This is a genomic window from Peribacillus suis (genome assembly GCF_059384845.1).
In genome coordinates, this window is sequence record NZ_CM182019.1 from 1,325,293 (window position 1) to 1,555,978 (window position 230,686).

The window sequence follows — 230,686 nt, forward strand, 5'->3', positions numbered from 1 at the left end:
CGATTGGCGCAACTTTTGGTGCGAAAGTGGTTGGAGCACAAGTAATCATGCATGGAAAGACATCGGTTATTGAGCATGATGGGACGGGGGTTTTTGTTAATCAGGAACATCGATTCCCAGTGATGCGTTACCATTCCCTGGTAGTTGAGAGGGAAAGCGTGCCTCCTGAGTTACTAGTTACGGCGAATGCGTTGGACGATGGAGAGATCATGGCATTGAAACACCGGGATTATCCGCTGTATGGTCTCCAATTTCACCCTGAATCAATTGGAACAAAGATTGGCAAAGAACTGTTACATGAATTTTATAAGATTGCGGATGCATATCAATTAGAGAAGGAACAATCCATTTTATAATTTTAAAACGAGTGGGGGAGTCAGTTGTGAAGGAGTATTTAGTGAAGTTAGCAGAGCGTCAAACATTGACGGAAGATGAGATGAGTAGAGCAGCCCAAGCGTTATTTTCTACAGATATTACAGAAAGCGAGATGGCGGCTTTTCTTATAGCATTAAAAGCAAAAGGAGAAACGGCGGGAGAAATCGCCAGTCTGGTCAGGGTCATGCGGAAAAAAGCAAGAAGTGTACATTCGACTAGTTTAAACGTGATGGATAATTGCGGGACAGGTGGAGATGGCTCACAAAGCTTCAACATCAGTACCACTTCTGCATTTGTTCTGGCCGGTGCCGGAGTAAAGGTTGCCAAACATGGAAATCGTAGCATTTCGAGTAAGACGGGAAGTGCGGATGTTTTGGAAGAGCTAGGGGTCAATTTATACCTTGAACCTGGAATGGTGAAAGAACTGCTGGAGGAAAACGGCATCACTTTCTTGTTTGCGCCGTCACTCCATCCAAACAGCGCCCGGATTATGAAAGTGAGAAAAGAATTGAAGATCCCAACTGTCTTTAATTATTTAGGTCCATTAACAAATCCAGTGCAACTCGAAACGCAACTATTGGGAATTAACCGTCGGGATATGCTTGAGCTATTTGCCGAGGTGCTCCACAAATTAGGCAGAAAACGTGCGGTTGTCATCCATGGAGCAGGTTCTATGGATGAAGCAAGTCTACAGGGAGAAAATTCTCTCGTCCTTTTGGAAGAAGGGGACATCATCCCCTTTACCCTGAATCCGGAAGAAGTGGATTTGCCCATCTACGGAAATGAGGAAATTCGTGGAGGAGACGCTAAGGAAAATGCTGATATTATGCTACGTGTCTTAAAAGGAGAGAAAGGGGCTTACCGGGATACCGTTTTGTTGAACGCAGGGCTGGGATTATTCGCCCATGGAACGGCGCCCACAATTAAAAAGGGCATTTCTCTGGCCAAAGATAGTCTGGACAGCGGTTCAGCTCTTGCGAAATTAGAAAATTTAATTGCCTATGGCAACCGTAATAAGGTGGTAATGTAAATGGAAAATATTTTAACGAAAATCATCGAAAGGAAAAAAGTGGAGGTTGCCCATTATAAAGAAGGAAGCGGCTTTCCACAGTCGGAGGCGGTCCGTTCAACAAGGCCATCGCTAGTGGAATCTTTGAAAACAGCCGCCTCCATTTCGGTTATAGCAGAAATAAAACGTGCTTCTCCGTCAAAGGGTACGATAAACATGGATGTTGACCCCATCAATCAAGCCCTATCTTATGAAAAAGGGGGAGCTGCTGCCATATCCGTTTTGACGGACGAGTCTTTCTTTAAAGGAACGATCGATGATTTACGAAACGTGAGCCAACTTGTCAAAATCCCTAGACTCTGTAAGGACTTCATCATTGATGAAATCCAGATTGACCGGGCCTACCATGCAGGTGCGACCATTATTCTTTTAATTGTGGCAGCTCTTTCGAAAGAGCGCCTACATGAGTTGTATCAATATGCAAAAAGTAAAGGGCTCGAAGTATTAACTGAAGTCCATGATGAATCAGAGCTAAAACAGGCGGTGGACCTCGGAGCAGAATTGATTGGGATCAACAATAGAAATTTAAAAACATTCGAAGTGGACCTGGCTGTAACGGAACGGCTTGCGAAACTGCTTGATCCGAACATTCATATGATTATCAGTGAAAGTGGAATCAAAACGAAAGCAGATGTCCTGCGTGTGAAAAAAGCGGGTGCCAGGGGGATTTTAGTGGGTGAAACCTTGATGACTTCCACCAACCTTTCGGATACGATGAATGAACTTCAAGTGAACTTTTAAGAGGTAAGGAGAAAAATATGTTCGTCAAAATTTGTGGATTGAAAACATTGGAGGATGTCCAATCGGCTGTAGGGGCAGGTGCTGATTTCATCGGGTTCATTTTTGCAGAAAGCAGCCGGAAAGTCCAACCTGAGGTGGTGCGTGAAATTGGACGAAACCTTCCTGGACATGTGAAAAAAGTAGGGGTGTTTTCTAATCAGGCCGAACGGGATGTGATTAGGACGGCTGGCATCGCTGGATTGGATTATATTCAGCTGCACGGAAACGAGTCTACTAGTTTTGCCGAAAGGATGCCGCTACCTGTCATTAAGGCATTCGCCATACATTCAGAAGAGGACCTTGAAAACCTTAACGATTATCCCGCTGAGTATCTTCTGGTCGATTTGCCGAAAGGTTCCTCGGGAAAAGGAATGACATTAGATTGGGAAATGCTCCAAAAAGCCAAGCTTCCACTGGACAAGGTTATTCTTGCAGGTGGCTTAAATCCGGATAATGTGGATAAAGCGATTTTGGCCGTATCCCCATTCGGGGTTGATGTCGCTAGTGGTGTGGAGATTGATGGGGTGAAGGACGCAACAAAAATAAAGGCATTTATAAGGAAGGCAAAAAATATACAGGAGAAGAGGAATGAATAGATGAGTACGTATATACAACCTGACCAAACTGGACACTTCGGGGCATATGGTGGCCGTTTTGTCCCTGAAACCTTGATGGCTGCAATCACTGAACTTGAAGAGGTCTATGAACAATCAAAAAATGATCCGGATTTCCAAAAGCAGCTATCCTATTACCTGACTCAATACGTTGGTCGGGAAACACCTCTTTATTTTGCTGAGAACCTGACGAAACTTGCAGGTGGTGCCGATATCTACCTGAAACGTGAGGATTTGAACCATACAGGTGCCCACAAAATAAATAATACGATAGGCCAGGCTTTATTGACTCAAAAAATGGGCAAAAAAAAGGTCATAGCCGAAACAGGTGCAGGACAGCATGGCGTAGCGACGGCGACAGTCTGTGCTTTATTGAAGCTCGAATGCATCATCTTCATGGGTGCAGAAGATATCAGAAGGCAGAAATTGAACGTATTCAGAATGGAATTGTTAGGGGCAAAGGTTGTTTCCGTTACACAAGGGAGCTCCACTTTGAAGGATGCAGTAAATGAAGCATTACGATACTGGGTTGCAAATGTAGAAGACACTCACTACATTATGGGCTCTGTCCTCGGTCCACATCCGTTTCCCGTCATTGTTCGCGATTATCAAAGCGTCATTGGCAATGAAACAAAGCGCCAGTATTCAGACTTGGTAAATGGGCTTCCTGATGCAGTGGTCGCTTGTATTGGGGGTGGCAGTAATGCAATGGGCATGTTTTACCCTTTCATAGAGGATGAAACGGTGAAGTTATATGGAGTAGAAGCTGCAGGTCATGGTCTCCATACACCATTACATGCTTCAAGTTTGACTAAGGGAAGGCCCGGCGTGCTTCACGGGGCATTCATGTATGTCTTGCAAAACGAAGACGGCCAAATCCAGGAGGCCCATTCGGTCTCAGCGGGGTTGGATTATCCCGGAGTAGGACCGGAACACAGTTACCTAAAGGATACGAATCGGGTCACATATACTTCCGTTACTGATCAGGAAGCCTTGGATGCCCTTGTATTGCTTTCAAGGGAAGAAGGGATTATTCCAGCTTTAGAAAGCTCTCATGCCCTTTCTTATGGGTTAAAACTGGCTAAAGAAATGGAAAAAGGGACAGGGTTGGTCATTTGTCTCTCTGGTCGTGGTGACAAAGATGTTGAACAAGTCCAATCCATTTTAGGGGGCAGCGATCATGAATAAGTTAACGAAAGTGATGCAAGATTGTGTGAACAAGGGAGAAAAGGCGTTCATCCCCTATATCATGGCAGGCGATGGAGGTTTGGATCGATTAAAAGGCCAGCTGATGTTCCTAGAAAAAAACGGGGCAACCGCTGTTGAATTGGGCATACCCTTTTCCGATCCAGTTGCTGATGGGCCGGTTATTCAACAGGCAGGGATTCGTTCTTTGGAGAAGGGCACGACTTTGAAGGATATTTTGAAAAAGGTAACGGAAATCAAAAACGATGTGAATATCCCGATTATACTAATGGGGTACAGCAATTCCATCATGGCATATGGTCTAAAGGAGTTTATAGAGGATTGCCTTCATGCTGGAATAGCAGGATGTATCATTCCTGATTTGCCGATTGAGGAAGAAACGGTGTTTTCATCCATTAAAACAGCGGGTATCACACTGATTCGACTTGTGACCCTCACGTCTTCAAGGGATCGAATCACGGAGATTACAGCAGGAGCTGAAGGCTTTATCTACGCAGTTACGGTAAAGGGTATCACGGGTACCCGTGATACCTTCGGGGGCGATGTCGGTGAATATCTTAAACAGGTAAAAGAACTGAGCCCTGTCCCGGTTCTTGCCGGGTTTGGCATCTCAACGCCCGAGCATGTAAGGAATGCGATTCAATCCTGTGATGGGGTCATCGTCGGAAGCAAGGTCATAGAATGCTTTGAAACGGGAAAAGAGGAACACATCACCGAGCTCATCAGCGCAAGTAAAATATTGGTTCAAAAATAAAAGCACGGAGGTACCTATAAAGGCACCTCCGTGCTTCCATCGTTTTGTCTATATTTTGTAGATATACGTCATATTACGACATAAGCGTTTATTTTAATTGATATAGGGGTAAAAGATGTTCAAACGCATCTTGAATGATTTGGATGAATTCATCTTCTTTTAATTGAATGGCCTCTTCGCGGGGGATTTGTATTCCGCAAAGGATCTCGGCCTTCTTGACCGTTTGCAAACGGGAAAACATGGAGTGTAAATCTTCACTAGAAAGCCCTTCATGTGGAATGACTTCAGGCTTTGTGTGGTCCATTGACCAAACGTAGTCAGAAGGGATATTTTCTTTTAACCGGTTAATGTTTTTCTCAAGATGCTGTCCTATTTCTACCTTATTGGGGGCCTCATAAATGACGGCGTACCATATGAACAAATGTGTCTCCCATAAACCTATCTGAAAATGGGGCATCATTTTATAGCCCCGGCTATTAGCGGCAAAAGCAACCCATGTATCGTTAGGAGGGTTCACTTTCCGTCTGGCATGCCTTGCTACATGAGGAAACATTTCTTCACCAGTCATGATAGATAGCTGATGTGAAAAATGTTCGCCCAATGCATGAAGCTTAGGTTGTATCTTTTCTTTTAAAGCTTCCATTCGCGGTTCTAATCCATCAATTTTAAATACGTTAAAATCATCAGAAGTGAAACTTAATAATTTCATCATTTATCTCTCCTACCGTAAATATCTGCACATATTGTAGCATAAGTATAAGGTAATTTCGAAAATAGCGTTTTGTAACTTGATTTCAAATAAATTGATGGGTAAGAACACAAATTAGTTGCTATTTGTTGGTGGAAGACATATGATAAAATAAAATTAAATTCTGAAAATTAAGTTTATTGATGAAGGGAGAATGTTAATTATGAAACAAGTCATGAACCAAGCATTAAAAGCTAAAGAAGTAGAAAGACATAGAGCTGCAGTGTTAAGAATGGAAATGGACTATGAATTAGCAACCCTTTTTGAAGCGATCAGTGAAGAAAACGATCAGATGAGGTCACTATGCAAGCAAAGATTAGAGCGTATCCGTTTGGAGTTGCTAAAGCTTAAGGCTTTGTAAATGAACAGTTGTAAAGATCAATAAGGAGCATATGAATTAAATGGATAATGAAATCTATAATAGTTGAACGGACACTTATTTTTTTTAGAAAATAATGTGTCCGTTTTTCATTATATACCTGAAGTGTTCCCAGTAGCGGATTTGAATATTTCTATTGATGAATAAAGGAAAGAAGTCTTGAAGTGGTGGACTGTTCATTTAAGTGGATTGAATTTGAAATTTTTAAAAAGCTTAAAATGTGAAGATGTAAAAAACTTGAAGTCATGGTATATTTGCATTACTCTTTAGAATATCTATTTAATGTAGTTTTGAAGACAAAGGACGGGATATTATGATGGCATCGGTTAAAGAAATGGATACATATGCGAAGGTATGGATGAGGGAAGCGGGGGTCAAGCTTAGGGCGTCCTTTGAAACCAAGCTGAATATCGAGGAAAAAACGAATCCCAATGATTTGGTAACGAATATGGATAAGGCAATAGAAAAATTCTTTGTTGAACATATAAATGAAACATTTCCTGACCATCGTATTTTTGGAGAAGAGGGTATGGGGAATCAGATAAAGGATTTAAAGGGGACGGTGTGGATTATTGATCCCATCGATGGTACATTGAACTTTATCCACCAACAGCGGAATTTTGCCATTTCTCTCGGTGTATACCAGGATGGCATCGGGAAAATCGGCATGGTCTATGATGTTGTGCATGATGAATTATACCATGCTGTTAAAGGGCAGGGAGCTTTTATGAATGAACAAAGGCTTGCCCCGTTAGAAGAAGGTTCTGTCAGTACATCCATTCTATCGATGAATGCGAGTTGGGTAACGGAAAACCGCCGAATCGATCCAAACCTCCTTGCCCCGCTTGTCCGTGATGTCAGGGGAACACGATCATACGGATCAGCTGCACTGGAACTTGCTTTCGTAGCTGCTGGACGCCTGGATGCTTATATAACGATGCGCCTTATGCCATGGGACTTTGCTGGAGGGGCGTTACTTATTGAAGAGGTTGGTGGGGAAGTGACCAACATTAAAGGGGAGGAATTGAACTTCCTATCAGGAGATTCTCTTTTTGTTTCTAAACCTGGTCTACATAAGGAAGTATTCGAACGATACTTGTCGGATAATTCAAGAAAGTAGTGAACGATATGCAGGAAAAACCTTTAATGGAAAATAAATTTTCGGAGTATAAAGTTATAAATAAAAAAACTCGCTATCAGCAGCGAGTTTTTTTATTTATAACTTTCCTGCTTCACGCAGTTTTTTCTTTTGAGAGAAGCCATACCCCATTATTCCGCATAGCACAACGATTGCAGCTACTATTCCGAGTATGCTCTTTATCGCGATAAAGATGCCAATGGAGCCAATACTTGCTGTAGCCAGTATCGCTAAAATTAAGAAATTCCATTTAATATTCATTAAAATCACCCCTAATAATTCTATTGTACATAATTTCGTTATTTGTTTCTACCATGTTTGTGATATAATATGTAAGTTAATACTAGTGATACGTTAAACACCAAATTTTTTTAGGAGTGAATTTTTTGAAATTAAGAGAAAATATTCGTAATATAGCCATCATTGCCCACGTCGATCATGGTAAAACAACTTTAGTGGATCAGTTGCTTAAGCAATCTGGTACTTTCCGTGAAAACGAACACGTTGAAGAACGTGCGATGGATTCTAATGCTATTGAAAAAGAACGCGGAATTACGATTCTTGCGAAAAATACAGCAGTTCAATATCAAGACACAAGAATTAATATCTTGGATACACCTGGTCATGCTGACTTTGGTGGTGAAGTAGAACGGATCATGAAAATGGTCGATGGCGTTTTACTTGTTGTCGATGCTTATGAAGGTTGTATGCCTCAAACACGTTTCGTGTTGAAAAAAGCTTTGGAACAAAAAATCACGCCTATCGTTGTCGTGAATAAAATTGATAAAGACTCTGCTCGTCCAGATGAAGTTGTCGACGAAGTTATCGACTTGTTCATCGAACTTGGCGCTGAAGAAGAACAATTAGACTTCCCAGTAGTCTTCACTTCAGGTATTGCTGGAACAGCAAGCTTGGATTCTGATCCTACTAAACAAGAAAAAGACATGACTCCATTATTCGAAACAATTATCGAAACGATTCCTGCTCCAGTCGATAACTCAGAAGAACCACTGCAATTCCAAGTGGCTTTACTTGATTACAACGACTATGTAGGACGTATCGGTGTTGGTCGTGTATTCCGCGGAAAAATGCACGTAGGACAACAAGTTTCATTGATGAAGCTTGATGGATCAGTTAAGCAATTCCGTGTAACGAAAATCTTTGGTTATATCGGCTTGAAAAAAGTTGAAATCCAGGAAGCTGTTGCTGGTGACCTAATCGCCGTTTCTGGTATGGAAGATATCAACGTCGGTGAAACGGTTTGCCCAGTAGAGCATCCTGATGCGCTTCCAATCCTACGTATCGATGAGCCAACATTACAAATGACTTTCCTTGTAAACAACAGCCCATTCGCAGGACGTGAAGGTAAATTCGTAACGGCTCGTAAAATCGAAGAGCGTTTGAAAAGCCAATTGCAAACAGATGTAAGCTTAAGAGTAGAAAATACTGATTCTCCGGACGTATGGATTGTTTCTGGTCGTGGAGAGCTTCACCTTTCTATCCTGATTGAAAACATGAGACGTGAAGGCTATGAGCTTCAAGTTTCGAAACCGGAAGTTATCGTTCGTCTTATTGATGGCGTACGTTGCGAGCCAGTTGAACGTGTTCAAATCGATGTTCCAGAAGAGCATACTGGTGCTATCATGGAATCCATGGGTGCACGTAAAGGCGAGTTGTTAGACATGGTCAATAGCGGAAGCGGTCAAGTTCGTTTACTATTCACGATTCCAGCCCGTGGACTTATCGGTTATTCTACTGAGTTCTTAACAATCACTCGTGGTTACGGTATCATGAACCATTCATTTGACAGCTACCAACCAATGGCACAAGGCCAAGTTGGCGGAAGACGTCAAGGTGTATTAGTATCTATGGAATCAGGAAAAACAACACAATACGGTACTATGCAAGTAGAAGACCGTGGTGTCATTTTTGTTGAACCAGGTACTGACATTTATGAAGGTATGATTGTCGGCGAACATAATCGTGATGCAGATTTAACGGTTAATATCGTTAAAGCAAAACAAATGACAAACATGCGTTCAGCGAATAAGGATCAAACTTCTTCAATGAAGAAACCAAGAATCATGTCTCTTGAAGAAGCACTTGAGTATTTGAACGATGATGAGTATTGTGAGGTAACTCCTGAATCAATCCGTCTTCGTAAGAAAATTCTTGATAAAAACGAACGTGAAAGAGCAGCTAAAAGAAAAAAAGTGGCTGTTGAAGAAAAATAATTAGCTAGAGGAGGAGTAAAGATTGGATATCCAAGAGCGATTATCATTTTTTGCAGCGTTGTACAGAGTGGATGAGAACCCTGAAGCGGGAATGTGGTATTTGTATTTAACAATCTTTGGATTATGCATCCTTGTCTATCAGCTAGGTTTCGCCAAAAAGCTACCTTTGCTCAAAAATGTGATTATCTATGCGGTAATGGCACTTGGATGTACCCTTCTTTCTTTCTTCGCTGTGTTTCTCCCAATGGGGGAAGCGTTAGTCATAGCATCTCTTGTCCTTGGAATTTATAAGATTCGTCTTCATAATTCGAAAAAAGAAGAACAGGCTTGAGTGAGCTATGAAATCATTACAAGATGCTTTATACAATTGGCTGACGATAAGAGTTGTTTGTGATGAAAGGCCCGATGATACAGCCGCACGAGAAACAGAAATGTTTTTTATGCAGATGCTTCAGAACGACCACCAGGTGAGGATTGATTCCGTTACAAAAACAGAACCTTTTTATTTTGTTGAATATAAAGTAGGAGACGAAATGAAAAAGCAACGTTTCCCGATTGAATTAATTGATATCATGTTGGATCAGATACAACTTGAGCCAGATAAGTATAAAAATATCGAGTAATACAAAAATGACCGTGCGGTTTTCCGCACGGTCATTTTTGTATGGACAATGGAAGGAACAGAGAATAAATAAAATGTGCAAGTGCCCACAATAAGAATGTGAACAAGTCAAAAGAAGGAATAACCGTGGTTTTAGAAAGGAAAGCCAATGGAAAATAAAGCAGGATGGCAGGAATGATGAATAAATTAGCAAAGGCAAATCGCTTCACAATCTTTCTTTTTTGAATAATATAGGCATAGCCATAAGTAAGGAAGATTGATATAAATAAATGAAAAGAAAATAGCCATGCTTCATTCCAAGGGATTTCCCCAAAAATAGGAATGAAATCCACGTTCAATAAAAGCTGATACACTTTTATTCCTGAGGACACTTCAATCCATTTCGTTATAAAGCCAAGTAATAATCCATTGAACAGACCAATCAGGAGTATCCGATTGAACGATTTACCATTCATCTTCTTTTTTTATCGTGCGGTAGAGATGAAAATTGCCTGTGGCAATCCGTTCATTCGTACGTTCTTCAATGCGTTGTTTACATATATCGCACATGTAGGTATGTATAGGACGGTTACGTAGCTTCTTAGCTTCTGGACTATCATCTGGTATGTCTTCGATTTGATCGCATATTACGCATTTTACCTTCATAATTATTGAACCTCACTTCGATTTCAGTATGTGTTTAAGTATACCAATAATTTCATGCCAAAACGAGGATAAAGTACAAGTCTCCCGTGTGGGATTTGCAATTGTACATAAGAAAAAACCCGAAGAAGATTCCACGGGGTGAAAAGGTTAATCTTTATGATGATTGGACTGTTCGTTTTGTTCTTTTTCTAATTGTTTTCTGTCATCTTGATTATGGGGCGAGTTCCCTTGATCATCCGTAACCTTTGCAGGGGTAGGTGTCAAGGTGTCACCAGGTACCTCAGGTATGACTCTGCTTGTGATATCTGCCAACTCATTTAATATCCCCCTTACTGGTTCGCCATTTTTAATGTCTGCTGCAACTTCTTTGATTCGTGCATTTAAATCTGGATCGGCTACGACAATCGCATAGGCACCATGAGGATCATTCTTTAATGTCTCTCCAACCGAGTATTTAACGGTTCCGACTTGTGAGCGTTCGATGTCCGCGTCGATATCAATCCCCACCAGGGCGTATTTCCCAATTACAACTGCGGTGGCATCATTCACTTCAGGTACTGATTGAGCCAGATTCGTTAGCCTTTTGGATGTTTCTTGTCCGGTCCTGCGATCGCTTTCCTGAATGGTCGAGTTATGAACTTGGGTTAAGCCGTTTTTAGCTTGGTCTTTTGAATCGTCACTTGCATGATCCGTCGAACAACCTGACATCAGTAAGAGTGCAGCCAATGAAAAAATTTGTTTGCGCAAGAGTTCCGTCTCCTTTTTACTCGTAGAATTCATTGATCATATTGTGTATTTGGCATCTTTATATCAAGGAAGATTTCTTTATAGTCTGTAATTGTTCTTCTATCTTTATACAAAGGGACATATATTTTATCAACAGTCTCGTCCGCTACATAACTGCTAAGAGCAGTCATTGTTAGGTATATCCGATAAAGAGCAGGCAGGAGGCGTCATATTGGACAAAATCTATGTTTTAGATACGAATGTCCTGTTGCAGGATCCGTATTCTATTTATTCATTCGGGGTTAATGAAATCGTCATTCCAGCAGTTGTATTAGAAGAATTGGATTCTAAGAAAAGGTATATGGATGAAATCGGAAGGAATGCAAGGCAGGTTTCGAAATTAATTGATCATTTTCGGGAAAAAGGGAAACTACACCAGAGTATCCCGCTTCATAATGGAGGAAGTTTACGAATAGAACTTAATCATCGTTCTTTTCATGAACTACAGGAAATTTTTGTCGAGAAAACAAATGATAATCGAATATTGGCGGTTGCTAAAAATTTGTCATTGGAAGAAGAGACGAAGGAAGAGGGAAAGACGGTCATCCTCGTTAGCAAAGATACACTAGTGCGTGTAAAGGCAGATGCTATCGGACTTGAGGCAGAAGACTTTTTAAATGACCGTGTCGTTGAATTGGACCATGTCTATGGTGGATATAAAGAGATATTTGTTTCAATTGACAACCTAAATAAATTTTATGAAAAAAGTTATTTAGAACTTGAAGAGTTGTCAGAAGATCAATACTATCCCAATCAATTTCTCCTCATGAAGGATACACTAGGAAGCTCAGCCTCGGCGATTGGGATCATCAATGAAAACTGTAAGACTGTTAAGAAGTTGATGTATGAAGGGGAACATATATGGGGAATTAAGCCTAGGAATGTTCAACAAACGATGGCTTTGGATTTGTTGCTTCGTTCAGATGTACAGCTTGTGACACTAATTGGTAAGGCGGGCACTGGGAAAACGTTACTTGCTTTGGCAACAGGCTTGTTGCAAACAGAGGATTTAGCCCATTATAAGAAGCTTCTTGTCGCAAGGCCAATTGTACCGGTCGGTAAAGATATTGGTTATCTGCCTGGAGAAAAGGAAGAAAAATTGAAGCCGTGGATGCAGCCTATATTCGATAATCTGCAATACTTGTTCAATACCAAGAAACCAGGAGAATTGGATGCCATTCTAGCAGGGATGAGTTCGATTGAAGTAGAAGCCCTGACGTATATTAGGGGAAGGAGCATACCGGATCAATTCATCATCATTGATGAAGCACAGAATCTGACGAAACATGAGGTAAAGACTATCTTAACAAGGGTAGGGGAACGAAGCAAAATCGTGTTGATGGGAGATCCAGAACAAATTGATCATCCATATTTAGATGAATATAATAATGGCTTGACGTATGTAGTCGAAAAATTCAAGACGGAGCGGATTGCTGGGCATGTCAAGCTGATAAAAGGGGAAAGATCTACATTGGCACAGCTTGCTGCAACGCTTTTATAAATAAAAAAATGGCACGGGGAAAATCCCCTGCCATTTTCTGGAGTATCGCTATCGGCGAGCTTATTTGACTGTAAAAGACGTGACATACTTGATTGGATTGTCGATATTACTTCCATCACCAAAATAAATTTCCATGGGACCACCTTCAGACACTTTAAGTGGTTGTCCATCCTTTGAAAACCCGATGAAAAATTTCATGGCATCTTCTAGCGGAAACGCCAATTCTTTGCCTTCTGAAGTAACGATAACTTCGGTTGCATCATCAGCGGGTTCGGCATTTTTTAAAAAAGGTTCAAACAGAATGCCAAAAGAACCTTCAAGTAATCGTTGTTTCTCGAATTTCCGTTCTGTTTTTATTGTAGGGGGTAGAACCGCTCCCTCTTGAATTTCTTTTTGCCAATGTCTAGAAGCTTTCTTAGTATAATCTTCTAGTTCATTGATCTGTACTCTTTCTTCACTGAAATATGTATCAATCTCAATTTTACGGTCATCGAAGATCCATACTCCAGGGTCTATTGTAAGAGGATATTTCACATTTCCGTTAATAAACACGATGGATTCCAAATATCTCATTCCTTCCTTTGCTCACATACATGTACAATTATAATCAATTACAGGAGAATTGTCACATTATCGAGCATGCATCGGCACAATTCTTCCAGGTTTCGTTATTCATTTAGTTTGTCAATATCCTTGCTTTTTAAGACAACTAAAGGTAGAATTTAAAGATAAGATATAATCGCTCTGAGCGGGGGGATTTAACATGGCATCTGAAATGCTTGTCAATCATCGAGAAAAAGCTTTTGCTTTATTAAAGGCAGATGCTGACAAGATTCTAAAATTGATAAAAGTTCAAATGGAGAATCTCACTATGCCTCAATGTCCTTTATATGAAGAGGTACTGGATACTCAAATGTTTGGTCTATCACGGGAAATTGATTTTGCTGTACGCTTAGACCTAATAGAGGAATTGGAAGGCAAATCTCTTTTAGAGACACTCGAAAGAGAATTGTCAGTATTACATGAAGCATCATTAAAAAAATAATATATAGCACATACTAACTCAAACAAATCTCGATGATTGTTTGAGTTTTTTATTTGTATACATAATCAATTAAATAGGTTATACTTATTTTAAAAGTGTTATACTAATAGGGCGGAACATTCTTTGTTTAGTCCTTTTTATGTTTTTATATTAGTAATGATGTATCAAATTCATTCACAACATTTAATATTCTACAAAACTTGAATACGGTTGCTGATCCAATGGCACTAAGACAAAAAGTGGATTGAAAAATACTTTTAAATATAAACGAAAGAAATTTTTTATTTTTTTATTGTATTCAGTTTATTTTAGTATTATGGTTATATTAATTACTTATTAAAGTGAAAAGTACGAAAAGTTGGTATATCATAATAATAGTAATTATTTAAAAATTTCGCTTTATTCTTTTTCATTATTCACTTAATGAAATGGACGTTTAAGTTATCTCTATTAATGGAGAATGGAAAGTTGTGATATCTCTCACACTTTTTTTCTATATATTTATAAAAATACATATTGATTAGGGTGGTAGCAATGGTTAAACGTATAGAAAAGGTACTTGCGGCAAATCGCGGGGAAATTGCGATTCGAATTTTTCGGGCATGTACGGAATTAGACATTTGTACAGTTGCAATCTATTCCAAGGAAGATTACGGATCCTATCACCGCTATAAGGCTGATGAAGCATATCTGGTTGGTGAAGGTAAAAAGCCAATCGATGCATATTTGGATATTGAAGGGATTATTTCAATTGCCAAAATGAGTGGAGTTGACGCTATTCATCCTGGTTATGGCTTCCTTTCAGAAAATATAGATTTTGCTAAACGTTGCGAAGAAGAGGGAATTATCTTCATCGGACCTGAATCAAGGCATTTAGATATGTTTGGGGACAAGGTAAAAGCTAGAACACAAGCTGAACTGGCTGGTATTCCGGTCATTCCAGGCAGTGATGGACCAGTAACAAGCGTGGAAGAAGTAAAAGAATTCGGTAAGAAGTATGGCTTCCCCATTATTATAAAAGCCTCACTTGGTGGAGGCGGACGCGGCATGCGTATTGTCGAAAAACTTGAAGAAACCGAAGAAGCATACAATCGCTGTAAATCTGAAGCGAAAGCAGCCTTTGGGAATGATGAAGTATACGTAGAGAGATACATTAAAAATCCAAAGCATATCGAAGTTCAAATCTTGGCAGATTCTCACGGTAATACCGTTCATTTATATGAACGTGACTGCTCGGTGCAAAGACGTCATCAAAAAGTCGTTGAAGTTGCTCCTTCAGTTTCGCTTCCGGAGAGCCTTAGAGAAGAGATTTGCGAGGCTGCAGTCAAATTGGCCAAAAATATTGACTATGTCAATGCTGGGACAGTGGAGTTCCTTGTGGCAAATGGTGAATTTTATTTCATTGAAGTCAATCCAAGGGTTCAGGTAGAGCATACAATTACCGAAATGATTACAGGAATCGATATTGTTCAATCGCAAATCATGATTGCCGAAGGCCATGAACTACATGGTAAAAAGATCGCCATTCCAGAACAAGCGGGCATTAAAACAAATGGGTATGCAATCCAATCAAGGGTGACAACCGAAGATCCGTTGAATAATTTTATGCCTGACACTGGAAAAATGATGGTTTACCGTTCGGGTGGAGGATTTGGCGTACGTTTGGATGCAGGTAATGGATTCCAAGGTGCAGTGATTACCCCATATTATGATTCCTTGCTAGTCAAGCTTTCAACACATGCACTATCATTTGAGCAGGCTGCTTCCAAAATGGTGCGTAACCTGAAGGAATTTAGGATTCGTGGAATTAAAACAAACATCCCATTCCTTGAGAATGTTGTCAAACATAAGAATTTCATTACGGGCGAGTACGATACTTCATTTATCGATTCAACGCCTGAATTGTTTAACTTCCCAGTCAGAAAAGACCGTGGAACAAAAATGCTTTCATATATCGGCAATGTAACGGTGAATGGTTTTCCAGGTGTGGAAACGAAGAAAAAACCGGTCTTTGACCCAGCACCGATTCCGGATGTCAAGAATCTGCCGCTTACTCCAGGTACGAAGAATATTCTAGACGAACGAGGAGCAGAAGGCCTGGTTAACTGGATTAAGGAACAGAAAGAAGTATTAATTACGGATACGACTTTCCGTGATGCACATCAATCATTATTGGCTACAAGAATTAGATCAAAGGATATACTGGACATTGCAGAGCCTACGGCAAAATTACTTCCAAACCTATTTTCCATGGAAATGTGGGGCGGGGCAACGTTTGATGTAGCCTATCGCTTCTTGAAAGAAGATCCATGGGAGCGTTTGTTAAGTTTCAGGAAAAAAGCGCCTAATGTCCTGTTACAAATGCTTTTAAGAGCTTCCAATGCAGTGGGTTATAAAAACTATCCCGACAATGTCATACAGGAATTCGTTGAGAAATCAGCGGCGGCGGGTATTGATGTCTTCCGGATCTTCGACAGCTTAAACTGGGTAAAAGGGATGGAAGTGGCTATTGATGCTGTCCGCCAATCTGGTAAAATTGCCGAAGCGGCCATTTGTTACACAGGTGATTTGAATGATTCATCGCGCAGCAAATATAATATAGAATACTATAAAAACATGGCGAAGGAATTGGAGCATGCAGGTGCTCATATTCTAGCTATCAAAGATATGGCAGGTCTTTTGAAACCGGATGCGGCTTACCGTCTTGTATCGGAATTGAAGGAAACGACTTCTCTACCTATTCATTTGCATTCGCATGATACGAGCGGAAATGGTATCTTTACGTACTCAAAAGCCATTGAAGCAGGAGTGGATATTGTGGATACGGCGATTGGCTCGCTTGCAGGCTTAACTTCGCAGCCAAGTATTCAAACCCTTCATTATGCACTGGAGGGATCGGGTAGACAGCCTAAACTTGAAGTGGATTCACTTGAACGTCTAGGAGAGTATTGGGGAGAGGTACGGAAGTTCTATAAAGACTTCGAAAGTGGCATGAATGCACCCCACACGGAAGTTTATAAGCATGAAATGCCAGGTGGACAGTATAGTAATCTACAACAGCAGGCTAAAGCAGTAGGTCTTGGAGATCGTTGGCATGAAGTGAAGGAAATGTATCGACGCGTCAATGTCATGTTCGGAGATATCGTTAAAGTGACACCATCTTCAAAAGTTGTAGGCGACATGGCCTTATTCATGGTACAAAATAGCCTTTCGGAAGAGGATGTCCTTACAAAGGGTCAAGCCATTGATTTTCCTGATTCCGTTATTGAATTATTCGAGGGGTACTTGGGACAACCAACGGGAGGTTTTCCAAAGGAACTTCAGGAAGTTATCCTGAAAGGGAAAAAACCGATTACAGTTAGACCAGGTGAACTACTGGAAGCTGTAGATTTTGATGCATTAAGAGAAGAGTTGTTCCGAGAAGTGGGACGTCCTGTCACAGACTTCGATGTGCTTGCATATGCCCTATATCCTAAAGTATTCTTGGATTATAATAAAACGAAAGAGTTATTCGGCGATGTATCCAACCTAGACACAGCCACTTTCTTATATGGCATGAGATTAGGAGAAGAAATCGAAGTCGAAATAGAAAAGGGGAAAACCCTTATCGTTAAATTAGTGTCAATTGGACAGCCATTGCCTGATGGCACACGGGTTGTGTATTTTGAATTGAATGGTCAATCTCGTGAAGTCATCATCAAGGATGAGAATATTAAATCGTCCGTGCAAACCAAAATCAAGGCTGACACCAAAAATAAAGAACATATTGGGGCTACGATGCCTGGTACGGTCATCCGCGTTGTCGTCGAAAAAGGCGATCAAGTCAAGCAGGGTGATCACCTGATCATTACAGAAGCCATGAAAATGGAAACAACTGTACAAGCACCTTTCTCTGGTACAATTAAAGACATTTATGTTAAAGACGGAGAAGCCATCAGTACAGGTGATCTATTGATTGAAATAACTAAGTAACTCTAAGAGAGTCAGAGACTAGCTTTGAAAGAGGGCGCACGGATGGGATAACATCTGGAGTGCCCTCTTTCAGGCTATCCTTTTAACAGGTATACAAAAAGCCATCATTTTGAATGATGGCTTTTTGTATACCTGTTATTGTTTGAAAAGTCAGACGTCATCTGGCAGGAATGGTCGGTGATACAATTCCCTCATCTCGTTCATTAATAGAAGAAACTTGATTCTCCTTTTCAATAAGTAATGCGTTTTTCTTGCTTCTTGTAGTGAGAAGAAGCAAATAGCTCATCACCCCGAAAAAACAGGCTATAAATAAAGCATGTGCCAATGCAATGTATAGATTTTGTTTAGAAAAGATAATGAAAGCTCCGGCGGTTACTTGTAAAAAGACTAAAATGAATGCTGCATTCCAACCACCATATATGACCCGTTGATGTTTATAGTGTTTATGTGCCAAAAAGGTAGCGTAGGAAACCCATAAGAAAATCATCCCTGCTATCGCCCTATGACCCATTTGTATCCATTCATAGGTGTTAGTAGGTAGGAAGGTTCCATTCCCACATAGAGGCCAATCTTTACATATAAGACTAGATTCAGTATGTCTTACGAGAGCACCGGTATATACGACCAGTAAACAAAAAATCAAAATGCCGGTAATGTGAAATCCCATTCTTTTGTCAACAATCAGTTTATCAGCCTCAAACTTCTTGTCCACTTCGAAAATCAATAGGGTTAATAAAAATACGGAAGCAAAGGATATAAGGGAAATACCAAAGTGGAGAGCCAAAACAAAATCAGATTGAGACCAAAGAACTGCAGCAGCTCCTATTAATCCTTGAAGAACTAGGAAGCCGAATGAAAGAATCGATAGAAAGCGGGCTTCGCGAATATGACCTATTTTTCGCCAAGACATAACTGATAAAAGCAGGACCATGAATCCGCCTACACCTGAGACAACCCGATGGGAGAGTTCAATAACCAATGCGAACGTAATTTTTTCGGGGATTAATTGACCATTACATAATGGCCATGATCTACCACAGCCCATGCCGGAATCGGTCTTTGTGACTAAGGCTCCCCCTATTAAGATAAAGAGCATTACAATCGTAGTTAAAACAGCAAACCATTTAAGTGACGATTTCACCAGTAGTCCCACCTTTTTCTTGGAGTCATATTAGTTAGTTTTATTAAATCCATACCATATTATCATATCATAATGTAATTGATAAATATTTGTAGAACCTCCTCGATATTACACAAAATAGTATGATTTTACAAGTTCGAAAAAAAGTGCATCCCTAAATGCTACCATCAATATGGATTGAAACTCAGAAGGGAATTTGATAAAAATTGAAGAAGTGGGGATGGTAAAAAAGAGTGAAATGGGGGAATATGTAGGATATTTCCATAATGATCGCCACATGGCGATTTAAGTGAAATTCATGATGTTTACAGTATTTTCATCGAAAAATAACTCGACACAATTTGGTCAAAAATTATTCGAAAAAATTTCACAAAAGCTTCCAAAAATGTGTTTTAATATATTGAAGAAATGATTTTACTAATTTTTACTGTTATGGATGAACACTATATAGTATAGTTGCTTTGAATGGTTTCTTAAATTTTCAATGATATAGGCAAAAAGTAAATTATTTACTTTTTGTTTGCGCTTCCTTGGTTACAAATATAGAAAAGTATGAAATAATGATTTATAGTTATGTACTAAGTGTGCTACCTTTTACTTTTGCATGTTTTTGAGTGATTCAAAGGAGGAAAACAAATGTCAGAAACAAGGGGTATGTCAGAAGCTGTCTTGAAGGACAGTAAAGACACCCTTCAATCGGATATACCAAAAACTACAGCCTGGAAAGACTTTCTGGCACTTATTAAAGTGGGGATTGTCAATTCAAATATAATCACGGCTTTTACTGGGGTGTGGTTAGCGATTCACTTTGCAGGACTTAGCTTTTTTAGTAATCTTGATGTGGTGTTCTATACTCTTGCAGGCTCGGCTCTTATCATGGCTGGATCTTGCAGTTTTAATAATTACTATGATCGGGATATCGATCATTTGATGGAACGAACCAAAAACCGTCCTACTGTAACTGGAAAAGCACAACCTTCCAGGGTGTTGTTCCTAAGTTTTGGACTGATTATTACAGGACTTATTTTACTTGCCTTGACTAATATGACGACGCTATTGATTGGGGCGTTTGGCGTATTCGCCTATGTGGTTCTTTATACGATGATTTTCAAAAGAAGATTTGTTTCGAATACCATAATAGGCAGTATCTCGGGAGCGGTCCCACCCCTGATTGGATGGGCAGCGATCGATCCAAACCTTGATGTGATTGCGTGGGTTTTATTCGCTATCATGTTCCTTTGGCAGCCCCCACATTTTTACGCCCTTGCAATGAGGCGGGTTGAGGAATATCGGGCAGCTGGGGTTCCAATGCTTCCTGTTGTAAAAGGCTTTAAAAGGGCAAAAAAATCAATTATAGTATGGATCATTGCTTTAATGTTCATTCCATTCTTTTTAACTCCCTTAGGCACTCCATTAGTTGTCTTGGCCGCACTATTAAGTACCGGCTGGCTTATTTTGGGATTGAAGGGGTATAAAAAGAAAGATGATATTAAGTGGGCAACTTCCATGTTTGTATATTCGCTTAATTATATGACTATATTATTTGTAGCGATGGTTATCGTTACACTTATTTAAACTTAGTATACATCATAGGGTTGTAGCCCGTTTGTTAATGGGCTGCACCTTACTTGATAATAAATTGGACACTGACCGCTATACATATTATTCAGAAAAACATCATGAGATTCCATCCTTAGAGCGGTTTGATTCACTAGAGTAATCCTTAGTTTAGGGATTCTTTCTTTTAAAGAAATTGACATAGAGAGAATATTCGCAATAGCGCCCATTTTGAATTTTGTGAGAAAATTTTGATGAAAGAGGGGTTTCTGAAGCTATGAAAAAAAGGCTGCACAAATGGCGCCTAATTGCTTTGCTGGGTATAGTAGGACTTGTCCTTTCGGGCTGCGGTGAACCATTCCTATCCACGCTGAAGCCAGCTGGCGATGTTGCGCAAACACAGTTTGATTTACTGGTATTGAGCACATTAATCATGGTACTGGTGATTATTGTAGTAATCATTTTATTCGTTGTAGTTTTATTCCGCTTCCGCCGAAAGAAAGGCGACGAGACAATACCGAAACAAATTGAAGGAAGTCACAAACTCGAAATTATTTGGACTGTTATTCCTATCCTTCTTTTGATTGTTCTGGCTGTTCCGACTGTCGTTACCACTTTTGACTTAGCTGACACTAGTGCAATGGATAAGAAAGATAAAGATGGAAAAACGAAGGATGCTTTGGTGGTCAACGTTAGGGCAAACCTTTATTGGTGGGAATTTGAATATCCAGACCTAGGTGTAATTACCAGTCAGGATTTGGTCGTTCCGACTGATCAGAAAGTTTATTTCAATTTGACAGCTTCAGATGTTAAACATTCATTTTGGATTCCGGCTGCCGGAGGGAAAATGGATACGAACACTGATGGAGTCAATTCATTTTTCTTAGAATTCGATAGCGAAAAGGCAGAAAATTCTAACGATTTATTCTATGGGAAATGTGCTGAGCTTTGCGGGCCATCCCATGCATTGATGGATTTTAAGGTCGTTACGAAATCAAAAGCTGACTTCGAAGCTTGGACTAAAGATATGAAGACTGCAAAAGCACCTGTGGCAAAAGGGGATGTTGCTAAGCAAGGGGAAGAGGTCTTCAATAAAAGCTGTATCGGATGTCATGCGGTTACCCCAAATGACAGTAGACCTGAAGCAGCCCGTCAAGCTCCAAACCTGGCTACATTCGGCGAACGTGAACGAGTGGCGGGAGTATTGGATCACACGGAAGAAAACGTGAAAAAATGGATCAAAAATCCTGAAAAGTATAAACCGGGTAACACAATGACCGGTACTTACGGCGAGCTTTCTGATTCAGAAATTAATGCACTGACAGCTTACCTTTTAGAGCTCAAGGTGGAAGAAAAATAGAACATTGATTAAGGAGGTTAAATCGTGAGTACGCACGCTAATAAAAAAGGTTTTGGCGCTACGATTTGGGATTACCTAACTACGGTAGACCATAAGAAAATCGCCATTTTATATCTAATTGCAGGCGGATTATTCTTTGTGATCGGCGGTTTGGAAGCAATGTTCATCCGTATCCAGCTGGCAATCCCGAATAATGATTTTGTAAGTGCCGGGTTTTATAACGAAATATTGACCATGCACGGCACGACGATGATTTTCCTGGCGGCCATGCCGTTGGTATTTGCGGTAATGAACGCGGTTGTGCCGCTACAAATTGGGGCACGTGATGTTGCGTTCCCATTTTTAAACTCATTAGGTTTCTGGTTGTTTTTCTTCGGGGGTATCTTTTTAAATCTTTCATGGTTTTTAGGTGGAGCCCCTGATGCAGGCTGGACATCTTATGCATCTTTATCCCTTCACTCTGAAGGGCATGGTATTGATTTTTATGTACTGGGACTACAGATTTCCGGTTTGGGAACCTTAATTGCAGGGATTAACTTCCTTGTGACCATAATCAATATGCGTACGCCAGGAATGACCTATATGCGTATGCCACTATTTACATGGTCAACATTTGTTGTTTCTGCATTAATATTATTTGCCTTCCCACCACTTACTGTCGGGCTAGTATTAATGATGTTTGACAGGATGTTCGGAGCCAACTTCTTCGATGTGGCAGCCGGGGGTAATACGATTATTTGGGAGCATTTATTCTGGATATTCGGTCACCCGGAAGTGTATATCTTGATCTTGCCTGCTTTTGGTATATTCTCTGAAATCTTTGCAACTTTTTCGAGAAAAAGATTATTCGGTTATTCATCCATGGTGTTTGCAACCGTCTTAATTGGTTTCTTAGGTTTCATGGTATGGGCACATCATATGTTCACCACTGGTTTAGGACCTATTGCAAATGCAATCTTTGCCGTTGCCACTATGGCAATTGCGGTACCTACCGGTATTAAGATTTTCAACTGGATCTTCACGATGTGGGGCGGAAGTGTGAAATTCACGGTTCCAATGCTTTATGCCGTCGCCTTTATCCCTTCCTTCACAATGGGTGGCGTGACAGGTATCATGAATGCAGCTGCACCAGCTGATTACCAGTTTCATGATAGCTATTTCGTCGTTGCCCATTTCCACTATGTAATCGTCGGTGGGGTTGTATTGGGTTTATTGGCGGGGATTACGTTCTATTGGCCGAAAATGTTTGGAACGATGTTAAATGAAGGCTTAGGGAAAATCACTTTTTGGACTTTCTTGATTGGTTTCCATTTAACATTCTTTATTCAACATTTCCTTGGTCTAATGGGGATGCCACGTCGTGTATTCACATTCTTGGATAACCAAGGACTTAATACAGGAAATATGATTAGTACAGTAGGGGCTTTCCTAATGGCATTTGCTGTCATCGTTTTAGTCATAAATGTTATCATTACGTCTGTTAAAAACGTCAAGGTCGGCAATGATCCTTGGGGAGATGGCCGTACTCTTGAATGGGCCATCCCATCACCGCCGCCATTCTACAATTTCAAGCAACTTCCGCTTGTCCGCGGGTTAGATCCATATTGGGTCGAGAAAATGGAAGGTAAAAAGGAAATGACGCCAGCAGAGCCACTTGGTGATATTCATATGCCTAATAATTCTATCCTTCCTGTAGTAATTTCATTCGGTTTATTTGTAGCCGCATTTGGTGCTTTATATAATATGGATGATAAAAATTGGACCTTGCCTGTAATCATAATCGGGCTTTTGATTACATTTGGTTCCATGTTCATACGTTCTGTCAAAGACGACCATGGATATCATATTCATAAAGAAGACCTTATGGACGATGATGATAAGGAGGTTAAGGCATAATGCAAGCAGATGAAAAATTCACGGATGCTACTTGGCCTGCTTCTCCTGAGAAAGCGACTTTAGAAGGTAAAAATAAATATTTAGGATTCTGGTTGTTTCTTGGTGGAGAGACGGTATTATTCGCTTCACTTTTTGCTACGTATCTTGCATTAAAGGATAAAGTTCCTAATGAAAATGCAGCACTGGCAAAAGATCTATTCGAATTACCTCTTACGTTTGTTGCGACCATGCTTTTGCTGACTAGTTCATTAACAAGCGTGTACGCAATGTATCACATGAAAAATAATCATTTTAAACAAATGCAAGCTTGGATCGTTATCACTGTGGCATTAGGTTTTGGTTTCCTCGGTCTTGAGATTTATGAATTTAACCACTATGTTCATGAATTTAAGCATACTTTTACTAGTAGTGCATTCGGTTCGGCGTTCTATACGTTAGTCGGATTTCATGGAGGACACGTTGCCTTCGGTTTAATGTGGTTCATATCCCTGATGCTCCGAAATGCGAAAAGGGGATTGAATTTATATAATGCCCCTAAATTTTATGTGGCAAGTCTTTACTGGCATTTCATTGACGTTGTTTGGGTATTTATCTTTACAGTCGTATATTTAATGGGAATGGTGGGATAACTGATGGCGAATGAACAGTCAAATTCAGCAAACCCGAATGTCGATTTAAAATATCGTCGTAAGAAAAATGCTGAAGAGATGAAGCATCAAGTAATTACTTTTAGTCTTATGATTTTCTTAACTTTAGTGGCATTTGCCGCTGTAGGAATAGAAGGTTTTTCACATTGGTTCATTAAGCCAGTCATTTTATTGCTGGCAGTTATACAAGTCATTTTCCAGCTTTATTATTTTATGCATATGAAGCATAAAGGTCATGGCACTATTACATTGTTTCTCTTTTCCGGCCTTGCAGTCGGGTTGATTACAGTGCTAGCTTTTATCACGATTGTCTGGATATGATAGATAGGGACCGGCTATTTTTAAAATAGCCGGTTTTCTTATAATTATCGCCCAGTAAAATCCAGGTTTATCTATATTTGTTACTGCGGTTTATTTTAGGTATAATAGAAGGATAGTAATGGAAAAAAAGTTTACGAACGAGGTGATTTTATGTCTATTGATATTTTTGGCTTTCGTGCTTTATGGAGTCCATTTTACTTTGCCGTCCTCGTACTTATTACCATTGGCTATTTTTTGATGGTGACAAAGTACAGGAATAGATTTGAGGATAGTTCACCGGTTCCCTTGAAACAGGTAGTCTATTTCTTAATGGCCATGATTCTTCTTTATGTGGTCAAGGGGTCGCCTATCGATTTGCTCAGTCATATCATGTTCAGTGCACATATGTTTCAAATGGCACTGCTTTACTTGGTGATACCTCCCTTATTTATCATTGCGATACCCACATGGGTGTGGAGATCTTTAATAGATATGAGGGGAATGAAGTCGCTGTTTCGCTTCTTCACGAAGCCTCTCTTTGCACTTATGCTATTTAATGTTCTTTTTTCGCTGTATCATATCCCATTGGTATTCGATTTCATCAAAACTGGCATGTTGGTCCATGCAGGCTATACGGTGATTTTATTTGTGACAGCTGTTTTGATGTGGTTTCCTTTGGTTAATCAGCTTCCTGAATATGAAAGCCTTTCGGGGGTTAAAAAAGTAGCATATATTTTTGGTAGTGGCATTTTAATGACCCCTGCGTGTGCATTGATCATTTTTGCCGATTATCCAATGTATGATACGTTCACTAATGCTGAATCTTGGGCTAGTGCCATGGAACTGTGCGTGCCTGCATCGGCATTGTCAGGCCTGACCCTCAGTGGTCCAGAAATGTTTAATGGGCTGCCTTTGCTTGAAGACCAACAGCTAGGTGGAGTATTGATGAAGGTCATTCAAGAAATCGTTTTAGGATATGTTTTAGGTGTCATTTTCTTTGCTTGGTTCAAGAAGGAGAATGGCGGTGAAAGCGAAATTGACCCTATTCCTACAGATTTCCAGACTGTAGAATGATCATTTCGTGAAAGACTTGTCTACTGAGTGGACAAGTCTTTCATTTGCCTTGTTAGGGGTTTCCGGTATTCTTACTTCAAAATATAGGCTAAACATGAAACCCAAGGAAAGGCTAGTTATTTGACTTGGTTTTTTGATAAAAGTGAGCATTGTGTTAAGTTTGCTTGCTTTTATTGAATTTTATGAATACCTCTTATAGAATAATAGATGATTAATAAATATAGAGAGGACTACATCTTATGTCTTTACCGATTCTTCCAACAATTAGCACAGCTTTCATTGTATTAAGTTCAATCACGGTTGCAATAGGCTGGTACCAAATTAAACAGCGCAGAACAGAGACACATAAAAAGACCATGATAGTGGCCGCGATTTTTGCGATAATTTTCTTCACTATCTACCTTTCTCGTACGATTTTCGTTGGTAATACATCTTTCGGAGGACCGGATGATATTAAAATTTATTACACGATCTTTTTGATTTTCCATATCACACTTGCGACTACTGGGGCAGTACTTGGAATCATTATGCTGACAACAGGTTTAAAAGGTAAGTATGCGATTCATAGAAAAATCGGTCCTACGACTAGCATTATTTGGTTTTTCACTGGAATCACTGGTTTGGCCGTTTATCTTTTACTATATGTCATTTATCACGGTGGAGAGACAACATCACTGATTAAAGCGATTCTTGGATCATAAAACTAAAAAAGGCCTGATGTGTAAAAACATCAGGCCTTTTTGATACAAGAAAAGAGGGGTGTTCAGAGATTCCTCTCTTCTGTTTGTTCAGTTTCCAGTCACTTTTACAGTCCATTAAATTGTGTAAGTTCCTCTTTAACCTGAGCCAGGATTTTTTCACACTGTTTCACTAATGAAGGGGGGAAGAACTCTCCTTCTCCATATTCAATGCCATGTGGATAATAGTGTTTTCCTAAAAGTGGAACCATTAGTTTCATTGTGGCCCTATGAGCCCCCACATCACCTTCGACGGCATATCCTAGTATACGCAGATAAAAAGTGCCTTCTCTCAATTCGAATTTACGGTCATAACTTACTCTCTCATAGTCCCATTGTTCGGCACGTATTAAACCGTATTCCGGCATTAGGTCATCTAATCGGTTTAAGTCGGCTGTGATGTTCTCAATTCCAAAGCTTTCAAATTTCACGAGTAGTACCTCCTATTTTTGCATTTGGGAATTAAAATGACATACAAGGAAAATATTATGTAGTGAAAGTAACGAAAATTCCCCAAGCATATTTATAATATACCATTTTATCCTATATTTTATAATAGTATGAAATGATGGAAGTTGCAATGAACTCGACATTGTATTTTTATGATTCACAAAAGTTCCATTTTTGCAAAATTAAAAAATGATGTAATCTATCGTTAAATAGAAAATTATGATGGAACAATGTTATAATCAGGAAAGAAAGCTAGTATTAGATACATAAGCATAGAGAGAGGGTGTGTCCTCTGCGCAGGTTCGGAAAGGTGTTGCTGTTAAGTATTGTTTTTTTCATAATCGGCATTTATACGAATATCGGTCTGGAGGAAAAGCTGAATCCTCTCATAGATGGAAACAAAGATGTTAATCCTAACGATACGATAAATGAAAAGAATCCGCATATGGAGAAAGATGAAGTAATGGCTAAAGAAGGATTAGCGATTACAATTGGGAAGAATATAAAAGAGGTCAAAAAGGAATTCGGTGAACCGGATCGAATTGATATGTCCGCATATGGATATGATTGGTGGATATATAATAAAGATTATAATGACTATTTTCAATTGGCCATGGAAAATGGGAAAGTCGTTTCTGCATACGGAATCGGGGACAATGTGAATATTTCCCCTTTTAAAATCGGCCAATCCATTGATGCTATCTATTCTAGCTTATATATAGAACCAACGGTTGATATAGAGGCTGGCGATAGCGTCTACCGTTTCGAATTGTCTGAAGAGGATATGAATATGAGACCATTGATAGAACTTGGGGATATTCATGTTCAGTTGTATTTAGATAAGTTTTCTGGAACCGTTTCGAGTGTCCGGTTTTTGGATGATTCCACTCTTTTAAAACAGCAGCCATATGAGCTGACCTATCATGGTTCGCTAGTGCCTGTTAAGGATCTTTCCGAAGAGGAATGGACTAATGTGAGAGTAGGGAATGAACGGCAAATATTTGATATTGCGAATATCATGCGTAGTAGGTTTGATTTGAAGCCATTAAATTGGAATGATTCAATTGCAAAGATTGCTTACCTTAATAGCCAAGAGATGAAAGGCACTCAGGAAGAAACACAAGTCTCTGAAACCAAAGGGGATTTAGCTGACCGATTAAAAGCGGGGAATATCCAGTATAGTGCGGCAGGCGAAAATATTGCAGCAAATTATGTGGACGCAGCGGCTGTTATGGAAGGCTGGCTGAATAGCGAGGGTCATCGGGAAACGATGTTGAGTGAAGAGTTTACCGATTTAGGTGTAGGGGTTTATAAAAAGTATTACACACAGAACTTTATTGCGAAGAAATAAAACGGATCCTTCTGGGATCCGTTTTATTGTCCTTTCATATTCACGATGAAAAAACTACCAGTGGAAACGGCACAAAGTAATCCGTCATCTCGATAAACCTTTCCTTCAAGAATGATGGTTTTATTGCCTGTATGCATAATGTTACACGTACAAGTCAACTGTTCACCGATAGCAGGTTTTACATATCGTACCTGAATGTCCGTTGTCAAAGTAGCATAACCCTTTGGGACTGTCGAGCCGGCAAGAGTGCCCATTGCTGAGTCAATTAGTGTGGCGATGATTCCTCCGTGAGTGATGTTCAATTCATTATGGGATAAAGGGGTGATAGGCATCACCATCGAAAGAGATGTGCCGTCGTGGCTAACCTGTTTGTTAAGCTTAAGGAGATTGGAGATATAGGAGTATTTTTCATTTTTTCTTTTCTCCTTCAGGCTGGCGATGATTCCTGATAATACGCGTAGATCTGCTTCATCGGCCGTGATTGCCAAGTTCTTGAAATCCTCGACAAGTGCTTCTATACTCATAAAAAAACATCCTTTTTTTTCAATATTATACTATATGTAGCCGGATGAATGAATAAGATCCATGCACTTTTTCATACATAGAGGCATATCGTAAAATAGGCGATGTCTTAGTGTGAGGTGAAGAGTAATGGCAAAAAAAAAACGCCCCTCCATTGATGGATTTAGGGAGTTTGTCAAGGTGCATCCATATTTAGTGAATGAAGTGAGAAATAAGCAAGCAACATGGCAGGAGCTTTTTGAAGAATGGTACCTACTCGGTGAAGATCATCCACGCTGGCAGGCTGAGGACAGTGTGCAAGCTTCTGTAGGAAAGACTGAACCGGTGGTAACCGCCACAGAAAAGGGAGAGCAGAGCTCTGAGTTACTGGGTACGGTCATGAGTGCCGTTAAAAACATGGATATCGGACAAATACAACAATATATTTCAAGTGCCAACCAAGCAATTGGAGCCATTCAAGGTGTGCTATCGGCTTTCCAGGGAAATAAATCGGGCGGGGACTCCACTCCTCCGCCAAAAGCACCTGAGCAGAGAAGTAATCCATTTTTATTTAACAAGGATTAAGTAGCGGGAGGGAGGAAGGATTCCATGCGTCAAAATGTGTATGACTTCATCCAGACTAATGAGGATATGAAAAAGTATTTAAGGATTCAGCCTGCTTGGTATAAAAGGTTAATGCGTAATCCCCATGAGTTGGATAAATTTGAAACAGAAGCAAAGTACTTTTTTGAAAAATCAATTCCCCATCGAATCTCTAAATTCTCCGATAGTGTTCAGGTTGCTTCGATGATGCTCCATATGTTCCAAGCGATGAATGTACCAAGCGAATGAAGAAAAAAAGAGTAAATTACTCCTTTTGGCAAATAATATTGACAAAAGGGGGACGATGTCATGAAGAGAATGATTATAGTTCTAACAGTGCTGATGGCAGCAACAGGTTGTGGAAAGAAAATCCCTGAACCCAAAAATGTCTCGGCTGCTAGTGTTTCTGACCTTAAGGCTGCCACCACTGTACAAAGCGCCCAAACGATGGATGAGGATTTTCAAGTGAAGACTTTTGTCAAAGGAAACTCTGTATATGTGGAATGTTACCTGAACGACTATAGTTTTTCAGGAGATACTTCAAAACAGTTGGCCACTGTTTCTGTCCTTTTAGATGATAAAAAGAGAATCAATAAGCATACGGCAGCCTTTATCCTAAAAGATATTCCACATGGCGCGCATAAGATCAGGCTGGAGATATTGAATGACTCGGGTCAAAAAACGGGTCTGAATAAAGAGATCGAAGTACATATCACGTCCACTATGTAATCATAGCAATGGCATATGAAAAGAATAAATGGTAAAATGATGGTGGAGGTGAGCTTATTTATGCTTGCTACTATGGAAATTGTTGATATTTTACAACATGCAGACGGATTAGCAGAAACGATCCTTCATTCTGATATAGGGGAAAATTATCTTCTTAGTTTATATAAATTACAAAGCGATAAAGAGGCGCAAACAAAAATCTCCAAGTTTACTTCTCTAAAGGATCTTTTTGAAGATGTACAAAGGTTCGGTAAGTATCATCCGGACTATAAGCGCATCAATATGGAGACCCGAGAGGCAAAACGGGATATGGATATGCACCCTACCATTGCTGAGTTCAAGATGGCAGAAACGGAATTGCAGAGTATCCTAGATGAAATTAGTGGCTTAATCGGCCATGCTGTTTCGGAACAAGTGAAAACACCTGCAGGAAATCCATTTTTCGTATCTTCAGGCGGCTGCTCGTCAGGAAGTTGCGGAACAGGTGGAAGCTGTGGTTGTTCTGCATAAGATGATGAAAGCCTGGACATTTCACCAGGCTTTTTTTTTCGGCAAATGTTCATTTCAATCACGAGCAAGATACAGTCTGGACAATCATTACTTCTTAGTCACTCAATGGTTTTCATCCCCCTTTTACTCATGACCCCGAAATGATTCATAATAGTAAGAGAATTTTGTTTATAATCATTTTTCTTGGTTGAAAGAAAGGATTCTGCTATGCTAAAATTAGTTAAAGCCTTTATAAAAGGGAGTTATTGATATGCTTGGAGCAAGACAAGGAATTATCGTCTATTTACATACATTAAAACAAGCCAAAATGCTTAGGAAGTTTGGAAATATCCATTACGTTTCAAAGAAGCTGAAATATGTCGTCCTTTATACGAACATGGATGAAGTTGAACCATTGGTTGAAAAGCTGAATAATTACTCCTTTGTCAAAAAGGTTGATCTTTCTTATAAACCTTTCCTTAAAATGGAATTTGAAAATTCTAAACCGGATAAGGCTAAGGAATACGATTATAAAATGGGTATCTAAAAAGTGCTGACTCGAGGAGTCAGCACTTTTTTTCAGTGCGCCTGGCATGGGTGCAATCTATGTTATACACAAAACCCTCGACAATGCTTATTGGCATAATCAAGGGTTAGAAAGTTTAAATGAACGATATATAAAACTACGTCAGACTTAAACTGAACCGCCGTATACCGAACGGTACGTACGGTGGTGTGAGAGGCCGGAGGCTAGGTGCCTCCCCCTACTCGATTCTCTTCAGCCCAATGGCGGTAGGTATCTATTCATACGCAAAATACCTATCAAGTGCTGATAGTACAATTCTATTTCCGCGAAAAGTTTTGAAGACTTCACATCTATTTCTATAATTGGTCTGTCTAGTTCTTTAGCCAGATCTTCAAATAGTTGATATCGTTTATTGGCAGTAAAATGAGGGTTTGGGATTCCCTCACGGCAAATATATAGAGGTTGGAATTTTCCCGGATCTGTTGGTTGCATGACGATAACCAATGAAGTTACCTTTTTATCATCAAGCGTAGTATGCATGGCCAGCATCCTAGCTACACGGTGTTGCTGATTGCGCCCTACCTCGATCAGTTCATATATATCTGAATAACCTTGTCCAAGTTCTATAAAACGTTGAATCAATTAAACCTCTCCTCACTAACTTATCTTTCATTACTTTATCATTTTATCCCGTAAAAGAGAAGAGCCAACTTAAAGCTGAATCGGTTCTAAAAAGCCCATGATAACGGCAGTTTCATAAAAAAAACCCTGCACTTTCATGCAGGGTCCTTCTATGTCTAATTAAGGACCAGAAGGCAAAGGGAGAGGAGAAACCGGAGGAAGACTTATGGGGAAACGTAAGCCTTCTCCGCGGTTGGCAACAACACTTAATAAGTCATGTTGTTATTTTCATTATGACCAAAATCAGCTTATCTATTCAAACTATTAGAGATTTTAATGAGAAGGATATGCCCTTTTTATTTAAAGGGGGAATGTATTTAAATTGTTCTCGCTTAAACGGGTGTATTTGGCTTTTGTTATTGGCTAGTAATTTCTAATATGTTAGGATAGGAAAGTAACAGAAATTTGTCATAAAATGTGGTGAGAATGATGAGGGTCGTTTCCGGAAGTTGCAAAGGAAGACCACTTAAGGCTGTACCGGGTACAGGAACCCGGCCGACTACGGATAAAGTCAAGGAATCCATTTTTAACATGATTGGTCCTTATTTTGAGGGCGGGATTGTTTTAGACTTGTTTGCCGGCAGTGGTGGATTGGGAATCGAGTCCTTGAGCAGGGGGATGGATCGAGCTATCTTTGTAGACCGCGATTTTAAAGCTAACCAAACTGTCAAGGCGAACTTGGAACTATGTAAATTCACGGACTGTGCTGAGGTTTATAAAAATGATTCAGAACGTGCATTAAAGGCGTTGGTGAAAAGAGAAATGATCTTTGATTTGATTTTTCTTGATCCACCTTATAAAAAGCAAAAGCTCGTGGATTTATTGGAAGAGATACATAAAAACCGCTTGCTCAGCGATATGGGGTATATTGTTTGTGAGCATGGCGATGATGTTTCGTTGCCAGAACAAATTGGCGACTTTACAATCAAGAGAAAAGAAGTATATGGGAGTATTGCGGTAACGATTTATCAGTGGGGGAACGTACACGAATAGGGGGAACGATGAATGTCGAAAATAGCGATTTGTCCGGGAAGTTTTGATCCGATTACTTTTGGCCATCTTGATATCATTCAAAGGGGAGCTAACGTATTTGATGAGGTCTATGTAGTTGTTGTGAACAATTCAGCAAAACATTCACTGTTTACTGTAGAAGAGAGATTGAAGTTAATCACTGAAGCAACGGCTCATATGCCGAATGTTAAGGTGGATTCCTACCAGGGATTGACGGTCGATTATGCTGAAAGCGTTTCCGCCAATGCAATTATCAGGGGCTTGAGGGCGACTTCAGATTTTGAATATGAGATGCAAGGAACCTCGATGAATAGATTTTTGAACAACAATATTGAGTCATTTTTCATCATGACGAAAAATCAATATTCATTCTTAAGTTCCAGTATCGTAAAAGAGGTAGCGAAATATGGTGGGGATATAACAGAATTAGTACCGCCTGTTGTTCAGAAAGCTTTGACACAAAAGTACGAAGAACAAAAAGCATAGGAAAGAGAGCATGGCCCGCTTCGTGGACTGTGCTCTTTTTTATTTATGAAAGTCGCTGATGAGACGTTTAGCGAATAAGATGATGTAAATCATGAGAAAAGCGAGTGTGAGAAGCGGACCAAAATCCAACATGTATTGGTAAAGAGAATGTGCACGTTCTCCTGTAAATCCATTGACCGGGAAATCATTAATTACATTTCCATTGTAATCAGTGCCTCTATAGAAGGGTTCCCAGAGTATAACGGTAAAAATGGCGGCAAAGAAGCCATGTGCAATTCTGGCCAGGAAAAATGGCATAAAACGAATATCGGTCGTTGCGATGATACTGGCCACTTGGGCTTGAATGCTAAATCCATTGAAAGCAAGGATGAAACTAGTCATGATTGTCTGTTGCAGGAGGGTCGCATTTTCTATCTTGCTGGTTAATTTAGATCCAAGTGTCATTTCAAACATGCCTGAGATGAATGGAAGGCTTAAAGAATCGGGAAATTTCATGAGATGCAATATCCCTCCGATTCCTGTCGCAAGCAGGCTGGTTATATTCATATGAAATAAAAGTCGATTGACAACAGAAAATAGGATGATGAATCCACCTATCATAAGGAGCGTTTGAATGGAGGATAGAACGGCATCACCAAGCAACGTTCCAAACGGCCGGGTTTCTTTTAAGCGTGTGCGGTGCATTTGACTAAAGGCTTGTCTGATGGAAGGCAGTTTAGCTGTGCTTTTGGGCTGGAGTTTCCCCTTTTCCTCTTTTCTCCGATAAAAGCGCATCAAAATCCCTACACACAGATTGCCTAAATAATGGGCAAGTGCCAGGATGATGCCCAAGTGGGGATTGTGGAAAAATCCTACGGCAACTGCAACGAATAGGAACAGAGGGTTGGATGAATTAGTGAAGCAAACGAGTCTTTCTGCTTCAATTTGGCTGACTTGTTTCTCTTGACGGAGCCTTACCGTGAATTTGGCTCCTGCCGGAAAACCTGATGCAAGCCCCATAGCCCATACAAACCCTCCAACACCGGGTACGCGGAATAAGGGTCGCATGAAAGGTTCGAGTATCACACCGATGAACTTGACTACGCCAAAGCTAATTAATAACTCCGAAAAAATCAAGAAAGGAAGGAGGGAGGGAAAAACAATTTTCCACCACATATTTAATCCACCTTTAGAAGCGTCAAAGGATTCCTGGGGGAAGATGACTAAGCCAACTGCCATCATGGTAACCGTGATGGCTAATACTATTGTTTTAGATTTTGATTTAAGCAAGTTCTGAGCCTCCTCCTAAAAGGGTTACGAATAGCGTAGGGTCTACTGGTAAAACATGATAAAATGTAGATAATAGATACAGTGAAAGGCTATATGCTTCAGAAAGTTATCTGAATCTTCTGTTGTTTGGCTTGTTTTACTGTCAATATAAACAATATGCTTCTATAAAACTGTTTAAGACCATAACTTTGTATGAGTACGATTTTGAAAAGAATTGAACTTTTATAGTGAGGGGAGATTTTTATGCCGCATCCAAAGATCGGGTTAGCACTCGGGTCGGGGGGAGCGAGAGGTTTTGCACATATTGGAGTAATTAAGGTGTTGCAAAAAGAAGGCATTCCAATAGATATGATCGCCGGAAGCAGCATGGGAGCGATGGTGGCTACCTTTTATGGCGCGGGTTCAGATATTGAGAGGCTTTATACACTTTCGCGAGCATTTAAACGTAAATATTACTTGGATTTTACGATACCAAAAATGGGATTTATTTCAGGTAAACGAACGAAGGATTTAATCCGGGTTTTCACATACGGCAAGAATCTTGAAGATTTGGATATACCGGTGGCTGTTGTTGCCACGGATATCAGGACGGGGGAAAAGGTCGTATTTCGTGAAGGACCGCTAGCCCCTGCGGTAAGAGCCAGTATCTCGGTCCCGGGAATTTTCGTTCCTGAGAAAATTGGAGATCGACTCCTTGTCGATGGAGGGGTAATTGATAGGGTCCCGGTTTCGGTCGTAAAGGAAATGGGAGCGGATATTATCATTGCTGTGGATGTTGCACATGTGAAACAGGACGTAGAAATAAATTCGATATATGACGTTATCATGCAGAGTCTCGACATCTTGCAAATGGAATTGGTCGAAAGTAGAGTAGTTGCCTCGGATGTCATGATCCGACCAAGAGTGGAAAAATACAGTTCAAAGGCATTTACAAATATACAGGAAATAATTAGTATTGGAGAAGATGCTGCTAGGGATAAGGTAGATCAGATTAAGCAAAGTATCAGTGCTTGGAAGGAGTCTTATGTAGATGAATCGTAAAATGTTTGTACGCACTATCCTGGTGGCCGCTATACTCCTTATAGCCTCGGCGCTATATTCTCTCCCATATTATGTGACGAAACCAGGAATGGCTAAAGAATTGGAGCCGATTATTCAAGTATCGGGTGCGGACGAAGAGCAAGGGAGCTTCATGTTGACTACCGTAAGGATGGGGAAGGCGAATATTTACTCCTATTTATTAGCTAAGTGGAGTAAGTACCAGGAAATTTATCCGGAGACCTCGATTCGTAGTCAAGATGAAACAGACGAAGAATATAATGTCAGGCAGTTGCATTTAATGGACGGGTCTAAAAATAACGCAATTAAGATTGCTTATGATAAAGCGGGCAAAGAGGTAGATTATCAATACTTAGGTGTATATGTTCTGGATGTACTCGAAGAAATGCCGGCAGCGAAGGAATTGAAGGCGGGAGATCAGATTATACAAGTCGATCGTGTGAGATTCAAGTCAGCCCAAGAGTTCATGGACTATATCAATGGTAAGAAAGCTGGAGACGAGATTGATTTGGTGTTTAAAAGGGAAGGTGAAGAGAAAAAGGTCACGATTCCTTTAAAAACATTCAAGGATGATTCCAGTAGGGTAGGAATAGGCATCTCCCTTGATGATTATCGTAAGGTTATCACGAAGCCGACCGTTACGATCGATACGGATCAAATTGGTGGGCCCTCAGCTGGATTGATGTTCTCCCTTGAAATTTACAACCAATTAACAGAGGGGGATATTACAAAAGGCTACGATATAGCGGGGACAGGAACCATAACGGATGATGGGACGGTTGGTCCAATCGGCGGAATCCAGCAGAAGATTGTCGCAGCTGATAATTCCGGAGCCGAAATCTTTTTTGCCCCTAATGAAAATGGCGCGTCAGGGTCGAACTATGAAGAGGCGATGATAGCAGCGAAGGACATTAAAACGAAAATGAAAATCATCCCCGTGGATAGTTTTGATGACGCATTAGAGTATTTATCCAAGATCAAGGAAACGAAAAAATGAAAAAAAGCGCAAGCAGTCTAACTGTTTTGCGCTTTTTTGTGTGATAGGGAGAGGATCTGCCTTTCATGTGTCCAACGAATTGGTTTTTATGATTGGAGCTTTAAACTCCCTCTTCATTAACGCCGTTTGATAAGGTTCGCGTAGCCCCATTGCATATACCTGTGCAGCTCGCATGTCCGTATCGATATGACGATCTTGATAGGATGAAAGCCTGGATATGAGCGGGACCGGCAACTCTTTTTTTACTTTCCGAAGGTAAGCTTGCCCCCTATGATTCATGCCAAGCAACCTGATATAAGAAGGTTCCTCGGCATGAATCATGTCTTCTTTTAACGTATGGGTCAAAATATGGACACACATCCGTTGAATTCGGGTCCAGGTATAGCGTTTTGTTTTCATGGCGGTCATGAAGTCATGAAAGTTCATAGCTTCCTTTGCCATTTCCTTCATCCGATACTCGATTCCTTCCTCTATTTCATAGATGTCGGCCAACTCTGTCAGGGAGGATGCGAGAATCCGATACTTCAATAAAGGCCAATACATATTCCATTCATGTAAAGCATGATAGGTGGCTAGGTAATGTTGAAGCCCATGCAAGGTTGAAGGGGGGATATAAGTCCCCACTGCCTCTAATTCCTGTTTTTGTTCTAGTAGCGCCTTGCGGATCCCTGTTGCGCTCGCGATGGGGCTTGAAGATAGCTGGACATCATGGTAGCCAGCGGCCACCCGTTGTATCGTATAGGGTTCAATCGAGAATCCATTGGATAGGGCCGTACTAACATACTCTTTACCAAGGATATTATTTGGCTTTGTTAAATCCAACATCTCCGTGTTCTTGCTTATCGCTTGGAATGCCTTTGATGCACTTGCAGGGTAACTGTTTCCCTTTTCCATCAAAGATTTAAGAGTTTCGTTATATGTTTCGGCATTTTCAGATAGAATGCCATGGGCCTCGATGAAGGGTTCGATTCGGCCATCTTCACTACCGAAACAGAAGGAGTCACAGCCTAAATATTCGAGAAGGGATATGGAACCTTTCGCGAATAATTCCGCTTTTTGGACAGCAAAGGAATAGGGAAGTTCAATGACAAGGTCAATGCCACCCAGTAGGGCCATTTCCGTTCGTGACCACTTACTGACAAGCGCCGGTTCACCTCGCTGTAAAAACGGTCCGCTCATCACAGCAACTACTATATCCGACTCTGTCTTTTGTCTGCTTTCTCTGGCATGGAGTGCATGGCCATTATGAAATGGATTATATTCGACTACTAAACCGCAAGATTTCATTCAATCACCTCAGAGAAAAACTTTGTATTTTTCCAACTTAGTGCTAAAATAGTATTTCAAGTAAGAGAACTAGAATGTTTCGTCCTGATTTTTTGTTTGAAATGATTTTAAACTTGGCAAATCAGTTAGGATGACTACATTATAGTGTAAAGAAAAAATATTGACAAACTTATAATTGAAAGCTATAATTATTTTTGTTGCCTTGAGGTGATTTCATATGAAATGGACAATTAGTCAACTTCAAAAAATTCGGGACAAAAATTTGCAGTTAGATGAATTGGTGGATGTCTTAGACATTAAGGAAAGAGACAAGCAAATACGCGACGTTTCTCCAATTAGAGTAACAGGAAGAGCTGATATCAACTCGACCGAGATTACTTTTCACTTACATCTTACAGGTGAATTAACATTACCTTGTTCCCGTACACTGGTAGACGTGAAATATCCGATTGATATTGATACAAAGGAAACCTTTCTTTTAAAAGCAGATGGCGATCATTTCTACGGAGAAGACGTTACTGTGGTGGAAGGCGATGTTGTAGATCTTATACCGGTAATTAAAGAAAATTTATTGCTAGAAATTCCGATGCAGGTTTTTTGTGAGGATGTCGATCCTAATGAAGCTGCTCCTCAATCCGGGAAAGACTGGGCTGTTATTTCTGAAGAAGAAACTAAACATAAGGTTGATCCTAGATTTGCAAAGCTTGCCGACTTTTTTGACAACAATAAAGAATCTTAATTGGAACGAAAAATCGCTAATCCGATTTTTCCAGCTTTTTTATATTTTTTAAGGAGGTGGGAATAATGGCTGTACCTTTTAGAAGAACGTCGAAAACTGCAAAAAGAAAACGTCGTACGCACTTCAAGCTTCAAGTACCTGGTATGGTAGAATGCCCGAGCTGTGGTGGAATGACTCTTTCACATCACGTGTGTAAAGAATGTGGAACATATAAAGGAAAAGAAGTTGTCGCAAAATAATTTCTTGACCTACTCGAAAGCATTGCTTTCTTGATTATGCAACACGCTAATCAAAGCGCAGAGATAAATCTCTGCGCTTTTTTTACAAATTAATTTAATTGAATATTTAGAATAAATAGAGACATGGAGAAGGTGTTCACGTGTATAACACATTAATCGTTGAAAAGAATGCAAAAGGATACTTGAAGATTTCATTTAATAGACCTGAGAAAAGAAATGCGGTTAATTTTCAGTTGATGGATGAACTAGGAATAGCTTTATCACAAGCGGCTAGTGATAAGGATGTCAAAGTATTACTCTTGACGGGAGAGGGCTCCCAGGCTTTCTGCTCGGGGGGCGATTTAAGTGAATTTCAAAATCTTTATACAGAGGAAGAGGCTTTTGCCATGCTATCGAGGATGGGGAAAATCCTGTATGAACTGGCGATCTTTCCGAAACCTACAATTGCCCTACTCAACGGAAGCGCTGTCGGAGGCGGGTGTGAAATTGCCACGGCTTGTGATTTTAGATTGGCGAAAAAGGGGATAAAGTTAGGGTTTGTTCAGGGAACGCTAGGGATAACAACAGGCTGGGGGGCAGCGTCACTCTTGTTTGAAAAACTTCCGGAACAAAAAGCGATGAAGTTACTGCTTGATGCTAAAGTACATAGCTCCGAGGATGCAAAGGAATTTGGTTTCATAGACGAGATAATTGATATGGAAGACTGGGAAGGATTTCCCCAACATTTCCTACGCCATGAACTCGGGGTTTTAATGGCTTATAAAAAAATACTGGTTAAGAAATGGGAAGATGGAGGCCTGAAAGAAAGAATGGATGCGGAAATCCGTGAATGTTCCAAACTATGGGCAACGGAAGCCCATCATGACGCAGTCAGCCGTTTTTTAAATAAAAAAAAATAAATCTTTATCGCTTCTATATTCCGTCTATCTTTCCTATCAAGTGCATATCATGAAGTAAAACTTGCTTGGAGGTAGAGAGATGACGATTGCGAGACAAGATGCATGGACACAGGACGAGGATTTATTGTTGGCTGAAGTGGTGCTAAGGCATATTAGGGAAGGCAGTACGCAGCTGAAGGCATTTGAAGAAGTGGGGAAACAGTTAACAAGAACGTCTGCAGCCTGCGGTTTTCGTTGGAATTCTTTTGTCAGAAAGCAATATAAGTCAGGTATTGAGTTGGCTAAAAAGCAGAGAAAAGAACAGGTCATGCGGGATAATGGTTTCGAAGGGGAAGCTGTTGAGAATGAAGAAGTCCCGAACGAACAAGAGGTAGCAGCGGAGTGGAAAAGGGAATTGCCATCATCGCCATCTACTCCTCTCCAAGACGTTATTTCATATTTAACGAAGGTGGATGAAACCTTTAAAATTGATAGGGAAGAAATGGAAAGGAATGCCCGGCATTCTTATAATCTTGAACAGGAAAATGAAAGGCTTCGGGAAGAGAATGAGTTATTACGGGATAATTTAAGAGTAGTGGAAGAAGATTATCGGGCTCTCATGCAAATTATGGAGCGGGCTAGAAAACTCAGTGTCCTAGAAGATGAAAAGTTAAATCCAAAGGTGAGTTTTCAAATGGATAAGAACGGTAACTTGGAAAGGGTAAATAAATGAAAAATGCGGGTGGAAAAAATCCGCCCGCATTTTTCATTTATTCTTGCGTATCTATGATTTCATCTTGTTTTTCAATGGGGGTCCAAATCAAAGGATTTTCTCCGTAGTCACGATCCATTTCATAGGATGCGGGAGAGAAGCCCATCTTTTCCCAGAACGCTTGGGAGTGTACCCTGGAATTCGTTTTGATTGGCATATTAAAGCTTTTGGCGAAGTCGACTAAAGCTTTGCCGTATCCTTTGTTTTGGTAGTTGGGAAGAACTTCGAGCTTCCAGAGGACAAGAAAGTCTTTTGTTTTATCAAAATATCGGTCGAATTTAGCATCTTTTTTGTATAGGCTCATTCTAGCAACCAACATGTCACCATAAAAGATGCCGTAGAAAGGCGATTGACTGTCGTTCTCAATGATATTTCCCTCTAAATCATCGAGCATGGATAATTCTTGCATCCCATATTCCTTGAACTTCTTGAACTCCTCAAGCGTCTTAAAATTCACAAGTAACCGTTCCACCTTGTATTCCATATAAAACTCCCCCTCATTCTGATAAACTACTCCCGTCATGCTTTTAAATCAACAAGTAACCCTAACTACAGTCACCATTTAAAACCTTTTCTCACTAAATCGAGTCTAACAAGCCGTTTGATCATTATCCCTTTCCTTTTCTTTATATCGATCATCAAAGAATAAAGATAGGGTATCATTCGTTCATGTTTAAAAACTTTAAGGAATCCACGACTTTTCATATATAATATACCATTAATTTAGCTCGTGAAGAAGGAGTTATACCCATGGCTGGCGTATTTATACTTCTCTATGTTTTTGTGCAATTAGCTGTTGAAAGACGGAAATGTGATAACGATTTGTTTGTAGCATTTGGTGGTCCACCTTGATATGGAAAAAGCAAGGTAGTGAAAAAAGAAAATGTGTTAAAATAGTCAGTATATGAGAAAAGTTAGGAAGGGTAATATGAAAATCGGCGTAATTGGAGGCGGCTCTGTCGGATTGTTATTCGCCTCTTATTTAAGTGAGAGGCACATTGTAACGATTTATACACGTACAGAGGAACAGGCATCATGTATTAATAGTGAGGGTCTCCGTTGCATCGTGAATGGAGTGACCAGGAAAAGAAATATATCATCCAACGCAATCGAAAGTGGAATAAGGGGAGAAGAGATAATCCTAGTCGCGGTTAAACAGTATCATATACCGCAAGTCCTGCCAGTGATCGAGGGGATGGATGTACCTTTGTTGTTTTTGCAGAACGGCTATGGGCACATTTCTTATTTAAAGGAGTTGAAGTCAGCGACCGTTTGTGTTGGTGTGGTGGAACATGGGGCGTTGAAGCTCGACTCGAATACAGTGGAACATACCGGGTTTGGTATAACCAGAGTTGCGTCTTTCAGGGGGGACTTGAATGTACTTCCTTTTCTGGATGCGAACAACGACTATTTTCCATTCCGTAAGTGTGAGGACTACCATGCCATGCTAATGGATAAGTTAATCGTTAACGCTGTAATCAACCCTCTGACCGCGTTATTGGAAGTGGAAAATGGGCGTTTGATCAGTAATCCGTTTTATTACCGATTATTCCAGGAACTATTTGCTGAAATATCGTCTGTACTGGAATTACCAGATGCAGAGGAATCTTTTAACCACGTAAAATCCGTGTGTTCGAAGACCTCAGAAAATAGATCTTCCATGCTGAAAGATATTGAACTTGGAAGAAAAACGGAAATCGACGCAATCTTAGGTTATATCATTTCGGAGGCAATACGAAAAGAGAAAAAGGCATGTTTAACGTCTTCTCTTTATGCAATGATCAAAGGAAAAGAGTTCCAAGGGGGATGAGGGTATGCCAAACTTTGTTTCAAGTCTTGCCGCGATTTTCATTACACTTCCATTTATAGGTTATGTCATATTTTTTATTAGTGCCAAGCAATTCACAAGGAACCATAAGCGTTCCGTTCAATTTGCCATGGATATGAGTACTTTGTTTTTTGTATTATCGGTCCATTATTTAATAGTGACAATTTGGGACATACATATTTTTTGGGTGATCATGCTCATCATGATAGCCAATGCATTCGTTGTTGTTCTTGTCCATTATCAAGTTAAAGGAGAAATCATTTTTCAAAAAGTATTGAAAGGATTTTGGAGAGTGAACTTCGCATTCTTTTTTTGCGCGTACCTTCTTTTATTTTCTATAGGATTTATTACGAGAATTACTAGAATCTTTACTGCATAATGAATGGCAAAGCATCAATTTTCTGCTCCTGGGCAACATTTTTTGTTTTCTTAAAACAGAATGTTATACTCTAAAAAGAATTGTAGTTGCAGAGAAAGGGAGAACATACATGGAGATGAAAGATCTCGCGTTACCATCATTAAACCGTTTCGCATCGGACTATTTACAGGGCGAGCTTGAAACGGAAGATTATTTTCACTATGACTTGTCCAACCCGGACATCTATCGCAATAGATATCAAGAGCTGATGAACAGGACTTTTTCACGAGAAGCATTATCGAATTACATACAGACATATATGTCTCGTTTTTCAAGCAGTGAGGCTGTTAATAAAAACATTGAAGAATTACGACGTGATGATTCGGTCGTTGTCGTTGGAGGACAGCAGGCGGGCTTGTTGTCTGGTCCCCTTTATACGATACATAAAGTGATTTCAATCATTAAGCTTGCGCTAGAACAAAGGAAGTCACTGGGGAAACCGGTCATTCCTGTGTTTTGGATAGCTGGTGAAGATCATGACCTAGCTGAGGTCAACCATGTGTATGTCATGAAAAATGGTAAACCGGATAAAAAATCTTATCCTTCTTATCAGCCTTTCAAGACCATGATCACAGATATAGAAATCGATGAAAAAAAGATGGAGCAATGGTTCGAAGAAATCATTGAAACATATGGGGAAACCGCATTTACGAATAAACTCCTTATTGATATGAAGGAAACCGTTAAGCAATCGAATACATTCGTCGACTTTTTTGCTCGTTTGATTCACGAATGGTTCCAAGAATATGGCCTCTTGCTTGTTGACGCAGGTGATCCAGCCCTTAGAAAATTAGAAACAGGCTTTTTTGAGTCGTTGATAGGAAAAAGCGAAAAGATTGCGGAAGAGGTTGGAAAGCAACAAACTTTCATGCAAGAACAAGGTTATTCCAAAATGATTGAAATGGGAGAACAGCCAGCCAATCTGTTTTATTACGATACTGCAAAAAAAGATCGCTGCTTACTTAAACGGTCGGAGGGCAGGTTCACTGCCAGAAATGGTGAGCTCTCTTTCTCGGAGCAGGAACTCTTGCAAATGGCGAAAACCCATCCAGAGCAATTAAGTAATAATGTCGTTACGCGTCCACTCATGCAGGAAATGCTCTTTCCCGTTCTAGCCTTCATTTCTGGACCGGGTGAAATTGCCTATTGGGCAGAATTGAAACGAGCATTTGAACTATTTGCTATGAAGATGCCACCCATCATCCCAAGATTGAATATAACAATCGTTGAGCGGGGTATCCAGACGGACTTAGATGAAACGGAAATAACGTTGAAGACAGTGCTGACCGAAGGGACGGCAAAAACCGTACAGCGTTATCTCGATTCTGTGAAAGATGAAACGGTCGATCACTTATTCCAAACGATGAAATCCCAACTTGAAGAGAACCATCAAAAGTTATCGATGCATGCTGTTTCATTGGATAAGGGGCTTGAACCGATTCTAAATAAAAATATAGAATTCATCCAGAAACAATTGGCATTCATGAACGGTAAGATTGGGGAAAGGACGAAAGAACGTCACTCGTTCGTCTTGAAAAAATATGAACGTATCGCCAATTCGCTGTATCCTTTGGAATCTCCCCAAGAGAGAACCTGGAATGTTTTTTATTACTTGAATCAATATGGACCCGATTTTATAAAGGAAATCATGAAACTGGACTATCAGTTTAATAACCAGCATAAACTGATTTACTTGTAAGGTCTCCGCGGTGGAGAAAAGTGGAGGATATAAAGAAGATTAAAGACAGGTGATTCGCCTGTCTTCTTTTTGTTTTCCGAAAACTTTCGACAGGAAAAGAGGAACACTCTCTTAGTTTGTGCCCATTCGAGAAGAAGAGTGGTTTTCGATAAGAATATTGGCTAAATAAACTTCTATGTAAAAGAAGGGGATTTTTACAATAAAGGCGAAAGTAAAAACAAGTGGAGAAAGGTGGGGGAATGTGGTACATTGAGATTAGAATGTGGGGGTAGTGGGTATGTTCATGGGAGAGTACCATCATAACATCGATATAAAAGGCCGTCTGATTGTCCCGGTGAAATTCAGGGACAACCTAGGGGAACAATTTGTGCTTACCCGCGGACTCGATCAATGCCTATTTGGTTATCCTATGAATGAGTGGAAGCTATTGGAAGAGAAGCTGAAAGCCCTGCCCATAACCAAAAAAGACGCTCGTGCCTTTACCCGTTTTTTCTTTTCCGCTGCAACAGAATGCGAAATTGATAAGCAAGGGCGAATTAATATTCCCACGCCGCTTACTTCATATGGCCAATTGGAAAAAGAATGTGTAATTCTTGGTGTTACCAATCGAATTGAGATTTGGAGCAAATCCCTTTGGGAAAACTATTTTTCAGCTTCAGAGGATTCTTTCGCTGAGATAGCAGAAAATATGATTGGCTTTGAAATTTAAGGCTGCCCTCGAATAGAGTGACTCAATTACCGATTGGAAGGATGTCTAACATGTTTCAACATACAACAGTGTTATTAAAAGAGACGGTTGATGGCTTGAACATCAAACCTGATGGAATTTATGTAGATTGTACTTTAGGAGGAGCAGGTCACAGCGAATACTTGCTGTCACAGCTCTCTGACAAAGGCAGATTGTATGCTTTTGATCAGGATGAAACGGCGATTCAGAATGCTAAAGCTAAATTAGAAAGCTATGGGGACCGTGTCGTACTTGTTCCTAATAATTTTAAATATCTTCAAGAAGAGTTGAATGCTCGTGGAGTCAATAAGGTAGATGGGATCCTTTATGATTTAGGTGTGTCCTCTCCACAACTAGATACACCTGAACGTGGATTCAGCTACAATCACGATGCTCCACTGGATATGAGGATGGATCAAAGTGCGGCGACTTCAGCTTATGATGTGGTGAATTCATGGTCTTACCATGACTTGCTCAGGATTTTCTTCCAGTATGGGGAAGAGAAATTCTCCAAGCAAATTGCCCGGAAAATAGAAGCGGCCCGTGAAATAAAACCGATTGAAACGACATTTGAGTTAGTGGAATTAATTAAAGAAGGAATTCCTGCCCCGGCCCGACGTAAAGGTGGACACCCTGCGAAACGAGTATTCCAGGCAATCAGAATCGCTGTAAATGATGAATTGGGCGTATTTGAGGATTCCCTTGAACAAGCGATATCCCTGTTGAATCCCGAGGGAAGAATATCTGTCATCACTTTCCATTCATTGGAAGATCGGATATGTAAGACGGTATTTAAAAAAGCCAGCGCCCTACCAGATCTCCCGCATGGCCTACCGATCATCCCTGATGAATTCAAACCGACTCTGAAATTAATTACAAGAAAACCGATTTTACCTTCGGAAGAAGAGCTGGAAGGTAATAACCGATCACGCTCGGCGAAATTAAGGATTGCCGAAAAACAGTAAACTACAGAAAAAAACAGTAAGGGGGAGCATGAATGAGTGCCATAGCAAAAAAAATACAAGAAAAGCAATATGAAGATCAACAGCAACAATCCCAGCAAACTGTTGTCATCCGTAAAGCGAAAATATCGATTGGTGAAGTGTTATTACTATGCGCCATTGCTATCATGATTACCTTTGCGTGTGTGAAGATAGTTTCCAATCAAGCTGCCATTTATGAAACGAATAAAGAAATCCAGCAGGTTGAAGCGACCATTGAAGAACAAGGTAAATTGAATGATGATTTAATGGTGCAGGTCGACGAACTTAGTAGATATGAGCGCATTTGGGCAATCGCTGCCAAATTAGGCCTTGGATTGGATGATAATAACGTGAAGGTTGTGCAGAACTGATGCAGAAACAAAAAAATATGAAGCTTGGAGCAGCTGGATTATTCTTCGTATTCAGCCTGCTCTTCTTTGTATTAATCTGCCGCTTTTTATATATTGGTGTGACGGGTACAGCCGGGGGAGAGGTACTTGCTTCAAAAATCGATAAGAAATATGAGAAAGAGCAGGTTATTGAAGCGAAACGTGGCAGTATTCTAGATACTAAGGGAGACGTCATCGCTGTGGATACTTCCTCCTATATCTTACGTGCCATCTTGAGCGAAAAAGAAAGCGAGCGGGTGAAAGACCCAGAAATGACCGCGAGTAAGCTTGCTAAATATATAGATATGGATGAACAGGCCATTTATGAACGCCTATCAAAAAAAGGGGCGTATCAAGTGGAGTTTGGGAGTGCTGGAAAAGACTTGACGCAGGACACCAAACAGAAAATCGAAAAATTAGAGTTGCCAGGAATCACGTTTGGAAGAACGAACAAACGCTTCTATCCAAATGGGGTCTTTGCTTCTCATTTGATTGGATATGTAGAAAAGGATGAAGAAACAGAAGAGATGACAGGGAAATTCGGTATCGAAAGGTACCTTAATAAAGAATTGCAGGAAACGGATGGAAAGCTGACCTATGAAAGTGACTTTTGGGGATTGATCTTGCCAGGGGCGGAGGAAAAGGTATCAGCTCCCCATAATGGGAATAATGTTTCGCTCACAATCGATAAGAAAATACAAACATTCCTGGAAGATTCCATGAATAAAGTCCAGGCGAAATATAAACCGGAACAAATCATCGCCATCGTTTCCAACCCTAAAACAGGCGAAATATTGGCGATGGGCCAAAGGCCGACATTCCATCCGACGACGAAGGAAGGGCTTACGGATACTTGGCGCAACCTGGCCATTGAAGAAACCTATGAACCCGGATCCACCTTTAAAACATTTACTCTAGCAGCGGCTGTAGAAGAAGGGGTCTTTAATCCCAATGATAGTTTTACAACAGGTAGATACAAGGCTGCAACAGGTTCCATAGGCGACCATAGCGGGATCGAGCCAGGCAAGACCATGTCCTTTCTTGAAGGGGTTCAACGGTCTTCCAATGTCGCTTTTGCAACCTTAGCCATGGATAAAATAGGTGCGGATACATTCCGCGACTATTTGACGAAGTTTGGCTTTGATAAAAAGACGGGAATAGACCTGCCGAATGAGATTACAGGCAAGATTCAATATAAGTATAAAATGGAAAAAGTCACTACCGCGTTTGGGCAAGGGACAACGGTCACACCAATCCAACAGATACAAGCGGCTTCAGCGGTAGCTAATGACGGAAAGATGATGCAACCCTATGTCATTAAAAGCATTTCCAATCAAGATACCGGAAAAGTGTTGAAAACGACCAAACCGAAAGTGGCGGGGGAACCGATTTCGGCAGAGACGGCAAAACAAGTTCGGGAATATTTAGAAACGGTCGTCTCGGCAAAAAAAGGAACGGGCAAGAAGTACGCGATCGATGGGTATGATGTAGCCGGAAAAACGGGGACTGCGCAGATTCCTGGGCCGACTGGTCGATATCTTGAAGGTAAGGACAACTATTTCTTTTCCTTCTTGGGAATGGCTCCAGCCGATGACCCGCAACTTGTTGTATATGTGGCTGCCAAACAACCGAAATTAGGTGTTTCCTATGTAGGAGCTGATCCTCTTTCTGAAATATTTAATCCGGTCATGCAAAACAGCCTCATGTATTTAAACATAAAGCCATCCGATTTGAAAAAGCAGGAAACTAACAAGATTGAAGACTATACGGATCAACCTATTAATTCGTCCGTTAAAGAACTCGAGGAGTTAGGATATGAAGTGGAAGTAATCGGAACGGGACGGAAAGTTCTCGACCAATCCCCTAAATCGGGTAGTTCCCTTCTTCAAGGGGAAAAAATTATTCTCCGTTCTGAAGGGGCAGTGAAGGTTCCGGACATGGCTGGTTGGTCACTGCGTGATGTTATGAAGGTAGCTAGCATTGCCAAGCTTAATCTGAATACGTCAGGCACAGGATATGTGGGTAAACAGAGTCCTAAAGGTGGCACAAAGGTTAAAGAAGGAGACTCTTTCAAAGTCGAATTAAGGCAGCCGGAAAAGCCACCGAAGGATTCGCCAACAAAAGAGACAACTGTAGAGTAAAATAAGCATGCAAGAAAAAGAGTGGCTCATACGGGTCACTCTTTTTCTTGCATGTTTTTATTCTACCACCAAGTAGACAAGCATATATATTGAGCATGTATGAAATGGAGGTGCCTGTTTTTGCGTGTTTCAAATGTTACCGTCCGAAAACGGCTAGCAATCGCATTGGCAATAGGATTAGTCGTCTTTTTTATCATTGACATTCGCCTAGGGATCGTTCAGTTTTATCTAGGAAATGATTTGACAAGCTTAGCTAAGGATTCGTGGAGTAGGAATATCCCCTTTGAAGCCAAACGTGGTGAAATATTGGATCGAAATGGAGTCGAGTTGGCAACGAACATCTCAGCACCGACAGTATATGTCATCCCACGACAAATAGAGAATCCAAGTGAAACCTCGGAACAGCTAGCTTCCATATTGAATATCACGAAGGAGAAAGCCTTTGAATGGTTAACCAAACCGGCGATGAGCGCCAGGATTCCCGAGGGGAGGAAAATTTCTCATGAAAAGGCAAAGGAAATCAAGGCCCTCGGCATAAAAGGTATATATATCGCGGAAGACTCCAAGCGCCATTATCCATTCGGTGAATACTTATCACATGTACTGGGGTTCACAGGCTCGGATAACCAGGGATTGATGGGAATCGAACTATCGTATGATAAGGAACTTAATGGAGAAAGAGGGTTTGTGAAATTTTATTCGGATGCAAAAGGGAAAAGACTTGAGAATATGGCAGATGATTTCAAGGCTCCAGTAGACGGAGATAATTTGAAACTGACGATTGATAGCCGAATTCAGACCATTGTGGAACGGGAACTGGATAATGCGGAGGCCACTTATGATCCAGATGGACTCATAGCCATTGCAATGGATCCGAAGACGGGCGAAATACTGGCCATGTCAAGCAGGCCCACCTTCGATCCAGCGAAATTCCAAGATGTACCTGCAGAAGTATATAACCGTAACTTGCCGGTATGGAGCATTTATGAGCCAGGTTCAACTTTTAAAATCATCACCCTTGCCGCTGCTCTAGAGGAAGGAAAGGTGAATCTACAAAACGACCATTTTTATGATCCCGGCCATGTGGAGGTTGCAGGTTCTACATTGCATTGCTGGAAAAGCGGAGGTCATGGTGACCAAACTTTTCTGGAAGTCGTAGAAAACTCATGCAACCCGGGTTTCGTTGAGCTAGGTAACCGGCTTGGTAAAGATAAATTGTTCCAATATATAAATGATTTTGGTTTCGGTCAAAAAACGGGCATTGATTTATCTGGGGAAGGTAGGGGGATCATGTTCAATATGGATCGTGTTGGTCCCGTTGAACAGGCAACCACGGCTTTTGGACAAGGTGTTGCCGTCACGCCCATCCAGCAGGTCACGGCTGTATCGGCAGCTGTGAATGGAGGGACACTATATACCCCTTATATTGCAAAAGAATTGGTCGACCCGAAAACGGGGGAAGTGGTCATGCGGAAAACCCCACAGGCGAAAAAAAAGGTGATTTCCGAAGAAACCTCGAAGAAAGTTCGGGAAGCACTTGAATCCGTTGTGGCAAAAGGAAGCGGTAAGGGAGCTTTCGTGGAATCGTATCGGGTCGGGGGGAAAACAGGAACAGCCCAAAAAGCCGAGAACGGGAGATATTTAGACAATAATTATATACTCTCATTTATTGGTGTCGCCCCAGCGGATGATCCCCAAATCGTCGTGTATATCGCTGTGGATAATCCGAAAGGGACCGTTCAATTTGGTGGTGTGGTCGCTGCCCCGATTGTTGGGAACATCATGGAGGATTCACTAAGGGCGATGGGTGTCAAACCGAGGAAAAACCAGATTGAAAAAGAAAAAGTCTGGACCGATCCGGTGATGATCGAGGTACCAAATGTTGTTGGAATGAGCAAAAAAGAGTTACAAACCCAACTTCTGGACCTTAAGATAGACATGGCCGGTAAGGGGGATAAAGTCATAAAACAAGCTCCTGATGCAGGAGTGAAATTAAAAGAAGGTTCAACAATTAGAATTTATCTTGGCGAACAAACAGAATAAGTATAAAATAAGAATAGTGAAAAGCGGCTGAAAAAAATCAGCCGCTTTGTTTACGGAGTCGATTAAACCCCGTATAATAAAAGCTGGTTTCTCGACAAGCCAAAACTAATCACATATAATTAATCCTCAAATTAAGTTGAGAGGGATGGAAAAATGAAGCTTCACGCATTACTAACTTATTTACACTCCTTGGATGCGCATGAAGGAGAAAATCCGGAGATTACCTCCATTGAAAATGATAACCGTAAAGTTAAAGACGGAAGTTTATTCGTTTGCATAAAAGGTTATACAGTGGATGGTCATGATTTTGCCCAATCAGCCGTAGAAAATGGCGCTGCAGCTGTCATTGCTGAACGACAGCTTAACTTAAATGTACCTGTGATTGTTGTCCGTGACTCAAGTAGGGCCATGGCCGTTCTCGCTGATGCATTTTACGGTCACCCAACCCAAAGGATGAACCTGATAGGAATCACCGGTACGAACGGAAAAACGACCACAAGCCATTTGCTTGAAAAGATTTACGAAGATCAAAAGAAAAAAACGGGCTTGATCGGTACGATGTATACAAAAATCGTCGATAAAGTATTTGAAACGAAGAATACGACGCCAGACAGTGTCACGCTTCAGAAGGCTTTTCATGATATGGCTGAAGCTGGTGTCTCAACGGCCATCATGGAGGTCTCTTCGCATGCTCTTGAACTTGGCCGTGTTCATGGATGTGACTATGATATAGCAGTATTCACTAACTTAACGCAAGATCATTTAGATTTCCATAAAACGATGGAGCGATATAAACATGCGAAATCATTGTTATTTTCCCAGCTGGGCAATGCGCAATTGGAAAATCGCCCTAAATATGCAGTCCTAAATGCGGATGATGAAGCAACAGCCGATTTTATTAAGGCGACTGCCGCTACAGTTGTTACATACGGAATTGATAAAGATGCTGACATTAGGGCGAGTGATATACAGATTGGCGCTCAAGGCACGACTTTCACTTTAACAGCTGGCAGGGATATACGTAACGTTAAGTTGCAGTTAATTGGGAAATTCAGCGTTTATAACGTCCTTGCTGCCATTGGCGCGGCTTTATGTGGGGGAATTAACCTAGATGAGACCATAGCATCAATTGAATCAATAAAGGGTGTTACCGGTCGTTTTGAGCTTATTATGGCGAATCAGGATTTCCCCGTCATAGTTGATTATGCGCATACACCAGATAGTCTTGAAAATGTCTTGAAGACCGTAGGGGAGTTTGCAAAAAGTAAAATTTTCGTGATTGTAGGTTGTGGTGGAGATCGTGATAAGACAAAACGGCCCATCATGGCAGCGATTGCCTGCAGATTGGCAACTGACCCGATTTTCACTTCCGACAATCCGCGCAGCGAGGATGCACTGCAAATCCTTCGTGATATGGAAGCGGGAGTTGAAGGAGAAGAATATACGGTGATAGTGGACCGAAGAGAAGCGATTGAGTATGCCGTTTCAAAAGCCGAAGCGGGAGACGTCATTTTAATTGCAGGAAAAGGGCATGAAACTTACCAATTGGTCGGAGATGCCATCCTTCACTTTGATGATCGTGAAGAAGCAGAAAAAGCAATTCAAACAAAATTGGGTGCAAATTAATTCACGCCCGCCAAACAAAGAAATAGCAACAAGGATAATGTATATTTGAATTGTGTTAGGAATGAGGGAGTAGGAATGTTGGAACAAGTAATTTTTTATACAATTTTGATGGCATTTTTAGTAACGGTTCTTCTATCACCAATCTTCATACCGTTTTTAAGAAGGCTGAAATTTGGGCAAAGTATCAGGGAGGAAGGCCCACAATCCCATCTAAAGAAGACAGGAACGCCTACTATGGGCGGATTGGTGATTCTATTATCAGTCACCATCGCTACATTAGTTATGACATTTAAATTTTCAGAGCCATCCACTGAAACGTACTTATTATTATTCGTTACCTTAGGGTTTGGTTTACTAGGGTTCTTGGATGATTTTATCAAAGTCGTCATGAAACGGAACCTAGGCTTGACTTCAAAACAAAAACTTCTAGGCCAAATCGTGATATCCGTCATTTTTTACTTCGTTTTCAAACAGACTGACGGCTTCAACCCTGAATTGACGATTCCAGGTACTGATTTTTCCATTAATTTTGGTTGGGCGTACCTAATTATCGTGATTTTCTGGTTGGTAGGTTTTTCTAATGCCGTCAATTTGACTGATGGATTGGATGGTCTCGTTTCAGGAACGTCCGCGATTGCCTTCGGTGCTTTTGCCATACTTGCTTGGAGCCAGTCACAATACGACGTGGCGATATTCTCAGTGGCAATCGTCGGCGCAGTCTTAGGCTTTCTAGTCTTTAATGCCCACCCAGCAAAGGTGTTTATGGGGGATACAGGATCGCTAGCCTTAGGGGGAGCGATTGCTACGATTGCTCTATTAACCAAACTTGAATTGCTGTTGGTCATTATTGGTGGAGTCTTCGTCATTGAAACTCTATCCGTCATTTTACAAGTAGGATCGTTTAAGCTTAGAGGTAAGCGTATTTTTAAAATGAGCCCGCTTCATCATCATTATGAGCTTTCTGGCTGGTCTGAATGGCGCGTGGTCGTGACGTTTTGGACAGTTGGATTATTGTGTGCGGTACTCGGAATCTATTTAGAGGTGTGGATATAAATTGAAAGAGACAGAAAAATACTCAGAGAAAAAAGTTTTGGTATTAGGTTTGGCAAAAAGCGGAGTCACGGCAGCTTCGCTTCTACATAAATTAGGTGCGTTCGTAACAGTCAATGATATGAAGCCACTATCGGAAAATCCGGAAGCACAAGGGCTTCTTGAACAAGGGATAAAAGTCATTTGTGGCAGCCACCCGATTGAGCTATTGGATGAGGGATTCGAATTCATTGTGAAGAACCCAGGCATTCCTTATAGCAACCCGCTTGTTAAGGGTGCATTGGAGAAAGGCATTCCGGTCATCACAGAGGTAGAACTCGCTTACCAAATCAGTGAAGCACCATTTTTGGGAATCACGGGTACAAATGGGAAAACGACCACTACTACGTTAATATTCGAAATGATGCAAGCTGGTAAGAAGTCACCACTTATTGCTGGAAATATTGGAACGGTAGCATCCGGTGTTGCTGAAAAGGCAACAGCTGCAGATACGATCGTCATTGAATTGTCATCCTTCCAATTGATGGGAATTGAAGAATTCCGGCCAGAAATCTCAATCGTGACGAATTTGTATGATGCCCATTTGGATTATCATAGTTCCAAACAAGAATATGCTGAGGCGAAAGCGGCGATTGCAAGAAATCAAACGGCTTCTGATTTCATGATTTTCAATGCAGATCAAGTGGATGTTAAAAACATGACCAAGAAGACGAAGGCAGAACTTGTACCATTTTCTACAGAAGTTAAGCATGAGAATGGGGCCTATGTAGAAGACGGAGCGGTGTATTTTCGCGGTGAAAAAGTGATTGCCGTTTCGGATATTGCCCTCCCGGGAAAACACAACTTGGAAAATGTGCTGGCTGCTATTTCTGCAGTGAAATTGAAGGGTGTGTCTAATGAGGCCATTCATACCGTTTTGACGACTTTCGGCGGTGTGGAGCACCGTCTGCAATATGTTGCAACGATTGAAAAACGTAAATTCTATAATGATTCCAAAGCGACGAATATCCTTGCAGCATCCAAGGCGCTTACTTCATTCACTGAACCGGTTATTTTGTTGGCTGGCGGATTGGACCGAGGTAATGAATTCGACGAGTTGAAACCGGCTATGAAACACGTCAAAGCGGTCATCACATTTGGTGAAACGGCAGAGAAAATTGAACGGATAGCTAAAGAATTAGGAATAACCCATATAAAACGTGTCGATAATGTAGTAAAGGCCGTACCTGTTGCTTTTGATTTATCGAATGAAGGCGACTGCATCCTCCTCTCTCCTGCTTGTGCAAGCTGGGATCAATATAAAACTTTTGAACAAAGAGGAGACATGTTTATGGAGGCTGTGCATAAACTTAAGTAAGAGCTTTCGCAGAAGGAAGTGAACCTGCTTCTACGTTGACACCTTGAAAAAAAAGCGATAATGAGCCGTTATCGCTTTTTTTGACTTAAGTGCCGCTAAAAAAGTGGCATATCAGGTAGTGTTTTATATTCGTACAGGCTCGAAAAACTTCCTAGAGGTGGATGTCCGTGCCATTAAAAAAATCCAATCCTGATCTTATTCTCATTATCGTCACCTTAAGCCTTTTGACAATTGGTTTAGTTATGGTTTACAGCGCCAGTGCAATTTGGGCAGACTATAAATTCGATGACTCCTTTTATTTTGCTAAAAGACAGTTGCTGTTTGCCTGTGTAGGTGTCGTAGCCATGTTTTTTATCATGAATGTCGATTACTGGACATGGCGCACTTGGGCCAAATTGCTAATTATTATCTGCTTCATCTTACTGTTGGCCGTTTTGGTACCAGGTATCGGGATGGCAAGAAACGGGTCCCGGAGTTGGATTGGCGTGGGAGCTTTCTCCGTACAGCCGTCCGAATTCATGAAGTTAGCGATGATTGCTTTTTTAGCTAAATTCTTATCGGAAAGACAAAAACTGATCACTTCCTTTAAAAAAGGGATGATGCCATCGTTGGGCATTGTATTTTTAGCATTTGGGCTTATCATGTTACAGCCTGATCTCGGTACAGGAACAGTGATGGTTGGAACATGTATCGTGATGATTTTTATTTCAGGTGCGAGAATCAGCCATTTTGTTGGCCTAGCCCTACTCGGAGTAGCTGGTTTTGTCGGCCTTATTTTATCGGCCCCATATAGGATAAAACGGATTACCTCCTTCCTCGATCCTTGGGAGGACCCGCTTGGAAGTGGATTTCAAATGATCCAGTCGTTTTATGCAATCGGCCCCGGTGGGTTGTTCGGCCTCGGATTAGGACAAAGTCGTCAAAAGTTTTTCTATTTACCAGAACCGCAAACCGACTTTATATTCGCGATACTATCTGAAGAATTAGGGTTCATTGGAGGTTCACTTGTGATTTTATTATTCGCTCTCATGCTATGGCGTGGGATACGAATCGCCCTTGGTGCGCCAGACTTATATGGTAGCCTGGTAGCGGTTGGGATCATTGCAATGGTAGCTATTCAAGTCATGATCAATATTGGCGTGGTCACTGGTTTAATGCCGGTTACCGGTATCACCTTGCCCCTATTAAGTTATGGTGGCTCCTCCCTGACACTCATGTTGATTGCCATTGGCGTACTGCTGAATATCAGTCGGTATTCAAGGTTTTAAAGCAAGATGATATACATTTCTTAAAGAGGAAGCCCGTCATAAAATCGGGCTTCTTTTTTGGTGAATGCATGGATTGGAATGGTTGCCGGTGATTTGCCCGGCCCCGTATGAGAAGATTTTGAAAAAAATGAAATGGTGCTTAAATATTACCAAAGAGGAATGTTGGGATATCTACAATAAATATTGGCAATACGGCCTTGTTTAGACTATAGTATAAGAGGGTTCGACCGAAGAGGCGCTTACTCTTGCTCATTTTCAAGTTAAACAAAATAGTGTTTTTGATATTGCATAATTAGAGGCCTCATTACGGTGGGGAAATGAAACTTATAATGTTAAAATCTAGGTGCACAAGGAGGTTAATCATGGATAAAGCGATACAACAATTAACCGACATGCAAATCGGCAAGATACTGGAACATGAGCCACTTGCTAATCATACGACAATGAAAATTGGTGGACCCGCGGATCTATTCATCGAGCCATCCTCCATTGAAAATATTGAAAAAGCGATGAAGGTCATCAAAGATAATAATTTGCCATGGAGAGCAATAGGAAGAGGTTCAAACCTCCTTGTCAGCGATGATGGAATCGAAGGTGTGGTACTGAAGTTAGGTAAAGGTCTGGATCATCTTGAAATCAATGGGACGGAAGTGAAGGCTGGAGCTGGTGTTTCCCTTGTAAGTTTATCAGTGAAGATTAGTAAAAAGGGATATGCCGGGCTGGAGTTTGCCAGTGGAATTCCAGGTTCCGTTGGTGGTGCTGTGTATATGAATGCAGGTGCACACGATTCGGATATGAGTGCCATCCTTAAGCAAGTGCATGTCCTATTTGAAGATGGAACCTTGGCTTGGCTTTCTAAGGAGGAAATGGAGTTTTCGTATCGAACATCTCTCCTTCAAAAGAAAAAACCTGGTATCGTGCTGGAGGCCATCTTCCAATTAGAAGAGGGTAACCGAAGTGAAATCGTCGAGAGAATGCAGAATAACAAAAACTATCGTAAAGATACCCAACCATATAACTTGCCATGTGCTGGAAGCATTTTCAGGAATCCACTGCCAAGACATGCAGGAAGGTTAGTGGAGGATGCTGGCCTTAAGGGGCATTCGATAGGTGGGGCCCAAATTTCCCCTATGCATGGAAACTTCATCGTCAACACTGGTAATGGAAGTGCGGCAGACGTGGAAGCTCTGATTCAACACGCGAAGGATACGGTATATAGCAAGTATGAAATTGAATTGGAAACAGAAGTAGAAATCATCGGGAGAAAACAATAGGATATTCATTCTTTATATCCAAATATTGTGGTATAATGTGTTACTTGAAAAATTCTATTTCTTATTTTTTGGTGAGTGTCACCAATCATCCATTTTAGGAAGAGGTGAAATAGGTGGAAAAGGGGAAAATCGTTTCCATTGAGGACCGCATTCCTAAGCTAAAGCAAATTAGAAAGAGCAAAGCAAATAGACGACTTGTTCTTTTGCTTTCCCTTTTCTTCATTTTGGTTGCTTGTGTATTATATTTTTTATCCCCGCTAAGCTATGTGAAGTCCATAAAGGTAGAGGGAAACCAGTATATTACTTCTAAGCAAATTATTAAATTAAGTAACATCAAGAAAGACCGAAGCATCTGGAAAGTTGACACGGGAGAGACTGCCGCCAACATAAAAAAAAATCCGGATATAAAAAGTGCCAGTGTTGTACCTGTTTTTCCTAATTCCGTTAAAATAACGGTTTCTGAGCATACTAGAATTGCCTATTTATCCATGAATGGTAAATTTGCTCCGATATTGGAAAACGGTGACATCCTAAAAGAGTTAGAGAGTGGTGAAAATCCAGTATTTGCCCCTGTTTTAATTGGTTTCAAAGAGGGTAAAGCATTAAAGTTACTTTTGGAGGAACTGGACAAGCTTCCTGTGGCCATACAAAATGCTATTTCCGAAATTCACCATGACCCGACTAAAACGGATAAATACCATATTGTTATGTACATGAATGATGGATTTGAAGTTAGTGCGACAAGTCGTACTCTATCTGAGAAAATGATACACTATCCATCCATTATCAGCCAATTGGATCCCGAGGTAAAGGGAGTCATCGATCTAGAGGTCGGTTCCTACTTTAAAGCCTTTGATGAGTCTGAACAAAAGGAAGACGAGTCGGAGTGAATCCGTTGCTTTAACGACAATGATTGAACTAAAGTTAGCGTACATTTTCGGAAAAGAATAAGTGTTTGACTAACATAAAAAAAGCAAGTACAGGATGACCGAATGTAATCCGTTTTTAGCTAAAAATGGAAGTGGATAATGTGGGTCTGCACTGATTTTGCTGATAGTGCCAGTAAAAATGAGACTCCAAGAACTATACATATATGGGTCCTTCTCCGCCTTTAATGGGATAGGGGACCATGCCCCAACTGGTTGATTCTCTTGAGTGCTAAAATCCATGGATTTTAGTTGGACCTTATATTCATTTTGTAGTCTTTGTTGCATGCGGAATTTTTAATGTGGGGAGTTGCGGGGTCGTATCAAACTTCCCATGAAGATGTGGTATTGGCCGTTGTATTCTTATTTAATAATAGTTTTATCTGCAAGTTTGACTTTTCTAGGTGTACATCTTGGTGTAGACTTGTATTTAGCTGGAATCTTTGTATTTACGTGTGAAACTTTCAAAATACGGGTGAAATTCAAAGGGCACAGTTGGATAAGAGATTTTTTTCTGAAAAAAATGGAAAAAATCTATATTATTAGAGGGAATTGCGGTATAAATGCCGAATAGATTAAGTCAGTATTAAGTTTAGGTAAGACATTTAGATACCAAGAGACGAACGATAACTATTATAAAGATTGTAAACCTACGAGTTTTCTCTTAATAATACGAGATGACATTTATTATAATATTAGCGAGTTGTAATTAGGTCTGTTATTCTAAAATGAATAGGTCTTTTGATAGGATAATGCTATTCTACTAATATATGTATAAACTGAAGGAGGTGCCATGGAATGAACAGCAACGAAATCTACGTAAGTCTTGACATCGGTACATCCAGTGTAAAAGTAATCATTGGGGAAATGGTCAATGACACATTAAATATCATAGGCGTAGGAAATGTAAAATCAGAAGGGCTAAAGAAAGGCTCCATCGTCGATATAGATGAAACAGTCCAATCCATTCAAAAGGCCGTAGAGCAAGCTGAACGAATGATAGGAATGGAAATCAAAAAAGTGATCGTCGGTATCAGCGGGAACCACGTAACGCTTCAGCCTTGCCATGGGGTAGTAGCCGTATCTAGTGAAAATAAAGAGATTAATGAACACGATGTATTCCGTGTTAGAGAAGCCGCTGAGTTAATTACCATACCATCGGACCGGGAAATTATCGATGTGGTGCCGATTCATTATAAAGTTGATGAGTTGGATGAAATTAGCGATCCAAGGGGCATGATTGGCGTCCGTCTGGAAATGAGAGGCATATTAATAACAGGTCTGCGGACAATTTTACATAATTCCTTGCGGTGTGTGGAACGAGCAGGGTTAGAAATAACGGATATTGCCCTTCAGCCATTGGCAGCAGGTGGGCTGGTTTTATCGAAGGATGAAAAGGAACTTGGAGTAGCGCTTGTCGATATTGGGGGAGGTTCTACCACTCTAGCGATTTTCGAGCAAGGCTATCTACAATATACTTCCGTGATTCCTATAGGCGGTGAGACGCTTACAAAGGATCTCTCCATTGTACTAAGGACTACCATGGAGGAAGCTGAAAAAATTAAAATTAAGCATGGCCATGCCTTTTATGATGATGCGTCAGAAGACGAAGTATTCCAGATACCAATCATCGGCAGCGACCAGCAACAACCATGTAACCAGCTGATGCTCTCAGATATAATTGAGGCGAGGTTGACCGAAATTTTCGAGTTAATACAAGATGATTTGAGAAGACTTGGTTTTCAGGAAGTACCGGGAGGGTTCGTATTGACCGGTGGGGCCGTTAAGATGCCAGGAGTACTGGAACTTGCTCAGTATGTATTCCAAAATCGTGTCAGGACAGCCGAACCAAATTATATTGGTGTCAGAGAACCGCAATATACGACAGCTGTCGGTCTAATTAAACATGCGTGCAAGAAAGAGAGAATGCAAAAGAACACCACAAATAAAACTCCTGTACCAGCTGGTCAGGCACAAGAGAATAATGACCAGCGGAGCCAGAAGTCCTCTCAGAAACATAAAGAGAACACGGCTAAAAAACAAGGTGAAAAAGGTGAATCGAAATTCAAAAAAATCTTGGGTTACTTTTTTGAATAAAAACAAAAAATCGGGAATTTCGTCAAAATAGGAGGATTGTCATGTTGGAGTTTGATTCTAATTTAGAACAATTAGCAACGATAAAGGTTATAGGTGTTGGCGGCGGCGGTAACAATGCGGTAAACAGAATGATCGAACATGGTGTACAAGGTGTCGAATTTATTTCTGTCAATACTGATGCGCAGGCACTTAATTTATCAAAAGCAGAAGTTAAAATGCAAATCGGCGGTAAGCTTACTAGAGGATTGGGTGCTGGTGCGAATCCTGAGGTAGGTAAAAAAGCGGCAGAAGAAAGTAAAGAACAAATCGAAGAAGCGCTAAAAGGCGCTGATATGGTTTTCGTAACGGCTGGAATGGGCGGCGGAACTGGTACGGGTGCTGCCCCAGTTATCGCGGGTATCGCTAAAGATCTTGGTGCACTGACAGTTGGTGTCGTTACACGTCCTTTCACGTTTGAAGGACGCAAACGTGCAACCCAGGCGCAAGGTGGTATTGCCTCCATGAAAGAATCGGTCGATACGCTTATCGTCATTCCGAATGACCGACTTCTTGAAATTGTTGATAAAAGCACACCTATGCTTGAAGCATTCCGTGAAGCGGATAATGTCCTTCGTCAAGGGGTACAGGGGATTTCAGATTTGATCGCTGTTCCTGGTCTTATTAATTTGGATTTTGCCGATGTTAAGACCATCATGTCAAATCGTGGATCGGCCCTGATGGGTATCGGAATCTCCTCTGGAGAAAACCGCGCCGCTGAAGCAGCTAAAAAAGCGATCTCCAGTCCGTTGCTTGAAACGTCCATCGATGGGGCTCAAGGGGTTCTATTGAACATTACTGGTGGAACGAACCTAAGTTTATTCGAGGTCCAAGAGGCAGCCGATATTGTGGCCACCGCTTCTGATCAAGAGGTAAATATGATTTTCGGTTCTGTCATCAATGAAAACTTAAAGGACGAAATTGTTGTTACAGTTATTGCGACGGGCTTTACCGAAGCTGAAACGTCCATGCGAGCTCCGGGTCGTTCAACACTTGGACAGCAACAACAGCAAACGAGACCTCAAACACAAGCGCCTACACCTAGTGTAAATCGTGAAGTGAAGAGAGAAGAAGTGAACGAACAGCCTACAAGGAATAATAATCAAGGACAAGGTGAGGAAGCTTTGGATATTCCAACCTTCCTACGCAATCGTAATAGAAGGCGTTAATTTGAAAGAGAAAAGGTCGTTCCCTATGGGAGCGGCCCTTTTTTTGCTTTTTTCGGAAAGATGTTTCGATTGATTATTACTGGTTAATCGCCATATGGACTTTTAAGGCCCTAAGAGCTGCTCTCCACCTGTTTGAACCGTTGGGCTATGCCCTGATCCATAAAATTCATGAAAGGACGTAAAGGCGGCTGGAATGGATAATGGATTTCCAACTTGAATTTGGAGAAGGTCCTTTATAACAATGGAACTCTGAGAAGAGAAGCTGAAAGAAATTCTATCTTCTACAACCCATAAATCGACAGCTTTAAATGAGGGAGCGTAACTGGTATGAAGCAGTCTTGAAAAAATCAATAGCTGTTTTTCTACAAAAAGGCTAAAAAAGACTGAAAAACTCTTAAGTTTCCTGTACAAAAAGTGACACACTTTCTATTATCAGGTGCGTTATACTTTTTGCTAGTGGAAGGTTAGATTCTAAAAGGAGGGGTGAGTGTTTGACCTTATATTTAGATGTGATTTGGTTATTGAATTGGTTATTTGACTGCCTCCTCTTATATTGGACTGCAATCATTCTCAAACGGCGGGTCGCCCTTTGGCGGGTTTGTGCCGGCGGGCTGATAGGTTCTCTAATCATCGTATTGGCATTTACCCCTTTTTACGCAATGGCTGACCAATTTTATATGAAAATCGCATTTTCTCTTTTTATGGTCCTGGCCACCTTTGGGTTCATCAGATTCAACCTTTTCCTGAAGTCATTAGCCACTTTATACTTTGTCACGTTTTTATCAGGTGGGATCCTCCTTGGCCTTCACTATCTATTCGAATATCAAATCGTTTCCAAAAACCCTGGTCAATATGCCGGAATCAATCGTTTTGGTGACCCCGTCAGCTGGATTTTTGTGATGGTGGGCTTCCCGCTTGCCTGGCAATTTTCCAAGCGTACTCTAGAAGGAATGGAGATGACAAAACTAACGCATGAGCAACTGGTGTCAGTCACGGTGAAAGTATCAGAGTTTGAAGGGACTTTTCAGGGGCTTGTGGACAGTGGGAATCAATTATATGATCCAATAACCCGTTCGCCTGTTATGATCATTTCACTTTCTGGAGATGAAGCTGGAATCCCTGCGGATATGGTTGAATTGTTCAAGAATCCGGACATCCTGGTCCGACAGGAAGAACAGCCTGAATATACATGGACGGGCCGTATGCGCGTAATTCCATATAAAGTGGTGGGGCATGAACATCAATTGCTAACGGCCATCAAGCCGGACTTCATTAAAATATCCCAAGGGGAAAACGAGTATCAAGTCAAGCAGGGCCTTGTGTCGTTTACCTTTCAACAACTTTCTGCGGACAATAGCTATCAATCTATCGTCCATCCAAAAATGTTAACCGGGATTCCGGTGAAAAATGCCTCATAACATTTTGCTCTTTCAATTTGGCTCCACAATTCGTCTATTTTAGAAGGGAGAATTATTTTGAAGAAATTTATTCTTCGGCTCACCTATTTTTGGTACAAACTCTTGTTCAAGCTCGGATTGAAGACGGACGAAATATTTTATATAGGAGGAAGTGAGGCGCTCCCGCCCCCACTTTCAAAAGAAGAAGAGGCAATATTGATCAATAAGTTACCAAAAGGCGATGAAGCTGCCCGCTCTATCTTAATCGAGAGGAATCTAAGGCTTGTCGTCTATATTGCAAGGAAATTTGAGAATACGGGAATCAATATCGAAGATTTAATTAGCATTGGGACCATTGGCTTGATTAAGGCAGTCAATACATTCAATCCCGAGAAAAAAATCAAACTTGCTACATATGCTTCGAGATGCATCGAGAATGAAATATTAATGTATTTAAGGAGAAATAATAAAATCCGTTCGGAAGTTTCTTTTGATGAGCCCTTGAATATCGATTGGGATGGAAATGAACTCCTGCTCTCAGATGTTCTGGGGACTGATGATGACATCATCACTAAGGATCTAGAGGCGAATGTGGATCGGAAGCTACTGACGAAAGCCCTGACGCAGCTCTCTGATCGTGAAAAACAAATAATGGAACTTCGATTTGGACTTGCTGGCGGAGAAGAAAAGACGCAAAAGGATGTTGCGGATATGCTCGGGATTTCCCAATCCTATATTTCAAGGTTGGAGAAAAGAATTATTAAACGGCTAAGAAAAGAATTTAATAAAATGGTGTAAAAAAATATTTCGAGTATAAAGCTTTTGAGACCGTACTTTCTTGTGCTTGGATGAAGAGATGTTTTGATTTTTCAAAAATACCCTATGCATATTTTTCCCTCCCGCGGAAATACTGTTTTTTGTACAGCACTCCTGTGAGGAGGGAAGAATTTTGTCTCGTAACAAGGTTGAAATCTGCGGTGTGGATACATCGAAATTACCGGTTTTGAAAAATGATGAAATGAGAAAACTCTTTAAAGAATTGCAAGGTGGCGAGCTTTCAGCAAGAGAGAAACTGGTAAACGGGAATCTTCGACTCGTTTTGAGCGTCATTCAACGCTTTAACAATCGGGGAGAATATGTAGATGATCTATTTCAGGTAGGCTGTATAGGGTTGATGAAATCGATAGATAATTTTGACTTGGGTCAGAACGTAAAGTTTTCAACGTATGCTGTACCAATGATTATTGGAGAAATCAGAAGGTATCTTCGTGATAATAATCCAATACGTGTTTCCCGGTCTTTAAGGGACATTGCTTATAAAGCATTGCAGGTTAAGGAAAAACTTATCAGCCAGACTCTACGTGAGCCCACAGCTGAAGAAATCGCCAAAGTGTTAGGATTACCGCACGAAGAAATTGTTTTCGCGTTAGATGCAATCCAAGATCCAGTATCCCTTTTCGAACCGATTTATAATGATGGCGGGGACCCGATTTATGTACTCGACCAATTAAGTGATGAAAAAAATAAGGATAGTACCTGGATCGATGAGATAGCCATAAACGAAGGGATGAGACGGTTGAATGACCGTGAAAAAATGATCCTTCGTAAACGATTTTTCCAAGGGAAGACCCAAATGGAGGTAGCCGAGGAAATCGGCATTTCACAAGCGCAAGTCTCCCGCTTGGAAAAAGCGGCAATCAAGCAAATGAATAAAAACATTCAACAGTAAAAGCTGAGCACGAGTAACAGTTGACTGAAGCGGGTAAGGGTGATTCTCTTGCCCGCCAATCAGCAACCTAGCCGTAGCGGCTTTTTTTTAGTTTGCTCAAGCCACTGCATAAAGACCTTTATTTCCCGATTCCTTCATTCTTGAACAAAACCAGTCATATACATAAAAAAAGGTTTTTTATCTGGAGAAACACATTTCAGGAGGAGCTGAATGGCGTGACTAGAATTTCTGAATTTCAAATTAAGGATATCGTCAATATAGCAGATGGAAAGAAATTGGGTAATATGACAGACTTAGAAATCAATACGGGGACGGGAATGATTGAAGCAATCATTGTTTCGAATAGTACCAGGCTAATGGGCTTTTTTGGGAGGGAGCAAGATATCGTGATTCCTTGGCGAAAAATAAAAAAAATTGGGGCGGATGTCATCCTTGTCGAACATCAGACGATATTTCAAACAGAGCTGAAAGATGAACGGTTATAGGGGTACCTTTAGAGGGTATTAGAAGGATATTTATGATACACTAAACTAAAAATAAAGAGGAATGAAAGCATGAAAGAACCTTTTGTTTTAGTCGAAGATCAATATTTGCTTGTTGATAGCTGGAGACAACAAAATCTCCAGCTTGTGGCGGGCTTTACAACGAAAAACGGAGGAGTCAGTTCTGGCTGCTTTACATCATTGAATACCGGCTTTCATGTTGGGGACAAGATAGGGGATGTACAGGCAAACCGCCGAATTCTTGCTGAAAAACTATCTTTTCCGCTTAATCATTGGGTAGGGGCCGAGCAGACTCATGAAACTCATATCCAGCAAGTAACGACTCGGGATTGTGGGAAAGGCGCCACTGATTATCCTTCTGGTTTTAGGGCGACAGACGGTTTTTATACGAGTGATAAAAATGTTCTACTGACCCTTTGTTATGCGGATTGTGTGCCTTTATATTTTTATGCTCCTACACATGGAATGGTTGGGGTGGCACATGCCGGCTGGAAGGGAACCGTTAATGGCATTGCGCACAATATGGTAGAGGCGTGGATACATGAAGGTATAAAACCATCAGAAATATTTGCCGTAGTTGGGCCCTCTATTTGTTCGAGATGTTATGTTGTAGATGATAAAGTCATAGATTTAGTGCGGAATTTGCTGGAAGAAAATGACGAGAAGCCCTATAATTTAATTAGTGAAGGACAATATCAACTAGATCTTAAAGAACTGAACGCCATGATCATGGAGAAATCTGGAATCCCGAGGGAGCAGATTGCTGTGACTTCATATTGTACAAGCTGTGATGAGGATTTATTTTTTTCCCATCGCCGGGATAATGGGAAAAGTGGTAGGTTGATGAGCTTTATTGGTTGGAAGGAGGATCTTGAAAAGCGATGAAAGTTGCAGAAAATCTAAAAAACATCGAAGAAAAAATAAATGAAGCGTGTAAAAATAGTGGCAGGCATCGGGAAGATGTCAAATTAATCGGGGTTACAAAATATGTTTCCATCGAGAGGGCAAAAGAGGCATTGGAAGCCGGTGTCACTGATTTAGGTGAAAATCGCGATCAAGGTTTATTGAATAAATATGAAGTGTTGAAGGATACACCGAACTGGCATTATATCGGTTCCATGCAGACACGTAAGGTTAAGAATGTCATTGATAAAGTTGCTTATATTCATTCTTTGGATCGTATATCGTTGGCAGAAGAAATACAAAAACGTTCAAAAGAGCCGATAAACTGTTTAGTGCAGGTCAATGTTTCTGGTGAAGAGTCTAAACACGGTCTGAATCCAGAGTCGACGCTTGAATTTATTAAAGAACTAGGGGCTTTTGACAAGGTGAAGGTCGTTGGGTTGATGACAATGGCACCTTTTACAGAGGACGAACAGGTACTCCGAGGTTGCTTCCGTACATTAAAAAACCTCCAACTGGAAATTCAAAAAGCGGAATTGACTCATGCTCCATGCTCGGAATTATCCATGGGGATGTCCAATGATTTTATGATTGCCATCGAGGAAGGCTCTACCATGATTCGGATTGGTACTGCACTGGTAGGCGAAGAATTATAAGGAGGTACGTAAAAGATGTCATTCGTATCAAAGTTTAAATCCTATTTCGCGCTGGATGATGAGTATGAATATAAGGACGAAGTGGTGGAGGAAGAGGAGATGGAGCGTAAAGCGGTAAAGCCTGCAAAACAGCAGACCCCACCTGCTTCTACAGGAAATAATCCAAATCAAAATATAGTAAGTTTGCAAAGCGTGCAAAAATCTTCTAAAGTAGTATTATTGGAGCCTCGTGCTTATGCAGAAGCTCAGGATGTCGCAGACCATTTGAAAAACCGTCGTGCAGTCGTTGTAAATCTTCAGCGAATCCCGCATGACCAAGGAAAGCGGATTATCGACTTTTTAAGCGGCACTGTATATGCAATCAGTGGGGATATCCAAAAAATCGGTACAGACATATTCTTGTGTACTCCGGATAACGTTGATGTTTCCGGTAATATTACCGGTTTTGAAGTGGATAAGGAGTACGAAGAAGCGAGGTGGTAATGGTTAATGGCTCTAGTGCTTCAAGGTTTATATTATTTAGTTGAAATTTATTCAATGGCATTAATTGTTTACATATTAATGTCTTGGTTCCCTAATGCCCGGGAAACATCGATTGGCCAATTCCTGGTAAAGATTTGCGAACCATATTTAGAACCGTTCAGAAAATTCATCCCACCACTCGGCATGATTGACATATCACCACTTGTAGCCTTGTTGGTTTTAAATTTTGCGAAGAATTATGGGATTTTTTATCTACAAAGCTTATTCGGATGATTTGTAGTTCATACTAAAGACGTAAAATAATAGAATGGCCAGTAACTACACAGCTAGGTGAATTCTTGGCTGTGTAGTAGTAACGAAGGTGTATGTTACGATTCATTCTTGTGTACAACCATTTATCCATATGTAAGGAGCATGCATTCTACATGAGTATATATCAACATTTCAGGCCGGAGGAAAAGGAATTTATCGACCAGGCAATGAATTGGATTGACCAGGTTAGAGATTCTTATGCTCCTAAACTTTCTGACTTTCTGGATCCGCGTCAGCAGGAAATCCTCACATCCCTATTAGGAAACAAACAGGATGTGCTACTGCAATTTCACGGCGGGAGTGATTTCGTTGAACGGAAACGTGCCCTCATTTATCCTGATTACTACTCTCCTGAATCATCTGATTTCAATATCTCCTTATATGATATCTCCTATCCAAAAAAATTTGTTACACTTGAACACAGGCAAATACTTGGAACCTTGATGTCACTGGGGGTAAAACGTGAAAAATTCGGTGATATTATAGTGACAGAGGAGCAAGTCCAATTTATTGCAACAGGGGAAATGGATTCATACCTTACGGGAAACCTGGATAAGATAGGCAATGCTTCCGTAACCATTAAAAGGATTCCGATTGAGGATATCCTTGTGGTGAAGGACAACTGGGAAGAGCAGGTCAGTACCGTTAGCTCATTAAGGCTTGATAGCGTACTTTCGGCTGTTTTGAATATTTCCCGGCAAAAAGCCCAAACGTTGATATCGTCGGGGAAAACCAAGGTTAATTTCAAGCAAACGGAGAGCGTTTCTGAAGAATGCCGTGAGGGGGATACTCTATCCATCAGGGGTTTCGGTCGATGTAAAATCACTTCAATCGATGGGAAAACGAAAAAGGATAAGTGGAGAATCTCATTAGGTAGGAAAAAATAATTTAGTTGTTAGCAGGATTCACATATTTTTTGTCGAATATAGAGTTTTAATGTAATAGAGTAGAAATTGTTCTGGAGGTGCAACAATGCCCTTAACCCCGATAGATATACATAACAAGGAATTTAGTAAAGTATTTCGAGGGTATGATGAAGATGAGGTTAACGAATTTCTAGACCAAGTCATTAAAGATTATGAATTGATTCTAAGAGAAAAGAAAGAAATGGAAGAAAAATTGAACGAGACGTTCGATCGTTTAGGTCATTTCACGACTATCGAGGGCACGCTTAATAAGTCTATCATTGTCGCGCAGGAAGCTGCAGAAGAATTAAAGCGCAATGCCCAAAAAGAAGCCAAACTGATCATCAAGGAAGCAGAAAAGAATGCTGACCGGATTGTCAATGAGTCGCTTGTGAAAGCAAGAAAAATAGCGATGGATATAGAAGACTTGAAAAAACAATCGAAGGTTTTCCGTACTCGCTTTAAAATGCTTGTCGGAGCACAGCTCGATTTGTTGGATAATGACGACTGGGATCATCTGCTTGAATACGAAGTGGATGCATCTGAAATAGAATTAAATGATGGAGTAGATGAGGAAAATTAAACGTTTCCTTGACTTCAAGCACTTTTTTCGCATATAATTTTTTAACAATACTATTCATGATGACATTAGACGATGACAGGGACAGTAAATTCCTCATATCCTTATATGTAGCGACCCGGGGACGGTGTAAGCCCGGGATAAGAGAAGGAATTGAACATCACCCTTGAGTTCTGAATTGAACCTGCTTATGCAGCAAGTAAACGATGCGTATCATTCACGTTACGAATGCTCGAGAGGAAAGGATTCAGCCGTTTTGTGAATCTTTCTAACCAGGGTGGTACCGCGGGAAGCAAAGCTTTCTCGTCCCTTTTTCAGGGATGAGAAGGCTTTTTATTTTGTCTGCGAATCGGGTCAATCAACTCAAATGAAGTTATGGATAGATGGATGGAGGAATTTTATAATGGAATATAAAGATACTTTATTAATGCCTAAAACTGAATTTCCAATGAGGGGCAACCTTCCGAAGCGCGAGCCTGAAATTCAGGAAAAGTGGAAAGAGATGGACATCTATAAAAAAGTGCAAGAGCACACTGAAGGGCGACCGTTATTCATTTTACATGATGGACCTCCATATGCAAACGGTGATATCCATATGGGTCATGCCTTGAATAAAGTTTTAAAAGATTTCATCGTCCGTTTTAAGTCCATGAGCGGTTACCATGCACCGTATGTTCCAGGCTGGGATACGCACGGTCTCCCAATTGAAACGGCTTTGACTAAAAAAGGCGTGAACCGTAAAGAAATGAGCGTCGCTGAATTCAGAAAGCTATGTGAAGAATATGCATACGTACAGATTAACAATCAACGTGAGCAATTCAAGCGGATTGGTGTTCGCGGGGATTGGGATAATCCTTATATTACGTTAAAGCCTGAATATGAAGCACAACAGATCAAGGTTTTTGGTGAAATGGCGAAAAAAGGCTATATCTATAAAGGGAAGAAACCTGTTTACTGGTCCCCTTCGAGTGAATCGGCTCTTGCTGAAGCGGAGATTGAATACCAAGATAAACGTTCGGCTTCAATCTATGTAGCATTTGAAGTGACTGATGGTAAAGGTGTCATTGATGAAGGTGTAAAAATCATCATTTGGACGACAACACCATGGACGATTCCGGCCAACCTTGGAATTTCCCTACATCCACAATTGAATTATGTGGTTGTTGCAGTGGAAAATGAAAAATACTTAGTGGCAGAAGCCTTATTGGAATCTGTTAAAGAAACGCTTGGATGGGAAAACCCAACTATCGTGAAAACGGTAAAAGGCAGTGAGTTGGATCGTGCTGTAGCGAAGCATCCTCTATATGATCGTGAATCACTAGTGATGTTAGGTGAGCATGTAACGACTGAAGCTGGAACAGGTTGTGTTCATACAGCTCCAGGACACGGGGAAGATGACTTTATCATCGGTCAGAAATATGGCTTGGATGTTCTTTGCCCAGTCGATGAAAAAGGTGTCATGACTGAAGAAGCAGGGGAGTTTGCTGGATTATTCTATGATAAAGCAAATAAAGCGATTTCCGAAAAATTAACTGAAGTGGGAGCCCTGTTGAATCTTACATTCATCACACATTCATTCCCACATGACTGGCGGACGAAGAAGCCGACGATCTTCCGTGCAACTGCACAGTGGTTCGCTTCAATCAAGGACTTCCGTGATGATTTGCTGAAGGCAGTCGAAGAAACGAAATGGGTACCGGCATGGGGTGAAACACGCCTATTCAATATGGTCCGTGACCGAGGAGATTGGTGTATCTCTCGACAACGTGCATGGGGTGTGCCAATTCCAGTATTTTACGCAGAAAATGGCGAACCAATCATCACGGACGAAACAATCAATCATATTTCAGAATTATTCCGTGAGCACGGTTCAAATATCTGGTTTGAAAAAGAAGCAAAAGATCTTCTACCACAAGGCTTTACACATGAAGGAAGTCCAAACGGTATCTTCACTAAAGAAACGGATATCATGGATGTATGGTTCGACTCCGGTTCTTCCCATCAAGCGGTTCTTGAAGAAAGAGAAGAACTTCAACGTCCGGCTGACCTTTATCTTGAAGGGTCCGATCAATATCGCGGTTGGTTCAACTCATCACTTTCAACAGGTGTTGCCGTGACAGGAAAAGCACCATATAAAGGTGTACTTAGCCATGGGTTCGCATTAGACGGCGAAGGACGTAAAATGAGTAAATCTATTGGTAACGTGGTCCTTCCATCTAAAGTTATGAACCAGCTTGGTGCTGATATTTTACGTCTTTGGGTTGCTTCTGTTGATTATCAATCTGACGTTCGGGTTTCAGATCCTATCTTAAAACAAGTTTCCGAAGTGTATCGTAAAATCCGTAATACATTCCGCTTCCTACTAGGAAATCTGGATGGCTTTAATCCGGAAACGGATAAAGTGGCGGTAGAAGATTTGCGTGAAGTGGATCAATATATGCTAGTAAGATTGAATAAGCTGATCACTCAATCAAAACAAGGCTATGAAAATTATGAATTTGCTACCATTTATAATATGGTCAACAATTTCTGTACACAGGATCTAAGTTCGTTCTATCTTGATTATGCTAAAGACATTCTTTATTGTGAAGCGCCAAACGGGAAAGACCGTTTAGCAATCCAAACTGTCCTTTATGAGTCCTTAATCAGCTTAACGAAATTAGTGTCTCCAATCCTGTCTCATACTGCGGATGAAGTATGGACGTTCATTCCGGGTGTAACGGAAGAGAGTGTACAGTTGACATTGATGCCTGAGGAAATCTCTGTGGATAATGCCGAAGCGATTGAGGAAAAATGGACGGCATTCATGCATGTTCGTGATAATGTCCTGAAAGCATTGGAAGAAGCACGTAACCAAAAAGTAATCGGGAAATCACTGAACGCAAAAGTGACCGTTTATGTAAACGAAGAGACAAGGAATCTTCTTGATAGTATCGAGGAGAGCTTTGAACAGTTATTCATCGTATCCGAATTTGATATCGCGGGCGATGTGGCCAGTGCCCCATCCGAAGCTGTCAAACTTGAGGATATGGCCATCCTGGTAACTAAAGCAGAAGGAGAAACTTGTGAACGTTGCTGGAATGTTTCTCAAGATGTAGGTCAAGTGGAAGAACATCCAACACTTTGCCCACGCTGTGCAACAGTCGTGAAAGAGCATTATACGAATTAATCATTTTAGAACGACCGGTTCCCAGTTAATATGGGAGCCGGTTTTTTATTTGAAATGAGAGCGCATTTGAATAAAGACCGGAATAAAGTTCCTTTCTATTCTAATATTCTTCACCAACTGCTAGATGTAATGCTTTTGGTATTAGTCATTATTTCTAGTTTATGCTACAATTCAAAAGTGAAGATTTGATTAGTTTGGGGGAAGAAATGTGTTTTATTACTTAATTGCCCTTTTGGTCATAGCTTTCGATCAGCTGACAAAATGGATGATTGTGAAAAAAATGGAGTACGGAGAAAGCATTGAAATTATTGAAAACCTTCTATATATTACCTCGCATCGTAACCGTGGGGCAGCATGGGGAATTCTACAAGGTCAAATGTGGTTTTTCTACATCATCACCATCGCTGTCATTATTGGAGTCGTCTATTATATTCAGAAAATGGCGAAGAACAGCCGTCTGCTTGGAGTTTCCCTAGGTCTTATGCTAGGTGGGGCAATAGGAAATTTCATTGACCGTGTTGCTCGCCAGGAAGTAGTCGACTTTGTCCATACTTATATTTTCAGCTATAGTTTCCCGGTATTTAATATTGCCGATGCCGCCCTTTCGATTGGTGTCGTGCTGCTCGTGATTCACATGTTCTTGGAAGAAAAAAACGCTAAGGAGAAAGATAATGGATAAAAAGCTATACAGCATCGACGAAACACTAAAAGGTACAAGGATTGACAAGGCTCTATCTACTTTAAATGAGGAATGGTCACGCACTCAAGTTGCACAATGGATCAAAGATGATCATGTGTTAGTGAACGGGGCTGCCATTAAGTCCAATTATAAATGTAGCATAGGTGACGAAATTGAAGTGCTGATTCCGGAACTTGTGGAATTGGATGCAGTCGCAGAAGAAATGGATTTGGATATCTATTACGAAGATGAAGACGTACTGGTTGTCAATAAACCGAGTGGAATGGTTGTCCACCCTGCACCGGGGCATGTAACAGGTACTCTTGTTAATGGGTTGATGGCCCATTGTAAGGATCTTTCTGGAATCAATGGCGTTATGCGTCCAGGTATTGTCCACCGTATTGATAAGGATACATCAGGTTTATTGATGGTTGCGAAAAATGACATGGCACACGAGAAACTTGTTCAGCAACTTGTTGATAAAACAGTAACCCGTAAGTATCAAGCTGTGGTCCATGGAGTGATTCCCCATGATTTCGGAACGGTTGATGCCCCGATAGGCCGGGATAAAAAAGACCGTCAGAGCATGACGGTTACGGATTCAAACTCTAAAAATGCGGTAACTCATTTCCGTGTGGTTGAACGTTTCACCGCGTTTACATTAGTAGAGTGTCAGCTTGAAACAGGACGGACCCATCAAATCCGTGTTCATATGAAATATATCGGATTCCCTCTTGCGGGAGATCCTAAATATGGTCCTAAAAAGACGTTGAAATTGGACGGACAAGCGTTACACGCAGGTCTTCTTGGTTTTGTTCATCCACGGACGAATGAATATATGGAGTTTGAAGCGCCAGCTCCTAAAGAATTTACGGAGCTAATCGAACAACTTCGTAGAAGTAGTATTTGACAAGACCATTTTTATGAGATAGTATTATATTAACTTAATGAGAACCTTTAACACAGTCCAGAGAGACTGAGAAGGAAACGGATAGCAAAAGGGGAACATATACCCTTTTGTAGGAAAATCCTCACACCTTCTTGGTGTGAGGATTTTTTGTTGAAGGAGAGCTCTCACAGTTCAAAAGAAATTGAGGTGGTCCATTTGAATGAGAAAGCAATCGTGCTCGATGAAAAGGCCATCAGCAGAGCCTTGACGAGAATTGCACATGAGATTATTGAAAAGAATAAAGGGATTGAGGATTGTGTCTTAATCGGGATTAGGACCCGGGGGATCTTCCTTGCTGATCGACTTGCCAAGCGCATCGGTGAAATAGAAAATAAAGTAATTCAATTAGGTGAATTAGACATAACGCTTTATCGTGATGATTTATCGAAAAAGACGAACGATGGTGAACCGGTTGTAAAAGGCTCGGACATTCCGGTCCCAATAACTGATAAGAAAATCATCTTAGTGGACGATGTACTATTTACGGGAAGAACGGTAAGAGCTGCTATGGATGCTTTGGTGGATATGGGAAGACCTTCGCAAATCCAACTTGCTGTATTAGTTGATAGAGGCCATAGGGAACTTCCAATCCGTGCCGATTATGTCGGTAAAAATATTCCAACTTCACAATCCGAGAAGATTACGGTCACTTTAACGGAAGTTGACGAGCTCGATCAAGTCACCATACTAGCGAAATGATAAATTAAATATTGCCCTTTTAAAAACGGTCCAGAGAGGCCGGCAAAGGGAGTGAAATGGAAAGGGACCTTAGCCTGACAGGTATAGGGCAGGCCCATCCGTGAAACCCTCTTTGTATATGCTGCAAAGAGGTTTTTTTTTGTGGCTTAGATGCAATGTTCATAGGGGGAAAAGAAATGGAAGACGAAAGAAAAGACATCATCCTCGACGTGGAAGACGTACCAAGGTTTGGTCAATGGGTGACATTAAGCATCCAGCACTTGTTTGCGATGTTTGGTTCAACGGTGCTAGTGCCATTCCTGGTCGGTCTGAGCCCTGCAGTAGCATTGGTTTCCAGTGGGGTAGGGACATTATCATACTTATTAATTACGAGAGGCCAAATCCCTGCTTATCTTGGTTCATCATTTGCTTTCATAGCACCCATAATCGCGGCCAAGTCACTTGGTGGACCGGAAGCGGCCATGATCGGCTGTTTTGTAGCAGGACTCATATATGGAATAGTGGCGTTGGTCATTCATAAAGTCGGTTTACGCTGGTTGATGGTTCTATTGCCACCGGTGGTCGTCGGTCCCGTCATCATAGTAATCGGGCTGAGCCTCGCTGGGACAGCAGTTGACATGGCCATGTATGATCCGCAAGACAAGTACAGCGTTACTTACATCATCATAGCACTCATCACCTTGGCAGCTACGATTATCTGTAACGTGTTTTTTAAAGGCTTCCTTAACCTGATTCCAATATTGATGGGGATCATAGTCGGATATGGCTGTTCGGCAATTGCAGGCATTATCGATTATGGACCGATTGAAACGGCAAAATGGTGGGAAATGCCGGAATTCATGATTCCTGGAATAACCTATACACCCACCTTTTCATGGGAAGTCATCGCCATCATGGTCCCGGTCGCCATCGTCACCTTATCTGAACATATCGGACACCAAATGGTATTAAGTAAAGTGGTAGGTAGAAACTTTTTGGAAAAGCCGGGTTTACATCGATCCATCCTTGGTGACGGCGCAGGCATCATGATCGGTTCCATTATCGGGGGACCGCCACTTACATCGTATGGAGAAAATATCGGAGTCCTGACGATGACAAAGGCATTTAGCGTCTACATCATCGGTGGTGCGGCTTTGACTGCTATGATCTTCGGTTTCAACGGGAAGATTTCAGCGGTGATCGGATCAATACCAACGGCCGTCATGGGGGGGATTTCCATTCTTCTCTTTGGTATCATCGCTTCAAGCGGTTTAAGGATGTTGATTGATAATAAAGTGGATTTTGATAAAAAACGTAATTTGATGATTGCTTCGGTCATCTTAGTAATTGGGATTGGTGGAGCATTCGTACAATTATCCGCAAATGTTTCTTTATCCGGAATGGCGCTATCAGCAATAGTGGGGATTGTACTTAACTTGGTATTGCCGGACAGAGAAAAAGTGACCGAAAACATCTTTGAAAAATAAACATTAAATAAATCACCTTTTAAAAGAAGTCCAGAGAGACTTAGAAGGGTGTTGCAGTAAAGACGGAAGAGGAAAGGAATGGGGAATTTCCCGATTACTCCAAGTCTTTATGACCTTCACCCTGTCCTTAAATGACGGGGCTTTTTTTATGCCCCGCATCACAAAAAAAGATTGTGAAAGGAGCAGGAATGATGAAAAAATTATTGACGATGAATGAGCTATCTTTAACTGAAATCGAAACGATCTTATACGAGGCAGAGGGGTTTGCCAATGGAACGAACTGGATGCCTATGCAGCAGACGATGGTCGCCAATCTGTTCTTTGAGCCAAGCACGCGAACCAAATCAAGTTTTGAAATGGCTGAAAGGAAATTAGGACTTGAGGTCATTCCTTTTGATGCGGGGACATCATCCGTGTTAAAAGGAGAAACCTTATACGACACAGCGAAAACATTTGAATCGATTGGAGTCAAAGCTCTCATCATCCGTCATGAGCAGGACAACTACTTTGATGAGTTGAGAGGCAAATTACATATCCCCATCATCAATGCGGGTGATGGTTGCGGAAATCATCCGACACAGTCTCTGCTCGATTTATTGACGATAAAGCAAGAGTTTACTAGTTTTAAAGGTCTGAAAATTTCGATTATTGGAGATGTGAGGCATAGCCGTGTGGCTAAATCCAATGCAGACGCACTCACTCGCCTAGGTGCAGAAGTTGTATTCTCAGGTCCTCCCGAATGGTTTGACGTAAACAATGGATTGGCGAAATACGAAGATATCGATCAAGCTGTAGCGACAGCGGATGTGGTCATGTTGCTCCGAATCCAACATGAAAGGCATAGTGATAAATATGACGTGGAAAATGGGGAGTATTTGAAAAGGTTTGGCTTGAATAAGATTCGTGAAAAAACGATGAAACCATGTGCCATCATCATGCATCCAGCCCCCATTAACCGCGGAGTTGAGATTGACAGTGATTTGGTCGAATGCAGCCGCTCAAGAATCTTCAAACAAATGCAAAATGGCGTTTTTATCAGGATGGCTGTGTTAAAAAATGTGCTTGAAAAAAATAAGGGAGGAAACACTCATGAAAACTGTCATCAAAAATGGAGTATTGCTAGATAATCAAAATCAATTCAAGAAAGCAGATATAGAAATAGAGGGAAGGTTCATCACGAAAATAGGGGAGAACCTGGCTACGGAAGATAGTAAAGTAGTAGATGCTGATGGGCTGCTTGTTACAGCAGGATTCATAGATCTTCATGTACATTTACGTGAGCCGGGGGGAGAACATAAAGAAACCATTGAAACGGGAACCTTGGCGGCGGCCAGAGGTGGCTTTACGACAGTAGCAGCCATGCCCAATACAAGACCTGTACCTGATACTGTGGAGCACCTTGGGGCGTTGAATAAAAAAATTGAAGAAACGGCACATGTTCGCGTGTTGCCCTATGCTTCGATCACGATTAGAGAAGCTGGCAAGGAGCTGACTGATTTTTCAGCACTGAAGAAGACAGGGGCATTCGCCTTTACGGATGATGGTGTTGGCATTCAAGAGGCAGGAATGATGCTTGAAGCGATGAAGCGGGCAGCTGCCATTAATATGGCTGTGGTCGCCCATTGTGAAGATAATAGCTTAATCAATAAAGGCTCCGTTCATGAGGGGAGATTCTCCAAAGAAAATGGAATCAATGGAATTCCTTCTGTATGCGAAGCTGTACATATTGCCCGTGACATATTGCTTGCGGAAGCGGCAGGCTGCCATTACCACGTCTGCCATATATCAACGAAAGAATCGGTAAGAACCGTAAGAGACGCTAAACGTGCCGGTATCAAAGTCACTGCGGAAGTGACCCCACATCATCTATTACTTTCAGAAGATGATATACCAGGGCTTGATACGAATTATAAAATGAACCCTCCTTTAAGGGGACGCGAAGATCGTGATGCTTTAATCGAAGGCTTGCTTGATGGAACCATCGATTTCATCGCAACAGACCATGCCCCTCATAGCGTCGAGGAAAAAGAGCAAAGCATGCAGCTTGCTCCATTCGGAATTGTAGGTCTAGAAACGGCCTTCCCGCTGCTTTATACGGAATTGGTCAAAAAAGAAATCATCACTCTGAAACAGTTGGTAGACTTCCTGACCATCAAACCAGCTGATTGCTTCTCGCTTCCATTCGGCCAGCTAAAAGAAGGAGCTGTGGCGGATATCACGTTAATCGATTTGAATGCAAAACAGGCGATCAATAAAGAAGAATTCGCTTCAAAGGGAAAAAATACACCTTTCCATGACAAGAAATGTCAGGGGTGGCCGGTCATGACGATTTCAGAAGGAAAGTTAGCTTGGGAAAAAGGACGTGTTCAGGGATGAAAAGACAGCTTATTTTAGAAGATGGTACGGTTTTCATTGGCGAAGCATTCGGTGGAGACGTGGAGAAAATCGGGGAAGTCGTATTTAACACAGGGATGACAGGCTATCAAGAAATTTTATCTGATCCATCTTATTGTGGTCAAATTGTTACTTTGACATATCCGCTAATTGGGAACTATGGAATCAACCGAGACGATTTTGAATCGATCAATCCAGCCATAGCGGGATTCGTCGTGAAGGAAACTGCAGAATTTCCTTCTAACTGGCGCAACCAATTATCACTTGATGACTATTTGAAAATGAAGAATATCCCTGGAATCTCCGGGATTGACACGAGAAAGCTGACAAGGATCATCAGAAAGACAGGTGCTCTTAAAGGGGCGCTCTGTAATATGAATAAGAAGGCCGATGAGGTTATTGCCCAGCTTAAAGCAACGGTACTCCCGACCACTCAAGTGAAACAGGTATCTACTAAAACGGCCTACTCAAGTCCAGGTAGGGGACCGCGAGTGGTTCTAGTCGACTACGGAATGAAGCATGGTATTTTACGAGAGTTGACGAAACGTGGGTGTGACGTCGTGGTCGTTCCTTATAACATCACGGCACAGGAGATCATGAACTATCATCCGGATGGAGTGATGCTGTCCAATGGACCTGGAGACCCAAAAAGCGTTCGGGAAACGTTAGAAATGATTCGGACAATCCAGAAAGAAGTCCCACTATTCGGAATTTGCCTGGGCCATCAGCTGTTCGCGCTTGCAAACGGGGCAGATACAGACAAACTAAAATTCGGTCATCGCGGATCCAACCATCCAGTAAAGGATCTTCGTACGGGAAAAGTGTCCATTACTTCGCAAAATCACGGTTACACAGTCGAAACGGATTCAATCGAACATACCGACCTTACCGTTACACATACTGCCTTGAATGATGATACCATCGAAGGTTTACGCCATAAACATTACCCGGCCTTTACGGTTCAGTACCATCCGGAGGCGTCACCAGGACCGGAAGACGCCAATTATCTTTTCGATGAATTTTTACGGAACATTGAAGTTGCCACTACAAAGGGGGAAGAAACATGCCAAAACGCACAGATATAAAAAGCATCTTAGTTATTGGTTCTGGTCCAATCGTAATCGGCCAGGCCGCTGAGTTCGATTATGCAGGAACTCAAGCATGCATCGCATTAAAAGAAGAGGGCTACCGGGTAATTCTGATCAACTCAAACCCCGCGACGATCATGACCGACAGTGAAATGGCTGATGCGGTTTATATCGAACCGATCACCCTGGAATTTGTTAGTAAAATCATCCGCAAAGAGCGTCCGGATGCCTTGCTTCCGACTTTGGGCGGACAGACGGGATTGAATATGGCCGTAGAATTGGCCAATGCAGGGATATTGGAAGAATGCAACGTCCAGATTCTGGGCACGAAACTTTCTGCCATCCAACAAGCGGAAGATAGGGATTTGTTCCGCACGTTAATGAATGAACTCGATGAGCCGGTTCCGGATAGCGACATTATACATAATTTAGATGAGGCCTATGCGTTCGTGGAACGAGTCGGCTATCCAGTCATCGTTCGCCCCGCGTTCACATTGGGGGGAACAGGAGGCGGTATCTGTGAAGACGAAGAGCAATTGATTGAGATTGTTGAAGGCGGCTTGAAAAGCAGCCCTGTCCATCAATGCCTTCTTGAGAAAAGCATTGCCGGCTTTAAAGAAGTGGAATATGAAGTGATGCGAGACTCCAATGATAATGCGATAGTCGTATGTAATATGGAGAACTTCGATCCAGTCGGTGTACATACAGGTGATTCGATTGTTGCGGCACCAAGTCAAACGCTAAGTGACCGAGAGTACCAAATGCTTAGGAACACTTCATTGAAAATCATTCGTGCCTTGAAAATCGAGGGTGGTTGTAATGTTCAGCTGGCCCTTGACCCAGATAGCTACCAATACTATGTGATTGAAGTCAATCCACGGGTAAGCCGTTCATCGGCACTCGCATCGAAAGCGACAGGATACCCGATAGCCAAACTTGCGGCTAAGATTGCAGTCGGTTTGACGCTAGATGAAATGATGAACCCGGTTACGGGCAAAACGTATGCCAGCTTCGAACCGGCGCTAGATTATGTCGTCACGAAAATCCCTCGGTGGCCGTTCGATAAATTTGAAAGTGCCAACCGTAGACTCGGCACGCAAATGAAGGCAACTGGAGAAGTCATGGCGATTGGCCGAACATTCGAGGAATCGATACTTAAAGCTGTTCGTTCCCTTGAAGCCGGGGTATATCACCTCGAGTTGAGTGAGAATTTCAATGATGAATTAATTGAAAAAAGAATCCGGAAAGCGGGAGATGAACGGTTATTCTATATCGGTGAGGCATTAAGAAGAGGAAAAACGATAGAAACCATTCACGAATGGAGTCAAATCGATTTATTCTTCCTTCATAAACTGAAGAAAATCATCGACTTTGAACAAGAGTTACGTACTCATATTTATGACACGGAAGTCCTGCAGAAGGCTAAAGAGCTTGGCTTTTCCGACAAAACCATTTCGGAAATCTGGGAAGTCGCTGAAATCAATGTATATGAATATCGAAAACAGCATGGAATCATACCAGTCTATAAAATGGTTGATACGTGTGCCGCAGAATTCGAATCAGAAACGCCGTATTTTTACGGAACGTATGAAGAGGAAAACGAATCGGTGGTAACGGATAAAAAAAGCGTCATCGTACTGGGGTCTGGTCCAATCCGAATTGGTCAAGGTGTTGAATTCGACTATGCGACCGTACATTCCGTGTGGGCCATTAAGGAAGCGGGCTATGAAGCAATCATCATCAATAATAATCCTGAAACGGTATCAACAGATTTCAGTATTTCCGATAAGCTTTACTTCGAGCCGTTGACACTTGAAGATGTGATGCATGTCATCGACTTGGAGAAACCAGAAGGGGTCATCGTTCAATTTGGCGGGCAGACCGCCATCAATCTTGCAGAGGGGTTAGTTCATCGGGGTGTAAAAATACTCGGTACCTCTTTAGAAGACCTGGACCGTGCGGAGAATCGAAACAAATTCGAAACCGCTCTCCAAGAAATGGGCATTCCACAGCCTAAAGGGAAAACGGCCACGTCCGTCGAAGAAGCGATCATCATTGCTGAAGATATCGGATACCCGGTTTTAGTAAGGCCTTCCTATGTACTCGGAGGAAGGGCGATGGAAATTGTCTACAAACAAGAAGAGTTGCTTCATTACATGAAAAATGCGGTGAAAATCAATCCGGAACACCCGGTACTGATCGATCGGTATCTAACGGGTAAAGAAGTGGAGGTCGACGGCATTTCGGATGGCAAGACCGTGGTCATCCCTGGAATCATGGAACACATCGAACGGGCAGGGGTTCACTCGGGCGATTCGATTGCCGTCTATCCGCCCCAAAGCCTGACGGATAAGCAAAAAGAAGTGATCATCGATTACACCACCAGATTGGCAAAAGGATTGAAAATCATTGGTTTGCTGAACATCCAATATGTCATCAGTAACGACGAAGTGTATGTCATTGAAGTGAATCCACGTTCAAGTCGTACGGTTCCATTCTTAAGTAAAATTACAAATGTACCCATGGCGAACCTCGCAACAAAGGTGATTCTGGGACAAAGCCTTGAAAGTCACGGGTATCAGTCAGGAATGGTTCCCGAACAAACCGGGGTCTATGTAAAAGTGCCTGTCTTCTCTTTTGCTAAATTAAGAGGAGTGGATATATCACTCGGGCCTGAAATGAAATCGACTGGGGAAGTCATGGGGAAAGATAGCACACTTGAAAAGGCCCTATACAAAGGACTTGTCGCTTCCGGCTTCACCATACAAAGCCATGGGACGGTCTTGTTAACCATATCGGATAAAGATAAGCAGGAAGCACTTCAATTAGCCAGACGCTTCCATAACATCGGCTTCAAGCTAATTGCCACAAGTGGAACGGCGAATATGCTGGAAGAGTCGGGCATCCCAACTGCTGTCGTAGGAAAAATCGGAGAAGAAGGCAGGAATCTGTTGGATGTCATCCGTCATGGCGAAGCCCAGTTCGTCATCAATACATTGACAAAAGGGAAGCAACCGGAGCGGGATGGGTTCAGGATTCGACGTGAATCGGTTGAAAATGGAGTTACCTGCTTGACATCATTGGATACAGCAGAAGCCATTTTAAGAGTGATCGAATCCATGACATTCTCGACGGAAGCCATGGGAAAGACGAAAAAAAGTCGTGAGGTGAGCTATACATGATCAAGAAGGAAACAATGAAGGTGTTGACACATAAAGAGCTGGCTCCATCTATCTTTGAGCTAACCCTACAAGGTGAGTTAGTTTCTGAAATGAAGCAGCCGGGGCAATTTGTCCAAATTAAACCGACGGAAGGTACCGAGCCGCTGCTAAGACGCCCGATTTCGATTTCTTCTTACAATAAAAGCAAAAAGGAATTCACGATGATTTACCGGGCTGAAGGGAAGGGAACAACATTATTGTCCCAGCGGAAGCAGATGGAAGGGGTAGATATTCTCGGCCCACTTGGCAACGGCTTTCCGGTTGATGAAGCGAAAGCTGGAGAGATTGCATTGTTGGTCGGTGGGGGGATAGGCGTCCCTCCCCTGTTCCAGCTCTCAAAAATGCTGGTTGCCAGAGGCGTTCGGGTTATTCATGTGCTTGGTTTCCAAACGATGGCCGCCGTTTTTTATGAAGAAGAGTTTAGTGAATTAGGAGATACATATATTGCAACGGTGGATGGATCATATGGGACAAAAGGATTCGTTACGACGGTAATCGAGAAGCTGGGTGTGGAATTTGAAACGGTCTTTTCCTGCGGGCCAACGCCGATGTTGAAGGCGTTGGAAGCGGGGTATAGCGACAAGAAGCTTTATCTATCGCTAGAGGAAAGGATGGGGTGTGGCATCGGTGCTTGTTTTGCCTGCGTATGTCACACTGCAGACGATCCGGAAGGCTTTAGTTATAAGAAGGTATGCAGTGACGGACCCGTATTTCGTTCAGGAGAGGTGGTACTATGAGCAGATTATCGATAGAACTACCCGGTTTACACTTAAAAAATCCGGTCATGCCAGCTTCAGGCTGTTTTGGATTCGGGCGTGAATACAGCCAGTTCTTTGATTTGGATATATTGGGAGCCATCATGATTAAAGCGACCACACCAGAGCCTCGTTTTGGCAATCCGACACCGCGTGTCGCCGAAACCTCTTCTGGGATGCTGAATGCAATCGGATTGCAAAACCCGGGTCTGGATAAAGTCATCAATGAAGAATTGGCGTGGCTCGATAAATATGATGTGCCGATCATCGCAAACATTGCCGGATCCCATATAGCCGATTATGTGAAAGTTGCCCGGGACATAAGCAAGGCAGAGAATGTCGTGGCACTTGAATTGAATATCTCCTGCCCGAATGTGAAAGAAGGCGGCATCGCTTTTGGGACGATTCCCGAAGTTGCAAAGGAAGTAACTAAGGCAGTAAAGGAAGTTTCCTCGGTCCCTGTTTATGTGAAGCTTTCTCCCAATGTCAGCGATATTGTAGCCATGGCCACAGCGGTTGAAGAGGGAGGGGCCGACGGTCTGACAATGATCAATACGCTAGTCGGCATGCGGTTGGATTTAAAAACGGGTCAGCCGATCCTTTCAAACAAGACTGGTGGATTGTCTGGTCCTGCCATTAAACCAGTCGCACTTAGGATGATTTATGAAGTGAGTCAGCAAGTTTCGATTCCAATCATTGGTATGGGCGGCATCTCTTCTGCGGAGGATGTCATTGAATTTTTCTATGCAGGTGCAAGCGCAGTTGCGGTGGGAACAGCAAACTTTGTGGATCCCTTTGTGTGCCCGACGATTATTGAAGAATTGCCCAAATTGTTGGATGAGTTAGGATTTGAGCATATTTCGCAATGTACCGGAAGGAGTTGGAAGCAGAATGAAGCAATCGTTAATCATCGCGCTTGATTTTCCTAGCCTGATTCAAACGAAGCAATTTTTACAACATTTTCATTCGGAGAAACTAGCAGTTAAAGTCGGGATGGAGTTGTTTTATCAGAACGGACCGGGAATCATTTCATTTGTAAAAGAACAAGGGCATGATATTTTTCTGGATCTGAAGCTTCATGATATCCCTAATACGGTCAAAATGGCAATGAGGGGGCTTGCTACATTGAATGTGGATATGGTGAATGTCCATGCGGCCGGCGGAAGCAGAATGATGGAAGCGGCACTTGAAGGGCTTGATAGTGGAACGGCTACCGGAGAAAAACGCCCATTATGCATAGGGGTGACCCAACTGACAAGTACGTCACAGGAACAAATGAATTTCGAACAAAACATCAACGGAACACTTGAAGATGCAGTACTGCACTATGCAAAGCTCTCAGGCCAGGCCGGCCTTGATGGTGTTGTCTGCTCGACGCATGAAGTAAGAAGGATCCATGAACATATCAGCGACCAATTTATGACGGTCACGCCAGGCATCCGTAATGCAGGTGGACCAACACATGATCAACACAGAATAGCCACTCCTGAGCAGGCAAGGATCATAGGGTCCGATGCAATCGTGGTAGGAAGAGCAATAACATCTGCAAAAGATCCATTACAAACATATTTAGACATGAAGGCATCTTGGGAGGGAATTCGATGTTAAACCAATTAATTGCAGAACGACTTTTAGAAATCAAAGCGGTATTCCTACAGCCAAATGAACCATTCACGTGGGCATCTGGAATCAAGTCACCCATTTATTGCGATAATCGTTTGACCCTTTCCTATCCAGCGGTTCGGAATGAAATCGCCGAGGGATTGAAAAAGTTGATTGAACAGAACTTCCCGGATACTGAGCTAATCGCTGGCACCGCCACGGCTGGAATACCGCATGCCGCTTGGGTGAGTGATAGAATGGATTTGCCGATGTGTTATGTCCGCTCGAAAGCGAAGGAACACGGAAAGGGCAATCAAATTGAGGGGCGTGCTTTGTCAGGTCAAAAAGTGGTTGTCGTTGAAGATTTAATATCTACAGGCGGTAGCGTCATCACGGCAGTAGACGCTCTTAGAAAAGCAGGATGCGAGGTCCTTGGGGTCGTTTCCATCTTTACATACGAATTAGAAAAGGGAAAAGAAAAGTTTACTGCTGAAAACATTACGAACTACTCCTTAAGTGATTATTCCTCATTGATTAAAGTGGCTAATGAAAAAGGCTATATTACTGCAGGGGAACTGGAAAAGCTAAAAAAATGGCGTGAAAATCCCGAAGACTCCGCCTGGATTTCTGCATAAATAGAGCTAATGGGTTGATGTTTGATAGGTACGCTTAAACAGCACCACGTATTCTCTACTGAATATGGGGTGCTGTTTTATACTTTTTTGGTACCGTACCCCCATGACACATATACTATGCCATTACAGTTTTGGCTATGGTGGAAGTAAAAGGGGGTGATCAGGGTTCGTATTAACATAAAAAAGCACACCACTAATACAAGCGGTGTACCAAAGTTTGTTTCATGTGGAAACATTCTAGTTATCACTTTTTTAATAAAATAGCCTTTTTTATACTATTAAATTACCACTTCCAACTGTAAGCAACAGTTTTTACTTCTTTCGCTTTTCCTTTGACGGTAGCTGGAAGTTCTGGATAGTTCAGTTCGAATGCCGTTTTTCCACCTGCATTCAACCCAATATCTAATGAACCATTCAATACGCCTACCAATTTCCCTTCTCCATCATATAAACCAGATGCCAAACGAATGTCATCCGCTTTTTCATCCCCGTCATTTATCACATTCCCTGTGACAGAATAAGGATTATCTGAAAAATCACCGCTCAAAGCGTTCAACTTAACATTTTCCGTTTTTAAATAGGCTGGTTCCTCATCTGTTGTATCGAAATCTATATTAGAATACGCTTTATTGACCAATTTAGGGTCTTTCACAGAATCTAAAATAGTGGATTCACCAATATACGCCGTTTCACCTGGCATGATGACATCAGGTGTAGCCGTTATCATACTGGCCGTACCAAGGACGCTTCCGTCTTCCCCTTCAAAATTAATTTGGATATCACTTAACGAAGCAGGGGCATTTCCGGTATTTTTCACTTCGGCAGAATAGTTCACCCAAACAGAATCAATAGAATCTTTCCAAGCACCGAATGTTTCTTGCATTATTTCTACTTTCGCTTCTTTTTTATCTTTTTGTTCAGCTTTTGTATTGGTAGAAGAACCTTTCTCAGTTGAAACAGTTTGTTCCTCACCTGAACAGGCAGTCAATAGTAAAACCACCAACAAAAGACTCATACTCCATATTTTTTTCATTGAAATAATTCCTCCCTTTTACAATAGGAACTATATTACCATAGTTTTTACGGATTTTGTTGAAAAAATCAAACCTTCAGTGCTTTACAAATGATGGACTAGAGAAGCATAGATCTTTGAATAGGTATTTATTCCATATCGATTTCTAAAATATGTATTTATTTTTTTGTTTTACTATTTAACAAGACTTTCGACCTGGTGACATTCAAGGCATCATTTTTTCATGAGATCAAAAGGGCCCTTCTCTTTACGATTTCTATTAGTATATTCTTCACTTTTACCATCTCTAAGATGATGCTTCAACCAAAATAAAAACTGCACCCCGCTTGTTAGGTCATGTCTAACAAGCGGGGTGCAGTTCACAGGGTATTGTTATTATTAATACTTATCCTTTTACGTGTGTCGCTTCTTTTAAAGAAATGACCGTATCGGCATCAGGGGTAACATAAACGGTTTGCTGTTGTTCATAGATGACAAACCCAGGTTTCGATCCATTTGGTTTCTTTACATGGCGAACTTGGGTGAAATCGACAGGCACCGAACTTGATTGCTTGGCTTTGCTGAAGAATGCAGCTAAAGCGGCAGCTTCCTTTATCGTATTTTCACTTGGTGATTCATTCCGAATCACGACATGTGAGCCGGGAATATCCTTCGTATGAAGCCAGATTTCATCACGACGGGCAAATTTATTCGTCAAGTAATCATTTTGCTTATTATTTTTCCCGACAAATATGAGGTCTCCATCACTACTGTAATAAGTCTCAAGCTGCGGTTTGGCATTGGCAGGTTTTTTCATGCCCTTTTTCTTTTTCTGGCGGATGTAGCCTTCTTCTTGTAGTTCTTCGCGTATTTCCTCGATATCTTTTGGTGAGGCAGACTGCAATTGCTGATGCAAGGCTTCAAAGTAAGCCAATTCCAGTTGGGCTTTTTCGATTTGCTCTTGGACGACAACGACCGCATTTTTGGACTTTTGATACTTTGAAAAGTACTTCTGTGCATTATCAGATGGGTTTTTTAATGGATTAAGCGGGATAACGACAGTCTCTTGATCTTCATTGTAATAATTGATGACCTCGATTTCCTTCATGCCTTTTTTCATTTGATATAAGTTGGCTGTCAGCAATTCACCGAACAGTTGGTATTGTTCCCCGCGTTCCGTTTCCTTTAGCGTACGTTCCAATTTGCCGATTTTTTTTGAGTTTTTTTCTATTTCATTCGTAATGAAGCGTTCTATATCCTGGCCCTTTTGCTTGACGCGGTCCCGTTCGGCTTTCCCGAAGTAATAGCGGTCAAGCATCTCGCTTAAGGATGGAAATGACCTTTCTTTACCCGTCAGGTGATTCAGGGAAAGCATATAGAAAACTTCTTTACTGCCATCTTGTTTGATGGTCGGGACATACTCTCGATCTGCAATCTCTTTTATGAGGCTAGAGAAAGCAGGTGGAAGTGTCGAACTGTTCGCCAAACCAGCACGGTAAACGGCCTCTTTAGCCGCTAGGGGTGAAACTCCTGAGAAATGGGCTACTAGCTGACGGTCAAGCTTTCCAGCATTAAAGTCCAGCGATTTCCTTATATCATCGTCAGTGGAGTCAAATGGATTTTGCTTCTCCTGTTCTGGGGGGAGAATGTATTCCTGGCCAGGTAATATCGCCCGGTGGCTGTTCACAGCGTGTGATACATGTTTGATGCTGTCTAAAATCATATTCCGCTCTTTATCAACTAAGATGATATTGCTGTGACGACCCATAATTTCGATGATTAGCTGTTTCTGGGAAACATCGCCCAGTTCATTTCTACCTTTCACTTCGAGGATGATCATCCGATCTAGCTCATGTTGATAGATGTCCTCGATTGTATATCCTTCCAGATGCTTCCTGAGCAGCATGCAGAACATTGGTGCCTCTTTCGGATTTTCATAGCTTTCTTCTGTCAGCTGTACCCTTGAATAGCTCGGGTGTGCAGATAATAGTAGCTTTTGATTTTTACCTCCAGCCCGAACCACCAGTATGATTTCGTTTTTATAGGGCTGATGCACTTTATTGATGCGCCCGCCTTTTAATAAAGAAGCGATTTCTTCCGTTATCGCTTTCGTGAATAATCCATCGAATGACATTCATTTTACTTCCTTTACATAAGATTTTCTATAAGGCTCTTTCAATAGCCGTTTTAAAATGGTTGCCTATATTACTGGAATAAACATGGGAATGAGTCTATTCCTGACATTCATTAATCCATCGGTAGGTCGGATAATCCGTTTGTGCAATTTCAGATTAATTATAGCATTTTTTTGGACGAGTCTGAATAATCATGGAAGAAGAGCAGTTGTTTTATGTAGTTTAGTATGCAGGCGGATGAGGGTGAGCAACGCTAAGTGCCTGTTTTGAGCATGTATACTGGGGCCTATTTCATTCTATTCAAAGGGATGTGTGATACTCGATGGAGTTCAAGGAAATGAATAAGCAAGAAATGGAGAAGGCGCTTCAAACGGACGTGAAAGCTGGTTTGAATGAGAAAGAAGTAAAGGACAGGCTGAACAAGCAAGGATTCAATGAACTGAAAGAAGGGGAAAAGCAATCTGCCATTTTACTGTTCTTCGCTCAATTTAAAGATTTTATGGTCATTGTCTTGCTTGCGGCAACCTTGGTCTCTGGCATCTTGGGTGAATATATCGATGCGATTGCCATCATTGCCATTGTTTTTTTAAATGGGGTACTTGGGTTTTTTCAAGAACGTAAGGCTGAAAAATCATTGGATGCCTTAAAGGAAATGACAGCCCCACAGGTTCAGGCATTAAGGAACGGGCAATGGCTGAAGATCCCTTCAAGGGAAGTGGTAGTAGGGGATATCTTGAAATTTGCAAGCGGGGACCGAATAGGGGCAGATTTACGGATCGTCGACCATTCCAGCCTTGAAATTGAAGAATCAGCTCTAACTGGCGAGTCCATTCCAGCCGTGAAATGCTCCGATCCATTAATGGGCGAGGCGGAAAGCATCGGGGATCAGGAAAATATGGCGTTCATGGGAACGATGGTCACTAGAGGAAATGGTATTGGAATTGTTGTCGCGACAGGAATGAACACAGCAATGGGGAAGATAGCGGACCTTCTTCAAACAGCAGAAACCAAGGAAACGCCACTACAACGACGATTGGAACAATTGGGAAAAATCTTAATCATTACCGCGTTGATCTTAACTGGAGTCGTCGTATTAACGGGTGTCCTTCAAGGGCATGATCTTTATACCATGTTTTTAGCCGGTGTTTCCTTGGCTGTTGCGGCCATCCCGGAAGGCTTGCCTGCCATTGTGACAGTAGCCTTGTCTCTTGGCGTTCAACGGATGATTAAACAAAAGGCCATTGTCAGGAAGTTGCCTGCGGTTGAAACGCTTGGATGTGCCACAGTGATATGTTCCGACAAAACTGGAACATTGACCCAGAATAAAATGACGGTTACGAAAATTTGGAGTGGCGGGAAGACATGGGATGTAAGTGGGACAGGATATCATCCGACTGGGGAGTTTTCTTCAGGAGGAGTTTCGGTCGCTCCAAAAAATGAAAAGGCTCTCCTCCAAATGGTGACATTTGGGATTCTTTGCAACAAAGCCGAGGTAAATGAGAGAGGTAAAGGATATATTCTTGACGGAGATCCGACAGAAGGCGCGATGGTAGTAGCGGCGATGAAGGCGGGTTTGACGAGGGAGCATTTGTCAAACCAGTTCACGATCGTGAGGGAGTTTCCATTCGATTCTGAAAGGAAGATGATGAGTGTTGTAGTCAAGGATGATAAAGAAAACCATTTTGTCGTAGTAAAAGGGGCACCAGATGTTTTGCTAGCCCAGAGTGATACGATTTTAGTGGACGGTAGAACGGACCCGCTAAATCGGGAAAACAAGGAACGGGTTCAACTGAAAATGAATGAGCTTGCATCAAGTGCACTTCGGATGATTGCAGTGGGTTACAAACCACTTTCAAAGGGAACCATTCTACTCCATGAGACAGAGGCCGAACGGAATTTGACCTTCATGGGGCTGCAGGGCATGATAGACCCACCTCGTCCTGAAGTGAAACAAGCAGTGAAGGAATGCCGGGATGCGGGAATTAAAACGGTCATGATAACGGGCGACCATGTTATAACAGCCAGGGCTATTGCTAAAGAACTTGGTATTTTAAGAGGGAAAGACCGTGTACTCGAAGGTCATCAATTATCGGCGATGGAAGTTGACGAGCTCGAAGAAATCGTTGAAGGAGTGTCTGTGTTCGCCCGTGTTTCCCCGGAACATAAGTTGAAAATCGTGAAGGCTTTACAGAATAAAGGACATGTTGTTGCGATGACGGGGGATGGCGTCAATGACGCTCCGGCAATAAAGTCGGCCGATATCGGTATATCAATGGGCATCACGGGTACAGACGTCGCAAAGGAGGCTTCTTCCTTGATTTTGGTCGATGATAATTTCGCCACGATTAAATCGGCTATTAAAGAAGGAAGGAACATCTATGAAAACATTCGGAAGTTTATCCGGTATTTGTTGGCATCGAATGTTGGTGAAATTCTTGTCATGTTTTTCGCCATGCTTTGTGCCTTACCTTTACCATTGATTCCCATTCAAATCCTATTCGTCAACTTGGTGACGGACGGACTCCCGGCGATGGCTTTGGGTCTCGATGATCCTGAAGAAGATGTGATGAAAAGGAATCCGAGAAATGCTAATGAAGGGGTTTTTGGGAGGGGACTAGGCTGGAAAATCCTCTCACGTGGTTTTTTAATTGGGATCTCGACGTTAATTGCCTTTTATGTGGTATATCGTGCGAATCCTGATAATCTTGCATATGCACAGACCATCGCATTTGCAACCCTTGTACTTGCCCAGTTGATCCATGTTTTTGACTGTCGGAGTGAAAAGTCCATTTTCTCAAGAAATCCGTTTGGCAATCTGTATTTAGTGGGAGCAGTGCTCTCTTCCCTGTTGTTAATGCTTGCTGTCATGTATGTACAGCCGCTACAGGCAATCTTTCACACCGTTCCGATTTCGGGCAGGGATTGGCTATTAGTGGTAGGAATGTCATCAATCCCAACTTTTTTACTGGCGGGAACCTTTTTAGCAAGAAAAGCACAATAAAATATGATATAATCTTTTAGGTGATAGAGTCTTTCTCTATTACCTTTTTATTTTTAGAACCTTTTATTTATACTGATCATGACGTGAAAAAGCTGATATAGATTGAATGAACATACCAAGTTACTACATTATGTTTGATTGGAAGTGGAGACATGGTTACCAGTATGACGGGCTATGGAAGAGGAGAATCACAAAACGAACAGGTCAAGGTCTTTGCAGAAATCAAGACCGTCAACCATCGTTTCTGCGAATATACGATTCGAATGCCGCGCCAGCTGTTGGTTCTGGAAGAAAAAGTGAAAAAAATGGCGAGTGAATACATAAGAAGGGGACGGGTGGAACTCTTCATAACGGTCGAAGGGAAAAGCCTGGTTTCTAAAAATGTTGATATCGATTGGAATCTTGCAGATCAATATGTAAGCCTGATGGATGCAGTGAAGGGGAAATATAACCTTGGCGGTTCCATTTCGCTTCAAGATATACTGCAACTCGAATCGATTTTCTTGATGGAAGAAGTAGCGACCGTTCCTAGTGATTTGGAAAAGTTGCTTATGGAATCAGTAAAGGGTGCCCTAGAAAACCTGAAACAAATGCGTGTTCAGGAAGGACAGGGGCTGGCCAGTGATTTGCAAAGTCAGTTAAAGAAGTTTGCTGAGATTGTAGCGGGGGTTAAAACCTATGCGCCTTCTGTTGTAAAGCAATATAAGGATCGACTGACAATAAAGCTTTCCGAGTTGACTGATGGAATGATTGAAGATAGTCGCATTGTCACAGAGGCGGCCATATTTGCGGATAAATGTGATATAAATGAAGAATTGACTAGGCTCGATAGCCATGTGCAACAGTTTTCGGATACCCTTAAGCAAGGCCAACCGATTGGGAGGAAATTGGATTTTCTCGTTCAAGAGATGAACAGGGAAGTCAATACGATCGGTTCAAAGGCAAATGACTCAGCCATTACAAAAGAAGTGGTTGAAATGAAAAGCCTGCTTGAAAAATTGAAGGAACAGGTTCAAAATATCGAATAATCGGTTTATGATAACCCTGTCAAGGCGACAATAGAATATGAATGGGGGACAAAAATGTCAATTAAGCTCATTAATATTGGTTTTGGTAATATCGTTTCCGCAAATCGGATCGTATCCATTGTAAGTCCTGAATCTGCTCCAATAAAAAGGATTATCCAGGATGCCCGTGATCGCGGATCATTAATAGATGCTACATACGGCAGAAGAACAAGGGCCGTTATTATTACAGACAGCGACCATGTCATCTTATCCGCCGTTCAACCGGAAACGGTTGCAGCAAGGCTTCAAGATCGAGATGATAGCGTAGAAGAGGGGTAACTGAAAGATTATGAGAGAAAAAGGTTTATTAATTGTTTTGTCCGGCCCATCAGGTGTGGGTAAGGGTACCGTAAGAAAGGCAATCTTTTCTCAGCCGGGTACGGCATTCGAGTATTCAATTTCGATGACGACACGACTTCCACGGCAAGGTGAGGTGGATGGGGTAGATTATTTCTTTAAAAAGCGTGAGGATTTCGAAGCGTTGATTGAAGAAGGAAAGCTCCTGGAATATGCGGAGTTCGTCGGCAATTATTATGGAACACCTGTTGATTATGTCCGAGAAACGATTGATTCCGGAAAAGATGTTTTTCTTGAAATCGAAGTACAAGGAGCTAGGCAGGTTCGGGAAAAGTTTCCTGAAGGCCTATTCATTTTCCTTGCCCCGCCAAGCTTGAGTGAACTTGAAAGTCGGATCGTAACCCGTGGTACCGAGACGGAGGAAGCGATCAAAGGGCGCATGAAGGTGGCTAAAGAGGAAATAGAGCTTATGGATCTGTATGATTACGTCGTTGAAAATGACCATGTAGATGCTGCTTGTGCTAGAATTAATGCAATTGTAATTGCCGAACATTGCCGTCGGGAAAGAGTTGCTGTTCTTTATAAAAAAATGTTGGAGGCGGAATAAACTATGTTATATCCATCTATTGATTCATTATTACTGAAAATCGATTCAAAATACTCACTTGTATCTGTGGCAGCCAAGCGTGCTAGAGAAATGCAAATTAAAGATAACTGCATGATTGCTAAACCAGTTTCTCACAAATCAGTCGGTCGTGCCCTTGAAGAAATCTATTCTGGTAAATTATCATATGATAATTCATCTGAAGTAAAATAATTGAACACTTAAGCTTGACCTATCGGGCCTGACACCCTAACAGCAAACAGGATGCATTACTTTTGGAACTTGCTTCCTTCCTGCGGCAAAGGTGTGTCAGGCCTGTTTGTTTTGATTTTGGATAGGAGCAAACAAACAGCAATCCAAAAAGCGGTTATGGACTTTATTGACACTTACCAAGGTTCTTGCGCATATATAATGAAATTTTACCTGTAAACCTTCATAATTAGTTAATAATAGAATGTATAGTTAGGGGAAATTTGCATGCTAATCGATAAAAAGGTTCTACTTTGTGTCACTGGCGGAATTGCTGTATATAAGGCTGCAGCCCTGACCAGTAAACTGACGCAGGCAGGGGCTCACGTTAAGGTGATCATGAGTGCCTCGGCGCGCCAATTCGTGACGCCTCTTACCTTTCAGGCACTTTCAAGACATGATGTTTATACCGATACATTTGATGAAAAAGATTCCTCGGTCATTGCCCATATCGACCTTGCTGATTGGGCGGATATTGTCCTGGTGGCGCCTGCCACAGCGAATGTTATTGGCAAGATAGCCAATGGCATCGCGGATGATATGATCACGACCACGTTGCTTGCAACGGAGGCCCCTGTTTGGGTAGCTCCGGCTATGAATGTCCATATGTACGCTCATCCGGCTGTGCAGAAGAATATGGAGACGCTTCGTACGTTTGGTTATCAATTCATAGAGCCCGGTGAAGGGTATTTGGCTTGCGGCTATGTAGGAAAGGGAAGACTGGAAGAACCGGAAACGATTGTACAACATCTACAAGAATACTTTGGGGAAGTTGGCTTGAAACCACTTAAGGGTAAGAAATTCTTAATCACGGCGGGGCCTACCCGTGAAGCAATCGATCCTGTACGCTTCGTGACGAACCATTCTAGTGGCAAGATGGGCTATGCCATTGCCGAGCAGGCAGCCAATCAGGGAGCCGATGTGACCTTGGTCACCGGGCCCGTGAGTTTGGCTCCGCCTTCGAAGGTGAAGGTCATTCCCGTCGAATCAGCCGCAGATATGTATGAAGCGGTGTTTGAGCAATTTGACTCGAGTGATGTGGTAATTATGACGGCTGCGGTTGCCGACTATAAACCCAAATTCTATCATGAACAGAAAATGAAAAAACAGCCTGGTGAAAATGTGATTGAATTTGAACGGACAAAGGACATTCTTATGGAATTGGGCAAGAATAAGACTCATCAGCTCTTAGTCGGTTTTGCAGCCGAAACGAATAATGTGGAAGAGTATGCAAAAGGGAAATTGGTGAAGAAGAATGCCGATATGATCGTAGCCAATAATGTTACGGTATCGGGTGCAGGCTTCGGCACGGATACAAATATTGTTACGATCTTTAATAAGGATGGGCGTTCCATCGAACTTCCAAAAATGAGTAAAGCGGATATCGCCAAAAGTATTTTGGCAGAAGTATCCTGCATGCAAAAGGATTGATGTCTAATGGATATTGCATCCGTCATAGTGGATGTACCTGCAAAACAAACGGATAGGGAATTCGATTATCGAATTCCTAAGAAATGGATCCAGGTCATTAAACCTGGCATGCGAGTCATTGTTCCGTTTGGTCCCAGAATGGTGCAGGGATTCGTAACGGGGCTAAAAGATAAAAGTGAATTTGCTAAGCTCCGCCATATTAAAGAACTGATGGATTTGGAGCCTGTTTTAAATGATGAATTGCTGCAACTTGGTGACTGGTTGACGAAAGAGGCCATGTGTTTCAAAATTTCGGCGCTGCAAGCGATGCTACCGGCAGCAATGAAAGCAAAATATGAAAAAGTCATCAATATCGTAGACGGTAAAAAGGCCCAGCTGTCCACGATGATACAAGCTCTTTTTGGCAAGCATGATTCGCTATCATGGAAAGATGCGATAGAAGGGGAACATGCTTCCCTTCTTCAAAAAGAGTTGCAAAAAGGCAATTTAGAGTTAGTGTATTTTGTGAAAAACCGTCTAAATAAAAAGACGGTACGGGTTATAAAACCGTTAGTATCTCCAATGGAATTGAAAGAAATGGGTTCGTCGCTATCCGGAAATGCAAGAAAACAGCAGGAGCTCATCCAATATTTCATTGAACACCCAGACCCGATACCGCTTAAGGAGCTTCTTGAATTGGTTAATGCTTCTAGTGGGACGGTGAAGTCCCTTGTGGCAAAAGGGGCATTGGTCGAACTGGAACAAGAAGTATACCGCGACCCTTATGAAAACCGTGTATTTAATAAATCCAATCCCTTCACATTAACAGATGAGCAGGCTGCCGCGCTTGGGCCCATTCAGGAGAAGATTAAACAGGATGAACATGACGTTTTCCTTTTATATGGTGTAACGGGAAGTGGGAAGACAGAAGTGTATTTACAGGCCATCGCTTCGGTTATGGAGAAAGGGAAGGAAGCCATCATGTTGGTTCCGGAAATTTCTTTGACTCCCCAAACGGTGAAACGGTTTAAAGAACGCTTTGGCGAGCAGGTTGCGGTCATGCATAGTGGTTTATCCGTTGGAGAAAAATATGATGAGTGGAGGAAAATTCATCGTAAAGAAGTAAAAGTAGTGGTAGGGGCACGGTCGGCCGTTTTTGCTCCATTTGAGAATCTTGGGATCGTCATCATTGATGAAGAGCATGAGGCGAGTTACAAGCAAGAAGAAAATCCGCGTTATCATGCAAGGGATGTTGCGATTGAACGAGCGAAATCCTATCAATGCCCTGTCATCCTCGGAAGTGCCACCCCTACCCTAGAATCCTTTGCCCGTGCCAAGAAAAATGTCTATCAGTTATTGACCCTCAGTCGGCGGATGAATAAACATGCTATGCCTGCAGTCGATATCGTGGATATGAGGGAAGAACTAAGATCGGGAAACCGCTCAATGTTTTCCGAACTGCTATTCACGAAGTTGCAAGATCGGCTCGAAAAGGGACAGCAGACGGTACTGATGTTAAATAAGCGTGGGCATTCCTCCTTTGTCATGTGCCGTAGTTGTGGATTAGTGATCAACTGTCCAAATTGTGATATTTCCCTCACTTACCATCGCTTTAATGATATAATGAAATGCCATTATTGCGGGTTTGAGGAAGGGATGCCTTCTGTGTGTCCCGAGTGTGAGAGTGACCATATCCGATTCTTTGGAACGGGTACACAGAAGGTGGAGGAAGAACTTGCCAAGATCCTCCCTGATGCAAGAGTAATTCGGATGGATGTCGATACGACGAGTAGGAAGGGATCACATGAGCGGCTGCTGAATGCATTCGGTGAAGGAAAAGCGGATATACTGCTTGGAACCCAAATGATTGCCAAGGGCCTTGATTTCCCGAATATTACGTTGGTTGGCGTGCTTTCAGCCGATACGATGCTGCATTTGCCTGATTTCCGTTCTTCGGAAAAGACATTCCAGCTATTGACGCAAGTCAGCGGAAGGGCAGGGCGACATACACTTCCTGGTGAAGTGGTGATCCAAACCTATACGCCTGAGCATTACAGTATAGAGCTTTCCGCTATGCAGGATTACGATGCATTTTATGAAAGGGAGATGTACATCCGGAGGCAAGCCCATTATCCTCCTTATTATTATGTAATCCTCGTAACGGTTTCTCATGAGGACTTGATGAAAACCGTGAGTGTGACGGATAAGATTACTAATTTCCTGAGTTCGCGACTGCATAAGGATTCTATCGTCCTCGGGCCGGTCGCCTCCCCAATTAGTCGAATCAACAATAGATATCGATACCAATGTCTGATAAAATACAAACGAGAGCCGGAGCTTTATCACCATTTACGAACGCTTTTGGAGCATTATCAAAAGGAAACGGCCCAAAATCACCTGCAGATTTCCATTGATTTAAATCCGCAGATTATGATGTAGTTGTTATGATATCGCGAGCTGTTCAGGCTTGCGTTTTTATATAGTAAGTTTTGTTTTTTATATTAGGAGGGTACTTTTCGCTTTGACTATTTTACCGATTGTCATGTTTCCTGAAAAAATTTTACAACAAAAATGCGCTAAAATAACAAGTTTTGATAAAAAATTGGCAAAGCTGTTAAATAATATGTACGAAACGATGGTTGAAGCGGATGGAGTGGGTCTTGCAGCCCCACAAGTGGGCGTGAAAAAACAAGTCGCCGTCGTAGAGATAGAGGAAGGATCAGGTGTCATTGAATTGATCAATCCGGAAGTGCTGGAAGTCGAGGGAGAACAGACAGGCGTTGAAGGCTGTCTAAGTTTTCCAGACCTATATGGGGAAGTGTCCCGTCCATACCGTGTCAAAGTGCGTGCACAGGACAGGAAGGGGAATTTTTTCGAAATAGAAGCTGAAGGTTTCCTGGCTAGGGCCATCCAGCATGAAATGGATCATTTGCAAGGGGTGCTATTTACAAGTAAAGTGTCCCGATATATTACAGAGGAAGAGTTAGAAAGGTTTGAAGAAAAATGACAAAAATTATTTTTATGGGGACGCCGGACTTTTCAGTACCGGTGCTTAAGCGAATCATTGACGAGGGGTATGAAGTGATTGCTGTCGTCACTCAGCCGGATCGTCCGGTTGGCAGGAAAAGAGTCTTGACTCCACCACCGGTTAAAGTTGAAGCAATCAAACAAGGGATACCCGTTTACCAGCCAGAGAAAATCCGTGAAAAAGAAGAATTGGAAAAGATCATCCGTTTAAAACCGGACTTAGTGGTGACGGCGGCATTCGGACAAATTCTTCCTAATGAGTTATTGGAAGCTCCTAAATTTGGCTGTATTAATGTACATGCCTCTTTACTACCTGAACTACGTGGCGGAGCGCCTATTCACTACTCCATCTTACAAGGTAAAGAAAAGACGGGAATCACCATCATGTATATGGCTGAGAAATTAGATGCCGGAGATATTTTAACTCAGGCAGAAGTGGTCATCGAAGAACTAGATAATGTCGGTACGATGCATGATAAGTTGAGTAAGGTCGGTGCGGATTTACTTGCCGACACATTGCCGAAGTTATTGAATGGTGAGCTATCCCCAATTAAGCAAGACGAGGAAAAGGCAACTTTTGCTCCCAACATTAAACGATCAGAGGAAAAAATCGACTGGTCGAAAACGGGAGAGTCCATCTATAATCATGTCCGCGGCTTGAATCCTTGGCCTGTTGCCTATACACTCGTAAACGGGTCTGTCCTTAAAATCTGGCAGACAAAGAAAGTTAAAGGGAACGCTCAAACAAGCCCCGGAACGATCATTGAGGTGCTTGATGAAGGAATGGTCGTGGCGACTGGAAATGAAACGGCGATTCTCATCACCGAACTACAACCATCAGGTAAGAAAAAAATGCCAGCGAAGAATTACTTGATTGGTGCGGGTTCATTCATTAAAGCAGGTATAAAGTTAGGAGAAACTAATGACACAAACTAAAAAGGGAGTACGCGATATTGCTCTCGACATCTTGGAATCTGTAGAGAAAAATCAATCTTATAGCAACCTGTTACTTAATAATTTGATTAAAAAGCATCAATTGTCTGCAGTGGATAGTGGATTGTTAACAGAAATCAGCTACGGAACGATCCAGCGGAAGATGACATTGGATTACTATCTACAGCCATATATAAAAAATCCTAAAAAAACGCAAAGCTGGGTCATTAACCTTCTTAGGCTTTCCGTATACCAAATGGTTTATTTAGATAAAGTGCCAGATCATGCGATTATTTTCGAAGCTGTCGAGATATCGAAAAAACGCGGGCATAAAGGAACGCAGTCAATGGTCAATGGGGTGCTCCGTAATATCCAAAGAAATGGTGTTGCATCTTTTGATGATATCAAGGACGACCGTGAACGCCTATCAATTGAAGTGAGTCATCCATTATGGTTGATAAACCGTTGGGTTGAGCAATATGGGTATGAGAAAACAAAGGAAATGTGTGAAATTAACTTAATGGCTCCGTTACAGACGGGACGAGTTAACTTGAAACAGATTTCCCGCAGTGAATTAATCAGTATTTTGACTGAAGAGGGATATGATGTGGAAGCCAGTGAATTCGTGCCGGAATCCATTATCAGTTACAAAGGGAACCTGGCACATTCCGAAAGTTATAAATTGGGTCTTCTTTCCATTCAGGACGAAAGTTCGATGCTGGTCGCCCATGCGCTTGGTGCACATGATAACGATGCAGTTTTGGACTGTTGCGCAGCGCCAGGAGGCAAGTCAATGCATATTGCCGAAGGTCTGACGACGGGGCAGGTATATGCTCTTGACCTTCATGAACATAAAGTTAAGCTCATCAAGGAACAGGCAGAGCGACTAAAGTTAAGGAACAACATTAAGACGCAGGTCTTAGATAGCAGACACGTTCAGGAACACTTCAATAAAGAAGGGTTTGACAGAATCCTGATAGATGCTCCTTGCTCCGGATTAGGCGTCATGCGTCGTAAGCCTGATGTGAAGTATACAAAAACAAATAATGATATAATGAAACTTTCAAACATACAGAAACAATTATTGGAAGCAGCTGCTCCGCTCCTGAAACAAGGTGGACAGTTAGTATATAGTACATGCACAGTGGACAAAGAAGAAAATGACAGAGTAGCAGCGACGTTCTTGGAACAACATCCGGAGTTCGAAAGCGATACAACATTGTCTGAAAGAATGCCCGAAAGTGTTCAACCATTTGTTGAAGGTCATACCTTGCAAGTGTTCCCGCAATATTTTAGCAGTGACGGTTTCTTTATTGCGAGTTTTAGAAAGAAGGTGCTGTAATGGCAGAGATTACGAAATCATCAAGAGTGAGAAAAGATACAACACCAGAAAAACCATCGATTTATTCGTTGGAGCTTCATCAAATTAAAGAATGGTTGGTTGAAAACGGTGAGAAAGCTTTCCGTGCGGACCAAGTTTATGACTGGCTTTATAAAAAACGCGTTTCAAGTTTTGAGGATATGTCTAACCTATCTAAGACATTGCGAGATAAATTGGAAGAGCAATTCACTTTCACGACGTTAAAGACATTGATCCAACAAACATCCAATGATGGAACGATGAAGTTCTTATTTGAATTGCATGATGGGTACTCAATTGAAACCGTATTAATGCGCCATGAATATGGGAATTCCATCTGTGTAACGACACAGGTAGGCTGTAGAATCGGTTGCACATTCTGTGCATCGACGCTTGGTGGTTTAAAACGTAATCTTGAATCAGGGGAAATCGTTGCCCAGGTCGTCAAGGTCCAACAAGCACTTGATGAAGTGGAGGAACGCGTTAGCTCGGTCGTTATCATGGGAATCGGCGAACCATTCGATAACTATGATAATATGATGTCTTTCCTTAAAAATATCAATCATGAAAAAGGGTTGAACATCGGTGCTCGCCATATCACCGTTTCGACTAGTGGGATCATTCCTAAAATCTATAAATTTGCCGAAGAAAGCATGCAAATCAATTTTGCTGTATCACTTCACGCGCCGAACACTGAGTTGAGAAGTAAATTGATGCCGATTAATAAGGCTTATAAGCTTCCTGACTTGATTGAAGCCATCAAATACTACACGGAAAAAACAGGGCGCCGTGTCAGCTTTGAATATGGTCTATTCGGTGGAGAAAATGACTCAGTAGAGCACGCTGAAGAACTGGCCGATTTAATAGAAGACATCAAGTGTCATGTCAATTTAATTCCGGTTAACTATGTACCGGAACGCAACTATGTACGTACACCTCGGGATAAGATTTTTGAGTTTGAAAAAACATTGAAAAAACGTGGCATTAATGTAACAATTCGAAGAGAACAAGGCAGTGACATTGACGCAGCCTGTGGCCAGCTTCGGGCTAAGGAGCGTAAAGAAGAGACGAGGTGACCCTATGAGGGCAATATTCAAGACTGACCGTGGGAAAGTCCGCCAACATAATGAAGATAATGGGGGAGTTTTTAGTAATCCGGAAGGCGTACGCCTTGCCATCGTTGCAGATGGCATGGGCGGCCACCGTGCCGGGGATGTAGCGAGTGGGATGACGATTGACCTTTTGAAGGAAAGATGGGAAGAGTCAAGTGGTATTGAAACGGCAAATGATGCTGAAAATTGGTTGAAAACACAGATCCTCCTTGTCAATCAATTGCTTTTTGAACATGCCGAAGCGAACCTGGAATGTAAGGGCATGGGTACAACCATTGTTGCGGCAATATGCACAGATAAATTTGCAACCATCGCAAACATCGGGGACAGCCGGTGTTATTTGTATAACGAAAGCGGATTCAAGCAGGTCACGGAAGACCATTCGCTTGTTAATGAGCTGGTCCGTTCTGGTCAGATCACGAAGGAAGACGCTGAGCATCATCCAAGGAAAAATGTGTTGTTGCGTGCATTGGGCACTGAACTGCAAGTGGAAATGGACATTACGACAGTCATTTTCGAAGAGCAGGATATGCTTTTGCTTTGCTCTGATGGTTTAACGAATAAAGTAAGTGAAGTGGAACTCGAAGAAATGGTTAACAATGGACATTCACTTGAAGAAAAGGCACAGTCGTTAATAGAAATGGCCAATAACTATGGTGGAGAAGATAATATCACCCTTGTGCTTGTTCAATTTATTGATGAAAGCGAAAGCAGGTGAACTCAATGTTGATTGGTAGAAGGATCAACGGCCGTTATAAACTGATCGAGATGGTCGGTGGTGGCGGTATGGCGAATGTTTACCTTGCAAGAGATATGATTTTGGACCGTGATGTTGCCTTGAAGATCCTGAGGATGGATTTTAATAATGACGATGAATTCATTAAACGCTTTAATCGGGAAGCGCAATCAGCAACGAGTCTAGCCCATCCGAATATTGTCAGTATCTATGATGTCGGAGAAGAAAATGATATCTACTATATCGTCATGGAATATGTGGACGGGTTTACTTTAAAGCAATACATACAAAAATACTATCCAATTCCGGTTGAAAAAGCCTTAGATATCATGAAGCAAATTACGGCTGCCATCTCCCATGCCCACCATAACGGAATCATCCATAGGGACATCAAGCCTCAGAATATCCTGATTGATAAAGAAGGAACCGTTAAAATCACTGATTTTGGAATTGCCCTTGCTCTAAGTGCCACGAATATAACCCAGACAAATGCAGTTTTAGGTTCTGTTCATTACTTGTCTCCAGAACAGGCAAGAGGCGGCATGGCCAATAAGAAATCGGATATCTACTCTCTGGGTATCGTGATGTTTGAGATTTTAACTGGCAGGCTCCCTTTTTCAGGTGAATCTGCAGTTTCCATTGCGTTAAAGCATCTCCAGTCGGAAACCCCATCGCCAAAGCGTTGGAATCCTGATATACCGCAAAGTGTGGAAAATATTATTCTAAAAGCAACGGCAAAAGATTCATATTATCGTTATGAAAGCGTCGATTCAATGGAAGATGACATTCGAACTTCGCTTGATCCAGAGCGCTTAAATGAATTGCCTTTTGTCATTCCGGAAGATCATGATGCAACAAAAGCCATCCCCATCATCACGAATGACCAGCTGTCAAGTATAGATGAGACAATCATAAGAGGACCGGAAAAAAATGCGAGCGTAGTTGAACAAGATGAACAAAGTGATGAGCCAGCTACAGCGACTAAGCTTAAAAAGAAACAGAAAAAACAAAAAACGAAATCGAAGCAAAAAAGTAATCGGCGCATAAAATGGCCTGCGATTTTAGTTACCATCTTTTTGGTTTTAGCGGTGGTTGCCATTTTATCCATTACCGTTTTTCCATCCATGCTTGGCACTAAAGAAGTGACCGTCCCTGACTTAAAAGGGGAGGAGCTGGATGATGCCATTTCTACCTTGGTGGAATTAGGACTTGTCACGGGGGACACGATTGAGATTAATGATGAAGAGGTCGAAAAAGGTCTCGTCATCAAGACCAACCCTAAAGAAGGTAAGCTGGTCAAAGAAGGCGCTAAAATAGATATCTATCAAAGCATTGGTAAAGAAACGATTACATTGTCTAGCTATGAAGGAAGAAAGTATGATGATATCGAGAGTATGCTCAATAAAATGGGCTTCAAGGACGTTGCAGTGACAGAGGTATTTGATGAAAGCGAGCCGGGGACGATCATTGATCAAGATCCTTCAGGAGGCTTTGAAGTCATTGCTTCGGAAACGGAGCTCGAACTCATGGTCAGTAAGGGTGCCGATCGATTAACATTAAAGAACCTAACTGGTTTCAATGAGACGGCTTTGAATGATTACTCCAATGAAAGTGGAATAAAAATTGCCGTCGAAAAAAAGGTGTATACGGACTTAGTGGCCGAGGGACTTGTTATTTCACAGGAACCTGCACCATCTACTAAAGTGGACAAGGGAAGTACGGTAAGCGTGGTCCTTTCAAAAGGGAAAGAAGAGATTCCACCAAAGACGGTGACAGAGGAAATCACGATCGAATATGACCCTGTAGAGCCCGGTAAACCACAGCAAGTTCAAATCTTCATTGAAGACATCAATAATAGCATGACAGAGCCCTATGATACTTTTTCGCTCTTGGAAACTGAAGAAAAAGAGATCAAATTCTTGGTGTCCAAAGATAAGAAAGCCGGATATAAAGTCATGCGTGACGGACAGGTGATTAAGGAGAAAACCATCACTTATCCGGAATGAATTTAATCAAATTAGGAGTGTGGCTATGCCCGAAGGAAAAATCATTAAAGCCTTAAGCGGCTTTTATTATGTTTTAGATGGAGAAGAAGTATACCAATGCCGGGGTCGAGGCGTTTTTCGTAAAAATAAGGTAACGCCCCTTGTTGGCGATTACGTTGTATATCAGGCAGATAATAAGACGGACGGAACGGTAACGGAGGTCAAGCCCCGAAAGAATGAATTGGTTCGTCCACCGATAGCGAATGTCGATCAGGCCATTCTTGTTTTTTCAGCAGTCGAACCTGAGTTCAGTCCAGCTCTCCTTGATCGATTCCTGGTCCTCATTGAAGATAATGAGATCGAGCCCATTATTGTCGTGACCAAAATGGACTTGGTAACGGAAGATAAAAAAAAGAAATTGTCTCAGCATATCAAGGACTATCAGAAGTTAGGCTATACAGTGCTGGAAACTTCTTCGATAACCACAGGGGGCGTCAATCAGCTGATTCCTTTAATAGAAGGGAAAACCAGTGTGTTTGCCGGTCAATCCGGAGTGGGGAAATCCTCGTTGTTGAATGCGATCAACCCGAGCTTGGCCCTAAAGACAGACGACATTTCATCTCATTTGGGACGCGGAAAGCATACCACACGTCATGTGGAACTGATTCACATGGGCACTGGCCTCGTTGCGGATACGCCTGGATTCAGTTCACTTGAATTCACGGAAATGGAAGCAGAACGTCTATCGTATTGTTTTCCTGAGATGCATAAGCTTGGTGAGGACTGCAAGTTCAGGGCCTGCCTCCATGACAAGGAACCGAAGTGCGCTGTGAAAGAAGCGGTAGAAACCGGGGTAATCCCACAGTACAGGTACGAACATTATATGCAATTTTTAGAGGAAATAAGAGATAGAAAGCCGAGGTATTAGTATGGTTAAAATTGCACCATCCATATTATCAGCTGATTTCGCAAAGCTGGGAGAAGAAATCTTGGATGTTGAGAGGGGCGGAGCCGACTATATCCATGTAGACGTTATGGATGGCCATTTCGTGCCTAACATCACAATTGGTTCATTGATTGTCGATGCTATCAGACCGGTGACGAAACTCCCTCTAGACGTCCATTTGATGATTGAACGTCCAGATGCCTATATCGAGGCGTTTGCCAAAGCAGGGGCCGACTATATCACTGTCCATGTAGAAGCGTGTACGCACCTACACCGAACGATACAATTGATAAAGTCCTTTGGTGTTAAAGCGGGGGTAGTCCTCAATCCGGCCACTCCAGCATCCGTGATCCAACCGATCATCGAAGATATAGATATGGTTTTATTGATGACCGTCAATCCAGGATTCGGGGGACAAAAGTTCATCGCTTCTGTACTTCCAAAAATTTCCGAAGTGAAGGCGATGGCTGATTTGTACAATCCCAATCTTGAAATTGAAGTAGATGGCGGGGTAAATGAAGAAACGGCCAAAGTTTGTATTGAACGGGGAGCAACGGTACTTGTCGCCGGGTCAGCCATATATAACCAGGAAGATCGCCAGGCAGCGATTCAGAGAATTCGTGGAAATTAAAATGAGAGAAAGCCGACATTATCGTAGCTATACTACGATGATGATCGGCTTTTTTAAAACAATCAGACATGTAAAGAATCTTAAGAATAGGGTGGCGGAATATGAAAATAAGCATTATGGCTGGAGGCCCAAAGGATTTGTGGCCTGATTTAACGACTTATAAAGAGAGTACTGACTTGTGGGTTGGGGTCGATCGAGGTGTTTGGTCCTTACTTGAAAATGACATTGTTCCTCAGTGTGGGTTTGGCGATTTCGATTCCGTATCCGAAGAGGAATGGTCCAATATTCAAAAAAGGATGGGGAATATTCATCTTTACCCTCCTGAGAAGGATGAAACCGATTTGGAAATTGCATTTAAATGGGCGATGGAGCAGGAGCCAAATGAAATACATATTCTAGGTGCAACAGGAGGGCGGCTGGACCATTTTCTCGGCAATATCCAATTATTGCAGAAAGATAGCATCCTGCCTTATCACAAGGATATTGATATGTATATAGTCGATTGTCAGAATAGCTTAACCGTGAAGACGCCAGGATCCTACCCCTTGACCTTGGATGAAGAGAGGAAGTATATTTCCCTGCTTCCAGTAACCGAAGAGATCACCGGCATTACACTCTTGGGGTTTAAGTATCCACTTGTTGATGCAAAGCTTGAATTGGGCTCCACACTCTGTGTCAGCAATGAACTAATTTCTGATTGTGGGAATGTTTCATTTGAGGAAGGCATATTAATGGTGATAAGAAGCAGAGATTAAAATTCATGCTTAGAGCAGATTCGGATATACTTTTCATCCTATATCCGCTTAAAAGCTTATGTTGTAATAGAAAAGTTCCACTTCATCTTAAATTTGTGGGATGTAAAGAGGAGGGGCATTATGAAATTTTATACAATTAAATTGCCAAAAGTTCTGGGCAGTTTGGTAAGGGCCATGCTCGGAGCGTTTAAAAAAGGCTAATAAAACATATTTACGTGACACCTTCTATAAAGGGGGTGTTATTTTTTGGTTTGGCTGGGGACAATAAAAAGAAACGATAGGTTGGACAGGCTTTTAATGGGTGATGATCTTTCTGAAAGAATCAGATTGTCCAATCATCACCCATTATAAAAGCGGCAGCCATTCAAATAAAAAGGCATCCTTAGAGGATGCCGTAACATTATACGCGTTCTACTTTGCCCGATTTAAGAGCTCTTGCAGAAACGTATACACGTTTAGGTTTACCGTCAACTAAAATACGTACTTTTTGAAGGTTAGCGCCGAATGTACGCTTGCTAGCGTTCATTGCGTGAGAGCGGCTGTTACCAGAACGGGTTTTTCTTCCAGTGATTACACATTTACGTGCCATGTCAAATTCCCTCCTAACTACAACAAGCTTAAGTTTACGAAGTTGTCTTAAGTCTTTGTGAAATACTTTAATAATTTATCACACCTACCGTGAGAATGCAATACTTCAGTTAATTACTTTCAAGAAAAAAACCTTGACATACCCCCTTTAAAATTGAATTATATTAAGTACCGTATGACATTTACTTTTAAAACAATAGACATTATAGTAAAATGTCTTTAGTTGAGTTAGTTTTGGGAGGGAAAAAGAAAATGTCTATCGAATTACAAACGAAATATGGACAAATTGATATCTCTAATGATGTAATCGCTACTGTAGCCGGTGGTGCTGCTATTGATTGCTACGGAATAATAGGAATGGCTTCCAAAAAACAATTTAAAGACGGCATTGCCGAAATACTAAGAAAAGAAAACTTTACTAAGGGTGTAATAGTCCGACAAGATGAGGAAGAAGTTCATATCGATATGTATATTATCGTTAGTTATGGAACGAAAATCTCGGAAGTTGCACATAATGTGCAATCAAAGGTAAAATACACTCTGGACAAAACTGTTGGATTAGCTGTAGATTCTGTAAACATTTTTGTACAGGGAGTTCGTGTTACGAACCCTTAAGTATAGGAGGAAAGTTTTGTGTCAATTACAAGTTTAAATGGAAAGCGCTTTGCTGAAATGATCATCCAGGGAGCTAATCATTTAGCAGCCAACGCCCAAATGGTCGATGCATTGAACGTTTTCCCGGTTCCAGATGGAGATACAGGAACAAATATGAATTTATCTATGACTTCCGGCGCTAAGGAAGTACAAAATAATGTACAAGAACATATCGGAAAAGTGGGTACTTCTCTTTCAAGAGGTCTATTGATGGGGGCTCGAGGTAATTCTGGAGTAATCCTTTCACAGCTTTTCCGTGGTTTTGCAAAATCTATCGAAAATAAAGCGGTCATCAATAGTGAAGAATTCGCCCATGCTTTTGAGGCGGGTGTACAAACCGCTTATAAAGCCGTTATGAAGCCTGTTGAAGGCACCATTTTAACAGTCGCGAAGGATGCAGCCAAGCAAGCGGTTTCATCTGCTGCCAAGCATCAGGACCTTATCCAGGTAATGGAGGATATTGTCACTGAGGCAAATGCATCTTTAAAAAGGACACCTGATTTACTTCCTGTATTGAAAGAAGTCGGTGTGGTCGATAGCGGTGGACAAGGGTTGGTTTTCGTTTATGAAGGATTCCTAGCAGAATTGAAGGGTGAAGCTTTACCCGTTCGTTCAGCCAATGGCCCAAGCATGGATGATATGGTGAGTGCTGAACATCACATTAACGTACAAGGACACATTAATACGGAAGATATCGTGTTTGGTTATTGTACGGAATTCATGGTCCGGTTGGAAAAGGATAAGCCAGCTGCCCAATCGTTCAATGAAGAGAAGTTCCGGAATGATTTAAGTGAATTTGGAGATTCATTATTAGTCATCTCTGATGATGAAATAGTTAAAGTACATATTCACTCTGAACAACCTGGTAATTGCCTTAATTATGGTCAGACATACGGTAGTCTTATTAAGTTGAAAGTTGATAATATGCGTGAACAGCATACAGCTATAGTCGGCGAAACTAAAACGCCACTTCAAACAAAACCGAAAGCCAAGGATAAATATGGTGTCGTTTCTGTGGCGATGGGTGCCGGTATCAGCGAGCTTTTCAAAAGCATCGGTGCAAAATCAGTCATTGAAGGCGGACAAACGATGAATCCTAGTACTGAAGACATCGTGAAAGCAGTTGAAGAAGCCCATGCAGAAAAAGTAATCATTCTGCCTAATAATAAAAATATTATTATGGCTGCCAATCAAGCTGCTGATGTCCTTGGGGATAACGTGATGGTCGTTCCTGCCAAAACTGTACCGCAGGGAATGGCAGCATTGCTTGCTTTCAACCCTTCATTGGATATTACAGAGAACCAAAAGGTGATGACCGATGCTCTTTCTCATGTTAAAACAGGTCAAATCACATATGCTGTAAGGAATACAAGCATTGATGGTCTTTCAATCGAGAAGGGCGACTTCATGGGTATTGATGAAGGCACCATCAAAGTGAAAAATAAAGACAAGGCTCAGGCTGCAAAGGATCTTTTATCCAAAATGATTGACGAAGATTCCGAGATCTTGACCATTCTTTATGGTGAAGATGCAACTTCAGAAGAAGTGGATGAGCTTGTCGCGTTTTGTGAAGAAACATTTGAAGATGTTGAAGTTGAAGTCCATAACGGTAAACAGCCGTTATATGCTTTCATTTTCTCAATTGAATAAACTAAACCATCTACTTGGGTAAGATCACCTGATCGTCTTTTGCCCTTTAATAGATGTGATATAGAAGTCTCGATAAAAAGTAATAAACTGCATAGGTCATTAGGCTATGCAGTTTATTTTTGCGGACTAAAGGTTATAAAACAGCATGCATGCAGGAACTGTGACCAATCAGAAGATAACCTCTAGCGTTTTTCTTTAGGTTCTTAAAGTCCAGCGCGTAATGAAGGAGGAATAGAACGTGAAATATAGGAGTGTATTTGATATTATCGGTCCCGTTATGATTGGACCTTCGAGCTCACATACAGCCGGAGCTGCGAGAATAGGCAGGGTGGCAAGGAATCTATTCAACAAAGAACCGAAATGGGCCCGTATTTCTTTTTATGGGTCTTTTGCAAAGACACATAAAGGTCATGGGACGGATGTGGCCATTGTAGGGGGACTACTTGATTTTGATACTTTTGATGAGAGAATCAAAGAATCTCTTGATATAGCCCGTCAAAAGAACATGGACATTGCCTTCCAAGAAGAAGAGGCCGTTCCGGAACACCCGAATACTGTGAAGATAACGGTTGGTGATGATGCGGATGAACTGGAGCTCGTTGGGATATCGATTGGAGGTGGCAAAATCGAAATAATCGAATTGAATGAATTCAAATTAAGGCTTTCGGGTCACAACCCAGCCATACTTGTCGTTCATGATGACCGTTTCGGAGCTATTGCCAATGTCTCTAACGTTTTGGCCAAGCATCAAATTAATATAGGACAGATGGAAGTATCACGAAAAGAAAAGGGAAAGATGGCACTTATGACCATCGAAGTGGATGTGAATATAGAAGAGCAAGTCATCGATGAAATTTCGAAATTGCCTCATATCACCAAGGTCGCAAGGATTGTCGACTGAGTTACTTGAGGCAACCGTTTTCATTAAGGAGGGAAAGAGGACATGTTTCGAAATGTAGCAGAACTAGTAGAATTGGCAGAAGCAAAGCAAGTGAAAATTTCGACGCTCATGATCGAACAGGAAATGGAGGTGTCGGGTAAAACCCGAGACCAAATCATCCACCAGATGGGTGTAAACCTTGACGTCATGGAACAGGCCGTTGAAAAAGGGCTCCAAGGAGTCCGTTCCGTTTCGGGTTTGACAGGTGGGGACGCCGTGCTTCTTCAGAATTATATTAAAACGGGAAACTCATTATCGGGTGAACTTTTGTTGGATGCGGTCAGTAAAGCTGTGGCAACAAATGAAGTGAATGCAGCGATGGGGACGATATGTGCGACGCCAACTGCTGGATCGGCAGGCGTTGTCCCAGGAACTTTGTTCGCTTTGCAGAATAAATTAAAGCCAAATCGGGAACAAAAAATTGAATTCCTCTTCACTGCAGGGGCATTTGGTTTCGTTGTTGCTAATAATGCTTCGATTTCTGGGGCCGCAGGAGGTTGCCAGGCGGAAGTGGGTTCAGCATCAGGGATGGCCGCGGCCGCCATCGTTGAAATGGCTGGTGGAACGCCATCTCAAAGTGCCCACGCCATGGCGATTACATTAAAGAACATGCTTGGTCTGGTTTGTGACCCTGTTGCTGGGCTCGTAGAAGTGCCTTGTGTGAAGCGGAATGCGATGGGGGCAGCTAACGCCATGGTGGCAGCCGATATGGCGTTAGCAGGTATTACAAGCCGAATTCCGTGTGACGAAGTAATCGATGCCATGTACAAAATCGGACAGGCGATGCCATCGGCCTTAAGGGAAACTGCACAAGGAGGATTAGCGGCCACACCGACTGGACGGAAGTTGGAAGCGAAGATCTTTGGCTTGCCGTTAAGTAACAAGTGAGCAACAGCTTACAGGAACCAATTACGGCAGTTAAGGGCATTGGGGGAGAGACAGCTGCTGCGATGCAGGAAATGGAGATCCATACCGTCAATGATCTTCTAGAGCATCTTCCCTATCGCTATGAAGACTACCGGTTAAGGGACTTAGAAACGGTTGAACATGAGGAACGCGTCACTGTAGAAGGGAAAATTCATACAGTGCCGACCTTGGGCTATTTTGGGAAGAAGAAGTCCAGGCTAACGATTAAGTTGTTGACTGGAAGATATTTAATTACGGTTATATTTTTCAATCAGCCTTATTTGAAATCAAAACTTACAATCGGGGAAACCGTGACAGTGACAGGTAAATGGGATCGTCATCGCCAAACCATCACTGGTTCGGAATGCCATGTTGGAGATCATAGCCGGGAAAAGGAATTCGAACCCGTGTATTCCGTCAAGGGGAGCATTACGGTAAAAGGTATGCGTCGCCATATCACGAATGGTTTTTCCCAATATGGAAATATGATTGAGGAAAACCTCCCACCACAGCTGCTGACAACCTATAAGTTGATGCCACGTAAAGATGCGCTTCGCATGATGCACTTTCCTATATCGGCAGTTGATGTTAAGCAAGCCCGCCGTCGTTTTGTATATGAGGAGTTTTTGCTGTTTCAGCTGAAAATGCAGGCACTTCGTAAAATACAGCGCGAACAGTCAAGAGGGACTGGACAAGAATTTGATAGGCAGCAGGTGAAGGGATTCATTGATACCCTCCCGTTTCCATTAACGACTGCCCAGAACAGGGTTGTCGAGGAAATCCTGACTGACATGGAATCGCCTTACCGTATGAACCGGCTTTTACAAGGAGATGTAGGCTCAGGAAAAACGGTAGTGGCCGCGATTTGCCTTTATGCGACCATATCGGCCGGTTTCCAAGGAGCGCTAATGGTCCCGACTGAAATTCTGGCTGAGCAGCATACTCAATCATTGACCGCCATGTTAGAACCAGTCGGAGTAAAGGTGGCTTTATTGACCTCCTCGGTAAAAGGGAAGAAGCGTAGAGAATTATTGGAGAAACTTGAATTAGGGGAACTTGATCTTTTGATTGGAACCCACGCACTGATTCAGGACGAGGTGAACTTCAAGGACCTCGGTTTGGTTATAACGGATGAACAACATCGGTTTGGTGTGGAACAACGACGCGTCCTGCGTGAAAAGGGAGGAAATCCCGATGTCCTTTTCATGACGGCGACACCGATTCCCCGTACACTCGCTATTACAGTGTTCGGCGAGATGGACGTTTCCACAATCGACGAAATGCCGGCTGGACGGAAAGCCATCGAAACGTATTGGGCGAAACACCAAATGCTCGATAGAATCCTCTCCTTTGTAGAAAAGGAACTTCAAAAAGGCAGACAAGCATATGTCATCTGCCCATTGATCGAGGAATCAGAAAAACTTGACTCCTTGCAAAATGTTCTCGATGTCCATGCCATGCTTACGCAATACTTCGTGAATCGTTATAAGGTGGGGCTCATGCATGGGCGTTTGCCTGCGGATGAAAAAGATGAAGTGATGCAGGAATTCAGTTCCAACGAAGCGCAAATCCTTGTTTCCACCACAGTTGTCGAAGTTGGGGTGAATGTACCCAATGCCACGGTGATGGTCATTTATGATGCTGAACGATTTGGTCTTTCCCAGCTGCATCAGTTACGTGGCCGAGTGGGGAGGGGGAACAACCAGTCTTTTTGCATCCTGCTTGCCGATCCGAAAACGGAAGTCGGCAAAGAGCGGATGAAGATCATGACAGAGACGAATGATGGATTTGTCCTTTCAGAGAAGGATTTGGAGCTTCGAGGTCCAGGGGACTTTTTCGGTAAAAAACAAAGCGGACTTCCCGAATTCAAAGTGGCGGACATGGTCCATGATTACCGGACGCTGGAAGTTGCTAGGGAAGATGCTGCGAAATTGATAGCCTCAAATAGTTTTTGGCATGCACCAGAATACGCGTCGCTCCGGGCACATTTGGAAGGTACAGGCGTATTGACAGGAGAAAAGCTTGACTGATCGTCTTGATTGAATGAAAACAGTAAAACAGATTGTGAGAATTTCCACAAAATCTTGCAATCTGTTTTTAAAATATATATACTACTATTAGTACCTAGTCATAATACTATGGATGGTGACCTTCAAATGCGAAGAAACAAGAAGGAACGCCAGCAATTATTAATCGAAACGATTAAACAGAATCCTTTTGTAACGGATGAGGAGCTGGCTGAAAAGTACTCGGTGAGCGTCCAGACAATTAGGCTCGATCGTCTTGAATTATCAATACCGGAGCTTCGTGAACGTATAAAAAACGTAGCCGAGAAGAAATTCAGTGACGAAATAAGGGCATTGCCATTGGATGAGATCATTGGGGAAGTAATAGATTTGAATTTAGATGAAAATGCAATTTCTATTTTAGATATAAAAAAAGAGCATGTTTTTAAGCGCAATGGAATCGCAAGGGGTCATCACCTTTTTGCTCAAGCTAATTCATTGGCGGTGGCGGTCATCAATGATGAACTGGCCTTAACGGCAAAAGCATCCATTCTATTTACTCGTTCCGTCAAGGAAAATGAAAGAGTGGTAGCTAAAGCGAAAGTTAAAAAGGTGGAGTATCAAGCAGATCGTTCCGTAGTGGAAGTCAGAAGCTACGTAGGAAATGAAATGGTATTCAAAGGTGAGTTCGAAATGTATCGCTCTTAACTTGCTTAGAAAAGGATGAACGTTCATGAAAATAACGCTAGATGCAATGGGTGGAGACAATGCTCCAAAGGCACAGGTATTAGGAGCCATGAAAGCAGTCGAGGCCTTTCCCGATGTGGTAATAACCTTAGTAGGGAACGAAGGCGAAATTAACCAGTTCTTAACGAAAAATGAACGGATCAAGATCATACATACGGAAGAAAAGATACTAAGTACCGATGAACCTGTTCGTGCGGTCCGTCGCAAGAAGAATTCATCAATGGTATTAGCAGCCCGCCAAGTGGCCGATGGAGAAGCGGATGCATGCATATCTTCAGGAAATACAGGTGCTTTGATGGCAGCCGGCTTGTTCGTTGTCGGGAGAATCGAAGGAATCGAACGTCCAGCATTGTCCCCAACCTTGCCGACAATAGATGGTAAAGGTTTTGTTTTTCTTGATGTCGGAGCGAATGCAGAAGCGAAACCGGAGCACCTGCTTCAATTTGCGATAATGGGTTCCGTATATGCCCAAAAGGTCCGTGGTATTGAAAAACCGCGTGTGGGCCTATTAAATATTGGGACTGAAGAGAAAAAAGGGAACGAGTTGACGAAGCAGGCTTTCACGCTCCTTCAGCAATCATCGGACATCTCCTTTATAGGAAATGTAGAAGCCAGGGACCTTCTGAATGGTCCGGCAGATGTAGTTGTAACGGATGGCTTTACGGGAAATATGGTGCTGAAAACGCTTGAGGGAACAGCCATGAGTGTCTTTCATATGTTAAAATCCGCGTTGATGAGCAATATGAAGAGTAAGATTGCCGCAGCACTAGTGAAACCGGAACTAAAAGGCATTAAAAATCAAATGGATTACTCGGAATATGGTGGGGCTGGATTATTCGGTTTGAAGGCACCTGTCATCAAGGCACACGGTTCTTCCGACGCAAATGCGATTTATAACGCGATCCGTCAGACCCGGGATATGGTGAGTCATGATGTGATTCCGACCATTGCGAAGACGATAGAAAAAGTCCAATAAATATAGAGATAGGGGAGTTTGGGATGGGTAAGATTGCTTTTGTCTTTCCAGGACAAGGTTCACAGTCAATAGGGATGGGTTTAGACTTATTTGAGGTAAATGAGCAAGCACGGAAAATTTTTCAAACGGCGGATGAAAAACTGGATTTTGCGCTATCCGAGCTTATATTCAATGGCACTCAGCAGGAATTAACGGTAACCTATAATGCTCAACCTGCGCTATTGACTACAAGTTATGCCTTGTTCAATGCCTTGGCGGAAGAGGGCATCCAGCCTGATTACACTGCAGGACATAGTTTAGGGGAATATACGGCATTGGTAGCCTCTGGTGCAATTTCTTTTGAGGATGCTGTCTATACTGTTAGAAAACGTGGTCAATTCATGGAGGCCGCTGTTCCGAATGGCCAAGGCTCGATGGCCGCAATTCTGGGAATGGACCGTACAGCACTCGCTCTTGTAACGGCTGATATTACTGATGCAGGTGAATCCGTTCAGCTGGCTAACATTAACTGTCCGGGGCAAATCGTCATTTCCGGAACGGCAGAAGGCGTCAAGCTTGCGAGCGCAAAAGCGAAGGAAAGCGGAGCAAAACGTGCTCTCCCTCTTGATGTAAGCGGGCCGTTTCATTCTGAATTAATGAAACCTGCGGCTGAACAACTTCAAAAGGTACTTGATGAAGTGAGTTTCCGACAGGCACCCATTCCGGTGATTTCAAACGTAACGGGCGAGCCTATCACAGAACCATCAGAGATTAAAAATAAATTAATTGAACAATTGTATTCACCAGTTCTTTGGGAAGATAGTGTCAAAAAGCTGCTTGAATTAGGCGTGGACACGTTCATTGAAGTGGGACCAGGCAAGGTGCTGGGAGGATTGATTAAAAAAATCGACCGATCCGTCAATATTCACTCAGTATCGAATACAGAAACCCTACATAAAACGGTCGAAGCATTGAAAGGGGAACTAGCATGATTCTTGAAGGTAAGAAGGCACTAGTAACTGGTGCTTCCCGCGGTATCGGCAGGGAAGTGGCATTGGAACTCGCACGGCAGGGAGCGGACGTAGCTGTCAATTATGCTGGAAGCGAAACAAAAGCTAATGAAGTGGTCGATGAAATCAAGGCACTTGGGCGAAAAGCATTTGCCGTTCAATGCGATGTATCAGATAGTGAATCAGTAACAGGCATGATTAAAGAGGTCATTGAACAATTTGGCCGGGTCGACATTTTAGTCAATAATGCTGGAATTACCCGTGATAATTTATTGATGCGGATGAAGGAAGAAGAATGGGATTCGGTCATCGATACGAATTTAAAAGGTGTCTTCCTTTGCACAAAGGCAGTCACAAGACAAATGATGAAGCAACGTAGCGGCAAAATCATCAATATGGCTTCCATCGTCGGTGTGATGGGGAATGCGGGGCAGGCAAACTATGTTGCAGCCAAGGCAGGCGTGATTGGCTTGACAAAGTCCACTGCCAAGGAGCTTGCATCAAGAGGGATCACGGTCAATGCGATCGCTCCAGGTTTCATCTCCACGGATATGACTGGTGAACTGACGGAAGACGTGCAAAAAGCGATGCTGTCACAAATACCTTTAGCCCGCTTCGGTGACCCAAAGGATATTGCATCAGTTGCCACGTTTCTCGCTTCAGAGGCAAGCAGCTATATGACGGGTCAAACCCTTCATATTGATGGCGGTATGGTGATGTAAGTTTAGGTTTGATTTTTTTGAAATATAATTTATAATGTCTTGAGGGGAGGTGAACATATTGGCAGATGTATTAGAAAGAGTAACGAAAATCGTTGTAGATCGCTTGAACGTTGAAGAATCAGAAGTAAAGCTTGAAGCTTCATTCAAAGAAGATCTTGGTGCCGATTCCCTAGATGTAGTCGAACTAGTCATGGAGTTTGAAGACGAATTTGATATGGAAATTTCGGACGATGACGCTGAAAAAATCGCCACAGTGGGTGATGCTGTGAATTACATAAAAAGCACTATGTAATGTTAATGTCTTTTGATTAAAAGCTCCGTTTTTTAACGGGGCTTTCTCTTGTAATGTAAGGGTCTGGAAAATACGAATACGTGCAGTTCCGATTAAGTTCCATGTGTCAAGCATCAACGCTGCTGGCTATTTTTCTTTAAGCGGATTATACTGTATGATGGTACATAGGAAAGCTTGACAGGAATTCCTGCCAGGTTTCTTTTTATATGTAGGAAAAATATGTTTTTGAACCGTAGTGGAGGGTTTTTGTGATGCGTAGGAACGTAAATAATCGTAAACCATTAAGTAAGGATAATAAATTTAAAGAGTTACAGGACAATCTGGGTTTTCATTTTGAAGATGAAAATTTGTTGAAAAAAGCTTTTACACATTCATCTTATGTGAATGAGCATCGCCGCAAGCCTTACGAAGATAATGAAAGGCTAGAATTTCTAGGAGACGCAGTACTTGAACTGACAATCTCGAAATATCTGTATCAGAAATACCCGATGATGAGTGAAGGAGAGCTTACGAAATTAAGGGCAGCCATTGTCTGTGAGCCGTCACTAGTCGACTTTGCCAACAGCCTCTCTTATGGGGAATATGTATTGCTTGGTAAAGGGGAAGAAATGACAGGCGGTAGAGAACGCCCTGCCATGCTTGCAGATGTATTTGAAGCCTATATCGGCGCTTTATATCTTGACCAAGGATTAGAGCCGGTTGTGCAGTTCTTGAAAAATGTCGTGTTTCCGAAGATAGACGAGGGTGCTTTTTCTCATGTGATGGATTATAAGAGCCAGCTCCAAGAGCTTATCCAACGGGATGCAATTGGGGTTCTGCAATACAAAATACTGCAGGAAAAAGGACCGGCCCATAATAGAGAGTTCGTTTCGACGGTTTCTTTGAATGGGGAAGATCTAGGAACTGGTGTGGGAAAATCGAAAAAAGAGGCAGAGCAACATGCCGCCGAACACGCATTGGCCGTTTTAAAGAAAAAAACTCAACAAGATAGTTGAACAGTAGAGGGGGAAAGGTCATGTTCCTCAAACGCTTGGACGTTGTAGGATTCAAATCTTTCGCAGATAAAATTTCGATTGAATTTGTACCTGGTGTCACGGCAGTGGTTGGACCGAACGGTAGTGGTAAAAGCAATGTGACTGATGCAGTCCGTTGGGTTCTTGGAGAGCAATCCGCAAAATCACTGCGTGGAGCAAAAATGGAAGATATCATCTTCTCAGGAAGTGACACAAGAAAGGCCTTGAATTTTGCAGAGGTTTCCTTGACTTTGGATAATGAGACCAACACCCTTCCAATTGACTTTCATGAAGTTAGTGTGACAAGAAGGGTATATCGATCGGGTGAAAGCGAATTCTTCATTAATAATCAAGGATGCCGCCTGAAAGATATCATTGAATTATTTATGGATTCAGGACTTGGACGCGAAGCATTTTCCATTATCAGCCAAGGGAAAGTGGAAGAAATCCTTAGCAGCAAAGCAGAAGAAAGACGAGTTATTTTTGAAGAGGCCGCTGGTGTCTTGAAGTATAAAACAAGAAAAAGAAAAGCGGAATCAAAACTGACGGAAACACAAGATAATCTCAACAGGATTCATGACATCCTTCATGAACTAGAAGGTCAAGTGGAACCCTTGAAAATTCAATCTTCCCTGGCCAAAGAATATTTGGATAAGAAAGAGGAACTTGAAAAAATCGAAGTGGCTTTGACCGTTTTTGAAATTGAAGAACTTAATGAAAAATGGGAAAGTCTTACCCAGGAACTTGGGAAACACAATGAGATGGAGCGACAATTGGCTGGAAGGCTTCATGAACGTGAAGAGCATCTTAAAGAGGTTCGAGGAAGCATTGCCGGACTCGAAACATCGATTAACGAGCTTCAAGAAGTGCTATTGAACGCCAGCGAAGAGCTTGAGAAGCTTGAGGGTCGTAAAGAAGTATTGAAAGAACGGAAAAAGAATGCGGCACAAAATAAATCACAGCTTGAAAAAGCGATTATAGAGGGCAAGGCAGCCGTTGAACGTCTTTCTTTACAAAAGGAAAGAGAAACGGAAGTTCTGCATGCATTGAGTTCTGAAGTAAAACAGCTTCAAGAGCTTTTACATGAAAAACAAAAAAGCTTAGGTCTATTCAATACCGACATTGAAGCCCTGATAGAAGTGAAGAAAAGTGACTATATCGAGTGGCTGAACAAGCAGGCTGCCGCCAAAAATGAAAAGCATTACCTTCTGCAGCAACTCACGCAGCAGGAACATAAAAATTCCAAACTGGATCACGAAAATGAAAAATTCCTTACCGAGAGAACGGAAATCACTGCTAAAAAGTCGGAATACTCCAAGCGTATGGAAAAACTGAGCAAGCAGCTTGAAGACCATGTCACTTCTTTCCGAAATCAACAGAATAAGCTACAAACGGCAAAAGATACGTATCAAAAACAGGAAACGACCCTATATAAGGCCTATCAATTCCTTCAACAGGCAAAATCCCGAAAGGAACTGCTTGAAGAGATGGAAGAGGACTATGCAGGCTTCTTTCAAGGTGTTAAGGAAGTCCTAAAAGCAAAAGGTACTCTAAAAGGCATTGAAGGTGCAGTGGCGGAACTGATCAAGGTCCCAAAGGAATATGAAACCGCCATCGAAACAGCACTAGGTGGGGCGATGCAACATGTGGTTGTGGAGAGAGAAGAACATGCCCGTGAAGCCATTTCCTTCTTGAAGAAAAACAGGTTTGGACGGGCGACTTTCCTGCCCTTATCTGTCATCAAAGGAAGAGAGATTTCATCGAACCAGCTGTCGATGCTGAAGAATCACCCTGCTTTTGTCGGGACAGGTTCCTCGTTGATCCAATATGATGAAAGACATGCTTCCATCGCGGCAAACCTGCTAGGAACCGTCATTATCACAAAGGATTTAAAAGGAGCCAACGAACTGGCAAAAATGGTGCAGCACCGTTTCCGCTTTGTTACGATTGAAGGGGATGTCGTCAACCCTGGTGGTTCGATGACGGGTGGAACGATTAAACAAAAATCGACTTCACTACTATCCCGGAAAACCGAGCTTGAAGAATTACATGAGAAGCTAGCCGGGATGGAATTAAAAACGAACCAGCTTGAAAAACAGGTAAAACAGCTGAAGGTGGATGTCGGTGTTCAAGAGCAAACGCTTGAACAAACGAGAAAAACAGGTGAAATGCTACGATTACAGGAGCAATCCCTGAAAGGTGAACTTCGTGAAGTCGAGCTACAAGAAAGAAATGTGAATGATCGCCTACACCTTTATGATTTGGATAAAAACTCCTATTTAGAAGAGCAACAGCAAAAGAAAGCAAGGCTCGAAGAATTGGAAGAACTGTTGAAATCCTGTAAAGTGGAAATCGATGGGCTTGACCGCCTTATAGCGGAAATGACAGAACAAAAACAATCACAGCAATCATCAAAGGAAAGTCTTGCCGAAGAAACGAGCGAGTTAAGGGTAACATTGGCCTCAAAACGCGGTCAGCTTCAAAATCAAAGAGAAAAAATGGAACGGCTTGAGGCGGACTTGGCAAAAGAGACCAGCACCTTAACTGAAAACAAGGATGACTTGGGGCTTTTAACAAATGAAATGACGGACAGTTCGAGTGGGGAAGAAACGCTTGAAGACATGGCCCAACAAAGATTGCTTGATAAGAATGCGGCCATTGAAAATATTTCCGCCAAAAAACAGGAAAAGACCGAAATGCAAACTCATCTCGAAACGCTCGAAATAGCTTTGAAAGAGGAAAGTCGTCTCTATAAAGGTATCGTTGAAGTGGTCAAGGATGAAGAGGTCAAATTAACCCGACTTGATGTGGCGCTGGAAAACCGCCTGGATCATTTACGCGAGGAATATACATTATCCTATGAAGGGGCTAAAGAAAAGTATCCATTAATGATACCTATCGAAGAAGCTCAGAAAAAGGTAAAGCTCATTAAGCTGGCCATTGAAGAATTGGGGACGGTCAACTTAGGAGCAATAGACGAGTATGCCCGTGTAGCCGAAAGGTACGAGTTCCTTCTCGGTCAAAAAGAAGATCTGCAGCAGGCTAAGGATACCTTATTCCAGGTTATCGACGAGATGGATGAGGAAATGAAACGACGCTTTTCAGAAACATTCTATGCGATTCGTGAACAGTTCGAACAGGTATTTAAATCACTGTTCGGTGGTGGCAGGGCTGAATTAAAACTGACAGATCCCAATGATTTATTGAATACGGGAGTAGATATCATCGCACAGCCTCCAGGGAAAAAACTACAGAACTTGAGTCTCTTGTCCGGTGGAGAACGAGCATTGACTGCAATTGCTCTTTTATTCTCGATTTTAAAGGTCCGGCCCGTTCCTTTCTGTATCCTCGATGAAGTCGAGGCGGCACTTGATGAAGCGAATGTAGTTCGTTTCAGCCAATTTTTAAGGAAATTCAGTCAAGAGACTCAGTTTATAGTAATCACCCACCGTAAAGGGACGATGGAGGAAGCGGATGTCCTCTATGGCATTACGATGCAAGAGTCAGGTGTTTCCAAATTAGTTTCCGTTCGTATGGAGGAATCAGAGAACTTTGTTGAAATATAAATCCATGAATTAGAGGAAGTGGGACAATGAGTTTCTTCAAGAAGCTAAAAGAAAAATTCACGGCACAAGAAGAAAAAGAAACAGCTGTAGAAACAAAAGTAGAAGTAGAAGTTGAAAAAAAAGCAACATCCGAAATATCAATCGGGGAAAAGTTTAAGCAAGGTTTAACGAAGACGAGGAATTCCTTTACCGGAAGGGTTAATGAACTCGTTGCCCGTTACCGGAAAGTGGATGAAGACTTTTTCGAAGAACTTGAGGAGATTCTCATCCAGGCTGATGTAGGCTTTGATACCGTTATGGAATTAATCGACCAATTAAAAATGGAAGTGAAACTGCGCAATATCTCTGATACGAGAGAAGTGCAATCTGTCATTTCTGAAAAACTTGTTGAAATTTACCAAGGTGATGAAGAAGGAATATCCAGCTTGAACATTCAACAAGACGGCCTGACGGTCATTCTCTTTGTCGGTGTGAACGGTGTAGGTAAAACAACGACAATCGGTAAACTTGCCCATAAGTTTAAGGAAGAAGGCAAATCGGTCGTATTGGCGGCTGGTGATACTTTCCGCGCCGGAGCGATTGAGCAACTCGAAGTGTGGGGAGAACGTGTCGGTGTCAGTGTCATTAAACAAGGAGAAGGATCTGACCCTGCTGCTGTTATGTTCGATGCCGTTCAAGCGGCTAAGGCACGCAAAGCCGATATCCTGATTTGTGATACAGCAGGCCGTCTGCAAAATAAAGTGAATTTGATGAAGGAATTGGAAAAGGTGAAGCGTGTAATTGAACGTGAAGTGCCTGGTGCACCACATGAAGTGCTCCTTGCCCTTGATGCAACGACGGGTCAAAATGCACTCATTCAAGCGAAAACGTTCAAGGAAGCGACAGATGTAACGGGTATCGTCTTAACGAAGCTTGATGGTACAGCAAAAGGCGGAATTGTCATTGCAATCCGGAATGAGCTTTCCATTCCCGTGAAATTTGTCGGACTTGGTGAAAAAATGGACGATCTTCAAGAATTCGATGCTGAAAAATATGTGTATGGGCTCTTTGCCGATATCATTGATAAAGAAGAAGTATAAAGGTGAATAGTTTTAGCCGGAAGGGATTTTCCCTTCCGGCTTTTTTGATTTTTTTTACTTTTTATATAAATACTGTATACTTTTTCGTGATCTAATCGTCTATTAGGAGTATAGAAAAAAAGGGGGAGTTCGGTTGTTCAGAAAATTAAAGGGAATCGCTGCTTGTTTATTATTTTTAGGCCTATTTTTACATTCATATACAGTTCAAGCAAAAGCAGCGGACACGGACATAAAAATCTCGATTGAAACAGGGTTTGATGGATACATAACCCGGGCCAAGGCCATGCCGATGACCGTACATATCGAAAATAAGGGGGAGGCTTTCAGCGGTACGCTTATTTTTCAATTTCAGGCCGATTACGATTTCGGAGGGTCGCAAATTCTAAAAGTGGAATTGCCAAAGGAAAGCAAGAAAACCTATTCCGTTTCACTTCCAGGGTATACCGACGAAAATTATAATTATAATGGGACCGCACTGGCGAAGTCGATTTATCTCTATGAGGGAGATTGGAAGAATGGTAAAGAAGTAGACTATTCCGGCCCGAAGGTACTGGCACCTAAGTTCTTTGATGAAAGCGAGGACCTGATTGGAGTATTAAGTGAAAATTACGATCGTTTGACGGAATTGAGAGTCTTGCCATCCCTCCAAGCCAGGATGGTCGAGTTGGAAAAAGAAGATTTGCCTAAACAGTCAATTGGCTATGAAATGTTTGATTATTTAATCATTGATGAATTTGCAATTGCCGCTTTGGATGAGGCACAACAGAAAGCACTAAAGGGTTGGATCCGTTCTGGTGGTGTATTGATTTCCGGGTCATCACCAAGTGCCGCTCAATCATACGGGTCCCTGTATAACCTTTTACCGATGAAGATGGATAAAGGAATCAAGATGGATTCATCCTTTCTTACAGAAAAGAAAAAAGATCGACCATCCTTTGAACAATTGCCGGGCTTTACTGGTGAAGTGGAGAAAGGGACAGAAATCATTGCGAAGAGCGGGTCATCACCGGCCGTTGTCAAAAAGCAATATGGAAACGGGATGATTGTCCAGACGGCCTTTTCGTTAGGAGATGAGCCACTTGCCTCTTGGAAAGGATACGGCACGTGGTTTGAAGCGATTTTAAAGAAGGTGGAGTTGAATGCGTTTTCCACTTCAAGTGAATTCATGGACGAAGCAAGATGGGAAATGAATGACCCCAATAGTTACTTTGATGATACGAATTTATCCGTGATTCAATTGGCATTGTTGCTGTTAGTCTACGTTGTGATCATTGTACCGATTTTATTTGTCATTCTGAGGAAAATGGATAAAAGGGAGCACGCTTGGTGGATCATTCCTTTGATTGCCTGCATTACGACGATTCTAACGTTTGCCGTCGGAGCGAAAGATCGTCTTGCCAAACCTCAACTCAATCAATTGGGAATCTATCAAATTGAGGATGACCAAATCATCGGCATCCAATCGAATGTCCTCCTGTCCAATAAAGGAGGCAATTACAACCTGACTTTCCCGAAAAATGAGTTAGTTGCGATGCCAATGACTCAGGAGGGATTAGGTGGAAGCGTGAAAAGAGCACCAATGCTTGAAGAGAAAGCTACCGATATGGAATTGACCTTTCCAAACGTCGAATATTGGTCTACCAGGTCCTTTATAGGAAAGGTTTATAAAGAAAATGCAGGTCAATTGAAAAATGACTTGACCGTTGAAAACAGGACCTTGACAGGTACGATTCAAAATGAGACACCTTATGACCTTAAGGAATTAATGATCCTGACCGGCAATGAACGAATCAATCTCGGAACGTTGAAAAAGGGGGCAGAGATCAAGGTAAATGAAGCGTTAAAGAGTGATTTCTTATTTAAACCGTATGGAACGACATCGTCTTCTTGGAATAATGGAACTATGGGAAAAAAAATCGATATTGAAAAAATGCGCAGGGATCAGCTTCTTTATCTGACGGAGGCGTATTTCGGAGGGGCCTCGACAAAATCCGAACCTGTCATCGGCGGTATAACCGACGATTCAATCGTAGACGTCAGACTATCGAAAAAACCGAAAGTAAATATAGATAATCTGATTTTCCAAACATTCAGTCCGAAAACAATTTTGGCTGGGGAAGTGACATTGTCAAAAGAAATGTTCGCGGGGTCTGTGAATGCCCTCCGGGGTTCAGTTGGCGAAGAAGAAGGATATGGTACGTATTGGTTTGAAAGGGGAGAATATGAATATATCAGTTCAGTTCCAAAGATCATGAAGGACGAAACATTCAAAGCGTCAGAAATGACGATTAAGTTCAGTAAACAAGATGTTAAGTATGAACTCTATAATTTTTCGACTGAAAAGTATGAATCGATACCTAAGGGAGAACGGGAAATTACTTTCAAAGGGACTAAGGATATATCATCCTATGTATCGAAACAAGGGAACATCCAGATAAAAGTCATGATAGATAATGATGATGACCCGAGTGTAAGGATGCCACAAATCACTGTGAAGGGAGTGGTGGAGAAATGATAGAAATTATACAGTTAACTAAACAATATGGCACGTTCACCGCATTGGATCACTTGGATTTGCAAATAGACAAAGGAACCGTGTTTGGTTTTGTCGGTCAAAATGGGGCAGGGAAATCCACGACTTTTTCCATTTTGGCTACCTTGCTTGCACCAACATCGGGAACGGCTTATATCAATGGCTACAATATATCGAAGGAACCTAAACAAGTCCGTAGCCAGATCGGTTATATGCCTGACTTTTTTGGTGTGTATGATCAATTGAAGGCTGAAGAGTACCTGGATTTTTACGGAGCAAGTTATGGTATACCCGTTTCGGAACGGAGTAAACTGATTCCACAACTGCTCGAGCTCGTAAATTTATCGGATAAAAAGGATTCCTATGTGGATCTTTTATCACGGGGAATGAAGCAACGGCTTTGTCTTGCAAGGAGTCTGATACACGACCCCGAAGTGCTTATTTTGGATGAACCCGCTTCCGGGCTTGACCCGAGGGCTCGTGTTGAAATGCGGGAGATTTTAAAGGAATTGAAACATATGGGTAAAACGATTTTGATATCATCGCATATTTTACCTGAACTTGCGGAAATGTGTGATGTGCTCGGCATCATCGATCAGGGTAAATTGAAAGCACAAGGGTCGGTCGCGGAAATCCAACATAAGCTGCAGGGCGAAAAGAGCCTGATTATTAAGGTTCATGAGGATATTGAGCGATCCATCGCTTTTCTAGAAGATAATCCGGATATTAGCCAGATCAATACGCATGTTGATGAAAAAATGATTCAGTTTCTATTCAAAGGAGATGCAGGGGCCCAACAACAGCTGCTGAAGTCCTGTATGTTGCAAGACTTGCCCATTGTCTCTTTTTCGGAAATAGAGACGGATCTGGAGGATGTGTTCATGGAAATCACGAAAGGGGTTGAACTGTCATGAAGAGCTGGCTGATGAATCCGGTTTTGAATAAAGAGTTTAAGCTACGCTTTCGCTCTTTTAAAAGTTTTTTAGGTGTATTATTCTATGTTCTTGCGATTGGTGCCATCGTTATCGGTATGATTTTTATTCAGTCTCTTAGTAGCATGGGCGGGCGCGTTGACCCGGATGCAAGCCGGAGTATGTTTATATTTCTATCCGTTATCCAACTGGCCTTGGTCTTGTTCATTACACCTGGACTGACGGCAGGCGTCATCTCGAGTGAGAGGGAGCGACAGACGTTAAATATTTTATTGACGACTTCCCAAAGCTCGACAGGCATCATTTTCGGGAAATTAATTTCATCCATTTCCTACTTGCTATTACTGGTTGTGGCCAGTTTACCGCTATATAGCATCGTCTTTTTATTCGGCGGAATTTCGCCGAATCAGCTTTTGATGGTGCTGGGCTTCAATGTCTTCACCGTCATCGTATATGGCAGTATCGGGGTGCTTTTTTCTACACTTGTGCGAAAAACCATTCCGGCGATGGTCACGACTTATGGAATCACATTGTTTTTAGTAGGTGGCACAGCTTTATTGACCCTACTATTCACTACCATGGCCGTGGGGAATCAGGTAAATGTGACCACACCAACGACTAACCCATTGCCTTACTTAGCGGCCATGCTAAATACCCCAATCGTATTAATCGGCTTTGTTGAACCGACTTACTCTGAGGAAATCCAGAAGTTATCGGGGATTGATTTTCCACTTTGGGCGTCTCATTTGATTTGTTACACACTTCTACTAATCGGGTCCGTTCTTCTAAGCGTTAAAAAGCTGCGCGTGGGAATGAAGACAAAACGATGAACAAGGATCTTACCCATGATGAACTCCAGTTTCTCAAGTTGATTAAACCCGTTAAGCGGCAACTTTTCATGCAGCATGTGATGAGGGAGGGGCAACTTTTACTCCTTGCCGTGTCTGCATGGACGACTTTACTATTTTTCATGGCACGTATAGTAGTCATACCCTTCGTTTTCCGTTATTTTTTCATTGGAATCATCTGTTTACTTGCTTTTTTTGTCTATAGAATCATTAAAGGAAAACCCGGTAATAAAACGGCTGCTTTGCTGTTTAACCAGTATGTTCCTGATGACCGTGTCGTGACGGGATTCGCTTTTTTAGGGGAGATTGGTGAGCTTAAGTCACTCCAGCTCAGGGATGCTATTCACCAGATGAAAATCCATCAGGAGGAGGCCCTCAGAAGGAAGAAAGTATGGGTACATCCGAAATGGCTGACGCTAGCTCTTTGTTTAGCAATAGGAGGTTCCCTATTGGCAATTTTGCCAAATCAGAAAATGGATCAAGCCAGGCAGGCGGAAAAAGAAGTGAAGCTTGTCGAGGAGGTCAAAAAAGAGCTTGATGAAAAAGTGAAGGAAATAAAGGATCCTGATGTCAAAAAGACATTGAAAGATGTAAAAGAGAAAGTTGCGCTAGAAAAAGAGGCTGAGAAGGCCTTAGAGGCACTCGCCAAACAGTCAAGCGAGCTGCAATTAAAAGAAAAGAAGCAAAGAGAAAAGCAAGAGTCACTGGAAACCTGGAAGGATCAGTCAAAAAAAACCGGCCTTACGGAGCTGTCCAAGGCACTTGAACAAAAGGACATGCGACTGGTCGAAAAAGAACTGAAAGAACTAAATGAAAGATGGGATGAGCTGTCCAAGGAACAGAAGCAGGCCCTAGAGAGCTACACAGAGCAGGAGCTTCCATTAACGGAAGAACAATTGGATGCACTGATGCAGCAGTTGGAGGAAGCGATGGAATCGGGAGAACTTGCCAAGCAGTTAGCATCAGCCAATCAAGCTGTTCGTCAAGCGGGATCCCAACTTCAGAATAAAATGAGTCAAGATGGTATTCCTTCTTCTCAAACAGCTTTTTCTAACAGCGATGGAACACAAGGGAAGCAACCCGCCAATCAGCCCCTAGGTCAGCCCTCCTCTACGCCTAATGGACAGCCCAACGCCAATTCTGGGAATAATCCCGGAAGCCAAAAAGGACAAGGACAGGGTCAAGGACAAGGACAAGGACAAGGAGCAAGTGGTACCGGCGGAGGAAAAGGAGGCACGAAGGGGGGTGCTGGACAAGGGTCGAGGGAAATGCTGACGATTCCCGAAAAGACCGATGGAAAGCAGAATATGGAAACCGACAATGGGAAACTTGGTGAAGGGAGTGGCGAGCAGGAGGAGGCCGAGGGTCCAGTATTGAGGGGGAACTTGCGGAATTATGAGGAGGTCTATCAGCAGTATGAGGAATCTTATCGCAAAAGTACGGATCGCCTTAGGCTACCCTCTGATTTGAATGATATCGTCAAGAATTATTTTAATAATCTTGATCCGGAAAGGTAGTGGGAAAATGACGGAAAAAGAACAGCAGTTTAATGAAGCAGGGACTATGATTGAGAGAGTTAAGCAGGAAATCTCCCGTTTTATAGTTGGGCAGGAAGACGTGATCGATCAAGTTTTATGGAGCATTTTTGCAGGTGGCCACGTATTGCTTGAAGGCTTGCCGGGACTTGGGAAGACGATGCTCGTTCGGACGATTTCGGAATGCCTGGATTTAGAGTTTTCTAGAATCCAGTTTACACCAGATCTGATGCCTTCCGATATTACGGGAACCATGTTATTGCAACCTGGAGAGGACGGAAGGCAGCAGTTTACCTTCCATGAGGGGCCTCTTTTTTCTCATATCGTCTTAGCTGATGAAATCAATCGGGCGACGCCGAAGACACAGAGTTCGCTTTTAGAGGCAATGGGGGAGAGAACTGTAACAGTCATGGGGGAAACGAAACAGCTTGATCAGCCCTTCTTTGTGCTTGCAACCCAGAATCCAATCGATATGGAGGGGACGTATCCATTGCCCGAAGCCCAGATGGACCGGTTTATCTGTAAGATTCTTGTCCGTTATCCATCAAAGCAGGAATTAAAGCAGATTGCCCTTCGAACGACAGGCAGGGAAACCATTTCTATTGAAAAAGCTGCCTCCATCAAGGATGTTTTGTTACTGCAGCAACTAGTAAAGGAGGTCCTTATTTCAGAAGAGATGCTGGATTACGCGGTTTTGATTATTTCGAGTACTCATCCAAATGTGGAGGAATCGCCGGAACTTGTCCGGCAATACGTTCAATTCGGAAGCGGACCTCGTGGGTTGCAAAGTTTGATCAAAATGGCAAAGGCAAGGGCTTTATTTGCCGGGCGTTATCATGTTTCTGCCGGTGACTTGAAGCAAACGGCCTATCCTGTGCTGAGGCATCGGATTATACTCAACTTTGAAGCGGAAGCAAACGGGGTTCTCATAGATTCCATTATTTCTGAAGTCGTTGAGTCGGCGTATAAATTAGGAAATGGAACACCGGTTTGATGGTAGCTTATGCTTTTTTAGAAAGGCTACAGAAAAAGAGATTGCTCGTGAAAACGAGGAAGCGTGGGATGCATAAAGGTTCGAGACGGTCGAGTGCGTTTGGTTCTTCGCTTGAGTTCTCCGATTTTCGGGCCTATCAACCGGGAGACGATGTCCGGCAAATCGATTGGAATGTATTTGGCCGAACCCAGAAGCATTATATAAAAAGGTTCCTCGATGAACAGGAGTTATCTGTGGCCGTTTACCTGGATATGTCTTCTTCGATGCGAGCTCTCCCGGGAAAATGGGAACAGGCGCGAAAGCTCGCCGCTTCATTGAGCTTTGTTGTCCTTGCAAGCGAAGACCGTCTGAATTTTGTTCCCGTCGGTAATCAAGGAGCCCATCCTATTCGACGTAAAGGAGCGGTTCACCGTAAAAGGGTTTTTCGAGAGATAGCTGGATTGGAAGATACGGAGAGAAGCGGGGAGTTTTATGAGCAACTTGGCAAAGTGATGGTGAGGAATCAGCAACTTGCGATTATCATCTCGGATGGTCTTGAGCCCATCGAAAAGGTGGAGGCGACTTTAAGAAAGCTACGCTCGGCAAGACAAGAAGTCTGGTTCATTCAACTGCTGGGGAAAGAGGAACTTCAACCTATGTATGATGGGGACCTGAAGTTTGTGGATAGTGAAATGGAAACAGCGGTCAATGTTAGCCTTAATCCGACCCTCATCGACAACTATCGAAGGCGTCTAGCACACCATAACGAGCAGCTTGAAGCTATCTGTGAAAGTCTTGGCAGCCGCTATATGCTCATATCTGCTGAAAAGGATATACAAACGATTTTATTTCACGACTTTCCACGCCACGGGCTAATGAATTGAGGTGAAGATATGCATATTTCAAACCCACTCTTTTTTCTATTGACCATTTTTATCGGAGCCGTCATTCTGTTTTATTTTTTCCGGAAGCAATATGAGAAAACGACGATTTCGTCCAATTTATTATGGGAGCAGGTGCTGAATGAATGGCAGGTTTCTCCATGGCTTCATAAATTACAGCATAATCTCTTATTCTGGCTTCAACTTCTCGTACTTCTCCTCCTCATGTTCGCGTTGGTTCGACCCTTTTGGTTTCAAAAGGGCATTCCGGGCGACCACCTAATCCTAATTGTCGACACATCGGCTTCGATGAGTGCAAAAGAAGGGGAGCTCACCCGGTTTGAAAAAGCCAAGCAAGAAGTGGGGGAGATGCTTCAAGCGGTGGATGATCAAGAAGTGACAATCATAGATGCTGGTCAAAAGCCTGTGATACTTGCCAATCACGAAACAAACCGGGCTGAGTTAAAAAAACAAATAAATGAAATGGAGCTAACATACAGTCATGAGCATGTTGATAAGGCATTGAAACTGGCAGACTCGCTAGCGGCTGGAAAAGAATCGGTCATTCATTTATACTCCGATGCGGTTGTGGAGGAGGACCTTAGGGGATTATCGGAAGACATTCCCATTGGTGTACATAATTTCAGCAGCCTGACTGGCAATCTCTCCTTGCTTTCATTTGGCACGGCAAGCTCTGAAGGAGGCATTACTGGGGTGGCGGTCATTGAAAATCAAACGAAGCAGGATGAAACGGTGAAATTTCAAGTAACGAATGGAAAAGATGTTCTATTCACAAAAAGGATAATGGTGAAAGCAAGCAGCGAGAAAATAATTGATATACCGGTTCTGAAAGAAAAACCGTATTATACGGCCTCCATCATTGTGGATGATGACTATTCAGCGGACAATGAAATGACGGCCATCCAAACGGCCGTATATGAGAAAGTCTATGCAGTGGGGGATGTGAATCCATTTTTGATTAATGGGCTCGAAACGATTGGCCTTGATATCATCCAGCTTGAGGATAAAGAAAAAGTCGAAATGGATGGAATCGTGATTGCCGAAGGAGTGGACTTAGAGGAACTTGGATCGTACCCGCTTCTTTTTATCAATGCCACTGAAAAAGGAAAACAAAAACTGACAGGTCAACCAAAGGGAACGGGTGACCCACTCATGGACTACGTAAATATGGACAAAGTGTATATTAAATCGTCATCCCCTCCGATCAGCAATCAATGGCATCATGTTACTACAAGTGAGGGTATACCGCTCATTCAAAAAGGTACGCACCAAGGACAGCCGATCATTGCCCTGAACTTCTCCGTTGCGGACAGCGATTGGCCGTTACAACCTGGATTTCCTATATTTTTATATAATTCCTATCAATGGCTGACCCAACAGTCGAACTTTCTAGGTTACTATCAGCCTGGTGAAGAAAAGTGGTTGAATCTTGGAACGGAAACGGGAAAATTGGCTATATTTACAGAGTCCGGAACGAATCTCTTTACCATTGATTTGCAAAAGGAGGGCTTTCGAGCGCCAAATAAGCCCGGTATATACGAAGCAATGGCGGGAGAACAGGCATTTTACTTTTCGGTTTTATTGGACGAAAGGGAAAAAAGAGTCGATTCAGCTCCGTCGTTCAAGATGAATATGAAATCATCAGAGTTGAAAGAAGGGGGAAGCGATACAAAACAGGATATCTTATGGTACTGGCTGGCTTGTATGGTCCTTCTGCTACTAATGGCCGAATGGGAGGTATATCGACGTGGGCATTGATGTTACTTATCCCCTGGTTTTTTTATTGCTGCTTCCCTGTGCAGCGCTTATTTATATGTATGTGATAAAATCACGTAATCAAACGAAGCATGTAGAGACGGTCGTTGTGGCCATATTGCGGTCATGTATTTTTTTTCTCATTGTATTGGCACTGAGCGTTCCGCAATTGCTACAACCTATCAAGGGATCGATGGTTGTTTTTTTAGTCGATCGTTCTGCAAGTGTCAAAGACTCTGACACAAAGTCGCTGGCTTGGATTGAGAAAAGTGTTGAAACCATGGGTAGAGACGACTCCTTTGCGGTGGCAGCCTTTGGGGGCAGTGCCGTTGCTGAGCAGGCGTTGTCGACAAAACATACACCCATAAGCCAATTTAGCGGTGAAGTGGAAGAAGAGGCAAGTCAATTGGATTCAGGCATTCAATTTGCTTCCTCGCTCATTCCGAGCTATTCAAGTGGGAGAATCGTCCTTTTTTCGGATGGTAATGAAACGTCGGGAAGCAGTGTGGAGGAGGCCAAACTACTTGCAAATAAAAATATTGAGCTCGACATCGTGCCACTAATCGAATCGATTGGCAAAGATGTCGCCCTGAAGAATGTAACGATTCCCCCATCTATCTATCAAGGCGAAAAAACGGAGATTTCATTGGAGGTCTTTAGCAATACAGCGAAAAAAGCGACTGTCCGCATTTCACTGAATGATCAGGAAATCATCAAAAAGGCAGTGAGTGTAAAAGAAGGGACTAATTTATTCTCTGTTTCTCATACAGCCGAGAAAACTGGACTACAAGTATATAAGGCCGAAATCATCGCTGAAAATGATACATTTGCGGAAAATAACCAATTGCAGGCAATCACGAATGTAAAAGGCACACCAAAAGTATTGATTGTCGAAGGTGAGTCAACAGGACGGCTTGAAAATATTTTGAACGGCAGCGGGCTAATTGTCGAATCGACGATACCGGAAAAACTGCCGACCACTTTATCCGGTTTTTTACAATACCAATCGATTGTGTTTAATAATGTTCCTGCCACCTCAGTCTCGGAAATTCAAATGAAAATGATAGAGCGGTCCGTTAAGGATTTCGGTAATGGGTTCGTGATGACCGGCGGAGAAAATAGTTTCGGGCTCGGCGGGTATTTCAAGACACCAATTGAGAGATTACTTCCAGTAGATATGGACATCAAAGGAAAAAAAGAGATGCCATCTCTTGGACTGATGATTGTTCTCGACCGATCAGGCAGTATGGATGGAAACAAGCTATCATTGGCAAAGGAAGCGGCTGCCCGCTCTGTTGAACTTTTGCGTGAAAAGGATACGTTTGGATTCATTGCCTTCGATGACCGACCATGGGAAATCATCGAAGCAGCCCCACTTAAGGATAAGGAAAAAGTCGTGGAGAAGATTCGTACACTGTCTTCAGGTGGCGGTACTGAAATCTTCAGCTCGCTTGAAATGGCCTATGATAAGTTAAGGGATGAAAGGTTGCAGCGGAAGCACATTATTTTGTTGACCGATGGACAGTCAAACGCTTCAAGTAATTATGAAGACTTGATTGAAGAAGGAAAGGAAGAGAACATAACCCTCTCTACCGTTTCAATTGGAAATGATGCCGATAAGAACCTACTTGAGGACTTGGCCGACTTTGGTGCGGGGCGCTATTACGATGTCACGGATGCTTCCGTTATTCCGAGCATTTTATCGAGGGAAACCGTCATGGCGAGCCGCACTTACATTGAGGATACCCCATTTTATCCATCTATCAAGGACAATCCGGAATGGAACGGATTGTTTAAGGATGGCGTACCTAAGATGAATGCCTACATCGCGACAACTGCAAAGCAGCGTGCATTACAGTCGCTGATCAGTGAAAAAGAGGATCCCGTCCTTGCCGAGTGGCAATATGGAATGGGAACGACGGCAGCTTTCACTTCGGACATTAGTGGGAAATGGTCAGGCGATTGGCCTGCTTGGGGAAAGTGGGGGACATTTCTCAATCAATTGATCACAAACACGCTGCCCAAGTTCGAAAGTGAGCCGTATATGCTCACACAGGATAATGGTGGGGAGGAAACGGTCATCAACCTTGAATCGTCCACACAAAATCACTTTCCTGTATCGGCAAATGTAGTGTCTGAAAAAGGTGAGGAAGTAGACGTCAATACGAAACTCATCGCGCCGGGAAAATACGAAGTCATCATGCCTAAGCAATCAGGGATGTATTTTCTCAGCATAAAACAAGATACCAAGGGTGGAAGTACGAATCTATATCAAACAGGTTTCACCGTGCCCTATTCAGAGGAATACCTGCAACAAGGCCTAAACAAAGCGCTTATTAAGGAATTATTGGCTGTTTCGGGTGGTCAGGAGTTGAAGGATGAATCTGAGGCATTCCGGCCATTGCAAAATACGTCAAGGCAAGAACAAAGTATTAGTTCTTGGCTGCTTTTATCGGCATTCTTGCTCTTATTTTGCGAAATTGCGGTCCGAAGGTTTGGTTGGCACAGAGTTTCGCGTATCTTTACGGGAAGTCGTGAAAAATCAGAAACCACTTCATCTAGGCAAAACGAAAGAGTCGCAAAACTGAAAAAGGTAAAACAAAAAGTTGGTAAGGAAGAAGCATTAAAGAAGCAGCCTGTAGAAATCGAGCAAAAAAAGGAGCAGGTAAAATCAGTGCCAGCTCGCCACCACAAGAAGGAACCTGTAAATAAACTATCGGAATCGGAACGTGAAGAGCAGATGAAGCGCCTGATTGAAGCGAGAAAACGAAAAAAATAATGATTTTTATCTTGTGGTAAGGAGTTTAGCTTGACATGAAATAATCGACACTATACAATATAAACTTGTAAAGGGTTTTCACTTAACAGCAGGGAGGCTTGCTAACATGCTTGAAAAGACAACGCGGATTAATTATTTGTATGACTTTTACCAATCGTTGTTAACGGAAAAGCAGCAGAGCTATATGGCCCTCTACTATCTGGATGATTACTCTCTTGGAGAGATTGCCAATGAATACGAAGTCAGTAGGCAGGCAGTCTATGATAATATAAAAAGAACAGAAGCAATGCTCGAAGAATATGAAGCGAAGCTATTGTTATTTCAAAAATTTCAAGAGCGTAACCAATGGATTGCGAATGTGAAGGATCTTTTAGAGAAGGAATCCTTTTCTAAAGAAAAGTTGCTTGACGCAATTACAGCGCTTGAGAAGTTAGATTAGGAGGCGGCAATATGGCATTTGAAGGATTGGCCGACCGACTGCAGAACACGATGCAAAAAATCCGTGGAAAAGGGAAGGTCAACGAAGCAGACGTTAAAGAAATGATGCGTGAAGTTCGTTTGGCCCTGCTTGAAGCGGATGTTAACTTTAAAGTCGTGAAGGAATTTGTGAAGCGTGTAAGTGAGCGTTCGGTAGGTCAGGAAGTGCTAAAAAGCTTAACCCCCGGTCAACAGGTAATTAAAGTAGTTAAGGAAGAATTGACTCAGCTGATGGGCGGCGAACAGAGTAAGATTGCCGTTGCCTCCAAACCACCGACTGTCATTATGATGGTAGGTCTTCAAGGGGCAGGTAAAACGACGACTACCGGAAAGCTGGCAAATCTTCTTAGAAAAAAATACAACCGTAAGCCATTGTTGGTTGCGGCTGATATTTACCGTCCGGCGGCGATTAAGCAGCTTGAAACACTTGGCAAACAATTAAGCATGCCTGTTTTTTCCCTAGGTGATCAGGTCAGTCCTGTAGAAATTGCGAAACAGGCGATTGAAAAGGCGAAGGAAGAACATCATGATTATGTGTTGATTGATACCGCAGGTCGCCTCCATGTTGATGAAAATCTGATGGGCGAACTGAAAGATATCAAGGAATTGACCAAACCGGATGAAATCTTCCTAGTTGTCGATGCGATGACAGGTCAGGATGCTGTCAATGTGGCTCAAAGTTTCAATGAACAGCTCGGTCTAACTGGAGTCGTATTAACGAAGCTAGATGGGGATACTCGTGGTGGTGCGGCACTTTCTATTCGTTCCGTTACGGACACGCCGATTAAATTTGTCGGTATGGGCGAAAAATTGGATGCACTTGAAGCATTCCATCCAGAAAGGATGGCTTCAAGAATCCTTGGTATGGGCGATGTATTGACCCTTATCGAAAAAGCACAAGCCAATGTTGATGAAGAAAAAGCGAAAGAATTAGAGAAAAAGATGCGTACCGCTACTTTTACCTTTGATGATTTCCTTGAACAGCTTGGTCAAGTGCGCAATATGGGACCGCTTGATGATATTTTGAAGATGATTCCTGGTGCGAATAAAATGAAAGGGATGGATAACCTTCAGATCGATGAGAAACAGATTGGTCATGTTGAGGCTATCATCCGTTCAATGACGACGCAAGAGAAAGAACATCCAGAAACCATGAATGCATCCCGCAAGAAACGGATTGCCAAAGGGAGCGGAAGATCGATCCAAGAAGTGAACCGTCTACTGAAGCAATTTGAAGAAATGAAAAAGATGATGAAACAAGTTACAAGCATGCAAAAAGGAAAGAAAAAGGGATTTAAATTCCCGTTCATGTAAGTTTTTTTCATGGGAAATGAGCATAAAAATAGGCTGAAACCGCCTATTTAAACACTTTTTTCACCTGTTAAGAAAAAAACCTTTACAAACATACAAGACATTTGATATTATACTATCTTGTGTGAAACTATTCGGAGGTGCTTATTTAAAATGGCAGTAAAAATTCGCTTAAAACGTATGGGAGCAAAAAAATCTCCTTTCTATCGTATTGTAGTTGCAGATTCTCGTTCACCACGTGACGGACGTTACATCGAAGTAGTGGGAACTTATAACCCGGTGACTCAACCAGCTAAAGTTGACATCAATGAAGAGCTTGCTCTTAAATGGTTACAAGATGGAGCTAAACCATCTGATACAGTTCGCAACTTATTCTCAACTCAAGGCATCATGGAAAAATTCCATGTTGCAAAAAACAGCAAGTAATCGACGCTAGTTGATGAAATCTTTAATTGAAACGATTGTTTCAGCACTTGTGGATCATCCGGAAGAGGTTATTGTAACTTCGAAGGAAGAAGCCGACCGGGTTGTTTATGTCCTCTCCGTTCATAAAGAAGACATGGGCAAGGTCATCGGTAAACAAGGGCGTGTTGCTAAGGCGATTCGAACTGTGGTATATGCAGCAGGATCTTCACAGCAGAAGAAAATCTATTTGGAGATTTCCGAATAAGGAGGGCTAATCCCCTCCTTTTTTTGTACTTCAAGAAAAGTTCAATCCCGGGTCTACTTACAATTTCATGGATTCGGGGTCTAATTTTCATTCTTTTGAGACACATCTTTCACCGTTTTACGTTATACTTAAGAGAATGACCCTCATTTTTTCAAAAGATTACCCTATCATACATATTTTTTGAACGAAATAAGAAATCATAGATAATAGGAGGCGCTGGAATGAAAATTCTCCAAAACGTAATCGTTAACCAAGTATTAACGGAATCCAGCAAGAATCAGCTCCTCGATAAGTACAAATCAAAACGACTACAACTTCAAAAGGAAAGTGAACAGCTTCGTTTTGAACTGAAAAAACTTGAAAAGACCCGTAACCTTCAGCCCGCCAGCCTTCGTTCTCATTTTGAAAAAGAAATTAACCAAAGGCAGGAAAAAATCAAACTGCTTGAATTTCAAATGGAACAGTTGGAAATCCTTCCTATTGGAAGCGAACTGAAGGAACGGGAAGTCCAAAGCATTATTGATGTAGAAATCGGGGAAGATTGGGACGATCTTATGACAACGAAGACAATTGTCATTAAAGATGGAATTGTCTCGGAAATTCGTTAGAGGTGAAAGAATGGAAAACTGGTTTAATGTAGGTAAAATCGTCAATACGCACGGTCTTCTAGGAGAAGTCCGTGTTATTTCATCAACAGATTTCCCGGAGAAGCGGTACAAAGTTGGCAATACGCTGTATTTGTTCAGGGAAACAGAGAAAAAACCATTGCCGCTTACAATCAGGTCACACCGGACTCATAAAAACTTTAATCTATTGACGTTTGAAAACTATTATAACGTCGGTCAGGTAGAAGCTTTCCGCAACGGGATTTTGAGAATAAAGGAATCACAGCTTGGCAAACTGGATGAGGGGGAATTTTTCTTCCACGAGATCATCGGCTGTAAGGTCTTCACGGATGAAGAAGAGGAAATAGGAGAAATCGTAGAGGTATTGACTCCAGGTGCCAATGATGTTTGGGTCATTAAAAGGACGGCAGGTAAGGATGTTCTAATACCGTATATCGATCAGATTGTAAAAGAGGTCGACATCTCGGAGAAAAAGGTTATCATCACGCCGATGGAAGGACTATTGGACTGATGAAAATCGATGTACTTTCTCTTTTTCCAGAAATGTTCGAAGGAGTGCTTGGTTCGTCTATGTTAAAAAAGGCGGCGGAAAAGCAGGCTGTCAGCTATCGAGTGACCAATTTCCGCGATTACGCAGATAATAAACATTCAACTGTTGATGATTACCCATATGGCGGTGGGGCAGGCATGGTGTTGAAGGCACAGCCCATTTTTGATGCTGTAGAAGCGATCAAAGGCCAAGGTGACCTAAAACCTAGGGTAGTACTCCTTTGCCCGCAGGGGGAGCGCTACACGCAGAAAAAAGCAGAGGAACTTGCAAAGGAAGAACATCTCATTTTCGTATGCGGCCATTATGAAGGATATGATGAGCGTATCAGGGAGCATATCGTCACAGATGAGATATCAATAGGCGACTATGTACTTACAGGTGGAGAATTGGGGGCCATGGTCATTATAGATAGTGTTGTCCGCTTGTTGCCGGGTGTTCTTGGAAATGTTGATTCCCCGATTCTTGATTCCTATTCTTCTGGTTTATTAGAGCACCCTCATTACACTAGACCTGCAGATTTCCGGGGCATGAAAGTCCCGGATCCACTCATATCCGGAAATCATAAAAAAATAGATGAGTGGCGGATGAAAGAATCATTACGGAGAACATGGCAGAGACGACCTGATTTGCTTGAAAGCTATGAACTTTCCGATCTTGAGAAAAAATTGCTGTCAGAGATTCAAAAAGAAGAATGATCGCTATTGCATCAATGCATATTGTATGGTAGGATAGACCTTGTGACTTGGGCAAAAGTCCGGTCTTATATCGATGTTCCGCTGCAAAACAATTCAGTATTTGCAAGAGCGTCCAGGAGGAGTTGGAATTCATGCAAAATCTTATTAACGAAATTACAAAAGAACAACTTCGCACAGATCTTCCATCATTCAGACCTGGTGACACAGTACGTGTACACGTTAAGGTTATTGAAGGAACTCGCGAACGTATTCAGTTGTTTGAAGGCGTTGTAATCAAACGTCGTGGCGGCGGAGTTAGTGAAACTTTCACAGTACGTAAGATTTCTTACGGCGTTGGAGTAGAACGTGCTTTCCCTGTTCACACACCAAAAATTGCGAAATTAGAAGTTATCCGTCACGGTAAAGTCCGTCGTGCGAAACTTTATTACCTACGCGAACTTCGTGGTAAAAAAGCACGTATTAAAGAAATTCGTCGTTAATTCTTCGAATCTCTCTATGCGGGTTTACCATGATTCACATAAGGTGCGAAACCAAATCGTATACAAAAAAAGGAGCCTGTTTAACAGGCTCCTTTTTTTATCGATTAAACCATCCGGAAAAGAAGTGAGAGGGTCCTAAACCTGCTCGCTATAGCGTCCGTAACATGTTAAAATGATTAGATGATATGCTTTTCTAAAAGGGTGGTAAGGATGGCGAAAAAGAAAAATGAATTGTGGGAATGGATAAAGGCAGCCCTAATTGCGGTCATTTTAGTAACGCTTATTCGTTATTTCCTTTTGGCCCCAATCTATGTGGACGGCTTTTCCATGATGCCGACTTTGAAGGATACAGACCGTATGCTCGTTAATAAATTCTCTTATTCAGTGGGTGAACCAAAAAGATTCGACATCATCGTCTTTAAAGCGCCGGAAGGCAAGGATTACGTTAAACGGGTCATCGGTCTTCCCGGTGAAAAGGTGGAATATAAAGATGATATACTTTATGTGGATGGAAAAGCATATGGCGAACCATATTTGGATGAATATAAAAAGCAATTGATTGATGGTGGACCATTGACCGAGCCTTTTACATTAAGTGATATCATTGAACAAGAAACGGTGCCTGAAGGACATTTATTTGTTTTGGGAGATAATCGTCGCTTCAGCAAGGACAGCCGCCATATCGGGGTTGTTTCGTACCGGGAAGTGTTAGGCAAAACTAAATTAGTTTACTGGCCAATCAAAGACTTTCGATTGGTGGAATAGTAGAAAGGTGGATTCCATTGACAATACAGTGGTTCCCTGGCCATATGGCCAAAGCGAGACGGGAAGTAACAGAAAAATTAAAACTGGTGGACATCATATTTGAACTTGTGGATGCACGTATCCCGGCATCTTCACGGAATCCGATGATAGATGAGATTATCCAGCATAAACCAAGGCTTATCTTGTTGAATAAAGCCGATATGGCTGATCCGGTAAAAACCAATCAGTGGCTTGATTATTATAAATCACAAGGTAAAACGGCAATTGCTATTAACTCACAGGCGGGAAATGGTCTGCATCAGATTACGACGACTTCTAAAATGCTCTTGAAAGAGAAGTATGATCGGATGGAGTCAAGAGGAATCAAGCCGCGTGCGATTCGTGCGATGATCGTCGGGATTCCGAATGTCGGGAAATCGACGCTGATCAATCGGCTTGCTAGGAAGAACATTGCCAAAACGGGCAACACGCCTGGTGTGACGAAGGCCCAGCAATGGATAAAGTTCGGTAAGGAACTCGAACTTTTAGATACACCGGGGATTCTGTGGCCTAAATTCGAGGATCAGGAAGTCGGTTTAAGACTGGCCTTGACAGGAGCAATCAAGGATACGATTTTAAACTTGCACGAAGTCTCTCTCTATGGTCTTCGCTTCTTGGAAAAAGAATATCCAGATCGGTTGAAATCAAGATATAATCTTGATGTTATCCCACAAGAAACGCTGGAACTTTTCGATGCAGTTGGGAAGTTCAGAGGATGTATAGCCTCTGGAGGGTATATCGATTACGATAAGACCGCAGAACTGGTCGTTCGTGAGATCCGTTCTGAAAAGATGGGCCCGCTCACATTCGAGCTACCGCCTAAAGAGGATCAAGAAAACACGCCCGACTAACCTCTGTCTGGGCCAAGCTGTACAAGAGAATAAACACGGAGCGGGACTTTAGGCATCGAAGGTTGTTTTAACCTAAATGATGTCTCTTTTCCGCTCCGTATTTTTGATGGAACTATAGGAATGTAACATTTCTGCCGATACTTATAATGATGGGTGATAAAAATGAAAACAGCCATGAATATTAACGAAATTTCTTCAAGATTAAAATCCATAAGTAATCCGGAAGATCCTTTTTTGCAAGAATGCCGGGAGGATGCTCGCAAGGGAGTCGCCGATTTAATCGGCAAATGGAACAAATCCTACGAAAAAGCTCAACAAATCAGGGATACCTTCTTAAAAATGTCAGAGTTTGAGCGAGAGCTGCGCCAACAAGGGTTTTCGGTTCTTGCCGGTATAGATGAAGTAGGAAGAGGGCCCTTGGCTGGTCCGGTAGTGACAAGTGCGGTTATTTTACCAGATACTTTCTATTTGCCTGGGCTAAATGATTCGAAAAAAATTTCCGAGTCAAAAAGGGAACAATTTTATGAGGCGATTCATAAAGAGGCTATATCAATTGGGATAGGCATTGTACATAGCGAAGAAATCGACGAAATCAATATCTATCAGGCTACGAAAAAGGCCATGATGGCAGCGGTGAACAATCTTTCGGAATTGCCGGATCATTTATTGATTGATGCAATGGAACTGGATATGCCCATTCCTCAGCTCTCGCTAATAAAAGGAGATGCTAGAAGTATTACCATATCTGCGGCTTCAATCGTCGCTAAAGTGACACGTGACAGAATGATGAAGGAATATGGGGTAAAGTACCCGGAGTATGGATTTGAAAAGCATATGGGCTATGGTACGAGCCAACACCTCGAAGCTCTCGATAAGCATGGGCTTACACCATGGCACAGAAGAAGTTTCGCACCTGTAAAGGAAATTGCGGCAAGGAAATAAGGATTAAAGGAGGATGAGGGGATGCAATCAATAACAAATGGTCAGTCTGTTTCTACACCCGTTGAGATACAAAGAAGCACGAATCTAAAGAGTGGGCAAATTCTTTTCGGAAAAGTGAATAAGATCTTTCCGAACCAAACGGCTGAAGTGCAGATTGGCCAACAAAAAATGATTGCGCACCTGGACGTCCCGCTACAGGTTGGGGAAAGATATTGGCTTCAAGTGCAGCCAAATGAGGGACAGGTGGTTTTGAAAGTACTTGATTCCCCGAATGTGAACCTCTCGAATACAAAAGAAGCAGCGGCACAGCTACTTGTTTACCTTGGTGTTAAGTCGGAACCAGAGTCTGCAAAGCTTGCCGAATTTTTACTGAGAAATCAATTCCCCATCACCAAAGATTTCTTCTCATCAGCATTGCAATGGGTTAAAGCGGCAAGTACAACTGAATCGGGACTTTCTGTTATTAAAACGATGTTTACGCAGCAGCTACCTTTTGTTAAGGATGTATTTTTTGCATTGGCCGAACTAGCAAAAGGTGAACCTTTTCATAAGTTACTAAGTGGTCTGCAACAACAATTACAGGAAAGCGGATCTGACACAAAGACGGTGGTGCAGCTAAAAGCCGTATTGGAGTCCCTACATATTACTAAACAAGATCAATTGCAACAAACTGGTTTGCACAGACTTATTGCAACTTGGCTTGATTCCAAGTCGACACCAGATATGAAATCAGGAGCCTTTTCCTTGCTTCAAAAGACTGGTTTCATTCCAAGTGGGATAACTGAAACGGAATTACTGAGAAGAATAGTTGCTGAATCGGTGCGGGCGCCGGAACCCATGAAGACCCCAACGGCTAATAAACTACAGCAAGGACTGCAAGCACTAGCAAATGGAACGCTTGGACAAGGGAATATGGAATCTAACCTTATTAAACTATGGGGGAGTTCGGATATAGGAGCGACGAAATCTTCAGATGTAAAAGATGTAATACCGTATAAAAGCATTGCAACCGATGAAAGGTCTGGACTTAATCTAAACCTGCTTGAACGTGCTTTTGGGAAAGGCTCCTCGGCAAGGGAACCAGGGACTATCCCTATGATTCAACGGAATGAAATCCAAAGCGAAAATGGAGGGCCGGAGTTAATCTCAGAATTATTAAAGAGCTCTAAGGCTGATACCCAATGGCAGGGGATGCAACAGACGGTCCGGCAAATTCCAATGTTTACAAAAGAAGCCCTTAATCTTACTTCACATTTACTTGAACGTGCTTTTTCCGAGGTGTCTGCCAATCGTAAAATCACCCCGGTCGATCTAGAAGTCGATGAATTATTGAGTCAAATAAATAAGGATGTAGGGCAAGTTGGTGAGTCGAAGGGGAAAGTGGGGGATCTTCTACTTCAGGCTTTCAAACAGGTTCCAGAAACTTCCTCTGCTGCTATCAATCCCGAGAAACTAGTGCTGAGCCATTTAATAGATGAAGGTTTTCAACCAAATGATTTTACAAATGGGACAGCTGTAGCCCAACAACTGAAAGAATGGACCAAAATGCTTGGGCTTCAACTGGAGCATGTTCTTGCTAATCTATCGGGAGGCGAATCGGGAGCGCTATCAGAGGAGTTAGAAACTCTCAAGCCTTTACTCCTAAAATTGTTGAATGAGCAGCATCCACCAGCAATTAAAGACATGGCTGAACAAATAGTGAATCGGCTCACTGCTCAGCAGGTTCTTTCACAGGATAACGGACCCATGCAAAATTTATTGCTCACCCTTCCTCTCAACTTAGGTTCGTCCCAAACGGATTTAACGTTGCAATGGAGTGGAAGGAAAACAAAGGATGGAAAGATCGATCCTGATTACTGTCGTATCCTGTTTTATTTAGAGTTAGAGAACCTTAACGAAACCATCATTGACATGCAAATCCAAAACCGCGTCATCAACGTGACTATCATCAACGAGCAGAATCAAACAATTGAAACTGTGGCGAGTAATTATCTGGACGTGTTGAAGGATAATTTGCGATTGATGGATTACAAGTTATCAGGAGTTTTATTTCAGGACCCAACACGCACAAGAAATACGGGTGTGAGGCAGACTACTGTTCCTTTTTCAGAGACAGGAACTTATAGTGGGGTGGACATTCGGATATGAAACAGGAAAAACGGAAAGAAGCGATTGCCTTAAAGTATGATGCAAAGTCATCGCAGGCACCTGTCGTGTTGGCTAAGGGAAAAGGCAAGACGGCAGAGAATATCCTGGCAAAGGCAGGGGAACTGAATATTCCTGTACAGAAGGACGAAACGTTAACGGAACTTTTGGGTCAGCTTGATATTAATCAAACGATACCGGAAGAATTATATGGAGCTGTTGCCGAAGTATTCGCTTTTGTTTATAAGGTGGACCGGAATGCTAAAAGTTAAAACCCTAATTTTATTCGGCAGGTTAAAAAAATGGTCGGATTGTGAAGGAAACCATAAAAAGTACTGAAAAAAATCATTATATTAAAAACATAGTAAACTAATGATAAAAGGATGAAGCAGAAGCTTCGTGCTTTTATTTTTTTTGTCCAAAAAAATAAATAAGGGTGCAAATCTTATAAAAGTGAAGCAAATAAATTCCTAAAAATGGCTTTAAATAAGGTGTTTAATTAAAAAAGTCTGTAGGTGTAAAATGATCATCCTGAAAATGAGCCTATGAATGAATAATGTATTTTCTTCCATATAATAGAAGGTTAATTAGGTATATTGTAATAATTATTTTTCATAGTCGATAAAGAAAATTATGCATGAAAGAGAATTTTGTTGTAATATGGTAGAGAAAACACGCACCAAATTTCAGTTTTGTTTTTTAGTAGATAAGGAGGATGGGAAATGAATATCCATGAGTATCAGGGGAAAGAGATTTTGAGACAATACGGGGTATCTGTTCCAAATGGCCGAGTTGCCTTTACTGTTGATGAAGCAGTTGAAGCGGCGAAGGAGTTAGGTACAGAGGTTGTTGTCGTCAAAGCTCAAATCCATGCGGGTGGCCGCGGAAAAGCCGGCGGAGTTAAGGTTGCGAAGAATCTTGATGAAGCGCGTACATATGCAGAAGAGATTCTTGGTAAAACGTTGGTGACCCATCAAACAGGGCCTGCAGGTAAAGAAGTGAAGCGTTTACTTATCGAGGAAGGCTGCGATATCACCAAGGAATATTACATTGGTCTGGTCTTGGACCGTGCAACGAACAGTGTAGTATTGATGGCCTCCGAAGAAGGAGGAACGGAAATCGAAGAAGTGGCTGAGAAAACTCCCGAGAAAATCTTCAAGGAAGTAATTGACCCTGTGGTCGGTTTAACGGGTTTCCAGGCACGTAGAATCGCTTTTAATATTAATATTCCAGCTCCATTAATAAATAAAGCATCTAAATTGATGATCAACTTATATACAGCATTCGTAGAAAAAGATTGTTCGATTGCCGAAATCAATCCGTTAGTCGTGACGGGGGATGGCAATGTAATGGCCTTGGATGCTAAATTGAATTTTGATGACAATGCAATATACCGTCAGAAAGATATTTCAGAGTACCGTGATTTGGATGAAGAAGATGCTAAAGAAATTGAAGCATCAAAACATGGTCTTAGTTACATATCGCTTGACGGAAATATTGGCTGTATGGTTAATGGCGCCGGGCTTGCAATGGCAACAATGGACATCATTAAACACTATATGGGCGACCCAGCCAATTTCCTTGACGTCGGGGGCGGCGCTACAGAGGAAAAGGTGAAAGAGGCTTTCAAAATCATCCTGTCCGATGAAAAAGTAAAGGGCATCTTTGTCAATATCTTCGGAGGAATCATGAAATGTGACATCATCGCGACAGGCGTCGTAGCTGCTGCAAAAGAGCTAGGCCTGGATGTTCCACTCGTTGTTCGCTTAGAAGGAACGAATGTCGATTTAGGGAAAAGTATTTTGAAAGATTCTGGACTAAATATCACCGCTGCTGAATCCATGGCAGACGGAGCGCAAAAAATAGTATCACTTGTAGGATAATAGGCAGGGGGGAACATAATGAGCGTTTATATTAATAAAGATACGAAAGTGATCGTTCAGGGAATCACTGGCTCAACAGCATTATTTCATACAAAACAGATGTTAGAATACGGTACGAAAATCGTTGCAGGGGTCACTCCGGGTAAAGGTGGAACAGAAGCGGAAGGGGTACCTGTATATAATACAGTTTCCGAAGCTGTCACTGAAACAGGGGCGAATGCATCGGTTATCTATGTACCGGCTCCATTTGCAGCAGATGCAATTCTAGAAGCGGTTGACGCGGAGATTGATCTCGTCATCTGTATTACCGAGCATATTCCAGTCCTTGATATGGTTAAGGTCAAGCGGTATATGGAAGGCAAAAAAACACGCTTAATTGGACCTAACTGTCCGGGTGTGATTACCCCGGAAGAATGCAAAATCGGGATAATGCCTGGCTATATCCACAAAAAAGGCCATATTGGCGTAGTTTCTCGCTCTGGCACTCTGACTTATGAAGCCGTACATCAATTATCACAAGAGGGCATTGGGCAATCATCAGCTGTCGGCATTGGTGGGGACCCTGTTAATGGGACTGATTTCATTGATGTGCTTAAAGCATTCAATGAAGATCCAGAAACCCATGCGGTAATCATGATAGGGGAAATCGGTGGCACAGCAGAAGAAGAAGCGGCCATTTGGGTTAAGGAAAATATGACGAAACCGGTTGTTGGATTCATTGGAGGACGTACGGCTCCAGCTGGAAAACGTATGGGACATGCTGGTGCAATTATTTCAGGAGGAAAAGGAACAGCCGATGAAAAAATCCGCGTCATGAATGAATGTGGAATTAAAGTTGCTGAAACACCATCGGTCATGGGAGAAACCTTGATATCCGTCTTAAAAGAAAAAGGCATGTACGAACCTTGTAAAACGCATTAATAAGAGATGGGCCGACCTGATATTGGTCGGCCTTTATTTCACTTCTATAGTAAGTACCCTTCGAAAGTATCCATGACATCTTCGTTTGACAAACCATACGACCATCCCCTGCTTTTGAATAATCCTCAAAGGAGTGCTTCCAAATTGAACAGAAATGAAAAGCTAATCCACCTTCATCATTGTCGTGGTGCAGGCTGGAAAACGATAAAAATGATCTTGGCTGCAGACCCATCCCTCACCACCCTCTTTACAAAAACGTATGCTGAATGGAAAGAAATTCTCACCATCCCGAACGACAAACTCCAACTCTTTCTCGCAGACTTGCATTCTTACAATACGATTGAAAAACTGAAACAATATGAAAATAATCAAATCCACTGTATGACGATTTTTGATGAAGACTATCCATATCTATTAAGACAAATTTTCGATCCCCCCTGGGTGCTTTATTTAAAAGGCAATAAACAGCTTTTAGCTAAGAAGAATACCATAGGTGTCGTTGGTACACGGAATCCAACCTCGTACGGGTTAGAGGCCTTAAAAACGATTTTAACGCCACTCGTAAAGAGAAAATTCGTGATTATTAGTGGAGTGGCAGTTGGAATTGACGCGATTGCCCATAAAATCACGTTGAACGAAGGTGGACATACGATAGGGGTTTTAGGAGGGGGATTAATGCACATTTATCCGAAAATCAATATTCCACTCGCAAGGGTGATCATCGATAAGGGATTGCTTCTTTCGGAAACCCCTCCGACTAGGAGATCGGAACCTTGGATGTTCCCTCTCCGCAATAGAATCATCAGTGGTTTATCGCAGGGGATTTTCGTGGTAGAGGCAAAGCAGAGAAGTGGTTCGCTTATCACAGCGCAGGCTGCACTTGACCAGGGAAGGGACGTATTTGCACTTCCTGGTAATATAACCAGTCTTGAATCAATGGGGACTAATCAATTAATTCAAGAGGGAGCTAAATTAGTTTTGACAGCTGAACAGATTGAGGAGGAATATTAAAACAATATAATATAGAAGATATACGGTGAAACCTCCAATTTTTGTCGAAAAAGGTGCTTTTTTAGGTGAATAGAATAAAATATTAGACAAAAAGGTTGAAAAAATTGTAAAACTGTTATAAGTTTTGCAACAGGCACCTCTTGTCAAAATATCTAAATCCTGATGAATCAGCGGGATTGGAAAAGTAAAGAGGTGTTGACAAATGATTTTTGAATGATTAATAATAGTGAAGATTTATATTACCTCTTTGAGGAGGATTTATTGGATGTCAGATTACTTAGTGATTGTGGAATCGCCCGCAAAAGCAAAGACGATAGAGCGATACTTAGGAAAGAAATATAAAGTTAAAGCTTCCATGGGTCATGTACGCGATCTACCTAAAAGTCAAACGGGTGTCGACGTTGAACATGGCTATGAACCTAAATATATAACAATCCGCGGCAAAGGCCCGGTTTTAAAAGAATTGAAAACAGCAGCAAAAAAAGCAAAAAAAATCTATCTCGCAGCTGACCCCGACAGAGAAGGTGAAGCGATTGCCTGGCATTTAGCGCATAGCCTCGACGTCGACATAAACTCGGATTGCCGTGTCGTATTCAATGAGATTACGAAAGAAGCAATCAAAGAATCATTTAAATCTCCGAGACCGATTAATATGCAATTGGTTGATGCACAGCAGGCAAGGAGGATATTGGATCGTTTGGTCGGGTACAATATTTCCCCTCTATTGTGGAAAAAAGTGAAAAAAGGCTTGAGTGCCGGACGGGTTCAATCAGTTGCAGTCCGAATGATCATAGATCGTGAAAAAGAAATCAAAGACTTCGTTCCTGAAGAGTATTGGACAATCAAGGCCGATTTTGTAAAAGGAAAAGAACAGTTTGAGGGTTCCTTTTTCAGCCTTGCGGGAGAACGGACAGAATTGAATACGGAAGAAGACGTGAAGAAGGTTCTGGATTCTTTGAGCGGTGGGGAATTTACAATCGGTACCGTGACGAAAAAGGAAAGAAAACGTAATCCAGCTGCACCATTCACAACTTCTTCCCTACAACAGGAAGCTGCGCGTAAATTGAATTTCAGGGCCAAGAAAACGATGATGCTTGCCCAGCAGCTTTACGAAGGAATTGAGCTAGGAAAAGAAGGAACAGTCGGACTGATTACTTATATGAGAACGGATTCAACCCGGATTTCCGATGTGGCTAAGCTCGAAGCGCATAACTTCATCTCAACTAGTTATGGTGAAGAGTATGTCCAGACGGAACAGCGTAAAGAGAAAAAACAGACAAATGCCCAGGATGCCCATGAAGCAGTGAGACCGACTAGCACACTGCGGGAACCAGGTTTAGTGAAAGAATTTTTATCCAGAGACCAATTCCGTTTATATAAATTGATCTGGGAACGTTTCGTTTCAAGTCAAATGTCTTCTGCTGTTATGGATACAATGAGTATCGACTTACATAACGGAGATGTCATATTCAGAGCAAATGGATCAAAAGTTAAATTTCCAGGTTTTATGAAGGTCTATGTTGAAGGAACGGATGACTCGGTGGAGGAAAAGGAGAATACCCTTCCTGATGTGAAAAAAGGCGATCAATTCTTTTCAAAAGATGTTGAGCCTAAGCAACATTTCACGCAACCACCGCCCCGCTATACAGAGGCACGTCTTGTCAAAACGCTAGAAGAATTAGGTATAGGTCGGCCATCCACTTATGCACCTACTTTGGATACGATACAAAAAAGGGGTTACGTTACGCTTGATAACAAACGATTTATCCCGACGGAACTTGGTGAAATAGTCCTTGAACTAATTCGCGAATTCTTCCCATATATCCTGGATGCAGAATTCACAGCCAAGATGGAACAGGAGTTTGATGGTGTAGAGGCTGGAAGTGTTGAATGGGTTAATGTCATTGATGACTTCTACAAGGATTTTGCTGTTGATTTGGCCAAGGCAGAAGCTGAGATGGAAAAGATTGAAATTAAAGATGAACCTGCTGGCGAGGATTGTGAAGAATGCGGTCATGGAATGGTCTTCAAAATGGGAAGATACGGAAAATTCATGGCGTGCAGCAATTTTCCTGACTGCCGTAACACGAAACCAATCGTCAAGGAAATCGGTGTGAAGTGCCCAAAATGTAAAGAAGGAAACATCATCGAGCGGAAAAGTAAAAAACGCCGCCTGTTTTATGGATGCGATACGTATCCAGGGTGTGATTTCATTTCATGGGATAAGCCATTGCCGCGTAATTGTCCAAAATGTGAAGGTACCCTTGTTGAGAAAAAACTTAAAAAAGGCGTACAAGTACAATGTATGGACTGTGATTTCAAAGAGGTACCTCAAGCTTAAGGAAAGGTGGGCAATCATGCCCACCTTTTTCATGTTCACCAGAAAAGGACTGACTCGGGTAGAGCTGAGTTTCTTCATATTAGGTAAGGTATGATATCATGATAAAGAGAAGGATGTTCCTCGCAGAATATATTGGAAAGGCATGAAACTTTTTAATTTTGCTCAAGTATTGTAAAATTCAGTGGACAAGTGCCTTCATTTAAAGTTATAATTCCTCTTTGTGTCCAGTTATTGTTTCTGTAAGAACACGACTTAAGGCATTTATCCAAATAGACATACTTAAAAAGTGCATCAGCAGGAATGTGCAAGATGGGGTATACATATAAACATATCGTTAAAATGAAGATTTTGTAAAAAACAATTTTGATGATAAATCTTCCTGTTTTATCATATCTATACATGGAGGTTCGAAATATGAAAGAAGCAAAAGTAAGTGTAATTGGTGCTGGGCTTGCAGGAAGTGAAGCTGCTTGGCAATTAGCTAAAAGAGGAATAAAAGTTGATTTGTACGAAATGCGTCCGGTTAAGCAAACGCCTGCACACCATACCGATAAATTCGCTGAACTTGTTTGTTCCAATTCACTTCGGGCAAATACGTTAACAAATGCTGTAGGTGTTTTAAAAGAAGAGATGCGAACATTGGATTCCGTTATTATTTCCGCAGCAGATACTTGTGCTGTTCCTGCTGGTGGTGCATTAGCCGTCGATCGTCACGAATTTGCTGACCTTGTAACGGAGAGGGTGAAAAATCATCCAAATGTGACCGTGTTCCATGAAGAAGTGACAGAGATTCCTGAGGGTCCAACCGTCATAGCTACGGGTCCATTGACTAGCCAATCTTTATCGGATAGCTTGAAGCAAATTATGGATGAAGAATATTTATATTTCTATGATGCTGCAGCTCCAATTCTTGAAAAAGAAAGCATCAATATGGATAAAGTCTATTTAAAGTCCCGCTATGATAAAGGGGAAGCTGCTTACTTGAACTGTCCGATGACCGAAGAAGAATTCGATCGGTTTTATGAAGCGCTGATTTCTGCAGAAACTGTGCCACTTAAGGAATTTGAAAAAGAAATCTTCTTCGAAGGGTGCATGCCAATAGAAGTAATGGCATCTCGTGGGAAAAAGACGATGCTATTCGGACCGTTGAAGCCGGTTGGATTGGAAGATCCAAAAACGGGTAAACGACCATTTGCTGTCGTTCAACTTCGTCAAGATGATGCAGCTGGAACCCTTTATAACATTGTTGGTTTTCAGACACATTTAAAATGGGGACCTCAAAAAGAGGTACTTCAGCTGATTCCAGGATTAGAGAATGCTGAAATTGTCCGTTATGGAGTGATGCACCGCAATACATTCATCAACTCTCCGAATGTGTTAAAGCCGACCTATCAATTCAAAAACCGGGAAGATTTATTCTTTGCCGGCCAGATGACGGGTGTGGAAGGGTATGTGGAGTCTGCCGCATCAGGACTGGTCGCCGGAATTAATGCAGCAAGACTGGTTCAAGGGATGGAACCAATCGTTTTCCCTGCTGAAACGACAATGGGGAGCATGGCAAGGTATATTACGTCCACTAACGGGAAGAGCTTCCAGCCGATGAATGCGAATTTTGGTCTCCTCCCAGATTTAGAAATCAGAATCAAGTCGAAAAAGGAACGAAATGAGGCACATGCAAATCGCGCTTTAGACACAATTCAGAACTTTGTGAAAAGTTTGTAAAATCATTTGCCTGCTGTTTTAAAGTATGATACTATTTATAAGCCTTTGCGAGGTGTTTCTATGATCAATCAAAATAAGGCGTTATCTTCCTTCATTGAATATCTACAAATAGAAAAAAATAGTTCACACTACACGATTGAAAATTACAAGCGGGATATTCACGAATTTTTCTTATTCCTGAACGAACAACGGATTACCGATGTCGCGTCAGTCGAATATATGGATGTCCGGCTATATTTGACGAATTTATATGAGAAACAACTTTCAAAGAGGACTGTAGCAAGAAAAACATCTTGTTTGCGTAGTTTTTATAAATTTCTAATGAGGGAAGGGGAAGTCAAGGATAATCCTTTTTCCCTTGCATCTTTACCCAAAAAGGAACAGAGATTGCCTCGCTTTCTGTATGAGGAAGAAGTCAATCAGTTGTTTTCTTCTTTAAAGAAAGATACCCCAATTGAAATCAGAAACGTTGCATTACTGGAATTACTGTATGCTACTGGCATTCGCGTAAGTGAGTGCTGTGAAATCAAAGTACAGGATATCGATCTCTCGCTTGGAACCGTACTGATCCATGGAAAAGGGAAGAAAGATCGGTATGTCCCGGTTGGCAGTTATGCTCAGGAAGCGATAGATTTATACATACGTACAGCCAGGATGGAAATGACATCGTCTGACGCTAAGGCGCATGCTTATTTATTTGTTAACTTTCGCGGAGAACCCCTTACACCTAGGGGGGTCCGTTATATATTAAATGAATTGATTAAAAAGTCTGCCGCTGATGGAAATCTGCATCCCCATATGTTGAGGCATTCATTTGCCACTCACCTTTTAAATAACGGGGCAGATATACGTACGGTTCAGGAACTGCTTGGACATTCAAAAATTTCATCTACGCAAGTGTATACGCATGTAACAAAGGACCAATTAAAAAAAGTCTACAATGCATCACATCCGCGGGCTTAAAAGTTGAAAGGGGACACTTTATGACAACGATATTTGCAGTGCATCATAAAGGAGAATGTGCCATGTCCGGTGATGGGCAGGTTACTTTAGGGAATTCAGTAGTGATGAAGCATACGGCAAGAAAAGTGAGGAAAATCTTTAACGGGAATGTCCTGGCAGGTTTTGCAGGTTCTGTTGCAGACGCATTCACTCTTTTCGAAATGTTTGAAGCCAAGCTTGAGGAATACAATGGGAATCTTCAACGTGCAGCCGTCGAAATGGCGAAGCAATGGCGGAGTGATAATGTGCTTAGAAAGCTGGAAGCAATGTTAATTGTCATGAATAAACAAGATTTGCTTCTCGTTTCCGGTACTGGAGAAGTAATTGAACCTGACGACGGGATTCTAGCCATAGGATCTGGTGGAAATTATGCTCTAGCTGCAGGCAGGGCTTTAAAGCGTTTTTCTAGTGAAAACCTATCGGCAAGGGAAATAGCCCAATCATCTTTACAAATTGCAGCGGAAATTTGTGTATTTACAAATACGAATATAATCGTGGAAGAGTTGTAAGGAGGAGCGCACAATGTCAAAGAAAACTAATTTAACACCGAGGCAAATCGTAGAGAAACTGGATCAATATATTGTAGGACAGAGTGAAGCAAAACGTGCAGTAGCGGTAGCATTGCGTAATCGATATCGTCGTTCTTTACTCTCAGAACAACTTCGTGATGAAGTCGTTCCGAAAAACATATTAATGATTGGACCGACTGGTGTTGGGAAAACAGAAATTGCTCGGAGAATGGCTAAATTGGTTGGTGCTCCTTTTGTGAAAGTGGAAGCAACGAAATTTACGGAAGTCGGTTATGTCGGCCGTGATGTAGAATCCATGGTGCGTGATTTAGTGGAGACTTCCGTCCGCCTCGTGAAGGAAGAAAAGATGGTTAGTGTCAGAGAACGGGCAGAGGAAAATGCCAATCGCCGTTTAATTGATTTATTAGTGCCATCTAATAAAAAACAGAGCAATTTCAAAAACCCTCTCGAAGCATTTTTCGGAGGAGGAACGAATCAAGCTGAACAGGATTCGAGTGACAACTCAGAAGATTTAAGCCTTCAGCAAAAAAGAAAGCTTGTGGCCAATCAGCTGGCTAAAGGCGAGTTAGAGAATGAAATGATTACAGTTGAGGTGGAAGAACAGGCCGCATCCATGTTTGATATGCTACAAGGTTCGGGAATGGAACAAATGGGGATGAATATGCAGGATGCCTTGGGAAGCTTGATGCCCAAGAAAAATAAAAAGCGTAAATTGAAAGTAAGCGAAGCACGAGTTGTCTTGACCAATGAGGAAGCGGCAAAATTAATCGACATGGATGAAGTAACATCGGATGCTGTATACGGTGCAGAGCAAAATGGGATAATATTCATCGATGAAATTGATAAGATCGCTAGCAAACAGTCGGGAAGTTCTTCAGCGGACGTTTCAAGAGAAGGTGTACAACGGGATATCCTTCCAATTGTTGAAGGGTCTACAGTTGTAACAAAATACGGATCCGTTAAAACCGATCATGTACTCTTCATTGCAGCAGGGGCTTTCCATACGGCTAAACCCTCGGATCTTATTCCTGAGCTGCAGGGCCGTTTTCCAATCCGTGTGGAATTAAACAAATTGACCGTCGAAGACTTTGTGAAAATTTTACACGAGCCGGATAATGCTCTGTTAAAGCAATATGTAGCTTTATTAGAAACAGAAGGTATAGAAATTGAATTTTCTGACGAAGCTGTAAGTAAGATAGCAGAAGTGGCTTTCGAGGTTAATCAAAACACAGATAATATTGGGGCAAGGCGCCTTCATACAATCCTGGAGCGTCTTCTAGAGGACTTATCTTTCGAAGCTCCTGACATTACGATGGAGAAGATTACAATCACTCCTCAATATGTCGAAGATAAGCTGGGCTCGATTGCCCGTAATAAAGACTTAAGCCAGTTTATCCTTTAGAATGAACCAGCGGCAATATTCATTGCCTAAGCAAATTACATCACATTACGGAAATACAACTTCATAGTCAATTGTGAACCATGGTATTTTTAGGAGGAACAAGTCAGATGAACTTATTAGCAAAAACAAGAAAAATTAATGCAATGCTCCAAAAAGCAGCGGGAAAAGCAGTTAATTTCAAAGAAATGGCAGAAAGTTTAAGTGAAGTAATCGAAGCGAATGTATTCGTCGTTAGCCGTCGCGGAAAATTACTTGGAATCGCAGTAAGCCAACAAATCGAAAATGAACGTATGTATAAAATGTTAGAAGATAAGCAATTCCCTGAAGTGTATACAAAGAATCTATTCAACATCCAAGAAACATCTTCTAACCTCGATATTGAAAGCGAATATACAGCTTTCCCAATTGAGAATAAAGAGTTGTTTTCAAATGGCCTAACCACCATCGTTCCTATCATGGGCGGGGGAGATCGTTTAGGAACATTGATTCTTGCTCGATTACAAGATAAGTTCCATGATGACGACTTAATCTTGGCGGAGTATGGAGCCACTGTTGTTGGAATGGAAATCCTTCGTGAGAAATCAGAAGAGATTGAAGAAGAGGCACGTAGTAAAGCAGTCGTTCAAATGGCTATATCTTCACTTTCTTACAGTGAATTAGAAGCTATTGAACATATCTTCGAAGAACTTAAAGGGAACGAAGGATTACTTGTTGCATCTAAAATTGCAGATAGAGTTGGTATTACTCGTTCAGTAATCGTGAATGCACTTAGAAAACTTGAAAGCGCCGGTGTTATTGAGTCACGTTCATTAGGGATGAAAGGGACGTACATCAAAGTATTGAACGATAAATTCCTTAACGAATTAGAAAAACTTAAAAATAACTAAAATTCAGCTCTAGATATAAAGCTGATAGTACCAAAGGAAAGGGTTCGGGAATTTAATTCCGGATCCTTTTTTTATCTTTAAATGTAGATGGAGAAAATTAGCATCTCGATTTCTAGCAATCTAACCAAAAAGGCACGATCTCTTAGTGGGTGAGAGATCGTGCCTTTTTGGGGTTAGGTACGAAATATAATCGTATATATATTAAATTGCACTTATTTAATATATCCTTCATCCGGTAAAACTAAGGTAGTAGTTATAAGAACATGTAGGAGGTTCAAATTATAATGAAGTTTTCCATTATAGGGTAATTGGAATCAAATTCTAATAGGCAGTATGAGGATAAAGAATCGTTTATCCAAAATACAGTATGATTTTCCTTATAAAGGGTAATTATACTGTAATAGCTATCTGAATAGACAGTCCTCTATGGTCAATAAAAGATTGTTTTCATTAATTTTAAGAATACTTTATATCTCAGGCATTTATTAATCGGAATTTCCGGGAAGTTTAATATGTGGAAAAAAGTCGAATGCTTTAATAGTTTTATATTCTTTCAAAAAAATTAGGGAGTCAGTATTTGTAAAAAATCTGATTTTTTACACGTTAATTCACCCTTTGCTGAAGCAGTATGTAGATTACCATTAAACTATTACCAATATATACCTGATGGTTTCTATACTAATTAGTTCTGAAGTATCAGGTATATTGGTTTGTGATTCTGTATGATAAATAAGTATTTAAAGATAAAAAATGGATAAAATCATAAAATAATGTAATATAACGTCACAATTGACTAGAAATTTAAATAAAAAAGCTATAAATTTGAGCAAATTGTGACATTTTTCGACTATAATAGGTCTAAAGTCTATATATTGATTATAGACATCGTTCTTGCGTTTCTTTAAAATTAAGGATATTAAGATAATGGATTTATTTATCACATAAGTTAATATTTGCTTGGATAGAAAGAGGGGAACGACAAAATGGAGTTATTTTCAAATACCTTTCAATCACTGGAAAACGCTCTGAATTTTTCTAGTACGAAACAAAAGGTCATTTCGCAAAATATTGCTAATTCCGATACGCCGAATTATAAGGCGAAAGATGTTTCTAATACAAAGTCCTTTCGAACAGAACTTGATACGGCTATTCAATCATATCGTACCGATGACAGGCACTTTAGCTTTAAATCAAACGGCAAAGCGACTTCTTCCATTGTTACACAGAACAATGTGAATTATAACAGTAACGGGAACAGTGTGGATGTCGATAAAGAAATGACGGACCTGGCTACGAATCAAATTTATTATAATGCTGTAACGGATAGACTTTCGGGTAAATTCCAGTCATTGGAATCAGTGATTAGGGGTGGGAAGTAATGGGGATTTTTCAGAGTATTAATACGACGGGCTCAGCTTTGACTGCCCAAAGGCTTCGGATGGATGTGATTTCTGCCAATATGGCCAATGCCGATACGACTAGAGCCGAATTTGATGCGGAGTCGGGACAATGGAAACCTTATTCAAGAAAATCGGTTGTTCTGCAAAATAAGGAAGCAAGTTTTGCAAGTTTTCTAGATGCAGCAACCGGAAAAACGAACGGTACGGGTACAGGTGTAAAAGTATCAGGAATTGTTAAAGATGAAACACCATTTGAACTGGATTACAATCCAGATCACCCAGATGCAAATGAAGATGGATATGTAGAGATGCCAAACGTGGATCCACTGAGAGAAATGGTCGACTTAATGAGCGTCACTAGATCCTATGAAGCCAATGTCACTGTTTTGAATGCATCAAAGGGAATGATGATGAAGGCATTAGAAATCGGTAAATAATTTTTGATTGGAGCGTGTGCATTATGGAGGGGATTTCTCTTTCAAGCATAAGCAATATAGATAAAGCATGGAAAAGTCAGCAGACTAACACAAGTACACCATACGAAGCGCAACAAGATTTTGCGTCCGTATTAAAAAAAACTATGAATAAAGTTAACGAGGCCCAGGTATCATCGGACAGCCTTACAGCTAAGTTAGCTAACGGAGAAGACGTAGAACTTCATAATGTGATGATTGCTTCACAAAAGGCGAGCATTACGATGCAGGCTACGTTAGAGGTTCGGAATAAAGTGGTCGAAGCCTACCAGGAAATGATGAGAATGAGCATTTAACATTCATTTTAAAGACCTCATATAAAGAGAGAAAAAATGGCTAGGGGGAAAATGCCTCCTCTCATAAATTCATAGACTGACCGGGGGATTTAAATGAATGATGCACTAGTGAACTTTAAAAATAAAATAACTGGTTACTGGAGTACAAGAAGTAGAAAACAAAAGATGATAATGATTGGTTCAACGGTATTAGTCATCATCATCGTCATGGTTGCCTCATTTTTCGCAACCCGAACGACATTGGTTCCGTTATATTCCAATCTGAAACCATCCGAGACGGGTAGCATAAAAGAAAATTTAGACAGTCAAGGAATAAAAAACGAGATTGCGGAAAACGGTACAACCATCAAAGTACCACAAGAAAGTGTTGATACGCTCAAAGTCGAACTAGCGGCTGAGGGAATACCTGAGTCTGGTAGCATCGATTATTCATTCTTTAGCCAGGGAGCTGGATTGGGAATGACTGAAAATGAGTTTAATGTAATTAAATTGGATACGATGCAAACAGAGTTATCCAATTTAATAAAGAAAATTGATGGAGTCGAGGACGCTAGCGTCATGATTACGCTTCCTGATAAAGGAGTCTTTGTCAGCGAACCCGCCGGTGAAGCTTCAGCATCGATTGTATTGAATACGAAATCGGGCTATAAGTTCGAGGAGAGTCAAGTCAATTCCCTATATCATCTTGTTTCGAAAAGTGTTCCCAACCTTCCTACAGATAATATCGTCATCATGAATCAAGATTTTGAGTATTATGACCTTAAAAATGAAAATTCGTCATTCGGTTCTGCTTTTCAATCTCAAAATGAGATAAAAAAAGAAATAGAACGAGATATACAAAGACAAGTGCAAAATATGCTTGGAACTATTATGGGGCGGGATAAAGTGGCCGTTTCCGTTACGACCGACATTGATTTTACTCAAGAAAATCGGGAAGAGAACCTTGTGGAGCCGGTGGATGAGGAAAATATGGCTGGAATAGAAATTTCAGCCCAAAGGATCAACGAATCGTATAGCGGGGACGCAGCTGAAAATGGGGGAATTCCCCAAAGTGAAGACTCCGCGGATTCATTGGGTTCCAGTTATGTAGAAGGTACGACAGGTTCAGGCGATTATGAAAAATCAGATGAAACTATAAATAGTGAAGTGAACCGAATCAAGAAAGAAATCGTTGAAAGTCCATATAAAGTCAAGGATTTAGGCATTCAAGTCATGGTAGAACCACCTACCGCTGATGATCCGAATTCATTATCTCAACAGAGCGTGGATGATATCACACAAATCCTAAGCACGATTATCCGAACGACGATAGATAAAAAAGCGGTAGGGGAAGAACTGACAGATGATGAATTAAATCAGAAGATTGCCATTTCCGTACAACCTTTTAATGGAAAAATGAAGATCTCAGAAGAGGAGAATGCTTCCTCACTACCAATATGGGTTTATATTGTTGGTGGAGTTCTATTGCTAGTCATTATCATTCTATTAGTCTTATTCTTCCGTTCAAGACGTCAACGGGATTTGGAAGAGGAGTATTACGAGGAAGTAGAAGAGGAAGCCCAATTCGAAGTTCCTGATTTAAATAAAGAGACGGAATCGGAGGCCTCTTTAAAAAGGAAACAGCTTGAAAAATTGGCTAAAGAGAAGCCAGATGAATTCGCAAAATTATTAAGAAGCTGGATAGCAGAAGATTAGGAGGCCATGCAAGTGATAGATCGAAAGAAAAAGGGTGGATTGACAGGTAAACAAAAGGCGGCAATCCTCCTTATCTCCTTAGGCCCGGATGTTTCTGCATCCGTATATAAGCATCTTTCAGAAGAAGAAATCGAGAGGCTGACTCTGGAGATTTCAGGAGTTAGAAGTGTCGACTCGCACGATAAGGAAGAGATTTTAGAGGAATTTCATAACATCGCTTTAGCACAGGATTATATTTCGCAAGGTGGGATAGGATACGCGAAGCAGGTTTTGGAAAAGGCGTTAGGTACCGATCAAGCTGCGGCCATCATTAACCGTTTAACTTCATCCCTGCAAGTTCGGCCTTTCGACTTTGCTCGTAAAGCAGACCCAGGGCAAATATTGAACTTTATTCAAAACGAGCACCCTCAGACGATTGCCCTGATTTTATCTTATCTTGATCCAACACAGGCCGGACAAATTTTATCAGAACTGCCTCAAGAAGTGCAGGCAGACATTGCAAGAAGGATTGCTTTGATGGATAGCACTTCGCCAGAGATTATTAATGAAGTGGAACAGATATTAGAAAGAAAACTTTCTGCAACCGTTACCCAGGACTATACACAAACCGGTGGTGTCGAAGCTGTGGTAGATGTCCTGAACGGAGTCGATCGTTCCACGGAACGAACCATTTTGGATGCTCTTGAAATTCAAGACCCTGAACTTGCAGAAGAAATCAAGAAGAGGATGTTTGTCTTTGAAGATATCGTGACCCTTGATGGTAGAGCCATTCAACGCGTGGTTCGGGAATCGGATAATGAAGATCTTAAACTTGCACTTAAAGTGGCAAGTGAGGAAGTGAAAGACATTGTATTCCGCAATATGTCCAAACGGATGGTCGAAACCTTTGAGGAAGAAATGGAATATATGGGACCTGTTCGTCTACGTGATGTAGAAGAAGCACAATCAAGAATCGTTGCTGTCATTCGCCGCCTTGAAGAAACTGGTGAAATTGTAATCGCCCGTGGCGGAGGGGATGATATTATTGTCTAGAATTATTAAATCTCATCAGGCGAAGGAAGATGAAAGTAACAAATTCACGATTAAAATCCGGCAATTTGATGTCCAGGTAACAGAAAATGATGAGGGGCAAGTCACCAATCACTTCCCACCTAATGAATTTCTTAATCAAACCATACAAGAAGCGGATGCCATATTAATAGAAGCAAAGCAGCAAGCCGAAACGATTGTCGAAGAAATTCAACAAGCAAAGGATTATTGGGAGCAAGAGGAAAAAAGAATATACATTGAACAAGCACAAAAAGAAGGATACCAACAGGGCATTGAGTATGGACTTCAAAAGGGCTATAACGAGATGGCCGGGGACATCGCTTTTGCTAAAGAAGTGGTGGAGGCATCAAAAGTTGATTATCAGCAGCATCTTGAATCCTCTGAATCAGTCATTCTAGATATAGCATTGAACGTAGCCAAAAAAATCATCGGACAGCAATTGGAGGCTAAGGAAGAAACATTCTTATCTCTCGTTAAGGGAGCGATTAAAGAAGCAAGGGAATACCGGGAAGTTCAGCTGCACATTCATCCGTCCAGATACCAATCGATTCTTTCTCATAAGGATGAACTGATTTCGATTTTTCCAAAAGAAGCGGAATTATATATTTATCCTGATGATGAATTGGATGAAGGCAGCTGTATCATAGAGTCGGAGAATGGAAGAATTGATGCAAGTGTCGATAGTCAACTACTAGAAATTAAGGCAAAACTATCCGAACTGTTGGAAGGGGAGTAAAGATGAAAGCGAGAGACCTCATACCCTATATTGATGAAGTCGATACATTTAAACACTATGGCCGAGTCAAGCGTGTCGTAGGGTTGATGATTGAATCTCAAGGCCCTGAAAGCTCGGTTGGAGACGTTTGCTATATTTATACCGGTGTTCAAAAAAAGAAAAAACCGATACTGGCTGAAGTCGTCGGTTTCCGCGATGAAATGGTTATTCTCATGCCATTTACAGCTGTGAGTGATATTTCACCAGGGTGCATCGTCGAAGGAAGTGGGCGTAGCCTTGAGATAAAAGTGGGAAGCGGATTGATTGGCCAGGTTGTCGATCCTCTGGGTTTTCCCATCGATCATTCCCTGCTTCCGAAGGGACTAGCTACGGTACCAGTCGATCAAGATCCTCCCAATCCTATGGAAAGACCACCGATTGATGAACCGATTGATGTTGGTGTCAGGGTGATAGATAGTCTACTAACAGTCGGAAAAGGGCAACGTGTCGGGATTTTCGCTGGGAGTGGAGTAGGGAAAAGTACATTGCTAGGCATGGTGGCCAGGAATACGACAGCTGACTTAAATGTTATTGGACTTGTTGGGGAACGTGGTCGGGAGGTTCGGGAGTTCATTGAAAAGGATCTTGGTCCAGAGGGATTGGCTCGTTCCATTGTGGTGGTGGCAACTTCCGATCAGCCAGCATTGATGCGGATTAAAGGAGCAATGACAGCAACTGCAATTGCAGAATACTTTCGGGATAAGGGATTGAATGTAATGTTGATGATGGACTCTGTCACAAGGGTGGCGATGGCCCAAAGGGAAATCGGACTAGCTGTCGGTGAGCCACCTACGACAAAAGGGTATACACCATCGGTATTCGCCATTCTTCCAAGACTTTTAGAAAGAACGGGAACAAATCAACTAGGATCTATCACAGCCTTTTATACAGTTCTTGTTGATGGAGACGATATGAATGAGCCAATTGCCGATGCAGTCAGGGGAATATTGGATGGGCATTTCATCTTAGACCGTAATTTGGCTAACAAGGGCCAGTATCCCGCGCTTAATGTTTTAAAGAGCATCAGCCGAGTCATGAATAACATCGTTGGAGAAAGACACAAAAAGTCGGCAGAAGAACTACGTGCAAACTTATCTACTTATATGGATTCGGAAGATTTAATTAATATAGGAGCTTATAAAAGGGGATCTTCGAAGGAAATAGATAATTCCATAAAGCGCTACCCGGAAATCATTTCATTTTTAAAGCAGGGCACTCATGAAAAGGCGCCTAAAGATATAAGTATAGGAAACCTTGTAGATTTGATGGAAAGAGGTGAGTAGCTATGATTTATCAATATAAGTTCGAAAAGATCCTTACCATAAAAGAAAAAGAAAAAAGAGATGCACTATCTAAATATAATACAGCGCTGAAAAAGTTTGAAGAAGTGGCTGGAAAACTATATAAGTTCTTGAAGAAGAAAGAGGACTTACTGGCATTCCAAGAGGAAAGGTTGAGAAATGGTTTGTCCATTCAAGAAATTCGCCATCACCAGCTGTTTATGGACAATCTTGAAAAGCTCATAAGCCTTAGCCAGGAGGAAGTCATAGAAGCCCGCTATAAAATGAATGTCCTGCAAGAAGTATTAATGGAAAGAAATATTGAAGTGAAGAAGTACGAGAAAATGAAAGAAAACGATTTTCATAAATTCTTGGATATCATCAAGGAAGATGAGAATAGACAAATGGATGAAATATCTATCAGGCAATTCTTAAGTAAAGGGCGTTAGGTGATAGAATGCGTAAAAAAGAAGAACCAACTGGATTGGATGAATTGGAAGAAAGTAAAATAAGTAAATTTCAATGGTTTCTTGTCATCTTTATCCCTTTGATTTTTGCGGTGACTGTTGCATTGATCGTTTTTACTGTAGCCGGTGTGAATGTCATGGAAAAGGCTAAGGAGCTATCAGGAAAAATCCCCTTAACTGAACTATTTGAAAAAGATGATGAAAAAGTAAAACCTGCACAAGAGATTGGTAAGGATTCAAAAAGATTGGCTAGACTAGAGACTGAAATTAAAGACAAGGAAAAAGAGATAAAGAAACTTGAAAGCATCATTGACACCCGTGATCAAGCGGTCGAAAAGGCTGAGGCAGAAAAACAGCAAATACAAACTCAATTGAATCAGCTTAAAGAAAGCCAGGATGGGAGTAAACGGGCATTCAAGGACATCATACGCACATATGAAACGATGGCTCCTAAAAAATCAGCGCCAATCATTACGGAGATGAACGATGAAGATGCCGTGAAAATCTTGGCAAGTATGAAAGCTGATACATTAGCGAAGGTCTTGGAGCAGATGCCTACCGCAGATGCTGTCAGATTAACGAAGAAACTAACAGAGTCTAGTACGTAAGTCGTATGAAAGGAGGTGATTTAAACGTGAATTCGGCCATTAATTCGATGCTACCTTTGGCATCAGTGAATAAAAAAGTACAACCCAACCAGAGCCAAGGATCAAATGCCCAGTTTGGATCCGCCCTTCAATCCGCATTGACTGTAGAGACAGATTCGGACAAGACGTTGGATGCAGAATCTATCACTCTTTCGGAGGAAAAACTCACAACACTAAAGGATTTGGTGGATTTCTTGAAACAATCCAATTTAAGTGATCTTGAAGGGGGAGTAGCAGCTGAGGACTTGTTAATAAACGAGTCGTCAGGTTCGGGAGAGTTACTTTTACAGCTACTGCAAATTCTTAACGGTGATGACAAAACTAGTCTAGAGAGATTTTTTACAAGTATCGAAGAACTTGATTTAGATAGTGACCAGGAAGAGATGGCACTCGACGCTCAAAGTCTTCTCGGTGCTAATGTCATGGACCTATATACAATCCTTAAACAAGTTGCATCGTTAAGTGAAGATGAGTGGAAACAGCTCCCAATAGAGGGAACGGCAAACCTTTTAAAGCTAGTGAAAGTTCAGGAACTTCTATCAGAAACTAAAGATATGACACAGGACGAAGCATCCATCCAGAAGCAAATGAAGAACGTGCTTGATGGAATAACCGGAAAGCTTGAAAAATGGGTGTCCAATGAGCAACAGAAAAAAAGTGGAGATCTTGATTTTTCAGTTCTAGTGGACAAAGGGCAGAATAAATCTCTCGAAACGGTGAGGAATGCATTCTCTCGGATGGTAGGGGCTGATAAAGAAGGAAACAAGCAAGGTCTGGGTTTGCCAATACAGATTGTAAAGTCAGCTCACTTTAAGCTCACTCTAACGAAAAGTGGAAATTCAGGAACGCTTAGCAATGAAAAGGTTTTAAATGAAGCTATTAACCAAGGTGCAAGTGTACAGGGGCAAATCACAAAACTGGAACAGCTGGTTATGACAGCTTCCAAAGATGGACAGACGGTTAGTCAAGATGAATTCGTCAAGCGATTTGAATCCATCCTGAACAAATCAAATTTCTCAGGAACGAATGGCGTCAATAAGCTGTTAATCAGACTGAATCCTGAACACCTGGGTTCACTTAGAATTGAATTGATCCAAAAAGATGGTCTGATGACAGCAAGAATCTTAGCCACTACAGCACAAGCAAAGGATATGCTGGAGAAACAGGTTCAAGGTTTAAAGCAAGCCTTTAGCGGGCAGAACATTCAAATCGAAAAAATCGAAATTGCACAGGCCTTCAACTCTTTCAATGCAGAGAAATTCAGCCAGAAAGATGCAGAGGACCAAAGCAGACAACACCAAGAAAGCAAGCAGGAAAGTAACGAAGAATCAGAAAGTGAATTTACCAGTTCATTTGCTGAAGCCCTGTTAAATCTAGAAGTGTAGGTGAAGAAATGACGACGATTGATACATCACTCATGTTATCAAACTATCAAACCGAAACAAGAAAAACGGGGGATAATCTAGGAAAAGATGATTTCCTGAAGTTGTTGCTTACTCAACTGCAAAATCAAGACCCTTCAAGCCCGATGGACAATTCGGAGTTCATAGCCCAAATGGCGACTTTTTCATCTTTAGAACAGATGATGAATATCGGAACTAAAATGGACGAGTTGCTTGCATCCAATCAGCAAAATAGTTTGATGAACTATAACTCCTTTGTTGGTAAAGAAGTGACATGGCATAAACTTGACGAGGGTGATGAGAACCTTGCAATTGAAGAAGGAACAGGAATCGTGGATTCAATTCAATTTAAAGGAGATAAAGTTTATTTCCTTTTAGAAGATGGAACCAAACTTGAACCGGCGAATATTTCAGCCATGAAGCAGACGGGAACAGGCTCAAATAGCCTGACGACAGCAAGCGAGCTGATTGGTAAAAGTGTCACGTGGAATGATGAGAAAAACGGTGAGCAGTCGGCCATTGTAACATCAGTATCGATGAATAATGGCAAGCTGCAAATCGAAGTGGATGATGAAACAGGCACAAAATTATCAAGAGAGCAATTGATAAAAATAGCTGGCGCTTAAGGAGCGGAACGATGAATAAACTAGGCTTTCAAACTAATTCCGCTCAAGCGATACCACTGATGAAATCACCCTTGAGACAAAGGCAAACGGTCCAGCAAGGATTTCAACAGCACTTCAAGACAGCTGTAACAGATGTTGAAAAACTGACGATCAGTAAACACGCTCAAATGCGGATGAATCAAAGGAAAATAGAAATAAATCCCCAAACTTGGGATCTAATTGCCGATAAAGCAAGTGAGGCCAAAAAGATGGGAGTGACAGAGTCACTCATAATCACCGATAATGCGGCGCTCGTAGTCAGCACGAAAAATAACAAAGTTATCACTGTCATGGACCGAGATGAAGCATCGTCTCAAATTTTCACGAATATCAATGGAACCATATTACTGGATTAACGGGCCGGCCCTAGTATAGGAAGCCTAGACTGTGGAATGACAGAAGCAGTCGCTAATATGAAAGGGGAACGTTTAATATGCTTCGTTCAATGTACTCAGGAATCAGTGGGTTGAAAAACTTACAAACAAAATTGGATGTCATCGGGAATAATGTGGCTAATGTAAATACGTATGGTTTTAAGAAAAGCCGTGTTACTTTCAGTGATACGATGAACCAAACAATATCAGGGGCAAGTGCTGCAACGGAAAATAGAGGGGGGACCAATGCCAAACAAGTAGGTTTAGGATCTACAATCGCGACGATAGACACGATTCATAGTCAATCAAGCTTGCAAACTACTGGACGTGATCTAGACTTGGCTGTATCCGGTGATGGCTATTTCGTCGTTAAACAAGGTGACGCCTTATCGTATACACGTGCCGGAAATTTCTATTTAGATGATAATGGTACCCTCGTAAACTCGAGTGGATCCAAAGTACAAGCCTACAAGGTTGATGCAAATGGAAAATTATCGAATACAATCGGTGATGTAGCAGTTAACGTAAATGCTGTTTTACCGGCAGTAAAGACAACTACAGTAACCGTGAGTGAGAATCTTGCAGCAGACGCTATTAAAGGTTCCGTATTTAGTCAGCAAATCAAAGTGATTGATGATAAGGGTCAAGAACAAACGAAAACGATGTATTTTCAAAAAACATCTGAACCAAATGCTACTACTGGTTCATGGGATGTATTTGTAGACCAGGAACCACCGACTGTTCCTGGTACTACAGGTTCAGGTCAATTAACTACTCTTGCTTTTGATAATAACGGTAATTACACTTCTGGTAATAAAACAGAAGCTACCATAAATTATAATTTTTCAAACCTTACCCAAGTTGCAGGAACAACAACAGCTCTTGTCAATCCAAACGGTAATAAAGAAGGAAAACTGGAAAGCTTTAACTTCGGCGCTTCAGGTGAAATTAATGGAATATACTCAAACGGGAAAATCGTGACATTGGGTCAGTTGGCCATCGCCAAGTTCTCAAACGCTTCTGGTTTAACCAAAACTGGCGGTAGCACATTCCAGGAATCGATTAACTCAGGAACGGCGAACATCGGTGTAGCTGGGGATGGCCGCGGAACACTTGCATCCGGGTCATTGGAAATGTCCAACGTCGATTTATCCGAAGAGTTCACGGAGATGATTGTGGCTCAGCGTGGTTTCCAGTCGAATTCGCGGATCATCACGACGTCTGATGAAATTCTGCAAGAACTGGTTAACTTAAAACGATAGGTTAAGGGAGGGAGGAGCCAGGCGCTGATTTGCTCTGGCTCCTACATATTATTATTAAAGTGACAAGGCTGAATGGCAAAAGATTTCATATTAATGCATTGTACATAGATACGGTCGAATCGCTGCCGGATACGACCATTACTTTTACAAATGGCAAGAAGATTGTAGTACTTGAGAAAGAAGAGGAATTGATTCAGGCTATCATTCAATTCTACCGTTCCGTTAACGTTCTTGGATTTCAAAAAGATGGGGAGGGAAGCGTATGAAAAAAAAGCTATTGACGATTATATTGATTATGCTTGTGGCGATAACCCTGGTTGGCGTCATAGCAGTAGTGGTTGTTACGAAGTTATCTGACCCCACATCAGCAGAGGACAAGCCAAGTATAGATGAAATTGTTAAATCTTCTGTAGAAATTCCGGAGATTACGACGAATCTAGCGGGCAATGATTATATTAAAATATCATTTATGGTCCAGACAGATAGTAAAAAGGCTAAAGAAGAACTCGAAAAAAGGAATTTTCAAGTGAAAAATATCATTATAACCGAGCTTTCCGAAATGAAGGCAACAGAATTGACAGGTAAAAAGGGCAAGGAAAAACTTCAGAATACATTACAGACTAAAATTAATGAATTAATGGAAGAAGGAAAAGTTGAAAAGGTTTATATAACCTCCTCGATCCTTCAATAAGAACATCCTGACTTCATTAAATAAGAAGGGGAAGTTTTGGAGGTGAATGCTAATGTCCGGGGAAATATTATCGCAAAATGAAATTGATGCACTACTATCAGCGATTTCTACAGGAGAAATGGATGCAGATGATTTAAAGAAAGAAGAAATAGAAAAAAGGGTGAAAGTGTACGACTTCAAGAGAGCGCTCCGGTTCTCGAAAGACCAAATCAGGAGTTTGACACGCATCCATGACAATTTCGCAAGGTTATTGACAACCTACTTTTCAGCGCAGCTAAGAACCTATGTTCAAATTTCGGTCGCTTCCGCTGACCAAATCCCTTATGAAGAATTTATACGGTCCATCCCCAAAATGACGATTTTGAATGTATTCGAGGTCCCACCTTTGGATGGTCGCATCATACTGGAGGTCAACCCGAATATTGCGTATTCCATGATGGACCGGGTGTTGGGGGGCAGGGGCGTCAGTGCAAATAAAGTCGACAGTCTAACGGAAATCGAAACGAAAATCATGTCAAATCTCTTTGAGAAGGCTTTTGAGAATTTACAGGAAGCCTGGGAGACGATTGTCGAAATCGAACCGGTGATGACGGAATTCGAAGTGAATCCGCAGTTCTTACAGCTAGTTTCACCCAATGACACAGTGGTGGTCATCTCGTTGAATACCCAGATTGGTGAAACAAGCGGAATGATCAATATATGTATACCGCACGTCGTTTTAGAACCGATTATACCAAAGTTATCTGCTCATTACTGGATGGAAACTTCCCAAAAAGAAAGACTGCCTGAGGAAATCAAGGTCTTGGAAACGCGTATCAGGAATTCAGACCTCCCAATCATTTCCGAACTTGGAACCACTGATATTACCATACAGGATTTTCTGCTTCTTGATGTAGGTGATGTTATCGATTTAAATCAGGCAATCGATCAACCTTTATTAATTAAAGTTGGAGGAATTCCAAAATATAGTGGGCAACCAGGCAAAGTAGGTAAAAAACATGCCATCCAGATTCTTGATATTTTGAAAGGGGGAGACGAAGATGGTAAGTGACGAAATGCTTTCACAAGACGAAATAGATGCCCTTTTAAAAGGTACAGACGATACAGATGAAGAGGTAAGCTCGCTTCCCATTGCTGATTATTTATCAGCAATGGAACTGGATGCACTCGGTGAAATCGGGAATATCTCTTTCGGAAGCTCAGCAACTGCATTATCCACCTTATTGAACCAAAAGGTGGATATCACGACTCCGACTGTTACCATCATTGAAAAAGGTAAAATAGCAGAGGAGTTTCCACAGCCATATGTGGCCATCCAAGTAAGGTATACGGAGGGGTTTTCCGGTATCAATATGCTTGTCATCAAGCAAAGTGATGCAGCCATCATCGCCGATTTGATGTTGGGTGGTGATGGATTAAGTCCTTCGGATATGCTAGGGGAAATCCAATTAAGTGCGGTCCAGGAAGCAATGAATCAAATGATGGGGTCCGCCGCTACGTCAATGTCGACCATTTTCAGCAAAAAGGTTGATATTTCTCCACCTAGCATAGACTTACTCAATTTTTTGAACGGCGAAGGCGAGGACGCCATCCCGAACGAAGATCTATTTGCAAAAATTTCGTTCCGGCTGCGCGTCGGTGATTTAATTGATTCAAGCATCATGCAGTTATTGCCTTTAGAGTTCGCTAAGGGGTTGGTCGATGAACTATTGAATGGTACCGGAGATAGTGAACCTGCCGAAATTCCAAAAACGATGGAACAGGTGGCCAAAAATCAGCCGCAGAGCATTCCGACACAAGCGACTGTTCAATCACAGATGCCCATTACGAACCAATCAGTCCATGATCCATATGGACAAATGCCTTATCAGGCACAACAACAGACTTATCAAATGCCTAATGAACCTCAGCATTTTGGTTCACCAAGTGCATCCAATGGTAAGCCTGTAAATATCCAACCAGCTAGTTTCACAAGTTTTCAGCCTTATCAACTTCAAGAATCGGAAACGAAGAACCTCAGCATGCTGATGGACATTCCACTTCAAGTAACGGTAGAACTTGGCAGGACAAAGCGTTCGGTCAAGGAAATCCTGGAGTTGTCATCCGGTTCTATCATTGAATTGGATAAACTGGCTGGGGAACCTGTTGATATTCTTGTAAACAGCCGGTTAATCGCAAAGGGTGAAGTTGTTGTCATTGATGAAAACTTTGGAGTTCGAGTTACTGATATTATGAGTCAGAGCGACCGATTAAAAAAAATTAGATAAAATTTGGGGGAAGAAACAAAATGGCAAATAGAATATTAATTGTAGACGATGCAGCATTTATGAGAATGATGATCAAGGACATTCTTTCTAAAAATGGCTTTGAGATTGTCGGGGAAGCGGCAGATGGAGCCCAAGCAGTTGAGAAATATAAAGAAACGCACCCGGATCTTGTAACGATGGATATAACGATGCCTGAAATGGATGGAATTACCGCATTAAAGGAAATTAAAAAGGTAAATCCTCAAGCCAAGGTCATCATGTGCTCTGCAATGGGCCAACAAGCAATGGTCATTGATGCCATCCAAGCGGGAGCCAAAGACTTCATTGTAAAACCGTTCCAAGCCGATCGCGTATTGGAAGCCATAAATAAAGCACTAAGCTAACTAAGAGGGTGTCTTCATATTGTTTGCTTTTAAAAAATGGCTTCAAGTTTCACTAGCGCTAGTCATTTTGTTTTGCGGGGCCATTCAGGTCCATGCACAAGATCAGGATGACACAGTAAAGAATTTTTTTGAGCCAGAAAATTCAAAAACGGATAAAACTGATAAATCAAAAGAATCCCTTTCTACCGATTCCCAATCTACCGATGAAGCAACGAATCCTGAAAAAGTGGGGATTACTGGATGGGAGTTCCTCAGGATGATTCTTGCGACCATTTTTGTGGTCGTGCTGCTCTATATAGTTTTAAGATTTGTAGGAAAGAAAAGCAAAACGTATCAAAAAGCCAATTCGGTTGAGAATCTGGGAGGTACGAGTCTCGGGGCAAACCGATCCGTACAGCTTGTAAAAGTCGGAGGAAGGATTCTAGTCGTAGGCGTTGGTGAAAACATCCAACTTTTAAAGGAAATAGATGATCCAAAAGAATATGAACAGCTGATAGAAGATTACAATGGGAAAATGGACCAGATGATCCAGCCAAGAGATTTTGTGGCAAAAATGAAAGGCAAATGGCTGAAAAAGGATGAAACAGAGACTAATAGTTTTTCCTCGGAGTTCAAAAATCAGCTCGAGAAAATGTCTAAAAGCAGGAAGAAGCTGTTAAAAGAACTTGATAGGAAAGGAAGAGACAAAGAATGAATGAGTTCATGGAGTTCTTTAACAACAGTGATCCCACTAGCGTCTCTACTTCCGTCAAGTTAGTTCTTTTGCTAACCGTTTTATCTCTTGCTCCTAGTATATTGATTTTAATGACGTGTTTTACGAGGATCATCATCGTACTCAGTTTTGTCAGGACTTCGCTGGCGACGCAACAGATGCCGCCGAACCAGGTACTGGTCGGCTTGGCTCTTTTCATGACTTTTTTCATCATGGCTCCCACTTTCCAGGAAGTGAATGAGAAGGCATTGACTCCTTTATTTAATGAAGAAATTGATTTGGAAGAGGCGTATGAGCAAGCAGCGATTCCTTTTAAGGAATTTATGAGCGCTCATACGAGACAGAAAGACCTGGCCTTATTTCTTGACTATGCCCAGGTAGAACAGCCAAAAACGATACAGGATATCCCCTTGACTGCTTTTGTTCCAGCATTTGCAATCAGTGAAATTAAAACGGCCTTTCAAATAGGATTCATGATTTTCATTCCTTTTTTAGTGATAGATATGGTCATTGCCAGCGTCCTGATGTCAATGGGAATGATGATGTTACCGCCGGTCATGATTTCCCTCCCATTCAAGATCCTTCTCTTCATTCTTGTTGATGGTTGGTATTTAGTAGTGAAGTCATTATTACAGAGTTTTTAAGCAGGTGAGAAAAGATGAGTGCAGATTATGTGATTGATGTAGCAGAAAAAGGAATTTATATGGTGTTGATTATTGCGGGTCCGTTGATGTTGATAGCTCTTGTGGTCGGGTTATTAGTAAGTATCTTTCAGGCAACCACTCAGATTCAGGAGCAGACATTGGCCTTCGTTCCGAAAATTGTGGCTGTTTTATTGGCGCTTATTTTATTGGCCCCATGGATGCTCAGTCATCTATTATCATATGCCAATGATATATTCGGTAATTTGAATCGATTTGTAGGTTAGGGCATGGAAGAAATATTCCCTTACTTTCCTGCTTTTTTATTAATAGTAGTCAGGGTTACTACCTTTTTCGTGGCCATGCCGATTTTTTCGTATCGATCAATTCCGATACAGCACAGAATCGGGTTGGGGGTTTTCCTGGCTTGGATCATGTACTATACCATCGATGCCCCGGTTCTGGATTTGGATGTGACTTTTTATTTATTGATCATGAAGGAAGCACTTGTAGGACTTTTCATTGGGTTTGCTGCTTATATGATCTTGTCTGCGGTCCAAATTGCCGGTGGGTTAATCGATTTTCAACTGGGCTTTTCGATAGCGAATGTCATCGATCCACAAACAGGAGCACAAAGTCCCTTGATGGGACAATATTTATACACGATAGCCCTATTGTTTCTATTAAGCACCAATGGTCATCATTTACTACTGGATGGAATCTTTTATAGCTATCAATTTATCCCGATTGACCAATTGTTCGTCCCGTTCGGCGACCAAACAATAATTGAGTACTTGGCCAAGGCGTTTAGTAAAGCATTTATGATTGCCTTTCAAATGGCAATCCCAGTAGTGGGGAGCATATTTTTAGTGGATGTCACGCTTGGTATCCTAGCAAGGACCGTTCCTCAACTAAATGTTTTTGTTGTCGGCATCCCTGTGAAAATCATCGTGGGTTTAGCGATTGTCATCATAGTCATGGGAATGATGATGACGGTTGTGTCACAGTTATTTAACTTCATGCTCCTGACGATGCGTCAGTTAATGCAGCTGATCGGGGGCTTATGACAATGGAATGGATACAACTGGATTTACAGTTTTTCGCCGGTGAAAAAACGGAAAAGGCAACCCCCAAAAAACGTCAGGATTCAAAGAAAAAAGGGCAAGTTGCCAAAAGCCAGGATGTCAACACCTCAGTTAATTTAATCACTGTATTCTCAGTGTTGCTGTTGATGGGACCCTATATGTACAATCATTTACTCTCCCTTATGAAGAAATACCTACAGAACTTCACGATGGCCGATTTCAGTGAAGAGGGGATGCAAGTCATTTTGCTCGAAATTCTTGTAGAGATGGGACTTGTTCTGGGTCCTGTTTTTCTGGCAGCAGTGGTAGCAGGGATTTTGGCCAATGTGATGCAAATCGGTTTTATGTTTTCTACGGAATCAATCCAGTTCAAGCTCGAAAAGCTGGACCCCATTAAAGGGTTTAAACGAATTTTTTCCATGAGGGCAATTGTTGAATTATTGAAATCCATTCTTAAAATATCATTTGTTGGTTTTGTTGCTTTTTATGTACTTTGGAACCGTATGGAAGAGATCATGATTTTATCACAGATATCTGTGGCAGATGCAATGGCAACATTGGCGGATATTACGATTAAAGTAGGGTATTATGCTGCCGTGGCTTTATTGTTCATTGCACTATTGGACTATATGTATCAAAAATATGACTTTGAAAAAAACATCCGGATGTCTAAGCAAGATATTAAGGATGAATATAAAAATTCTGAAGGCGACCCGCTCATTAAATCTAAGATCAGGCAAAAGCAACGTCAGATGGCTGCCCAGAGAATGATGCAGGAAGTGCCGAATGCGGACGTTGTCATTACAAACCCCACGCATTTTGCCATTGCTCTAAAATATGATGAAAATGAAGCGGAAGCTCCCTTTGTCGTGGCGAAGGGTGTGGATTTTGTTGCTCAGAAGATTAAATATATCGCGAAAGAAAATGATGTCGTCATGGTGGAAAATCGGCCTTTGGCAAGATCGTTATATGATCAAGCCGAAGTGGGACAAGCGATACCGGAAGAGTTTTTTAAGGCAGTCGCTGAAATACTGGCCTTTGTATATAAAACGAAAGGCAAGCTTTAAAAGGTAGATTGTTACCTGTTAGTTAGGAGAGAAAAACATGCGAGCAAGAGATTTGGTTGTTATATCGAGTGTCATCATGATTGTCGCCATGTTGGTCATACCATTACCAACTTGGTTATTAAGTATCTTACTTCTTTTAAATATATCTCTTGCGCTGTTGGTTCTATTGACTACGATGAATATGAAAGAGCCGCTTGAGTTTTCAATCTTTCCGTCGCTGCTCTTATTATTAACACTATTCAGACTCGGATTGAATGTGTCCACGACTCGTGCCATTTTGACGTATGGAGATGCTGGCGGTGTCGTTGAAACCTTTGGCTCCTTCGTGGTTGGAGGGAATGTTCTTGTAGGCTTAGTGGTATTTATAATCTTGGTCATCATCAATTTCATTGTCATCACGAAAGGGTCCGAAAGGGTATCTGAAGTAGCGGCAAGGTTTACGCTGGATGCGATGCCTGGGAAACAGATGGCCATTGACGCGGATTTGAACGCTGGGATGATATCTGAAGGCGAAGCACGTACAAGGCGAGAAAAAATCAGCAACGAAGCCGATTTCTATGGATCCATGGACGGGGCGAGCAAGTTCGTAAAAGGTGATGCCATAGCAGGTATAATCATTGTCATCATCAACTTGATTTTTGGGATGATCATCGGTGTCATGCAATTGGACATGAGCTTTGGCGAATCAGCCGTCCATTTTTCCATGTTATCGGTGGGCGATGGAATCGTCAGCCAAGTGCCGGCATTACTGATTTCAACGGCTACAGGGATTGTCGTGACTCGTGCAGCCTCTAATGGAAATTTAGGCGCGGATATCGTTGAGCAGTTATTTCAATTTCCTAAAATGCTGTACTTGACTGCAGCAACAATTTTCCTCCTGGGATTATTCACCCCCATATCGGATGTATTCACAATGCCGATTGCCGCTTTGTTGGTTCTGGGTGGATATGTCATTTCCAAAACACCACAACCTGATGAAAATGAAATCCAGGAGATGGAAGAAGTATTGGAAACGGACGAAATGAAAAGTCCTGAAAGCGTCGTGAACCTTTTGAGTGTCGACCCCATTGAATTTGAATTTGGCTATGGACTAATCCCCCTTGCCGATACGAATCAGGGAGGAGACCTTCTCGATCGGGTGGTCATGATCCGCAGACAGCTGGCAATCGAAATGGGTCTGATCATCCCGGTGGTGCGGATTCGGGATAATATCCAGTTGAATCCTAATGAGTATCGCTTGAAGATCAAGGGAAGTGAAATTGCCAACGGAGAATTACTTTTGAACCACTATTTAGCCATGAGTCCTGGCATAGAGGACGATACAATAGAAGGAATCGATACGGTTGAACCGTCATTCGGTCTGCCTGCTAAATGGATTACGGAAGACATGAAAGAGCATGCGGAAATGATGGGCTATACCGTGGTGGATCCTCCGAGTGTGGTTTCCACGCATTTAACGGAAGTCATCAAAGCTAATGCCCATGAACTTTTGGGCAGGCAGGAAACGAAACAATTAATCGATCATCTACGAGAAACATCGCCGATTCTCGTAGAGGAGGTCACCCCGAATCCATTATCGATTGGGGATGTCCAAAAGGTCTTGGCAAAACTATTGAAAGAAAAAGTTTCGATAAGGAACTTACCAATCATTTTTGAAACGCTTGCTGATTATGGAAAGTTATCTACTGATACCGATTTGCTCACTGAATATGTAAGGCAGAATTTAGCAAGGCAAATTACGAACTCCTTTATTTCAGGAGAAAACCGGATAAAAGTCATCACTTTATCGGGAAAAGTGGAGAAGGCGATTGCAGATGCGGTACAACAAACTGAACATGGTAACTTTTTATCGCTCGATCCGACTGTATCCCAGTCGATACTAGAGGCGATTGCCAGTAAATTGGAGGAGCTGACTTTGATGGATCATCAACCGATTGTGCTTTGCTCCCCAGCTGTACGTATGTACGCTCGACAATTGACAGAACGTTATTTTCCCAATGTACCGATTCTTTCATACAATGAACTCGAATCAAATGTAGAAGTACAAAGTGTAGGGGTGGTGAATATTGATTGAGAGTAAAGAAATATATGGCACCTTCCATGTCTGAAGCCATGAAGCAGATACGACAAGAGTTAGGCAGTGAAGCGGTCATTTTAAGTTCGAAAGCGGTATTCACGGGTGGTTTTCTAGGGTTGTTCAAGAAAAGGAATATTGAAGTCATGGCTGCCATCGATCCCGTTTCACAGCCCGCCCAACCCGTAACTAAACAAAAAGAGAAAAAGCTGCCTGTAAAACCGGCACTTGAGAGTACTAAAGCGAAAAACAATGAACAGGCTGCATCAAAACAAATCAACCGGGGAGATGTTGAACTGGTAAAGGAAATTGAGGGGTTAAAAGGGATGATAAGAAATATACAAATCCCATCACACGCCCATTATCCGGAGAAATTACAACAAGTTTATGAGTATCTTATCGAACAGGATGTCGATACAGTTATCCGCTCACAAATCATGGACGAGCTCCTTGATAAATGGTTTGCTACTAAAGCGGATTCTACTGATGAAGAGATTAAAAACTGGCTAGAAGCATCTTTGTGTAAACTAGTGGATCAGGTACCGAATGGAAGGCCCGGCCTGCAGAAGAAATATATTAATATTGTAGGTCCGACAGGTGTTGGCAAGACAACAACTTTAGCCAAGGTAGCAGCAGAGACCATGCTGAAGCATGATAAGAAGGTAGCTTTCATTACAACCGACACGTATAGGATAGCTGCTATCGATCAGTTGAAGACATATGCAAAGATTCTAAACGTTCCAATCGAAGTGGCTTATAACTTGGAAGATTTCAAAAAAGCCACAGAACGCTTTTCTCATTACGATTATGTGTTCATCGATACAGCTGGAAGGAATTTTCGCAATCCGCAGTATGTTAAAGACCTAGGGGAAATCATCCACTTCACAGATGAGATGGAAACGTACTTAGTGCTTTCATTGACTTCGAAGCAAAAGGACATGGAGGATATTTATCGACAGTTCACGACGATTCCGATTAAGCAGGTCATTTTTACGAAAGCGGATGAAACGTCTACTTTTGGTTCGATCTTTAATTTTATTCACACTCATAAATTGGGGGTAGCTTATATAACAAATGGACAAAATGTGCCAGATGATATTGAAAAAGCAACTTCATCCAATTTATTGAAGATGGTTCTTGGAGCTAAAGATTATGAAAGATCAAGCTGAAAACCTAAGAAGGAGACTGGAATTGCAAAAAAACCATTCAATGGCCAAGACACTTGCCATCTTGAGTGGAAAAGGTGGAGTCGGTAAATCCAACTTTTCTTTGAACTTTGCCATTTCCTTGTCGAAACTGGGAAAAAAGGTATTGTTGTTCGATATGGATATTGGAATGGGGAATATAGATATCTTATTTGGGCAGCATTCTCCATATAGCATCGTTGATTTTTTTGAAGATGGTCTAAGCTTGAAAGAGATCATGACCACAGGACCGGAACAAATTTCCGTAATAACAGGTGGAACGGGGCTGACCCACCTTTTTACTTTAGATGAAGATAAATATGCACGTTTTACTGAAGAATTTGGTTCTCTGCTAGAGAGTTATGATTATATATTGTTTGATATGGGGGCCGGTATCACACAGGATTCCGCAAAATTCCTTTTGTGTGTGGATGAGTTAATCATCATCACAACCCCAGAACCGACTTCTGTGATGGATGCTTACTCTACGATGAAATACATTCATTCAGTAAATGATGAGATTCCATTTTTTCTCGTTTGCAATAGAGTGTTCACGAAAAAGGAAGGGAAAGAAACGATGATCAGACTTCAAAATGCCCTGAGAAAATTCCTTGGAGCGGAGATGGTTACACTTGGATATCTCCCCGATGATAGATCCGTTTCCAAAGCGGTTTTCAAGCAAATTCCTTTTATCCTTTCTTATCCTGATGCGGCTGTTTCCAAATCTCTAATCGAGATTGTATCTAGATATGTAAATCATGGCTTTGGTGAAGAATCAATTATACAAAAAAGTAATTTCCTGCAAAATATGAAACGATATTTTCTTGGAAAGTAGGTTTCCTTATATGGAAAAGGTTAAAGTGTTGATAGTGGATGATTCCGCGTTTATGAGGAAGCTGATTTCTGAACTTTTAGCAGAAGATAATAGAATGGAAATCATTGGTACGGCCAGGAACGGTAAAGATGCTTTATTAAAAATAAAATCGCTGAAACCGGATGTCGTCACCTTGGATGTTGAAATGCCGGTTATGGATGGATTAGAAGCGTTAAACCGGATTATGGAAGAATGTCCGACAGCAGTGGTCATGCTATCAAGCACGACGAAGGAGGGGACGGAAAGTACATGTATCGCCATGCAGAGTGGCGCCATTGACTTTATTGCTAAGCCTTCAGGGGCTATTTCACTGGATTTACATAAAATTAAGGAAGAACTATGTGAGAAAGTTATGGCAGCCAGCCTTGCAAATGTTCACAAACTACAAAAAAGTGCGATAAATGTTGAAAGAAACCCATCAGACTGGAAAAAATATAGTAAAATAGAATCAAAAGGAATTAGCGATATTGATAATGATATGAAAAAATGGTTCCATGGGAATAAAAAGATTGTAGTTATTGGTACATCGACAGGAGGACCAAGGGCTTTGCAGACAGTATTGACGGGTCTCCCGGAAAATATCGATGCCCCTATTCTGATCGTCCAGCATATGCCTCCCAGCTTCACGAAATCCTTAGCCAATAGGCTCAATTCATTATCGAGGATACGGGTAAAGGAAGCGGAAGATGGGGAGTTGATTCAAAAAGGAGTAGCTTATATCGCTCCGGGGGGCTTCCATTTCAAAGTGAAAAAAGTTGGGTTGAGCCTTGCGGTAGAATTGGATCAATCCGAGCAGCGAAATGGGCACCGTCCTTCGGTGGATGTACTTTTCGAATCAGTAAGTGAAATAGCGGAATTTGCAAAAATAGCTGTTGTCATGACTGGAATGGGTATGGATGGTTCAAGCGGGCTTACCAAGTTGAAAAGAACTGGTCCCTTAAAGGCAATAGCAGAGTCACAGGAGACGTCAATTGTCTTTGGAATGCCAAAGGCGGCGATTGCTACCAATTTAATAGATAGCATAGAGGATGTAGATAAAATAGCAAAAGCCATAATTGGCTATTGCTAACATACGGGGGTGGAGATTGTATGGATATGAATCAGTATTTAGAGGTATTTATTGAAGAAAGTAAAGAACATCTTCAAACGTGTAGTGAACAGCTGTTGGTACTTGAGAAGAACCCGGAGGATCTTTCGATAGTCAATGAGATTTTTCGTTCCGCACATACTTTAAAAGGTATGTCGGCTACAATGGGCTATGAGGATTTAGCTAATTTGACCCATAAAATGGAAAATGTTCTAGATGCGATCCGGAACAGCAAAATTATCCTAACTCCTGAACTGTTCGACGTAATATTCTTGGCGGTGGATGACCTAGAAGCAATTGTCATGTCGATTGCTGAAGGCGGAGATGGCAAACGTGATGTGACGAACGTGGTGCAAAAATTGCAACAAATCGAAAAAGGTGAATCACTGGTTATCCCTACATTTAATGAAACGGCAGCTGCATCTCCCGTTCTAGAAACAATGGAACAAGCACCGATGGGCGAATATGACGAATTTGAAATGACTGTTTTGCAGCAATCCAAGGACCAAGGATTTAAAAGCTATGAAATTTCAATCAGCTTACGTGACGACTGCCTTTTAAAAGCTGCAAGAGTGTTTATGGTGTTTGAAGTTCTTGAAAAGTCAGGTGAGGTGATAAAATCGAATCCACCCGCTGAACTTTTGGAGGAAGAACAATTTGATCAGAAATTCACGGTTACATTGGTGACCAATGAATCGATGGAAGAGACCAAGAAAAAAATCATGAAGGTTTCAGAAGTGGATGTCGTCGAAATAACAGCCCTAAATCTGGAAGAACTACGTCATGCTGCAAATATTAAAGAGGAAAAAAAAGCGGCCGATAAAAAGCCTCAGGAAGGTACGGACCAGTCACCTTCAATCAATGAGGCTAAAGAAACAAAAAAAGCGGTCAAGCATGCTCCAAGCAAGACCATTCGGGTAAATATCGAGCGGCTAGATATATTAATGAACTTATTTGAAGAACTAGTTATCGATAGAGGAAGGTTAGATCAAATTTCAAGCGATTTGGATAACCAGGAACTGCACGAAACTGTGGAAAGAATGTCTCGCGTAACAAGCGATTTGCAAACGATTGTGTTGAACATGCGCATGGTTCCTGTCGAAACGGTATTCAACCGTTTTCCGAAAATGGTACGCCAATTAGCGAGGGATTTAAATAAAAAGGTAGATTTAGAGATTATCGGCGCTGAAACTGAATTGGACCGAACGGTCATTGATGAAATTGGCGACCCACTCGTTCATTTATTAAGAAACGCGATGGATCATGGAGTGGAGACACCTGAAAAGCGTCTTTCTATGGGGAAAAATGAAGTAGGGAAGATTCTATTAAAGGCCTATCATAGCGGTAACCATGTGTTCATTGAAATTGAAGATGATGGAGCTGGTATTAATAAAGAACGGGTTTTAAGTAAAGCCCTTTCCAATGGAATACTAACGAAGGAAACCGCCGCAACACTATCGGATAAGCAAATTTATGAATTGATTTTCGCTTCAGGTTTCTCCACAGCCGATACCATTTCGGATGTATCTGGCCGTGGCGTAGGTTTGGATGTCGTGAAGAACACAATAGAATCACTGGGCGGATCGGTAACAATCGACTCTAAGGAGAATGAAGGGTCCATTTTTCTCATACAACTTCCTTTGACGTTATCTATCATTTCCGTCATGTTAGTTGAAATTCAACAGGAGAAATATGCAATCCCTCTTTCTTCTATTATAGAGACAGCCATTATAAGAAAAGAAGATATTATGAATGCCCATAATCAACAAGTGATCGACTTTAGAGGAAAAGTGCTGCCACTCCTGTTCCTAAAGGACATTTTTGAAGTGCCCGTACAAAACGAAGAAGAAGAGTTTCTTTCAATCGTTATAGTCAGGAAAGGCGAAAAAATGGCGGGACTTGTAGTGGATTCCTTTATAGGGCAACTTGAAATCGTCTTGAAGTCATTAGGTAATTATTTATCGACTGCATTTGCTATATCTGGAGCTACTATTTTAGGCGATGGCCAAGTAGCCTTGATTGTCGATTGCAATGCATTGATTCACTGACCATTTTAATATATAGATTCGCTACAATCCTTCCTACCATTTGATTACTGGAGACCCTTTGGAAACAAGGGTCAATGGATGAACAGTAGATATGGTTGAGGGGTAAAAAGAGGAGGATAATTGAATGTCGACCACAAGTCCTGTTCAAGATATAAAAGTAATCGTGTTTCAAATCAAAGACAAAGAATATGCGATTCCGGTGGATAAAGTAAGTGGAATAGAAAAACTTTTGCATATAACAAGGGTGCCCAAAGCCGTTCCATTTGTTAAAGGTGTGATTAATTTAAGGGGTGTGATTACCCCCATTATTGATTTAAGAGTCCGTTTCGGTTTTGAAGAGGTTGAATATAACGATTCAACGAGGATCATCATCGTTGTCCTTGATGACATCGAAGTAGGGTTGATTGTCGATTCAGCCAATGATGTGCTTGACATTCCTGTCGAGAGCATTGAGCCTCAGCCGGAAGTTGTCGGTCATTTAGCTTCGGAATATATCAGCGGTGTCGCAAAAATTGAAAAACGTTTGCTTGTATTGGTGAATTTGGAGAAGGCCTTAAGTCTCGAAGCAAATGAAATCGTGAGAAAAGAAGGATAAAGGGATGTCATTTATTGATAAAATCAACCCCATCCACCTTGATATCCTCAAAGAAATTGGGAATATTGGTGCGGGACATGCTGCTACTGCACTCTCTGCCATTCTTAATAAAAAAATAGATATGAATGTTCCTAATGTCCGGGTAGTTTCCTTTGATGAAATGATGGAATTGGCAGGGGGAGCAGAACATGTTGTGGCTAGTGTCTTTTTGCGAATTGAAGGAGATGCCACTGGAAGCATGATTTTTATCCTTTCATTACCTGTAGCTGAATATTTCATTCAACAGATGATAGGGGATGAAACCTTCTCCATTGATAAACCACAGCATTCTGAATTAGCTCTTTCTTGTCTACAGGAATTAGGGAATATCTTGTCGGGATCCTATCTTTCTTCTTTATCGGATTTTACTAAGTTGAATATATATCCATCGGTTCCTTCCTTGAATATCGATATGGTGGGAGCAACTATCAGTTATGGATTACTGGAATTATCACAAGTAAGTGATTCTGCTATTGTGATAGATACCGTCCTAGCGCAGAATGAGAGGTTTGCTGAATCTATCAATGGCCATTTCTTTTTACTGCCCGATCCTGATTCCTTTGATACTATTTTTGCTGCCCTGGGAGTGACAATAAATGGTTGAATTATTGCAATTCCAAGTTGTTAAAGTGGGGATAGCGGATATGAATACTGTAAAACCTCCTTATTCGATTCGCACTTCAGGGCTTGGTTCATGCGTAGGGGTCGTCATTTATGATGAGAAAAGAGAGATTGCCGGTTTGGCGCATGTCATGTTGCCGGATTCTTCACTTGCTAAGTCTGGTCAGATTAATCGGGCCAAGTTTGCCGATACAGCCGTAAAGGAATTGGTGAATCGTCTGGTGAAGGAAGGAGCAAGGCCTGCTTTTTTAAAAGCAAAGCTGGCTGGAGGTGCACAAATGTTTCAATTTGCCTCTGGGGGGGATTTAATGAGAATAGGACCCCGAAATGTTGAAGCTGTCCGGAAAGAATTGGCTGATTTACGAATACAGGTCGTTTCGGAGGACGTCGGCGGGAACAGTGGTAGGACGATAGAATTCAATGTGACAAAGTGCATGCTTAATATCCGGACAGTAAATAAAGGGACTAGAAATATTTAATTGGGAAGATGAAATTTGCGCAGCCGGAAAGTGACGGGAACACTGCAATCAAAATATTGTTGCACCTAGAGCCTTCGAGGACCGTTTTGATTACAAAACGTAAACAATGTTAGGAGGAAATCCCATGTCTCAACTGACTATCGAAGAAGAACAGTTATGCTGGAAAAATTGGGTCGACTGCAGGGACCCGCAAGCAGGGGACGTTTTGGTGAAGAAATATGTTCCACTTGTATCTTACCATGTCCAACGTATTTCAGTCAGCCTTCCTAGGAATGTCAGTCGTGATGACATTAGGAGTTTAGGGATGATGGGCTTATTTGATGCCTTGGAGCGCTTTGATCCAAAGCGTGATCTGAAATTTGACACATATGCTTCATTCCGGATCCGTGGGGCCATATTGGATGGTTTAAGGAAAGAGGATTGGCTACCGCGGAGTGCGAGGGATAAAGCGAAAAAAATCGATTCAGCTATTGAAAAATTGGAACAAAAATATATGCGGAACCTTACACCAAAGGAAATTGCATTTGAATTAAATATTCCGGAAGATGAAGTATATGCTGCACTTAACGAGCATTTCTTTGCCAATGTTTTATCCATGGATGAAAATCCTCAAGAACAGGATGACAAAGAAAAAACGAATTTCCATATTAAAGATGATAAAGCAGACCTGCCTGAAGAGAATGTTCTAAGACAAGAATTGTATGCAGAGCTAGCAAAGGTCATAGAAACACTAAATGAGAAAGAACAGTTGGTATTGCAACTTTTTTATAAAGAAGAACTTACGCTGACGGAAATTGGACAAGTGATGAGTCTTTCCACATCAAGGATATCGCAAATTCACTCAAGGGCGATATTTAAACTTAGACATGCTATGCAGGATAAAAAAAGTTAACCCATATTTTTATTTAGTGTCATGCTTCGAGGCATGCTCTATGAGGAATGCATGGATTTATCAGTTTGGACAGACCATTCCGAACATTTTGAATCCATGGGAAGAACATGTGTACACAGGCAGTTATACAGAAGAATCACTATAGAAATATAGGGGTGGATGGCTGTGAGTTTAAAAGCAATCGAGATGCAAATTGCCCTTCCAAGAACCCAAGATGCCGGAAAGATCCAAGAACAAGAACAACTTTTACAAAAAAATCTAATCCAACAGGATCATGCCACCCATCAAGGAAGAAAAGAAGAGGAACGAAAACAAACGACTGTAATGGGCGAGGAACAAAAGCTCCCAGCTCATTTTTATGAAAAGGAAGGTAGCGCAGATAAGGGTCCGTTTTTTAAACAGCGTAGGAAGAAAGACAATACGAGACAAACAACAGAGAATATAGATCCCCATCCCTATAAAGGAAAGAGTATCGACTATTCCGGTTAAGAGGAGGCACCATGTCAGTATTTTTTATGTTACTCCTTTTTAGTCTAAATATTTTCACGATTTTCGCCGTTATTCTTTTGTATCTTAGACAAAATCGATTAAGTAAGCTAGAAAAGGAACAAAAAGCCACCATAATTGAAATGGAAGAACTACTAACAGGTTATCTAATGGAAATGAAGGAAGATAACGAAGCCTTGATAAAAGCTTTTACACAAACTGACGTCTTACCTAATGAGAAAAAGATAGAAGAGTCAGTAATAGTAAAAACAAGGCCACCTATAGAAAAGGAAGCAGAACTAGAAAAGGAATCATTCCCTGACTATAAAGAACCAAGTTTTAACGGGAAGAAATTGCAGGCTGCTAATGCTTATATGAACCAGACTGGAATAGAAGAAGAATTCAAGCCAGCCAATGAAGTGAAGGACAAGCTCGAACTTTCGGCGGAGGCCTCCATTTTAACCAAACAAGAGGCACGCGTGGAAAAAGATTTTTCAGCCATGCTACAGGATTCTTTAGAAGAATTATCATTAAATGAACAGGTAGACTATTTAGTGGAGCAAGGTCTTTCAATTGAAGATATCGCCAAAAAATTAAATAGGGGTCAAACGGAAATTGAGCTTTTATTAAAGTTCCGTATGGATAGATAAATATTGCTTGATTGTATCACCTGAGTATGATATATTATGAAATGGTGTTAATACACACGCCCGTGATTCTAGCAGATGGTGCTGTTTATACAGTTTCTGTATGAAAATGATCGGAGCGGAGGAAAAACAAAACCATTTAGGAGGAACTAAAATGTCAGTCATTTCTATGAAACAATTGCTTGAAGCTGGTGTGCATTTCGGACACCAAACACGTCGCTGGAACCCTAAGATGAAGAAATATATCTTCACTGAGCGTAACGGCATCTACATCATCGACCTTCAAAAAACAGTTAAAAAGGTTGAAGAAGCTTATAACTTCGTTAAAGAACTAGCTGCTAACGGTGGAACTGTTCTTTTCGTTGGTACTAAAAAACAAGCTCAAGAATCAGTTAAAGAAGAAGCTATCCGCTCTGGTATGTACTATGTAAACCAACGTTGGTTAGGTGGAACTTTAACAAACTTTGAAACAATCCAAAAACGTATTAATCGTCTTAAAGATATCGAAAAAATGGACGCTAACGGAACTTTCGAAGTGCTTCCTAAAAAAGAAGTAATCCAACTTAAAAAAGAATGGGATCGCTTAGAAAAATTCTTAGGCGGTATTAAAGATATGAAGACTCTTCCAGATGCGATCTTCGTTATCGACCCTCGCAAAGAGCGTATTGCTGTTGCGGAAGCACACAAATTAAACATTCCACTTGTTGGTATCGTTGATACAAACTGTGATCCGGACGAAATCGACGTAGTTATTCCTGCGAATGACGATGCAATCCGTGCTGTTAAATTATTAACAGGTAAAATGGCAGATGCTATCTTAGAAGCTAAACAAGGCGAAGAAACAGCAACTGAAACAACTACTGCTTAATAGTTGACAGAACTGCTTAACTAGTGAGAAAAAAAGGTGATAAGAGGATAATGCCTTTTATCCCTTTTTTTTGCACTAAATAAGCATACATAAATCCCGTGCCTTATCACGGCTGATTTTTGAAACTGGAGAGAACCGAGCTTATTTGTCTTAACGTTGACCAATAAATATTTTTTGTAAAAATTTGCTGCGATTTGTTGTATTTGTTGTTGAAAACAAGTATTATCTAGCAAAATGGGTAAAGACTGAATAAACCGCACTTAATTTGAGGAGGATTTATATTATGGCAATCACTGCACAATTAGTTAAAGAATTGCGTGAAAAAACTGGCGCTGGCATGATGGACTGCAAAAAAGCACTTGTACAAACTGAAGGAAATATGGATAAAGCGATTGACTTCCTTCGCGAAAAAGGAATTGCAAAAGCTGCCAATAAAGGCGACCGTATCGCTGCTGAAGGGTTAACTTCTATCGTAGTAGACGGAAACCAAGCAGTAATCCTTGAAGTGAACTCAGAAACTGATTTCGTTGCTAAAAACGAAGGTTTCCAAACTCTTGTTAAAGAATTGGCTTCATTCTTATTGGCTAACAAGCCTGAAACTGTAGAAGCTGCTCTTGAGCAAACAATGGAAAACGGTGTGAAAGTTGCTGATCATATCAATGCAGCAGTAGCTAAAATTGGTGAAAAATTAACTCTTCGCCGTTTCCAAGTCGTTACAAAAACAGACAGCGATGCTTTCGGCGCTTACCTACACATGGGTGGACGTATCAGCGTACTTACAGTTCTTGAAGGTACAACTGATGCTGAAGCAGCTAAAGGTGTTTCTATGCACATCGCAGCTCTTAACCCAAAATATGTTTCTCGTGACCAAGTAGACGCTACTGAGCTAGAGCACGAACGTGAAGTTCTTACTCAACAAGCCCTAAATGAAGGCAAGCCAGAAAAAATCGTTGCTAAAATGGTTGAAGGACGTATCAACAAATTCTACGAAGAAATCTGTGTAAACGAACAAGCTTTCGTTAAAAACCCAGATCAAAAAGTAGGACAATTCGTTGAAGCACTAGGCGGAAAAATCCTTTCATTCGTACGTTACGAAGTAGGGGAAGGTCTTGAAAAACGTCAAGAAAACTTTGCTGAAGAAGTAATGAACCAAGTTAAAAAGGACTAATTGATTGTAAGAAAATGGTTAAATAGGGAACACTATAGTGTTCCCTATTTTTTAAAATGTCCTGAATTTTTGATTAATGCAAGAATGAACATGATGGACGAACAAAAAGATTACATAGTTGGAGGTTCTCATGGCTAAATATAAACGTGTCGTATTGAAACTCAGTGGTGAAGCATTGGCTGGAGACGAGGGTTTCGGAATTAATCCTGCAGTTATAAAGTCGATTGCAGAACAAGTAAAAGAAGTAGCTGAATTGGATGTAGAAGTAGCTGTGGTTGTCGGTGGCGGAAACATATGGCGCGGGAAAATCGGTAGTGAAATGGGCATGGACCGTGCAAATGCCGATTATATGGGCATGCTCGCTACAGTCATGAATTCATTGGCGTTACAAGATAGCCTCGAGCAGCTTGGGATTGAAACGCGCGTCCAAACGTCCATTGAGATGAGACAAGTGGCAGAACCATATATTAGACGACGTGCAATTAGACACCTGGAGAAAAAGAGAGTAGTCATTTTTGCAGCAGGAACAGGAAACCCATATTTCTCAACGGATACGACTGCCGCATTACGTGCAGCTGAAATTGAAGCGGATGTCATCTTGATGGCGAAGAACAATGTGGATGGCGTATACAATGCTGATCCTGTTAAAGACAAAAATGCAGTGAAGTATGATGAGCTTTCATATCTTGATGTGATAAAAGACGGATTACAAGTCATGGATTCTACTGCGTCCTCGCTATGTATGGACAATGATATTCCATTGATTGTCTTCTCTATTATGGAAAAAGGTAATATTAAGCGCGCTGTATTAGGCGAAACGCTTGGAACTATTGTAAGGGGGAAATAAAAGATGCCGAAACAAGTTATTTCGAATGCGAAAACGAAAATGGAAAAAGCCATTAGCGCTTACACACGTGAATTAGCCAGCATCCGTGCCGGAAGAGCAAATGCCTCATTGCTTGATAGAATCTCAATTGATTATTACGGATCCCAAACACCTATCAATCAAATGGCGGGCATTTCTGTACCAGAAGCAAGACTTTTAGTCATCCAGCCTTATGACAAAACGATTTTGGGCGAGATTGAAAAAGCAATTTTGAAATCGGATTTAGGATTAAATCCTTCTAATGATGGTTCTATAATCAGGATTGCCATTCCTGCGTTAACAGAAGAACGTAGGAAAGAACTTGTCAAGGTCGTTAAGAAAGAAGCCGAAGAAGCAAAAATCGCGGTTCGTAACGTTCGCCGTGATGCTAACGATGAGTTGAAAAAGCTTGAGAAAAATGGCGATATCACAGAAGATGATTTGCGCGGTTATGCAGATGACATTCAAAAGATGACGGATGGCAACATCTCAAAAATCGATGATATTACAAAAGATAAAGAAAAAGAAATTCTAGAAGTATAATCCCTTCTAAAAGCATTGAATAAAAGGGCCGAATCCATTGTGGTCATGTCTTTGATCTAACATATAGGTGTGTTAAAAAGAGAAAACTGTTATAATAAGGTTTCTCCGATTATGATTACGCCTGAGTTAGTAAGAGCTTGAAAATGATGGAGGAGGTCCTTTTTGCCTTTTCTTCTTGAAAGGATATGCATTATTTATTTCTTGCCAACTTCTAATGAAGATAATATTTTCATAATAATAATATGAGAACAAGTTTTTTTTTGATATTATAATATAGATTCTGTTCTTATTTAGAATCCAAAAAATATACATAGTGCACGTAAATATTGCCTTTGTAGAGATAAGTACAACCTAATGGGGGACTAACATATGTATTCACTATGGAAGCGTTTCGTTAAAAAAGATGCTTCTTCCGATGTAGCAAGTAGGATCCAGCATATTAAGGAGTCTAATGTTCCTCAACATATTGCCATTATTATGGATGGAAACGGCCGATGGGCTAAAAAACGTGCGCTGCCACGTGTGGCAGGCCACCATGAAGGAATGAAAACCGTTCGAAAAATAACAAAGATTTCTAATGAGTTGGGAATAAAAACGTTGACCGTTTATGCGTTCTCCACAGAAAATTGGAAACGTCCGAAAAGTGAAGTCGATTTTTTGATGAAACTTCCACAGGAATTCCTAGGCACCTTTTTGCCAGAGCTTATAGCTGAAAATGTAAGGGTGGAGATGATGGGAGACTTATCGTTAATCCCGTCACATACTCAGAAAGCAGTTAAACAAGCGATGGAGGATACGAAAAATAATAACGGGATGATTTTGAACTTTGCCCTTAATTATGGAAGCCGTGGAGAAATAGTTGCGGCGGTCAACAGCATCATACATGATGTGAAAAATGGTATAATAAAGGAAAATGTTTCTGAGGAAATAGTATCAAGCTACTTAATGACACAACATTTGCTGGATCCGGATTTGTTGATCCGTACAAGCGGCGAAAAAAGGTTAAGCAACTTCATGCTTTGGCAGTCAGCGTATACCGAGCTATGGTTTACGGATGTGTTATGGCCGGACTTTAGTGAAGGTCATTTACTACAGGCTGTCGAGGAGTATCAAAAACGTTCACGCAGGTTCGGTGGCGTTTAATGTAGAAGGCGAGGAAATAGGAATAATGAAACAGAGAATTATTACGGCAGTCATCGCTGCCGCCATCTTCATTCCAATCGTGATGATAGGGAAGCTTCCCTTTTTATTGGTAATCTACCTTCTAGCATCTATCGGTTTGTATGAATTGATGAAAATGAAAAAGATGCGTGTATTCTCCTTTGAGGCGATTCTTTCACATGTTTTACTTTGGATATTATTACTGCCGAATGAATATAGCACGTTTTTAACTGAAAATAATTATGACAAAGTACAGATTTTCTTAATCGGCGTTTTAGTGCTATTGCTTTATACGGTCCTTTCGAAAAATATGTTCACTTTCGATGATGCAGGATTTTTGGTCATTGCGATTCTTTACTTAGGCATCGGCTTTTACTATTTCTTTGAAACACGTGACAATGAATCTCTAGGTCTAGTCTATATCCTTCTTACTTTATTTACGATATGGGCAACCGATTCAGGAGCATACTTCATTGGAAAAGCAATCGGTAAGAGGAAGTTATGGCCTGAAATCAGTCCTAATAAAACAGTCGAGGGATTTTTTGGAGGCGTAGTTTCCGCGTTAGTCGTAGGTGTGCTTTTTTACGTATTTTCATCCCTTGACTATTCGATATGGCAATTGTTGTTGATATCATTAATCATAGCAATCTTCGGCCAACTGGGAGACCTTGTTCAATCGGCTTATAAACGTCATTATGGCGTAAAGGATTCAGGAAAGATCCTACCTGGTCATGGCGGGATTTTAGACAGGCTGGATAGTTTAATATTTATTTTACCAATCTTACATTTATTGCATGTATTATAATTAAAAAGGTAAGGTTATATGAATTAGGAGATGAACGGATTTGAAGTATATCAGCCTTCTGGGTGCAACAGGTTCGATAGGCAAGCAAACGGCGGATGTGGTCAGGGCCCATCCCAATCAATTTAAGATAGTGGCACTTTCGGCCGGAAAGAATATTGCTTTGGTCAGAACCTATATAAAAGAGTTTGAACCAGAACTAGTTTCCGTACAGACAAAAGAAGATTATGAGGTTTTGAAAAGCGAGTTCTCTAACCGGAAAGATATTGAGTTCATGTATGGCGATGAGGGAATAACGGCAGTGGCTGTGTATAATCAAGCAACAGTCTTAGTGAATGCGGTCATCGGCAGCGTAGGACTTTATCCGACTTTGCAAGCGATTAAAGCCGGTAAGGATATTGCGATTGCCAATAAGGAGACTTTGGTAACAGCGGGCCATTTGGTCATTGATGAAGCGAAAAAAGCCGGGGTAAGGCTGCTTCCGGTCGATAGTGAGCATTCAGCAATTTTTCAAGCACTTCAGGGTGAACAAGAAAAAAATATCGAGCGCTTAGTCATTACTGCCTCTGGTGGAAGTTTCCGTGATCGCACCCGTGAAGAGCTAAAAGGCGTCACGGTAGAAGAGGCTTTAAACCATCCAAACTGGTCTATGGGGGCTAAAATCACCATCGATTCAGCATCCATGATGAACAAGGGATTGGAAGTAATCGAGGCACACTGGTTGTTTGATCTTCCATACGAAAAGATTGACGTGCTTCTCCATAGGGAGAGCATTATCCACTCAATGGTGGAATTTCATGATTCCAGTGTGATGGCACAGTTAGGTACACCTGATATGCGTGTACCCATCCAATTTGCCCTTACATATCCAGATCGACTGCCTCTTGTAGGACGGAAGCGTTTGAATTTGGCTGAAGCGGGAAAACTCCACTTTAGTGAAATGGACTTCACTCGATATCCTTGTTTGCAATTCGCTTACAAAGCAGGTAAAATGGGCGGCACGATGACAACGGTGTTGAATGCTGCAAATGAAGCTGCAGTAGCTGCATTTTTATCTGGAAAAGTTTCTTTCCTAGAAATTGAAACCCTGATAGAAAGAGCGCTTAACAAACATTCTGTCATAGCGAGTCCTGACTTAGAAACGATCCAGGAAGTCGATAAAATGACAAGGAAGTTTATAGAATCCTTAGTGAAAGATAGGTGACCAGAACATGCAGACTCTAGAAACGCTTATAGCGTTCATTATCATTTTTGGCGCTCTTGTTTTTTTCCATGAGCTTGGACACTTAGTATTTGCGAAGCGTGCTGGAATTCTATGCCGCGAATTTGCAATCGGATTTGGACCAAAAGTATTTACATATAAAAAGAAGGAAACGGTCTATACGATACGTCTTCTTCCTCTAGGTGGATACGTTCGAATGGCCGGAGAAGATGCGGAAAATATTGAATTGAAACCTGGTTACCGTGTGGGATTGATGTTTGATGAAGAAGAAACCGTCACGAAAATCATCTTGAACAACAAAGACAAATACCCGGATATTCGGCTTGTCGAAGTGGAAGTGATAGATTTAGATCATAAACTGATACTTACGGGATATGAAGAGGGAGAAGAAGACACGTTAAAAACGTTTTCAATCCATAAGGAAGCCGTAATCGTTGAAAATGGGGTCGAGAACCAAATTGCCCCTTATGATCGCCAGTTTGCATCTAAATCTCTTGGACACCGCTTTTTAACAATCTTAGCGGGCCCAGCAATGAACTTTGTTCTAGCTTTTGTTATTTTTACATTGATTGGTTTATTTCAAGGCGTCGTGGTGGACGAAGCCAAACTGGGTGAATTAACTAAGGACGGTGCAGCCGTTACTTCTGGACTTAAATCAGGGGATGCCATTCAATCGATTGAAGGTACGGAAGTCACAACCTGGGAAGATGTACAGGCGAGTATCCAAAAAAGTCCCGGTAAGGAAATCGAATTCGTTGTATATAGGGACGGTAAAACGTTAGAAGTTCCAGTTACTCCTCAGGAAGTCGAGAGGGAAGGTCAGAAAATTGGAATCATCGGGGTATACCCGCCCGTTGAAAAAGCTCCACTAAAAGCCATTCAATATGGTGCGACGGAGACGTATTTTTGGACGAAACAGATTTTCATCATTCTGGGTGACCTAGTAACGGGTGGCTTTACGATTGACAGTCTATCTGGTCCAGTAGGTATATATAAATCGACTGAGGAAGTCGCAAAACAGGGCTTGTTCACGTTGATGAAATGGGCTGGGTTGCTCAGCATAAATTTAGGAATCATGAATCTTTTACCGTTACCTGCTTTGGACGGCGGACGATTATTATTCTTCGTGGTTGAGTTCTTAAGAGGAAAACCAATTGATCGCCAAAAAGAAGGAATGGTGCATTTCATCGGATTTGCTTTGCTGATGTTGTTAATGATCGTCGTGACATGGAATGACATCCAGAGATTCTTCCTATAAGCTGATATGAATGAAACCAAACAAGCCAGCAGAACTATCTGTTGGCTGTTTGAATCTACTTGTAACTTTTTGAAGAGTTTGGGCAAAATAGTTTGTTTTATCGGGAATTCGTAAGTATAATCGAAAAAGAGCGAATGAAATCAACTTAATTTAAATCAATCAGACAATAATAATGTAATTTTGTATTACATGACCCGTAAATTTCCGTATGGAAGTTTAAAGGAAATATTGAAGAGGTGTAGATATGAAACAAAGTATGACGTTAATCCCTACATTGAGGGAAGTCCCTGCAGATGCAGAAATTAAAAGCCACCAGCTTTTGTTGCGAGCAGGATTCATGAGACAGAATTCAAGTGGTGTTTACAGTTTTATGCCGCTTGGTAATAAAGTGCTTCAAAAGGTTGAAGCGATTGTTCGGGAAGAAATGGACAATGCAGGTGCCGTAGAATTATTGATGCCAGCCCTTCAACAAGCGGAATTTTGGCAGGAATCCGGTCGTTGGTATACATATGGACCCGAATTAATGCGATTAAAAGACCGTAACAACCGTGAATTTGCCCTTGGAGCTACACATGAAGAGGTCGTTACAAGCTTGGTCCGTGACGAAGTGAAGTCATACAAGCGTTTGCCATTGACGGTTTATCAAATCCAAACGAAGTTCCGTGATGAAAAAAGACCTCGTTTTGGTTTATTGCGCGGACGCGAATTCATCATGAAGGATGCTTACTCATTCCATTCAAATCAAGAAAGTCTTGATGCCGTATATGAAAAACTTTATGCGGCCTATTCAAATGTATTTAGCCGTTGTGGCCTTGATTTTCGTGCAGTCATCGCCGATTCAGGAGCGATGGGTGGAAAGGATACACATGAATTCATGGTGCTTTCTGAAATTGGAGAAGACACGATTGCCTATTCAGATACATCCGATTATGCGGCGAATATTGAAATGGCGCCTGTAGCGGTAAAATATGAAAAAGATTCCGAAGAGCAGGGAACACTTGATAAAGTTCATACTCCTGGACAGAAATCAATTGATGATGTAGCTTCATTTTTAAAAACCGATGCTTCAAAATTGATCAAGTCCTTGTTATTTAAAGTGGATGAAAAATATGTACTCGTCTTGGTACGAGGAGATCATGAAGTGAATGATATCAAAGTAAAAAACTTCTACAATGCTGAAGTCGTGGAGTTAGTGGACCCTAACGAAACGAAAGAAGTCTTAGGTTGTGCGGTAGGTTCTCTTGGACCAATCAATATTGCCTCAAGCGTGGAAGTCATCGCTGATTTGGCCATTGAAGCAATGGTTAATGGAGTATGCGGCGCTAATGAGGAAGATTATCATTTTGTGAATGTAAACCCTGACCGTGATTTTAAGGTGGAAAGTTTTATCGATCTTCGTTTTATCCAAGAGGGAGATCCATCACCGGATGGCAACGGAATAATCAAGTTTGCTAAAGGAATTGAAGTCGGTCACGTATTCAAGCTTGGGACTAAATATTCCGAAGCGATGAACGCGACGTTCCTAGATGAAAACGGCCGTTCGCAACCGATGATCATGGGTTGTTACGGTATTGGTGTATCTCGTACACTTGCAGCTGTCGCTGAGCAATTCAATGATGAGAAAGGTTTAGTATGGCCGGTGAATTTGGCTCCGTTCCAGGTCCATTTGATTCCGGTTAATATGAAGGATCAATCTCAAGCTGAACTTGCAGAAAAACTATATGCTGAACTTAAAAAACAAGGCATGGATGTCTTGATGGATGACCGTCATGAACGTGCCGGAGTGAAATTTGCCGATTCTGACTTGATTGGGCTTCCTGTCCGCGTAACGGTCGGTAAAAAAGCTTCCGAAGGCATCGTGGAAGTGAAGATCCGTAAAACAGGTGAAGTGCTTGAACTGGAAACATCGGAACTTGCACAGAAGTTGCATGAATTATTGGGATAAAGCAGTAAAATCATAGCTTGATTTGGCATCATTCATTTGGATGGTGCCTTTCCTTTTCCCTATAATTAGATGTCCGTGAACTGCATCTAGTATGTTATAATAACCACTGTTATTAGAATGAAACTGATGAATAATATCTTTAGATAGTAGATAAAGGGGAGAGAGGAAATGGATCAAAATCCAAACAGCGGTAGAGAGAGATTTCAACTCTTGCTCCAGCAATTGGGCTTGACTGAGGATGCCTTTGTGAATTTTTTCATCGGTGCCGAAATTGATAAACTTTCCATAGAGAGAGAGTCCCAAAAATGGCATTTTGCCTTTAATATACCTGCGTTAATTCCATGCAGTGTTCATACAAGATTTTCAAATCATTTAACTAGTACTTTTGCCCATATTGCCAAGGTTACATTCACCATGAATGTTGCCAATCCGATAGTGACGGAGGAATTGGTCAAAGAATACTGGAAAAATTGCATAAGTGAGCTACAAGGCATATCGCCAGCACTTTTATCACTCTTAAATGAGCAAGAACCCAAAGTGACAGGGTATAAGCTCGTCGTCAATGCACGTAATGGTGCGGAAGCTGGACAGTTAAAACAGAAATACTCCGGTCTCATTTCGAATATTTATCAAACGTATGGTTTCCCTCCATTAACACTTGAAGCAGAAGTGAACGAAAACGTTTCGGAAACTGATTACAAGAAGTTTTTAGCAGAGAAGCAAAAGGAAGATGAGGAAAAGGGACTTGCCGCGTTACTAGAGATGCAGAAGAAAGAATCGGAAAAAGGAGACGAGGGTGTTTACGAAGGCCCAGTTAAAATCGGGTACACCATTAAAGAAGATGCCGATTTCCGTAGCATAGAGCAAATTATTGATGAAGAGCGCAGGATAGCGATTGAAGGTTTCGTGTTTGACGCGGAAGTCCGTGAGCTCCGGAGCGGACGTAGTCTATTGACGTTTAAAGTTACGGATTATACAAGCTCTATTTTAGTTAAAATGTTTTCACGTGACAAAGAGGATGCTGCTATCCTAGCCCGTGTTAAAAAAGGAATGTGGGTACGTGCCCAAGGTAGCATTCAAAATGATACGTTTGTTCGCGATTTAGTTATGATTGCAAACGATATTAATGAGATCTCTAAGCAGGGACGGCAGGATAAGGCTCCTGAGGGTGAAAAACGCGTCGAGCTTCATATGCACACACCGATGAGCCAAATGGATGCAGTGACGCCGACATCCGCCCTTGTTGCCCAAGCCGCGAAGTGGGGTCATAAGGCTGTTGCCATCACCGATCATGCAGGGGCTCAATCTTTCCCAGAGGCCTACGGCGCCGGCCAAAAACATGACATCAAGATTTTGTATGGTGTCGAAGTGAATCTCGTGAACGACGGTGTGCCAATCGCTTATAATGAAGCACATATACCACTTTCCGATGCCACCTATATCGTTTTCGATGTCGAGACGACTGGTTTGTCTGCCGTTTATGATACGATCATTGAATTAGCAGCCGTGAAAATTCATGATGGAGACATCATTGATAAATTTGAATCATTCGCTAACCCACATCGACCGTTATCCAATACGATCATCGACTTGACTCATATCACAGATGATATGCTGGTGGATGCACCGGAAGTTTCAGACGTATTGGAAAAGTTCAAGGAATGGGCGGGAGATGCCATCCTTGTTGCGCATAATGCAAGTTTTGATATGGGCTTTTTGAACATGGGCTACAAAAATATTGGGTATCCAAAAGCAACCAATCCCGTATTGGATACGCTGGAATTAGGGAGATTTTTATATCCTGAGTTCAAAAATCACCGGTTGAACACATTGTGTAAAAAGCTCGATATTGATTTGACTCAACATCATAGGGCCATATACGATGCTGAGGCTACGGGGTACCTGATGCTGAAGATGTTGAAGGAAACGATAGCGAGAGGCATTACCCATCATGATCAATTAAATGACAATATGGGAAACGGAAATGCATATCAGCGTTCTCGACCATCTCATTGTACTTTGATTGCACAAACACAGGAAGGCTTGAAAAATCTCTTTAAATTGATTTCATTATCCCATATTAATTATTTTTACAGAGTTCCGCGGATTCCGCGTTCTCAACTAAAAAAATATCGTGAAGGAATTCTTGTTGGTTCTGGATGTGATAAAGGGGAAGTCTTCGAAGGGATGATGCAAAAGGGTTTTGAGGATGTTGTTGAAATAGCCGAGTTTTACGATTATCTTGAAATCCATCCAAAGGATGTTTATCAACATTTGATAGAGCTTGAATTTGTCCGTGATGAAAAGTCGTTAGAGACGATTATTTCAAACATTGTCAAGCTCGGAGAAAAGCTTAATAAACCTGTTGTGGCGACAGGAAATGTGCATTATTTGGACCCGAATGACAAGATATACCGTAAAATCCTTGTGAATTCACAAGGTGGGGCGAATATGCTGAATCGACATAAGCTACCAGATGTCCATTTCCGTACAACGGATGAAATGTTAAGGGACTTTTCCTTCCTTGGTGCCGAGAAGGCAAAAGAAGTCGTAGTCACAAATACGAATAAAATTGCAGATATGATAGAAAACATCAAGCCAATCAAGGACGATCTATATACACCTAAAATCGAGGGTGCAGAAGAAGAAATGCGTGCAATGAGTTATGGAATGGCTAGAAAGATATATGGAGAGAATCTACCGGAAATCGTTGAGGCCCGTCTTGAAAAGGAACTAAAAAGTATTATCGGCCATGGATTCGCCGTTATCTATTTAATTTCTCATAAACTGGTTAAAAAATCATTGAATGATGGCTATCTCGTTGGTTCCCGGGGTTCGGTCGGATCGTCATTCGTTGCGACGATGACAGAAATTACGGAAGTGAACCCGCTGCCGCCACATTATGTGTGCCCAGTATGTAAGAAATCGGAATTCTTTAATGATGGGTCAGTAGGCTCAGGGTTTGACTTGCCTGATAAAGATTGCCCGGATTGTGGCATTGCCTATACGAAAGACGGTCATGATATTCCATTTGAAACGTTCCTTGGATTTAAAGGGGATAAGGTCCCCGATATTGACTTGAACTTCTCTGGTGAATATCAGCCGAAAGCCCATGATTATACGAAGGTCCTATTTGGAGAAGATTATGTTTATCGTGCCGGTACAATCGGTACGGTGGCTGAAAAGACGGCATACGGATATGTTAAAGGCTATTCAGCCGACAATAATATCCATATGCGTGGTGCAGAAACAGATCGCCTTGTCGCAGGATGTACGGGTGTTAAACGGACAACTGGACAGCATCCAGGGGGAATCATCGTTGTCCCGGATTACATGGATATCTATGATTTCTCACCAATACAGTTCCCTGCGGATGACAGAAACTCAGAGTGGAAAACGACTCACTTTGATTTCCACTCCATTCACGATAATATTTTGAAACTGGATATACTTGGTCATGATGATCCGACGGTGATCAGGATGCTTCAGGATTTAAGTGGTATTGACCCAAAAACGATTCCTACAGATGATCCAGAGGTAATGAAGATATTCAGCAGCACGGAATCGTTAGGTGTGACCGAAGATCAAATCATGTGTAAAACCGGGACACTTGGCATACCTGAATTTGGAACGCGTTTTGTTAGACAAATGCTTGAGGACACTAAACCGACGACATTTTCCGAGCTTGTCCAGATTTCTGGTTTATCCCATGGTACCGATGTATGGCTGAGCAATGCACAAGAACTGATTCATAATAAAATCTGTACACTTAGCGAAGTAATCGGTTGCCGGGATGATATTATGGTTTATCTCATTTATCAGGGACTAGACCCTTCCCTTGCTTTTAAAATCATGGAATCCGTACGTAAAGGGAAAGGCTTGTCTGAGGAATTCGAAGAGGAAATGCGTAAGAATCAAGTGCCGGAATGGTATATAGATTCCTGTAAGAAGATTAAATATATGTTCCCGAAAGCACATGCTGCCGCATATGTGTTGATGGCGGTTCGGATTGCCTATTTCAAAGTGCATTTGCCATTATTGTATTATGCAGCATATTTCACGGTTCGTGCCGATGACTTCGAAATAGATGCCATGACACGTGGGTCACAAGCAATCAAGACCAAGATGGATGAAATAAATGTAAAAGGGTTGGATGCTTCCACGAAAGAGAAAAACACACTGACGGTACTTGAGCTAGCGTTGGAAATGTGTGAGCGTGGATACTCTTTCGCCAAGGTAGACTTGTATAAATCGAGTGCAGACCAATTCATCATTGAGGGTAACACGTTAATTCCACCTTTCAATTCGATTCCAGGTCTTGGTACGAATGCGGCGATCAATATTGTCAATGCGCGCAAAAACGGAGAGTTTCTCTCCAAGGAAGATTTGCAACAACGGGGGAAAGTATCCAAGACAATTCTTGAATACCTTGATAAACAAGGCTGTCTCGAGGCTCTTCCAGAACAAAATCAGCTTTCCTTATTTTAAGTGTGGAACTGCCTATGAAAAGGAAGAAACAGACATGATATTTGCAAAAATATCTTGATTATGGTATATTTTTATTGGAAATACTAAGAGGAACCAATGGCAAGAGTGGGGAAACCCACTCTTTCGTGTTGTATTGACCATTTAATTTTGAATCCGAAACCAAGCGCACACAACGCACGTATGGAGGAAACAAATGAGTAAAAAGGTAACGGAAGTTGTAGAAGAATTAGCTCTACCAATTCTTGAAGAATTGCAGCTTGAATTAGTTGAAGTGGAGTATGTGAAGGAAGGCAAGAACTGGTTCCTTCGAGTGTACATTGATAAAGAGACAGGCGTAGATCTTGAAGATTGCGGGAAAACGAGTGAAAAGCTCAGTGAAAAGCTTGATGAAGTCGATCCAATTCCACAAATTTATTTTCTCGAAGTTTCATCTCCCGGAGCGGAAAGGCCTCTAAAAAAAGAGAAGGATTTCCTTAATGCTATCGGTAAAAATGTTTACATAAAAACATACGAGCCCATTTTAAATGAAAAAGAATTCGAAGGAATCATGACCAATTATGATGGGAATGAAGTGACGCTTGAAATCAAAATCAAGACTAGAAAGAAAATAGTCGTCATTCCATTTGAAAAAGTGGCGAAAGCAAGACTTGCCATTACCTTCTCTTAATCAAGCAATTATTAATTAAATATCCGTAAGGGGGATCACCATGAGCAATGAGTTATTGGATGCTCTCTATATTTTAGAACATGATAAAGGAATTTCGAGAGAAGTTTTGATCGACGCGATTGAGGCTGCACTTATATCGGCATATCGCCGTAACTTTAACCAAGCACAAAATGTACGTATCGACTTGAATTTAGGCAAAGGCACCATGCGAGTATTTGCCAGAAAAGATGTAGTCGAGGAAGTATTCGATTCACGTCTGGAAATTTCCGTTGAAGAAGCAAGAGCAATAGATCCAAACTACCAGTTGGAAGATATTGTGGAAATGGAAGTTACGCCTAAAGATTTCGGCCGTATTGCTGCACAAACAGCCAAGCAGGTCGTAACACAAAGAGTGCGTGAAGCTGAACGTGGTATCATTTACGCAGAATTCATAGACCGTGAAGAGGATATCATGACAGGTATCGTGCAACGCCAGGATTCACGTTTCATCTATGTGAGTTTGGGGAAAATTGAAGCATTGCTTCCTGTCAATGAACAGATGCCAAATGAACAGTATAAACCTCACGATCGCATCAAGGTTTTCATTACAAAAGTTGAAAAGACTTCGAAAGGGCCACAAATTTTTGTATCCCGTTCCCATCCAGGTCTTTTAAAACGTTTGTTTGAGATAGAAGTGCCTGAGATTTTTGATGGAACTGTAGAAATCAAATCAGTTGCCAGAGAAGCAGGCGACCGCTCAAAAATTTCTGTACACTCAGATAATGAGGAAGTCGATCCAGTTGGTTCATGTGTTGGCCAAAAAGGACAGCGTGTCCAGGCTATCGTCAATGAATTAAAAGGTGAGAAGATCGATATCGTTAAATGGTCAGAAAATCCTGTTATCTTTGTTGCGAATGCTTTAAGTCCTTCAAAAGTGCTTGAAGTAATCGTTAAAGAAGAAGACAAAGCGACGACGGTCATTGTTCCTGACTACCAACTTTCACTAGCAATTGGTAAGCGTGGACAAAACGCACGCTTAGCAGCCAAACTGACTGGCTGGAAAATTGATATCAAGAGTGAAACGGAAGCCCGCGAAGCTGGTATTTACCCTGTTGAAGAACAGGAGTTCTTATTAAGCCGGGATAGTTATGTGAATGAAGAGGATGAAGAATTCGAAGAGGATAACGAGTAAGGTAGAGGTGAAAATAGATGAATAGCCGAAAAAAAATCCCGATGCGTAAATGTGTTGCCACTGGCGTTATGAAGCCAAAGAAAGAACTCATTCGTATCGTTCGATCTAAAGAAGGGGAAGTCAGCCTTGATCCGACCGGAAAAAAATCGGGAAGGGGAGCTTATTTGACCCTTGATCGGAATATTATCGAGCTGGCCAAAAAGAAAAATGTGCTGGCAAATCACCTTAGTACTCAAATCGATTCTTCCCTTTATGAACAATTGCTTGAATTAGTGGATAAGGAGCAAGACTAACACCATGACCCAACAACAACAATGGATGTCTCTATTAGGTTTGGCCAATCGAGCACGCAAGCTAATTTCGGGTGAAGAATTAGTGGTTAAAGAGATTAGAAGCGGTAATGCCAAAGTTGTTATTTTAGCCGCGGACGCTTCAAAAAACACTGAGAAAAAAATCTCTGATAAGTGCGCATTTTATCAGGTTCCTTTAAAAAGAGTCGAAGACAGATCTATGCTCGGCCATGCTATTGGCAAAGATGCTAGAGTTGCTGTCGCAGTTCTTGATGAAGGTTTTGCACAAAAACTCCGAATGCTGCTCGATTAAATTTACCGGGGGTGAACGTATGACAAAATTGCGTGTATATGAATATGCAAAACAGAAAAACGTTTCAAGTAAAGACGTAATAAATAAACTTAAAGAAATGAATATAGAGGTAACAAACCATATGACAGCATTAGACGATTCAACTGTAAACAAATTAAACGATTCTCTTAAACCAAAAAGCGAAGAACCAACCCAAGCAGCTGCTGAACCGAAAGCAAATGCAACGGTTGCGAAATACGAAGCTGAAGCAGATGAGAAAAGCACGATCAATAAAGAAAAGCTAAAGAAAAAGCCACCAGTTAAACCGTTGGGCACTAAAAAACCATCAGGACAGTTTAGCAGGGGAAGAAATAACCGTAATAAGAATAACAAACAAAGACAATCGGCGCCGCAGGCACCAGTTACAAAACGTAAGGAAAGAGAACTTCCAGAAAAAATTACGTTTTATGAGTCTTTGACTGTCATGGAACTTGGTAAGAAACTTCACCGTGAACCTTCTGAAATCATTAAGAAGCTTTTCATGCTTGGAGTCATGGCTACAATCAACCAAACGTTGGATAAAGATGCTATCGAATTAATCTGTACTGAGTACGGAGTATTGGCTGAAGAAGAGATTCGTGTTGACTTGACAGATCTTGAGTCATTAGTGACTGAAGATGCTTCTGAAGATTTAATCGAACGTCCAGCAGTCGTAACTATCATGGGTCACGTCGATCATGGTAAAACGACATTGCTTGATTCTATTCGCCATACGAAAGTAACAGAAGGCGAAGCGGGCGGAATCACTCAACATATCGGTGCTTACCAAGTCAAAGTCAATGACAAGAAAATCACATTCCTTGATACACCAGGACATGCTGCGTTTACAACAATGCGTGCTCGTGGAGCTTTAATCACGGATATTACGATTCTTGTTGTAGCAGCGGATGACGGTGTAATGCCGCAAACAATTGAAGCGATTAACCATGCTAAAGCAGCGGATGTTCCAATCATTGTTGCTGTTAATAAAATGGATAAAGAAGCAGCTAATCCTGACCGCGTCATGCAAGAATTAACAGAGCATGGTTTAGTTTCTGAAGCATGGGGTGGAGATACGATCTTCGTACCTATTTCTGCCAAAACGGGCGAAGGAATTGATAACTTGCTGGAAATGATTCTACTAGTTAGTGAAGTAGAAGAATATAAAGCCAATCCAACCCGTAAAGCGAACGGAACGGTTATAGAAGCACGTTTGGATAAAGGCCGTGGCTCTGTAGCGACGTTACTAGTCCAAAACGGTACTTTGAAAGTCGGAGACCCAATCGTTATCGGTAACACTTTCGGCCGTGTACGTGCCATGGTCAGTGATCTTGGACGTCGTGTTAAGGATGCAGGTCCATCAACACCGGTTGAAATCACTGGATTGAATGAAGTTCCACAAGCAGGCGACCGTTTCATCGTCTTTGAAGATGAGAAAACAGCCCGCCAAGTTGGGGAAGTACGTGCACAGAGACAACTTGCTTCACAACGTAATGAAAAATCACGTGTAACGCTTGATACATTGTTTGAACAAATGAAAGAAGGGGAAATTAAGGAATTGAACATCATCTTAAAAGCGGATGTTCAAGGTTCTGCTGAAGCAGTAGCCGCTTCCCTGAATAAAATAGAAGTAGAAGGCGCTAAAGTAAAAATCATTCATATCGGCGTCGGTGCTATCACAGAGTCTGATATCATCCTTGCTACCGCTTCTAATGCAATCGTAATTGGTTTTAATGTTCGTCCAGATGCGAATGCGAAGCGTGCCGCTGAATCAGAACAAGTTGATGTTCGCCTTCACCGTATCATATACAAAGCAATTGAAGAGATTGAATCGGCTATGAAAGGGATGCTTGATCCTGAGTTCGAAGAAAAAATCATTGGTCAAGCTGAAGTTCGTACAACTTTCAAAGTATCTAAAGTTGGTACAATTGCTGGTTCATATGTTACCGAAGGAAAACTTACGCGTGACAGCGGAATTCGCTTAATTCGTGAAGGTGTTGTCATTTACGAAGGTGAAATTGACGCATTGAAACGTTTTAAAGATGACGTTAAAGAAGTGGCAACAAATTATGAATGTGGTATTACCATTAAAAATTACAATGACCTTAAAGAGGGCGATGTAATTGAGGCTTATATAATGGAAGAGATCGAGCGTAAATGATCGTTGGATCCGTCCAATGTGAGTGCATAATCTATGACACCCATTCTTTGAAAGAAAAACGAGCTGTGTTGCAACGTGTCATGACACGGCTTAAGCAGAAGCTTAATGTCTCGGTAGCGGAAACGGATTTCCAGGATCTTTGGCAGCGTACTAAGATTTCTATCGTAACCGTTTCATCCTCAAGGAAAGCTACTGAGAGGGAACTTCAAAATGCCCTTAAATTTCTAGATTCATTTCCGGAAATTGAGCGCACAATAACAGATATAGACTGGCTATAAGCTAGCGAGGTGATATTATGAGCCTTCGAGCAAATCGTGTGGGCGAACAAATGAAAAAAGAGCTGAGTGAAATCATCGGCCGCAAAATTAAAGATCCAAGAATCGGATTCGTCACAGTAACGGATGTTGAAGTGACAGGCGATTTACAACAAGCAACAGTTTATATCTCTGTCTTGGGAGACCAGGAGCAACGGGAAAAAACTTTGCAGGGTCTTGAAAAGGCAAAAGGATTCATGCGTTCAGAAATTGGGCAAAGAATTCGCTTGCGTAAAACTCCGGAGTTGTTTTTTGAATTTGATGAATCCGTTGATTATGGTAACCGTATCGAATCATTAATTTCTCAAATCAAAAAAGAGGAAAAACCTTCAGTAAAAGACGAAGAATAAGCAAGCAGTAAATGGAGGCTGACTCAATAAGTGCTTTGCACTTCTTGGCTCGGCCTCTTTTTTTTGAAATGACAAGATTAATGAGGTGAAGGAATGGACGGCATACTCCCATTATGGAAACCAAAGGGAATGACATCCCATGATTGTGTTTTTAAATTAAGGAAGATTTTAAAAACGAAAAAAGTCGGACATACGGGCACTTTAGATCCTGAAGTCACCGGTGTTTTACCGATATGTATCGGCAGGGCAACGAAAATTGCCGAATACTTAACAGAAGCAGGTAAAGCGTATGAAGGGGAAGTGACGCTTGGTTTTTCAACGGCTACCGAAGATGCGACTGGAGAAAAAGTGGCGGAACAAAAGGTAACCGAAACATTTCAACGTTCACAAATCCTTGAGGTATTGAAATCCCTAACAGGAAAAATTGAACAAACTCCGCCAATGTTCTCAGCTGTCAAGGTAAATGGCAAAAAGCTATATGAATATGCTCGGGCTGGGATAGAAGTGGAACGTCCAACACGGGAAGTAACTATTCATGATATTACTTTACTGGATGATCGTTCAGAATTCAAAGGTGAAACCATTTCCTTCCGGTTTCGTGTCAAGTGTAGCAAAGGAACCTATATTCGGACATTAGCGGTGATGATGGGCGAAAGATTGGGATACCCGGCACATATGTCGGACTTGGTCCGGATTGAAGCGGCTGGCTTTACGCTTGAGGATTGTTTCACGTTCGCTGAGGTGGAAGAATTCATGGAATCAGAAAAGACAGGAGATTTTCTGTTGCCATTAGAACGTGGATTGTTACATTTGCCGAAATTCCAGATTAATGATAAAGTAGCAAAGAAAGTACTTAACGGTGCGGTATTGGAACAAACGGAGGATGTTGTTTTTGAAAAGGGGCAACCATTTGTCATGATGGATCCCACTGATAAGGCGATTGCCATTTATCAAATACATCCCACAAAAGAAGGGTTAATTAAACCTGTCAAAGTTTTCGCACAAGAATCATAGACCGTTTTTGCCGTCGGAAAGAGGAGATTGAAAGGTGAAAGTGATTGCATTAGAGCATCCTCATCAATTTAAACCGGATGACTTCCCTGAGCTTGTCATGGCACTTGGTTTTTTTGATGGCATCCATAAAGGACATCAAACTGTCATCCAAACCGCTAAGCAAAAGGCTCATGAAATGAATCTTATGTCAGCAGTCATGACATTTGATCCACATCCTTCCGCTGTATTAGGGAAGAAAGTGGGAAACATCCGTTATATTACACCACTGGAAGATAAGATAAAAATCATAGAAACGATGGAAATCGATTACCTATTTGTCGTCCACTTCAGTAAGGAATTCGCTTCGATGCTACCTGAGGAGTTCGTGGATGATTACCTAGTGGGTCTGAATGTCCGTCACGTTGTAGCAGGTTTTGATTATTCATATGGCCGCTATGGTAATGGATCGATGGATGATCTACCTATCTATGCTAAGGGAAGATTTGGTCAAACCGTCGTTGCAAAGCAGACATTCGAGGACGGAAAGGTAAGTTCCACAAGAATCAGGGAGACGCTCAGCAATGGTGATTTTTCTGACTTCTATCATTTAGCGGGTCGTCGCTATGTAACAAAGGGACATGTAGTCCATGGAGAAAAGCGGGGGAGAAAGTTAGGATTCCCGACCGCGAATATTGAAGTGAGTGATGATTACATATTCCCCGCACCTGGCGTATATGCAGTCAGGATTAAAATAAGTGGATCCTGGTATGATGGGGTGTGCAATGTAGGGTATAAGCCGACATTCCATGAAGAAAAACCCGAATATCCTAGCGTAGAAGTTCATGCATTAGGTTTTACAGGAGATATCTATGGAGAACAGGTGTCAGTCGAGTGGCATATTAGGTTGAGAAGCGAGCGCAAATTCTCGGGACTTGAAGAGTTAGTCAACCAGATTGAAATTGACAAGCAAAATACGCAAGCATATTTTGCCGAATTGAACGGGTAACATTGTAAGAAACCAAAAGGATAGAAGACAAGGCTTGCAATTTTGACGGAAAACATGTATTCTATTGTATGTATGAAAATAACCATTGCTTGGCTAGTCGAGACTCCGACGCTGGCTCGGTAATAGGTGATTTTACAGAATTTTAGGAGGAATAATAACATGGCTATTACACAAGAACGCAAAAACGAACTTATCGCTGAGTTCAGAACTCACGATACTGACACTGGATCTCCAGAAGTTCAAATCGCAGTACTAACAGAAGAAATCAACAACTTGAACGGTCACTTACGCACACACAAAAAAGATCACCATTCTCGTCGCGGTCTTCTTAAAATGGTAGGTAAACGTCGTAATCTTTTAACTTACCTACGTAATAAAGACGTTACTCGTTACCGTACACTAATTAACACATTAGGTCTACGTAGATAATTTTTTCAAAAAAAGCGGGAAATTTCCCGCTTTTTTGATGTTATTCAAATGATTTGGACGCTATCAATTTTTAGGCTAAGCCATCGTCCTTTGGACTCGGCAGCCGCCGAGTTTTTTTCTACTCATAAATGATTAAGATATATACATAATTGAATGAATAAATATTTAGTCATATTACTGTTAACACTTGTTTTTTTCGTGCATAATAGTGATAGTTTGGTTATAACTTGAGTTCAATTACTTTCACATATAATGATTTAATTTAATAAAGGTTTAGGTAAACTAAGCCTCTAATAGCGAAGATTCAGAGAGGGGTTTAATAAATGGGACAGGGAAAACATACGTATTCATTTGACTGGGCCGGCCGTAATGTAACGGTAGAAATCGGTCAGTTGGCCAAACAAGCGAACGGAGCCGTTTTAGTCCGTTATGGCGAAACAGCTGTCTTAAGTACAGCAACTGCTTCTAAAGAACCTAGAAACGTCGACTTCTTCCCGTTGACAGTCAACTACGAAGAAAGACTGTATGCAGTCGGTAAAATTCCAGGGGGCTTCATTAAACGTGAGGGTAGACCGAGCGAAAGAGCTATTTTGGCAAGCCGTCTAATTGACCGTCCAATTCGTCCACTATTTGCGGATGGTTTCAGGAACGACGTTCAAATCATCAGCATGGTCATGAGTGTTGATCAAGATTGTTCTACAGAAATGGCAGCAATGCTAGGTTCTTCCCTTGCACTTTCAGTTTCTGACATTCCGTTTGAAGGACCAATCGCGGGCGTAGTAGTAGGAAGAATCAATAATGAATTCATCATAAACCCTACTGTTGACCAACTTGCGAAAAGTGATATCAACTTAACGGTTGCTGGAACAAAGGACGCTATCAACATGGTTGAAGCTGGAGCGAATGAAGTGCCTGAAGAAACAATGCTTGAAGCCATCATGTTTGGACATGATGAAATCAAGAAGGTCATTGCATTCCAAGAAAAAATCGTTGCTGAAATTGGCAAGGAAAAGCTACAAATCACTTTGTATAAAGTGGATGAAGAACTTGAAGCAGAAGTGAAAGGCCTATGTGAGGCGGAACTTAACAAAGCTGTACAAGTTCAGGAAAAACATGCACGTGAAGCCGCCATCAAAGAGGTTAAAGATGATGTGTTGGCTAAATACGAAGAAGAAACTGATGAAGAAAAACTAAAACAAATTAAAGAAATTTTAAATAAACTGGTTAAATCAGAAGTCCGCCGTTTAATCACGGAAGAAAAAGTACGTCCGGATGGCCGTAATCCTGATGAAATCAGACCATTGTCATCTGAAGTTACGATTTTACCACGTACCCACGGCTCTGGATTGTTCACACGCGGACAAACACAAGCACTATCCATTTGTACACTGGGAGCACTAGGAGATGTACAAATTTTGGACGGGCTTGGAACAGAAGAGTCAAAACGCTTTATGCATCATTATAACTTCCCACATTTCAGTGTTGGGGAAACAGGTCCGATCCGCGGGGCAGGACGTCGTGAAATCGGTCACGGTGCACTTGGTGAAAGAGCATTGGAACCAGTCATTCCAAATGATAAAGACTTCCCTTATACAATCAGACTTGTATCTGAAGTACTTGAATCTAATGGATCAACATCTCAAGCAAGTATCTGTGCTAGTACGCTAGCTATGATGGACGCGGGTGTTCCATTGAAAGCACCGGTTGCAGGTATCGCAATGGGTCTTGTAAAAACAGGTGAGCATTATACGATCCTGACTGATATTCAAGGCATGGAAGATCACCTTGGCGATATGGACTTTAAAGTGGCTGGAACATCTAAAGGTGTTACCGCTCTTCAAATGGATATCAAAATTGATGGTCTTTCAAGAGAAATTCTTGAAGAAGCATTGCTTCAAGCTAAAAAAGGCCGCATGCATATCTTGGAATCGATGATTGCTACAATCAATCAACCGCGTGAAAAATTGTCCAAATATGCGCCTAAAATCGTTACAATGACCATTAATCCGGACAAAATCCGCGATGTTATCGGACCTAGTGGTAAACATATCAATAAAATCATTGAAGAGACCGGCGTGAAGATCGATATCGAACAAGATGGTACGGTATTCATTTCTTCAACGGACGAACCAATGATCGAAAAAGCTAAAAAAATCATTGAAGACATCGTTCGTGAAGTCGTTGTGGGCGAGCTATACTTAGGTAAAGTTAAACGCATTGAAAAATTCGGTTGCTTCGTTGAGATCTTCAATGGTAAAGATGGTTTGGTCCATATTTCGGAATTGGCTGAAGAAAGAGTCGGCAAAGTGGAAGATGTCGTTTCACTTGGCGATGAGCTATTAGTAAAGGTCACTGAGATTGACAAACAAGGTAGGGTTAACCTTTCTCGTAAAGCTGTACTTAAAGAACAAAAAGAAGCAGCTAATCCTTCTCAATCATAAGAAAAAAGAATATACGGCATGCGGTTCTCTTTATGAACCTGCATGCTTTTTTTGTTTGAAAAGGCTCCATATTTATAAGCATTTCAGCAATTGAAAGTTGTCATGTTCTACCTTGTCCATTTTCTTCATACATTTCTGTATGAAGGGGGCGTAAAAAATGAATAATAAATGGAAGCAGATAGTTGCGATAAGTGCCATTGCAGGTATATCATGGTTATTAGTGCAAAATCCATATACACAAGTTTATTTGACCCAGTTAACGAATCAATCAGTGGCTACCATGAAGCAGGAAGATGAACTGCTTACCGAGATAAAAGGATCAGCCCCAAAATATGAGATTGCACCCCAAGATGCACGAATAGATTCGGTTTGGAAGACCGTTCCTGGGTATAATGGCCTTACGGTCAATATCCAGGCTTCGTATAAAGCAATGAAGAAGGAGGATAAATTCGATAAGGATAAGCTTGTGTATGAACAAGTGCCCCCAAAAGTCCATTTAAAAGATCTTGAGCCTGCACCCATTTACCGGGCACATCCGGAAAAGCAGGTTGTATCATTTTTAATCAATGTGGCTTGGGGAAATGAATACCTACAAGATATGTTGGCTGTGTTGAAGAAGCATAATGTAAAGGCGACGTTTTTTCTAGAAGGGAAATGGACGAAAAATAATCCGGAATTCGCAAAAATGATTGTGGATGGTGGTCATGAAATAGGTAATCATTCATACTCGCATCCTAATATGCAAACCATTTCCTCACAGGCAACACGGGAGGAAATCACCAAGACGAATGAAGTGGTGGAAGCTGTGACGGGCGTGAAGATGAATTGGTTCGCCCCTCCAAGTGGGAGTTATCGAGACGAAACGGTCAAAATTGCGAGTTCTTTAGGAATGGGGACCGTGATGTGGAGTGTGGATACGATTGACTGGCAAAAACCGAGCCCCGAGGTCCTTCAACAAAGGGTCCTTTCTAAAGTTCACCCTGGAGCTTTTATTTTAATGCATCCGACAGAATCTACAGCCAAATCCTTGGAGACGTTAATTATTAATATAGAAAAGAAAGACCTTGAAGTTGTTAAGGTTTCGGAAGCAGTTAGTGAGGAACGCTAGAATCCGTAACGCTTTGGTTACGATAGCAGCATAGAATGATTGGGAGGAATGTTAGTTGATTAAGAAATACACGTGTCAAAATGGAGTAAGAATAGTATTGGAAAATATTCCAACAGTGCGTTCAGCGGCAATTGGAGTTTGGATCAAGACCGGTTCGCGGAATGAAACACCGGAACTGAATGGTGTATCCCATTTTCTTGAGCATATGTTTTTCAAAGGGACGACAACGAGGAACGCGCGTGAAATCGCCGAGTCGTTTGACAGCATTGGCGGCCAAGTGAATGCATTTACTTCAAAAGAGTATACATGCTACTATGCTAAAGTAATGGATAACCATGCAAGCTATGCTCTTGAAATTCTTGCTGATATGTTCTTCAACTCTACATTTGATGAGGAAGAATTGAAAAAAGAAAAAAATGTTGTCTATGAAGAAATCAAAATGTATGAAGATACACCCGATGATATCGTCCATGACCTTTTGAGCAAGGCTGTCTATGAAAATCATCCTCTTGGCTATCCAATCCTTGGTACGGAAAGTACGTTGGAAACATTCAATAGTGAAACACTTAAGAAATATGTTCATGATATGTATACGCCTGATAAAGTCGTCATCTCGATTGCTGGAAATGTGGACGAGAAGTTGATTCAGGAAGTGGAAAGTTACTTTGGTTCCTATCAAGGTGGGGAAGAGCGTCTTAAATTGGTGAAGCCTTCATTCCATGAAAATAGAATCACTCGTAAAAAAGAGACTGAACAAGCACACCTATGCCTCGGTTTCAAAGGTTTGGAAATCGGAAATGATAAAACCTATAGTTTAGTCACATTGAATAATATCCTTGGAGGTAGCATGAGTAGCCGTCTATTCCAAGAGGTCCGTGAGCAACGTGGGCTGGCCTACTCGGTATATTCTTACCATTCAAGCTACCAGGATACGGGTTTAGTGACCATTTATGGTGGGACAGGCACAAGCCAGCTTGACAGCTTGTATGATACAATCCAGGAGACGCTTGCTACGCTGAAAAGAGACGGAATCACAGAAAAAGAATTGCGAAATAGTAAGGAACAGCTAAAAGGTAGCTTAATGCTAAGCCTTGAGAGCACAAACAGCCGAATGAGCCGTAATGGCAAAAATGAGCTAATGCTAGGTGAGCATCGTTCACTGGATGATATCATCGTCAAGATTGATGAAGTTACGGAAGATAGTGTCAATGAACTAGCAAACCGTATCTTCACAGAACACTCTTTATCGTTGGTGAGCCCTTTGGAAAATTGGGATAAATAAATATCTACGACCTGTTCTTCTGTTTAGGAGGGCAGGTTTTTTTTGGAAGGAAGGGGACGACTAATTTTATAAATGCCTTCTAAGTTCTCTTGATTTCGGATATAGATGGAATTAAGGAGAAAAAAAGGGGGATTCGGATTTGAGGCTGAGTGAATTAAGTGGAAAAGAGATAGTCGATGTGAACAGGGCAGAACGATTAGGTGTCCTGGGACAAACGGATTTGGAATTTGACGAAACGGGACAAATTACCACTTTGGTCATTCCTTCAGTAAAATGGTTTGGGCTTTTCAGAAATGGAAGTGAAATCAGGGTACCATGGAATCACATTAAAAAAGTGGGAACGGATATGCTCATTATCGATTTTAGGGAAGAACTTGAAGCTCATTCGGTGGAAGACGGAGAACATATGGATGGATAGGAATGAAAATGAGAAAAGACTAATGACGCCTTAGCTGGTAATAGCTATAGGCGTTTTTACTTTTCTAATCACCGTTCTTTATTTCAGTACATAAGATGGATGGAGACTGAATGAATATCGGATAACAAAACGCCTTCAAGAGTTGATCTTGGGCGAGGAGTGGGTTGGATTTTTAAAAAGAAGGTGACGATTTAATGCTCACAGACATGCAAATCGCTGTAATCGGTGGGGATGCGCGTCAGCTTGAAGTTGTTCGTAAACTGACTGAGCTAGATGCGAAGCTGTTTTTAGTAGGGTTTGAACAGCTTGACCATGCGTTTACAGGTGCGGTTAAGGAGAAATTAGAAGATATAAATTTTACGGAACTGGATGCAGTTATCTTGCCTGTGCGAGGGACGGATTCAACCGGTAAAGTGGAAACCATCTTCTCCAGTGAAGATGTTTTCTTGACCGAGTCCATGATAAATGACACGCCAAAGGATTGTGTATTTTATTCAGGAATCAGTAATGATTACCTCGATCGACTATTCAAGGAAGCAGATCGTAAACTCGTACTCTTATTTGAACGAGACGATGTAGCGATATACAATTCGATTCCCACCGTAGAGGGCGCAATCATGATGGCTATTCAACACACGGATTTTACCATCCATGGATCGGATGTTGCCGTTCTAGGCCTAGGAAGGGTTGGGATGAGTGTGGCACGATCATTTCAAGCACTTGGAGCCAAAGTGAAGGTAGGGGCGAGGAAAAGCGAAGATATTGCGAGAATTACTGAAATGGCGATAATCCCTTTTCATCTAAATGATCTTGCGTCCGAAATGAAAAATGTTGATATTTGCATTAATACCATCCCTTTTCCAATCATTACAGCAGACGTTCTTGCAAACATGCCCGTTCACACTTTGATTATTGACCTTGCTTCAAAGCCTGGAGGGACGGATTTTCGTTTTGCGGAAAAAAGGGGAATTAAAGCGTTATTGGCGCCAAGCCTACCGGGGATAGTGGCCCCGAAAACTGCCGGTCAAATTTTGGCGAATGCACTTGGGGTCTTGATCCAAGGGGAATTCTTGAAAAGAAAGGGGAAAAAATTATGAGTCTGAAAGGTAAACGGATCGGTTTTGGATTGACAGGATCGCATTGCACATACGATAGTGTGTTTCCCGAGATAGAAAAACTTATAAATGAAGGGGCAGAAGTCATTCCGATTGTGACATCCACTGTTCAAAATACGGAAACACGCTTTGGAAATGGGGAGGACTGGGTTGCACGTATAGAAAAATTGACGGGAAATGAAGCCGTTGATACAATCGTCAAAGCAGAGCCATTAGGACCTAAATTGCCGCTAGACTGCATGGTCATTGCTCCGTTGACCGGGAATTCGATGAGTAAGATGGCAAATGCCCTTACAGATTCGCCTGTACTTATGGCTGCAAAAGCGACGATGAGAAATCACCGTCCAGTTGTGGTTGCGATTTCAACCAACGATGCCCTTGGTTTGAATGGTGTAAATTTAATGAGGCTGATGGCTGCAAAGGATATTTATTTTGTTCCATACGGCCAAGATAATCCGGTAGGCAAACCGAGCTCGATGGTGGCGAGAATGAGTTTGATTCGGGATACCATCGTGGCGGCAATAGAAGGAGAACAAATACAGCCAGTGATTATTGAAAGGTTCAAAGATGATGTAATCTAATTGTCGTTCCATAATGCCTAAATCCAGGAAATGTCATTTGTTCATGCTTTGCAACCAGTTGGAATTATCGTTAAGAACCAAAAACAATCTATACTACCAGAATATTTTGTTAAAGTGCGTTCTTTCGAATGTTAATGTGTTAAAATATATGATATTCTGAGCAAGTAGAAATAATTAGACAAATTATAAACCAACTTTTAGAGATAGAAAAGGAGTATGGACAAATGACCGGGACACAGGGATTGCATATTGCAGTAGTAGGAGCGACTGGAGCAGTAGGACAACAAATGATTTCAACACTTGAACAACGGGATTTACCGATTAAGAAAATCATCTTTTTATCATCGGCTCGTTCTGCAGGGACTAAATTGTCATTTAAAGGCGAAGAAATCGAAGTTCAGGAAGCAAAACCTGAAAGCTTTGAAGGCATAGATATCGCTCTTTTCAGTGCAGGAGGAAGTGTGTCTAAGGAATTGGCTCCTGAAGCAGTAAAAAGAGGAGCAATAGTAGTAGATAATACAAGCGCGTTCCGCATGGATGAAAATGTTCCGCTTGTTGTACCGGAAGTAAATGAAGAGGACTTGAAACAGCATAACGGGATCATTGCCAACCCGAATTGCTCAACAATCCAGATGGTTGTTGCATTGGAACCAATCCGTCAAGAGTTTGGTTTATCAAAGGTAGTCGTTTCAACATACCAGGCAGTATCTGGAGCTGGAGTCGCTGCGATAAACGAACTAAAGGATCAGGCTCGTGATCTTCTGGATGAAAAAGAAATCGAACCAAAAATCTTGCCGGTAAAAGGGGATGCCAAGCATTATCAAATTGCTTTCAATGTCATTCCACAAATCGATAGGTTCCAAGATAATGGATTCACGTTTGAAGAAATGAAAATGATTAATGAAACAAAGAAAATCATGCATATGGAAGAGCTACCTGTAGCGGCAACTTGCGTAAGGCTTCCTGTTGTAACGGGGCATTCGGAATCCGTATACATCGAAGTCGAAAAAGAAGGCATTTCTGCGTCTGAGATCAAGAATTTGATGAAAACGGCACCGGGAGTCGTATTAGAAGATGAGCCAGAACAACAGGTTTATCCAACGCCTGCATCATCTGTCGGCAAGAATGACGTATTCGTTGGCCGGATCCGTAAAGATTTAGATGAAGATAAAGGCTTCCATTTATGGATAGTTTCCGATAACCTATTAAAAGGGGCAGCATGGAATTCTGTCCAAATAGCTGAAAGCCTTTTAAAATTAGGGTTAGTGACAGTTAAGTAAGGTAAAAACTCAAGCAGCTAAGACTTGTCAACATGATAGAGAGTTAGGTCAGCTTCCTTAACGGGGGAGCTGGCTTATATTTGGGGTGAGAATAGTGAAAATAATCGTCCAGAAATTCGGTGGGACATCAGTCCGGGACGAAGAGAGCCGGGCCCATGCCAAGAATCATATCGAAAGGGCAATTAAAGAAGGCTACAAAGTGGTGGTCGTTGTTTCTGCCATGGGTAGGAAAGGCGATCCATATGCGACGGATACGTTACTTTCTTTAGTGAATGGTTCCAACGCCCGCCTCTCCAAGCGGGAACAGGATTTACTAATGTCGGTAGGGGAAACGATCTCTTCTGTCGTATTTACGAATATGTTATTGGAACATGGAATCGAGGCTACTGCATACACAGGTGCTCAAGCAGGGTTCCAGACGAATTATGAATTTTCGAGTGCGAAAATCATTGAAATGAAATGTGACCGTCTTCTGAAAGAACTTGAATTGAAGGATGTCGTCGTGGTCGCAGGCTTCCAAGGGGCCGCTAAAAATGGGGACATGACAACTATTGGACGAGGTGGAAGTGACACTTCGGCTGCTGCATTGGGGGCGGCTTTACAGGCTGACCGCGTTGATATTTTCACGGACGTCGAAGGTATCATGACCGCTGATCCACGGATTGCAGAGCATGCACGCCCATTATCGATCGTTTCATATACTGAGGTATGCAATATGGCATATCAAGGCGCTAAAGTCATCCATCCCCGCGCGGTCGAAATTGCTATGCAGGCAAAAGTACCAATCCGGATTCGTTCGACATACAGTGAAGGGTTGGGAACTCTGGTTACCAGTGTCAATAAAGGAAGCCAAGGTAGTGATATCAGGGAAAGACTCGTTACAGGAATCGCTCATGTTTCGAAAATCACCCAAATTAAGGTGAATGCAAAAAAAGGACAATATAATTTACAGGCAGAAGTGTTTAAAGCAATGGCAAATGCATCTATTTCCGTAGACTTTATCAATATTTCTCCGCATGGTGTCGTGTATACGGTCACGGAAGAGATGACCGAACTTGCACTTTCCATTCTTACAGGAATGGGACATGAGCCTCTCGTTGAGCGGAATTGTGCGAAGGTATCAGTCGTGGGAGCAGGCATCAACGGAGTACCTGGGGTTGCATCAAAAATTGTCACAGCATTATCGGAAAATGAAATCTCGATTCTACAATCCGCGGATAGCCATACGACTATATGGGTTCTAGTGAAGGAAGAAGATTTAATCAAGGCTGTAAATTCACTTCATGATGCATTCCATTTACATGAAATAGAAGCAGAATAATCTATTATATAGAGGTTTTAAAAATTAAAGAGGTGTTAAATAATGATATTTGGTAGAGTATCAACCGCAATGGTCACCCCTTTCGATAGCAAGGGAAACGTTGATTTTCAAAAAACAACTAAATTAGTCAATTACTTATTATCGAACGGAACGGATTCGCTTGTACTTGCGGGTACAACTGGGGAATCACCGACATTATCCTCGGAAGAGAAGATAGCCTTGCTTCGCCATGTCACCAAGGTTGTAGAAAAACGGGTGCCAATCATCATGGGAACTGGGAGCAATAACACATATGCTTCCATTGAGCTGACTAAAAAAGCAGAAAAGAATGGCGCCGACGCAATCATGTTGGTGGCTCCTTATTATAGTAAAACGAATCAGGAAGGCCTATACCAACATTTTAAAGCGATTGCCGAAAGTACGACATTGCCGGTCATGGTTTATAACATTCCGGGACGTGCTTCGGTCAATATTGAACCGAAGACCATTATTCGCCTTGCGGAAATACCGAATATCGTGGCTGTGAAAGAGGCGAGCGGCGATTTAAACGCCATGACCCAAATCATTGCCGAAACGGATGAAGATTTCGCTTTATATAGTGGCGATGATGCTTTAACCCTTCCTGTACTAGCAATCGGTGGGGTTGGGGTCGTATCGGTTGCTTCCCATGTAGCCGGGAATGAAATGCAGAAAATTGTTGAAGCTTTCGTCACTGGGAACTTATCGGAAGCGGCGAGACTTCATCAGGAGCTACTCCCGCTCATAAAAGGCTTATTTGCAGCACCAAGCCCTGCGCCTGTTAAAACGGCTCTTCAAATTCGTGGCATAGATGTAGGCTCAGTCAGGTTACCAATTGTACCATTGACTGAAAAAGAGCGCTTAACGCTCATATCCGTCTTAAATAAATAAAAATAATCACCAAACAAGCTGATCGTTTAATGATTGGCTTGTTTTTACATAGAGAATGATTAGTTTGGGATTCCCGTATTATTTTCTTTCCAGTTATAGGATAAAGGCTTATACTTCTAATAGTCTTTTCTTTAAAAAAGACAAAAATTGAGAAGTGGGACCTATACATATACGCATGGCCAAGTAGAGGAAAAAATCTTTCTAAAAATGGTATGTGTTGTCATGTTTTTTGAACTTGAGTTATAATGAAATCATTGGAACTTATGAACGGCTATTTTTTAAGGAGGATATTCGATTGGGTAAAGATAAAAATAATGGAATTAAAGTGATTTCTCTTGGGGGACAAGGGGAACTTGGTAAAAATATGTATGTAGTTGAGGTGAACGATGACCTTTATCTTTTGGATGCAGGTTTGATGTTGCCGGAAGAAGAAATGCTTGGCATCGATGCTGTTATACCTGATATTTCTTATTTGATGGATAACAAAGAACGGATTCAGGGGATTTTTATAACGCATGGTCATGAAGATCATATGGGAGCCCTAGCTTATGTATTGAAGTATTTACCTGTTCCTGTTTATGGGACAAAGTTAACACTAGCGCTGATTAAGACTAAGTTGAAGGAAGATGGCTTTAATGGCCGGGCAATTTTTACTGAGATTGACTCTGATTCCCTTTTGAGTTTCCCAGAGGCTGCTGTTTCCTTTTTCCGTACGAACCATAGTATCCCTGATTCTGTGGGAGTGGTCATCCATACCCGTGAAGGGGCCATCGTCTACACCGGTGATTTCAAGTTTGATCAAGCTGCGACCGAACTGTATAAACCGGAAATAGGCAAAATGGCAAGTATAGGAGAAGAAGGGGTCCTGTGTCTCCTATCTGATAGCACAGGAGCGGAGAAACCAGGCTATACACCATCCGAAGCGGTAGTGGCCAAGGATATTACCGAAGCTTTCCGTTCCACATCCGGAAGAATTATCGTTGCCTGCTTTGCTTCGAACGTAAATCGAATTCAGCATGTTTTCAACGCGGCTGCAGCGAATAAGAGGAAAGTGGCCGTTGTTGGAAAAAGTCTGAAGCGGGTATATGAAACAGCCTTAAATCTAGGTTACTTAAAAGTGGAAGAAGATTTAATCATTCCGATCAGTGAAATCAACCAATACGAAGACCGTGAAATTGTGGTGCTATCAACGGGTCATCAAGGGGAGCCGATAGCGGCACTTCAAAAAATGGCGAAGCAGACTCATAAGCAAGTTACGATTAAGAAAGGGGATACGGTCTTGATCAGTGCGTCCCCACTACAGGGTGGAGAACTCATTCTATCAAAAACCGTCGACTTACTTTACCGGGTGGGTGCGGAAGTCGTTTCTTCTAATAAATATAAGGTCCATGTTACGGGCCATGGTAGTCAGGAAGAATTGAAAATGATGATCAACCTGATGAACCCTAAGTTTTTCATACCGGTACATGGGGAATACCGTCACCTTTATTCTCACCAAAAAGTAGGTATCTCTGCCGGAATCAAGCCGGAAAACATTATGATTGCTGAAAAAGGTGACGTCATTGAAATGAATGGTGATAAGATTGCCCTTTCAGGCAAGGTAACTGCTGGAAATATTTTAATTGATGGCAGTGGTGTTGGTGATGTCGGGAATATCGTACTCCGTGATCGCCGTCTGTTATCACAAGATGGTATATTGATTGTTGTGGTCACGTTGAATCGACAAGATAAGAGCATTGCTGCAGGTCCGGAAATCATCTCCCGTGGATTCGTATATGTACGTGAATCAGAAAAAATGATGACGGAAGCAACAGCCATTGTCAATGAGATAGTGAAGAAAAACGGTTCTCGTCAGCCTTTCGATTGGTCCACGCTGAAACAGGAAATGCGTGATGCGCTAAACCAATTCTTCTATGAAAAAACAAAGCGTCGTCCGATGATATTACCCATCATCATGGAATATTAATAAAGAAGGGATTTTCATACCCCCTTTTTCAAGTAAAATAAGCGAAAATGCAAAAGGCGGCAACGTTCATACAACGTTTCTGCCTTTTTGTATTCCTTTCGATTTTTATAAGGGGCAAGGCTTTTTCTCATGCAGGCTATCTGACTGGAAGAATGAAGTTTAAGACTCGAGACATAATAAGGGCATAGGCTTTTGAGAAAGGGGTTGCCATAAGTGGATACACCATTACCAAATGAAAATGAAGGACGACAGGAAGGTAAAAATTCAACTTTAATTGAGAAGATTCAGCAGTTGGGAACAACAAGTGTCCCGCAATTATCGAAAGATTCAAAAATCCATTGTTTGACGATCATTGGTCAAATTGAAGGTCACATGCAACTTCCTCCACAAAATAAAACGACAAAGTATGAGCATGTTATTCCTCAAATTGTTGCGATTGAACAAAATCCTAATATTGAGGGGTTACTTGTCATTTTAAATACCGTCGGAGGAGACGTGGAAGCGGGACTAGCCATTGCCGAGATGTTAGCTTCCTTGTCTAAGCCGTCCGTCTCCATCGTTTTAGGAGGCGGACATTCCATTGGGGTGCCGATTGCTGTATCTTGTGATTATTCCTTTATAGCAGAGACGGCGACCATGACGATCCATCCTATTAGGTTGACAGGTATGGTCATTGGAGTACCGCAAACATTTGAATACTTAGATAAAATGCAGGAACGGGTCATAAAGTTTGTCACACGGCATTCCAATGTTACCGAAGACAGTTTTAAAGATCTAATGTTCGCTAAAGGAAATTTAACGAGGGATATAGGCACGAATGTAATCGGGGTGGAAGCGGTCGATGTAGGAATGATTGATGGTGTCGGAGGAGTAGGGCAGGCGATGAGGAAACTGAATGAATTCATGGAGGAAAGAAGTACAAATAAAGGAGAAGAGGGGCTACTGCAATGACACTTTATACGATTGTTCCAGAAGAAATCATCTTCCCTCATCCCCATGAGAAAATTGCACAAATGATTGAAATGAAGGTGAATGGGGTTCATGTTATGGTGGAACATGAAGGAGGAAGTTCGTTTCGCATTGATCGGATCGTGAGTACGAATCCTGAGGATTACATGAAGACCAATGTACAGCCTGGTGAAGTCGTCAATGTATTCGAAGCGTTGAGAAATTAGAAAAAAGGACCAACGGAGAGAAATTATGATATACTAATGAAAAAATTAGCAGCCCTTTGGCTGCTTTATTCATTGGTTTGTTTTTTCATGTTAGATAAGACACGATCAAGGGACAACATGATATTTTTTTGATATAATCGTTGAACGAACGTTTGTTTCCTATTGAGTTGTACCATATGAATGGAAAAAAGAAGTTTCAAGAAGAATCAGGTGATTTTATGGTGAAGAAGAAAAAAAGGAAAAAGAAAAGTACAGAAAAATTAAAGATTACGCTTAAATATGAATTGATTGGCCTAATCATAATAAGTCTGGCCGTCATTGCCATTGCAAAACTAGGGGCAGTGGGAAATGGTACCGTCCTTTTAGTCCGTTTCTTTATGGGGGAGTGGTATATTCTCTTTTTATTAGGGGCAATAGCGGCGGGCTTTTATTTGATGATTAAAAGAGAAGTTCCATATTTACTGAAACGGCAGTTAATTGGCTTGTATTTCATTGTTGCGAGTATGCTACTGCTTAGTCATGTCACCCTCTTTAATTTATTGGCCGAAGGTGGTCCTTTCGCAAAGCCAAGTGTCATTTCGAATACTTGGGAATTGTTCTGGATGGAAGTGACCGGAAATGCTAGCACAAAGGATCTTGGCGGTGGGATGGTTGGTGCTGTTTTATTCGCTGCTTCTTATTTCTTGTTCGATGAAGCGGGTTCAAAAATCGTATCCATCGTCCTAATAATCATTGGGATTGTATTACTGACTGGGAAAACACTAGGCGATACTCTTGGTAAATTTGCCTTCGCCCTTGGTAGCTTTGTTAAAAGGCAATGGACCGCGTTTAGTGATGATATGAAAACCTGGAATAACGATAAGAAACAGAAGAAAAAAGATCCGGTCAAAAAGAAAAAACGTGAAAAAGAACCAGTGGAAGAAGAGGTTCATGCCATACAGCAGGTAGAAGAGACACAACAAGTGGCGACAGAGCGTATTATTTCAAGCTTTGCAGATAAAGCATACGGTGATGATGAAAAGGATGAACAACCGTCTGCTGAAACGCTACCTTCGGCTGAAGTTGAAGAAGAACATGACGATCCTGTTCCCGCCATCGATTTTACGGAAGTAGAAAATAAAGAATATGCTCTACCGCCACTTTCCTTGTTATCGCAACCGAAAAAAACGGATCAAAGTGGAGAGTATCAATTAATTCATGAAAATGCGGCAAAGCTCGAACGCACTTTTCAGAGCTTTGGGGTCAAAGCAAGAGTCACTCAAGTTTATTTGGGACCGGCTGTCACTAAATATGAAGTGCATCCGGATGTAGGGGTGAAAGTCAGTAAAATAGTGAGCCTTTCCGATGACCTTGCACTGGCACTTGCAGCTAAAGATATCCGGATGGAAGCACCGATTCCAGGTAAATCGGCGATTGGGATTGAGGTACCGAATTCCGAGGTGGCAATGGTTTCCCTTAGAGAAGTATTGGATGCAAAAGAAGTGGACAAGCCGGATGCCAAGCTGCAAATTGGTCTAGGCCGAAATATTTCCGGTGAAGCGGTTAAGGCGGAACTAAATAAAATGCCCCATTTACTGGTAGCGGGGGCTACAGGCAGTGGTAAATCCGTCTGTATCAACGGCATTATCACAAGTATCTTGATGCGGGCAAAACCTCATGAAGTGAAGATGATGATGATTGATCCGAAAATGGTGGAACTCAATGTCTATAACGGGATTCCACATTTACTGGCACCAGTCGTGACTAATCCGAAAAAAGCGGCCCAAGCTTTGCAAAAAGTGGTCAGTGAAATGGAACGACGCTACGAGCTCTTTTCACATACGGGTACGCGTAATATAGAAGGCTATAACGATTACGTAAACCGTTTTAACAGTGAGGAAGATTCCAAACAACCGTTGTTACCTTATATAGTAGTGATAGTCGATGAACTGGCTGATTTGATGATGGTGGCTTCAAATGACGTGGAGGATGCTATCACACGTCTTGCACAGATGGCAAGGGCAGCGGGCATCCACTTAATCATAGCCACTCAGCGACCCTCTGTAGATGTTATTACGGGTGTCATCAAGGCCAACATCCCATCCAGGATCGCTTTTAGTGTCTCCTCCTCAACGGATTCAAGAACCATACTCGATATGGGAGGTGCGGAGAAACTGCTAGGACGTGGAGATATGCTATTTTTACCTGTTGGATCTTCAAAACCAATTCGCGTCCAAGGGGCTTTCTTATCCGATCATGAAGTTGAAGAAGTGGTCACTTTCGTCATTTCCCAACAGAAAGCTCAGTACAACGAAGAAATGATTCCGGATGAGATACCGGAGACGTCAAGCGGTGAAGTCGAAGATAGTTTATATGGGGAAGCGGTGGCTTTAATTACCGAAATGCAGACAGCTTCTGTCTCGATGCTTCAGCGTCGTTTCAGGATTGGCTATACGCGGGCTGCAAGGTTAATCGATGAAATGGAAGCAAGGGGAATCGTCGGTCCATATGAAGGAAGTAAACCACGTAATGTGTTAATTTCCAAAGATGATCATGATGAAGCACATTTATCTTAGGTATAAAAAAATACCGGGCAGCTGCCCGGTATTTTTTAATTTACTGTCGCTTCGTCTAGATGCTCTAGGCAGAAGGCAGTAATCATGGCTACTTCTTCATCTTCTAACTCGAAATCAAACAGTTGATCGCTGCCTTTTTCTAGAATGTCATATTTAACAAGTCTGCCATTCTGTTCTTCGACAACAAATAAAACCCGGATATATAAACCGTTCTCTGAAAAGAGTTCGTCCTCTTCCGGAACTTCAATATCTAAAAAGTATTCAAAGCGGTCTCCGGATAAGATTCCGAATGGGTCGGTCAATTTTTCTACGGTATATTCTGTAATGTTTAACATAATTCGATCATCCCTTCAAAGAAGATAAGTTCTATTATACAGCAAAACGGATTCTTGGAAAGAAAGCAGTGTCATTTTAGCAATAAGAATTTTACCCATGACCAATAGTTGGATTAGGGCAAATAATCGTAAGATTTGCAACGTTTTTACTACGTGGAAGAAAATAGGGGGGTATATTCTACTAAATTCTTTTCAGTTAATTAGTAAAACTCTATTTATTTATAGTTGAAAAAATGTTATATTATTTTCGATTAGTAGGAATGATTCAACATCAGATGTCTGATGTCTTAAGAAACAAGCTGGGGGAAACTGTATGTCTATTAAATCAGATAGTCGACATTTATATTTGCAGGTCATTGATTACCTGAAGCAAGATATTGAATCAGGAGTTTACAAGGAAAATGAAAAATTTCCTTCTGAATTCGATCTTGCAAAAAAGCTAGGAGTGAGTAGAGCGACGCTTCGTGAAGCACTGCGAATTTTAGAAGAAGAAAATATCATCATTCGCCGCCATGGAGTCGGAACCTTCGTCAATCCTAAGCCACGGTTCACTTCGGGTATCGAGCAACTAAAAAGTGTCACGGATATGATTGAGGAGGCAGGGATGAAGCCGGGGACGTTTTTCTTAAGTTCGACGACTCAAGAACCAACAGAAGAGGATATCCGCAGGTTTTCATGTACACCGGATGAACGCATCGTGATCATTGAACGTGTGAGAACAGCGAATGGTGAGCCTGTCATCTACTGTATCGATAAAATTCCTGAATCTATTCTCTCGGTGAATTTCGACCGTAATGATGAGTCTCTTTTTGATATATTGGAAAGGGACGCTGATAGGAAAATCACCCATGCCGTAGCTGAAATAGAGCCTATCGGATACCATGAGAAGGTTTCTCCTATCCTTAAATGTACGCCTGAAGCTGCCTTGCTCGTTCTAAAGCAGATGCATCTGGATGACTGGGACCAGCCTATCTTGTATTCTGTTAACTACTTTAAAGCCAATATGTTCAGTTTTCATGTCCTTCGGAAACGGGTGTAGGCATAGTCCCTTACATAAGGATGAATGCAAACGTTTGTTACCACTATGGCACACCGTTAACCGTTTCGTTTTTTGCGGACCATTGAAAACGCAAACATGAATGACTTTTCAGAACATTCCTGCTCAAACTATCAATCTTAGGAGGAAAAAAAATGAAAAAGCGTAAATTGGGTTTAGCTCTTTCGCTTGTTCTTGCTGCTGGTACATTATTGGGGGCTTGTGGTAATTCAGAGGACGATGATAAAGAATCTTCTACTGGGAAAGACAAGAAAGATAATTTCACAGTAGCGATGGTGACCGATACGGGTGGGGTTGATGATGAGTCTTTCAACCAATCCGCTTGGGTAGGAATTCAGGACTTCGGGAAAGAAAATAACTTGAAAAAAGGTAAGGATGGATACAATTACCTGCAATCAAAATCGGATGCTGACTATGCAAAGAACTTGAATACGCTTGTCCGCGAAGATTACAGTTTGATTTATGCCATTGGTTTCTTATTAGCAGAGTCAGTTGAAGAAGTAGCTGACCAACGTCCTGATTCACATTTTGCTATCGTTGATACTATTGTGGATAAACCGAATGTTGCAAGTATTAATTTCAAAGAACAGCAAGGTTCCTTCTTGGTTGGGGTTATAGCTGGACTTCAAACGAAAACGAACAAAGTCGGTTTTATCGGCGGAGTTGAATCCGAATTAATCAAAAAATTCGAAATCGGATTCAAAGCTGGTGTATTGGCAGTAAACCCGAAAGCAAAAGTAGAAGTCAAGTATGCCGGTGATTTCAATAAGGCTGATATCGGTAAATCTACTGCTGGGTCTATGTACTCTTCAGGAGCTGATATCATTTATCATGCTGCTGGCGGTACGGGTAAAGGTGTATTCACTGAAGCAGTGGAACAAAAACAAAAAGATCCTAAGAGAGAAATTTATGTAATTGGTGTGGATAGTGATCAAGTTAAACTGGGAGATGTTCCAGGAACAGATGAAAATGTTACATTAACATCCATGATCAAACGCGTTGATATTGCGGTTAAAGACCTTTCTACAAAAGCGAAGGATGGAAAATTCCCTGGCGGAGAAACCATTGAATATGGTATCGAAGAGAATGGTGTAGGCATTTCTGAATCGAAAGACAATGTATCTGAAGAATCTTTAAAAGCAGTAGAAGAATGGACTGCAAAAATCAAGTCAGGTGATTTAGTGGTTCCTGGCACTGATGATGAATTCAAAAAATTCCAAGAAGAATTATAATCAGAAAGATTGAGAGGGAGTAGGGAACATTTTCCTATTCCTTCTTTTCCCCAAAAACGCTGATGGAAAAAAATGAATGAAAGACTATGAAAGATTCATAGTTTCTCATTTGGTTTTTTCTAATAAGGTAGGGATAAGCCAATCTTCTAGTTAAGTTTCATATACACTCATTTAGGGGTTGATTATACGTGGATTATGTAATTGAGATGCTGAACATCCGAAAGGAGTTTCCTGGAATCGTCGCTAATGATAATGTAACCCTTCAAGTGAAAAAAGGGGAGATTCACGCATTATTGGGTGAAAATGGTGCCGGAAAATCGACATTGATGAATGTTCTGTTTGGTCTTTACCAACCAGAACAAGGGGAAATTCGAGTGAATGGAGAGCCCCATAAAATCACAAGTCCGAATATTGCAAATGATTTAGGAATCGGGATGGTGCATCAGCATTTTATGCTTGTTGATCCTTTTACTGTCACTGAAAATATCATTTTGGGAAAAGAACCTTCAAAGGCTGGGAAAATCGATTTAAAAGAGGCGAGTGAAGAAGTTCGGAAACTATCGGAACAATACCAGCTTCGTGTTGACCCTCATGCGAAAATTGCCGACATTTCGATAGGGATGCAACAACGTGTCGAAATTTTGAAAACACTCTACCGTGGGGCAGAGATTCTCATATTCGATGAACCTACGGCCGTATTGACCCCTCAAGAGATTAAAGAGCTGATAACGATTATGAAGGCGCTCGTTAGAGAAGGGAAATCTATCATTTTGATCACCCACAAACTTAAGGAAATCATGGAAGTTTGTGATCGTGTGACAGTCATCCGTAAAGGACAAGGAATCGGGACGGTTACTGTCAGTGAAACAAACCCCAATGAACTAGCTAGTTTAATGGTTGGCCGGGAAGTCCTATTTAAAACGGAAAAAACGGAAGGTGCCCCAACGGATGTCGTTTTAGATGTAAAAGGACTTGAAGTGAAGGATGCCAGGGGAGTTTCAGCCGTAAGGAACCTGGATTTAACCGTCCGTGCTGGAGAAATCGTCGGTATCGCAGGAGTGGATGGCAATGGTCAATCCGAACTCATTGAGGCTTTGGCCGGTTTAAGGAAAACGACAGCTGGTAGCATTCAATTGAATGGCAAGGAAATCCGGAATCTAAAACCACGGAAAATTACGGAATCAGGGGTAGGACATATCCCGGAAGACCGTCATAAGCATGGCTTGGTCCTCGATTATAGCATTGGGGAAAACATTGTCCTGCAAACGTATTATCAACAGCCATTTTCCAAAGGTGGAATCTTGAATTCAAGAAAAATATTCGAAAAAGCCCGTTCTTTAATTAAATCTTATGATGTTCGTACACCAAGTGAGTATACACCTGCAAGGGCTCTATCGGGAGGAAACCAGCAGAAAGCAATCATCGGCCGGGAAGTTGATAGAAACCCGGATTTATTGATTGCCGCACAGCCCACTCGAGGACTCGATGTTGGAGCGATTGAATTTATTCATAAACGTTTGATTGAACAACGTGATGCGGGCAAGGCGGTACTTATCATCTCATTCGAACTGGATGAAATCATGAATGTGAGCGATAGAATTGCTGTTATATACGAGGGAGAAATCGTGGCCATTGTCAATCCTAAAGAAACGACAGAACAGGAACTTGGGCTTCTTATGGCTGGCAGTAAACGGACGGGAGCAGGTGAGAAACAACATGACTAAAGACAAAATCATGAAGTTTGTATCTAAATATTTATCCAAATTACTAAACCCGGTGATTGCCGTCATCCTCGGTTTAATTGTAGGGGCTATCATCATGTTGGTCAGTGGATACGATCCAATTGCAGGATATGGTTCCATGCTTGGCGGCATTGTTGGGGATTCTTATTATGTGGGAGAATCAGTCAGGACGATCATCCCTTATATCCTTACCGGTTTGGCGGTCGCTTTTGCTTTTCGTACGGGTCTATTCAATATCGGTGTTGAAGGACAATTAATCGTAGGCTGGCTGGCTGCAGTATGGGTAGGAATTGCTTTTGAACTTCCTGGGATCATTCATTTACCTTTAGCGATTTTAGCAGGGGCCGCTGCAGGAGCTCTGTGGGCCTTTATCCCGGGGTATTTAAAAGCGAAATTTCGTGTACACGAAGTAATCGTTTCTATCATGCTAAATTATACGGCCTTATATGTAACGAACTATTTAATCCGGAACGTATTGACGGACAAGCTGGATAAAACAGAGAGAATTGCTGATTCTGCTTCTCTTCGTTCACCTTTCTTTGAAAGTATGACCGATTATTCCCGGATGCACTGGGGAATTGTCGTAGCCATCATATGTGTGATCATCATGTGGTTCATTTTAGAAAAAACCAAAACCGGTTTTGAATTGAAAGCGGTTGGATTTAATCAGCATGCATCTGAGTACGCAGGGATGAGCGTCAATAAGAACATTATCCTATCCATGGTCATTTCAGGTGCATTCGCTGGTCTTGCTGGAGCGATGGAAGGATTGGGTACATTCGGATATGCTGCCGTAAAAGGCGGATTCACAGGTATGGGATTTGATGGTATCGCAGTCGCGTTACTCGGAGCGAATACGGCCATCGGTGTTGTGTTGGCAGCCTTATTATTCGGTGGACTAAAAGCCGGGGCATTGAACATGCCACTTGAAACAGGCATACCTAGTGAAATTGTAGACATTGTCATTGCATTGATCATCTTCTTCGTAGCATCCAGTTACTTTATTCGTTGGATTGCCAATCGTTTTAAGAAAGGGGTGAAATAAGTGGACTTTTATCAAGTTTTACAAATTATTGTACCATCAATGATCGCCCTAGCTGCTCCGCTTATATTCACGGCACTCGGCGGAGTATTTTCTGAACGGGCTGGCGTCATCAATATTGGGTTAGAAGGATTAATGGTCATTGGTGCTTTCACCGGGATTGTATTTAACTTAACCTTTGCCGAAACATTTGGCGCTTGGACTCCGTGGCTGGCAGTTTTAGCCGCTATGGTTGCCGGATTGTTATTTTCGGTTCTCCATGCCGTTGCGTCGATCACATTCAGGGCGGACCAAACGGTTAGTGGGGTCGCCATCAACTTATTGGCAGTCGGGCTCACGATGTTTTTAGTCAAGCTGATTTATGATAAAGGACAAACAGATCGTATTACGGAAACATTCCCGAGGATTGATGTCCCATTATTAAGCGATATCCCATTCATCGGTCCAATCTTCTTCTCGAATGGATACTATATCGTCTATATCGCTATTTTAATTTCATTTGTCGTATGGTATATCCTTTATAAAACGCCGTTCGGCTTACGAATCCGGGCTGTAGGGGAGCACCCGATGGCCGCTGATACGATGGGTGTCAACGTTACGAAAATTCGGTATGCAGGCGTTCTTCTTTCAGGTGCTTTTGGGGGAATCGGCGGAGCAATATATGCGACCATCTTTTCTAATGAATTCAACCATGCGACCATCAATGGTCAAGGGTTCATGGCTATTGCGGCCATGATAT

Annotated in this window: 224 protein-coding genes and 1 other annotated feature (2 of these 225 running past the window's edge); of the genes, 207 read left to right on the top strand and 17 right to left on the bottom strand. The window is 41.6% G+C overall.

Features of this window, described 5'->3' with window-relative positions:
- The 6 genes in view from AC503W_RS06580 to trpA are tightly spaced (at most 26 nt apart) and all read left to right on the top strand, a layout consistent with a single transcriptional unit that may run on beyond the window.
- Nucleotides 1-356, top strand: the 3' portion of a protein-coding gene (locus AC503W_RS06580; RefSeq protein ID WP_402987749.1) for an anthranilate synthase component II. It extends 250 nt beyond the left edge of the window; the window shows 356 of its 606 coding nt (coding positions 251-606); its start codon lies beyond the left edge, outside the window; it ends in the stop codon at nucleotides 354-356.
- A gap of 26 nt (nucleotides 357-382) precedes the next feature.
- Entirely contained in the window at nucleotides 383-1,405 is a 1,023-nt protein-coding gene (gene trpD / locus AC503W_RS06585) for an anthranilate phosphoribosyltransferase (protein ID WP_402868083.1), read from the top strand.
- A complete protein-coding gene (gene trpC / locus AC503W_RS06590; RefSeq protein WP_402868085.1) occupies nucleotides 1,406-2,185 on the top strand; it encodes an indole-3-glycerol phosphate synthase TrpC in 780 nt (259 codons plus the stop codon).
- 17 nt (nucleotides 2,186-2,202) lie between these two features.
- Nucleotides 2,203-2,820 (top strand): phosphoribosylanthranilate isomerase, encoded by a 618-nt coding sequence (locus tag AC503W_RS06595; RefSeq protein WP_494916480.1) that lies wholly within the window; start codon nucleotides 2,203-2,205, stop codon nucleotides 2,818-2,820.
- A complete protein-coding gene (gene trpB / locus AC503W_RS06600; RefSeq protein WP_402868088.1) occupies nucleotides 2,821-4,026 on the top strand; it encodes a tryptophan synthase subunit beta in 1,206 nt (401 codons plus the stop codon). It abuts the gene before it with no gap.
- Nucleotides 4,019-4,798 (top strand): tryptophan synthase subunit alpha, encoded by a 780-nt coding sequence (gene trpA / locus AC503W_RS06605; RefSeq protein ID WP_494916482.1) that lies wholly within the window; start codon nucleotides 4,019-4,021, stop codon nucleotides 4,796-4,798. Before trpB ends, trpA begins: the two co-directional genes overlap by 8 nt.
- Nucleotides 4,799-4,886: 88 nt before the next feature.
- On the opposite strand, the gene AC503W_RS06610 is transcribed toward trpA, so the two are convergent.
- Entirely contained in the window at nucleotides 4,887-5,507 is a 621-nt protein-coding gene (locus tag AC503W_RS06610; protein ID WP_402956495.1) for a YktB family protein, read from the bottom strand.
- Nucleotides 5,508-5,709: 202 nt separating this feature from the next.
- Here AC503W_RS06610 and AC503W_RS06615 point away from each other — a divergent pair, with 202 nt between their 5' ends.
- A complete protein-coding gene (locus AC503W_RS06615; protein WP_402868093.1) occupies nucleotides 5,710-5,907 on the top strand; it encodes a YkzI domain-containing protein in 198 nt (65 codons plus the stop codon).
- Between the two features lie 334 nt (nucleotides 5,908-6,241).
- Complete coding sequence (locus tag AC503W_RS06620; protein WP_402868095.1) at nucleotides 6,242-7,045, top strand: inositol monophosphatase family protein; 804 nt, start codon at nucleotides 6,242-6,244, stop codon at nucleotides 7,043-7,045.
- Between the two features lie 96 nt (nucleotides 7,046-7,141).
- Here the strand turns inward: AC503W_RS06620 and AC503W_RS06625 are convergent, their stop codons facing one another.
- Nucleotides 7,142-7,324: a YlaF family protein gene (locus tag AC503W_RS06625; RefSeq protein ID WP_402868097.1), complete on the bottom strand. Its 183-nt coding sequence runs from the start codon at nucleotides 7,322-7,324 to the stop codon at nucleotides 7,142-7,144.
- Nucleotides 7,325-7,449: 125 nt separating this feature from the next.
- Here AC503W_RS06625 and typA point away from each other — a divergent pair, with 125 nt between their 5' ends.
- The 3 genes from typA to AC503W_RS06640 are packed head-to-tail and all read left to right on the top strand — an operon-like array spanning nucleotide 7,450 to nucleotide 9,920.
- Complete coding sequence (typA, locus tag AC503W_RS06630; protein ID WP_402868099.1) at nucleotides 7,450-9,297, top strand: translational GTPase TypA; 1,848 nt, start codon at nucleotides 7,450-7,452, stop codon at nucleotides 9,295-9,297.
- Nucleotides 9,298-9,319: 22 nt separating this feature from the next.
- A complete protein-coding gene (locus AC503W_RS06635; protein ID WP_402868100.1) occupies nucleotides 9,320-9,628 on the top strand; it encodes a YlaH-like family protein in 309 nt (102 codons plus the stop codon).
- A 7-nt stretch (nucleotides 9,629-9,635) separates the two neighbouring features.
- Nucleotides 9,636-9,920, top strand: coding sequence for a hypothetical protein (locus tag AC503W_RS06640; RefSeq protein ID WP_402868101.1), 285 nt, complete (start codon nucleotides 9,636-9,638; stop codon nucleotides 9,918-9,920).
- 31 nt (nucleotides 9,921-9,951) lie between these two features.
- Here the strand turns inward: AC503W_RS06640 and AC503W_RS06645 are convergent, their stop codons facing one another.
- The 3 genes from AC503W_RS06645 to AC503W_RS06655 all read right to left on the bottom strand — a co-directional run bounded on the left by AC503W_RS06645 (nucleotide 9,952) and on the right by AC503W_RS06655 (nucleotide 11,311).
- A complete protein-coding gene (locus AC503W_RS06645; RefSeq protein WP_494916486.1) occupies nucleotides 9,952-10,374 on the bottom strand; it encodes a hypothetical protein in 423 nt (140 codons plus the stop codon).
- Nucleotides 10,364-10,564, bottom strand: a complete 201-nt coding sequence (locus tag AC503W_RS06650) for a YlaI family protein (protein WP_402868104.1) — start codon at nucleotides 10,562-10,564, stop codon at nucleotides 10,364-10,366. The genes AC503W_RS06645 and AC503W_RS06650 overlap by 11 nt, the downstream gene beginning before the upstream one ends.
- A 147-nt stretch (nucleotides 10,565-10,711) precedes the next feature.
- Nucleotides 10,712-11,311, bottom strand: a complete 600-nt coding sequence (locus AC503W_RS06655; RefSeq protein ID WP_402868105.1) for a YhcN/YlaJ family sporulation lipoprotein — start codon at nucleotides 11,309-11,311, stop codon at nucleotides 10,712-10,714.
- Between the two features lie 211 nt (nucleotides 11,312-11,522).
- Between AC503W_RS06655 and AC503W_RS06660 the strand changes: the two genes are divergently transcribed.
- Nucleotides 11,523-12,851: a PhoH family protein gene (locus tag AC503W_RS06660; protein WP_402868106.1), complete on the top strand. Its 1,329-nt coding sequence runs from the start codon at nucleotides 11,523-11,525 to the stop codon at nucleotides 12,849-12,851.
- Nucleotides 12,852-12,911: 60 nt separating this feature from the next.
- On the opposite strand, the gene AC503W_RS06665 is transcribed toward AC503W_RS06660, so the two are convergent.
- Complete coding sequence (locus AC503W_RS06665; RefSeq protein ID WP_402956166.1) at nucleotides 12,912-13,415, bottom strand: molybdopterin-binding protein; 504 nt, start codon at nucleotides 13,413-13,415, stop codon at nucleotides 12,912-12,914.
- A gap of 199 nt (nucleotides 13,416-13,614) precedes the next feature.
- Between AC503W_RS06665 and AC503W_RS06670 the strand changes: the two genes are divergently transcribed.
- Both AC503W_RS06670 and pyc read left to right on the top strand, forming a co-directional pair.
- Nucleotides 13,615-13,896 (top strand): Fpa/YlaN family protein, encoded by a 282-nt coding sequence (locus AC503W_RS06670; RefSeq protein ID WP_402868108.1) that lies wholly within the window; start codon nucleotides 13,615-13,617, stop codon nucleotides 13,894-13,896.
- A 534-nt stretch (nucleotides 13,897-14,430) separates the two neighbouring features.
- The gene (pyc, locus tag AC503W_RS06675; RefSeq protein WP_402868110.1) at nucleotides 14,431-17,868 is read left to right on the top strand and encodes a pyruvate carboxylase; all 3,438 of its coding nucleotides are present in this window, start codon (nucleotides 14,431-14,433) and stop codon (nucleotides 17,866-17,868) included.
- A gap of 157 nt (nucleotides 17,869-18,025) precedes the next feature.
- Here the strand turns inward: pyc and AC503W_RS06680 are convergent, their stop codons facing one another.
- Entirely contained in the window at nucleotides 18,026-19,009 is a 984-nt protein-coding gene (locus tag AC503W_RS06680; RefSeq protein WP_402868112.1) for a COX15/CtaA family protein, read from the bottom strand.
- Nucleotides 19,010-19,645: 636 nt separating this feature from the next.
- On the opposite strand from AC503W_RS06680, the gene cyoE reads away from it, so the two are divergent.
- The 7 genes from cyoE to AC503W_RS06715 all read left to right on the top strand — a co-directional run bounded on the left by cyoE (nucleotide 19,646) and on the right by AC503W_RS06715 (nucleotide 26,544).
- Nucleotides 19,646-20,584 (top strand): heme o synthase, encoded by a 939-nt coding sequence (gene cyoE / locus AC503W_RS06685; RefSeq protein ID WP_402956170.1) that lies wholly within the window; start codon nucleotides 19,646-19,648, stop codon nucleotides 20,582-20,584.
- 259 nt (nucleotides 20,585-20,843) lie between these two features.
- Nucleotides 20,844-21,926 carry a cytochrome c oxidase subunit II gene (coxB, locus tag AC503W_RS06690; protein WP_402868114.1) on the top strand — a complete coding sequence of 361 codons (1,083 nt, stop codon included), beginning with the start codon at nucleotides 20,844-20,846 and terminating at the stop codon, nucleotides 21,924-21,926.
- A 24-nt stretch (nucleotides 21,927-21,950) separates the two neighbouring features.
- On the top strand, nucleotides 21,951-23,822 hold the full coding sequence (gene ctaD / locus AC503W_RS06695; protein WP_402868116.1) for a cytochrome c oxidase subunit I: 1,872 nt from the start codon (nucleotides 21,951-21,953) through the stop codon (nucleotides 23,820-23,822).
- Nucleotides 23,822-24,451, top strand: coding sequence for a cytochrome (ubi)quinol oxidase subunit III (locus AC503W_RS06700; protein ID WP_402868118.1), 630 nt, complete (start codon nucleotides 23,822-23,824; stop codon nucleotides 24,449-24,451). Before ctaD ends, AC503W_RS06700 begins: the two co-directional genes overlap by 1 nt.
- Before the next feature lie 3 nt (nucleotides 24,452-24,454).
- The gene (gene ctaF, locus AC503W_RS06705) at nucleotides 24,455-24,790 is read left to right on the top strand and encodes a cytochrome c oxidase subunit IVB (RefSeq protein ID WP_402868119.1); all 336 of its coding nucleotides are present in this window, start codon (nucleotides 24,455-24,457) and stop codon (nucleotides 24,788-24,790) included.
- A 150-nt stretch (nucleotides 24,791-24,940) separates the two neighbouring features.
- A complete protein-coding gene (gene ctaG / locus AC503W_RS06710) occupies nucleotides 24,941-25,843 on the top strand; it encodes a cytochrome c oxidase assembly factor CtaG (RefSeq protein ID WP_494916498.1) in 903 nt (300 codons plus the stop codon).
- A 239-nt stretch (nucleotides 25,844-26,082) separates the two neighbouring features.
- Nucleotides 26,083-26,544: a DUF420 domain-containing protein gene (locus AC503W_RS06715; RefSeq protein WP_402868122.1), complete on the top strand. Its 462-nt coding sequence runs from the start codon at nucleotides 26,083-26,085 to the stop codon at nucleotides 26,542-26,544.
- Nucleotides 26,545-26,648: 104 nt separating this feature from the next.
- Here AC503W_RS06715 and AC503W_RS06720 read toward each other — a convergent pair whose 3' ends face one another.
- Complete coding sequence (locus AC503W_RS06720; protein WP_402868123.1) at nucleotides 26,649-27,011, bottom strand: YugN family protein; 363 nt, start codon at nucleotides 27,009-27,011, stop codon at nucleotides 26,649-26,651.
- 329 nt (nucleotides 27,012-27,340) lie between these two features.
- On the opposite strand from AC503W_RS06720, the gene AC503W_RS06725 reads away from it, so the two are divergent.
- Complete coding sequence (locus AC503W_RS06725) at nucleotides 27,341-28,381, top strand: CAP domain-containing protein (protein ID WP_402956176.1); 1,041 nt, start codon at nucleotides 27,341-27,343, stop codon at nucleotides 28,379-28,381.
- A 23-nt stretch (nucleotides 28,382-28,404) separates the two neighbouring features.
- On the opposite strand, the gene AC503W_RS06730 is transcribed toward AC503W_RS06725, so the two are convergent.
- Nucleotides 28,405-28,905: a PaaI family thioesterase gene (locus tag AC503W_RS06730; RefSeq protein ID WP_494916501.1), complete on the bottom strand. Its 501-nt coding sequence runs from the start codon at nucleotides 28,903-28,905 to the stop codon at nucleotides 28,405-28,407.
- A gap of 127 nt (nucleotides 28,906-29,032) precedes the next feature.
- Between AC503W_RS06730 and AC503W_RS06735 the strand changes: the two genes are divergently transcribed.
- The 5 genes from AC503W_RS06735 to AC503W_RS06755 all read left to right on the top strand — a co-directional run bounded on the left by AC503W_RS06735 (nucleotide 29,033) and on the right by AC503W_RS06755 (nucleotide 31,250).
- The gene (locus tag AC503W_RS06735; RefSeq protein ID WP_402868128.1) at nucleotides 29,033-29,467 is read left to right on the top strand and encodes a YlbD family protein; all 435 of its coding nucleotides are present in this window, start codon (nucleotides 29,033-29,035) and stop codon (nucleotides 29,465-29,467) included.
- Between the two features lie 24 nt (nucleotides 29,468-29,491).
- Nucleotides 29,492-29,734, top strand: coding sequence for a YlbE-like family protein (locus tag AC503W_RS06740; protein ID WP_402868130.1), 243 nt, complete (start codon nucleotides 29,492-29,494; stop codon nucleotides 29,732-29,734).
- Nucleotides 29,735-29,794: 60 nt separating this feature from the next.
- The gene (locus tag AC503W_RS06745) at nucleotides 29,795-30,214 is read left to right on the top strand and encodes a hypothetical protein (protein ID WP_402987771.1); all 420 of its coding nucleotides are present in this window, start codon (nucleotides 29,795-29,797) and stop codon (nucleotides 30,212-30,214) included.
- A 60-nt stretch (nucleotides 30,215-30,274) separates the two neighbouring features.
- Nucleotides 30,275-30,724 carry a YlbF/YmcA family competence regulator gene (locus AC503W_RS06750; protein WP_402868134.1) on the top strand — a complete coding sequence of 150 codons (450 nt, stop codon included), beginning with the start codon at nucleotides 30,275-30,277 and terminating at the stop codon, nucleotides 30,722-30,724.
- 250 nt (nucleotides 30,725-30,974) lie between these two features.
- Nucleotides 30,975-31,250: a YlbG family protein gene (locus AC503W_RS06755; RefSeq protein WP_402868136.1), complete on the top strand. Its 276-nt coding sequence runs from the start codon at nucleotides 30,975-30,977 to the stop codon at nucleotides 31,248-31,250.
- Nucleotides 31,251-31,481: 231 nt separating this feature from the next.
- Here AC503W_RS06755 and AC503W_RS06760 read toward each other — a convergent pair whose 3' ends face one another.
- Nucleotides 31,482-31,871 (bottom strand): DUF7147 family protein, encoded by a 390-nt coding sequence (locus AC503W_RS06760; protein ID WP_402868138.1) that lies wholly within the window; start codon nucleotides 31,869-31,871, stop codon nucleotides 31,482-31,484.
- 468 nt (nucleotides 31,872-32,339) lie between these two features.
- Here AC503W_RS06760 and rsmD point away from each other — a divergent pair, with 468 nt between their 5' ends.
- Together rsmD and coaD are read left to right on the top strand one after the other, a co-directional pair.
- A complete protein-coding gene (gene rsmD, locus AC503W_RS06765) occupies nucleotides 32,340-32,903 on the top strand; it encodes a 16S rRNA (guanine(966)-N(2))-methyltransferase RsmD (protein WP_402868565.1) in 564 nt (187 codons plus the stop codon).
- Nucleotides 32,904-32,915: 12 nt separating this feature from the next.
- Complete coding sequence (gene coaD, locus AC503W_RS06770; protein WP_402868140.1) at nucleotides 32,916-33,407, top strand: pantetheine-phosphate adenylyltransferase; 492 nt, start codon at nucleotides 32,916-32,918, stop codon at nucleotides 33,405-33,407.
- Nucleotides 33,408-33,446: 39 nt separating this feature from the next.
- Here the strand turns inward: coaD and ylbJ are convergent, their stop codons facing one another.
- Entirely contained in the window at nucleotides 33,447-34,676 is a 1,230-nt protein-coding gene (ylbJ, locus tag AC503W_RS06775; RefSeq protein ID WP_407407270.1) for a sporulation integral membrane protein YlbJ, read from the bottom strand.
- Nucleotides 34,677-34,919: 243 nt separating this feature from the next.
- On the opposite strand from ylbJ, the gene AC503W_RS06780 reads away from it, so the two are divergent.
- A complete protein-coding gene (locus AC503W_RS06780; protein WP_402956184.1) occupies nucleotides 34,920-35,717 on the top strand; it encodes a patatin-like phospholipase family protein in 798 nt (265 codons plus the stop codon).
- Nucleotides 35,707-36,732, top strand: a complete 1,026-nt coding sequence (locus AC503W_RS06785; protein WP_402868146.1) for a SepM family pheromone-processing serine protease — start codon at nucleotides 35,707-35,709, stop codon at nucleotides 36,730-36,732. Before AC503W_RS06780 ends, AC503W_RS06785 begins: the two co-directional genes overlap by 11 nt.
- A 63-nt stretch (nucleotides 36,733-36,795) precedes the next feature.
- On the opposite strand, the gene AC503W_RS06790 is transcribed toward AC503W_RS06785, so the two are convergent.
- Nucleotides 36,796-38,019: a nucleotidyltransferase gene (locus tag AC503W_RS06790; protein WP_407407273.1), complete on the bottom strand. Its 1,224-nt coding sequence runs from the start codon at nucleotides 38,017-38,019 to the stop codon at nucleotides 36,796-36,798.
- Between the two features lie 217 nt (nucleotides 38,020-38,236).
- Here AC503W_RS06790 and AC503W_RS06795 point away from each other — a divergent pair, with 217 nt between their 5' ends.
- The 4 genes from AC503W_RS06795 (at nucleotide 38,237) to AC503W_RS06810 (ending at nucleotide 40,608) form a co-directional block, all read left to right on the top strand.
- Complete coding sequence (locus tag AC503W_RS06795) at nucleotides 38,237-38,758, top strand: YceD family protein (protein ID WP_402868149.1); 522 nt, start codon at nucleotides 38,237-38,239, stop codon at nucleotides 38,756-38,758.
- Nucleotides 38,759-38,823: 65 nt separating this feature from the next.
- Nucleotides 38,824-38,997, top strand: a complete 174-nt coding sequence (rpmF, locus tag AC503W_RS06800; RefSeq protein WP_402868151.1) for a 50S ribosomal protein L32 — start codon at nucleotides 38,824-38,826, stop codon at nucleotides 38,995-38,997.
- 140 nt (nucleotides 38,998-39,137) lie between these two features.
- A complete protein-coding gene (locus AC503W_RS06805; RefSeq protein WP_494916507.1) occupies nucleotides 39,138-39,896 on the top strand; it encodes an enoyl-CoA hydratase/isomerase family protein in 759 nt (252 codons plus the stop codon).
- Nucleotides 39,897-39,975: 79 nt separating this feature from the next.
- Nucleotides 39,976-40,608, top strand: a complete 633-nt coding sequence (locus AC503W_RS06810) for an RsfA family transcriptional regulator (RefSeq protein WP_494916509.1) — start codon at nucleotides 39,976-39,978, stop codon at nucleotides 40,606-40,608.
- 37 nt (nucleotides 40,609-40,645) lie between these two features.
- Here the strand turns inward: AC503W_RS06810 and AC503W_RS06815 are convergent, their stop codons facing one another.
- A complete protein-coding gene (locus AC503W_RS06815) occupies nucleotides 40,646-41,131 on the bottom strand; it encodes an N-acetyltransferase (RefSeq protein ID WP_402868156.1) in 486 nt (161 codons plus the stop codon).
- Nucleotides 41,132-41,575: 444 nt separating this feature from the next.
- On the opposite strand from AC503W_RS06815, the gene AC503W_RS06820 reads away from it, so the two are divergent.
- From AC503W_RS06820 to pyrE, 40 genes are all read left to right on the top strand, one after another.
- Nucleotides 41,576-42,457, top strand: a complete 882-nt coding sequence (locus AC503W_RS06820) for a 2-dehydropantoate 2-reductase (protein ID WP_494916512.1) — start codon at nucleotides 41,576-41,578, stop codon at nucleotides 42,455-42,457.
- A 4-nt stretch (nucleotides 42,458-42,461) separates the two neighbouring features.
- On the top strand, nucleotides 42,462-42,854 hold the full coding sequence (locus AC503W_RS06825) for a DUF3397 domain-containing protein (RefSeq protein ID WP_402868159.1): 393 nt from the start codon (nucleotides 42,462-42,464) through the stop codon (nucleotides 42,852-42,854).
- A gap of 109 nt (nucleotides 42,855-42,963) precedes the next feature.
- Nucleotides 42,964-44,592 (top strand): bacillithiol biosynthesis cysteine-adding enzyme BshC, encoded by a 1,629-nt coding sequence (gene bshC, locus AC503W_RS06830; RefSeq protein WP_402868161.1) that lies wholly within the window; start codon nucleotides 42,964-42,966, stop codon nucleotides 44,590-44,592.
- A gap of 277 nt (nucleotides 44,593-44,869) precedes the next feature.
- Complete coding sequence (gene mraZ / locus AC503W_RS06835; protein ID WP_402868162.1) at nucleotides 44,870-45,301, top strand: division/cell wall cluster transcriptional repressor MraZ; 432 nt, start codon at nucleotides 44,870-44,872, stop codon at nucleotides 45,299-45,301.
- 50 nt (nucleotides 45,302-45,351) lie between these two features.
- A complete protein-coding gene (rsmH, locus tag AC503W_RS06840; protein ID WP_402868164.1) occupies nucleotides 45,352-46,284 on the top strand; it encodes a 16S rRNA (cytosine(1402)-N(4))-methyltransferase RsmH in 933 nt (310 codons plus the stop codon).
- Nucleotides 46,285-46,316: 32 nt separating this feature from the next.
- On the top strand, nucleotides 46,317-46,673 hold the full coding sequence (ftsL, locus tag AC503W_RS06845) for a cell division protein FtsL (protein WP_402868166.1): 357 nt from the start codon (nucleotides 46,317-46,319) through the stop codon (nucleotides 46,671-46,673).
- A complete protein-coding gene (locus tag AC503W_RS06850) occupies nucleotides 46,673-48,832 on the top strand; it encodes a penicillin-binding protein (RefSeq protein WP_494916516.1) in 2,160 nt (719 codons plus the stop codon). Before ftsL ends, AC503W_RS06850 begins: the two co-directional genes overlap by 1 nt.
- Before the next feature lie 120 nt (nucleotides 48,833-48,952).
- Nucleotides 48,953-50,875, top strand: a complete 1,923-nt coding sequence (locus tag AC503W_RS06855; protein WP_402868170.1) for a stage V sporulation protein D — start codon at nucleotides 48,953-48,955, stop codon at nucleotides 50,873-50,875.
- 153 nt (nucleotides 50,876-51,028) lie between these two features.
- A complete protein-coding gene (locus AC503W_RS06860) occupies nucleotides 51,029-52,501 on the top strand; it encodes a UDP-N-acetylmuramoyl-L-alanyl-D-glutamate--2,6-diaminopimelate ligase (RefSeq protein ID WP_427686453.1) in 1,473 nt (490 codons plus the stop codon).
- Nucleotides 52,502-52,576: 75 nt separating this feature from the next.
- Entirely contained in the window at nucleotides 52,577-53,554 is a 978-nt protein-coding gene (gene mraY / locus AC503W_RS06865) for a phospho-N-acetylmuramoyl-pentapeptide-transferase (protein WP_402868174.1), read from the top strand.
- A gap of 1 nt (nucleotide 53,555) precedes the next feature.
- The gene (gene murD / locus AC503W_RS06870; protein WP_403080037.1) at nucleotides 53,556-54,908 is read left to right on the top strand and encodes a UDP-N-acetylmuramoyl-L-alanine--D-glutamate ligase; all 1,353 of its coding nucleotides are present in this window, start codon (nucleotides 53,556-53,558) and stop codon (nucleotides 54,906-54,908) included.
- 161 nt (nucleotides 54,909-55,069) lie between these two features.
- Nucleotides 55,070-56,176: a stage V sporulation protein E gene (spoVE, locus tag AC503W_RS06875; RefSeq protein WP_402868177.1), complete on the top strand. Its 1,107-nt coding sequence runs from the start codon at nucleotides 55,070-55,072 to the stop codon at nucleotides 56,174-56,176.
- A gap of 362 nt (nucleotides 56,177-56,538) precedes the next feature.
- Complete coding sequence (gene murB / locus AC503W_RS06880; protein WP_402956204.1) at nucleotides 56,539-57,450, top strand: UDP-N-acetylmuramate dehydrogenase; 912 nt, start codon at nucleotides 56,539-56,541, stop codon at nucleotides 57,448-57,450.
- Nucleotides 57,451-57,563: 113 nt separating this feature from the next.
- Complete coding sequence (locus tag AC503W_RS06885) at nucleotides 57,564-58,340, top strand: cell division protein FtsQ/DivIB (protein ID WP_407407285.1); 777 nt, start codon at nucleotides 57,564-57,566, stop codon at nucleotides 58,338-58,340.
- Nucleotides 58,341-58,716: 376 nt separating this feature from the next.
- Nucleotides 58,717-58,950: a DUF1290 domain-containing protein gene (locus AC503W_RS06890; protein WP_402868183.1), complete on the top strand. Its 234-nt coding sequence runs from the start codon at nucleotides 58,717-58,719 to the stop codon at nucleotides 58,948-58,950.
- A gap of 224 nt (nucleotides 58,951-59,174) precedes the next feature.
- On the top strand, nucleotides 59,175-60,473 hold the full coding sequence (gene ftsA / locus AC503W_RS06895) for a cell division protein FtsA (RefSeq protein WP_402868185.1): 1,299 nt from the start codon (nucleotides 59,175-59,177) through the stop codon (nucleotides 60,471-60,473).
- 41 nt (nucleotides 60,474-60,514) lie between these two features.
- Entirely contained in the window at nucleotides 60,515-61,678 is a 1,164-nt protein-coding gene (gene ftsZ, locus AC503W_RS06900) for a cell division protein FtsZ (RefSeq protein ID WP_402868187.1), read from the top strand.
- A gap of 491 nt (nucleotides 61,679-62,169) precedes the next feature.
- Nucleotides 62,170-63,096, top strand: coding sequence for a sigma-E processing peptidase SpoIIGA (gene spoIIGA / locus AC503W_RS06905; protein WP_494916521.1), 927 nt, complete (start codon nucleotides 62,170-62,172; stop codon nucleotides 63,094-63,096).
- 57 nt (nucleotides 63,097-63,153) lie between these two features.
- On the top strand, nucleotides 63,154-63,873 hold the full coding sequence (gene sigE / locus AC503W_RS06910) for an RNA polymerase sporulation sigma factor SigE (RefSeq protein ID WP_230158218.1): 720 nt from the start codon (nucleotides 63,154-63,156) through the stop codon (nucleotides 63,871-63,873).
- Nucleotides 63,874-63,982: 109 nt separating this feature from the next.
- Nucleotides 63,983-64,804: an RNA polymerase sporulation sigma factor SigG gene (gene sigG / locus AC503W_RS06915; protein WP_402868568.1), complete on the top strand. Its 822-nt coding sequence runs from the start codon at nucleotides 63,983-63,985 to the stop codon at nucleotides 64,802-64,804.
- A 215-nt stretch (nucleotides 64,805-65,019) separates the two neighbouring features.
- The gene (locus AC503W_RS06920) at nucleotides 65,020-65,289 is read left to right on the top strand and encodes a YlmC/YmxH family sporulation protein (RefSeq protein WP_402868193.1); all 270 of its coding nucleotides are present in this window, start codon (nucleotides 65,020-65,022) and stop codon (nucleotides 65,287-65,289) included.
- Nucleotides 65,290-65,358: 69 nt separating this feature from the next.
- Entirely contained in the window at nucleotides 65,359-66,192 is an 834-nt protein-coding gene (pgeF, locus tag AC503W_RS06925) for a peptidoglycan editing factor PgeF (RefSeq protein WP_494916523.1), read from the top strand.
- A complete protein-coding gene (locus AC503W_RS06930) occupies nucleotides 66,189-66,866 on the top strand; it encodes a YggS family pyridoxal phosphate-dependent enzyme (protein WP_402868195.1) in 678 nt (225 codons plus the stop codon). The genes pgeF and AC503W_RS06930 overlap by 4 nt, the downstream gene beginning before the upstream one ends.
- 15 nt (nucleotides 66,867-66,881) lie before the next feature.
- A complete protein-coding gene (locus AC503W_RS06935; RefSeq protein WP_402956212.1) occupies nucleotides 66,882-67,349 on the top strand; it encodes a cell division protein SepF in 468 nt (155 codons plus the stop codon).
- Between the two features lie 6 nt (nucleotides 67,350-67,355).
- The gene (locus tag AC503W_RS06940; RefSeq protein WP_402868199.1) at nucleotides 67,356-67,622 is read left to right on the top strand and encodes a YggT family protein; all 267 of its coding nucleotides are present in this window, start codon (nucleotides 67,356-67,358) and stop codon (nucleotides 67,620-67,622) included.
- A 152-nt stretch (nucleotides 67,623-67,774) separates the two neighbouring features.
- Nucleotides 67,775-68,548, top strand: a complete 774-nt coding sequence (locus tag AC503W_RS06945) for a YlmH family RNA-binding protein (protein WP_402956214.1) — start codon at nucleotides 67,775-67,777, stop codon at nucleotides 68,546-68,548.
- Nucleotides 68,549-68,633: 85 nt separating this feature from the next.
- Complete coding sequence (locus AC503W_RS06950) at nucleotides 68,634-69,149, top strand: DivIVA domain-containing protein (RefSeq protein WP_402868201.1); 516 nt, start codon at nucleotides 68,634-68,636, stop codon at nucleotides 69,147-69,149.
- A gap of 63 nt (nucleotides 69,150-69,212) precedes the next feature.
- Nucleotides 69,213-69,460: a binding site (T-box leader), on the top strand.
- Nucleotides 69,461-69,549: 89 nt separating this feature from the next.
- A complete protein-coding gene (gene ileS, locus AC503W_RS06955; RefSeq protein WP_402868203.1) occupies nucleotides 69,550-72,315 on the top strand; it encodes an isoleucine--tRNA ligase in 2,766 nt (921 codons plus the stop codon).
- 208 nt (nucleotides 72,316-72,523) lie between these two features.
- On the top strand, nucleotides 72,524-72,994 hold the full coding sequence (gene lspA, locus AC503W_RS06960; protein ID WP_402868205.1) for a signal peptidase II: 471 nt from the start codon (nucleotides 72,524-72,526) through the stop codon (nucleotides 72,992-72,994).
- Nucleotides 72,987-73,904 carry an RluA family pseudouridine synthase gene (locus AC503W_RS06965; protein ID WP_402868207.1) on the top strand — a complete coding sequence of 306 codons (918 nt, stop codon included), beginning with the start codon at nucleotides 72,987-72,989 and terminating at the stop codon, nucleotides 73,902-73,904. Before lspA ends, AC503W_RS06965 begins: the two co-directional genes overlap by 8 nt.
- Before the next feature lie 195 nt (nucleotides 73,905-74,099).
- Nucleotides 74,100-74,642 carry a bifunctional pyr operon transcriptional regulator/uracil phosphoribosyltransferase PyrR gene (gene pyrR, locus AC503W_RS06970; protein WP_402868570.1) on the top strand — a complete coding sequence of 181 codons (543 nt, stop codon included), beginning with the start codon at nucleotides 74,100-74,102 and terminating at the stop codon, nucleotides 74,640-74,642.
- Nucleotides 74,643-74,797: 155 nt separating this feature from the next.
- Nucleotides 74,798-76,108, top strand: coding sequence for a solute carrier family 23 protein (locus AC503W_RS06975; RefSeq protein WP_494916534.1), 1,311 nt, complete (start codon nucleotides 74,798-74,800; stop codon nucleotides 76,106-76,108).
- A 191-nt stretch (nucleotides 76,109-76,299) separates the two neighbouring features.
- Entirely contained in the window at nucleotides 76,300-77,235 is a 936-nt protein-coding gene (locus AC503W_RS06980) for an aspartate carbamoyltransferase catalytic subunit (RefSeq protein WP_402956219.1), read from the top strand.
- Nucleotides 77,198-78,484, top strand: coding sequence for a dihydroorotase (gene pyrC / locus AC503W_RS06985; RefSeq protein ID WP_494916535.1), 1,287 nt, complete (start codon nucleotides 77,198-77,200; stop codon nucleotides 78,482-78,484). Before AC503W_RS06980 ends, pyrC begins: the two co-directional genes overlap by 38 nt.
- Nucleotides 78,481-79,587, top strand: a complete 1,107-nt coding sequence (locus tag AC503W_RS06990) for a carbamoyl phosphate synthase small subunit (RefSeq protein ID WP_402868214.1) — start codon at nucleotides 78,481-78,483, stop codon at nucleotides 79,585-79,587. The genes pyrC and AC503W_RS06990 overlap by 4 nt, the downstream gene beginning before the upstream one ends.
- Entirely contained in the window at nucleotides 79,566-82,772 is a 3,207-nt protein-coding gene (carB, locus tag AC503W_RS06995) for a carbamoyl-phosphate synthase large subunit (protein ID WP_403080025.1), read from the top strand. Before AC503W_RS06990 ends, carB begins: the two co-directional genes overlap by 22 nt.
- Nucleotides 82,769-83,548, top strand: coding sequence for a dihydroorotate dehydrogenase electron transfer subunit (locus AC503W_RS07000; RefSeq protein WP_427686433.1), 780 nt, complete (start codon nucleotides 82,769-82,771; stop codon nucleotides 83,546-83,548). Before carB ends, AC503W_RS07000 begins: the two co-directional genes overlap by 4 nt.
- Nucleotides 83,545-84,486 (top strand): dihydroorotate dehydrogenase, encoded by a 942-nt coding sequence (locus AC503W_RS07005; protein WP_494916538.1) that lies wholly within the window; start codon nucleotides 83,545-83,547, stop codon nucleotides 84,484-84,486. The genes AC503W_RS07000 and AC503W_RS07005 overlap by 4 nt, the downstream gene beginning before the upstream one ends.
- Nucleotides 84,458-85,174 (top strand): orotidine-5'-phosphate decarboxylase, encoded by a 717-nt coding sequence (pyrF, locus tag AC503W_RS07010; protein WP_427591078.1) that lies wholly within the window; start codon nucleotides 84,458-84,460, stop codon nucleotides 85,172-85,174. The genes AC503W_RS07005 and pyrF overlap by 29 nt, the downstream gene beginning before the upstream one ends.
- Nucleotides 85,168-85,803 (top strand): orotate phosphoribosyltransferase, encoded by a 636-nt coding sequence (pyrE, locus tag AC503W_RS07015; RefSeq protein WP_427686428.1) that lies wholly within the window; start codon nucleotides 85,168-85,170, stop codon nucleotides 85,801-85,803. The genes pyrF and pyrE overlap by 7 nt, the downstream gene beginning before the upstream one ends.
- 283 nt (nucleotides 85,804-86,086) lie before the next feature.
- On the opposite strand, the gene AC503W_RS07020 is transcribed toward pyrE, so the two are convergent.
- Together AC503W_RS07020 and AC503W_RS07025 are read right to left on the bottom strand one after the other, a co-directional pair.
- On the bottom strand, nucleotides 86,087-86,836 hold the full coding sequence (locus AC503W_RS07020) for an FxLYD domain-containing protein (RefSeq protein WP_402956233.1): 750 nt from the start codon (nucleotides 86,834-86,836) through the stop codon (nucleotides 86,087-86,089).
- Between the two features lie 385 nt (nucleotides 86,837-87,221).
- Nucleotides 87,222-88,949 (bottom strand): Rqc2 family fibronectin-binding protein, encoded by a 1,728-nt coding sequence (locus AC503W_RS07025; protein ID WP_427591080.1) that lies wholly within the window; start codon nucleotides 88,947-88,949, stop codon nucleotides 87,222-87,224.
- 323 nt (nucleotides 88,950-89,272) lie between these two features.
- Between AC503W_RS07025 and AC503W_RS07030 the strand changes: the two genes are divergently transcribed.
- The 17 genes from AC503W_RS07030 to spoVM all read left to right on the top strand — a co-directional run bounded on the left by AC503W_RS07030 (nucleotide 89,273) and on the right by spoVM (nucleotide 107,264).
- Nucleotides 89,273-91,951 carry a calcium-translocating P-type ATPase, SERCA-type gene (locus AC503W_RS07030; protein ID WP_494916540.1) on the top strand — a complete coding sequence of 893 codons (2,679 nt, stop codon included), beginning with the start codon at nucleotides 89,273-89,275 and terminating at the stop codon, nucleotides 91,949-91,951.
- Nucleotides 91,952-92,103: 152 nt separating this feature from the next.
- Nucleotides 92,104-92,979, top strand: coding sequence for a YicC/YloC family endoribonuclease (locus tag AC503W_RS07035; RefSeq protein WP_402868228.1), 876 nt, complete (start codon nucleotides 92,104-92,106; stop codon nucleotides 92,977-92,979).
- 54 nt (nucleotides 92,980-93,033) lie between these two features.
- Entirely contained in the window at nucleotides 93,034-93,297 is a 264-nt protein-coding gene (remA, locus tag AC503W_RS07040) for an extracellular matrix/biofilm regulator RemA (RefSeq protein ID WP_034313813.1), read from the top strand.
- Nucleotides 93,298-93,307: 10 nt separating this feature from the next.
- Nucleotides 93,308-93,922: a guanylate kinase gene (gmk, locus tag AC503W_RS07045; protein WP_402868230.1), complete on the top strand. Its 615-nt coding sequence runs from the start codon at nucleotides 93,308-93,310 to the stop codon at nucleotides 93,920-93,922.
- Between the two features lie 3 nt (nucleotides 93,923-93,925).
- The gene (gene rpoZ / locus AC503W_RS07050) at nucleotides 93,926-94,132 is read left to right on the top strand and encodes a DNA-directed RNA polymerase subunit omega (RefSeq protein ID WP_402868232.1); all 207 of its coding nucleotides are present in this window, start codon (nucleotides 93,926-93,928) and stop codon (nucleotides 94,130-94,132) included.
- A 264-nt stretch (nucleotides 94,133-94,396) separates the two neighbouring features.
- Nucleotides 94,397-95,599: a bifunctional phosphopantothenoylcysteine decarboxylase/phosphopantothenate--cysteine ligase CoaBC gene (gene coaBC / locus AC503W_RS07055; RefSeq protein WP_402868234.1), complete on the top strand. Its 1,203-nt coding sequence runs from the start codon at nucleotides 94,397-94,399 to the stop codon at nucleotides 95,597-95,599.
- A gap of 6 nt (nucleotides 95,600-95,605) precedes the next feature.
- A complete protein-coding gene (priA, locus tag AC503W_RS07060) occupies nucleotides 95,606-98,017 on the top strand; it encodes a primosomal protein N' (protein WP_494916542.1) in 2,412 nt (803 codons plus the stop codon).
- Nucleotides 98,018-98,099: 82 nt separating this feature from the next.
- Entirely contained in the window at nucleotides 98,100-98,585 is a 486-nt protein-coding gene (gene def, locus AC503W_RS07065; RefSeq protein ID WP_402868238.1) for a peptide deformylase, read from the top strand.
- Nucleotides 98,582-99,541, top strand: a complete 960-nt coding sequence (fmt, locus tag AC503W_RS07070; RefSeq protein ID WP_407407300.1) for a methionyl-tRNA formyltransferase — start codon at nucleotides 98,582-98,584, stop codon at nucleotides 99,539-99,541. Before def ends, fmt begins: the two co-directional genes overlap by 4 nt.
- A complete protein-coding gene (rsmB, locus tag AC503W_RS07075; protein ID WP_402868242.1) occupies nucleotides 99,528-100,880 on the top strand; it encodes a 16S rRNA (cytosine(967)-C(5))-methyltransferase RsmB in 1,353 nt (450 codons plus the stop codon). The genes fmt and rsmB overlap by 14 nt, the downstream gene beginning before the upstream one ends.
- Nucleotides 100,880-101,974 (top strand): dual-specificity RNA methyltransferase RlmN, encoded by a 1,095-nt coding sequence (gene rlmN / locus AC503W_RS07080; protein ID WP_407407302.1) that lies wholly within the window; start codon nucleotides 100,880-100,882, stop codon nucleotides 101,972-101,974. Before rsmB ends, rlmN begins: the two co-directional genes overlap by 1 nt.
- Nucleotides 101,975-101,978: 4 nt before the next feature.
- Nucleotides 101,979-102,728 carry a Stp1/IreP family PP2C-type Ser/Thr phosphatase gene (locus AC503W_RS07085; protein WP_402868245.1) on the top strand — a complete coding sequence of 250 codons (750 nt, stop codon included), beginning with the start codon at nucleotides 101,979-101,981 and terminating at the stop codon, nucleotides 102,726-102,728.
- Nucleotides 102,729-102,733: 5 nt separating this feature from the next.
- Entirely contained in the window at nucleotides 102,734-104,752 is a 2,019-nt protein-coding gene (pknB, locus tag AC503W_RS07090; RefSeq protein ID WP_403123219.1) for a Stk1 family PASTA domain-containing Ser/Thr kinase, read from the top strand.
- Between the two features lie 25 nt (nucleotides 104,753-104,777).
- Entirely contained in the window at nucleotides 104,778-105,659 is an 882-nt protein-coding gene (gene rsgA, locus AC503W_RS07095; RefSeq protein WP_494916543.1) for a ribosome small subunit-dependent GTPase A, read from the top strand.
- A 1-nt stretch (nucleotide 105,660) separates the two neighbouring features.
- Nucleotides 105,661-106,308, top strand: a complete 648-nt coding sequence (rpe, locus tag AC503W_RS07100) for a ribulose-phosphate 3-epimerase (protein WP_402956252.1) — start codon at nucleotides 105,661-105,663, stop codon at nucleotides 106,306-106,308.
- 101 nt (nucleotides 106,309-106,409) lie between these two features.
- Nucleotides 106,410-107,063, top strand: a complete 654-nt coding sequence (locus tag AC503W_RS07105) for a thiamine diphosphokinase (RefSeq protein ID WP_494916544.1) — start codon at nucleotides 106,410-106,412, stop codon at nucleotides 107,061-107,063.
- Between the two features lie 120 nt (nucleotides 107,064-107,183).
- Nucleotides 107,184-107,264, top strand: a complete 81-nt coding sequence (gene spoVM, locus AC503W_RS07110; RefSeq protein WP_034313769.1) for a stage V sporulation protein SpoVM — start codon at nucleotides 107,184-107,186, stop codon at nucleotides 107,262-107,264.
- A 199-nt stretch (nucleotides 107,265-107,463) separates the two neighbouring features.
- Here the strand turns inward: spoVM and rpmB are convergent, their stop codons facing one another.
- The gene (gene rpmB, locus AC503W_RS07115; RefSeq protein ID WP_402868250.1) at nucleotides 107,464-107,652 is read right to left on the bottom strand and encodes a 50S ribosomal protein L28; all 189 of its coding nucleotides are present in this window, start codon (nucleotides 107,650-107,652) and stop codon (nucleotides 107,464-107,466) included.
- Between the two features lie 251 nt (nucleotides 107,653-107,903).
- Here rpmB and AC503W_RS07120 point away from each other — a divergent pair, with 251 nt between their 5' ends.
- From AC503W_RS07120 to AC503W_RS07665, 110 genes are all read left to right on the top strand, one after another.
- Nucleotides 107,904-108,266: an Asp23/Gls24 family envelope stress response protein gene (locus AC503W_RS07120; RefSeq protein ID WP_402868253.1), complete on the top strand. Its 363-nt coding sequence runs from the start codon at nucleotides 107,904-107,906 to the stop codon at nucleotides 108,264-108,266.
- Nucleotides 108,267-108,284: 18 nt separating this feature from the next.
- The gene (locus AC503W_RS07125) at nucleotides 108,285-109,955 is read left to right on the top strand and encodes a DAK2 domain-containing protein (RefSeq protein ID WP_402868254.1); all 1,671 of its coding nucleotides are present in this window, start codon (nucleotides 108,285-108,287) and stop codon (nucleotides 109,953-109,955) included.
- A 238-nt stretch (nucleotides 109,956-110,193) separates the two neighbouring features.
- The gene (gene sdaAB, locus AC503W_RS07130; RefSeq protein WP_402868255.1) at nucleotides 110,194-110,856 is read left to right on the top strand and encodes an L-serine ammonia-lyase, iron-sulfur-dependent subunit beta; all 663 of its coding nucleotides are present in this window, start codon (nucleotides 110,194-110,196) and stop codon (nucleotides 110,854-110,856) included.
- A gap of 42 nt (nucleotides 110,857-110,898) precedes the next feature.
- Nucleotides 110,899-111,783, top strand: a complete 885-nt coding sequence (gene sdaAA / locus AC503W_RS07135; RefSeq protein WP_402868257.1) for an L-serine ammonia-lyase, iron-sulfur-dependent, subunit alpha — start codon at nucleotides 110,899-110,901, stop codon at nucleotides 111,781-111,783.
- Complete coding sequence (gene recG / locus AC503W_RS07140; RefSeq protein WP_494916545.1) at nucleotides 111,780-113,831, top strand: ATP-dependent DNA helicase RecG; 2,052 nt, start codon at nucleotides 111,780-111,782, stop codon at nucleotides 113,829-113,831. The genes sdaAA and recG overlap by 4 nt, the downstream gene beginning before the upstream one ends.
- Nucleotides 113,832-113,957: 126 nt before the next feature.
- Nucleotides 113,958-114,515 carry a transcription factor FapR gene (gene fapR / locus AC503W_RS07145; RefSeq protein WP_402868260.1) on the top strand — a complete coding sequence of 186 codons (558 nt, stop codon included), beginning with the start codon at nucleotides 113,958-113,960 and terminating at the stop codon, nucleotides 114,513-114,515.
- A 25-nt stretch (nucleotides 114,516-114,540) separates the two neighbouring features.
- Complete coding sequence (gene plsX / locus AC503W_RS07150; RefSeq protein ID WP_494916547.1) at nucleotides 114,541-115,530, top strand: phosphate acyltransferase PlsX; 990 nt, start codon at nucleotides 114,541-114,543, stop codon at nucleotides 115,528-115,530.
- A gap of 23 nt (nucleotides 115,531-115,553) precedes the next feature.
- Entirely contained in the window at nucleotides 115,554-116,501 is a 948-nt protein-coding gene (gene fabD, locus AC503W_RS07155) for an ACP S-malonyltransferase (protein ID WP_494916549.1), read from the top strand.
- The gene (gene fabG / locus AC503W_RS07160; RefSeq protein WP_402868264.1) at nucleotides 116,498-117,241 is read left to right on the top strand and encodes a 3-oxoacyl-[acyl-carrier-protein] reductase; all 744 of its coding nucleotides are present in this window, start codon (nucleotides 116,498-116,500) and stop codon (nucleotides 117,239-117,241) included. Before fabD ends, fabG begins: the two co-directional genes overlap by 4 nt.
- Before the next feature lie 58 nt (nucleotides 117,242-117,299).
- On the top strand, nucleotides 117,300-117,533 hold the full coding sequence (locus AC503W_RS07165) for an acyl carrier protein (protein ID WP_053345291.1): 234 nt from the start codon (nucleotides 117,300-117,302) through the stop codon (nucleotides 117,531-117,533).
- Nucleotides 117,534-117,784: 251 nt separating this feature from the next.
- The gene (rnc, locus tag AC503W_RS07170) at nucleotides 117,785-118,528 is read left to right on the top strand and encodes a ribonuclease III (RefSeq protein ID WP_402868266.1); all 744 of its coding nucleotides are present in this window, start codon (nucleotides 117,785-117,787) and stop codon (nucleotides 118,526-118,528) included.
- Nucleotides 118,529-118,548: 20 nt separating this feature from the next.
- Nucleotides 118,549-122,112 (top strand): chromosome segregation protein SMC, encoded by a 3,564-nt coding sequence (smc, locus tag AC503W_RS07175; protein ID WP_402868267.1) that lies wholly within the window; start codon nucleotides 118,549-118,551, stop codon nucleotides 122,110-122,112.
- 26 nt (nucleotides 122,113-122,138) lie between these two features.
- Complete coding sequence (gene ftsY / locus AC503W_RS07180; RefSeq protein ID WP_402868269.1) at nucleotides 122,139-123,191, top strand: signal recognition particle-docking protein FtsY; 1,053 nt, start codon at nucleotides 122,139-122,141, stop codon at nucleotides 123,189-123,191.
- A gap of 133 nt (nucleotides 123,192-123,324) precedes the next feature.
- Entirely contained in the window at nucleotides 123,325-125,706 is a 2,382-nt protein-coding gene (locus AC503W_RS07185) for a DUF8725 domain-containing protein (RefSeq protein ID WP_427591088.1), read from the top strand.
- Nucleotides 125,703-126,638, top strand: a complete 936-nt coding sequence (locus AC503W_RS07190) for an ABC transporter ATP-binding protein (protein ID WP_494916551.1) — start codon at nucleotides 125,703-125,705, stop codon at nucleotides 126,636-126,638. Before AC503W_RS07185 ends, AC503W_RS07190 begins: the two co-directional genes overlap by 4 nt.
- Nucleotides 126,635-127,486, top strand: coding sequence for an ABC transporter permease (locus tag AC503W_RS07195; protein ID WP_402868274.1), 852 nt, complete (start codon nucleotides 126,635-126,637; stop codon nucleotides 127,484-127,486). The genes AC503W_RS07190 and AC503W_RS07195 overlap by 4 nt, the downstream gene beginning before the upstream one ends.
- The gene (locus AC503W_RS07200) at nucleotides 127,483-129,021 is read left to right on the top strand and encodes a DUF8809 domain-containing protein (RefSeq protein ID WP_494916557.1); all 1,539 of its coding nucleotides are present in this window, start codon (nucleotides 127,483-127,485) and stop codon (nucleotides 129,019-129,021) included. Before AC503W_RS07195 ends, AC503W_RS07200 begins: the two co-directional genes overlap by 4 nt.
- A gap of 7 nt (nucleotides 129,022-129,028) precedes the next feature.
- Entirely contained in the window at nucleotides 129,029-130,033 is a 1,005-nt protein-coding gene (locus AC503W_RS07205) for an AAA family ATPase (protein ID WP_494916559.1), read from the top strand.
- A 68-nt stretch (nucleotides 130,034-130,101) separates the two neighbouring features.
- Nucleotides 130,102-130,896, top strand: coding sequence for a DUF58 domain-containing protein (locus tag AC503W_RS07210; protein WP_494916562.1), 795 nt, complete (start codon nucleotides 130,102-130,104; stop codon nucleotides 130,894-130,896).
- A gap of 9 nt (nucleotides 130,897-130,905) precedes the next feature.
- Nucleotides 130,906-132,672: a vWA domain-containing protein gene (locus AC503W_RS07215; RefSeq protein ID WP_494916564.1), complete on the top strand. Its 1,767-nt coding sequence runs from the start codon at nucleotides 130,906-130,908 to the stop codon at nucleotides 132,670-132,672.
- The gene (locus AC503W_RS07220; protein ID WP_494916566.1) at nucleotides 132,662-135,448 is read left to right on the top strand and encodes a VWA domain-containing protein; all 2,787 of its coding nucleotides are present in this window, start codon (nucleotides 132,662-132,664) and stop codon (nucleotides 135,446-135,448) included. Before AC503W_RS07215 ends, AC503W_RS07220 begins: the two co-directional genes overlap by 11 nt.
- Before the next feature lie 106 nt (nucleotides 135,449-135,554).
- The gene (locus tag AC503W_RS07225; RefSeq protein ID WP_402868284.1) at nucleotides 135,555-135,887 is read left to right on the top strand and encodes a putative DNA-binding protein; all 333 of its coding nucleotides are present in this window, start codon (nucleotides 135,555-135,557) and stop codon (nucleotides 135,885-135,887) included.
- Nucleotides 135,888-135,898: 11 nt separating this feature from the next.
- Complete coding sequence (ffh, locus tag AC503W_RS07230) at nucleotides 135,899-137,239, top strand: signal recognition particle protein (RefSeq protein WP_402868286.1); 1,341 nt, start codon at nucleotides 135,899-135,901, stop codon at nucleotides 137,237-137,239.
- 150 nt (nucleotides 137,240-137,389) lie between these two features.
- Nucleotides 137,390-137,662, top strand: coding sequence for a 30S ribosomal protein S16 (gene rpsP / locus AC503W_RS07235; protein ID WP_053345299.1), 273 nt, complete (start codon nucleotides 137,390-137,392; stop codon nucleotides 137,660-137,662).
- A 13-nt stretch (nucleotides 137,663-137,675) separates the two neighbouring features.
- Nucleotides 137,676-137,906, top strand: coding sequence for a KH domain-containing protein (locus AC503W_RS07240; protein WP_402868288.1), 231 nt, complete (start codon nucleotides 137,676-137,678; stop codon nucleotides 137,904-137,906).
- 221 nt (nucleotides 137,907-138,127) lie between these two features.
- Complete coding sequence (locus AC503W_RS07245) at nucleotides 138,128-138,514, top strand: YlqD family protein (protein ID WP_402868290.1); 387 nt, start codon at nucleotides 138,128-138,130, stop codon at nucleotides 138,512-138,514.
- 10 nt (nucleotides 138,515-138,524) lie between these two features.
- Complete coding sequence (rimM, locus tag AC503W_RS07250) at nucleotides 138,525-139,043, top strand: ribosome maturation factor RimM (protein WP_402868292.1); 519 nt, start codon at nucleotides 138,525-138,527, stop codon at nucleotides 139,041-139,043.
- Nucleotides 139,043-139,777 (top strand): tRNA (guanosine(37)-N1)-methyltransferase TrmD, encoded by a 735-nt coding sequence (gene trmD, locus AC503W_RS07255; protein WP_402868294.1) that lies wholly within the window; start codon nucleotides 139,043-139,045, stop codon nucleotides 139,775-139,777. Before rimM ends, trmD begins: the two co-directional genes overlap by 1 nt.
- Nucleotides 139,778-139,908: 131 nt before the next feature.
- Nucleotides 139,909-140,256 carry a 50S ribosomal protein L19 gene (gene rplS / locus AC503W_RS07260; RefSeq protein ID WP_402868296.1) on the top strand — a complete coding sequence of 116 codons (348 nt, stop codon included), beginning with the start codon at nucleotides 139,909-139,911 and terminating at the stop codon, nucleotides 140,254-140,256.
- Nucleotides 140,257-140,466: 210 nt separating this feature from the next.
- Nucleotides 140,467-141,021 carry a signal peptidase I gene (gene lepB / locus AC503W_RS07265; protein WP_402868298.1) on the top strand — a complete coding sequence of 185 codons (555 nt, stop codon included), beginning with the start codon at nucleotides 140,467-140,469 and terminating at the stop codon, nucleotides 141,019-141,021.
- A gap of 17 nt (nucleotides 141,022-141,038) precedes the next feature.
- A complete protein-coding gene (ylqF, locus tag AC503W_RS07270) occupies nucleotides 141,039-141,911 on the top strand; it encodes a ribosome biogenesis GTPase YlqF (protein WP_402868300.1) in 873 nt (290 codons plus the stop codon).
- Between the two features lie 174 nt (nucleotides 141,912-142,085).
- Nucleotides 142,086-142,853: a ribonuclease HII gene (gene rnhB, locus AC503W_RS07275; RefSeq protein WP_494917293.1), complete on the top strand. Its 768-nt coding sequence runs from the start codon at nucleotides 142,086-142,088 to the stop codon at nucleotides 142,851-142,853.
- Between the two features lie 21 nt (nucleotides 142,854-142,874).
- Entirely contained in the window at nucleotides 142,875-145,001 is a 2,127-nt protein-coding gene (locus AC503W_RS07280) for a TP0910 N-terminal domain-containing protein (RefSeq protein ID WP_494916572.1), read from the top strand.
- Nucleotides 144,998-145,270 carry an EscU/YscU/HrcU family type III secretion system export apparatus switch protein gene (locus tag AC503W_RS07285; RefSeq protein WP_403123188.1) on the top strand — a complete coding sequence of 91 codons (273 nt, stop codon included), beginning with the start codon at nucleotides 144,998-145,000 and terminating at the stop codon, nucleotides 145,268-145,270. Before AC503W_RS07280 ends, AC503W_RS07285 begins: the two co-directional genes overlap by 4 nt.
- A 450-nt stretch (nucleotides 145,271-145,720) precedes the next feature.
- Nucleotides 145,721-146,881 carry an ADP-forming succinate--CoA ligase subunit beta gene (gene sucC, locus AC503W_RS07290; RefSeq protein ID WP_403123185.1) on the top strand — a complete coding sequence of 387 codons (1,161 nt, stop codon included), beginning with the start codon at nucleotides 145,721-145,723 and terminating at the stop codon, nucleotides 146,879-146,881.
- 18 nt (nucleotides 146,882-146,899) lie between these two features.
- On the top strand, nucleotides 146,900-147,802 hold the full coding sequence (gene sucD / locus AC503W_RS07295; RefSeq protein WP_402868308.1) for a succinate--CoA ligase subunit alpha: 903 nt from the start codon (nucleotides 146,900-146,902) through the stop codon (nucleotides 147,800-147,802).
- 144 nt (nucleotides 147,803-147,946) lie between these two features.
- Nucleotides 147,947-148,813, top strand: a complete 867-nt coding sequence (gene dprA, locus AC503W_RS07300) for a DNA-processing protein DprA (protein WP_402956290.1) — start codon at nucleotides 147,947-147,949, stop codon at nucleotides 148,811-148,813.
- 265 nt (nucleotides 148,814-149,078) lie between these two features.
- Nucleotides 149,079-151,154 carry a type I DNA topoisomerase gene (gene topA / locus AC503W_RS07305; protein ID WP_402868312.1) on the top strand — a complete coding sequence of 692 codons (2,076 nt, stop codon included), beginning with the start codon at nucleotides 149,079-149,081 and terminating at the stop codon, nucleotides 151,152-151,154.
- A gap of 399 nt (nucleotides 151,155-151,553) precedes the next feature.
- Nucleotides 151,554-152,876 (top strand): FADH(2)-oxidizing methylenetetrahydrofolate--tRNA-(uracil(54)-C(5))-methyltransferase TrmFO, encoded by a 1,323-nt coding sequence (gene trmFO / locus AC503W_RS07310; RefSeq protein ID WP_402868313.1) that lies wholly within the window; start codon nucleotides 151,554-151,556, stop codon nucleotides 152,874-152,876.
- Nucleotides 152,877-152,936: 60 nt separating this feature from the next.
- Nucleotides 152,937-153,839, top strand: a complete 903-nt coding sequence (xerC, locus tag AC503W_RS07315) for a tyrosine recombinase XerC (RefSeq protein WP_402868315.1) — start codon at nucleotides 152,937-152,939, stop codon at nucleotides 153,837-153,839.
- 20 nt (nucleotides 153,840-153,859) lie between these two features.
- Nucleotides 153,860-154,387: an HslVU peptidase proteolytic subunit gene (gene hslV / locus AC503W_RS07320; RefSeq protein ID WP_402868317.1), complete on the top strand. Its 528-nt coding sequence runs from the start codon at nucleotides 153,860-153,862 to the stop codon at nucleotides 154,385-154,387.
- 13 nt (nucleotides 154,388-154,400) lie between these two features.
- Nucleotides 154,401-155,810, top strand: a complete 1,410-nt coding sequence (gene hslU, locus AC503W_RS07325; RefSeq protein ID WP_402868319.1) for an ATP-dependent protease ATPase subunit HslU — start codon at nucleotides 154,401-154,403, stop codon at nucleotides 155,808-155,810.
- 107 nt (nucleotides 155,811-155,917) lie between these two features.
- Complete coding sequence (codY, locus tag AC503W_RS07330) at nucleotides 155,918-156,697, top strand: GTP-sensing pleiotropic transcriptional regulator CodY (protein ID WP_402868321.1); 780 nt, start codon at nucleotides 155,918-155,920, stop codon at nucleotides 156,695-156,697.
- A gap of 983 nt (nucleotides 156,698-157,680) precedes the next feature.
- Nucleotides 157,681-158,076 carry a flagellar basal body rod protein FlgB gene (gene flgB, locus AC503W_RS07335; protein ID WP_402956295.1) on the top strand — a complete coding sequence of 132 codons (396 nt, stop codon included), beginning with the start codon at nucleotides 157,681-157,683 and terminating at the stop codon, nucleotides 158,074-158,076.
- The gene (gene flgC / locus AC503W_RS07340; protein ID WP_402956297.1) at nucleotides 158,076-158,534 is read left to right on the top strand and encodes a flagellar basal body rod protein FlgC; all 459 of its coding nucleotides are present in this window, start codon (nucleotides 158,076-158,078) and stop codon (nucleotides 158,532-158,534) included. Before flgB ends, flgC begins: the two co-directional genes overlap by 1 nt.
- Nucleotides 158,535-158,557: 23 nt before the next feature.
- A complete protein-coding gene (fliE, locus tag AC503W_RS07345; protein WP_494916587.1) occupies nucleotides 158,558-158,866 on the top strand; it encodes a flagellar hook-basal body complex protein FliE in 309 nt (102 codons plus the stop codon).
- Between the two features lie 93 nt (nucleotides 158,867-158,959).
- A complete protein-coding gene (gene fliF / locus AC503W_RS07350; RefSeq protein WP_494916589.1) occupies nucleotides 158,960-160,561 on the top strand; it encodes a flagellar basal-body MS-ring/collar protein FliF in 1,602 nt (533 codons plus the stop codon).
- 12 nt (nucleotides 160,562-160,573) lie between these two features.
- Complete coding sequence (gene fliG, locus AC503W_RS07355) at nucleotides 160,574-161,593, top strand: flagellar motor switch protein FliG (protein WP_402956303.1); 1,020 nt, start codon at nucleotides 160,574-160,576, stop codon at nucleotides 161,591-161,593.
- A complete protein-coding gene (gene fliH / locus AC503W_RS07360) occupies nucleotides 161,586-162,347 on the top strand; it encodes a flagellar assembly protein FliH (RefSeq protein ID WP_494916591.1) in 762 nt (253 codons plus the stop codon). The genes fliG and fliH overlap by 8 nt, the downstream gene beginning before the upstream one ends.
- Nucleotides 162,348-162,349: 2 nt before the next feature.
- Nucleotides 162,350-163,669, top strand: a complete 1,320-nt coding sequence (gene fliI / locus AC503W_RS07365; protein ID WP_402956307.1) for a flagellar protein export ATPase FliI — start codon at nucleotides 162,350-162,352, stop codon at nucleotides 163,667-163,669.
- 2 nt (nucleotides 163,670-163,671) lie between these two features.
- A complete protein-coding gene (gene fliJ / locus AC503W_RS07370; protein WP_402868333.1) occupies nucleotides 163,672-164,115 on the top strand; it encodes a flagellar export protein FliJ in 444 nt (147 codons plus the stop codon).
- Nucleotides 164,116-164,123: 8 nt separating this feature from the next.
- Complete coding sequence (locus tag AC503W_RS07375) at nucleotides 164,124-164,741, top strand: MotE family protein (protein ID WP_402987891.1); 618 nt, start codon at nucleotides 164,124-164,126, stop codon at nucleotides 164,739-164,741.
- Nucleotides 164,742-164,767: 26 nt separating this feature from the next.
- Complete coding sequence (locus AC503W_RS07380; protein WP_402987894.1) at nucleotides 164,768-166,165, top strand: flagellar hook-length control protein FliK; 1,398 nt, start codon at nucleotides 164,768-164,770, stop codon at nucleotides 166,163-166,165.
- 8 nt (nucleotides 166,166-166,173) lie between these two features.
- Complete coding sequence (flgD, locus tag AC503W_RS07385; RefSeq protein WP_402987897.1) at nucleotides 166,174-166,809, top strand: flagellar hook assembly protein FlgD; 636 nt, start codon at nucleotides 166,174-166,176, stop codon at nucleotides 166,807-166,809.
- Nucleotides 166,810-166,820: 11 nt separating this feature from the next.
- The gene (locus AC503W_RS07390) at nucleotides 166,821-167,204 is read left to right on the top strand and encodes a TIGR02530 family flagellar biosynthesis protein (RefSeq protein WP_402987900.1); all 384 of its coding nucleotides are present in this window, start codon (nucleotides 166,821-166,823) and stop codon (nucleotides 167,202-167,204) included.
- Nucleotides 167,205-167,281: 77 nt separating this feature from the next.
- The gene (gene flgF / locus AC503W_RS07395; RefSeq protein ID WP_402987903.1) at nucleotides 167,282-168,484 is read left to right on the top strand and encodes a flagellar basal-body rod protein FlgF; all 1,203 of its coding nucleotides are present in this window, start codon (nucleotides 167,282-167,284) and stop codon (nucleotides 168,482-168,484) included.
- Between the two features lie 50 nt (nucleotides 168,485-168,534).
- Entirely contained in the window at nucleotides 168,535-168,750 is a 216-nt protein-coding gene (locus AC503W_RS07400; RefSeq protein ID WP_402988021.1) for a flagellar FlbD family protein, read from the top strand.
- Complete coding sequence (fliL, locus tag AC503W_RS07405) at nucleotides 168,747-169,175, top strand: flagellar basal body-associated protein FliL (RefSeq protein ID WP_427650989.1); 429 nt, start codon at nucleotides 168,747-168,749, stop codon at nucleotides 169,173-169,175. Before AC503W_RS07400 ends, fliL begins: the two co-directional genes overlap by 4 nt.
- A 52-nt stretch (nucleotides 169,176-169,227) precedes the next feature.
- Entirely contained in the window at nucleotides 169,228-170,226 is a 999-nt protein-coding gene (gene fliM, locus AC503W_RS07410; RefSeq protein ID WP_402868343.1) for a flagellar motor switch protein FliM, read from the top strand.
- On the top strand, nucleotides 170,216-171,442 hold the full coding sequence (gene fliY, locus AC503W_RS07415) for a flagellar motor switch phosphatase FliY (RefSeq protein WP_494916596.1): 1,227 nt from the start codon (nucleotides 170,216-170,218) through the stop codon (nucleotides 171,440-171,442). Before fliM ends, fliY begins: the two co-directional genes overlap by 11 nt.
- Nucleotides 171,443-171,462: 20 nt before the next feature.
- Nucleotides 171,463-171,825 (top strand): chemotaxis protein CheY, encoded by a 363-nt coding sequence (gene cheY / locus AC503W_RS07420; RefSeq protein WP_063231856.1) that lies wholly within the window; start codon nucleotides 171,463-171,465, stop codon nucleotides 171,823-171,825.
- Nucleotides 171,826-171,844: 19 nt separating this feature from the next.
- Nucleotides 171,845-172,519: a flagellar biosynthetic protein FliO gene (locus tag AC503W_RS07425; protein WP_427650991.1), complete on the top strand. Its 675-nt coding sequence runs from the start codon at nucleotides 171,845-171,847 to the stop codon at nucleotides 172,517-172,519.
- Nucleotides 172,516-173,181: a flagellar type III secretion system pore protein FliP gene (fliP, locus tag AC503W_RS07430; RefSeq protein WP_402868349.1), complete on the top strand. Its 666-nt coding sequence runs from the start codon at nucleotides 172,516-172,518 to the stop codon at nucleotides 173,179-173,181. Before AC503W_RS07425 ends, fliP begins: the two co-directional genes overlap by 4 nt.
- A 14-nt stretch (nucleotides 173,182-173,195) precedes the next feature.
- Nucleotides 173,196-173,465 carry a flagellar biosynthesis protein FliQ gene (gene fliQ, locus AC503W_RS07435; protein WP_402868351.1) on the top strand — a complete coding sequence of 90 codons (270 nt, stop codon included), beginning with the start codon at nucleotides 173,196-173,198 and terminating at the stop codon, nucleotides 173,463-173,465.
- A gap of 3 nt (nucleotides 173,466-173,468) precedes the next feature.
- Nucleotides 173,469-174,245, top strand: coding sequence for a flagellar biosynthetic protein FliR (fliR, locus tag AC503W_RS07440; protein ID WP_402868354.1), 777 nt, complete (start codon nucleotides 173,469-173,471; stop codon nucleotides 174,243-174,245).
- 2 nt (nucleotides 174,246-174,247) lie between these two features.
- Nucleotides 174,248-175,330, top strand: coding sequence for a flagellar biosynthesis protein FlhB (gene flhB / locus AC503W_RS07445; RefSeq protein WP_402868355.1), 1,083 nt, complete (start codon nucleotides 174,248-174,250; stop codon nucleotides 175,328-175,330).
- 37 nt (nucleotides 175,331-175,367) lie between these two features.
- Nucleotides 175,368-177,404: a flagellar biosynthesis protein FlhA gene (gene flhA / locus AC503W_RS07450; protein ID WP_402868357.1), complete on the top strand. Its 2,037-nt coding sequence runs from the start codon at nucleotides 175,368-175,370 to the stop codon at nucleotides 177,402-177,404.
- Nucleotides 177,401-178,573, top strand: a complete 1,173-nt coding sequence (gene flhF / locus AC503W_RS07455) for a flagellar biosynthesis GTPase FlhF (RefSeq protein ID WP_427686386.1) — start codon at nucleotides 177,401-177,403, stop codon at nucleotides 178,571-178,573. The genes flhA and flhF overlap by 4 nt, the downstream gene beginning before the upstream one ends.
- On the top strand, nucleotides 178,557-179,423 hold the full coding sequence (locus AC503W_RS07460) for a MinD/ParA family protein (RefSeq protein ID WP_494916601.1): 867 nt from the start codon (nucleotides 178,557-178,559) through the stop codon (nucleotides 179,421-179,423). Before flhF ends, AC503W_RS07460 begins: the two co-directional genes overlap by 17 nt.
- A 10-nt stretch (nucleotides 179,424-179,433) precedes the next feature.
- Nucleotides 179,434-180,531, top strand: a complete 1,098-nt coding sequence (locus AC503W_RS07465) for a protein-glutamate methylesterase/protein-glutamine glutaminase (protein ID WP_494916603.1) — start codon at nucleotides 179,434-179,436, stop codon at nucleotides 180,529-180,531.
- 20 nt (nucleotides 180,532-180,551) lie between these two features.
- Nucleotides 180,552-182,597: a chemotaxis protein CheW gene (locus AC503W_RS07470; protein WP_494916605.1), complete on the top strand. Its 2,046-nt coding sequence runs from the start codon at nucleotides 180,552-180,554 to the stop codon at nucleotides 182,595-182,597.
- Nucleotides 182,598-182,721: 124 nt separating this feature from the next.
- The gene (locus AC503W_RS07475; RefSeq protein WP_402956335.1) at nucleotides 182,722-183,192 is read left to right on the top strand and encodes a chemotaxis protein CheW; all 471 of its coding nucleotides are present in this window, start codon (nucleotides 182,722-182,724) and stop codon (nucleotides 183,190-183,192) included.
- Nucleotides 183,193-183,196: 4 nt separating this feature from the next.
- Nucleotides 183,197-183,835: a chemotaxis protein CheC gene (locus AC503W_RS07480; protein ID WP_402868368.1), complete on the top strand. Its 639-nt coding sequence runs from the start codon at nucleotides 183,197-183,199 to the stop codon at nucleotides 183,833-183,835.
- Nucleotides 183,828-184,331 (top strand): chemotaxis protein CheD, encoded by a 504-nt coding sequence (locus AC503W_RS07485; protein WP_494916608.1) that lies wholly within the window; start codon nucleotides 183,828-183,830, stop codon nucleotides 184,329-184,331. The genes AC503W_RS07480 and AC503W_RS07485 overlap by 8 nt, the downstream gene beginning before the upstream one ends.
- Nucleotides 184,332-184,455: 124 nt before the next feature.
- Nucleotides 184,456-185,223: a FliA/WhiG family RNA polymerase sigma factor gene (locus tag AC503W_RS07490; protein WP_402868372.1), complete on the top strand. Its 768-nt coding sequence runs from the start codon at nucleotides 184,456-184,458 to the stop codon at nucleotides 185,221-185,223.
- Between the two features lie 165 nt (nucleotides 185,224-185,388).
- A complete protein-coding gene (locus AC503W_RS07495; RefSeq protein ID WP_494916613.1) occupies nucleotides 185,389-185,712 on the top strand; it encodes a hypothetical protein in 324 nt (107 codons plus the stop codon).
- An 11-nt stretch (nucleotides 185,713-185,723) separates the two neighbouring features.
- Nucleotides 185,724-186,359, top strand: a complete 636-nt coding sequence (locus AC503W_RS07500) for a hypothetical protein (RefSeq protein ID WP_402956340.1) — start codon at nucleotides 185,724-185,726, stop codon at nucleotides 186,357-186,359.
- A 151-nt stretch (nucleotides 186,360-186,510) separates the two neighbouring features.
- Nucleotides 186,511-187,224 (top strand): 30S ribosomal protein S2, encoded by a 714-nt coding sequence (gene rpsB / locus AC503W_RS07505; RefSeq protein WP_402868377.1) that lies wholly within the window; start codon nucleotides 186,511-186,513, stop codon nucleotides 187,222-187,224.
- A 283-nt stretch (nucleotides 187,225-187,507) separates the two neighbouring features.
- Nucleotides 187,508-188,392 carry a translation elongation factor Ts gene (gene tsf / locus AC503W_RS07510; protein WP_402868378.1) on the top strand — a complete coding sequence of 295 codons (885 nt, stop codon included), beginning with the start codon at nucleotides 187,508-187,510 and terminating at the stop codon, nucleotides 188,390-188,392.
- A 130-nt stretch (nucleotides 188,393-188,522) separates the two neighbouring features.
- Nucleotides 188,523-189,239, top strand: coding sequence for a UMP kinase (gene pyrH, locus AC503W_RS07515; RefSeq protein WP_402868380.1), 717 nt, complete (start codon nucleotides 188,523-188,525; stop codon nucleotides 189,237-189,239).
- A gap of 3 nt (nucleotides 189,240-189,242) precedes the next feature.
- A complete protein-coding gene (gene frr / locus AC503W_RS07520; RefSeq protein ID WP_402868382.1) occupies nucleotides 189,243-189,800 on the top strand; it encodes a ribosome recycling factor in 558 nt (185 codons plus the stop codon).
- 369 nt (nucleotides 189,801-190,169) lie between these two features.
- Nucleotides 190,170-190,943 carry an undecaprenyl pyrophosphate synthase gene (gene uppS / locus AC503W_RS07525; RefSeq protein WP_402868383.1) on the top strand — a complete coding sequence of 258 codons (774 nt, stop codon included), beginning with the start codon at nucleotides 190,170-190,172 and terminating at the stop codon, nucleotides 190,941-190,943.
- A gap of 25 nt (nucleotides 190,944-190,968) precedes the next feature.
- Complete coding sequence (locus tag AC503W_RS07530; RefSeq protein ID WP_427686379.1) at nucleotides 190,969-191,766, top strand: phosphatidate cytidylyltransferase; 798 nt, start codon at nucleotides 190,969-190,971, stop codon at nucleotides 191,764-191,766.
- 40 nt (nucleotides 191,767-191,806) lie between these two features.
- Nucleotides 191,807-192,967, top strand: a complete 1,161-nt coding sequence (dxr, locus tag AC503W_RS07535) for a 1-deoxy-D-xylulose-5-phosphate reductoisomerase (protein ID WP_494916619.1) — start codon at nucleotides 191,807-191,809, stop codon at nucleotides 192,965-192,967.
- A gap of 7 nt (nucleotides 192,968-192,974) precedes the next feature.
- Nucleotides 192,975-194,243, top strand: coding sequence for an RIP metalloprotease RseP (gene rseP, locus AC503W_RS07540; protein WP_402868389.1), 1,269 nt, complete (start codon nucleotides 192,975-192,977; stop codon nucleotides 194,241-194,243).
- A gap of 244 nt (nucleotides 194,244-194,487) precedes the next feature.
- Nucleotides 194,488-196,188: a proline--tRNA ligase gene (locus tag AC503W_RS07545; RefSeq protein ID WP_494916621.1), complete on the top strand. Its 1,701-nt coding sequence runs from the start codon at nucleotides 194,488-194,490 to the stop codon at nucleotides 196,186-196,188.
- A gap of 168 nt (nucleotides 196,189-196,356) precedes the next feature.
- Nucleotides 196,357-200,676 carry a PolC-type DNA polymerase III gene (locus AC503W_RS07550; RefSeq protein WP_402868392.1) on the top strand — a complete coding sequence of 1,440 codons (4,320 nt, stop codon included), beginning with the start codon at nucleotides 196,357-196,359 and terminating at the stop codon, nucleotides 200,674-200,676.
- Nucleotides 200,677-200,869: 193 nt separating this feature from the next.
- Entirely contained in the window at nucleotides 200,870-201,343 is a 474-nt protein-coding gene (gene rimP, locus AC503W_RS07555) for a ribosome maturation factor RimP (RefSeq protein WP_402868394.1), read from the top strand.
- A 40-nt stretch (nucleotides 201,344-201,383) separates the two neighbouring features.
- Complete coding sequence (nusA, locus tag AC503W_RS07560; protein WP_402868396.1) at nucleotides 201,384-202,514, top strand: transcription termination factor NusA; 1,131 nt, start codon at nucleotides 201,384-201,386, stop codon at nucleotides 202,512-202,514.
- Between the two features lie 17 nt (nucleotides 202,515-202,531).
- Entirely contained in the window at nucleotides 202,532-202,807 is a 276-nt protein-coding gene (gene rnpM / locus AC503W_RS07565; RefSeq protein ID WP_402868398.1) for an RNase P modulator RnpM, read from the top strand.
- Between the two features lie 4 nt (nucleotides 202,808-202,811).
- The gene (locus AC503W_RS07570; protein ID WP_402868399.1) at nucleotides 202,812-203,117 is read left to right on the top strand and encodes a YlxQ family RNA-binding protein; all 306 of its coding nucleotides are present in this window, start codon (nucleotides 202,812-202,814) and stop codon (nucleotides 203,115-203,117) included.
- A gap of 19 nt (nucleotides 203,118-203,136) precedes the next feature.
- Complete coding sequence (infB, locus tag AC503W_RS07575; protein WP_402868401.1) at nucleotides 203,137-205,296, top strand: translation initiation factor IF-2; 2,160 nt, start codon at nucleotides 203,137-203,139, stop codon at nucleotides 205,294-205,296.
- The gene (locus AC503W_RS07580; RefSeq protein WP_402868403.1) at nucleotides 205,293-205,574 is read left to right on the top strand and encodes a DUF503 domain-containing protein; all 282 of its coding nucleotides are present in this window, start codon (nucleotides 205,293-205,295) and stop codon (nucleotides 205,572-205,574) included. Before infB ends, AC503W_RS07580 begins: the two co-directional genes overlap by 4 nt.
- 17 nt (nucleotides 205,575-205,591) lie before the next feature.
- Nucleotides 205,592-205,960: a 30S ribosome-binding factor RbfA gene (gene rbfA / locus AC503W_RS07585; RefSeq protein WP_402868404.1), complete on the top strand. Its 369-nt coding sequence runs from the start codon at nucleotides 205,592-205,594 to the stop codon at nucleotides 205,958-205,960.
- 93 nt (nucleotides 205,961-206,053) lie between these two features.
- On the top strand, nucleotides 206,054-206,974 hold the full coding sequence (gene truB, locus AC503W_RS07590; RefSeq protein WP_402868405.1) for a tRNA pseudouridine(55) synthase TruB: 921 nt from the start codon (nucleotides 206,054-206,056) through the stop codon (nucleotides 206,972-206,974).
- Between the two features lie 34 nt (nucleotides 206,975-207,008).
- On the top strand, nucleotides 207,009-207,959 hold the full coding sequence (gene ribF / locus AC503W_RS07595) for a bifunctional riboflavin kinase/FAD synthetase (protein ID WP_407407632.1): 951 nt from the start codon (nucleotides 207,009-207,011) through the stop codon (nucleotides 207,957-207,959).
- 159 nt (nucleotides 207,960-208,118) lie between these two features.
- Nucleotides 208,119-208,388, top strand: coding sequence for a 30S ribosomal protein S15 (gene rpsO / locus AC503W_RS07600; protein WP_402868411.1), 270 nt, complete (start codon nucleotides 208,119-208,121; stop codon nucleotides 208,386-208,388).
- Nucleotides 208,389-208,711: 323 nt separating this feature from the next.
- Nucleotides 208,712-210,829, top strand: a complete 2,118-nt coding sequence (gene pnp, locus AC503W_RS07605; protein ID WP_402868413.1) for a polyribonucleotide nucleotidyltransferase — start codon at nucleotides 208,712-208,714, stop codon at nucleotides 210,827-210,829.
- Between the two features lie 157 nt (nucleotides 210,830-210,986).
- Entirely contained in the window at nucleotides 210,987-211,937 is a 951-nt protein-coding gene (locus AC503W_RS07610; RefSeq protein ID WP_494916626.1) for a polysaccharide deacetylase family protein, read from the top strand.
- 55 nt (nucleotides 211,938-211,992) lie between these two features.
- A complete protein-coding gene (locus tag AC503W_RS07615) occupies nucleotides 211,993-213,219 on the top strand; it encodes a M16 family metallopeptidase (protein WP_494916628.1) in 1,227 nt (408 codons plus the stop codon).
- A 139-nt stretch (nucleotides 213,220-213,358) separates the two neighbouring features.
- The gene (locus tag AC503W_RS07620) at nucleotides 213,359-213,637 is read left to right on the top strand and encodes a YlmC/YmxH family sporulation protein (protein ID WP_402868419.1); all 279 of its coding nucleotides are present in this window, start codon (nucleotides 213,359-213,361) and stop codon (nucleotides 213,635-213,637) included.
- A 194-nt stretch (nucleotides 213,638-213,831) separates the two neighbouring features.
- A complete protein-coding gene (gene dpaA, locus AC503W_RS07625; RefSeq protein WP_402956345.1) occupies nucleotides 213,832-214,734 on the top strand; it encodes a dipicolinic acid synthetase subunit A in 903 nt (300 codons plus the stop codon).
- Nucleotides 214,731-215,333 carry a dipicolinate synthase subunit B gene (locus AC503W_RS07630; RefSeq protein WP_402956346.1) on the top strand — a complete coding sequence of 201 codons (603 nt, stop codon included), beginning with the start codon at nucleotides 214,731-214,733 and terminating at the stop codon, nucleotides 215,331-215,333. Before dpaA ends, AC503W_RS07630 begins: the two co-directional genes overlap by 4 nt.
- A 224-nt stretch (nucleotides 215,334-215,557) precedes the next feature.
- On the top strand, nucleotides 215,558-216,613 hold the full coding sequence (gene asd / locus AC503W_RS07635) for an aspartate-semialdehyde dehydrogenase (protein WP_402868424.1): 1,056 nt from the start codon (nucleotides 215,558-215,560) through the stop codon (nucleotides 216,611-216,613).
- Nucleotides 216,614-216,707: 94 nt separating this feature from the next.
- Nucleotides 216,708-217,934, top strand: a complete 1,227-nt coding sequence (gene dapG / locus AC503W_RS07640; protein WP_402868426.1) for an aspartate kinase — start codon at nucleotides 216,708-216,710, stop codon at nucleotides 217,932-217,934.
- Between the two features lie 39 nt (nucleotides 217,935-217,973).
- Nucleotides 217,974-218,843 carry a 4-hydroxy-tetrahydrodipicolinate synthase gene (gene dapA / locus AC503W_RS07645; RefSeq protein ID WP_494917297.1) on the top strand — a complete coding sequence of 290 codons (870 nt, stop codon included), beginning with the start codon at nucleotides 217,974-217,976 and terminating at the stop codon, nucleotides 218,841-218,843.
- A 295-nt stretch (nucleotides 218,844-219,138) separates the two neighbouring features.
- A complete protein-coding gene (locus AC503W_RS07650) occupies nucleotides 219,139-220,809 on the top strand; it encodes a ribonuclease J (protein ID WP_494916631.1) in 1,671 nt (556 codons plus the stop codon).
- A 213-nt stretch (nucleotides 220,810-221,022) separates the two neighbouring features.
- Entirely contained in the window at nucleotides 221,023-221,760 is a 738-nt protein-coding gene (locus AC503W_RS07655) for a ClpP family protease (RefSeq protein ID WP_402868430.1), read from the top strand.
- Nucleotides 221,757-221,984 carry a YlzJ-like family protein gene (locus AC503W_RS07660; RefSeq protein WP_427686372.1) on the top strand — a complete coding sequence of 76 codons (228 nt, stop codon included), beginning with the start codon at nucleotides 221,757-221,759 and terminating at the stop codon, nucleotides 221,982-221,984. Before AC503W_RS07655 ends, AC503W_RS07660 begins: the two co-directional genes overlap by 4 nt.
- Nucleotides 221,985-222,205: 221 nt before the next feature.
- The gene (locus AC503W_RS07665; protein WP_427686370.1) at nucleotides 222,206-224,539 is read left to right on the top strand and encodes a DNA translocase FtsK; all 2,334 of its coding nucleotides are present in this window, start codon (nucleotides 222,206-222,208) and stop codon (nucleotides 224,537-224,539) included.
- 35 nt (nucleotides 224,540-224,574) lie between these two features.
- Here the strand turns inward: AC503W_RS07665 and AC503W_RS07670 are convergent, their stop codons facing one another.
- A complete protein-coding gene (locus AC503W_RS07670; protein ID WP_402868433.1) occupies nucleotides 224,575-224,874 on the bottom strand; it encodes a DUF6509 family protein in 300 nt (99 codons plus the stop codon).
- A 313-nt stretch (nucleotides 224,875-225,187) separates the two neighbouring features.
- Here AC503W_RS07670 and AC503W_RS07675 point away from each other — a divergent pair, with 313 nt between their 5' ends.
- From AC503W_RS07675 to AC503W_RS07695, 5 genes are all read left to right on the top strand, one after another.
- A complete protein-coding gene (locus AC503W_RS07675; RefSeq protein ID WP_402868435.1) occupies nucleotides 225,188-225,913 on the top strand; it encodes a GntR family transcriptional regulator in 726 nt (241 codons plus the stop codon).
- 152 nt (nucleotides 225,914-226,065) lie between these two features.
- Nucleotides 226,066-227,163 (top strand): BMP family lipoprotein, encoded by a 1,098-nt coding sequence (locus AC503W_RS07680; protein WP_427686368.1) that lies wholly within the window; start codon nucleotides 226,066-226,068, stop codon nucleotides 227,161-227,163.
- Nucleotides 227,164-227,351: 188 nt separating this feature from the next.
- A complete protein-coding gene (locus AC503W_RS07685) occupies nucleotides 227,352-228,887 on the top strand; it encodes an ABC transporter ATP-binding protein (RefSeq protein ID WP_494916632.1) in 1,536 nt (511 codons plus the stop codon).
- A complete protein-coding gene (locus AC503W_RS07690; RefSeq protein ID WP_402987972.1) occupies nucleotides 228,880-229,950 on the top strand; it encodes an ABC transporter permease in 1,071 nt (356 codons plus the stop codon). The genes AC503W_RS07685 and AC503W_RS07690 overlap by 8 nt, the downstream gene beginning before the upstream one ends.
- Nucleotides 229,951-230,686, top strand: partial view of an ABC transporter permease gene (locus tag AC503W_RS07695; protein WP_402987978.1) — the 5' portion only. Its footprint extends 224 nt past the window's final position; the window shows 736 of its 960 coding nt (coding positions 1-736); the start codon lies at nucleotides 229,951-229,953; its stop codon lies beyond the right edge, outside the window.

What these genes read in the sequence shown, in the direction of transcription:
- trpC (WP_402868085.1), top strand. Translation starts at nt 1,406, where the DNA reads ATGGAAAATATTTTAACGAAAATCATCGAAAGGAAAAAAGTGGAGGTT.
- AC503W_RS06595 (WP_494916480.1), top strand. Translation starts at nt 2,203, where the DNA reads ATGTTCGTCAAAATTTGTGGATTGAAAACATTGGAGGATGTCCAATCG.
- trpB (WP_402868088.1), top strand. Translation starts at nt 2,821, where the DNA reads ATGAGTACGTATATACAACCTGACCAAACTGGACACTTCGGGGCATAT.
- trpA (WP_494916482.1), top strand. Translation starts at nt 4,019, where the DNA reads ATGAATAAGTTAACGAAAGTGATGCAAGATTGTGTGAACAAGGGAGAA.
- AC503W_RS06610 (WP_402956495.1), bottom strand. Translation starts at nt 5,507, where the DNA reads ATGAAATTATTAAGTTTCACTTCTGATGATTTTAACGTATTTAAAATT.
- AC503W_RS06615 (WP_402868093.1), top strand. Translation starts at nt 5,710, where the DNA reads ATGAAACAAGTCATGAACCAAGCATTAAAAGCTAAAGAAGTAGAAAGA.
- AC503W_RS06620 (WP_402868095.1), top strand. Translation starts at nt 6,242, where the DNA reads ATGGCATCGGTTAAAGAAATGGATACATATGCGAAGGTATGGATGAGG.
- AC503W_RS06625 (WP_402868097.1), bottom strand. Translation starts at nt 7,324, where the DNA reads ATGAATATTAAATGGAATTTCTTAATTTTAGCGATACTGGCTACAGCA.
- AC503W_RS06640 (WP_402868101.1), top strand. Translation starts at nt 9,636, where the DNA reads ATGAAATCATTACAAGATGCTTTATACAATTGGCTGACGATAAGAGTT.
- AC503W_RS06645 (WP_494916486.1), bottom strand. Translation starts at nt 10,374, where the DNA reads ATGAATGGTAAATCGTTCAATCGGATACTCCTGATTGGTCTGTTCAAT.
- AC503W_RS06650 (WP_402868104.1), bottom strand. Translation starts at nt 10,564, where the DNA reads ATGAAGGTAAAATGCGTAATATGCGATCAAATCGAAGACATACCAGAT.
- AC503W_RS06670 (WP_402868108.1), top strand. Translation starts at nt 13,615, where the DNA reads ATGGCATCTGAAATGCTTGTCAATCATCGAGAAAAAGCTTTTGCTTTA.
- pyc (WP_402868110.1), top strand. Translation starts at nt 14,431, where the DNA reads ATGGTTAAACGTATAGAAAAGGTACTTGCGGCAAATCGCGGGGAAATT.
- cyoE (WP_402956170.1), top strand. Translation starts at nt 19,646, where the DNA reads ATGTCAGAAACAAGGGGTATGTCAGAAGCTGTCTTGAAGGACAGTAAA.
- coxB (WP_402868114.1), top strand. Translation starts at nt 20,844, where the DNA reads ATGAAAAAAAGGCTGCACAAATGGCGCCTAATTGCTTTGCTGGGTATA.
- AC503W_RS06700 (WP_402868118.1), top strand. Translation starts at nt 23,822, where the DNA reads ATGCAAGCAGATGAAAAATTCACGGATGCTACTTGGCCTGCTTCTCCT.
- ctaF (WP_402868119.1), top strand. Translation starts at nt 24,455, where the DNA reads ATGGCGAATGAACAGTCAAATTCAGCAAACCCGAATGTCGATTTAAAA.
- ctaG (WP_494916498.1), top strand. Translation starts at nt 24,941, where the DNA reads ATGTCTATTGATATTTTTGGCTTTCGTGCTTTATGGAGTCCATTTTAC.
- AC503W_RS06715 (WP_402868122.1), top strand. Translation starts at nt 26,083, where the DNA reads ATGTCTTTACCGATTCTTCCAACAATTAGCACAGCTTTCATTGTATTA.
- AC503W_RS06730 (WP_494916501.1), bottom strand. Translation starts at nt 28,905, where the DNA reads ATGAGTATAGAAGCACTTGTCGAGGATTTCAAGAACTTGGCAATCACG.
- AC503W_RS06735 (WP_402868128.1), top strand. Translation starts at nt 29,033, where the DNA reads ATGGCAAAAAAAAAACGCCCCTCCATTGATGGATTTAGGGAGTTTGTC.
- AC503W_RS06740 (WP_402868130.1), top strand. Translation starts at nt 29,492, where the DNA reads ATGCGTCAAAATGTGTATGACTTCATCCAGACTAATGAGGATATGAAA.
- AC503W_RS06745 (WP_402987771.1), top strand. Translation starts at nt 29,795, where the DNA reads ATGAAGAGAATGATTATAGTTCTAACAGTGCTGATGGCAGCAACAGGT.
- AC503W_RS06750 (WP_402868134.1), top strand. Translation starts at nt 30,275, where the DNA reads ATGCTTGCTACTATGGAAATTGTTGATATTTTACAACATGCAGACGGA.
- AC503W_RS06755 (WP_402868136.1), top strand. Translation starts at nt 30,975, where the DNA reads ATGCTTGGAGCAAGACAAGGAATTATCGTCTATTTACATACATTAAAA.
- rsmD (WP_402868565.1), top strand. Translation starts at nt 32,340, where the DNA reads ATGAGGGTCGTTTCCGGAAGTTGCAAAGGAAGACCACTTAAGGCTGTA.
- coaD (WP_402868140.1), top strand. Translation starts at nt 32,916, where the DNA reads ATGTCGAAAATAGCGATTTGTCCGGGAAGTTTTGATCCGATTACTTTT.
- AC503W_RS06780 (WP_402956184.1), top strand. Translation starts at nt 34,920, where the DNA reads ATGCCGCATCCAAAGATCGGGTTAGCACTCGGGTCGGGGGGAGCGAGA.
- AC503W_RS06785 (WP_402868146.1), top strand. Translation starts at nt 35,707, where the DNA reads ATGAATCGTAAAATGTTTGTACGCACTATCCTGGTGGCCGCTATACTC.
- AC503W_RS06790 (WP_407407273.1), bottom strand. Translation starts at nt 38,019, where the DNA reads ATGAAATCTTGCGGTTTAGTAGTCGAATATAATCCATTTCATAATGGC.
- AC503W_RS06795 (WP_402868149.1), top strand. Translation starts at nt 38,237, where the DNA reads ATGAAATGGACAATTAGTCAACTTCAAAAAATTCGGGACAAAAATTTG.
- rpmF (WP_402868151.1), top strand. Translation starts at nt 38,824, where the DNA reads ATGGCTGTACCTTTTAGAAGAACGTCGAAAACTGCAAAAAGAAAACGT.
- AC503W_RS06810 (WP_494916509.1), top strand. Translation starts at nt 39,976, where the DNA reads ATGACGATTGCGAGACAAGATGCATGGACACAGGACGAGGATTTATTG.
- AC503W_RS06815 (WP_402868156.1), bottom strand. Translation starts at nt 41,131, where the DNA reads ATGGAATACAAGGTGGAACGGTTACTTGTGAATTTTAAGACGCTTGAG.
- AC503W_RS06820 (WP_494916512.1), top strand. Translation starts at nt 41,576, where the DNA reads ATGAAAATCGGCGTAATTGGAGGCGGCTCTGTCGGATTGTTATTCGCC.
- AC503W_RS06825 (WP_402868159.1), top strand. Translation starts at nt 42,462, where the DNA reads ATGCCAAACTTTGTTTCAAGTCTTGCCGCGATTTTCATTACACTTCCA.
- bshC (WP_402868161.1), top strand. Translation starts at nt 42,964, where the DNA reads ATGGAGATGAAAGATCTCGCGTTACCATCATTAAACCGTTTCGCATCG.
- mraZ (WP_402868162.1), top strand. Translation starts at nt 44,870, where the DNA reads ATGTTCATGGGAGAGTACCATCATAACATCGATATAAAAGGCCGTCTG.
- rsmH (WP_402868164.1), top strand. Translation starts at nt 45,352, where the DNA reads ATGTTTCAACATACAACAGTGTTATTAAAAGAGACGGTTGATGGCTTG.
- ftsL (WP_402868166.1), top strand. Translation starts at nt 46,317, where the DNA reads ATGAGTGCCATAGCAAAAAAAATACAAGAAAAGCAATATGAAGATCAA.
- AC503W_RS06850 (WP_494916516.1), top strand. Translation starts at nt 46,673, where the DNA reads ATGCAGAAACAAAAAAATATGAAGCTTGGAGCAGCTGGATTATTCTTC.
- AC503W_RS06860 (WP_427686453.1), top strand. Translation starts at nt 51,029, where the DNA reads ATGAAGCTTCACGCATTACTAACTTATTTACACTCCTTGGATGCGCAT.
- mraY (WP_402868174.1), top strand. Translation starts at nt 52,577, where the DNA reads ATGTTGGAACAAGTAATTTTTTATACAATTTTGATGGCATTTTTAGTA.
- spoVE (WP_402868177.1), top strand. Translation starts at nt 55,070, where the DNA reads ATGTCCGTGCCATTAAAAAAATCCAATCCTGATCTTATTCTCATTATC.
- murB (WP_402956204.1), top strand. Translation starts at nt 56,539, where the DNA reads ATGGATAAAGCGATACAACAATTAACCGACATGCAAATCGGCAAGATA.
- AC503W_RS06890 (WP_402868183.1), top strand. Translation starts at nt 58,717, where the DNA reads ATGTGGTATTGGCCGTTGTATTCTTATTTAATAATAGTTTTATCTGCA.
- ftsA (WP_402868185.1), top strand. Translation starts at nt 59,175, where the DNA reads ATGAACAGCAACGAAATCTACGTAAGTCTTGACATCGGTACATCCAGT.
- ftsZ (WP_402868187.1), top strand. Translation starts at nt 60,515, where the DNA reads ATGTTGGAGTTTGATTCTAATTTAGAACAATTAGCAACGATAAAGGTT.
- pgeF (WP_494916523.1), top strand. Translation starts at nt 65,359, where the DNA reads ATGAAAGAACCTTTTGTTTTAGTCGAAGATCAATATTTGCTTGTTGAT.
- AC503W_RS06930 (WP_402868195.1), top strand. Translation starts at nt 66,189, where the DNA reads ATGAAAGTTGCAGAAAATCTAAAAAACATCGAAGAAAAAATAAATGAA.
- AC503W_RS06935 (WP_402956212.1), top strand. Translation starts at nt 66,882, where the DNA reads ATGTCATTCGTATCAAAGTTTAAATCCTATTTCGCGCTGGATGATGAG.
- AC503W_RS06940 (WP_402868199.1), top strand. Translation starts at nt 67,356, where the DNA reads ATGGCTCTAGTGCTTCAAGGTTTATATTATTTAGTTGAAATTTATTCA.
- AC503W_RS06945 (WP_402956214.1), top strand. Translation starts at nt 67,775, where the DNA reads ATGAGTATATATCAACATTTCAGGCCGGAGGAAAAGGAATTTATCGAC.
- AC503W_RS06950 (WP_402868201.1), top strand. Translation starts at nt 68,634, where the DNA reads ATGCCCTTAACCCCGATAGATATACATAACAAGGAATTTAGTAAAGTA.
- ileS (WP_402868203.1), top strand. Translation starts at nt 69,550, where the DNA reads ATGGAATATAAAGATACTTTATTAATGCCTAAAACTGAATTTCCAATG.
- AC503W_RS06965 (WP_402868207.1), top strand. Translation starts at nt 72,987, where the DNA reads ATGGATAAAAAGCTATACAGCATCGACGAAACACTAAAAGGTACAAGG.
- AC503W_RS06975 (WP_494916534.1), top strand. Translation starts at nt 74,798, where the DNA reads ATGTTCATAGGGGGAAAAGAAATGGAAGACGAAAGAAAAGACATCATC.
- AC503W_RS06980 (WP_402956219.1), top strand. Translation starts at nt 76,300, where the DNA reads ATGAAAAAATTATTGACGATGAATGAGCTATCTTTAACTGAAATCGAA.
- pyrC (WP_494916535.1), top strand. Translation starts at nt 77,198, where the DNA reads ATGAAAACTGTCATCAAAAATGGAGTATTGCTAGATAATCAAAATCAA.
- AC503W_RS06990 (WP_402868214.1), top strand. Translation starts at nt 78,481, where the DNA reads ATGAAAAGACAGCTTATTTTAGAAGATGGTACGGTTTTCATTGGCGAA.
- carB (WP_403080025.1), top strand. Translation starts at nt 79,566, where the DNA reads ATGCCAAAACGCACAGATATAAAAAGCATCTTAGTTATTGGTTCTGGT.
- AC503W_RS07000 (WP_427686433.1), top strand. Translation starts at nt 82,769, where the DNA reads ATGATCAAGAAGGAAACAATGAAGGTGTTGACACATAAAGAGCTGGCT.
- AC503W_RS07005 (WP_494916538.1), top strand. Translation starts at nt 83,545, where the DNA reads ATGAGCAGATTATCGATAGAACTACCCGGTTTACACTTAAAAAATCCG.
- pyrF (WP_427591078.1), top strand. Translation starts at nt 84,458, where the DNA reads ATGAAGCAATCGTTAATCATCGCGCTTGATTTTCCTAGCCTGATTCAA.
- pyrE (WP_427686428.1), top strand. Translation starts at nt 85,168, where the DNA reads ATGTTAAACCAATTAATTGCAGAACGACTTTTAGAAATCAAAGCGGTA.
- AC503W_RS07020 (WP_402956233.1), bottom strand. Translation starts at nt 86,836, where the DNA reads ATGAAAAAAATATGGAGTATGAGTCTTTTGTTGGTGGTTTTACTATTG.
- AC503W_RS07025 (WP_427591080.1), bottom strand. Translation starts at nt 88,949, where the DNA reads ATGTCATTCGATGGATTATTCACGAAAGCGATAACGGAAGAAATCGCT.
- AC503W_RS07030 (WP_494916540.1), top strand. Translation starts at nt 89,273, where the DNA reads ATGGAGTTCAAGGAAATGAATAAGCAAGAAATGGAGAAGGCGCTTCAA.
- AC503W_RS07035 (WP_402868228.1), top strand. Translation starts at nt 92,104, where the DNA reads ATGGTTACCAGTATGACGGGCTATGGAAGAGGAGAATCACAAAACGAA.
- remA (WP_034313813.1), top strand. Translation starts at nt 93,034, where the DNA reads ATGTCAATTAAGCTCATTAATATTGGTTTTGGTAATATCGTTTCCGCA.
- gmk (WP_402868230.1), top strand. Translation starts at nt 93,308, where the DNA reads ATGAGAGAAAAAGGTTTATTAATTGTTTTGTCCGGCCCATCAGGTGTG.
- rpoZ (WP_402868232.1), top strand. Translation starts at nt 93,926, where the DNA reads ATGTTATATCCATCTATTGATTCATTATTACTGAAAATCGATTCAAAA.
- coaBC (WP_402868234.1), top strand. Translation starts at nt 94,397, where the DNA reads ATGCTAATCGATAAAAAGGTTCTACTTTGTGTCACTGGCGGAATTGCT.
- priA (WP_494916542.1), top strand. Translation starts at nt 95,606, where the DNA reads ATGGATATTGCATCCGTCATAGTGGATGTACCTGCAAAACAAACGGAT.
- fmt (WP_407407300.1), top strand. Translation starts at nt 98,582, where the DNA reads ATGACAAAAATTATTTTTATGGGGACGCCGGACTTTTCAGTACCGGTG.
- rsmB (WP_402868242.1), top strand. Translation starts at nt 99,528, where the DNA reads ATGACACAAACTAAAAAGGGAGTACGCGATATTGCTCTCGACATCTTG.
- rlmN (WP_407407302.1), top strand. Translation starts at nt 100,880, where the DNA reads ATGGCAGAGATTACGAAATCATCAAGAGTGAGAAAAGATACAACACCA.
- AC503W_RS07085 (WP_402868245.1), top strand. Translation starts at nt 101,979, where the DNA reads ATGAGGGCAATATTCAAGACTGACCGTGGGAAAGTCCGCCAACATAAT.
- pknB (WP_403123219.1), top strand. Translation starts at nt 102,734, where the DNA reads ATGTTGATTGGTAGAAGGATCAACGGCCGTTATAAACTGATCGAGATG.
- rsgA (WP_494916543.1), top strand. Translation starts at nt 104,778, where the DNA reads ATGCCCGAAGGAAAAATCATTAAAGCCTTAAGCGGCTTTTATTATGTT.
- rpe (WP_402956252.1), top strand. Translation starts at nt 105,661, where the DNA reads ATGGTTAAAATTGCACCATCCATATTATCAGCTGATTTCGCAAAGCTG.
- AC503W_RS07105 (WP_494916544.1), top strand. Translation starts at nt 106,410, where the DNA reads ATGAAAATAAGCATTATGGCTGGAGGCCCAAAGGATTTGTGGCCTGAT.
- spoVM (WP_034313769.1), top strand. Translation starts at nt 107,184, where the DNA reads ATGAAATTTTATACAATTAAATTGCCAAAAGTTCTGGGCAGTTTGGTA.
- rpmB (WP_402868250.1), bottom strand. Translation starts at nt 107,652, where the DNA reads ATGGCACGTAAATGTGTAATCACTGGAAGAAAAACCCGTTCTGGTAAC.
- AC503W_RS07120 (WP_402868253.1), top strand. Translation starts at nt 107,904, where the DNA reads ATGTCTATCGAATTACAAACGAAATATGGACAAATTGATATCTCTAAT.
- sdaAA (WP_402868257.1), top strand. Translation starts at nt 110,899, where the DNA reads ATGTTTCGAAATGTAGCAGAACTAGTAGAATTGGCAGAAGCAAAGCAA.
- fapR (WP_402868260.1), top strand. Translation starts at nt 113,958, where the DNA reads ATGCGAAGAAACAAGAAGGAACGCCAGCAATTATTAATCGAAACGATT.
- plsX (WP_494916547.1), top strand. Translation starts at nt 114,541, where the DNA reads ATGAAAATAACGCTAGATGCAATGGGTGGAGACAATGCTCCAAAGGCA.
- fabD (WP_494916549.1), top strand. Translation starts at nt 115,554, where the DNA reads ATGGGTAAGATTGCTTTTGTCTTTCCAGGACAAGGTTCACAGTCAATA.
- fabG (WP_402868264.1), top strand. Translation starts at nt 116,498, where the DNA reads ATGATTCTTGAAGGTAAGAAGGCACTAGTAACTGGTGCTTCCCGCGGT.
- rnc (WP_402868266.1), top strand. Translation starts at nt 117,785, where the DNA reads ATGCGTAGGAACGTAAATAATCGTAAACCATTAAGTAAGGATAATAAA.
- smc (WP_402868267.1), top strand. Translation starts at nt 118,549, where the DNA reads ATGTTCCTCAAACGCTTGGACGTTGTAGGATTCAAATCTTTCGCAGAT.
- ftsY (WP_402868269.1), top strand. Translation starts at nt 122,139, where the DNA reads ATGAGTTTCTTCAAGAAGCTAAAAGAAAAATTCACGGCACAAGAAGAA.
- AC503W_RS07190 (WP_494916551.1), top strand. Translation starts at nt 125,703, where the DNA reads ATGATAGAAATTATACAGTTAACTAAACAATATGGCACGTTCACCGCA.
- AC503W_RS07195 (WP_402868274.1), top strand. Translation starts at nt 126,635, where the DNA reads ATGAAGAGCTGGCTGATGAATCCGGTTTTGAATAAAGAGTTTAAGCTA.
- AC503W_RS07200 (WP_494916557.1), top strand. Translation starts at nt 127,483, where the DNA reads ATGAACAAGGATCTTACCCATGATGAACTCCAGTTTCTCAAGTTGATT.
- AC503W_RS07205 (WP_494916559.1), top strand. Translation starts at nt 129,029, where the DNA reads ATGACGGAAAAAGAACAGCAGTTTAATGAAGCAGGGACTATGATTGAG.
- AC503W_RS07210 (WP_494916562.1), top strand. Translation starts at nt 130,102, where the DNA reads ATGCATAAAGGTTCGAGACGGTCGAGTGCGTTTGGTTCTTCGCTTGAG.
- AC503W_RS07215 (WP_494916564.1), top strand. Translation starts at nt 130,906, where the DNA reads ATGCATATTTCAAACCCACTCTTTTTTCTATTGACCATTTTTATCGGA.
- AC503W_RS07225 (WP_402868284.1), top strand. Translation starts at nt 135,555, where the DNA reads ATGCTTGAAAAGACAACGCGGATTAATTATTTGTATGACTTTTACCAA.
- ffh (WP_402868286.1), top strand. Translation starts at nt 135,899, where the DNA reads ATGGCATTTGAAGGATTGGCCGACCGACTGCAGAACACGATGCAAAAA.
- rpsP (WP_053345299.1), top strand. Translation starts at nt 137,390, where the DNA reads ATGGCAGTAAAAATTCGCTTAAAACGTATGGGAGCAAAAAAATCTCCT.
- AC503W_RS07240 (WP_402868288.1), top strand. Translation starts at nt 137,676, where the DNA reads ATGAAATCTTTAATTGAAACGATTGTTTCAGCACTTGTGGATCATCCG.
- AC503W_RS07245 (WP_402868290.1), top strand. Translation starts at nt 138,128, where the DNA reads ATGAAAATTCTCCAAAACGTAATCGTTAACCAAGTATTAACGGAATCC.
- rimM (WP_402868292.1), top strand. Translation starts at nt 138,525, where the DNA reads ATGGAAAACTGGTTTAATGTAGGTAAAATCGTCAATACGCACGGTCTT.
- trmD (WP_402868294.1), top strand. Translation starts at nt 139,043, where the DNA reads ATGAAAATCGATGTACTTTCTCTTTTTCCAGAAATGTTCGAAGGAGTG.
- rplS (WP_402868296.1), top strand. Translation starts at nt 139,909, where the DNA reads ATGCAAAATCTTATTAACGAAATTACAAAAGAACAACTTCGCACAGAT.
- lepB (WP_402868298.1), top strand. Translation starts at nt 140,467, where the DNA reads ATGGCGAAAAAGAAAAATGAATTGTGGGAATGGATAAAGGCAGCCCTA.
- rnhB (WP_494917293.1), top strand. Translation starts at nt 142,086, where the DNA reads ATGAATATTAACGAAATTTCTTCAAGATTAAAATCCATAAGTAATCCG.
- AC503W_RS07280 (WP_494916572.1), top strand. Translation starts at nt 142,875, where the DNA reads ATGCAATCAATAACAAATGGTCAGTCTGTTTCTACACCCGTTGAGATA.
- AC503W_RS07285 (WP_403123188.1), top strand. Translation starts at nt 144,998, where the DNA reads ATGAAACAGGAAAAACGGAAAGAAGCGATTGCCTTAAAGTATGATGCA.
- sucC (WP_403123185.1), top strand. Translation starts at nt 145,721, where the DNA reads ATGAATATCCATGAGTATCAGGGGAAAGAGATTTTGAGACAATACGGG.
- sucD (WP_402868308.1), top strand. Translation starts at nt 146,900, where the DNA reads ATGAGCGTTTATATTAATAAAGATACGAAAGTGATCGTTCAGGGAATC.
- topA (WP_402868312.1), top strand. Translation starts at nt 149,079, where the DNA reads ATGTCAGATTACTTAGTGATTGTGGAATCGCCCGCAAAAGCAAAGACG.
- trmFO (WP_402868313.1), top strand. Translation starts at nt 151,554, where the DNA reads ATGGAGGTTCGAAATATGAAAGAAGCAAAAGTAAGTGTAATTGGTGCT.
- xerC (WP_402868315.1), top strand. Translation starts at nt 152,937, where the DNA reads ATGATCAATCAAAATAAGGCGTTATCTTCCTTCATTGAATATCTACAA.
- hslV (WP_402868317.1), top strand. Translation starts at nt 153,860, where the DNA reads ATGACAACGATATTTGCAGTGCATCATAAAGGAGAATGTGCCATGTCC.
- hslU (WP_402868319.1), top strand. Translation starts at nt 154,401, where the DNA reads ATGTCAAAGAAAACTAATTTAACACCGAGGCAAATCGTAGAGAAACTG.
- codY (WP_402868321.1), top strand. Translation starts at nt 155,918, where the DNA reads ATGAACTTATTAGCAAAAACAAGAAAAATTAATGCAATGCTCCAAAAA.
- flgB (WP_402956295.1), top strand. Translation starts at nt 157,681, where the DNA reads ATGGAGTTATTTTCAAATACCTTTCAATCACTGGAAAACGCTCTGAAT.
- flgC (WP_402956297.1), top strand. Translation starts at nt 158,076, where the DNA reads ATGGGGATTTTTCAGAGTATTAATACGACGGGCTCAGCTTTGACTGCC.
- fliE (WP_494916587.1), top strand. Translation starts at nt 158,558, where the DNA reads ATGGAGGGGATTTCTCTTTCAAGCATAAGCAATATAGATAAAGCATGG.
- fliF (WP_494916589.1), top strand. Translation starts at nt 158,960, where the DNA reads ATGAATGATGCACTAGTGAACTTTAAAAATAAAATAACTGGTTACTGG.
- fliI (WP_402956307.1), top strand. Translation starts at nt 162,350, where the DNA reads ATGAAAGCGAGAGACCTCATACCCTATATTGATGAAGTCGATACATTT.
- fliJ (WP_402868333.1), top strand. Translation starts at nt 163,672, where the DNA reads ATGATTTATCAATATAAGTTCGAAAAGATCCTTACCATAAAAGAAAAA.
- AC503W_RS07375 (WP_402987891.1), top strand. Translation starts at nt 164,124, where the DNA reads ATGCGTAAAAAAGAAGAACCAACTGGATTGGATGAATTGGAAGAAAGT.
- flgD (WP_402987897.1), top strand. Translation starts at nt 166,174, where the DNA reads ATGACGACGATTGATACATCACTCATGTTATCAAACTATCAAACCGAA.
- AC503W_RS07390 (WP_402987900.1), top strand. Translation starts at nt 166,821, where the DNA reads ATGAATAAACTAGGCTTTCAAACTAATTCCGCTCAAGCGATACCACTG.
- flgF (WP_402987903.1), top strand. Translation starts at nt 167,282, where the DNA reads ATGCTTCGTTCAATGTACTCAGGAATCAGTGGGTTGAAAAACTTACAA.
- fliL (WP_427650989.1), top strand. Translation starts at nt 168,747, where the DNA reads ATGAAAAAAAAGCTATTGACGATTATATTGATTATGCTTGTGGCGATA.
- fliM (WP_402868343.1), top strand. Translation starts at nt 169,228, where the DNA reads ATGTCCGGGGAAATATTATCGCAAAATGAAATTGATGCACTACTATCA.
- fliY (WP_494916596.1), top strand. Translation starts at nt 170,216, where the DNA reads ATGGTAAGTGACGAAATGCTTTCACAAGACGAAATAGATGCCCTTTTA.
- cheY (WP_063231856.1), top strand. Translation starts at nt 171,463, where the DNA reads ATGGCAAATAGAATATTAATTGTAGACGATGCAGCATTTATGAGAATG.
- fliP (WP_402868349.1), top strand. Translation starts at nt 172,516, where the DNA reads ATGAATGAGTTCATGGAGTTCTTTAACAACAGTGATCCCACTAGCGTC.
- fliQ (WP_402868351.1), top strand. Translation starts at nt 173,196, where the DNA reads ATGAGTGCAGATTATGTGATTGATGTAGCAGAAAAAGGAATTTATATG.
- fliR (WP_402868354.1), top strand. Translation starts at nt 173,469, where the DNA reads ATGGAAGAAATATTCCCTTACTTTCCTGCTTTTTTATTAATAGTAGTC.
- flhB (WP_402868355.1), top strand. Translation starts at nt 174,248, where the DNA reads ATGGAATGGATACAACTGGATTTACAGTTTTTCGCCGGTGAAAAAACG.
- flhA (WP_402868357.1), top strand. Translation starts at nt 175,368, where the DNA reads ATGCGAGCAAGAGATTTGGTTGTTATATCGAGTGTCATCATGATTGTC.
- AC503W_RS07460 (WP_494916601.1), top strand. Translation starts at nt 178,557, where the DNA reads ATGAAAGATCAAGCTGAAAACCTAAGAAGGAGACTGGAATTGCAAAAA.
- AC503W_RS07465 (WP_494916603.1), top strand. Translation starts at nt 179,434, where the DNA reads ATGGAAAAGGTTAAAGTGTTGATAGTGGATGATTCCGCGTTTATGAGG.
- AC503W_RS07470 (WP_494916605.1), top strand. Translation starts at nt 180,552, where the DNA reads ATGGATATGAATCAGTATTTAGAGGTATTTATTGAAGAAAGTAAAGAA.
- AC503W_RS07475 (WP_402956335.1), top strand. Translation starts at nt 182,722, where the DNA reads ATGTCGACCACAAGTCCTGTTCAAGATATAAAAGTAATCGTGTTTCAA.
- AC503W_RS07480 (WP_402868368.1), top strand. Translation starts at nt 183,197, where the DNA reads ATGTCATTTATTGATAAAATCAACCCCATCCACCTTGATATCCTCAAA.
- AC503W_RS07485 (WP_494916608.1), top strand. Translation starts at nt 183,828, where the DNA reads ATGGTTGAATTATTGCAATTCCAAGTTGTTAAAGTGGGGATAGCGGAT.
- AC503W_RS07490 (WP_402868372.1), top strand. Translation starts at nt 184,456, where the DNA reads ATGTCTCAACTGACTATCGAAGAAGAACAGTTATGCTGGAAAAATTGG.
- AC503W_RS07500 (WP_402956340.1), top strand. Translation starts at nt 185,724, where the DNA reads ATGTCAGTATTTTTTATGTTACTCCTTTTTAGTCTAAATATTTTCACG.
- rpsB (WP_402868377.1), top strand. Translation starts at nt 186,511, where the DNA reads ATGTCAGTCATTTCTATGAAACAATTGCTTGAAGCTGGTGTGCATTTC.
- tsf (WP_402868378.1), top strand. Translation starts at nt 187,508, where the DNA reads ATGGCAATCACTGCACAATTAGTTAAAGAATTGCGTGAAAAAACTGGC.
- pyrH (WP_402868380.1), top strand. Translation starts at nt 188,523, where the DNA reads ATGGCTAAATATAAACGTGTCGTATTGAAACTCAGTGGTGAAGCATTG.
- frr (WP_402868382.1), top strand. Translation starts at nt 189,243, where the DNA reads ATGCCGAAACAAGTTATTTCGAATGCGAAAACGAAAATGGAAAAAGCC.
- uppS (WP_402868383.1), top strand. Translation starts at nt 190,170, where the DNA reads ATGTATTCACTATGGAAGCGTTTCGTTAAAAAAGATGCTTCTTCCGAT.
- AC503W_RS07530 (WP_427686379.1), top strand. Translation starts at nt 190,969, where the DNA reads ATGAAACAGAGAATTATTACGGCAGTCATCGCTGCCGCCATCTTCATT.
- rseP (WP_402868389.1), top strand. Translation starts at nt 192,975, where the DNA reads ATGCAGACTCTAGAAACGCTTATAGCGTTCATTATCATTTTTGGCGCT.
- AC503W_RS07545 (WP_494916621.1), top strand. Translation starts at nt 194,488, where the DNA reads ATGAAACAAAGTATGACGTTAATCCCTACATTGAGGGAAGTCCCTGCA.
- AC503W_RS07550 (WP_402868392.1), top strand. Translation starts at nt 196,357, where the DNA reads ATGGATCAAAATCCAAACAGCGGTAGAGAGAGATTTCAACTCTTGCTC.
- rimP (WP_402868394.1), top strand. Translation starts at nt 200,870, where the DNA reads ATGAGTAAAAAGGTAACGGAAGTTGTAGAAGAATTAGCTCTACCAATT.
- nusA (WP_402868396.1), top strand. Translation starts at nt 201,384, where the DNA reads ATGAGCAATGAGTTATTGGATGCTCTCTATATTTTAGAACATGATAAA.
- rnpM (WP_402868398.1), top strand. Translation starts at nt 202,532, where the DNA reads ATGAATAGCCGAAAAAAAATCCCGATGCGTAAATGTGTTGCCACTGGC.
- AC503W_RS07570 (WP_402868399.1), top strand. Translation starts at nt 202,812, where the DNA reads ATGACCCAACAACAACAATGGATGTCTCTATTAGGTTTGGCCAATCGA.
- infB (WP_402868401.1), top strand. Translation starts at nt 203,137, where the DNA reads ATGACAAAATTGCGTGTATATGAATATGCAAAACAGAAAAACGTTTCA.
- AC503W_RS07580 (WP_402868403.1), top strand. Translation starts at nt 205,293, where the DNA reads ATGATCGTTGGATCCGTCCAATGTGAGTGCATAATCTATGACACCCAT.
- rbfA (WP_402868404.1), top strand. Translation starts at nt 205,592, where the DNA reads ATGAGCCTTCGAGCAAATCGTGTGGGCGAACAAATGAAAAAAGAGCTG.
- truB (WP_402868405.1), top strand. Translation starts at nt 206,054, where the DNA reads ATGGACGGCATACTCCCATTATGGAAACCAAAGGGAATGACATCCCAT.
- rpsO (WP_402868411.1), top strand. Translation starts at nt 208,119, where the DNA reads ATGGCTATTACACAAGAACGCAAAAACGAACTTATCGCTGAGTTCAGA.
- pnp (WP_402868413.1), top strand. Translation starts at nt 208,712, where the DNA reads ATGGGACAGGGAAAACATACGTATTCATTTGACTGGGCCGGCCGTAAT.
- AC503W_RS07610 (WP_494916626.1), top strand. Translation starts at nt 210,987, where the DNA reads ATGAATAATAAATGGAAGCAGATAGTTGCGATAAGTGCCATTGCAGGT.
- dpaA (WP_402956345.1), top strand. Translation starts at nt 213,832, where the DNA reads ATGCTCACAGACATGCAAATCGCTGTAATCGGTGGGGATGCGCGTCAG.
- AC503W_RS07630 (WP_402956346.1), top strand. Translation starts at nt 214,731, where the DNA reads ATGAGTCTGAAAGGTAAACGGATCGGTTTTGGATTGACAGGATCGCAT.
- asd (WP_402868424.1), top strand. Translation starts at nt 215,558, where the DNA reads ATGACCGGGACACAGGGATTGCATATTGCAGTAGTAGGAGCGACTGGA.
- AC503W_RS07660 (WP_427686372.1), top strand. Translation starts at nt 221,757, where the DNA reads ATGACACTTTATACGATTGTTCCAGAAGAAATCATCTTCCCTCATCCC.
- AC503W_RS07670 (WP_402868433.1), bottom strand. Translation starts at nt 224,874, where the DNA reads ATGTTAAACATTACAGAATATACCGTAGAAAAATTGACCGACCCATTC.
- AC503W_RS07675 (WP_402868435.1), top strand. Translation starts at nt 225,188, where the DNA reads ATGTCTATTAAATCAGATAGTCGACATTTATATTTGCAGGTCATTGAT.
- AC503W_RS07680 (WP_427686368.1), top strand. Translation starts at nt 226,066, where the DNA reads ATGAAAAAGCGTAAATTGGGTTTAGCTCTTTCGCTTGTTCTTGCTGCT.
- AC503W_RS07690 (WP_402987972.1), top strand. Translation starts at nt 228,880, where the DNA reads ATGACTAAAGACAAAATCATGAAGTTTGTATCTAAATATTTATCCAAA.